The organism is Limnohabitans sp. MMS-10A-192, from assembly GCF_003063335.1.
Classification (GTDB): domain Bacteria; phylum Pseudomonadota; class Gammaproteobacteria; order Burkholderiales; family Burkholderiaceae_C; genus Limnohabitans_A.
Window position 1 is genome coordinate 168,035 of sequence record NZ_NERX01000001.1, and the last position, 220,204, is coordinate 388,238.

Consider the following 220,204-nt stretch of genomic DNA (forward strand, 5'->3'; position numbering starts at 1 on the left):
AAAACGAAGCCCGCCGGGGCAGCGGGCTTCGGAGCGTATTTTAACGAGGCTTGATTGGCGCTTCAGTCCGATTCGGTAAAGCCTTGGAAGCAAGCTTTCAATTCATGCATCCAGCGGTGCTTGTCCGCCTCGGGTGCAAAGCTTGCCTCGATGCTGTTGGCCGCCAGCTTGTAAGCCTGCTGGGCATTCAGGTGCAGCGCTGCAAAAGTCTGCAGGTAGTTGTCGTTCAGGTAACCACCAAAGTAGGCCGGATCGTCCGAGTTGATGGTGACGCACAAGCCAGCATCGAGCATCTGGCCGAGGTTGTGATCGGCCAGATTTTTGAACACACACAGCTTGAGGTTGGACAGCGGGCACACGGTGAGCGGCATCTGGCTGTCGGCCAGGCGTTTCATCAAGGCCGGATCGTGGATGGCCTGCACGCCGTGGTCGATGCGTTCGACCTTCAACACGTCCAATGCGCTCCAGATGTAGGCGGGTGGCCCCTCCTCGCCCGCGTGAGCCACCACATGCAGGCCTTGTTCACGCGCCCGCGCAAACACACGGGAAAACTTTTCAGGCGGGTGCCCCACTTCGCTCGAATCGAGCCCCACCCCGATGAACTGGTCGCGCCAGGGCATGGCTTCTTCCAGCGTGGCCAGCGCATCGTCTTCGGACAGGTGGCGCAAGAAACACAAAATCAAATCGGCACTGATGCCCAGCTGCGTCTGCGCATCAACGCAAGCACGGTGCAGGCCTTCGATGACCGCGCCCATGGTCACGCCGCGTGCGGTGTGGGTTTGCGGGTCAAAAAACAGCTCGGCCCGCACCACATGGTCGGCGGCGGCTTTTTGAAAATACGCCCAAGCCATGTCGTAAAAGTCCTGCTCGTGCAGCAGCACGCTGGCACCGGCGTAATACAGGTCCAGAAAACTTTGCAGGTTGGTGAAGGCGTAGGCATTGCGCAAAGCCGCCACGTCGGCATAGGGCAGTTGCACGCCGTTGCGCCGGGCCAATGCAAAGATCAGCTCGGGTTCGAGCGAGCCTTCGATGTGGATGTGCAGCTCGGCCTTGGGCATGACGCGCAACAACTCAGGCAAACGCGAAGCGGAGACTGCGTGGACTTTGAACATGCTCATTCCTTCTCGAAAAAAGTCGCCCGAATCAGGGCTTCGTCCAGTTGCGCCAAGGGGGTGTTGTGCCGATCGGTCAAAGGGCCACCACCGGGTATCAGCTGACCCGAGGGTCCATAACCCACGGCCTTGAACTTCCACTGGCCCTGAATCCACTTGAAGTGGCCCACATGCAGGCCCGTCGGGTCATGCAGGGCGTAAACGCCATCGTTGATTTTCTCGATCATGCGCCATCCATTCGTGAGTGCCCATCAGGCCTTGCGAAAATCGCCCCGCTCCATCCACCACGACACCGCAAATCCGGCCACCAAACCCCAAAAGGCCGCGCCGATGTTGAACAGTCCGATGTCGGCCACCGTGACCAGCAAACTGACCAAAGCGCCCAGTGAGAACTTGCCTGCGCCAAACGAGGCCACAAACGCCCCTTGCAGCACGCGCAGCATGGCCAAACCGCCCAACACCATGATGAACTCTTTGGGGGCCGCCAGCATCAGACCGGTGAAAGTGGGGGCCATCAGGCCGAACAACAGCGCCAGCCCGCCAAACATCAGCGCCCCGGTGTAGTGGCGAGGCTTCTCGCCAGACGAGGTGAGCAAGCCATTGGTCGGTCCGGTCAGGCAAGTGCTGACCGCACCGAACACCGCACTCACGGCCGCGCCCACACCACAGGCCACGGCGATGGCGTTCACGGGTGGCTCGTGTCCGGCGTTTTTGAGCACCGCCACACCCTGCCCGTTTTGCACCACCAGCACCGTGATGGCCAAGGGCACCACCAGCTCCAGCATGGCCGCCCACGACCACACCGGGGCCTGAATCACCGGCTGCGCCAGCGTCAGTTGGCCCACGGCCGAGGCGTCCAGTCTGCCCGACAGCGCCACCGCCAAAGCCCCCACCAGCAAGGCCCCGATCACGGGTGGCAATCGCTTGCCCCAATCGGCTTTGGCTGAAAGCAACAAAAACACGGCCACCATCGGGGCCGCAATCGCCACATCGCTTTGCAAGGCCCGCACGATGTCCAGGCCAAACCGCAAGAACACCCCGGCCACCATGCCCATGACGATGGGCATGGGCAACGCCGCCATAACGCGCTTGACCCAACCGCTCAAACCCAGCAGCAGGATCAGCGCACTGGTCACATAAAAAGCGCCAATCACCTCAGCAAAACTCAGGTGCTGCAAGGCAGGCCCCACCAGCACCGTGCCGGGAATCGTCCAGCCAAACGCCAAGGGCGTGGTGTAGCGCCAGCTCATCAGCAAAGTCACCAAACCATTGACAAAGAACACCCCAAACACCCAGGACGCCAGCTCCTCGGGCGACAAGCCGCCGCGTGTGCCCACCGACAAGATGATGGCCACCGGGCCGGTGGCGGCAAAGATAAAACCTATCAAGGCATTGGCGGCGTAGGTGCTACCAAAGTCGGACACGATTTGCCGCCAGCTTCTGCGCGCCGCGGCGGGGACTTCCAGGTGTTTGAACAAAGCTTGGACCCAGGTGGTTTGAACAAGGGTCTCAGGGTATCAAAAAAACCGGCGACAGTTGTCACGATCCTGAAGGTCCGGCCGCCAAAGAAAAAAGCCGCCCGACTTGCATCGGGCGGCCCTTGTCGATCTGCGCCGTTTGGGCGCATCCCATCACTTGCCTGGGATCTTGCCTTCCACGCCCTTGACGTAGAACATCACGCCGCCGAGGAACTTGTCATCGGCCACGGCGTCTTTGGCCAGCACTTCTTTGCCGTCTTGACCCAGGATCGGGCCTTTCCAGATTTCGAATGTGCCGTCCTTCAGACCGGCTTTGACTTCTTCCACTTTCTTCTTGACATCTTCGGGGACGTCAGCGGCCATCGACACGAAGTCGATCGCGCCTTCTTTCACGCCCCACCAGCTTTGGCCTGTGGCCCACTTGCCTTCCAGCGCGTCACGTGTGGCCTTGATGTAGTAAGGGCCCCAGTTGATCACGGCCGAACCCAAGTGGGCCTTGGGGCCGTAGGCGGTCATGTCGGAGTCCCAGCCGAAGGCGCGCTTGCCCATCTTCTCGGCGGTCTGCAACACGGCTGGCGAGTCGGTGTTTTGCATCAGCACGTCAGCGCCGCCGTTGATCAGGGCGGTGGCGGCTTCGGTTTCTTTCGGTGGGTTGAACCAGTCATTGACCCAGACCACTTTGGTCTTGATCTTGGGGTTGACCGACTGTGCGCCCAGCGTGAAGCTGTTGATGTTGCGGATCACTTCAGGGATGGGGATAGAGCCGACCACACCCACGGTGTTGGTCTTGGTCATCTTGCCTGCGATCACGCCAGCCATGTAAGCACCTTGGTAAGTGCGGCTGTCGTAAGTGCGCATGTTCTCGGCGGTTTTGTAGCCGGTGGCGTGCTCGAACTTGACGTCTTTCAGGTCAGCCGCGGCTTTGAGCATGGGCTCCATGTAACCGAAGGTGGTGCCAAAAATCAGCTTGTTGCCTTGGCCAGCCATGTCGCGGATCACGCGCTCGGCGTCGGCGCTTTCTGGCACTTTTTCAACAAAGCTGGTGACGATCTTGTCGCCGAATTCTTTTTCCAGGGCTTTGCGACCGTTGTCGTGCGCAAAAGTCCAGCCGCCGTCGCCCACAGGGCCGACATAAGCAAACGCGATCTTCAGAGGCTCGGCCTTGGCCGCAGCGGGCGCTTCGGCCTTGGGGGCTTCTTCTTTCTTGCCACAGCCGACCAGTGCGGCGGCTGCCACTGCGGTGAGGGCCACCATCTTGACGACGGTGCGCTTGGAGATGTCTGTCATGTCAGTTCCTTTTTTTGGACAAAGTTACGAGGGAGAAAAACGATTATGAACCGGGATGAAACGCTTTACCCAGCGAAGCGGGCATGTTGATGCGAATCCAGGTCGGGTTGCGCGAAATCAAAGCCAGCACCACGATGGTCGCCACATACGGCAGCGCCGTGAGCAATTGGCTGGGCACATCGACCCCCGCGCCCTGCAAATGGAACTGCAACATCGTCACACCGCCGAACAGGTAAGCACCCAGCAAAACCCGTGCCGGACGCCAGGTGGCAAAGGTGGTCAGCGCCAGTGCGATCCAGCCCTTGCCCGCCACCATGCCCTCGACCCACAGCGGGGTGTAGACCACCGAAATGTAGGCGCCCGACAAGCCGCACAACGCCCCGCCCACCACCACCGCCAGCAAGCGGATGCGGCGCACCGGATAACCCAGCGCATGGGCCGATTCGGGCGATTCGCCCACCGAGCGCAGCACCAAACCGGGGCGACTTTTGTACAAAAACCAGATCAGGCCCAAAACCAGTGCGATCGTGATGTAGACCAGCGGGTGCTGACGGAAGAAAGCCGACCCCACCAGCGGGATGTCGGCCAAAAATGGAATGGCGTGCGAAGCCCGCTCGGGCAGCTTCTCTTGCACATAGCCAATGCCGGCAAAGGCCGAAAAACCCACGCCAAACAAACTCAGTGCCAAGCCGGTGGCGTATTGGTTGGTGCCCAGCCAGATGACCAGCACACCAAAGAGGGCCGCAAGCAACGCCCCCGCGCCCATGCCGGCGGCAAAACCGATCCAGTCGTTGCCGGTGTGGATGACAGCGGCAAACCCGGCAATCGCTGCGCACAGCATCATGCCCTCGGCACCGAGGTTGAGCACCCCGGCTTTTTCATTGATCAGCAAACCCAAAGCGGCCAGCGCCAGCACGGTGCCCGCGTTCAGCGTGGCGGCCACCAACAGTGCGTACGATTCCATCAGACTTTCCCTCCCTGAGCCGATGCCCAGCGCAAGCGGTAAGCCACCAGCGTGTCACACGCCAGCAGGCAAAACAGCAGCAAACCCTGAAACACGCCGGTGATCGACTTGGGCAGCCCCAGGCGCGATTGCGCAAGCTCCCCGCCGATGTAAAACATGCTCATCAGCACCGCCGACAGCACCATGCCCGCCGGGTGCAAGCGCCCGACAAAGGCCACGATGATGGCGGCAAAACCGTAGCCCGCAGGCACATAAGGCGTGAGCTGCCCAATCGGCCCCGCGACTTCCAAAGCGCCCGCCAATCCGGCCGCACCGCCCGAGGTGAGCAAAGCCACCCACAAGGCCTTGCGCGAAGAAAAGCCCGCATAGCGCGCCGCGTCCGGTGCCAGCCCACCCACTTGCTGGGCAAAGCCCGCACGGGTGCGGAACAAAAACACCCACAAAGCCCCCGCCGCTGCCAGCGCGATCAACAGGCCCACGCTCACGCGCGAGCCGCTCATCAGGCGCGGGATCTGCGTCACGGCCTCAAAGGTTTTGGTCTGCGGAAAGTTGTAGCCCGCCGGGTCTTTCCAGGGGCCATAGACCAGGTAACTCAGCACCATGTCGGCCACATAGACCAGCATCAGGCTGACCAGAATTTCACTGGCATTGAAGCGGTCGCGCAGCAAGGCCGTCAGGCCCGCCCACAGCATGCCGCCCAACATGCCCGCAGCGATGATGGCCAGCACCACCCAACGGCCCGTGTCTTTGCCAGCCAGCATGGCCACGCCACCGGCGCACACCGCGCCGATGACAAACTGGCCCTCGGCACCGATGTTCCACACGTTGGAGCGAAAGCACACCGCCAGCCCCAGCGCGATCAGCAAGAGCGGCGTGGCTTTGACCATCAGCTCACCCAGGGCGTAGCCCGATTTGATCGGCTCCCAGAAAAACATCTGCAAGGCGCGCACCGGGTCTTTGCCCAATGCGATGAACAAGATCACGCCCAGCACCACGGTGAGCACCAGCGCCAACACCGGCGAGGCATAGGTCCACAGGCGCGAGGCCTGAGGGCGGGCTTCAAGCTTGAGCATGTGGGGCCTCCTCGCTGTGGGCAGGCCACAGCCCACTCATCCATTCGCCGATGCGTTCCACCGTGGCCTCGGCCCGGGGCAGCGAGGGCGACAGGCGGCCCTTGGCGATCACGTGCAATCGATCGGAAATTTCAAACAATTCTTCCAGCTCCTCACTCACCACGAGAACCGCACAACCTGCGTCCCGCAGCGCCAATATCTCGGCGCGAATCTGCGCCGCTGCGCCCACGTCCACACCCCAGGTGGGTTGCGAGACGATCAGCAGCTTCGGGGCCGCGCTGATCTCGCGCCCCACGATGAACTTTTGCAAATTGCCGCCCGACAGCGAACGCGCTGCGGCATCGGGCCCCGAGGCCTTGACCTTGAAGCGCTCAATGATGCTGCGCGCCTGATCGGCCAATGCGCCCATGCGGATCCAGCCGCCCGCGCCCAGCGCCTCGCTGCGCGTGAGCAGCAGGTTGTGCGCCAGACTCATGGACGGCACCGCGCCCCGACCCAAGCGCTCTTCGGGCACAAAGTGCAGGCCCAGGCTGCGCCGCGCACGCGGGGCCCAATGGCCCACGCCTTGCCCTGCCAGCGTGATGGCCGCCGCAGGGGCACGGGTGTCTTCGCCCGACAAGGCCCACATCAGCTCGCGCTGGCCATTGCCCGAAACCCCGGCCAAGCCCACCACCTCGCCGCTGCGCACTTGCAGGTCGATGCCTTGCAGGTCCACACCGAACGGGTCTTGCTTGTGCAGTTGCAGATTTCGGACAGACAACATCACGTCGCCCGGCGTGCGGGGGGTGGGGGCCAGCGCAGGCGGCTCGGCACCGATCATCAGGCGGCTCAGGCTGGCGTTGGTCTCTTCACGCGGATCGCACACGCCGGTGACTTTGCCGCCGCGCAACACCGTGCAGGCGCTGCACAGGGCGCGAATCTCGTGCAGCTTGTGCGAGATGTACAAGATGCTGACGCCCTGGCTGACCAGCTTGTGCAGCACCACAAAGAGTTTCTCAACCGCCTGTGGCGTGAGCACGGAAGTGGGCTCGTCCAGGATCAGCAATTGCGGCTCGGACAACAGCGCCCGGATGATCTCGACGCGCTGCATCTCGCCCACGCTCAGTGTGTGCACCGGGCGGGCGGCTTCGATGTCCAAGCCGTATTCGGCCGCTTTGGCCTCAATGCGGCGGGTCACCTCGGCCAGACTCAGGGTTTTGTCCAGACCCAGCCAGACGTTTTCAGCCACGGTCAGCGTGTCAAACAGGCTGAAGTGTTGAAACACCATGCTGATGCCCAGCTTGCGCGCTTCTTGTGGGTTGCGGATGTTGACCGGCTGGCCTTTGAAAAACACCTGGCCTTCATCGGGCTTGACCGAGCCGTAGATGATTTTCATCAGTGTGGATTTGCCCGCGCCGTTTTCGCCCAGCACAGCATGGGCCTGCCCGGGCATCACGGTGAGCGACACGCCTTGGTTGGCCACCACGCCGGGATAGCGCTTGGTGATGCCTTGCAAAGACAGAAGGGGTGTGGTCATGACGGGTGCGTAGGAGGGTCTGAATAAGTCACTTGCAAAGTCCGTGCCTCAAGCGGTGACCCGAGCCTTGCAAGCCAAGAGATTGCCGCACAATGTACCACTGCCAACACCCGCTTTTTCCGGGTGTTTATCCCCGTATTCAGACCCACCCGCACCATGCGCCACGACGCCCAACTGACCGACATCCAAGCCTGGAGAGCCAGCTTGCTCTGGTTCGCTAACCCTGCCCTGCCGAAAGTCAGCCACGAAGCCGACGGCCTGCTGGTCACCGCCCGCGAAGCCGATGGCATCGTGCGCATCCAGGCGATAGGGCCTTACGCGCAGCTCAAAGTCCATTACCCCGACGTGTCCGTCACCCACTGGCCCGGCCTGTGCATTGCACCGGGCTTTGTCGATCTGCACATCCACTACCCGCAAACCGATGTGATCGGCTCGCCCGCCGACGGCTTGCTGCCCTGGCTTACGCACTACACCTTTCCACACGAAAAGCAGTTTTCAGAGCCCGCTTACGCGCACGAGGTGACCAGCTTCTTCCTGGATGAGCTGATGCGCCACGGCGTGACCACTGCGCTTTGCTTTGCCACGGCCCACCCCGAATCGGTCGATGTGTTCATGGCCGAAGCCCAAAAGCGCCGCCTGCGCATGGTCACCGGCAAAGTGCTGCAAGACCGCCACAGCCCCGACGGCCTGCGCGACACCGACACCGACTTGAGCCTGCGCCAGACCGAAGACCTGATCCGCCGCTGGCACGGCGTGGACCGCTTGGGCTACGCCATCACGCCGCGCTTTGCGCCCACCAGCACACAGGCCCAGCTGCATGGCGCGGGCGAAATCGCGCAGCAGTTCCCCGACGTGTGGATTCAGTCCCACGTGGCCGAAAACCTGGATGAAATCCGTTGGGTGCACGAACTCTTCCCCGAAGCACGGAGTTATCTGGATGTGTACGACCGCGCGGGCCTGCTGCGCCAGCGCTCGATTTACGCGCACTGCATTCATCTGGATGAAACCGACCGCCGCCGCATGGCCGAGGTCGGCGCGACGGCCGCCGTCAGCCCCACCAGCAACCTGTTTTTGGGCAGCGGCTTTTTTGACTACACCGCGTCAGACACGGCAGGCCTGCGTTACGGCTTGGCCAGCGATGTGGGTGGCGGCACCAGCTTCAGCCCTTTTCACACCATGCACGCGGCCTACACCGTGGCCCGCCAAAACGTGGGCTGCCCCGGCATCAGCCTCGCGCCCGAGCAGCTGTGGTGGCAACACACGGCGGGAGCGGCCGCTGCGCTCGACCTGAATGGCCAAGTGGGCAACCTGCTGCCCGGCTGCGAAGCCGACTTCGTGGTGCTCAACCCTCAAGCCACACCGCTGCTGGCCCGACGCACCGCACAAACCGAGACCCTGGCCGAATGGCTGTTCGCCATGATCGTGCTGGGCGATGAACGGCTGATTGCGCACACGGTGGTGCAGGGGCAGCGCGTGACCTGCCACACCCCACCCTCAGCCTATTGATCCGGCCCTGTGAAGTTTGCAGGTGCCCAGGCTCAATCGTCAGCTTGGTCATCCCGCCCTTGTTTTTTGTCATCCCAGCCTCTTTTTCTGTCATCCCGCCCTCTTTTTTTGTCATCCCAGCCTCTTTTTCTGTCATCCCGGCCTTGAGCCGGGATCCATTGCGCACTGCCGTTCTTTGCAAAGGGCTGAGGTACACACTGGATCCCGGGTCTTCGCCCGGGATGACAAAAGTTTCATGGATGTTTCAAGTTCATCGGGCCTGATCAACAAGGACTTGCGGCCCGCGATATTTTTGTCGTAACATACAAACATTCATCGTTTGAGGGCGTTCAACATGGCCATTCACACCTTTTCCAGCCGAGACTTCACGCGCGACGTGTCGGCCGCCAAGCGTGCGGCGGTGGACGGTCCGGTGTTCATCACCGACCGTGGCCGCCCGGCGTTTGCGCTGCTCAACATCGATGATTACCACCGCATGACGGGTCAGCAAACGCCGTCTTTGCTGGAACTGATGGAGGGCATTCCCGGTGGTGAAGGCATGGATTTCGAGCCACCCAAGCTGCACATCCAGATCCAAGCTGCATCTTTGGACTGAGTGAGCCATGTTCGTTCTGGACACCAACGTCATTTCGGAACTGCGTCAGGGCAAGCCCCTGCCCTCGGCAGCCGTGCGGCGCTGGGCTGCAGACCAGCCAAGCCATCGGCTTTTCTTGTCCGCCATCACCATTTTGGAACTGGAGTTGGGCATCCAGGCGCTGGAGCGCCGAACACCGCCGCAAGGCAGTGCGCTGCGCAGCTGGCTGGCCGGGGTGCGTGCCGCGTTTGCCGGCCGCATCTTGCCGTTTGGAGAAAACACCGCGGCCATGTGCGCATCGCTGCACATTCCCAACCCACGCTCGGAACGCGACGCGATGATTGCCGCCACCGCGCTGGAACACAAATTCACCGTGGTGACCCGCAACGTGGTGGACTTCGAAGCCACTGGTGTGGCCTTGATCAACCCATGGCTGGATTGACTTGAACATGAGCGACAACGAAGACCCCATCATCGACCCCAACCAGGCGCAGCGTGAATCTGTGCGCCGAGGCATTGCGCAATTCCAGGAACGCTTGCAAGCTGCAGGCCACGACTTCCGGGAGCCGCCACCCGAGCCCACCTCGTGCTGCGGGCGCGGCTGCAACGGTTGCGTGTGGGAAGGCTACGAAGCCGCCCTGATGTTCTGGTACGAGGACGCGGGCGCTTTGCTCAATTAAGCCAGGCCGAGTTCCGCCCCCAGTCGGTCCAGGTTCTGCTCGTTGGCGGGCTCCAGAATGTGTTTCATGGCTTGTGCAAACGCCGCATCCTCAAACACCTGCAGCCAATGCACACGCGTGCCATCGCCCTCGGGATCGAGCGTGATGGTGAGCTTGAACAAGGGTGCGCAAATGTGGTCGATGAGCACCTGCCGGTTTTCTTCGATGCTCAAGAACACCGACTCGTTGGCATAACGGCTACCGTCGGGGCCGACCATGTCAAACACCCAGCGCCCGCCTGCGCGAAATTCGAAGACCTCGAATGCGTTGGTGAAACCTTTCGGCCCCCACCATCGCGCCAAGCGCTCAGGGGCCTGGATCGCTGCAAAAACGGTGGGAGGTGAATGCGGGAAATATCGGCTGTTTTGGAAAGTGTCCATGGCGGTGATGTGTTGAAGACGGCCCGGCAAGTAAACCACAAGCGCCCTGGACGGCTGCGTCAAAACAAGCCCATTTTTTCGCCTGTCGATGGTGGTTTGAAGCCATCGATATCCCAGTCGCTCAGCAAGCGATTCATACCCCAGCGGCTGCAGGCTTTGTCAAAGCGCTGTGTGGTCTGATCAGCCCAGATGCTTGCCCGCCTCCCTGCGCGTGAGGCCCGACAGCTGATCGGCATGCCTGGCCAAAAAGTCGCGCACGGCATCGGGCTGGGTTCGCGCATGGTCGCGCAGCGCCCAGCCAATGGCTTTACGGATGAAAAAGTCTTTTTCAGGGGCCAGGGTGAGCGCGTAGCGCAACAGCCGCTCTGGGTCGGTCTGTTCGCGCCAGCCCAGTTGGTGCAGCATGGCCACGCGTCGCACCCACAGGTGGGGGTGCACCAGGCAGGCGTCCATGTGGCGCTGCACATCGGGCTGACTGGATTTGGCCCGCAGCAAGATATCCCCCACCACCCCGGCCAGACCATCGACCGTGTCCCACCAGGGATCGGTCTGCACGAGTTGCAAGATGCGCGGCAAGGCGCTGACGTCGAGGCGCTTGTAGTGCTTGCTCAACAGGTCGATGGCGGCGTATCGGAACTCACGCTCGGGGAGGCGCCACAGCGCTTCGGCCAGCGCCAGCAGTTCATCGGCGGTGCCCGTGAACTTCATGAAGCCCTTCAGGGCCTCGCGCCGCGGCCCTGCCCGGATGCCCAGAAATTCGAACTGATCGAGCATGTAGGCCTTCATGGGCTCGGCCTGTTGCGCATCGGCCAGCGCACGCAGGGCCGCTTCGATCGGAGCCAGCCAAATGGCAACGCTGGGCATGCTTCAAGCCCCAGCCAAGGCGGTCAACAGGTCCTGCACAGCCGTGGGCCGCACCACGCGGGCCACTTCCAGGCCGTCGCGCAGCAGCAGCAAAGTGGGCCAGTGCTTGACGCGGTAACTACGGCCCAATGCACGGCCCGAGCCGTCTTCGACCTTGAGGTGCTGCCACTGCGGATGCTGTGCCAGGGCCTGCGCCACCACAGGCTGCGCAGCGCGGCAGTGGCCGCACCATTCGGTGCCAAATTCCAGCAAAGTCAGGCCAGGCATGGCCTCTACATCGGCACGGCTGGGCGCTTCAATTTCACTGAGGTAAGGTTTCAAGGAGGTCATTTGGGGCTTGAGCTGAACAATTGGGAAACGGTGGCACGCAGCCACTGCAGGCAGGGGTCTTTGTCAAAACGTTGGCTCCAGTGCATGGACACCGTGAAATCACGCAAGGGCAAATCGGGCTCGATGACGTCCAGCGCCCCCGCTACCGCAAAGCCTTGCGCAAAATTGCGCGGCATGAGCACCGCCAGATCGCTGCTGTGCACGATGCCCGGCAGCGACAGGAAATGGCTCACGGTCAAGCGCAAGCGGTGCTGCCAGTGCATCAGCTCCAGAATGCGCAAGGTGTCGGCATGCGTGCGCACCGCCGCAAACTCCAGCTCGGCCAACAGCGCCTGCAGCGCGTCGGATTGCGGGATGCCGACCTTCTTGAGCTTGGCCCAGCGCTTGGCCACCGGGTGGCCTTTGCGCAAGAGCAAAACATAGCGGTCACTCAGCAAGGGCTGCTGCACGGTCTCGGTCACTTCGGGCAAAAAACCGATCGCCAAATCCAGCTGGCCGTTGTCCAGTGCGGCGCCAATTTTGTCGTGCGCCAGTGGCCAGGCTTCGAGCCGCATGCCCGGCGCCAAGCGTTGCAGGGTCAACACCAGGTCGGGCAGAAACCGCGCCTCGCCAATGTCGCTCAGGTGCACCCGGACCACGCGCTCCGAGCGCAAGGGGTCGAACACCTGAGACACATTGAGCGCCTCTTCGATGGTGCCCAAGGCCAGCTGCACCGCCTGCGCCAGACGGTCGGCACGCGGCGTAGGCCGCACGCCCGCACCACTGCGCTCGAACAAGGCATCGCCCAACACACTGCGCAAGCGGGCCAGGCCTTGGCTGGCTGCGGGTTGCGACATGCCCAGCTGCTGCGCGGCCAGGCTCACGCTGCGCGTGCGCCACACCGCGTCAAACAGCCGCAGCAAATTCAGGTCGAGGTCTTTGATATTCATTCAAGGCATACCATTTATTCGGATTATTTTATGCACTTATACGTAAGATGAACCAAAGCGCTGTGCACACCACAGCCAACAACGCAAGGAGCGTGCTTTGGAAGTTTCATTTCACGAAGAAATCAAGGCCCTGCGCATGGGCGCGGGCGAAGTCTTTCATGGCGAGGGCATTTTGGCCATCACCAAGGGGCTGCTGCAGTCGGGCGTGAGCTATGTGGGCGGCTACCAAGGCGCACCGGTCTCGCACCTGCTCGACGTCATGGTGCAGGCCAAGCCCTACATGGACGAGCTGGGTGTGCATGTGGAGGCTTGTTCCAACGAAGCCTCGGCTGCGGCCATGCTGGGCGCGTCCATCCATTACCCGATTCGCGGCGCGGTGACCTGGAAGTCGATCGTCGGCACCAACGTGGCGGCCGATGCGTTGTCCAATTTGTCGTCACCCGGCGTGACCGGGGGCGTGCTGATCGTGGTGGGCGAAGACTACGGCGAAGGCGCCAGCGTCATTCAAGAGCGCACACATGCCTACGCCCTCAAGTCGGGCATGTGCCTGCTCGACCCCCGGCCCGAGTTGGGCCAAATGGTCAACATGGTGGAGCACGGTTTCAGGTTGTCTGAAGCCTCCAACATGCCGGTGATGATGGAGCTGCGCATCCGCGCTTGCCATGTGCGCGGCCAATTTGTGGCCAAGGACAACCAGGCGCCCAAGTTGTCCAAAAAATACCTGATCGACGAGCCGGCCGGCTTCAACTACATGAAGCTGGCGCACCCGCCGGTGACCTTTGCACAAGAAAAACGCAAAGTGGAGCACCGCCTGCCCGCCGCCCACCAATACATTGCCGAGCAGCGCCTGAACGAACACTTTGAAGGCACCCAACACCGACACCTGGGCCTGATCGTGCAAGGGGGTTTGTACAACACCCTCATGCGCGCCTTGCAGCAGTTCGACTTGGCCGATGCTTTTGGCGTGTCCAGCTTGTCGGTGCTGGTGCTGAATGTGACGTATCCGCTGGTGCCTGACGAGCTGGTGAATTTTTGCAAAGACAAATCGGCCGTGCTGCTGCTCGAAGAAGGCCAGCCCGAATACATCGAGCAAGAGCTCGCCCTGATGCTGCGCCGCCTGGACCTGCAAACCCCGCTGCACGGCAAAGACATGCTGCCCTCGGGCGGAGAATACACGGCCGAAGTCATGGCCCAAGGCCTGCTGAAGTTTCTGGACCGGCACCAAGCCGACGCTGTGCCCGAGGCCACGCGGCAATGGCTGGCAACCAATGGCGAGCGCCGCCAGCAAGTGCAAACCCTGCTGGGCAGCCCGCTGCCTGCGCGGCCACCGAGCATGTGCATTGGCTGCCCCGAGCGGCCCGTGTTCTCGGCCCTCAAGCTGGCCCAACAAGATGTCGGCCCGGTGCACATTTCAGGCGACATTGGCTGCCATGCGCTGGCCACTTTCGAGCCGTTTTCGGTGGGTCACTCCATCTTGGGGTACGGCATGAGTTTGGCTAGCCGGGCGGGGGTGTCACCGGTCATGAAGCGCCGTGTGCTGTCGGTCATGGGCGATGGCGGTTTTTGGCACAACGGCTTGCTGACGGGTGTGCAAAGCGCGCTGTTCAACGGCGACGACGCGGTGCTGCTGATCTTCAAAAACGGCTACACCTCGGCCACCGGCACGCAAGACATCATCAACACGCCCACCGACATCGCCAAAGAACTGGCGGGCGACAAACGCCAAAGCATGGTGCACACCAACCAGACCATCGAGTCCACCCTCAAAGGGCTGGGCGTGCAGTGGCTGCGCACGGTGCACACCTACGAAGTGAGCCACATGCAGGCCACGCTGACCGAAGCCTTCACCACCGAGTTCCAGGGCCTGAAGGTGATCGTGGCCGAAGGCGAATGCCAGCTGGAGCGCCAGCGCCGCATCAAGCCGTGGCTGGCTTCGCTGCTGTCCAAAGGCAAACGTGTGGAGCGCGTGAAATACGGCGTGGACGAAGACGTGTGCAACGGCGACCACGCTTGCATCCGCCTGTCCGGCTGCCCCACCCTCACGCTGAAAGACAACCCCGACCCGCTGAAAGTGGACCCGGTGGCTACCGTGATCGACGGCTGTGTGGGCTGCGGCCTGTGCGGCGAAAACGCCCACGCGGCCACGCTGTGTCCATCCTTCTACCGCGCCGAAGTGGTGCAAAACCCCAAGCTGCACGAGCGCTTGTGGGCCCGCTGGCAAAGCCTGGCCACCCGCTGGCTGCAACCCGCTTGATCCGGTCCAATCATGAGGACATGTCAGCGCAGCCCCTGTTTTGTCATCCCGGGCGAAGACCCGGGATCCAGTCTGCAGTGCTGCCCTTTGCGATCATCGCTGGCAAGCAGTGGATCCCGGATCAAGTCCGGGATGACAGCTTCAAAGAGAGTCCGGGATGACAAATTCAAGACAAGTCCGGATGACAGGCGCATTGTTGGTCATCCCGGGCGAAGACCCGGGATCCAGTCTGCAGCGCTGCCCTTTGCGATTGTCGCTGGCACGCGATGGATCCCGGATCAAGTCCGGGATGACAGCTTCAAAGAGAGTCCGGGATGACAGATTCAAAACAAGCCAGTTATGACAGATTCAAAAAAAGTCCGTCGTAACAGATCGACTCATCAGCCCACATTTGCCAACTTCGCAGGCCGAACCCACCAAGCCTTTCACAGAGACTCCACATGACCCAACCGATTTCCATTTTGTTGTGCGCCCTGGGCGGCGAAGGCGGCGGCGTGCTGGCCGACTGGCTGGTCGACGTGGCCCGCCACGCAGGCTATCCGGCCCAAGCCACCTCCATCCCCGGTGTGGCGCAGCGCACCGGGGCCACCACCTATTACCTGGAAATCTACCCCCTGCCCCACAGCCAACTGCAAGGCCGCTTGCCGGTGCTGGGCCTGAACCCGCTGCCTGGCAGGCTCGATGCGCTGGTGTCGTCCGAGTTACTGGAAACCGCCCGCCAGATCGGCAACGGCCTGGCTTCAAACGACCGCACGCTGGTCATCAGCGCCTCGTCGCGGGCACTGACCACCGCCGAAAAAATGACCATGGGCGATGGCCGACGCCCTGAAGGTCCGTTGCTCGATGTGATCGCCGCGCACAGCCTGCGCCACCACGTCATGGACATGGCCCGCCTGTGCCAGGAAAGCGGCACACTGGTCAGCGCCGTGATGTTGGGGGCCATTGCAGGCAGCGGCTTGCTGCCTTTTACACGCGAACATTACGAAGCTGTGTTGGCAGGCCCCAGCAAGGCGGCGCAAGCCAGCCTGCGTGGCTTTGCGTCAGCTTTTGACTTGGTGAAGCGCCAGCGCGAGCAAGCTCAGTATGTCGAGCAGGTCATGAAACCTGCGGCACCTGCGCCCTCTGAATCTTCATCTTCATCTGAATCTCCATCGGCTGTTTTGCCGGGCGATGTCGCCGCCAAATTTCCCGCCGTGCTGCACCCCCTGATGGGCTTGGCGCACCAGCGCTTGGTGGAATACCAAGGCCCCGCTTATGCCCGCTTGTATGTGCAGCGGCTCGAACGCTTGCTGGATGCCGAATCCGCGTCAGCCGACACCACCCGCCCCGTGACGGCCGAGGCCACCCGTTGGCTGGCCTTGTGGATGGCGTTTGACGACATCATCCGCGTGGCCGACCTGAAAAGCCGCGCCAGCCGCTGGGACCGCGTGACGCAAGAAGTCAAAGCCAAAGAGGGCGATGTGCTCAAGGTTTACGACCACTTCAAACCCGGTGTGCCCGAGCTGGCGGCCCTGTTGCCACAAGGCCTGGCCAACCGGCTGTTGCGTTGGGACCGCGCCCGTGTGGCGCGTGGCCAAGCGCCTTGGTCCATGCCGCTCAAAGTGGCACGCCACGCGCTGTGGGGCATGGCCAGCTTGCGTCTGCTGGCCAGCCTGCGCGTACTGCGCCCCTTGGGCAGCCGCTATCAAACTGAGCAAACCTTGATCGAAGAATGGCTGGGCGGCATCGAGGCGGCCACACGCCTGTCGCCCGCGCTGGGTCTGGAGTTGGCGCGTTGTGGGCAACTCATCAAGGGCTACGGCAGCACCAACGAGCGCGGCAAAGACAACCTGCTGCACATCCTGCGCCATGTGTGCGGACCAGCCTCCAAAGTGCCTGTGGCCGAGCAGGCGCTAGCTGTCGCACGCATCCGCCAGGCGGCCTTGCAGGACGAAGCGGGCCAGGCGCTGGACCAGGCCTTGCTGCAACACGGCGCTCCGGCGCGCCCGGTCAAGGAACAACCGGTGCTGTGGATGAAAAATCCGCGACTGCTGAAACCCTGAACCTGTTGCATCATGTTCACAGCCACACTCACAAAAACCACCAGGAGACAAGCATGAGAAAAATCGCTTCATTCAATCGCCGCACATGGGCCATCGCTCTGGCCGCGCTCATGACAGGCCCCGCGCTTTGCCTGAGCGCTGCCGCCCAGAGCTGGCCCACCAAGCCCGTCAAGATCGTGGTCAACTTTCCACCGGGTGGCGCGGCTGACCAGATCGCCCGCGCCATTGGCGTGCCCTTGGGTGAGGCGCTGGGCCAGCCGGTGGTGGTGGAAAACCGGGGCGGTGCCAACGGCAACTTGGGTGGCGACATGGTCGCCAAATCGCCCGCAGACGGCTACACCCTGCTCATGAGTTCGGGTGGCATGGTCTCGGTCAACCCGCACATCTATGCCCGCATGCCCTTTGACCCCGCCAAAGACCTGGTGCCCGTGGCCTCGGCCGCCCGCGTGCTGGTATTTTTGGTGGCCAAGCCCAACTTCCCGGCCAACAACATCCAGGAATTTTTGGCGCATGTGAAGGCCAATCCGGGCCGTCTGTCGTATGGCTCAGCAGGCAACGGCAGCTCACCCCACCTGGCCGGTGAAATGATGAAAAGCCAAGCCGGTCTGTTTGCCGTGCATGTGCCCTACCGTGGCGCGGCACCGGCCTTGCAAGACGTGTTGGCGGGTCAATTGGATTTCTACTTTGACCCCGGCATTGGCCTGGGTCAGGTGCGTGCAGGCAAGCTCAAACTGTTGGCCGTGGGCAGCATGAAGCGCTCACCCTTGTTCCCCAACGTGCCCACCTTGGACGAAGCGGGTCTGAAGGGTTTTGACGCCGACTCGGTGTTTGGCTTTTACGCCCCTGCGGGCACGCCCGCCGATGTGGTCAACCGCATCAACCGCGAAATCAACAAAATTTTGGGCACACAAGCCCTGAAAGACCGCATCCAGAATTTGGGCGGCGAAGCCCTGCCTTTGACGCCTGCTGAATTCGGTGCCCGCGCAGCCGATGACTCCAAACGCTTTGGCGCCATCATCCGCGAACGCAAAATCGTGGGCGACTGACGTTCAGACCCCGGCCAGCTCGCGCAGGGCTTGGGGGTTGGGCAAGCCCAGCACCCGGCCTGCGCCACTGATGAGTTGGCGATCACGCAAGTGCCGCAGCACGCGCGAAAAAGTCTCGGGGGCAATGCCCAACTGAGCCGCAATGGTCCGTTTGCGTTCACGCAAGGTGACGGCCAGTCCACCCACCACCGCATTCGGCTCGGCGTGGCGCAACAGCCATTCGGCGCAACGAGCATCGGCATCTTTGGCCAGCCGGCTCACGGCCAACTCGGTTTGCTGACGCTGAGATCTGGCCATGTCCATCAACAAGGTTTGCGAGGGCACGGGCATGCTGAGCACCTGAGCCATGAATTCGGATGCGGCCACATACTGCAGTTGCACCGGGGTCAGAGCCACAGCATCGACCGCATGGGGCAAGCCCAGCAAACCCGAAGACGCCTCCAGCCAGCAAGGGCCTTGCACCTCACCCAACTGGTGCGCCATCTCGCCTTGCTGCAAGAACCCCAGAACAACGCGTCCCTCCATCAGATGCAAAACCTGAGCCGACGCATCGCCACGGTGCAGCAAGACCGTGCCGGCCGCCAATGCAGCGGTGGATTCAAGCGAAGGGGAAACAGCAGTGGCAACCATGATGGGATTGACTTTGCCAGAGTCGCACCTCCACGGCATTGACGCACATCAAATCAGTCGCTCAACGAACCAAAACCCGCCCATCAGCATGGCGCACACCAAGCACATTTGCCGAATACGCTGTTGATGAGGCGCACTCAATCTGGCCAAGAGCAACCAGCCCAAGGCCCCCAAAACCATTGCTGCAATGCATTGCGCCAACTCGACACCCAGGTTAAAGCCCAGCAAACTCCACAGCCGGTGCGCTGTGTCCAGGCCGATGGCCTGCAAGCTTGAAGCCAAGCCCAGCCCATGCACCAGCGCGCAAGAGAACACACAAGCCAAACGAAAGCGCATGGGCATCACTTGCTTGCGCTGGCGCTGCCAAGCCTCCCAAGCGGCCATGCCCACAATCGTGAAGGCAATCGCAGGCTCCACCCACGCCATGCCCAAAGTCACCTGCCCCAGCAAGCCCCAAGCCAGTGTCACAGCATGGCCCAAGGTGAATGCGGTCAAGATGCCGAGGATTTGTCGCCACGAGCCACCGCCGAGCAGCACCACAGCCAAAAACAGCAGATGGTCCCAGCCCGTCAGGATGTGCATCACGCCCAACACCACGTAGTCGGCCACCACACGCCAACCTGAGGGGAACAAGGCTTGTTCGGGCCGCTCGGGCGTGAGCACCAGCAACTGCTTGTGAGGCCCTTGGGTCACGGTGATGCTCAATTGCTGCTCAGCTTGGCTGGGCCCGAAAAGCCCGGCATGCAACGCCAAGCCCTTGGCCGTCGCAGCACCCTCAGCGGACACGGGATGGGCCAACTTGAAACTCGCCAAAACCACCAGCTGCGTGACCGGGTCGGCTGGCTTGTCATCGGGCGGCGTAGGCACCAAGGTGATGCCATCGACCGGCCGTGGACCTTGGGTGTCACGCAGGCGCAATTGCGCTTTGAGCTGGTCCTGAATTTGCGGGCCATGCAGGCCCAACTCTTGTGCAGACCAAGCGCCGTCACCGTCGTCGTCAATGCCCGAGAAAGCCGACACCGGCAGCGAGACCACCAGATAGGCGCCATCGCCATGCAGATTGAGCGTGCCCTTTTGGGCCACCATCAGATGGGCTTGTGCGCTGGCACAAGCCATCAGCAAGAGCCAACTCAAGCCTCGCAAACAACGGAAAAAAAGATGCATGAACAAGCGTTAGATGACGCAGCGGACCGCCTGGTGGCGATCACGGCATGCATCACGGCATTAATTGGCCCAAGTCGCCGCAGAACCCTTCACGCAACGCTGAATGAAAGGATAGGTCTTGGTGATGTAGTAATGGTAAATGCCGCTGGGGAACTCGGGCGTCACGCCTGTGCGCCCATTGCATTCGTCCAGATCGCCCACTGACGCATCGAACACCCAATCTTGTTGGAAATGGCCCATGGCAAACAAAGTGGTGGAGGGGCGACCTGAATCCGGCGTCGTCTTGACGCGGTAGCTGCCCTTCATCTCCTTGAGCGCCGAGCTGGCACTTGTGGCCGTCTTGTAGCCATAGTTGGCGTAAATCGGGAACCCGTCTGCGGCCCAACCGACCAGGGTCATGGTGGTCGTGCTTGCGCTGTTGAGTTTGGTGATCAGGTTGTTGGGCATGCCATGGTAGTGGTACTGGCCATTGGGCTGCACATGCGCGTTGTTCACGTCGGTGCCGAAATCAAACTTCCAGGGGCTGACGCTGGGGTCAGCCATGGCCTCCATGCGCCAGGTGCCGGTGCCACCGGCGTAGTTGCAGCCTGAAGCATCCGATGTGGCGCTGTTGGTGCATGTGCCTGCAGTGCCCGGGTCCATCTTCACGCTGTTGAGCGCATAACCGGGCAACTTGACCGATGTGCTGGTGGTGCTGGCAATGGGGCTGGTCGACACACTGGCCGAAATGCTTTGGACCGACAGCTTGGACGCAAAGTTGCCATATGTGACGTCATGGTTGGGTACGCCATTGCCGGTGACCGTGCGTGAGCTGCCGCTGCAGGTCCAGCTGTAGCTGAAAGGCAGCGTCTCATTGACGCTGTTGGTGCTGCTGCCGTTGGGCGCATTGTTGTACACCAGATTCTGGGTTCCACTGTCTCTGAAATCGCACAGCACGCCCGCTGTGGCGTAAGTTGTGCCGGTGATCGTGCTGCTGGTGCTGTCTGAACTTCCGCCACCGCAAGCCGATAAGGCCAGTGCCACACCCAAGCTCAGCACGCTGGGGGCTGATGTTTTTGTCCATTGACGCCACATGTTTCTGTCTCCTGTTGGGCGCCGAACACCCGACGCAACAGGGGAGGATCATATTTTAGGAAGTGACAAAAATTATTTTTTGATATGTAAAGTATTCATTTACATATCCGCCGCCAAGCACGATCAGGCCACCCAAATCGCCCTGAAGTCGTTCACATTGGTGTGCGTGGGGCCGGTGATGACCAGATCGCCCAGCGCTTCAAAGTAGCCATAGGCATCGTTGCGCTGCAGATGCGCATCCAGCTTGTGGCCCAGCGCCACGGCGCGTGCCAGTGTGTCGGGCGTCACACGGGCGCCGGCGTTGTCTTCGATGCCGTCAATGCCATCGGTGTCCGCAGCCAAAGCCCAAACACCCGTCTGGCCTTGCAAGCCTTGCGCCAGGCCCATGCAGAACTCACCCGCACGGCCACCGCGCCCGCGTGGGCTGCCAGCGGGCTGGGGCTTGATGGTCACGGTGGTCTCGCCACCGCTCAAGATCACGCAGGGCTTTTGGAAGGGACCCTGGCCTTTGGCGGCGGCGCGGGCCAAGGCGGCATGCACCTTGCCCACTTCGCGCGATTCGCCTTCGATCTCGTCGCTCAGGATGTAGGCGTTCACGCCCATGGCACGGGCCGCGTCTGCCGCTGCCTCCAGCGACTGCTGCGGCGTGGCCGTCATGTGGACGCTGTGGCCTGCAAACACCGGTGAGCCGGGCTTGGGCGTTTCCAGCGTGCCCGCCTGCAAAGCCTGCAACACATGGGCTGGCACATCGATCGCATAGCGCTGCAAGATGGCCAGCGCATCGGCGCAAGTGGTGGCATCGGCCACGGTGGGGCCACTGGCGATGATCGACGGGTCATCGCCCGGCACATCGCTGATGGTGAGCGTGACCACGCGTGCAGGCGCACAAGCGGCCGCCAGGCGGCCACCCTTGATGCGCGAGAGGTGTTTGCGCACGCAGTTCATCTCGGCGATGTTGGCACCACTGGCTAGCAGCTGGCGGTTGATGGCTTGCTTGTCTTGCAGACTCAAGCCCTCGGCAGGCAAGGTCAGCAGCGCCGAGCCGCCACCCGAAATCAGGCACAAGACCAAGTCGTCGGCCGTGAGGCCTTGGGTCAATTCAAGAATGCGCTCGGCGGCCTTCAGCCCTGCTGCATCGGGCACCGGGTGCGAAGCCTCGACCACCTCGATGCGTTCGGGCAAGCCCGCAGGGCGTGGCGGCGTGTGGCCATAACGCGTGACCACCAGACCCGACAGCGGCGCGTCTTGCGGCCACAAAGCCTCAACCGCCTGCGCCATGGCCCCACCCGCCTTGCCTGCGCCCAGCACCAGGGTGCGGCCTTTCGGTGGCGGGGGCAAGTGTGCGGCGGTGTTGTGCAGGGGCAAGGCGCGTTGCACCGCCACATCGTAGAGGTGGCGCAACGCGGTTTGAGGGTCAGTCATGGCGAACAGGTTTCAAGCGAGGTGAACAGTCCTTGAGGATAAAGGCATTCAAGCCTCAGACAGCTCAGCCAACATCAGTCGGCGTAAACGCCCCCAGCCTTGATGACCGGCGCCCACTTGGCCACTTCGGACATCACAAAGGCCTTGTGCCCAGCCGGGTCGTTGCGTGCGTCGTTGATGACGGAAGCACCGCCAGCATCTTGCTTGCGGATGAATTCAGGATCTTTGACGGCCACTTTCAGTGCGTCATTGAGCTTCTTCAAAACCGCCGCTGGCGTGCCTTTGGGCGCGTACAGACCTTGCCAGATCGTCACACTGAAATCCTTGAGCCCGGCTTCCTGCATGGTGGGCATGTCCTTGAGGACAGGCGAGCTCAAACGCGAAGGCGTGGTCACCGCAAATGACTTGACCTTCTTGCCTTCGATCTGCGGGATGGTGGTGGTGGTCTGGTCACACATCAGGTCCACCTGACCGCCGATCAAGTCGGTCATGGCCGGGGCTGTGCCTTTGTAGGGCACCGAGGTCATGTCCACCTTTAGCGTGGACTGGAACAACATGCCGCACAAGTGCGAAGCCGAACCAGGTCCGGCGTTGGCGATGTTGATCTTGCCCCTGTTGGCCTGAATCCATGTGACCAACTCGGGCATGCTGTTGGCCGGCAAGCTGGGGCGGCCAATCAGGTTCATCGGGTTTTCACTCACGAGGCCGAGGTACTCGAAGTCTTTTTCCACGTTGTAGGGCAAGTTGCGGAAAAAAGTGGGCAAGGTGGCTTGCGCAATGTGCGTGAACAAGAGGGTGTAGCCATCGGCACCGGCCTTGGCCACCTTGTTGGCACCAATCGAGCCGGAGGCACCGGCCGAGTTGTCGATCACGATGCTGTGTCCGCCCATGGCCTTGCTCATGGCCTGGGCCAGATCGCGCGCCGCCTTGTCGGTGGGGCCACCCGCCGCATAGGGCAACACGAAGGTGATGGACTTGTTGCTTGCAGGGTAGTCCTGTGCAAAAGCGTTCACAGACGCCAGCAGGGCGCAGGCGGTGGCAACGGGAAGAAACTTGGAGCGCATGTTCATACCTTTCAAGGCGTGAGGGTCAGAAAATCATGGAATTGGAAAATGGACAAACTGCATCCAAGGCGCATCATGGCCTCAAGCCAAGGCCTTGCATACCGCTTGGGTGACATCGTTTGTCAGGGCTTTCCCGCCCAGGTCACCGGTGTGCAGGGCCGGGTTGGCCGTCACGGCCTCCACCGCCTGCATCAAACGCTGGGCCGCGTCGTGCTCGCCAATGTGCTCCAGCAGCATGACCACCGACCAGAAGGTGCCCACCGGGTTGGCCAGGCCCTTGCCCATGATGTCGAAAGCCGAGCCATGGATGGGCTCGAACATGCTGGGGTAGCGGCGTTCAGGGTCGATGTTGCCTGTGGGCGCAATGCCCAGGCTACCCGCCAGCGCAGCGGCCAGATCGCTCAGGATGTCGGCATGCAAATTGGTGGCGACGAGGGTGTCCAGGCTCGCTGGGCGGTTGACCATGCGGGCGGTGGCCGCATCGACCAGTTCCTTGTCCCACTTCACATCGGGAAATTCTTTGGAAATTTGCAGCGCGATTTCGTCCCACATGACCATCGCGTGGCGCTGCGCATTGCTCTTGGTCACCACCGTGAGCAACTTGCGGGGGCGCGACTGCGCCAGCTTGAAGGCGTAGCGCAAGATGCGTTCAACGCCTGCGCGGGTCATGATGGACACGTCGGTGGCCGCCTCGATCGGGTGGCCTTGGTGCACACGGCCACCCACGCCGGAGTACTCGCCTTCGGAGTTCTCGCGCACGATGACCCAGTCCAGGTCTTTGGGCGTGCAGCGCTTGAGCGGCGCGTCGATGCCCGGCAAGATGCGCGTCGGGCGCACGTTGGCGTATTGGTCAAAGCCCTGGCAAATCTTCAGGCGCAGGCCCCACAGGGTGATGTGGTCGGGGATGTGTGGGTCACCCGCTGAGCCGAACAGGATGGCGTCTTTGTTGCGCAATGCGTCCAGGCCATCGGCCGGCATCATCACGCCGTGCTCGCGGTAGTAGTCGCCGCCCCAGCCAAAGTTTTCAAACTCAAAAGCAAAAGTGCCACAGGCCTTGGCCAGCACCTCCATCACTTGCTGGCCTGCGGGAATGACTTCTTTGCCAATGCCGTCTCCGGGGATGGTGGCGATGCGGTAGGTTTTCATGGTGTGTGTCTAGGGTGAAAAGGATGGCGACATTGTGCGGCGCAACCCCTTCAACAAACACCCTAAAATTCAATCCATTGTTAACCTGAGATCAACAATGGAACCACGCCTGCAAGCCGCTGATTTGGGCTTTTTTGCGACACTGGCCATGGCCGGCAGCCTGAGCGCCGCCGCCCGCGAGATGCGCATCACCACCGCTGCCGTCAGCAAACGCCTGTCGCAAATGGAAGCCCGCCTGGGCGTGCCCCTGCTCAACCGCACCACGCGGCGCATGAGCCTGACGGTGGAAGGCGAAACCGTGTTGCGCCACGCCCGCAGCATCCTGGCCGAAATGGCCGATCTGGAACAACAACTCGGCGCCAGCCGCTCCACGCCCAGCGGCCTGTTGCGGGTCAATGCCACCCTGGGCTTTGGCCGCAGCCACATGGGGCCGCTGATCAGCCGCTTTGTGCAGCAATACCCACAGGTCGATGTGCAGCTGCAGCTGTCGGTCGACCCGCCCGCGCTCACCGACGACACCTTCGATGTCTGCATCCGCTTTGGCCCGCCGCCCGATGCGCGCGTGATCGCCCGCAAGATCGCGAGCAACCAGCGGTTGCTGTGCGCATCGCCCGCCTACCGTGCACAGCATGGCGAGCCCAAAACCACGGCCGACTTGGCGCGGCACAACTTCATCAGCATCCGCCAAGGCGGCGAGGCCTATGGCGTGATCAAGCTCACGCGTGGACGCACCGGCAAAACCGAGACCCTCAAAACCCGCGGCAACCTGACCACCAACGATGGCAGCATCGCGGTGCAATGGGCGCTTGATGGTCATGGCATCTTGATGCGTGCCGAATGGGACATTCGTGAGCACCTGGCGCAAGGCCAGCTGGTGCAACTGCTGCCGCAACACCACACGCCTGACGCCGACATCTACGCGGTCTATCCGGCTCAGCACAAATCGGCGGCGCGGGTGCGGGCTTTTGTGGATTTTGTGGCGGAGGCGTTCAGGCCAGCCAGGCCTTGATGCGGGGCTGAGGCTGAAGGTGCAGCCCCCCATTGTTGGTCAACCAGTCACACCACACACCACAGAGTGAGCTCAGGTGTTTTACTGAGTGGTTGCGGGACGAGCCTGGGAAGTGTCCGGTTCAGGCTGGGAGCGGACGATCACGGCGGGCATGCAGACGGCAGGAGTCGACCCATTGCAGCCATTGGGTGGCGGGAAATTGGGTCATTCAGTGCTGATGGTCTCAGCCACCTTGTAAATTCACTTTGACCACCATCCCTCCTAGCGATGGGCTTCTCAGGATCTCAAAATTCATGTTGTGCAATTCGACCAAGCGTTGCACGATAGACCAGCCTAAGCCTGAGCCTTCTGATTGGGAACCCGGGACACGATAAAAGCGTTGGCCAAGCTGATCCAGCTGATCAGGCGATAACCCAGGCCCGCTGTCATGGACTTCAAGACATTTGTTCTGTGCGCACAAGCGAACTTCTACACGTGCCCCTTCAGGGCTGTAGCGCAGAGCGTTGTCAACCAGATTGCGTACCAGCACTCCCATGTGGGCGGCTGGCATGGAAAGGATGACTGGCTCCGGTGCAATCAATTCCAGGGTTTGCTGTCGCAGCTTGGCCTGATCACTCAATGATGCAAGTGTCTCTGCAATCTCGATGCGTACATCGTGTGGCGCCTCCAATGGCGTTGGCATTTGCGCCTCTAGTCTGGCCAGCTGAAGCAACTGTTCCACCAGTCTGGTCATCCGATCACAGCCACGCAAGACAGACACCAGCGCTTGTTGACGCTCGGCATCATCACGAGCTCCTTGAGCCACCTGGGCCTGCATGCGAATTGCTGCCAGTGGCGTACGCAGTTCGTGAGCTGCATCGGCTGTGAAACGTTTTTCCTGTTCGAAAGTGCGGTTGACTCGGGCAAATAGCTGGTTGAGTGCGTCAATCAGGGGCTGAATTTCAGGCACACCGCTGTCAGGCACCGGCGTGAGCGCCTGGGGTTGTCGAGCGGCAATCGCCAAGCCGGTTTGCCGAATCCCGCTCAAAGACTGGTGCACCAGGACCCCAATGAGCAAGCCAAGCACGGGCAAAGCGAGCAGCAAAGGCCCCACTGCACTGTGAAGTCCAGCACTCAGGATGTCGTTGCGGGCTTGCTCAAGCTCGGCGACATGCACAACAACATCATCGTCTGTTCCTTGTGCCGTGAAAACCACCCATCGCTTGCCATTGACGGTCTGTTCTGAACGTCCGCTCGCGTGTTCAGGGGCAAATGGTTGCGAGGGGGCCTGAGCGGAACGGCTGATCAACTCATTCTCGTGCCAGATTTGATAGGCCACACGAGGTTGATACTTGTGCAGCAAGGGCGTGGTGGTGAAATCGTCACTGTCATGTTCATCGCCGATCTGAGCCAGGAGAACTGACGTGGTTTGGGCCAGATGAGCGTCCAGCAGTTCGTCAAGTTCATGGCGAGTCTTGCTCCATGTCAGGGCCAATACGACTCCCCAGACCACAACAGTTACAGTCACCAGGCCTACTGTGAGCCGCCACTGCAGACTTGAAGTGCGCCAGAGTTTCACGATGCCTCTCCGCTCACTGGTGCACGCGACATGCTGTAGCCGACCCCACGCAACGTGTTGATGAGTCCTGGCCAAAATTTTCGGCGCAGGTTGTATATGTGCACCTCTACCGTGTTGCTGGCCACTTCGTGGCCCCATTGGTAAAGCTGAGTTTCGAGTTGTTCGCGGCTAAGGACTCGCCCAGCAGACAGCATGAAGATTTGCAGCAGCTCAAATTCACGTGCCGACAGTTCAACCAGGCGATCCTGCCACCACACTTGACGAGTGGCTGGGTCTAACCGGACTTCGCCCACGCTCAACTGGGCCTGGGTGACACCGTGCGCACGACGCACCAGCGCCCTGAGTCTCGCAGAAAGTTCAAGCAAATCTACAGGTTTCACCAAATAATCGTCGGCTCCGGTATCCAAGCCTGCGATGCGATCGCCCACCGCATCGCGTGCGGTAAGGACCAAAACGGGCGTGGTGATGCCCCGCGAGCGCACCGTTTGCAAAGTCTGTATGCCATCTTGCCTGGGTAAGCCAAGATCAAGCACCACCGCCTGGTGCTGAGCCAATAACATCTCTCGCTCGGCGGCCATGCCGTCGCGCACCCAATCAACCTGCCAGCCCTGCTGCTGCAAGCCTAACTTCAGGCCCGAGCCCAGTAGCTCATCGTCCTCGGCAAGCAATACACGCATTCCTAGCCCTTAATCGTCGTCACCATCGCTCGATTGTGACCGCTCCCCTGTTGGGTGTAGCCAACTCGAAACAGCATCGGGGGCATCTCGCCTGATGCTCGCGGCTTTCCACTGCCAGCCCCAGAAAATCAGCACCAGTGCAAGCAAGAGAATAGCCAGACCACCCAGGTTATGTCGAACCAGATCAGGGCCTCTGCCTGGCACACGCCCGCTCAACATGGGCGTCGCCAGATTGCGCTGCTGAAGCAGACTCAGAACGAGCACACCCCCCACATGCGCCAGGACAGCCAGCAGCATCAAGTTGCTGAAAAATTCATGCACATCTTCCAGCCACTCGCCTGAAAGCTCCATATAGGTGGCATACCCCGAGGCCACGACCGGCAGCAGCGTTATCAATAAAAGTGCCACGCTGGACGCAAGCAGAAGATTTTGGGCCTGTCGCCAGTTCGGCTGTCCGACCCGCGCCGCAGCCAACCATAGCCCCAGCCCGCGCAATTTACCCCACAGGGAGGACCAACGCGCCGATCGCGGCCCAACAAAGCCCCAAAGTAGGCGCAAAAACCACAAGCCGCCAGCGGTGTAGCCCAGCACCACATGGACAAGCCGCAGTCGCTCCAAATCAGCGGTGATGTATGCCCCGAGAAAAGACAATGCCAGCAAAACATGCCAGACCCGCATGAAAGCGTCCACAGTGCGACGGGTTGGCACACCTGAAGTGGCAGTCAGTGAGGTTGGGGTGTCAATGTTCATACAGTGGTCTGATTTCAAAAGGTATCAACGTGGCAAGCGAATCTGATGGTCATCAAACTGTCCTTGTGCTGCCTGAACATGACAAGCCTGGCACTGAGCTGCACTGCGAACTTTGGGGTGCTGCCACGTGTTGGGATCAACCTTGCGATGCTCGCGGACAAACCAGCTTGAACGGGTGATTCGATCCTCTGGGGGAGCTTCGCGCATCCGTCGTCCTGTACCGCTGTTTGCAGTCAGCCAGGCATTGATTTGACGCACGCTGTCTGCGTCCATCGTTGCATCACTGCCGTAGTGCTTCTCCAGGCCACCCATGATCCGCTGCCAGGATTGGGCTGGCAAAAACCCTGGCGGGTAGGCGACATGACAGGCTGCGCATTCAGCCGTATAGCGCTCGGGCACCTGCGACGGCATACGAGGGCCATCGGCGTGGGCTATTCCTGTCAATGACAGGACGATCAAGAAGCAAAGGCGTTTGTTCATTTCAATGAGATCAGGTAAGCGATGACATCGGTCTTTTCCTGTGCAGTGCATTCACGCGAGAAAACATCCTTGCAATTGCGTCGAAACCATTTGTCCACTTTGGCCTGATCTGTCAGTCGTTGCGGATTGATGGCCGGTGCCAATGGTGCGATGTGTTTGTGGGTTGATGCATGGCGCCCATCGCGCACGGGCGGCTCACCATGGCACGAGGCGCAAGACCACTCGCCTTGTTGACGAGTCCAGAGCGCCTGCCCACGCTGCGCACTGGCAGGCTGCTGTGCCTGCTGCTGCCAACGCGCCAGCTCTTGAGAAGGACTGGTGTCGGCGGCCTTGGAACTGGCACATGCCAACACAAGACCCAGCATTAACAATTGCACCCGAAACCGCTTTGCATTGATTTTTTCCATGCCTCAAGGCTAACGATGCCAGATGAAATCCCGCTTAAGCCGCTGAGCCCCCTTGCGCTGCACCACAACTGAATAAAGTTGATCTAATTTGTCAAGAATGTTTGAAATGTGCATTTTGCACATTTATACTTGCGCTAACGGACCTTCATCATGACCAACCAGTTATCTCCGGATGGATTGCAATCAGAGCAGCAAGCACTCTTGGCAGTGCTTGAGCAACTGCTCAGCCCTTTGGCCAAGCTTTGTTTGGCCAAAGGTGTGTCTATTCAAGCGGCAGAAGAGATGATGCGGCGTGCCTTCGTTCAGGCAGCTACTGAAGATTGCGATGGACTGAACCCCGCCCGATTGACCAGTCGTATCAGCACGATGACGGGTCTAACGCGCCGCGAAGTAGCCCGTTTGCAATCGGAAGATGCACCTGCCCGTCCTCAAACCAGAACGGTCGCCACGGATGTCCTGACTTATTGGACAACGCAGTCCGACTACGTCAACAAGAAGGGCTTACCCATCCAAATCCCTAGAACGGGAGAGGCTCCGAGCTTCGAGATGCTTGCCGCATCTGTAACCAAGGACGTACATCCCAAGTCCATCTTGGCCGACATGGTTCGTCTTGGCCTTGTGGCGCACAACACGAAAAACGACACCGTCTCGGTGGTAGACGCGATCTTCGTGCCCAAAAAAGATTGGCCGCAGATGGTGGGCTTCATAGGTGCCAATGTAGGCGACCACTTGCGGGCAAGCGTAGACAACGTGCTCCATGACGGGGGTGAACATTTCGAACAGGCCTTGCTGGCCGATGAACTCTCTGAAGAGTCATTGGAGGCCGCCAAATCAATGATCACTGCCCAATGGCGCGACTTGCTGACTCAGCTTGGTCCGCAGTTGCAGTCGCTCATGGATGAAGACAAGGCCAAGGGCAGACAAAAAAACCAGCAACTGCGCATAGGCCTTTACTCTTACAAAAGCGCTATGCAGACAAATCAACCCGGACCGAAAGGCCCCGCACAAGAGGAATCAAATGAGAAAAATTAAGCGGGTGCTGTGCACGCGAAGAACCGCCTTGTTAGGAATTGCAGGTGCCATCGCAGAAATCACTGGCTGCGGGGGTGGTGGTACGGATGTCGCTGGACTTTCCAGCGGTGGGACTGGCTCATTCACATCCGGAACGATCAGCGGTTTCGGGTCCATCATCGTCAATGGGATACGTTACAACGACGACAACGCTTCAATACTCTCGCGAGATGATTCAAACGCCAACAATCAAGCGCTTGAATTGGGTATGGTCGTCAACATCGAGGGTTCGGCAGTCACCCCGCCAGCAAACGCAACTGGTTTGCCAACGGCTACGGCCTACCGGATCACCTACGGTAGCGAGTGGATTGGCCCAGTGAGTAACAAAGGTGCAACAACCTTTGAAATTTTGGGTCACACCGTCGATGTCTTGGCGACGACCTTCTTTGGTGGGGCAGTACAGCAGTTCGCTGATTTGACGACGGCCCACTTTGTGGAAATTTATGGCTTTGTCGATCAAGTGGATGGTCACATACAGGCAAGCCGAATTGAAGTCTCGCTGGTTCAACCCACGTCGTACAAGCTCAGTGGCGCCATTTCGCAGATCAATGCAGCAGGTCGGAGTGCAAATCTTGGGCTCATCGCGATCAACTGGTCTTCGGCCGCAGCTTTACCAGCTGGTACAGCCGATGGGAGTTTTGTTCGTGTTCGCTTGAATCCGATCCCATCGGGCGCTGTTTGGACAGCATCTCAGATTGATTTGTTGAATTCTCCTCTTGCTGATTTGCAAGATGACCACGATTACGAAGCAGAAGTCCATGGGAGCATCACTTCCTATCAATCGAGCTCTAGCTTCGTTGTGAATGGAATTCCTGTGAATGCCGCATCGGCCCGAATCACGGGCACCTTGGCTGCTGGAGTCGTGGTGGAAGTAGAGGGAAATATCCGAGCCGGCCAGTTGATTGCCAGCAAGGTACAGGTCAAAACCTCATCAGAGATCGAATCCCAGGAATTCGAGTTCTATGGCGTGATCAGCAACGTGACCGCCCAGACCTTCGAGGTTCGCGGTCAGACCTTTTATTACGACAGCAGCACAGAAAACAGAAGCTTACTGACGAGAACCCCTTTGCCATATGTAGAGGTCAAGGCCAGCCGAAGCAATGGACGCTGGTACGCCTTTGAAATTGACCTCGAAGACTAAATTGCCCATCAGGAGAAAACTATGTCACACATCAAATTCAAAAAGAAGAAGCTCTCAATGCTCGTCCTGGCCGCTATCGCTGCTTCCCTCGCTGCTTGTGGCGGTGGTGGTGGCGGATCTGGGCCATTGGCAGCAGCCAACACCCTGACTGGAGTAGCCGTTGACGGCTACATACAGGGTGCCACAGTGTTCCTGGATATCAATCGCAACGGTTTAGCCGATGCAGGTGAGCCAAGCACTACAACCGACCTTAACGGTCGTTACGCGCTTGACTACAGCTCCGTGACAGGTTCTGTGTCTGGCCTTCCTATCGTGGTAACTGGTGGCGTGGACTCGGATACGGGTTTTGCTTTCGCTGGAAAGTTATCTGCGCCAGTTGAATCGGTAAGTCAGGCGCAGGTGGTCACACCGATGACAACCCTCGTCGATGCGATGGTCGCGCAAGGTCTTGCCGCAGATGTGCCAACAGCAAAGCAAAAAGTGGCCAGTGCGCTGGGGTTGACTGTGGACCAGCTTGCTGCTGACCCTGTTGCAGCGATTGCCAACAATCCGGGGATCTATACAACAGCAGTAGCCTTGCAAAGATCTATCCAGATGTTGGCCAGTGCAAATGCTCGAACTGGTGAGGCCTCACACGAGTCACAGGAAAGAGTTGTCCGAGCACTTGCCACGGCCATCCGGTCTCAGACCTCCGCAGTTGATGTCAGTCAGCTTGTTGCCACTTTGCCACTGCAAAGCTCGGCGGCGGCTCAAGAACTGGCATCAGCACTGAGTAACTCGGTCAGAACAGGCGTGAACTCTGGTGGTCATGACGGAGCCAAAGCAGCACTCAAGGCCATGGATGAGGTGCGTACACGCATGGAGTCCGACCACGATTACAGCTTGGCACGTGCGGCCAACAAAATTGACTCAGAGCGTGGGAAAAGCACATCCCGTCCCTATTACCAACTGACTCAAAACAGTTCCAGCACAACTGCGGTCAACACCATTCGCAATATTTCAGGTACTGCCGGAACAACGCGAACGCAGCCTACAAATACTGCGGGGCGATTGCTGGCATCCAATTGCTTTCAGTGTCACGGCACAGGCGGTGTTGGAGGGTTTGACAGCATCCGGGGCAAGGAAGCCTCTGAGGTGCGTGAATACCTGAGTCAATCCGCCAACAGTTCCATCATGGCCGCACATGCGCAGGGCTACACGACAGCTCAGCTCAACGCGATCATCTCTTACCTGCAACAGTGATTTGGGAGGAAAAAATCATGAGAACAAACACTACGCCTTCACGCCGAAAAATGCTGATGTTGGCCGCTGCTGCGGTCACCACAGGAATCATCCCCATCTTGGGACATACCGACGACGACAGCCATGAGGACTATGACTCTGATGGGAAATACGCATCTGGCAACAACACTACTTTTGCTCTTGCTAACACTGGATTGACTGCCAACATCGTCGTAATAGGTGGTGGCATGGCAGGCGTGAGTGTCGCTAAATATCTGCGGCTGTGGGGCGGCGCAGGTATCAAGGTGACTTTGGTCGAACCTAGCCTGACCTACACCTCCAACATTATGAGCAACCTGGTGCTGAACAACACCAGAACCATGAGCAGTTTGGCTTATGGCTACACCAGTGTTGCGACCAAGTATGGTGTTGTGATCAAGCAAGCGGCCGTACAAAGCATCAACACCACCGCCAAGTCCGTAGCCTTGTCGGATGGAAGCACATTGGCCTATGACCGACTGATTGTTGCGCCGGGCGTTGATTTCATGGACGCATATGGCCTCACCCAATCGGATTACGAGAACAAGACACCACATGCTTGGCGGGCAGGACCACAGACTGAGCTTCTGCGTACACAGTTAGCCAACATGTCGAACAATGGCACATTTGTGATGACCATTCCCAAGGCGCCCTACCGCTGCCCACCTGGGCCTTACGAGCGGGCGTGTTTGGTGGCGGACTTTCTGAAGAACTACAAGGGTTCTGCTTCAAAAGTCATCATCCTGGATGAAAACGCATCCATCCAAGCTGAGGTGGATAACTTCACATACGCTTTCAACTCTATTCACAGAGGTGTCATTGACTACCGCCCTGGTGTCACCAACATCCAAATCAACCCGGACACCAAGGTAGTGACTTACACAGACCAACTTCTTGTAAGCCAGTCCATCAATGCCCAGGTGGTTAATCCGATCCCCCCACACAGAGCTGCGGGCAGTGCACCTGGTAGTTGGCTAGCAAATGCCGGATTGAACAACAGCTCCTCGAACGGTGTACCTGATGGTCGTTGGTGTGTTGTGGATGTGCTCAGCTACGAATCGACGGCAGTCGCTGGCGTTCACGTGATTGGGGATGCATCCAGCTGCGGATTGCCAAAGGCAGGGCATGTGGCCAATCAGGAAGCCAAGATCTGTGCCGATGCAATCATCCGGATTGCGGGGGGGCAGGCACCTGACAGTGGACCAGTAGCTAACTCTGCCTGTTATTCGCCCATTACTGCTTCTACAGCATCATGGCTGACTGCTGTGTATCAATACGACGCAAGCACTCGCAGGATGGCTATTGCGTCCAACGGTGGTGTCACTTCAGGGGCCAGGGCAACGGAAGCGGCGAGTATCACTAATGGAAATTTCAGGCAGATGAATACCTGGTTCAATACCCTGATGGGCGACACGTTTTCTTGATCGCAAAAAGGGTTCAACTGGATATGTTTTGAAGCTTAAAGGGGCTGCAGAAGACTGCTTTTGGGGAGAAGAATGAGTGTCTGCATGTGGCCGAATGCGTGAGGTCACTGTGCCGCCTTGAATGGCCGCTCTCGCTGCATTGCAGTCACACAACCAGCGGCAGGCGCTTATCGATTCGCGCAGGTTAATGGACTGACTGCCGCCCCTCGAACAGCGCCTGCTTAAAATCTGTCCACTGCACAGCCCGGGACGCGCGGCAACGTGGTGCTCGCCCTCCCCCGCTCACGCGGGGCCAGGGGATTCGGCCGCGACTTGTTTCACACCTTGCCCAGGACAAGTCCATGACCACGCTGCTGATCCACCGCGCCCGCTGCATCGCCACACAAGACGATGCCAACACTAAACTGAATGACGCCTCGCTTTTGATCCGCGATGGCCGCATCAAGCGGATCATCCCCGCCACTGAAAACACCGACGAACTGGTCAAGCAGGTCGATGAGGTGATCGACGCCCGCCGCCATGTGGTGGTGCCGGGCCTGATCAACACGCATCACCACATGTACCAGTCGCTCACGCGGGCGATTCCGGGCGTGCAAAACGCCGAGCTGTTCAGTTGGTTGCAAGGCCTGTACCCGATCTGGGTGGGCCTCACGCCCGAGATGGTGCGTGTCTCGGGCCAAGTGGCCATGGCCGAGCTGCTGCTGAGCGGCTGCACCACCAGCAGTGACCACCTTTACATCTACCCCAACGGCGTGCGCTTGGACGACAGCATCGAAGCGGCGCACACCATGGGCATGCGCTTCACGGCCACACGCGGCAGCATGAGCGTGGGGCAATCGCAAGGCGGCCTGCCGCCCGACAGCGTGGTCGAACAAGAACCCGCCATTTTGAAAGAAACCCAGCGCCTGATTGAACGGTGGCACGACGCCAGCTACGGCGCGATGACGCATGTGGCCGTGGCACCCTGCTCACCCTTCAGCGTGAGCCAAGACCTGATGCGCGAATCGGCAAAACTGGCCCGCGCCCACGGCGTGCGCCTGCACACCCACTTGGCCGAAAACGACCACGACATCGCGTACACCCGCGAGAAGTTCAACTGCACCCCCGCGCAATACGCCGAAGACTTGGGCTGGGTCGGCCACGATGTGTGGCACGCCCATGGTGTGAAGCTGGACGACGAAGGCACGTATTTGTTTGCCCGCACGCGCACCGGCATTGCCCACTGCCCGTGCAGCAACATGCGCCTGGCCAGCGGCATCTTGCCGCTGCGCAAAATGCTGGACGCGGGCGTGCCGATTGGCCTGGGCGTGGACGGCAGCGCCAGCAACGATGCGGCGCACCTGCTGAACGAAGCGCGCCAAGCCATGCTGCTGGCGCGTGTGGGCAGAGCGTTAGAACCTTTCGGCTGCGATCATGGCCCCGCTGAGATGACACCCCGCGACGCGCTGCGCCTGGCCACACGCGGTGGTGCCGATGTGCTCGGCCGTGCCCACGAGCTGGGGCAAATCACCGAAGGCTATTGCGCCGACATCGCGATGTTTCGCACCGACACGCTGAGCATGGCGGGCGGCGCGGTGCACGACCCCGTGGGTGCACTGCTGCTGTGCGCCAGCGACAACGCCGACTACACCATCGTCAACGGGCGCGTGGTGGTGCGTGAGGGTGAAATCGCGATGGTGGACATGGGGCCGCTGATTGAGCGGCACAACCAGCTGGCGATGCAGTTGGCGATGGGGGCAGCTTAAGTTTCAATCCCTGGACGCCTTTAGCTAAAATAGCCATCCATCAGGAGCCCGCCATGCAAATCACCGCCACCGAAGCCAAAAACCGTTTTGGCAGCATTTGCGCCCTTGCCAAGCGCGAACCCGTATTTGTAGAAAAAGCGGGTCAAATAGACACCGTCATCCTGTCGGCTGAGCAATACCGGGCTTTGCAAGCCAATCAAAACAGCAGCAGTCTGGCTGCACGCAAGAAGAAGTTTGAAACTGAATTTGGCGACTGGATTGCCGCGCAGAACACTTGGGTAGAAAAGCAAGGCATTCCCGGTGCCGACTTGCGGCCTTGGTAAACCGCCATGGCGCAGTTTGATGTTTACGCCAATCCCAGCGAGAGCGCTGCGCACGGCATTCCCTATGTGGTGGTGGTCCAAAGTGATTTACTGGATGCATTGGCCACACGCATGAGCATTCCTCTGGCCACTCTTGAGTTTGCAGAAAAGTCACCTGACAAACTTTGCCCCGTGGTCACAGTCAACGGCCAGCGCCTGCGCGCACTGGCTCATTACACGGCACCCTTGCCCACGCGCAGCTTGCGGCAAGTGGTGGGCAATTTAGCAGCGCAAGCCAGCACACTGATTGCGGCGATGGACGTGGTGGTTTCAGGGGTTTAGCCACCGAACACCTTTGGCGTAGCTCTCGCCAGCGTCAGAGACCCCATCGAAGTCCTCACACTGAGGTCACAAGTCTTTCGCCCCCAAAGCCAACGCAAGCTGTCTACACTGAGGCCATGATCCCAGGCCTCGTTCAACTCTTCATCTTCCAAGCCCTGGGCGAGCTGCTCTCTAAGTTCGCCCTGCCCTTCATCCCCGGCCCGGTGCTGGGCCTGGTGTTGTTGCTGGCGTTTCTGAGTTTGCGCGGTCATGTGCCAGCGGCCATGGACTTGGTGGGCAGCAGCATCTTGCAGCACTTGGGACTGCTGTTCATTCCGGCGTCGGTGGGTGTGGTGCTTTATTTGCCGGTGCTGCGGGCCAATGCCTGGGCCATCAGCGCGGCGCTGGTGATCAGCGTGCTGGCGACGGTGGCGGTGACAGCACTTGTGCTCAAGCTGCTGGCCCCGAAGGACTGAAACCATGAACCCCATGACACGCTCCGATCTGCCCGCCATCTCCGAGATTTGGGTCTACCTCTCGGGCAGCCCGCTCCTGGCTTTGGTGCTCACGCTCAGCGCTTACCTGATCGGCTTGACCGTGTACGAGCGCAGCCAGCGCAACCCGCTGGCCAACCCGGTTTTGATCGCCGTGGTGCTGGTGTGCCTGAGCATCAGCGTGCTCGATATGCCCTATGCGCAGTATTTCGAAGGCGCGCAGTTTGTGCACTTTTTGCTGGGCACGGCCACGGTGTCGCTGGCCATTCCCATCTACAAAGGTTTTGCCTCGCTCAAAGGGCGCATGGGGGTGCTGATGCTGTCGCTGGTGACAGGCGGTGTGACCTCGATGCTCACGGCCGTGGGTGTGGCGCGGTGGTTGGGGGTGGACGAATCGTTGGTGCGCGGCTTGGTGGCCAAGTCGGTCACCGCGCCGATTGCCATGGGCATTGCCGAGCGCGTGCAAGCCTCGCCCACACTGACCGCCATCTTTGCGGTGAGCACCGGCATTTTGGGTGCGGTGTTGGGCCGCTATGTGCTGGACGCCTTGCGCGTCACGGCCTGGTGGCAGCGCGGTTTTGCTTTGGGTGTGGCCGCACACGGCATTGGCACCTCACGCGCTTTCAGCGTGAATGTCGAGGCCGGGGCCTATGCCAGCTTGGGCATGGGGCTGCACGGCATTGCGGGGGCAGTGCTGATTCCGTATGCCGTGGGTTGGTGGTTTTAAAGGCCAACGCTTGCACCGAGTCCAGGTGGCGACAGCTCGTCCAAGGCTTCTTTTTATGATGAAGCCATGAACTACGCCACCTCAGACCTCCTCGCTTTTGCCGATCAACTCTTGCAATCAGCAGGCTTGCCGCCGGACAAGGCCCAGGCCGTGGCCGATGTTTTGCTAGAGGGCGACTTGCTGGGGCACACCACACACGGCCTGGCCTTGCTGGCGCCTTATCTGGCCGAACTGGAGTCGGGCAAGATGCGCAAAGAAGGTCAGCCGCTGTTGGTGGCGGACCACCCGGCCGCAGTGACCTGGGACGGCCAGCGCCTGCCGGGTCCTTGGCTGGTGCTGCAAGCGATCGATCTGGCCACACAACGCGCACGCAGCCAAGGCACTTGCACCGTGGTCATCCGGCGCAGCCACCACATTGCCTGCCTCGCGGCCTACCACCAGCGCGTGACGGATCAGGGCTTCATGATGCTGCTGCATTGCTCCGACCCCAACGCCGCCAGCATCGCGCCCTTCGGCGGACTGGACCCGGTGTTCACGCCCAACCCGATGTCGGTGGGCATCCCCACTTCGGGCTTGCCGGTGCTGATCGACGTGTCCACCTCGTCCACCACCAACGGCATGACCAACCGCCTGCACAAGGAAGGCGGCTTGCTGCCCGCCGAGTGGGTGATGGATGGCCACGGCCAGCCCAGCCGCGACCCGGAGGTGCTCTTCAACGAGCCCAGGGGCACCATCTTGCCGCTGGGCGGTATGGACTCGGGCCACAAGGGCTACGGCCTGAGCTGGATGGTGGAAGCCTTGACCGGCGGCTTGGCAGGCCATGGCCGTGCGGACGCCCCCGAGGGCTGGGGAGCCACGGTGTTTTTGCAGATCATCGACCCCCGCGCTTTCGCAGGCCAAAGCGCCTTCAACACGCAGATGGACGAGGTGTCACGCCAATGCCATGCCTCGCGTCCCGCGCAGCCCGACCGCTGGGTGCGCACGCCAGGCGAGCGCGGCCTGAAGCTCAAAGCCGACAGCGCCAGCCAAGGCGTGGCGCTGTACCCGAACATCATGCCCATGCTGGAGCCTTGGGCCGAGAAGTTCAAAGTCACTGTGCCGAATGAGATCTGATGGACAGGCCTTGTGAAGATTGCACCGGTGAGGCTCATCTGTAGCGACTGTCATCTCGGACTTGCTTAAAACCGTCATCTCGGACTTGTTTAAAACTGTCATACCGAGCTTGTTTAAAACTGTCATCCCGGACTTGATCCGGGATCCATGACTCGTCTACCGACGATCACAAGGGTCACCGCTACACATTGGATCCCGGGTCTTCGCTCGGGATGACAAAAACTGAGACGACGGTGACATGCCAACGCCGCAAATCTGAGTCCCTCGCATCAAGCCGCTTGAACAGGTTTGCGCAGCATGCGCAAGAGCAACGGCGCAAACCACACCAAAGCCGTCAATATGGCCAGGCCCAATGCGATGGGTCGGGCTACAAACGCCATCAAATCGCCGTTGGACTTGATCATCGAGGTGATGAAGTTCTCTTCCAACATGCCGCCCAACACCACACCCAAAATGGCCGGTGCTGTCGGGAACTTGTTGGCTTCCAGCAGATAAGCCAGGATGCCAGCGACCAGCATGACGCCCACTTCAAACACCGTGTTGTTGATGGCAAACGTGCCGACCACACAGAACAGCAAGATCATCGGCATCAGGATTTCACGCGGCACCTTGAGGATGCGCTTGGCCACTTTGATGCACAGAATGCCCAAGGGAATCATGATGATGTTCGCCACAATGAAGAGCAAGAACACCGCATAAATGTTTTGTGGATTGGTGGTGAACAAAGTCGGGCCGGGGTTCATGTTCTTCATGTACAGCACGCCGATCACAATCGCCGTGATCGAGTCGCCCGGAATACCAAACACCAAGGCCGGAATCCACGCACCCGCCAAGGCGCTGTTGTTGGCCGAGCCCGACTCCACAATGCCTTCCACATGCCCGGTGCCAAATTTCTCGGGCTCCTTGGAAAACTTCTTGCTCATCGCATACGACATCCAAGCCGCGATGTCGGCGCCCGCACCCGGCAAAGCACCCACGGCCGTGCCCAACACACTGCCTCGCAAAATCTGCTTGGGGTATTTCTTGGCCAAGGCCCATTGGCCCTTGAGCACACCGCCCACTTCTTCCACCACCAACTCTGCAGGCGGACTGGTGTCCACCACGTAGCGGATGATTTCAGAGATCGCGAACATGCCGATCATCATGGCGATCATGCCAATGCCACCCGTCATCTCGACGGTGCCAAATGTGAAGCGCGGAAAACCGGCCGGGTTGCCCAACCCCACACACGCCACCAGCAACCCTAACAAGAGCATCATCACGCCCTTGACCGGCGAACCGGTGGAGATGAACACGGCACACGTCAGCCCCAACAAGACCAGCCAGAAATACTCGAACGAGCTGAAGTTCAGCGCAAAGTCGGCCAAGGCAGGCGCGGCCACGATCAGCACCACCGTGCCAAACAAGCCACCCACTGCCGAGAACACCAGGCCTGCACCCAGCGCTTTCTCGGCCTGCCCTTTGCGCGTCATGGCAAAGGCTTCGTCGGTGTAAGCCGCCGATGCCGGTGTGCCCGGAATGCGCAGCAAACAACCCGGGATGTCCCCCGAAAAAATCGCCATGGCCGTGGCCGTGACCATGGCGGCCACCGCCGGAATGGGCGGCATGAAAAAGGTCACGGGCACCAGCAGCGCAGTGGCCATGGTGGCGGTCAAGCCCGGCACCGCCCCGACAAACAAACCGTAAAAAGAAGCGAGCACCATCACCATCAAGGTGTAGGGCTCGAACACCATCGAAAACGCTTGGCCAATGGCTGTCCACATGGGATAAGACTCCTCAGACCGACAAAGTCATTTGGGTTGAAAGTGGAAAAGGCCGTTACCAGGCCAGTGGCGTCAAGACACCCCAGGGCAAGGGCACACGCAGCAGTTTGTAAAAGGCAAAGTGCACCACCACAGTGGCCACCACCGCCCACAAGACAGATCGGCTCCAAGCCACGTGCAGCGACCTGAACAGCGTCATCATCATCACAAGAGCTGTGATCAAAAAGCCCAGCGTGTCAGACACCAGGATGTAGAACACCACAGAGCCCAGCAAGGCGACCAGTGCCCTGGTGTGGCGCGGTGAACGCACCCAGTCTTCCCACTCCAGCCATGGTCCATCCGCGCGATCACGCCAGCCCTGCCAAACCAGCAATGCCCCGCCAGCACACAAGCCATACGCGATCAAGCTGGGAAACAAAGCCGGGCCCACGGGCTGACCTGAGAGGTTGGGGTAACTGCGCACAGCCAAGAGCACCGCAGCGCCCAAGGCCATGAGCAGGACGCCCCAGAAAGCGTCGTTGATTTTCATGGGCTGGCTTACTTGACCAAGCCCACAGCCTTCATGGTCACACCCATTTCGGCATCGGACTTGGCCATGAATTTGGCCATGTCATCCGGCCCGCCATAAATCACGCCCAGGCCGCGGCTGGTCATGAAGTCGTTGTATTCCTTGCTGGCCACGGCCTTGCGCACGGCTTCGGCCAACTTGGTTTGAACCGGTGCTGGCAACCCTTTGGGGGCCAGCACGCCGCGCCAGGCCGCCATGGTCCAATTGCTGCCGGTGACAGATTTGAGGGTCGGCACATTGGGGTAGAGGGTGGAAGGCTTGGCGTCCATGATGGCCAGACTCTTGACCTTGCCTGCATCGATCAAGGAGCGCGCTTCGGGCAGGGACACCGGGGCCACTTCGACACCACCGGCCACCATGTCTTGCAAGCCTGGCGCAGCACCGTTGCTGGGCACCCAGGGCAATGCGGCAGGGTCGATTTTTTGGTCGAGCAGCAAACCGGCAATGGCCAAATGCCAGATGCCGCCCTGGCCTGTGCCCGAGGCTTTGAACTTGCCGGGGTTGGCCTTGATGGCAGCCAGCAGGTCGTTCACGTTTTTATAAGGCGAGTCGGCGCGCACCTGGATACCCGCCGGGTCGGCATTGACCAGCCCAATGGGCGTGTAGGAAGCACCGGTCAGTTGGGTCAAGCCCTGCCAGTGCATCATGCCGATTTCGACCGTGGCCAGGCCGATGGTGTAACCGTCTGGTTGGGCTGCGGCGATGGCCGCATGGCCCACCACCCCGCTGCCACCCGTGCGGTTGACGACGGTGACGGGTTGACCCAAGTCTTTTTCGAGCAAGCTGGCCACGATGCGGGCCACCGCATCGGTGCCACCGCCTGCGCCCCAGGGCACGATCATGGTGATGGGACGGGTGGGGTAATTTTGAGCAGCAGCAGGCAAAGCAGCTGCTAAACAGGCCAGACCAGCAACCGCGCTGGCAACCAAAGTACGGCGTGAGCGAATGAACATGGGTGTCTCCTTTTGATTTAACAGCCGGGCCCACAAGGGCCTGCTGCATCAAAATTTATACCCATTGGATCGTCATACCAATAGGGTCGACCATATTCCAAGTAACTCTGGCGACTGCCTTTCAAGGGCTTCGCCAGCGGCCCGCATTCAGTCCAGCTTGGCCCCCGCCTGGAACCAACGACCGAACATCGCGCGGTCATCTTCCGTCAGACCGGTCGCATTGCCCATGGGCATTTGCTTGGTCATCACCACTTGCTGGTACATGTTCTGAGCGTGCTGCTTGATGAGCTCCGGGCTGTCCAGGCGAACGTTTTTCATTTGCATCTGAGTGCCGTGACAGGTCAAGCAGTGTTGACTCACCAGGCTTTGCACCTGCGCAAAACTCACAGGCGCCACAGGCGCTGTTGACACTTTGGGCGCTGACGGCTTCAGGGCCACAATCACGCCAGCAATCAGCACCACACCCACCGCCGCAAATGGCCAAGGGTTGGCGGCGCGGCCCAAGTGGTAACCGTGGCGCTGCACAAAGAACTGGCGAATCAAGGCGCCTGCAAACATCATCACAAACAGCAGCACCCAGCGGTGTTCGTGCGTGTACAAAAAGCTGTAGTGGTTGCTCAGCATCGCGAAGATGACGGGCAGCGTGAAATAAGTGTTGTGCACGCTGCGCTGCTTGCCGCGCTTGCCGTGGATGGCCAAAGCATTCGCGTCATAAGCTTCGCCGCTGGTCATGGCGGCCACCACTTTGCGCTGGCCGGGGATGATCCAGAAAAACACGTTGGCGCTCATGGCGGTGGCGATCATGGCACCCACCAGCAAGAAGGCGGCGCGACCTGCAAACAGCTGGTTGGCCAGCCATGAAGCAAAGGCGATGACCACGATCATCATGCCCGCCACGATCAGCTCGCCGTTTTTGCGAAAGCCAAACACCCGGCACACCACGTCATAAACGATCCAGAAGGCTGCCAAAAAACCCACAGCGGTGGCACCGGCCACGGCAGGCGACCAGTCCATCAGCGATTTGTCGATCAGGAACGTGCCCGCGTTGTAAAGATAGAGCACCGTGAACAGCGCAAAACCGCTGAGCCAGGTGGAATAGCTTTCCCAATAGAACCAGTGCAGCTTGGTGTGGATGATTTTGGGGGCCACCATGTATTTCTGGGGGTTGTAAAAACCGCCACCGTGCACCGCCCACATCGCGCCGCCGACGCCCTTTTCGAGCAGGTCGGGCGAGTTGGGTTTGAGCAGGTTGTTGTCGAGAAAGACAAAGTAAAACGAAGAGCCAATCCAGGCGATGGCGGTGATGACGTGCACCCATCGCAACAACAGATTGGCCCACTCCAGCAGATACGTTTCCATGAAGGATCTCCAACCAGCTCACCACCGCGGGCCCTGTGAGCGGTCATTCGGTCGCGAACATGAAACCTGGGGGATTCTTGCGCCGCTGCGACCAGTGCACCGAAGTGTATACACTTTACGTCGCCAAATCCAGTTTTCTCTGCTTTCCCATCTCAGGGGAAACCAGCAAAGCCCCCATGGACCGAGTCAATATGGCTACCGGATCGAGTCCGGCATGACATCAGGGCAAGGCTTGTCACCCCGGACCCGATCCGGGGTCCATGCCTGTCAGTCCACAAGCGCCCTCACAGCGTTTGCAAGAGTTGTGCCGCCACCGCCACGGCGATCACCTCGGGCTCTTTGCCGGTGATGCCCGGCACACCGATGGGGCAGGTGATCTGCGCGATGTCTTCTGCGCTGAAGCCCCGCTCTTCCAAGCGGTGCTTGAAAGTGGCCCATTTGGTTTTGCTGCCAATCAGCCCGACAAAAGGCAAATCACCCTTCTCACGCAGTCGTTTGAGGCAGGCGATGACGATGTCCAGGTCTTCGGCATGGCTGAAGCTCATGATCAGCACGCGGCTGCCCGGGGCCAGATCGGCCACTGCCGCCTGCACCGGGTTGGAATGCTCACATTCCACGCCCTCGGGCACATCCGACGGAAAAATCTCGTCGCGGCTGTCCACCCAGCGCACCGCAAAAGGCAAAGGGGCCAAGGTTTTGACCAAGGCTTTGCCCACGTGGCCACCGCCAAACAGCGCCAGCGGGGTGCGCGTGGGCCTCAGTTCAGACTGCAAGCGAGCGACATCCGCACCCGTCACAGGCTGGAAATGCAGCTCCACAGCGCCCCCACAGCACTGCCCCAGGCTCGGGCCCAGAACATGGCGCAGCTGTGTTTCATCGGTCTGGCCGGCCAAGAGCAAGCGGGCATGGGCGATGGCCTGGTATTCGAGATGACCGCCACCAATGGTGCCCTGCTCGCCTTGGGCAAACACCACCATGCGCGTGCCCGCGCCACGTGGCACAGAGCCCTTGGTGGCCAGCACGGTCACGACCACACCCGCCTCTCGGGCGAGTTGTTGCAAAGCCAAATCCATCCAGTTCACAATCCACATCCATTTCAAACCAAGGCCTTTTCCGGCCTAGTGGCTCGGTGCACAATGGCGCCTATCTGCCAAGTATGCCAACGAGACAAGGGCTCACTGTGATGCACACATTTCGCCAATTCAAAACCACGATTGTCGCCGCCCTGATGGGCACAGGCGCATTGGGACTGTCTTTGCTCAGTGGCTGCACCACGGACGCCAGCAAAGCCAAAGGCGGCTATACCAGCCAGGATTGGCCTGCCTTGCCAACCACACGCCCTGGGGCCCTGCCCTCTACGGCCGCATCATCGCTCGCCAGTACCCCCAAGGAATACCGCAAAGATGCCGCCTCACACTTGTACGGCATCAACAAGGAGCGCATCTTCAAAGGCCGCATGCCGCCCATGTTGCAAGCCGTCGGCGTGCTGGATGTGGACATCGACCGCCAAGGCCAGGTCAAGGCCCTGAGCTGGAAACGTGCCCCCAAGCATGTGCCCGAAGTCATGGCCGAAATCGAGCGCATGGTCAAAGCTGCAGCGCCCTACCCCGCGCCCAAGAACCTGAGCCAAGTCACCTACACCGATGTGTGGCTGTGGCACAAGAGCGGCAAGTTCCAGCTCGACACGCTGACCGAAGGCCAGGACTGAATCTCAGCGCAGCCAAGCGTGGAGCTGGTGCAAGTCGTCGATGAACTGAATGCGCTCAGCCAACTCTGCAGGCAAACCCTGGCGTGGGTGCAGGCTGAAGACCTGCATGCCCGCAGCCAAGCCGGCTTGAATGCCGGGCAAGCTGTCTTCGACCACACCGCACCCTGAGGGCTCCACGCCCAAGGCCGCAGCGGCGTGCAAAAACAAACCGGGCTCGGGCTTGAAGCTGCCCACGTCTGGGGCACAAAACAAACGGTCACCAAAATAGTCGCGCAGCCCCGTGACCCCCAGCGTGATCTCGGCTTTTTCACGCGGACCATTGGTGCCGATGGCAAAAGGCCTGTTCGTGGCTTGCAGGCTTTTCAGCAAGGCCGTGGCACCGGCAATTTCATCCAAGCCCTGGCGAAAACGGATCGCCATGTTCTGGCGCAGTTGTCGCAGGAAAAGCACTTCATCGAGCGGCTGGTGCTGCGCCGATACGTGGGCAGCGATGGTGCTGACGCAACGGGCCATGGGCACGCCGCCAAAGCGGGCATACATTTCCTCACGGGCCCATGACGCCCCCAAGTCTGCGGCCATCTGGTGCAGCACATCCAGGCCTGGCGCTTCGCTGTCCACCAGGGTGCCGTCGAGGTCAAAAATCAGCGCTGCAATGGGCATGAGGTACTTTGTAAAGGCCAAAGAAAAAGGCCGCCTGATGCAACACCAGGCGGCCCGGAGGACTCAGATCACAGACCGGCTTGGGCCTTGACGCTTTCGCACGCCATCAAGATGCGCTCAGGCGTGGCCGGTGCGTCCATGTACACCACGGCTTTGTGGTCGGCGCTGGCAGCCACGGCATCGCGCAAGGCGAAGAAGGCAGACAGGCCCAACATCAAAGGCGGCTCGCCCGTGGCCTTGCTGTTGAAAGGCGTGGGCTTGTTGTTTTGATTTTCAAACAAGGACACCTTGAAGTGCTCTGGAATGTCGCCCGCCACTGGAATTTTGTAGGTGCTGGGGCCGTGCGTGAGCAGCTTGCCCTTCTTGTCCCAAATGCACTCTTCCATGGTGAGCCAGCCCATGCCTTGCACATAGGCGCCTTCGATTTGGCCTTTGTCCAGTGCGGGGTTGATGCTGCGGCCCACGTCATGCACGATGTCCACGGCCTTGAGCCACCACTCGCCAGTGCGGGTGTCGATCTCCACTTCACTCACGGCAGCGCCGTAGCAGTAGTAATAGAAAGCACGGCCATTCAGGGTCGCGAAGTCGTATTTGATTTCGGGCGTCATGTAGAAACCCGTGACCGACAAGCCCACACGCTCCATGTACGCTTGCTTGGTCAAGTCGGCCCACTTGACGGATTTGCCGCCACCGTGCACTTCGTTGTTCGCGAAAGTCACATCGCCTTCGGCGCAAGCCAACATGCGGGCCGCCACAGGCTTCAGGCGCTCACGCATTTGCAGGGTGGCGTTCATGATGGCCGCGCCGTTGATGTCGGCACCGCTCGAAGCCGAAGTGGCCGACGCATTAGGCACTTTTTGCGAATCGGTGGCGGTGATGCGCACATGGTCCACGCTGATGCCCAAGCCATCGGCACAGACTTGCGCCATCTTGGTGTTCAGGCCCTGGCCCATCTCTGTACCGCCGTGGTTGCAGCTGACCGAGCCATCCATGTACACCGCCAGCAGCGCGCCGCCCTGGTTCAGGTGCGTGGCCGTGAAGCTGATGCCGAACTTGAGAGGCACGAGCGCCATGCCGCGCTTGCGGGTTTTGCTCTTGGCGTTGAAGGCTTGCACTGCGGCGCGGCGCTCGGCGTATTTGGATTCGTGCTCGACCTGGTCGATCACCTTGTCACCCACCCAGTCTTCGATGAGCTGGTTGTATTGGGTGGTCATGGTGTCGGGCGTGCCGCTCGTGGCGGGGTCTTTGTAGAGGTTGAGCTTGCGCACTTCCAGTGGGTCTTTGCCCAAGGTCATCGCAATTTCGTCCATCACCGTTTCGATGCCGAACATGCCTTGCGGGCCGCCGAAGCCACGGAAAGCGGTGGCGCTTTGCGTGTTGGTTTTGCAGCGGTGGCTGACCAGCTTGAGCGCAGGCAGGTGGTAGGTGTTGTCGATGTGCAAGCAAGCACGGTCGTTCACTGGGCCGGAGTAATCGGTGCTGTAGCCGCAACGCGACATGAGTGTGATGTCCGCGCCCAAGACACGGCCGTTGTCATCAAAGCCCACTTCGTAGTCGATGCGGAAGTCGTGACGCTTGCCGGTGATGGTCATGTCGTCGTCACGGTTCACGCGCAGCTTGACGGGCTTGCCCAGCTTGTGTGCAGCCAAGGCAGCGCTTTGGCTGAAGATGCTGGCGTTGCCTTCTTTGCCACCAAAGCCACCACCCATGCGGCGGCAGATCACCTCCACATCGTTGGTGTGCAGGTTCAGGGCGTGTGCGGCTTCGCGTTGGTTGCCATCGGGGTGCTGGGTCGACACGTACAGCGTGAGCTGGCCGTCTTCTTTGGGCACCGCATAGGTGATCTGGCCTTCCAGGTAAAACTGTTCTTGCTGACCGGTGCGGGTCGTGCCCTTGATCTTGTGGGGCGCGTTGGCAATGGCTGCGGCGGCGTCACCACGCGTGATGCCTTTGGGCGGCATGATGAAACTGTTGGCTTCCATCGCCTCTTCCACGGTCAAGATGGGCTTGAGTTCTTTCACCAAGACCTTGGCTTTGTGAGCGGCTTCGCGGGCGTAGAGCATGTTGCGCGCCACGACCACGGCCACGGCTTGGCCGATGAACTCGACCTTGCCTGCAGCCAGGAAGGGGTCGTCATGGATGATGGGGCCGCAGTTGTTTTCGCCGGGAATGTCTTTGGCGGTGTAGACCGCCACAACGCCGTGTTCTTTGAGGATGGCGGCGCGGTCAATGCCGTCGCCGATCAACTCACCATGCGCCACGGGCGACAGGATGAGTGCGGCATACAAGGTGCCTGCGTGCTCAGGGATGTCGTCGATGTAGGTGGCGGAGCCGGTCACGTGCAGGTGCGCGGACTCGTGAACGATGTCGGTGCCTTGCTGAACGCCTGAAACAGGCAGCAGGTTTTTGAGTGCGGTAGGAGCGTTCATTCAAGCCACCTCTTTCTGTTCTTCGATGAATTCAAGGGCCAGGTTGCGGGCCACCAGTGCGCGGTAAGCCCATGTGGCACGCAAACCGTCGCGGGCGGTGAAGCTGGCGGCGATCGCGGCGTCCAGATCGGTGGCTTTCACATCAGCGGGCAACTTGCCCTCCAAAACGGCTTCGAGCTTGGGGGCGCGGCAAGGCGATGGGGCCAGGCCGTTGTAGGCCAACTTCACGCCGCTCAACTTGCCATCTTTCAGCGTGTAGCTGATGGCGGCGCAAGTGGCCGAAATGTCTTGCTCAAAACGCTTGCTCACCTTGTGGGCGCGGAAAACCTGGCCAGCCACGGGCTTGGGCAATTCGACGGCTTCGATGAACTCACCGGGCTCCATCACGTTTTTCTTCATGCCGGTGTAGAAATTGTCCAGCAGCACCTTGCGGGTCTTGTCGCCACGGCGCAGCACCAAGTTGGCGCCCAGTGCCATCAGGCAAGGCATGGTGTCGCCAATGGGTGAACCGTTGGCGATGTTGCCCGCCAGCGTCGCGGTAGAGCGGATGGGGGGCGAGCCGAAGCGGCGCAGCACTTCGGCGAAGTCGGGGTAGGCCTTGGCGATCAGCGACTCGACTTGCGTCAGCGACACGGCCGCGCCGATGCGCCAGACCTTGTCGGTTTCTTGGACCTGACGCAGCTCGGCCACATTGCCCAAATACATGATGTGGTCAGGGCGTGCAAACTGCTTGTTCACCTGCAAACCAATTTCGGTGCTGCCCGCCAGCAGCGTTGTGGTGGGGTTCTTGACCAAATAGTCGGCCACTTCGGCCACGGTGGCGGGCGACACGAACTCGTTGCCCTTTTTGGTGCGCACCACGGGCTGCACGATGATGTCGCCGTCCAGACTCAGCGTGGGCACGCTGGCGCGCTTGATTTCTTTGAGCAAAGGCACGTCGGCGCTGTCGTCGAGCTTGAGCGCTTCGGGCTTGGCGCAGGCCTTGGTGGCCGACTCAATGATCGGCTTGTAACCGGTGCAGCGGCACAGGTTGCCGCTCAGCGAATCGGTGATCTGCTGGCGGTTGGGCATGGGCAGGACTTGCACCAGATTCACCAAGCTCATCACGATGCCGGGTGTGCAAAAGCCGCACTGCGAGCCGTGGCACTTGACCATCTCTTCTTGCACCGGGTGCATGGTGCCGTCAGCCTTTTTCAGGCTCTCGATGGTTTTGACCGATTTGCCGTCCAGCGAAGGCAACAACTGAATGCAGGCGTTGGTCGCCACATAGTCCACGCCCGTGCCTGCGGCATTGAGTTCACCCACCATGACCACGCAAGCGCCGCAATCGCCTTCGGCGCAGCCTTCTTTGGTGCCGGTGCGGTGCAGTTGCTCACGCAAATAGTCCAGAACAGTGGTGGTGCGGCGCTCGCCTTGGGCTTCGACGATTTGGCCGTCGAGCACAAAGCGCACAGTGTTGGTGACTTGGGTCATGGTGCAGGGGGGGATGGGTAAATAAACGGTAGAAGCCAGATTTTAAAGACCCCCGAGCAAAGACGTGCGTTTTTTTCCAATGGATCAACCGGGTTCTGACCCCATTTTTGATTTTTGGTCATCCATAGGTCTTCAATCTGCAGTCACAGCCCCGTGGTTGTAAGCACCGGAGGTCTTGGCCATCAGGTCGGTTGGCCGTGAAAAGCCTTGTTGGCGATCTTCCAACCTTCGGCGGTCTTGAGAAGCACAAAGTAATCCACAAACGTGGTCGCGCCATGTACCAAGGTCACGCGTGCACACGCTGCGGTGCCGGTGACTTCAACCCAGTCGATGCGGCGCTGGCGACTGGCTTCGTCTGCTGCGGCTTGGCCTTTGAAGCGCTCACAGTAAAAGTCCAAGGGCCACGATGTGAAAGCCCCTTCTTTGATCGATTCAATGTGCGCAGTTGGCAAAAATGCCTGGCGCATGTGGGCGGCATCGTCTCGCGCGTGGCCCAAAAAATACTGCTCAATCGGCTGGCAAGCCGCCAATTGCTCGGCACTCAAGTCAGCTGAAGTGGTGATGGAGGTGGGCATGGGTTGTCCTTGTGTGGTGTGAATGGGGCTCAAGAGCCGCGATAAGTCGAGTAGCTCCACGGACTGGCCAGCAAAGGTACGTGGTAGTGCTGGTCTTCGTGGGCCACGCCGAAGTCCAGACTCACTTTGTTCAGGAAGTTGGGTTCGGGCAGCTCCACGCCCTTGGCCTTGAAGTAACCCGCCACATCGAACACCAGGCGGTAAGTGCCTTTGCGCAGGCTGGCATGGTCGTACAGCATGCCGTCGGGGTTACGGCCATCGTGGTTGAGGATGAAGCTTTTGACCAAGGTGGCCTGATCGCCCTGCGTGATGAAAAGTGAAACCTGCATGCCCGCAGCGGGGCAGCCGTGCATTGTGTCCAGAACGTGTGTGCTCAATCCCATGATGTTGCTCGCTTGTGTAGGTGGGGTCAAAAGGGTGTTTTTGGCAGGGCTTTGGGGGCTCAGCCAAACCGGTCGACCGAAGTGTATACAATTTTGCATTTAGTGGCTATGATTTGCGCCACCCCCATAAAAAACACCCGGGCCAACCGCCCCAAGGGACTGCGAGACATGGAAACATCCACCACGCACCACATCGTCGAATCCTTGACCCGCGCCATCGTGGAGCACCGCCTCTTGCCAGGCTCGAAACTGGCCGAGCAAAAGCTGGCCGATCACTTCGGCGTCTCGCGCACGCTGGTGCGCCAGGCTTTGTTTCAGTTGTCGCAAAACCGATTGATCCGCCTGGAGCCCGCACGCGGCGCGTTTGTAGCGGCCCCTTCGGTGGAAGAAGCTCAGCAGGTCTTTGCCGTGCGCCGCATGCTGGAGGCCGAAATGACCCGCGCGTTTGTGCAGCAGGTCACGCCCGAACAGATCACCGCACTCAAAGACCACATTGCCCAGGAACGCGAAGCCGTGACGCAAGGCGACATCACGGGCCGAACCGAATTGTTGGGCGACTTCCATGTGCGCATGGCCGAGTTGATGCACAACGATGTGCTGGCCCAGGTGCTGGGTGAGCTGATCTCGCGCTGCGCTCTGATCACGCTGATGTACCAGTCGCGCAACGAGGCCGAGCATTCGACCGACGAACACGTGGCCATCGTGGCCGCGCTGGAAGCCAAAGACAGTGACAAAGCTGTACAGCTGATGCACGAGCACCTGCTGCACGTCGAAGAAAGCCTGACCTTCGACCGCAAAGTGCCCACCCACGACATTTCCCTGGCCCTGGCCTGAACCCTTTTCAACGACCGCCATGAGCACCTACGATTCCACCCTGCCCTACCCCCGCGACCTGAAAGGCTACGGCCGCCAAGTGCCCCACGCGCAATGGCCTGGTGGCGCCCGCGTGGCCGTGCAGTTCGTGCTGAACTACGAAGAAGGCGGCGAAAACTCGGTGCTGCACGGCGATGCAGGCTCCGAGCAATTCCTGTCTGAGATGTTCAACCCCGCGTCCTTCCCCGAGCGGCACATCAGCATGGAAGGCATTTACGAATACGGCTCGCGTGCTGGCGTGTGGCGCATCCTGCGCGAGTTTGAAAAACGCGGCCTGCCGCTCACCGTGTTTGGCGTGGCCACCGCGCTGCAAAAGCACCCCGAGTTGACCGCCGCCTTGCAGGAGCTGGGCTACGACATCGCCTGCCACGGCCTCAAGTGGATCCACTACCAACACATCGACGAAGCCACCGAACGCGCCCACATGGCCGAGGCGATGGCGATCATTCAAAAGCTGACCGGTGAGCGCCCTCTGGGCTGGTACACCGGGCGCGACAGCCCCAACACACGCCGCCTGGTGGCCGACTTTGGCGGCTTTGAATACGACAGCGACTACTACGGCGACGACCTGCCGTTCTGGATGAAGGTGCGCAAAAGTGACGGCACCGATGCGCCCCAGCTCATCGTGCCCTACACGCTGGACTGCAACGACATGCGCTTTGCACTGCCGCAGGGTTATTCGCACGCCGACCCGTTCTTTCAGTACATGAAGGACACCTTTGACGCGCTGTACGCCGAGGGCAATCCCGATGGCGACAACGCCCCCAAGATGATGAGCATCGGCATGCACTGCCGCTTGCTGGGGCGGCCTGGTCGCATCACCGCGCTGCAACGCTTTTTGGACCACATCCAGTCGCACGACAAAGTGTGGGTGGCACGGCGCATTGACATTGCACGGCACTGGAAAACCGTGCACCCCTATGCCGACTGAAAACACTGGATCGCCACGCTTCGCTCGCGATGACGTTTAAACCGTCATTGCGAGGAGCGCAGCGACGCGGCAATCCAGTGCGGGAACCCCAGCATTCGCTAAGACAAAAACATTGACAGGACTCCCATGCCCTTGACCTTGGATCAACTCAACAGCGCATCGCACGCCGATGCAGCGCAAATGCTCGACGGCCTGTACGAACACTCGCCCTGGATCGCCGAACAGGCGCTCAACGAGCGGCCGTTCAAATCGCTGGCCCACCTCAAACACGCCATGTGCGAGGTGCTGGCACACGCCGGGCGCGACGCGCAGCTGGGCCTGATCCGCGCTCACCCGGAGCTGGCGGGCAAGGCCATGGTCAGCAAGACGCTGACGGCCGAATCGACCAACGAACAAACCAAGGCGGGCCTGACCGACTGCACCGCTGAAGAGTTCGCCAAGATTCAAAAACTCAATGCCGACTACAACGCCAAATTCGGCTGGCCCTTCATCCTGGCCGTGCGCGGCCCGCGTGGCGTGGGCTACAACAAGCAGCAGATCATCGACGCCTTTGAGCGCCGTCTGCATGGCCACCCCGAGTTTGAGCTGGCTGAGTGCCTGCGCAACATCCACCGCATCGTCGAGATCCGCCTGAACGACAAGTTTGGCGTGGAGCCCACGCTGGGCCACCAAGTGTGGGACTGGCAAGAAAAGCTGGCCCAGCACTCAGACCCCGGCTTTGCCGAACTGGGCCAACTCACCGTGACTTACCTGACCGACGCGCACCGCGCCTGCGCCCAACGCATCACGCAGAACATGCGCGAGTGTGGCTTTGACGAGGTTTACACCGACGCCGTGGGCAACGTGGTGGGCCGTTACCACCCGGCCGCTGCAGGTGGTAAATACCTGCTCACGGGATCGCACTACGACACCGTGCGCAACGGCGGCAAGTACGACGGGCGCTTGGGCATTTTTGTGCCCATGGCCTGCGTGCAGCAGCTGCACCAGCAAGGAAAACGTCTGCCCTTCGGCATCGAGGTCGTCGCCTTTGCCGAAGAAGAAGGCCAGCGCTACAAGGCCACCTTCCTCGGCTCGGGCGCCTTGATCGGCGACTTCAAGCCGGAGTGGCTGGACCAGCAAGACGCCGACGGCATCACCATGCGCGCGGCCATGCAGCACGCGGGCTTGTGCGTGGATGACATCCCCAAAATCCAGCGCGATCCGGCGCAATACCTGGGCTTTGTCGAGGTGCACATCGAGCAAGGCCCGGTGCTCAACGAAGTGAACATCCCGCTGGGTGTGGTCACGTCCATCAACGGCAGCGTGCGTTACCTGTGCGAGGTCATCGGCACCGCCAGCCACGCTGGCACCACCCCCATGGACCGCCGCCGCGACGCCGCCTGCGCCGTGGCGGAACTGGCGCTCTACATGGAGCAACGCGCCGCGAAAGACGGCGACAGCGTGGCCACCATCGGCCAGCTGAATGTGCCGGGCGGCTCCATCAACGTGGTGCCCGGTCGCTGCACCTTCAGCCTGGACATGCGCGCGCCCACCGATGCGCAGCGCGATGCGCTGGAAGCCGATGTGCTGGCCCAGCTGCAAGCCATCTGCGAGCGCCGCGGCCTGCGTCACACAGCCGAAGAAACCATGCGCGCCGCAGCTGCTCCCAGCGCCCCCGAATGGCAAGCCCGCTGGGAACGCGCCGTGAGCGCCTTGGGCGTGCCGCTGTTCAAACTCCCCAGCGGCGCGGGCCACGACGCCATGAAGCTGCACGAAGTCATGCCACAAGCCATGCTGTTTGTGCGCGGCGAAAACGCGGGCATCAGCCACAACCCGCTCGAATCCACCACCAGCGACGACATGCAGCTGTGCGTCGACGCCTTCACCCATGTTTTGAACCAACTCGCATCGGAACTGTCATGACCGCCACAACAGAACAATACGCACAACTCGACACCTGGATCGACGCGCACTTTGACGAGCAAGTGAAGTTCTTGCAAGCGCTGGTGCAGGTGCCCACCGACACCCCACCCGGCAACAACGCGCCCCACGCCGAGCGCACCGCCGAGCTGCTGGCCCCCATGGGCTTTGTGGCAGAAAAGCACGCCGTGCCCGCTGCCGACGTGAAAGCCTATGGCCTGGAGTCGATCACCAACCTGATCGTGCGCCGCCGATACAGCGAAAACGGCGAAGGCAACACCATTGCTCTCAACGCCCACGGCGATGTGGTACCACCCGGCGAAGGCTGGACGCACGACCCGTATGGCGGTGAAGTCAAAGACGGCGCCATGTACGGCCGCGCCACCGCCGTGAGCAAGTCGGACTTTTCCACCTTCACCTTTGCCACGCGGGCGCTCGAATCGTTGAACGCCCCGCTCAAAGGCGGTGTGGAACTGCACTTCACTTACGACGAAGAATTTGGCGGCGAGATGGGCCCCGGCTGGCTGCTGGCGCAAGGCCTGACCAAGCCCGATCTGATGATCGCAGCTGGCTTCAGCTACGAAGTGGTCACCGCGCACAACGGCTGCCTGCAAATGGAAGTGACGGTGCAAGGCGAGATGGCCCACGCGGCCATCCCGGACAGCGGCACCGATGCGCTGCAAGGCGCGGTGCACATCTTGAATGCGCTGCACGCGCTGAACGCCGAGTACAAAAAGACCACCTCCTCGGTCAAAGGCATCACCCACCCGTACTTGAACGTGGGCCAGATCAGCGGCGGCACCAACACCAATGTGGTGCCCGGCAAGGTCGTCTTCAAACTCGACCGCCGCATGATCCCCGAAGAGAACCCGGCCGAAGTGGAAGCCAGCATTCGCCAAACCATCGAGGGTGCGGTCCAGAGCTTCAACCCACCACGCGGCGGCAAGCAGCTCAAGGTGGACATCAAACGCCTGCTGCTGGCCAATGCCATGAAGCCGCTGGATGGCAACAAACCGCTGGTCGACGCCATCCAGAAACACGGTCAAACCGTGTTCGGGCAAGCCATCCCCGCCGTGGGCACGCCGCTGTACACCGACGTGCGCCTGTACGTGGAGCGCGGCATCCCCGGCGTGATCTACGGCGCAGGCCCCCGCACCGTGCTGGAGAGCCACGCCAAACGCGCCGACGAGCGCGTGCAACTGGAAGACGTGCGCCGAGCCACCAAGGTGGTGGCGCGGACGCTGCTGGATTTGCTGGCTTGAGCTGAAAGCCTGCCCGATCGCACGACGGGCAGGGTTTTCACGCATCCACAGCGCATTTAATTTTGTATACAGTTTAGAACACAAAGAGGCACACATCTAGCCACTTTGGGTTTTCCCCCTCTGTTTACTGTCAAGGAGCCTCCTCCATGAGTTCAACCATTCATCCCGTCGACGAGAAATTGCCCAATGGCAAGCTCGCCGCTTTGGGGCTGCAACATGTGCTGGTGATGTATGCCGGCGCTGTGGCCGTGCCCCTGATCGTGGGCCGCGCCCTGAAACTGAGCCCGCAAGACGTGGCTTACCTGATTTCGGCCGACCTGTTTTGCTGCGGTCTGGTCACGCTGATCCAGTCGCTTGGCGCGACACAGCTGTTCGGTATCCGTCTGCCCGTCATGATGGGCGTGACCTTTGCATCCGTGGCGCCCATGGTGGCCATGGCCAACGCCAACCCCGGCGAAATGGGGGCACAGCTGATCTTTGGCTCCATCATCGGGGCGGGCATCATCTCGATCCTGATCGCGCCGTTGGTCAGCCGCATGCTGCGTTTCTTCCCGCCTGTGGTCACCGGCACCATCATTGCCGTGATCGGCATCAGCCTGATGCGCATCGGCATCAACTGGATTTTTGGCAACCCCTTTGGCCCCACAGCGCCCAGCATCGTGACGCCAGAGCACAAGCAGTGGCTGGACGCAGCGGCTGCCGCCGCCAGCGCCCCCGGCTCCACCTTGCCTGCCATTCCCAAAGACCTGGCGCTCTTGCCCAAGATGCCCAACCCCAAATATGCCGACCTGACCGGCGTGGGCATTGCCGCACTGGTGTTGGTGTCGATCATGGTGATCGCCCGTTACGCCAAAGGTTTTGTGGCCAACATTTCGGTCTTGCTGGGCATCGTCATCGGCGGTGTGGTGGCCACGGCCATGGGCCTGATGAACTTCGACAAAGTGGGCAAAGCCGCGTGGTTTGACGTGGTCACACCGTTCCACTTCGGCATGCCTGTGTTTGAACCGGTGCTGATTTTGACCATGACCTTGGTCATGATCGTGGTGATGATCGAGTCGACCGGCATGTTCCTCGCTTTGGGCGAAATGACCGACACCAAGGTCGATCAAGCGGCACTCACACGCGGCCTGCGCACCGACGGTTTGGGCACGCTGATTGGCGGTATCTTCAACACTTTCCCTTACACCAGCTTCTCGCAAAACGTGGGTCTGGTCGCCGTCACTGGCGTCAAGAGCCGCTTTGTCTGCGTGGCCGGTGGTTTGATCTTGGTCGCCTTGGGCCTGCTGCCCAAAATGGCCGCGCTGATCGAGTCGCTGCCCACCGTGGTGCTGGGTGGCGCGGGCCTGGTGATGTTCGGCATGGTGGCCGCCACAGGCATCCGCATCCTGGGCGGTGTGGACTTCAAGAACAACCGTTTCAACGCCATGATCGTGGCGATTTCGATCGGTATCGGCATGATCCCGCTGATCGCCCCCAACTTCAAACAGTGGATGCCGCATGGTCTGCACCCCCTGATCGAGTCGGGCATTTTGCTGGCCTCCATCAGTGCTGTGCTGCTGAACCTGTTCTTCAACGGCGCCAGCGGTGACAACCGCGATGCGATCGAAGCGGCCAAGCAGGCTGAAGCGCACTGAGTTGCGAGCTGACCTGCCCCAGAAAGGCAGGACTTCAAAAGGCCAAGCCAAGTGCTTGGCCTTTTGCTTTTCAGGGGGGTAATCCTCATCGAAAGCGGGTGACAAATGGGTTACGCTGTCACCCATTCTGTTTTTTCTTTATCTATTGAGACAACAACAATGAGCGACAACCTCTCCCCCGCCGAACAAGCCCTGCGCGACGCCGCCCGTGACTACCACCGCTACCCCACACGCGGCAAAATTTCGGTCAACCCCACCAAGCCCATGTCCAACCAGCGCGACCTTTCGCTGGCCTATTCGCCCGGCGTGGCTTATCCCTGCTTGGACATCGCGGCCGACCCGTCCAAAGCGCACGAATACACCTCACGCGGCAACCTGGTGGCCGTGATCACCAACGGCACCGCCGTGCTGGGCTTGGGCGACATCGGCCCGCTGGCCAGCAAGCCCGTCATGGAAGGCAAAGGCGGCCTGTTCAAGAAGTTCGCAGGCATCGACGTGTTCGACATCGAGCTGGCCGAGCGCGACCCCGACAAGCTGGTCGAAATCATCGCCAGCATGGAACCGACCCTTGGCGGCATCAACCTGGAAGACATCAAAGCCCCCGAGTGCTTCTACATCGAGAAGAAGCTGCGCGAGCGCATGAACATCCCGGTCTTCCACGACGACCAGCACGGCACCGCCATCATCTCGGCCGCCGCCATGCTCAACGGCCTGGAGCTGGTGGGCAAAGACATCGGCGCTGTTAAAGTGGCCGTGTCGGGCGCGGGCGCTGCGGCCATTGCCTGCCTCGACGTGATGGTGGGCCTGGGCGTGAAGACCAGCAACATTTTTGTGTGCGACTCCAAAGGCGTGATCTACGAAGGCCGCCCCGGCGGTTACGACGAGTCCAAAGCCCGCTACGCGCAAAAGACCGAAGACCGCACTTTGGCCGATGCGGTCAAGGGCGCAGACGTGTTCCTGGGCTGCTCGGCCCCCGGCGTCATGACCGTCGAGATGGTCAAGACCATGGCCGACAAGCCGATCATCCTGGCCTTGGCCAACCCCGAGCCCGAAATCCGCCCCGAACTGGCCAAGGCCGCACGGCCAGACTGCATCATCGCCACCGGCCGCTCGGACTACCCGAACCAGGTCAACAACGTCCTGTGCTTCCCCTACATCTTCCGGGGCGCACTGGACTGCGGCGCGACCAAGATCACCGAGGCCATGAAGCTGGCCTGCGTGCGCCAGATCGCCGACTTGGCCAAGGCCGACATCAGCGAAGAAGTGGCCAGCGCCTACGCCGGGCAAGACCTGACCTTTGGCAGCGACTACCTGATCCCCAAGCCCTTTGACTCGCGTTTGATCTTGCGCATCGCACCCGCTGTGGCGCAGGCTGCCGCCGACTCTGGCGTGGCAACCCGCCCCATCACCGACATGGAGGCCTACCGCCAGCAGCTGCAAAGCTTTGTCTCGCAAACCGGTTTGCTGATGCGCCCCATCTTCAACGCGGCCAAGGCCGTGGCCAACGGCGCCAAGCGCGTGGCCTATGCCGATGGCGAAGACGACCGCGCCCTGCGTGCAGCGCAGATGGCCATTGACGAAAAGCTGGCCTATCCGATCCTGATCGGTCGCCCTTCTGTCATCAGCACCCGCATCGAAAAAGCGGGTCTGCGCATGCGCCTGGGGGTAGACGTGGACAACGTGAACCCTGAAGACGACCCACGTTTTCGCCAGTATTGGGAGCACTACCACCAGCTGATGAAGCGCAATGGCGCGACCCCCGCCGTGGCCAAGGCCGCCGTGCGCCGCTCCAACACCATCATCGGTTCGTTGATGGTCTCGCTGGGCGACGCCGACGCCATGATCTGCGGCCTGGCCGGCACCTACATGACGCACCTGGAGCGCATCGACAGCATCTTGGGCAAGCGTGCGGGCGTAGGCAACTACGCCGCCGTGAACGCGCTCATGACCAACCAGGGCCCGCTCTTCATCACCGACACCTATGTCAACGAGGACCCCAGCGCCGAGCAACTGGCCGAAATCGCCTTCATGGCGGCGCAAGAGGTGCAGCGCTTTGGCATCGTGCCCAAGGTGGCCTTCCTTTCGCATTCGAGCTACGGCTCGTCCAAGCGCGCTTCGGCCCGCAAAATGCGCCTGGCCCGTGACCTGTTCGTGGCCCAGCACCCCGACATCGAATGCGATGGCGAGCTGCACGGCGACGCAGCCCTGCAGCCCGAAATCCGCAGCGCTTACATCGAAGACAGCTCGCTGACCGGTTCGGCCAACCTGCTGGTCTGCCCCAACCTGGACGCGGCCAACATTTTGTACAACGTCATGAAAACCACCACCAGCGGCGGTGTGACGGTGGGCCCGGTCCTGATGGGCACGGCGGCCACCGCCCACATCCTGACGCCTGCGGCCACTGTGCGCCGCGTGCTGAACATGACGGCGCTGGCCGTGGCCTGCGCCAACGCCTGAGGCACGAAAAACCAGCATTAGCCCCGTTTTGGTGCGTATTCAGGTCCTGATCCGCACCAAAAACGGGGGCTTCTAGGGGATCAACCTGACACGAGCCGTCAGGACCGTGGTCAATAATGGCATCGATTTTGCTAGACAAGATTCACCGTTTATTTGACCCAGGAGCTCCTCATGAACAAGCGTTTCTTACTCAAGGCCACTGCCGCATTGGCCGCTGTTGCTGCTTTCAGCACCGCCCAAGCCCAAACCACGCCGATCAAGTTTCAATTGGACTGGCGCTTTGAAGGCCCAGCGGCCTTCTTCTTGCTGCCTGCAGCCAAGGGTTATTTCAAAGACGCCAAGTTGGACGTGACGGTGGACTCGGGCAACGGTTCGGGCGGCGCGGTCACCCGCGTGGCTTCGGGCACCTATGACCTGGGCTTTGCCGACCTGGCCGCCCTGATGGAATTCCACGCCAACAACCCCGACGCACCCAACAAGCCTGTGGCCATCATGATGGTCTACAACAACACGCCCGCTTCGGTCATGGCTTTGAAGAAGTCTGGCATCAAGACCCCGGCTGACCTGGCAGGCAAAAAACTGGGCGCACCCGTGTTTGACGCAGGCCGTCGCGCTTTCCCCATCTTCCAAAAAGCCAACGGCATTGGCAACGTGGCCTGGACCGCCATGGACCCACCATTGCGCGAGACCATGTTGGTGCGTGGTGACGTGGACGCCATCACCGGCTTCACCTTCACCTCGCTGCTCAACATCGAAGCGCGTGGCGTGAAGGCCGAAGACGTGGTGGTCATGCAGTACCCCGACTTTGGCGTCAAGCTCTACGGCAACGCGATCATCGCCTCGCCCAAGATCCTGAAAGAGAACCCCGCTGCCGTGAAAGCCTTCTTGTCGGCCTTCACCAAAGGCGCGAAAGACGTGATCGCCGACCCGGCCAAAGCCATTGAATCGGTCAAGGCCCGCGACGGCATCATCAACGTGGCGCTGGAAACACGCCGCCTGCAACTGGCCATTGACACCGTGATCAACAGCCCCTCGGCCCGCGCCGAAGGTTTTGGCCAGATCAACGGCCCCCGCATGACGCTGATGGCTTCGCAAGTGTCCGACGCCTTCAACACCAAGACCCGCGTCAAGTCCGAAGACATCTGGAATGGCTCGTTCTTGCCCACAGCCAAAGAGCTGGACATCCTGCCCAAAGGCAAGAAGTAAAGCATCGCAAGGGACGGGTCTGCCAACGGCAGGCCGCGTCCCTTTCCTGTGCCAAGTGAGCGCTTGCAGGCGCGAAAGCCCACTTCAACTCATGCGGAGTCTGTGGGCTTTTCCCGGATCGGCGCTGTATACACTTTCGAACACCATTTCAAAGCTCACACCATGTCCCAAGAAGCATTTGTCGATTTCCAGAATGTCTGGCTGGCCTACAACGACGAGTTGCTGGCGCAAAACCACTTCGCGGTCGAAGACATCAACCTGCAAGTCAAGCAAGGCGAATTCATCGCCATCGTCGGCCCTTCGGGTTGCGGCAAATCCACCTTCATGAAGCTGACCACAGGCCTGAAGATGCCCAGCAAGGGCAGCATTCTGGTCGACGGCGAACCCGTCACCGGCCCGCTCAAGATCAGCGGCATGGCGTTTCAGGCTTCGTCGCTGCTGCCTTGGCGCACCACGCTCGACAACGTGCTGCTGCCGCTCGAAATCGTGGAGCCCTACCGCTCCAACTTCAAGCAAAAGAAAGCCGAGTATGTGGAGCGTGCCCGCAAACTGCTCAACACCGTGGGGCTGGCCGGTTACGAAGACAAGTTCCCCTGGCAACTGTCGGGCGGCATGCAACAACGCGCCAGCATCTGCCGCGCCTTGATTCATGAGCCCAAGATGCTGCTGCTCGACGAGCCCTTTGGCGCGCTCGACGCCTTCACCCGCGAAGAACTCTGGTGCATCTTGCGTGACCTGTGGACCGAGCAAAAATTCAACGTGATTTTGGTCACGCACGACCTGCGCGAATCGGTGTTTCTGGCCGACACGGTCTATGTGATGAGCAAGAGCCCCGGCCGCTTTGTGGTGAAAAAGGAAATTGACCTGCCGCGCCCGCGTGATCTGGAGATCACCTACACCCCTGAATTCACCAACATCGTGCACGAGCTGCGCGGCCACATCGGTGCCATGCGCAAGACCGGCGCCACCATCAACCAATAAGCGGGAGCAAACCACATGAAACAAAAAACACTGGAACGCTGGTCTCCCTGGGTGTTGCTGGTCCTCAGCATCCTGATTTGGGAAGTCCTGTGCCGCGCTTTCAACGTCTCGGAATTCGTTTTCCCAAGCCCCTCGCGCATCGCGCAGCAAACGGTTGAGTTCAAAGAAGTGATTGCAGGCCACGCCTGGCGCACCTTCTGGGTGACCATGGTGGGCTTTGGCATTGCCATCGTGGTCGGCGTGTTGCTCGGCTTTGTGATCGGCAGCTCGCGCCTGGCTTACGCCGCCGTGTACCCGCTCATGACCGCCTTCAACGCCCTGCCCAAAGCGGCCTTCGTGCCCATCTTGGTGGTGTGGTTCGGCATCGGCATCGGCCCCGCCATCCTCACGGCGTTCCTCATCAGCTTCTTCCCGATCATGGTGAACATCGCCACCGGTCTGGCCACACTGGAGCCTGAGCTGGAAGACGTGCTGCGCGTGCTGGGCGCCAAGCGCTGGGACGTGCTGATCAAGGTCGGCCTGCCCCGCTCCATGCCTTACTTTTATGGCTCGCTCAAAGTGGCCATCACGCTGGCCTTTGTGGGCACCACCGTGTCCGAGATGACGGCCTCCAACGAAGGCATTGGCTACCTGCTGATCTCGGCAGGTTCGGCCATGCAGATGGGCCTGGCGTTTTCGGGTCTGGTGGTGGTGGGTGCCATGGCCATGGTCATGTACGAACTGTTCAGCTACATCGAAAAGCACACCACCGCTTGGGCCCACCGCGGCTCGCAAGGCGAATGAACGGCCAGCGAGTGAAGGCATGACCTGGCACGCCAGTCTGAGCCTTGACTACACGCTGGAGTCCGAGCGCAGCGTCGCCCGCTACACCCACAAAGGGCCGCTGCGCATTTTGCAAAGCCTCTACCCCGAAGGCGATGCGGTGTGTCACAACGTGCTGGTGCACCCGCCCAGTGGCCTCGTGGGCGGCGACACGCTGGACATGACCGTGACCGTGGGCTCTGGCGCCCATGGCTTGGTCACCACGCCTGGAGCCACACGCTTTTACCGATCCGATGCTGGCCTGGCCACGCAGCAAGTGCATGCGCGTGTGGCCGCCGATGCACGGCTGGAGTGGCTGCCACTGGAAGCCATTGCCTACAACGGCTGCGACGGCCTCAACCGCGCCGTGTTTGAGCTGGCCCCCGGCGCAGAAATGATGACCTGGGACATCACCGCGCTGGGCTTGCCCGCTGCCGACTTGCCATTTGCCCAAGGCACGTTTCGGCAACACCTGGAGATTCCAGGCGTATGGTTGGAGCGCGGCACGATCAACGCCACCGACACACGGCTGATGAACAGCCCACTGGGTTTAGCAGGACAACGCTGCATGGCCACGCTGGTGTTTGCGGCAGGCAGCGCGATCGCCAGTGAGCGTACCGAGCGAGCGCTGGCCTGTGCACGCGAACTGCTGGAAGGATCACAACTACGCCTCACCGCAGGCGCTACCTCACCGCACAAACAGGTCATTGTGCTGCGCGTGCTGTCACCTGTGACCGAGCCGGCCATGCAGTTGCTGCGGCAAGTGTGGGCCGCTTGGCGGCATGAGATGTGGGGCATGAGCGGCACGGTGCCAAGGCTTTGGAATCTGTGATTCTGGATTGCCGCGCTTCGCTCGCAATGACCCAAAATCAGCGGTACCGCTCAGCGCACATGCTGTACATGGGCGGTCATTGCGAGGAGCGAAGCGACGCGGCAATCCAGTACGGTGATAGATTGGGCACTATGCCCTTGAAACCGCCGTAATCTGGATCAATGCGCTTCGCACAATGTCCAAATGGCGCTTTGATCAAATTGCCACCAACTGCTGAATGTTCTTTTCCTTCATCTCGCTGCCTGGACCGCGAGCAATGACTTCGCCGCGCTCCATCACCACATACTGGTCGGCCAGTTCCTCGGCAAAGTCGTAGTACTGCTCGCACAGCAACACGGCCATGCGCTGGCCTTGCAGGCCAACGTCGGCAAGCTGGCGGATCACACGGCCAATGTCTTTGATGATGCTGGGCTGAATGCCCTCGGTGGGTTCGTCCAGGATCAGCAAACGCGGCTTGGCCGCCAAGGCGCGGGCAATGGCCAGTTGCTGTTGTTGCCCGCCAGACAAGTCACCGCCACGGCGGTGCAGCATTTGTTTGAGCACCGGGAACAGTTCAAACAACTCGGGTGGGATCGGTGTTCCACCCGGCTGTGTGGCCAACCCCATGAGCAAGTTGTCTTCCACCGTCAATCGGGCAAAAATTTCTCGGCCTTGGGGCACGTAGCCAATACCGGCTGCGGCACGTTCGTAAGGTTTGGCGCTGGTGAGGTCTTTGCCATCCAGCAGCACGCTGCCGCTTTTGGTCGGCACCAGGCCCATGAGGCTTTTGAGCAGTGTGGTCTTGCCCACGCCGTTGCGGCCCAAAAGCACCGTGACCTGACCTTGCTGCGCGTTCAGGCTCACATCGCGCAGGATGTGGGAGCCGCCGTAGTATTGGTGAATGTTTTTGACTTCAAGCATTGAAAACCTCATTAAATGTCTGATGGGTGCAATTCATCATTGCATCCCACCTCATCGTCATTGCGAGCGAAGCGCGGCAATCCAGCAGCTACAGTGGGTCTGGCGCTAAAGCCTTTTGCGATCGTTCCAGCTGGATTGCCGCGTCGCAAGCTCCTCGCAATGACAAAAACATGCCGCGCCAATCCATCAACGTCCCAAATAGACCTCAATCACCCGCTCGTCGGCTTGCACCTGATCGAGCGTGCCCTGGGCCAGCACCGAGCCGTCGCACAGCACGGTGACGATGTCCGAGATGGTGCGGATGAAGCTCATGTCGTGCTCTACCACCATGAGCGAGTGCTTGCCTTTGAGTGTCAAAAACAGCTCGGCGGTGCGCTCGGTTTCGTGGTCGGTCATACCGGCAACGGGTTCATCCAGCAGCAACAATTTGGGGTCTTGCATGAGCAGCATGCCAATCTCCAGCCACTGCTTTTGGCCGTGGCTGAGCAGACCCGCGGGCTTGCTGACGCTATCGGCCAAGTGGATGGTGTGCAGCACTTCGGCCAGGCGGTCACTCTGGCGTGAGTCGAGCTTGAAGAACATCGAGGCCTTCACCCCCTTGGGGGTTTTGAGTGCCAACTCCAGGTTTTCAAACACCGTCAAATGCTCGAACACTGTGGGCTTTTGGAACTTGCGGCCAATGCCCAGTTGGGCAATCTCGGGCTCGTTGTGTCGCAACAAGTCGATGGTGCTGCCAAAGTACACGCTACCTTCGTCCGGACGGGTTTTGCCGGTGATGATGTCCATCATCGTGGTCTTGCCCGCGCCGTTGGGGCCGATGATGCAACGCAACTCGCCTGGCGCGATGTCCAGCGACAGCTTGTTGATGGCCTTGAAGCCGTCAAAGCTCACACTCACGTCTTCGAGGTACAGGATGCGGCCATGGGTCACATCCACTTCATTCGCGTCTTGCACCACGCGGCCATAGCCTGCGCTGCGGCCACCGGACTCGGTCGATTCGGCCACCAGCTTGGCGTGTTCGGCCACGCGCTCAGCGCCTTTTTTCAGCAGGTCGGGCGTCATGCGGCACCGCCTTTCTTGTTTTTGAGTTTGGTGATCAGACCGACCACGCCCTGAGGCAGATACAAAGTGACCGCAATGAACAGCGCCCCCAAAAAGTACAACCAAAACTCGGGCGCAGTCACCGTGAGCCAGCTCTTGGCCCCGTTGACCAGGAATGCGCCCACAATGGGGCCGATCAAAGTGCCACGGCCACCCACTGCGGCCCACACCGCGATCTCGATCGAGTTGGCCGCGCTCATCTCACCCGGGTTGATGATGCCCACTTGCGGCACATACAAGGCCCCGGCGATGCCGCACATCACGGCCGAAATGACCCAGATGCTCAGCTTGTAAGGCAGTGGCGAATAGCCCGAGAACATCACACGCGTTTCGGCATCGCGGATCGCCATCAACACGCGGCCGTATTTGCTTCCCACCAACCAGCGCGAGAACACATAAAAGCCCAGCAAGGTCAGGCCAGTGATGACAAACAGCACCATGCGCATGCCGGGTGTGGCAATCGGCAGGTCCAAAATGCGTTTGAAATCGGTGAAGCCGTTGTTGCCACCAAAGCCGGTTTCGTTGCGGAAGAACAGCAGCATGGCCGCATAGGTCATGGCCTGGGTGATGATCGAGAAATACACCCCTTTGATGCGCGAGCGGAAGGCGAAGTAACCGAACACGAAGGCGATGAAGCCTGGCGCCAGCACCACCAAACACAAGGTTGCGATGAAGCTGTCCGACAGCATCCAGTGCCAGGGCAACTCTTTCCAATCCAGAAAGACCATGAAGTCGGGCAAGTTGCTTTTGTAGTTGCCGTCTTGGCCGATCTGGCGCATGAGGTACATGCCCATCACATAGCCGCCCAAAGCGAAGAACAAACCGTGGCCCAGCGACAAGATGCCGGTGTAGCCCCAGATCAGGTCCATGGCCAACGCACAGATGGCGTAACACATGATCTTGCCGATCAAGGCAATGGCGTAGTCACTCAGGTGGAAAGCGCTGCCCGCAGGCACCAGCAAGTTGAACACCGGTGCCACGACACCGACCACGATCAGCGCCAGCAAAAACACCGACCAGGCTTTACGCGTCAGCAAGGGCGCGGCTTGAGGTAATGTGAATGCAGTCATGGTCATGCCTCCGCGCTGCGACCCTTCATCGCGAAGATGCCTTGGGGGCGCTTCTGGATGAAGATGATGATGAACACCAGCACGCAGATCTTGGCCAGCACAGCGCCGGTCCAGCCTTCGAGCAACTTGTTGACCAGGCCCAAGCCCAGCGCGGCATACACGGTGCCGGCCAACTGGCCCACGCCGCCCAAGACCACCACCATGAACGAATCCACGATGTAGCTTTGGCCCAGATCAGGGCCGACGTTGCCGACCTGACTCAAGGCGCATCCGGCCAGTCCTGCAATGCCCGATCCCAGCGCAAAGGCGTAGGTGTCAATGCGGGCGGTGTTGACGCCCATGCATGAAGCCATGGGGCGGTTTTGCGTGACGCCACGCACAAACAGGCCCAAGCGCGTCTTACCAATCAGCAAGGCCATGCCCACCAGAACGGCGGCTGCAAAAACGATGATGAGCACACGGTTCCAAGGCAATTGCAAGTTGGGCAGCAAGGCCAATGACCCGCTCATCCAAGAGGGGTTTTCCACACCGACGTTTTGCGCGCCAAACAAGCTGCGCACACCTTGCATCAACACCAGGCTGATGCCCCAAGTGGCCAGCAGTGTTTCGAGTGGACGGCCATACAAATGCTTGAGCACGGTGCGCTCCATCACCGCGCCCACCAGGGCCGAGGTGATGAAAGCCAAAGGCACCGCCGCCAGCAAATACCAGTCAAAAGCACCGGGCAGGTATTCGCGAAACAAGGCTTGCACAACGTAAGTGGCGTAGGCACCGATCATCATCAGCTCACCGTGCGCCATGTTGATCACGCCCATCAAGCCATAGGTGATGGCCAAGCCCAAGGCCACCAAGAGCAAGATGGAACCCAAGCTGGCCCCAGTGAACAAGGTGCCCAGTCGCTCGCCCCAACGCAGGCCCTGCTGCACAGTGGCCAAAGAGGTTTGAATTTGTTTTTTGACCGAAGGGTCTTGTTCTTCTGCCAAGCGCTGGTTGAGCAGCAGCAAGGTCTCGGGTTGCTGGCTGGCAGCCAACTCCTGGGCGGCCAGCAAGCGGTCGTTGGGGACATCGCTGCTGAGCAGTGCCGCCGCACGTGCCTGGCGCACCAGGCTCTTGACGGTCTCGTCTTGTTCGGCCGCCAATGCCTTGTTCAGCAAGGGTGCGCGGCTGGCGTCGGGCTCTTTAAGCAGCGACAAGGCGGCCAGGCGGCGCACCTTCACATCGGGGCTGAACAACTTGAGGGCGGCCAAGGCGGTGTCCAGCTCGCCACGCAAACGGTTGTTCAGCATCACGTCTTCGGCATGCGGGGGCACAGCCACCGCTTGGCCCGTAACCGGGTCCAGGCCCTGACCGTCGCGCACGACCAGCACCTGGTCTTTGGCAATTTTGACCACATCGTCGGCCAGCGCTTGCAAATAGGCTGCCGTTTTTTCATCGCCTTGGGCCACCGCTTTGGCCAAGGCTTGCACACGCGCATCGCTCTCTCCAATCGCGATGCCTCGGGCCTCCTGAATCGTCAGAGCATGTGCAGCCGACAGGCCCCACACCGCACTGGCGATCAACACGCCTTTCACAATCCATCTTTTCATTTTGCTCATCTCATGTTCAGCATTTTCTCGCCAAGGCAAGCTCGGACTTGAGATGGATTCCCGCCTGCGCGGGAATGACATTCGGATGTTTTGTCATCCCCGCGAACGCGGGGATCCATCTCCTTGGCTTTCATGGATTCCCACTTGCGCAGGAATGACATTTGGACCCGATCACTTCTTGACAGGTTCGTCAGGCTTGACGTCGTTGCCAGGGATGAAGGGGCTCCATGGCTTGGCTTTCACAGGACCGGGTGTTTTCCACACCACGTTGAACTGGCCGTCGGCCTTGATCTCACCGATGAACACCGACTTGTGCAGGTGGTGGTTCTTCTCGTCCATCTTGCTGGTGATGCCGCTCGGTGCCTTGAAGGTTTGACCGGCCATGGCGGCGATCACTTTGTCGGTGTCGGTGGACTTGGCTTTTTCAACCGCCTGCTTCCACATGTTGATACCGATGTAGGTGGCTTCCATCGGGTCGTTGGTCAAAGGCTTGTCTTTGTGACCGGCGATGTTTTTGGCCTTGGCATAAGCCGCCCACTTTTTGGTGAACTCGTCGTTGGCCGGGTTCTTGATGGACATGAAATAGTTCCATGCCGCCAGGTGACCGACCAATGGTTTGGTGTCCACACCGCGCAGCTCTTCTTCACCCACCGAGAAGGCCACGACGGGCACGTCTTTGGCTTTCAGGCCAGCGTTGCCCAGTTCCTTGTAGAAAGGCACGTTGGAGTCGCCGTTGATGGTGGACACCACAGCGGTCTTGCCACCGGCTGAGAATTTTTTCACGTCAGCCACGATGGTCTGGTAATCGCTGTGACCAAACGGGGTGTATTTTTCGTCGATGTCTTTGTCAGCCACGCCTTTGCTTTTCAGGTAAGCGCGCAAGATTTTGTTAGTCGTACGGGGGTAGACATAGTCGGTGCCCAGCAAAACCCAACGCTTGGCCGCGCCGCCTTCTTTGCTCATCAGGTAATCCACGGCAGGAATGGCTTGCTGGTTGGGCGCAGCGCCGGTGTAGAACACGTTTTTACTCAGCTCTTCACCTTCGTATTGCACGGGGTAAAACAGCAGGCCGTTCATTTCTTCGACGACCGGCAGGACCGATTTGCGTGACACCGAAGTCCAGCAACCGAAGATGACCGAGACTTTGTCTTGACCGAGCAGCTGTTTGGTTTTTTCAGCGAACAAAGGCCAGTTGGAGGCCGGGTCCACGATCACGGGCTCGAGCTTCTTGCCCAGCACGCCGCCCTTGGCGTTGATCTCGTCGATGGCCATGAGCACGGTGTCTTTCAACACGGTTTCGGAAATGGCCATGGTGCCGGACAGGCTGTGCAACACACCCACTTTGATGGTGTTGCCCGCTTGCGCTTGAGCTTGCGATACAAAGGTCAAGCTGCCAGCAACGAGGGCTGCAGCAGTAGCGAGGGCTTTGAGATTGCCACGACGGTTCATCATGTGATCACTCCAATCAGGAAAGTAAATGGATTCAAAAAAGGGCGGAGCGCTTGCAACGCTGAAACCTCTCTTGCAATCGCCGTGCCAACTTTTTCAAACACCCGCATGCACCACAAAATTCCCCAGCCATGCGCTAGGGAAATGGCACCCTCCCTATAAAGAGGCATGCTCTTTGCTACATTGACCCCATCGCACCGATTCACTTCCCAAGCACGCACCAATATGGAACTCACCCCTCGCGAAAAAGACAAGCTGCTGATCTTCACGGCGGCACTTTTGGCCGAGCGCCGCAAGGCCCGTGGCCTGAAACTGAACTACCCCGAAGCCATCGCGCTGATCAGCGCCGCGGTCATGGAAGGCGCACGGGACGGCAAGACTGTGGCCGAACTGATGAGCGAAGGCCGCACCGTTTTGACGCGTGCCGATGTGATGGATGGCATCGCCGAAATGATCCCCGACATCCAGGTCGAAGCCACATTTCCCGACGGCACCAAATTGGTGACCGTGCACCAACCTATCGTTTGAACACCCCTCTCAGCCCGACCCACTTGGAGACATTCCCATGAAAAATCTCACAACGCTTTTCATTGCCACTGCAGCGGCCAAGGCCATGGCGCACGACGGACACGGCCTGAGTGGCTCGCACTGGCACAGCACCGACGCTTGGGGCTTTGTGGCCTTCGGTGCCATGGCGCTGGCCGCCTGGTTCATCGGCCGCGGCAAGTGAGGCCCTGATGACACCCGGAGAACTTTTGATTGACAGCGGCACACACCCGATCAATGTGGGCCGCCGCACCTGCACCCTGGTGGTGCAAAACGCCAGCGATCGCCCCATTCAGGTGGGCTCGCATTACCACTTTGCCGAGACCAATGCGGGCCTGCGCTTTGACCGCGCTGAGACGCGTGGCATGCGCTTGAACATTGCATCGGGCACGGCCGTGCGCTTTGAGCCCGGCCAGCAACGCACCGTGGAACTGGTGGACTACGCAGGCGACCGGGTGGTGTATGGCTTTCGTGGCTTAACGCAAGGGAAACTCTGAAATGGCCCACATCGACAAACGCGCTTACGCCGAAATGTTCGGCCCCACCGTGGGCGACCGCGTCCGCCTGGCCGACACGGCCTTGGTCATCGAGGTCGAAAAAGACTTCACGCTGCAAGCCGGAGGTTACGGTGAAGAGGTCAAGTTCGGCGGCGGCAAAACCATCCGAGATGGCATGTCGCAATCGCAGCGCACCAACGCCGAGGGTGCGATGGACTGCGTGTTGACCAACGCGCTCATCATCGACCACTGGGGCATCGTCAAGGCCGACATTGGCCTGCGTGGTAACCGCATTGCCGCCATTGGCAAGGCGGGCAACCCCGACACACAACCGGGTGTCGACATCATCATCGGACCCGGCACCGAGATCATCAGCTGCGAAGGCCTGATCGTCACCGCAGGCGGCATCGACTCGCACATCCATTTCATCGCCCCCCAGCAGATCGACGAGGCGCTGGCCAGCGGCGTGACCACCATGTTGGGTGGCGGCACGGGCCCCGCCACCGGCACCTTCGCCACCACCTGCACACCGGGTCCCTTCAACATCGAACGCATGATGCAGGCGGCCGATGCCTTCCCGATGAACTTGGGCTTTCTGGGCAAGGGCAATGCAGCCCTGCCCGCCGCGCTGCATGAGCAAATCAGTGCGGGCGCGATTGGCTTGAAGCTGCACGAAGACTGGGGCACCACGCCTGCGGCCATCGACAACTGCCTGACCGTGGCAGAAGAAACCGACACACAAGTGGCCATCCACACCGACACGCTCAACGAGTCGGGTTTTGTGGAAGACACCGTGGCCGCCTTCAAGGGCCGCACCATCCACACCTTTCACACCGAAGGCGCGGGCGGCGGGCATGCGCCAGACATCTTGAAAGTGGTGGGCGAGGCCAATGTGTTGCCATCGTCCACCAACCCGACACGGCCCTACACCATCAACACGCTCGACGAGCATGTGGACATGCTGATGGTCTGCCACCACCTGGACCCGGCGATTGCCGAAGACTTGGCCTTTGCCGAGAGCCGCATCCGCAAAGAAACGATTGCGGCCGAAGACATCCTGCACGACCTGGGCGCGATCAGCATGATGAGCAGCGACAGCCAGGCCATGGGCCGGGTGGGCGAGGTCATCATCCGCACCTGGCAGACCGCCCACAAGATGAAGCAGCAGCGCGGCAGCCTGCCGGGCGACACCGACCGCCACGACAACGCCCGCGTCAAACGCTACATCGCCAAGTACACGATCAACCCCGCGATCGCGCACGGCATGAGCCACGAAGTGGGCAGCATCGAAGTGGGCAAATGGGCTGACCTGGTGATCTGGAAGCCTGCCTTCTTCGGCGTCAAACCCGCGCTCATCCTGAAGGGCGGCTTCATCGCGCTGGCCGCCATGGGCGACCCGAACGCGTCCATCCCCACACCACAACCGGTGCACTACCGCCCGATGTTTGGCAGCTTTGGCGGTGCGCTGTCACGGGGCTCGCTGACCTTTGTGTCGCAAGCCGGTTTGCAGGCGGGCATTGGTGCGCGTTACGGTCTGGCCAAAACCTTGTCGGCGGTCAAAAACGTGCGAAACATTGGCAAAAAGCACATGGTCCACAATGACTACGCGCCCCGCATGGAAGTCGATGCTCAAACCTACGCGGTGCGCGCCGACGGTCAGTTGCTGGTGTGCGAACCAGCCACCAGCCTGCCCATGACGCAACGCTACTTTTTGTTCTGAACGCCCATGTCCGCTCTGCTCATTTGCTCCAAACTCATGCCGCAAGGCCGTGGCCTGGCCAGTGTGCTGGTCAAGCGCGCCAGCACCATCACGCTCGACTGGGACACCCGGCAAAAAAGCCGCTTTGACGCCACCGACAACACGGGCCGTAGCCTGGGTGTGTTCTTGCCGCGTGGCACCGTGGTGCGCGGCGGCGACGTGCTGGTGGCCGAAGACGGCTCGCTGGTGCGGGTAGATGCGGCGCCCCAAACTGTGCTGCGCATCACCGTTTGCAGCGAACACGGCTCCCCATTCGACCTGACCCGCGCGGCCTACCACTTGGGCAACCGCCATGTGCCGATCGAGCTCAAACCCGACCACCTGAAGATCGAGCCCGACCATGTGCTGGCCGATATGCTGCGCGCCATGCACATGACGGTGCTGGAGGTGTCTGAGCCCTTCGAGCCTGAAAGTGGTGCATATGGCGATCACGGTGCATCTTCACATGGGCATGGGCATGGGCACAGCCATAAACACGGCCATGCGCATGCGGGCCTTGAACACGCCACCAACAACACGCCGCATGTGCACGGCCCCGACTGCCAGCACGAACATGCGGCCCCAGCAGCCACGCCGGTCGCAGGCAAGCGCATCGCCATCCCGATCCGCTCAGCCCCCGCTGAACCCCATGTGCACGGCCCCGGCTGCGGTCATGACCACTGACACTGCGCCTACAGGCCTGCTGCAACTGATCTGGCTCGCATCGCCTGCGCTGCCCATCGGAGGATTCTCGTATTCCGAAGGTCTGGAGGCCGCCATTGAGCAAGGCCTGGTGCACAACGAAGCCAGCGCCACCGACTGGGTGGTGGACCAACTGCAACTGACGCAGTCACGCGGCGACATGGCGGTCATGGCGCAAGCCATTCCCGCCTGGCAGTGCCACGACACCGCCCGCCTGCAAGCGCTGAACGATTGGGTGATGGCCACCCGCGAAACCGCCGAAATGCGCTTGCAAGCCGAGCAAATGGGCCGCTCCTTGCTCGACTGGCTGCGCAACCTGCAACAAGCCAGCGAAGCCCAACTGCAATGCTGCGCCCAACTGCCCCCCACCTACCCGCTGGCCATGGCGCTGGCTTTGTCTCTGGCAAAGGCTCCGCTGGACCAGGCCCTGCAAGCGGTCGCCTTTGGCTGGGCCGAAAACATGACCCAAGCCGCACTCAAGGCCGTGCCCCTGGGCCAAAGCGCCGGGCAGCGCATGCTGGCGCGATTGACCCGAGAAATCCCTGTGGCGGTGCACACCGCCATTCACTTGAACGACCAAGACCGCCAAGCTTTCAGCCCCATGCTGGCCATCTTGTCTTCTCGTCACGAAACCCAATACTCCCGCATCTTCCGATCATGAACACATCTTTTTCCGCACTGCATCACATCCCCCACCGCACCAAAAAACTGCCACCCCTGCGCGTGGGCATTGGCGGGCCTGTGGGCTCCGGCAAAACCACGCTGCTGGAGATGCTGTGCAAAAACATGCGCGAGCGCTGGGACCTGATCGCCATCACCAACGACATCTACACCAAAGAAGACCAGCGCCTGCTCACCGTGAGCGGGGCTCTGCCCGCCGAGCGCATCATGGGCGTTGAAACCGGCGGTTGCCCGCACACCGCTATCCGCGAAGACGCGTCAATCAACCTCGAAGCGATCGATCGCATGCTCGAGAAGTTTCCCAACGCAGATGTGGTCTTCATCGAGAGCGGCGGCGACAACCTGGCCGCCACCTTCAGCCCGGAACTCTCCGACCTGACCATCTACGTGATCGACGTGGCCGCTGGCGAAAAGATCCCCCGCAAAGGCGGCCCCGGCATCACCAAGAGCGATTTGTTCGTCATCAACAAGACCGACCTGGCCCCGCATGTGGGCGCTGATTTGGAAGTGATGCGGGCCGACACCGACCGGATGCGCCCCAACCCCGAAACGCGCCCTTGGGTCATGACCAACCTGAAAACCCTCGATGGCTTGGCCGAGGTGGTGACCTTCATCGAAAAACGGGGCATGTTGAATACCGCTTGAGTCGGTTTTGGTGGGTAGGACGGTGGGAAGGGGAAAACCTGCGTTTTAACCCGCTACAATCTCACTCCAAGGAAGCGTGGCAGAGTGGTCGATTGCAACGGTCTTGAAAGCTGGTGCATCCAGTGGCAAGCCCTTGAAAATGCAGCACTTTTTTGCGGAGTTTCCGCAACTTGCGGAAATCATTTCCGCATCCCCCCTGGCAGCAGGGGGCAGATTTTGGAAGCGTGGGGGAGTGGTTTAACCCAGCTGTCTTGAAAACAGCCGATGCGAAAGCATCCGTGAGTTCGAATCTCACCGCTTCCGCCAGGAAGAAAAGCGGCCCCTTGATCGGGGCCGTTTTGCATTCCAGGTGCGCCTGGATCATTTCGTGGGCAGCACCGTTTCGCCCACCCGCTGATAAACCGTTCGGGTGATCTGCTTGTCGGTGTGCCCCAGCAGCTTCGATGCGTGCGCCAGATCGGTTTCGCTGGCTGCCTTCGGGCGGATGTCGCGGAATTGGAAGTCGCGGATGTGCGCGGCCAGCCCTTCATCGCCAGCTTCGGCTGCAGCCTTCGCAGCGGCCGCCCTGGCTTCATCGAAGCGCGTGCGCAGCGTCCATTTATTCAGCGGTGCGCCACCAGGCGTGGCCACCAGGAACAGCGTGGCCACCTTGCGGCCCCTGATGCGATCCACCAGCAGGCCCAGCTGGGTGCGCCCGCCTTCTGGATCATCCAGCAGGATGCGCAGCTTTTTCTTCGTTTTGTTCTGCTGCAATTCCAGGGCGCCATCCTTCAGATCGGCCATGCGCATCTTCAGCACATCGGCCGGGCGCTGGCCGGTTAGGTAATTCAAGTCCATGGCATCCTGCAATTCCTGGCAGGCGGCCTTATACACAGCGGCCCACACTACGTCATCGGCGTAATAATCGCGGGGCGTTTCCTTGTTCTTGCGCACGCCCTTGACCGGGTTTTCCTTCGCAGTGAAGCCCCATTCGCGGGCCATATTCCACACATGCGAAAGCAGCGTGATTTCCCGATTCGCGCGCACCGGCGCCACCTTCCCGCGCTGGTCGCGGTACTGCGCAATGATCTGCGGCGTGATCGAATCGATGGGGGCGGAATCGAATACCTTGCGCAGAAATTTCAGGCTGCCCAGGTTGTCGCGCTGGGTGGCCGGTGCCTTCGCCGGGATGATTTCCTTTTCGTATCGGTCGAAGATGAAGCGCAGCAAGCCAGTGTCGGCCGGGATCGCCTTGCATTCCAGTTCGGCCCAGCGGCGCTTCGCATCATTCAGATCGTGCCCCAGGGGGATTTCCACGCGCGTGCCATCTTCACGCCGGCCGGCGTAATAGAACGATTCCCACACCTTCCCGGATTTCAGCGTGCGCTTGCGGCGCAGCATCCTGGGGGGCAGATCGCGGTTTGTGGTTTTGGGGCGCATGGTGCTGACGTTACCCGATCATTGAAGGACGGAAAAGTCCGGCTGCCAGGCAGGCTGGGCACCGCCGGTGGCTGTGGGCTGCACGCCAGCCAGGCGCATGCGGGCGAACCAGCGGCCCACGATCGGGCGCCTGGCCGCGTTCAGCACGTACTTCCAGCCATTGGCATCCAGCCATTCCTTCTGGCTGCCTGGGTGCTTGTAGCCGGTGATTTCGGCCAGTTCTTCGGCCGTGAGAAATTCAGATTCAGGCATGGGTGCTTCCCCCTGTGTTTTTGTTCGTAATGGCCGTTCCCAGGATTTGGCGCTTTTCACTTGCGGCCGGCCGCGCCTTTACCTGATGGCGATGCTGTGAATCACGGCGGGCAGCATCGCCCAGGCATCCTGGGCTTGTTCCCTGGTGGCGATCCCAAGGTGAAAGGAGGGCCAGCCCCGCTGCTTTCATCACTGCTGGGCTTCCCCGCCGAAGTCCAGCTGCGGCTGCGGCCGGGCATTCACGTGAATTTCATCGGTCACGTATTCAGCCAGGATGGCCACTTCATCGCGCAGCGGCATGAAGCTGGCCGTGAAGGTCAGTTCGATCTGCCCGCCATCCTTCGGCACGATCTTGAACTTCCGCAGCTTCACGCCGGTGAAGGTTTTTTCCAGCAGGTGCAGATCGCAGTTTTCGATTTCATTGGTGAAGCCGATCGGTTCCACCATCATCGGGCGGGCGATCACTTCATCCGTGAAAAGGAAATCGCGCAGCTGGGGATCGAAGAATGCGCACAGGGCTGCATCAGTGCGGCCGCAGAATTTCACATCCACCGCCAGCGCCTTGTCATCATCCGGGCCTTCCTTGCGGATGTTCAGGTGCTTGATTTCGGCCAGGCCATCGAAAAGGAATTCATTCATCACGGCCCCCGATCAAAAAGGTATGTCATCCGACATATCGTCGAAGCCGCTGCCCTGGGGCTGCTGCTGCGGTGCCTGGCGCTGCTGGCGCTGGCGCTGGGGCTGCTGCTGGCGCTGGCGCTGGGGCTGCTGCTGGCGCTGGCCATCGCCTTCGGGGCGGCCGCCCAGCATCTTCATTTCATCGGCGCGGATTTCGGTGGAATACCTTTCGATGCCATCCTTGTCCGTCCATTTCCGGGTGGTGATCTTGCCGCGCACAAACACCAGGCTGCCCTTCTGCAGATACTGGCCGGCGATTTCAGCCAGGCGGCCGAAGGTATTGATCCGGTGCCATTCGGTGGCTTCCTTCACTTCGCCAGTGCCCTTGTCCTTCCACTTTTCGGTGGTGGCGATCGAAAAATTCGTCACCGCTTCGCCGCTGGGCAGATAACGGGTTTCAGGATCACGGCCCAGGTGGCCGATGATTTGCGCTTGATTCAGCATGCTGCTGTCCTTTCCTTCAGGTGGTATTCCGCCACGGTCTTGCCGTTGGGCAGGTTCTTGTTTTTGGTTTCGATCGGGTGGCCGGCCTTGCGCAGATCATTGATCCTGGATGCAAGGCGGAAGCACCCGCAGCCATGCAAGGCATCCATTTGCGTGATGGGGCCGCGCTTCAGCGCGTCAAGAATCCACTGTGCTTGCGTCATTGCCGGCCCCCTTTCAGCTGCCAGTGCTGCCGAAGCCAGCAGCACCGCGTGCGGTTTCTTCCAGATCGGTGGCTTCGATCAATTCCACCGAAGGCACCGGGATCACCATCGCCTGGGCGATGCGATCGCCGGCTTCCACGCCGAAGGCCAGCGGGCTGTCATTGATCAGCTTCACGGCCACTTCGCCACGGTAATCGCTGTCGATCACGCCCACGGAATTCACCAGGCGCACTGAGTTCTTGAAACCGTGGCCGCTGCGGCTGTAGATCAGCATCACGTGGCCGGCCGGCACTTCGAAGGCCAGGCCAGTGCGGCACGCCAGGGTGCCACCGTGGGCCAGCACTTCACCGCCTTCGATCGCCTGCAGATCGAAGCAGGCGGCGCCACTGGTCGCGTGCTGTGGCAGCACTGCTGCTGGATGCAGCTTTTTCACTTTCACCTTCATGCTGTGTCCTTTCGATAGAGGTGCGGGAGGGATTCGCGGGCTTCGGCCGTGGTCGCATCGATTTCTGCGATCAGGGCCAGATACTTGGGGTCGCGGGGGCCGCGCACGCCATCGGCCATGCGCAGGTGGAAGGCTTTCGCCCCCGCTTTCTTCAGGCGGTCGCTGATGTGCTGGGGAAGCAGTGCCATGGCCATCCCTTATGCGGCGCGGGCGGCGATGCTGCGTTCTTCCTTCGCCATCACGCCAGGGAAAAGCTCGCCAGCCTTTTTGAAAGCACGCGCCTGGGCGCCCAGGAATTTCGTGTCGGCCTGCAAGCATTCGATGGGTGCGGCGCCGGCGGCCACCGCCTTCACCAGCGCCAGCAGATCGACCACTTCGGCGCTGTAGGTCATGCGGCCGCTGATGCCGGCCACCTTCGCTGGCGCTTCCACCACCGGGGCCACGGTCATCACATTGGCAGTCATGGCAGCCATTTCGGCCTGGGCCTGGGCGGCCTGCGCTTCCTGGATGGCCTTCGCTGCGGCGGCCTGATCACCAGCTGCTGCTGCAGCCTGGGCTTCCGCTTCCGCGCGGCGGGCGGCTTCCTGGGCTTCACGTTCCTGCTGTGCCAGGCGTTCCCGTTCCGCGCGGGCTTCGGCTTCAGCCTGGGCGCGCGCGGCGGCTGCCAGGCGTTCCTGTTCGCTGGTGTATGCCACCATCGACCGCTTCAGGGTGGCTTCGGCTTTGTCCAGGTATTCCTTCGGGGCGCGGAAAAGATCATTCACCGCTTTCACCGCCTGATTCAGTGGGCCGGTGATGCTGGTGCGCTTTTCTTCCACTTCCTTCTGCAGCGCCTTCACCCGCTTCAGGTCATCGCTGGCCAGTTCGAACATCGTGGGGCTGTCGATCACGTAATCGGTGGCATCGGCCAGGGCTTTCTGCGCGCTGGTGGCCAGCACCAGGGCGGCGCTGGCGTCATAGGTGATGGTGTCGTGTGTGTTCATGGATCAATCCTTCAGATTCGGGGTGATGGAATGGCGCGCACACCATGTGCGCACCGTGAGCAGGGAGCAGAAAAGCGGCCAATCGGTGGGATCGCTGTATTCCTGGGCGTGATACGTTCCGTCAGCCTTCAGCTGCACGGCCATGCGCTTCACGGCAGTGAATTCAGGGGGCAGCGCCTTTTCGTATGCGGCCAGCTGGGGGCCAACGCTGGGGTAAAGCTGGGCGCTGGATTTAATGTCCAGCACCGTGTTCATCCCGCGCACCAGGCCGAAGCGATCCAGCGTTCCGGCGTACCGCAGCACCGGGTGATAAACCGGCGATTCGATCAGCTGCCACTGCACTGCATGGTCGGCGCTGAATTTGCGCCAGGCCGCCAGATACGGCACCAGGGCCGCATCCAGGGTGGATTCATCCAGCTGGCCAAGATCATCCAATTCGCACGCCAGATGCACCGCTGTGCCGAAATCAGCCGCAGCTGCCAGCACCTGGGGCGGCACCGCGCTGAAGTCCGTGATGGCCTTCAGAATGGTGGTCACGCCAGGCACCAGCTGCCCGTTGAATCGATAGGTGTGCGATTCGGCGTCGAAGGTCAGGCCAGCATTCATGCCAGGGCATCCTTCAGTGCCACGAAGCCATCCCTGGTCAAGCCATCCAGCGTGTCGCCGGCATCAAGGCCAGCGGCTTCGCGCGCCTGGGCGATGGTCATGCCAGCGCCTGCGATCTTTTTGGTGATGAAGGCGATTTCGCCCACGGTGGCGGCCGTGCCATTCGCTGCTGGCGCAGCCTGGCGCTGTGCCGGCTGGGCATCGGTGGCTTCAGCTGCCTGGGGGGCGGGCTTGCGCTGCGGCGTGGCCACGGCGGGCTTGCGGCCCACCACTTCGCCAGTGCTGCCATCGATCACGAATTCGTCATCGTTCAGCGCCTTGCCGGCCATTTCGTCGGCGGTGGGTTCGCTGCCGATTTCCGGGAATGCCTTGCGCAGCGCCTGGGCTTCCGCGCACTTTGCGATCTGGCCATAAGGGCGCTTCGACCACATGGCATTCGGAGCGATGGATTTATCCTTGCCGCCCTTCACCGCATAGTTTTCCTTCCAGAATTCCTTCGCGGTGAATTCAGCCACTTCGCCAGTGGGCAGGCGGCGCTTCACGGTCACGCGGCACCAGGCCGGGAAAGTGATCTGCTGGCCACCGATCGATTCGGTCACATCCGGCCCGAATTCCGGTTCGGTCACGCCGATGCAGCCGGTGCGCGCTGCCTGGGTGCGATACAGGCCGATGCCAGGCATCACCACATCGCGCATGCCCTGCAGCTTGCCATCCCACATGGGCACGATATGCACCGGCTTCTGCATGGGATCAAGGCCGGCGGCCTTGCAATAGGACAGCACCATCTTGATCGATTCCACGGCCGCGCCGGGGTACAGGCTGGACTGCAGCACCTGCAGCAGTTCGCCTTCGGTCATGGCCAGGGCCGGCAGGCCGGCAGATTCTTGTTTCGTGATCGCGTTCATGGTGGTGATGCCTTTCAGTGAGTGCGGGCGGATTCAATGGCAGCGCGCAGGGCGGGGCCGGCGGCTTCGATCTGGAAGCAGCAGCCACCCCAGCGGATGAAGCCATTCGGGAAAACGTGGCCGGTGCGGCCATCGAAGCGGAAGCAGTAAAGGGTGGGCACGTGCATGGCTGGCCCCTTACTTGCCGCAGGTGGTGGATTCGGTGGCGCTGGCCAGCTGCACTGCCTGGGGCTGCACTGCCTGGGGCTGCTGGGCCTTCGCGGCGGCTTCCATGGCCACGGCATCTTCGTAATCCATGCGGCCCACGATTCCATAAGCCAGGATGAAAAGAGCCAGGAAGCCGGCGGTTTTGAGTGCTTCAGGGATGCGGCGCTGCCCGTTCAAGCTGGCGCGGCGCTGGGTGGTGTGTGCATCAGTCATTTCTGGCCCCTTCGTAAAGAAATATCGATGGGTGAAGTATAGATAACTATCCATACATCGGCAAGAAAAATATACGACGATGCAAAAAAAATTTAGATGACTAGCCGAGAAGGCGAAAAAAAAGCCCGCCGAAGCGGGCTGTGGTGCTGCCTGGTGCTGCTATTCAGGGAATAGGCTGCGGGCCTTTGCTACATCGAAAGAGGGCGGCGTCTGTGGTGGCTTAACCTGTGGCGCGGCCATCCTTTGTTGCGCCCTGGCTGCCGGGCCGTTGCTGGCATAAGCCGCCCACGTGGTGCCTTCCTGGCGGATTTCCCAAAGGCCGCCATTCACCAAGCCGGGGCCGCCTTGATTGAAGCCGCACAGCAGAAACCACTGCTGGCCATCCAGTTGCTTCGGCGCCAAGCATTTTTTCGACCCGGCCTGATCGGGGAAGGCTGTGATGTACCCATATTCCAGCTGTTCCGCTGCCTGGCCCACGTATGAAGGCGCCCCCGATCCGCATCCAGCCAGTGCCGCAGCCATCACTGCGATGATCCTTTTCATGGCCATCCCCTTCACATTCCGTGGCCATTCCAGGCCCACACTACCCGGCCAATCACAGCCACTTCGTGGTCACCATTCAGCACATCCACCGTTTTGTGCGTGGGGTTATCGCTGCTGACTTCGAAAAGGCCATCCATGCGCTGGCGCACCCGCTTCACGAAAAGCCGTTCGTGGGCGCGCAGCACATAAATCCCGTCGATCTTCACTTCCTTGATGCCGGTATCGACCAGCAGCACATCCCCGCTGTTCAGGGTGGGGGCCATGCTGTCCCCGTAAGCATGAATGAAGCGCAGCGCATCCGTGCGAGTGGGATGCACCTGATCCGTCACGAATTTTGTGGTCAGCGTGATCTGGCCAGTCATCACATCGCCATCGATGCTGTCGGTGCCGATCCCCATGCTGGCTTCATTCGCCAGCATGGGAACACGGATTCCTTCGGCGGCATTGCCTGACGAAATTTCCAGGGCGGCCACGATTTTGGCCTGCACATCCGCCGGCACTGGGTGCCCGGTCGCCAGGCTGATGTCGATCACCTGGCCCATGTTCGGATTGTGCCGATCGTGTTCCCACGCCCACACATTCCCTTTCGTCACTTCGATTTCGTTCGCCAGGGCTTCCTGGCTGCGCCCCCATTTCGCGCGGGCATCTTTTACCCATTTTCCAAACATGGCGCACCACCCTTTCTGTATCTGAACGGACATCGTATAGAAAAACTAGCCGAATGTCGTATAAAATACTTGCCGCCACACGGCTAGAAATATATACTGCGGCTGATACATGGAGATTCAATGCGATGAACGAAAAAAATCCTTTAGAGCAGGCCATCCGATCCGCTGGATCGATCAACAAGCTGGCCATGGTGCTGGGCGTATCAAAAGGGGCGGTGTGGCAGTGGGGGCTTCCTGGCCGCCAGGTGCCGGCTGAACACTGCCCAGCGATCGAACGCATCACTGGCGGCATGGTGCGCTGCGAACAGCTGCGGCCTGACGTTGATTGGGCGTATCTTCGCATCCCATCACAGGAAGGTGCGGCCGCATGAATTACTACCCCTTCCACGTGGGCGACTACCTGACGCACACGGCGCACCTTTCACCGCTGGAAGACATCGCATACCGCCGGCTGCTGGACTTGTATTACATCAGCGAAGAAATGCTGCCAGCCGATCCTGCTGCATGCGCCAGGAAGATCAGGATGCGCGAATACCAGGCAGAGGTGCAGCAGGTGCTGGAAGAATTTTTCGAGCCTTGCGCAGAGGGCTGGCGCAGCCGCCGGTGCGATGAAGAAATCGCTGCCATGCGCGAAAAGCAGGAAAAGGCCAGGGCATCCGCTGCAGCATCGGTGGCCGCACGCAGAGCGAAAGCGGAGCCAGCGCAGACCGACCGCAAAGCGACCGATGAACGAACGCTGAACGAACGCTCAACGGATGTTCAGCTACCAACACCAACACCAATACCAACACCATGTTCTGAATCTAAAGATTCAGACCGCAAGCCCGGCAAGCGGGCTGCCATCGATAAGCCCGAAGGGATCACCCAGGAAGTGTGGGATGGATTCCTGGCTATCAGGAAAGCAAAGAAGGCGCCCCTTACTGCAGCCGCCCTGGAAGGCATCAAGCGTGAAGCCACGAAGGCCGGCATCGATCTGCAGGAAGCACTGCAGGTGTGCTGCACCAGGGGCTGGCAAGGCTTCAACGCTGAATGGATAGGTGGCAGCACCCAGGCAGCTGCCGGCAAGGCACCAGCCCGCACCAGCCGCCATTCCGGCTTCGAAAAAATCAACTACCGCGAAGGGATCAACGCCGATGGCACATTCGCATGAAACCACCGCCCGCAAGGTGGGCGACATCCTGGGCAAAGGCCCGATGATGCAGGGGCTGGGCGTGCGCACCGAGGCGTGCGAAAAGCACGGCGAATTCGAAAGCACTGGCAGCCGCTTCCTGGGCACCCGCGAAATCTGGACAGGATGCCCTGCATGCGCAGCGGAAGAAAAGGCAGCAGCCCGCGAAGCTGAAGCCCAGCGCCAGGCAGAAGCCCAGCGCGCACGCATCGAAAAGATGATCAGCCGCGCCGCAGTGCCCACCCGATTCATCGGCCGCACCTTCGCCAATTTCAAAGCCACCACCGAAGGCCAGGAACATGCCCTGGAAGTGGCGGTTGAATTCGCTGAAGCCTTCCATGAAAAGCACAAGCGTGGCCTGGGCCTGGTCTTTTCCGGCATGCCTGGCACCGGCAAAAGCCACCTGGCTGCAGCCATCCTTCAGTCGATCCTGGACAAGCACAGCGGCCTTTACACCACGGCCATGGGCCTGATCCGCATGGTGCGCGCCACCTGGCACCGCGAAAGCGATCGCACGGAAGAAGAAGTGCTGGCCATGCTGGCTTCGGTCGATCTGCTGGTGATCGATGAAATCGGCGTGCAGTACGGCACCGAGGGCGAACAAACGATCCTTTTCGAAGTGCTTGATCGCCGGTATTGCGACATGAAGCCCACCATCCTGCTGACGAATCAGGGGAAGGATGGATTCCGCGATTACATCGGCGCGCGCAGCTTCGACCGCCTGACGGAAACCGCCCGCTGGGTTTCTTTCGATTGGGCCAGCTACCGCCTGCAGGCACGGAAGGACGCAGCCTGATGCCAGTGATCGATCACCCCATTCATCCTTCCACGGTGAAGGGCGCCGACCATCGGTATGGCTGCTGGAATCTGCCGAAGGAATTGAATCACAGCATGAGCAATCGTTGCCGGTACGACATGAGCGTGACCGACCCGAATTGCAGCGGCTGCATGCACCGTGGCGAGGGCGAGGAATACGAAGCCCAGGTGCGAAAGGCAGGGGCATGACATGCGCGAATGTGCCCAGCTTGGAATCTGCCACGACAAGCCGATCCGATGCGCCGGCTGCCCATTGCCCAGCCTGCGCGGAAGCAGCGAAGCGCCCGCATTCGGGGGCGTATCACCTGGGGTGCCTGGAATGCTGTGCGCGCCTGGTGCTATCGACACACCCCAGCAAGCCGCACGCGGAAGCGATGCTGGCATCGATCGATCACTTTCGGCGCCGGTGGAATCGGGAAGCACCTGGCCGGGCCGAGATTTTGGAGTGCGTGCGCCTTACCCTGGCGAAACGCACCTGTCCTGGGAAGAAGTGATGGAAGCGGTGCGCCGGGGGCTGCTGCCGAATACATGCGAGGCCACCCGATGAAAAGCCATTACTGCAAAGCCGAACGCAGCTTCATTGCCTATGAGGGCGAATGCAACTGGTGCGGCGAAAAGGAAGCGCCGGTGCCGGATAAGCAGCTGGTGCGCGAATTCTTCAGCCCGCTGCAGCACCGCCGGCTGGTGAATCTTTTCCAGGCGCTGAATGGCCTGGCGAACTGGTGGCGGAAATGAGCGACAAGCGCGTTTTCATCCTGGCCCACGATGTGGCCCGCCACAACGCGATCGAAGCGGTGAAGGCGGCCCCGGCCGGCTATGCCGTGACCGTGCGCGAAGTGAATCGCACCCTGGAACAGAACGCGGCGCAGTGGCCGATCCTGGAAGCCTTCAGCCAGCAGCTGCAGTGGCCAGTGAATGGCCAGATGGTGCAGCTGGAAGCCGAGGAATGGAAGGACATCCTGACCGCTGCTTTTCACCAGGAAACCGCCCGCCTGGCCATGGGCCTGAATGGCGGGGTGGTGATGCTGGGCCAGCGCACCAGCCAATTCGGGAAAAAGCGATTCAGCGAGTGGATGGAATTCCTGCACGCGGTGGCAGCCCAGCGCGGCGTGGTGATCTACCCGGAAGAAAGGCGCGCCTGATGCAGAGCAAGAACAAGCGGCCGCCCACCGTGGCAGAGCGCCGGCACATCGAAGCAGTGAAGGCGCTGCCGTGTTCCGTGTGCGATGCGAACGGCCCCTGCGATGCCCACGAAATCAAGCAAGGCCAATGGTTCAGCGCAGTGGCGCTGTGCAAGGAATGCCACCAGGGGCCGCTGATGGGATGGCATGGCCAGAAGCGCGCCTGGGCGATTCGAAAAATGGATGAATTGGATGCGCTGGCCGTGACGGTGCGGCGCCTTTTTGAAAGCAAGCGATGAACGTGAAAACAGAAAACAGAGCGCCGGCCCGCGTGGCAAAAGTGAAGCGCGCAATTCAGAAATATCCCCAGCCGGAACGCCAGGGCGAATACATGCGCAGGAACATGCGCCACCTGGCGAAGTGGATGCTGATCACGATCGGCGTGCTGATGGGCACCGTGGCCGTAGCGATGATCCAGGATGTGGTGGCATGAGCAGCGATCTGATCGAAACCCTAGAAGTGGAAAACCGGATGCTGCGCGCCCGCATTGCGCGCCTGGATCGTGAAGCTGCCGATCGCCAGGGAATGGCGCGTCCCACCATGGTGGCCCTGCAGGTGGTGGATCACCCGGACGAGGTGAAGGCGCCATCCGCCATGGAATCTGCGCTGGCGCTTGCCACCGGGATCGAAGCCAAGGTGTGCGCCGACATCGCCGCGCGCCAGCTGCTGGGGATCGGCAAATATGGCGTCACGGTGCAGGAAAACCCGCTGCCACTGCGCCAGTGGCTGCAGCACGCCTATGAAGAATGTCTGGATCAGGCGGTGTATCTGCGCCGCGCGATGCAGGAAATCGATAAGGGCCAGGCATGAATCTGACGCTGCCCTGGCCTCCTTCCGCGAATACCTACTGGCGCCACCCCACGAAGGGGAAGCTGGCCGGCCGCCACCTGATCAGCGAAAAGGGCCGCGCCTATCGGGAAGCGGTTGCATGGAATGTGAAGGCCCAGCTGGGGGCGATCAAGCCCACCGCGAAGCGCCTGGCCGTTGAAATCGAAGTGTTTGTGCCCGATCGCCGCCGGCGTGATCTGGACAACTTGCACAAGGGGCTGCTGGACAGCCTTACGCATGCAGGCGTGTGGGCCGATGACAGCCAGATCGATGATCTGCGCATCCGCCGGGCACGCGATGAAAACGGCGATTTGATCATCGCCGGCATGGTGAAGGTGGCGATCACCGAAGAAGAAGGAAATGGGAATGGATGACGCAGACAAGGCGGATGGCTTGATCGCCGCCCGCGAAAAGGAAGCACTGGCCGCTGCCCAGCGTGCCGTGGCCGATATGCCGCAAGGGGTGCCAGGGGAATGTGAATTGTGCGGCGAGGAATCGCCACGCCTGGTGCGCGGTGTGTGCGCCCGGTGCCGAGACAAGCACAAGCTGAAATAAAGGGGGAATGGATGCTGAACGATCTGCCGGAAAGTGTGCGCGAAATCGCGGAAGTCATCGGGCGCGAAGATGCGCTGCGGCTGGTCGGGCAGCTGCCCACCTGCTATGCGGGGAACGATGGGAAGAAATCGAACCGCGTGATCATGTATGTGCCGAAGCGGCTTTCACCGGATCACAAGCTGGTGGAAATCCTGGGCTGGAATGTGGCCATGAAGCTGGTGCGCCACTTCGGCGGGGAAATCCTGCAGCCGGCCAACTGCCGGAAGATTTATTCCCGTTACCGCGATGAAGCGATTCTGAAGATGCTGCACGCTGGCGCCAGGCCATCGATGGTCGCCGATCTGCTGGGTGTGTCGGAAAGGCACGTGCGCAATCTGGCGCGAGAAAACCCACAAGAGGAAAACCCACACATGGACGGGAAGAATCCATGCTGATCGCAATTTTCCAGGAAAAGAAAAGCATGGACGAATCAGCAGCCGGCAGCATTGCCGAATGGGTAAAACTGATTGGCGCGACCGGAATCGGCGGCCTGGTGATGGCCTTTTTTGCGAAATTTGCATTCCGCAAGATGATCGAGGAAGGCACAGCAGCGCAGCGCGCCGGTGGGGAAACCGACATCATCGAACAGCTGCGGGCCGAAGTGGATCGCATGGGCCGGATCAATGACACCCTATCCGGGAAGGTGGCCGAATTACAAGAACAGATCATCAAGCTGCGCAGCGAGAACGCCGAATTGAAGGCGGAAATCCAGGCGCTGAATTACCAGATCAAAAGCCTGAATCCTGTGGGGAAGCAATGATCAGCCCGCCCTGGATCACCGAGGCCCGCGCGCAGATCGGTGTGCGCGAAATCAAGGGGCCAAAGCACGAACCAAAGATTCTGGCCTGGTGGAAGGCTATCAAGCGTGGCGGTATCAAGGATGACGAAACGCCCTGGTGCGCAGCCTTCGTGGGCGGATGCCTGGAAGCGGTGGGCATCACCAGCAGCCGCTTCGAATCGGCCAAGTCTTACGAATCCTGGGGAAGCCCGCTTTCCGCGCCGGTGTATGGCTGCATCGTGGTTTTCACCCGCGATGGCGGTGGCCACGTGGGCTTCGTGGTGGGCCAGGACAAAGCCGGCAATTTGATGGTGCTGGGCGGAAATCAAGGGGATGCCGTGAATGTGAAGGCATTCCAGCGCAGCCGGGTGACAGCTTACCGCTGGCCCCTGGGTGTGCCCGCCGATGTAGGGGCGCCACTGCCCCTGCTGGCTGCTGCAGAACTTTCCACAAGCGAGGCATGACCATGATCCTGGAATTCATCCGCAAGCACTGGCCCGCGATCGCGGCCTTCCTGGTGATGCTGGCCCTGGTGTGCTGGGCATACCTGCAAGGCCAGGCAACTGGCAAGGCAGAGCGATCCGCCTATTACGAAGCAGTCCTGGCAGAGCGTGACCGGGCATCAGCCCAGGCGCTGCCCGATGTGCTGGCATCCACACATGCCCAGGCCCAGGAAGCCATGGCTGCCGAGCGTGCCCACCTGGAAGCACAGGGCAATACGGAAAAGCAATTCAAGATCATCACCCAAACCGTGAAGGAATACATCCATGCGACACCTGATATGGATCGCTGTGGCCTTGATGCTATCGGCTTGCGCTACTGGAACGGCGCCAACCGTGGTGGCCTTACAGCCCCAGCCAGTAATCCCTGAAGCATTCCTGGTGCAGTGTGAAGCATTGCCTGATGCACAGGATGGGAAGCTGCCCACCTTGATGCAGAACCACATCGAAGTGGCCAGGCTTTACCACGCATGCGCACAGCGCCATGGTGATCTGGTGGGTGTGATACGCAGCACGCAGGGTGCCCGGTGATGGCCACCCCCGGTGCAAAGGTACTTCCGAAGGGGGTGGGGCATGCGGGCGCAAGGCGGCCGCGTGGTTTCATTTGTGAGTGCCCCGCATTTTCCGTTTCGTTTCATAACTGGAAGTTATAAAGAGGATGGCAAAACAGGCCCAAAAGCTAGAGCAGGCGCGGATCGATGACCTGATCCCGTATGCCCGCAACAGCCGCACGCATTCCGAAGCGCAGGTGGCACAGGTTGCGGCATCCATCCGGGAATTCGGCTTCACGAATCCGGTGCTGATCGATGCCGATGGCGGGATCATTGCCGGCCATGGCCGTGTGCTGGCCGCCAGGAAGCTGGGCATGGATACGGTGCCGGCGATCCGCATCGATTACATGACCGAGGCGCAGAAGCGCGCTTATGTGATCGCGGATAACAAGCTGGCGCTGAATGCCGGCTGGGATGATGAACTGCTGGCCCTGGAACTGGGCGATCTGAATGATGAAGGCTTCGATCTATCGCTGACCGGCTTTTCTGAAGATGAACTGGCCCGCCTGGTGATCGATGCCGAGGAAACCGGCATGCCTGACCTGGCATCGGGCGACCGCGAACCGCTGCAGCAGATGGCATTCATGCTGCACGATGATCAGGCCGAAACCGTGCGCGCCGCCCTGGATGTGGCGAAGCAGATGGGCGCCTTCGTGGATACCGGCAACGAAAACAGCAATGGCAACGCGCTGGCCCGCGTGTGCGAATTATTCCTGGGGCAGCATGGCAACAGCTAAAGACATCCGCGTGGCCCCGATCAGCGGCAAGGATGCCGCAGCCCTGGTGCGCCGCGTGCATTACAGCGGCAAGGTGGTGCCGAATTCGCAGCTGCACCTGGGGGTTTTCCTGGATGGCCGCCTGGAAGGCGCGATGCAATTCGGGCCATCGATGGACAAGCGAAAAGTGCAGGGGCTGGTGGAAGGCACCGGCTGGAATGGCTTCCTGGAATTGAACCGGATGGCCTTTTCTGATCGGCTGCCCAGGAACAGCGAATCGCGCGCCCTGGGCGTGGCCATGCGCATGATCCGCAAGCATTACCCGCACATCGAATGGATCATCAGCTTCGCGGATGGCACGCAGTGCGGTGATGGCACGATCTACCGCGCCAGCGGTTTTGTGCTTACTGCTGTGCGCGAAAACAAAACGATCCTGCAGCTGCCGGATGGCACCATCGTGGCCGACAAGACGCTGCAGAATGCGAACCACGCCACCACCGGCAAGAATGCCGCCTGGTGGAAAAAGAACGGGGCGAAGCCATTGGATGGCTTTCAGTTGCGTTATATTTATTTCCTGAATCCAGAGGCGAAGGCCCGGCTTACTGTGCCGATTCTTCCCTTTTCAAAGATTTCCGACCTGGGTGCTGGCATGTACCTGGGCGAAAAGATTACGCGGGCGAAGCAGGCGATGGATGGCGACCAGCCATCACAGCGGCGGCGCGACACCGACCCACCCGCTCCAATTAAGGCGCAGCCATGAAAAGCACGGCCGCGCCCACCTATCCTGTCGCCACCATTGCGAAGCTGCTGCTGCTATCCGATCGCCGGGTGCAGCAGCTGACAAAGGAAGGCATCATCCCGAAAGCAGAGCGCGGGCGCTATGAATTGGCGCCGGCGGTGCAGGGATACATCCGCTTCCTGCAGGAACGCAGCCTGCGCAGTGATTCTTCCCCGATCGATTACCACATGGAAAAGGCCCGGCTTACCAAAGCCCAGGCCGACACGGCGGAAATCGAACTGGCGAAGGCGCGCCAGGATGTGGCCAGCGTGAAGCAGATCGAAAAGAATCTGGCCGGCGTATTCGCTGAAGTGCGCACGAATATCCGCAACGTGCCCGATCGGGTGGTTTCCAGCCTGATCGGCATGACGGATGAACGGGAATTCAAGGCCCGGCTGCTGCGCGAAATCGATCTGGTGCTGGATGCCCTGGCGGAAGCTGATGTGCTGATCGAGCCTTCAGAAGATGAGGCGGGGTTCAGCGCCGATGGGGCAGTTTGATAACAGCCAGGCGCTGGCGCGTGCATTCAAGGCAGCAAAGCAGCACCTGCGGCCACCCCCGAATCTAAAGCCCAGCGAGTGGGCCGAAACCCACGTGAAAATCCCGGTGGGCAATGCCGTGCCGGGCATGATCCGCTTCGACAATGCCCCGTATCAGCGCGAACCGCTGGATATGCTGGTCGATCCCGAATGCTATCGGATCACCCTGATGTGGGCGGCCCAGGTGGGCAAGACGCAGCTGGCACTTTGCGGCCAGGGCTATCACATCCAGGTGCGGCCATCTTCGCAGATGATGATGCAGCCCAGCCAGACCGATCTGCAGGTGTGGATGAATACGAAATTCACACCCATGGTGGATGCGAATCCGGCGATCCGTGACTGCATCGCAAAGCCACGCGGCCGCGATGGGGTGAATAACGGGAATATGAAAAGCTACCCCGGCGGCTTCCTGATGTTCGCCTGGTCTGGATCGCCCAAAACGATGCGCGGCCGATCGGCGCCGGTGATCGTGGCCGATGAAGTGGATGGCTACGAATCCAGCGAGGAAGGCCACCCGGTGCAGCTGCTGTGGCAGCGCGCGGCCACCTTCGGTGATCAGCGCAAGCTGCTGGAAATCAGCACGCCCACGATCAAGGGGCAAAGCTACATCGAAAAGGCTTTCGAAGCGGGCGATCAGCGCCGCTTCCATGTGCCGTGCCCGGAGTGCGGGGAACATCAGGTGCTTTCGTGGGATCACGTGACCTGGCCAGGCAAGGATCAGGAAGGCGAAGATCAGCAGCCGGCCGCTGCCAGGTATATCTGCGCGCACTGCGGTGTGCTGTGGGATGACGGAATGCGGAAGGCCGCGATCCGCGCCGGCGAATGGCGTGGCGCCATGCCTTTCAAGGGGCATGCCAGCTATCACCTGAACGAGCTTTACAGCACCTTCCGGCGGCTGCGCGATATTGCCCAAAGCTACCTGGACAAGATCGCCACCGATGATTTGCAGACCTTCGTGAATGTGTCGCTGGCCGAAACCTGGGAAGAAACCGGCGAAAGGGCCGATGCCGATGGCTTGATGGCCAGGGCCGAAGCCTTCCCGGTATCGGTGCCGGCCGGTGGCCTGGTGCTGACTGCCGGCGTGGATATGCAGCAGGATCGCCTGGAAGTGGAAATCGTGGCCTGGGGCCATGGCGAAGAATCCTGGTCGGTGGATTATCACGTGCTGTGGGGCGATCCGCTGCAGAACGATGTCTGGGAAGAATTGGAAGAACTGCTGTCCAGCACCTGGCTGCACGAATCAGGTGCCCAGCTGCCGATCCTGGCAGCTTGCGTGGATACCGGCGGCACCGGCGGCAATACCCAGGCGGCTTATGAATGGCTGCGCGGCAAGACCGGGCGCCGCATCTTCGGTGTGAAGGGTGTGGGCGGCTGGGGCCGGCCGATCGTGGCAGCACCGAGCCGGAAGCGATCCGGCAAGAATGTGCGCAAGATCGATCTGTTCCTGGTGGGCGTGGATGAAGCGAAGCTGACGGTGATGCGCCGCCTGGCTGTGGCTGCACCCGGCCCAGGTTATTGCCACATCCCGAACGATCGCGGGGCCGATTGGTATCAGCAGCTGACCGCTGAAAAGCTGATCACCCGATATGTGAAGGGCTTCCCGGTGCGCGAATGGCACCAGACGCGGCCACGAAATGAAGCCCTGGACTGCCGGGTGTATGCCCTGGCGGCGCTGAAGATCGCCAACCCTTCATTCAAGCGCGCAGCCGAGCGCATGGGCATGCCATCGGCAGCAGCTGCCCAGCTGGAAAAAGCGCCAGCGAAAAAGGCGGTAAAAGCACTGCCTGCGCCAGCGAAGGAAAACCCACAAGAGGAAAGCAAGGCCACTGTTGCCGAAACTGTTGCCATTAAGCGATCCAGCAGCCTGAAGCGAAAGCGCGGGGGCTGGGTGAATAACTGGTGAAGGCAACCGTGACCGGCATTTTTCCCGCAAGCACATCAGCAGGGCTGACATTCGACCGCCCAGCCACCCTGACAGCCTATCCGGCGCCCGATTGGCAGCTGGAAGCAGTGCTGCGCGGCCCTGCGCAGATCGATCTGGCCGCCGAAGCAGTGGCGAATGGCCACCGATTCCTGGTTCCGGCGAGTGAAACCGCCGGCTGGGAGCCTGGCGACTACTGGTACAGCGTGCGCGCCACAAGCGAAGGCACTGTGGTGGAAGTCGAAGCCGGCCAGATCACCATTAAACCTGACCTGGCGCAGCTGGATGCTGGCCACGATGGGCGCGCCCATGTGCAGCGCGTGCTGGATGCGATCGAAGCGGTGCTGGAAAAGCGCGCCACGATCGACCAGGAAAAGTATTCGATCAATAACCGCGAACTGTGGCGCACGCCGATCCCTGATCTGCTGATTTTGCGCGATCGCTACCGTTCCGAATTGCGCCGGATGAAGGCAGCCCGCAAGGGTGGGCTGTTCAATCAAGCCGTGCGCGTGGGGTTCCGATAAGTGGCCATCCTTGATTTTCTGAAGCGCAAGCCCACCGATTCCCGTGCCGTGGCGAAGCCACGCTGGGCGCCGGTGCGTGCCGCCATGCGCATGTTCGATGGCGCAAAGCAGGATCGCCTGTCTGGCGATTGGCTGACGCACCCTGTCACATCCGAATGGCTGATCCGCATGCACCAGCGCGTGCTGGTGGCGCGATCGCGCGAACAGGCGGTGAATAACGATTACGCGAAGGCTTTCGTGCGGATGTGCCGCCAGAATATCGTGGGGCCGAAGGGCGTGATGCTGCAGGCGCAAAGCCGCGATGAATCAGGCAAGCTGGACACCCTGGCGAATCAGGCCATCGAAGCCGCTTTCGTGAAATGGGGCCACCGCAACAGCTGCGATGTGGCCGGCGTGCAATCCTGGCGCAGCATCCAGGCCAGCGCAGTGATTTCGGCCGTGAAGGATGGCGAATTCATGTTCCGCAAGATCACCGGCAAGGATGCCGGGCCTTTCGGATTCGCGCTTCAGGTGCTTGATCCCCAGCGATGCCACCCGCAGTTCGATCAGTACGATCTGCCCGATGGCAGCTTCATCCGTGCTGGCATCGAATTCAATAAATACGGCCGCCCGATCGCGTACCACTTCACCGTGGCGAAGGAATCGGACAGCTTCTACAACTACAGTTACGCCGGGCTGCATTACCACCGCATCCCCGCCGAAGAAATCATCCATGGCTTCCTTCCAGAAATGGTGGGCCAGAAGCGCGGGCTTCCATGGATGGCCACCGGCCTTTTCCGCATGAAGCAGCTGGTGGGCTTCGAGAATGCCGCCATCGTGAATGCGCGCATCGGCGCCAGCAAAATGGGCGTGATCCAGTGGAAGGAAGGCCGTGGCCCCGATCTGGATGATGAAGAACTGGAAGCCTTCGAAATGACTGCAGAGCCGGGCGAATTCCCGGTGCTGCCTGAAGGCGCTGAACTGCACGAATGGAATCCACAATATCCCAGCGGTGAATTCGCCACATTCAATAAAGCCATGCTGCGCGGTATCGCTGCCGGCTTCGGTGTGCTTTACAACAATTTGGCCAATGACTTGGAGCATGTGAATTTTTCCAGCATCCGCCAAGGCACCCTGGACGAGCGCGAACACTGGAAGGAAATGCAGGAATGGCTGATCGAAGCACTGATCCAGCCGGTATTCGAAGCATGGCTGCCCCGCGCGCTGCTGGGTGGGCACATCCAGGTGAAGGGCCGCCCGCTGAAGGCTGAACGCATCGACCGCTATTCCGTGGTCAGCTGGCAGCCGCGCCGGTGGCAGTGGATCGATCCGCGCGCCGATGTGGATGCCGCGATCGCCGCGAAGAATCAGATGCTGCTTTCCCCTGGCCAGATCATTCGGGAGCAAGGCCGCGATCCTTCGGATGTGTGGCGCGAAATCGCCGCCGACATCCAGGAAATGAAGGCCGCCGGCATCCCTGAAGAATTCATCAAGGCCGCGATCCTGGACAAGAATCTTCAGGCCACTGTGCAGGCACAGGCCGCACAGGCACAAGCGAAGGGGGCCGAATAATGGCTGCCGGAATTTACGACATCATCATCGAGCAGGGGGCCGACTGGCGCCTGGTGATTACCTGGAAGGATGCGGAAGGCGCGCCGGTGGATTTGACCGGCTACACCGCCCGCATGCAGGTGCGCGAATCCTTTTCCAGCAAGCTGAAAGTGTTCGAACTCACCACCGAGAATGGCCACATCACCCTGGGCGGCGCGGATGGCATCGTCACGATGGAACTGCCTGCAGCAGCTTCAGCGGCCGTGGTGATCAATCCCACGAAAACCGCCTGGATCGATGGCAAGCAAGCCCAGCAGCTGGTTTTCGATCTTGAAATGATCAGCGCAGCTGGCGCTGTCACCCGGCTGATTCAGGGGGCGGCGCTTTTTGTTCCAGAGGTCACGAAATGAGCGAAGCCGCGATCGTGATTTCAGAGCCTGGCGCCAGCCAGGTGCAAGTTTCAGGTGGCGCGCCCGACACGGTTGTGATCGTGTCGGATGCCACCGCATCGCGCGTGGTCGTGGGGCGCGATTCTTCGGATTCCATCAGCGTGGTGCGGCCGGCATACGGCAACGGCCTGGATGGCTTCCCGGTGAATATCACCAGCCCGAAGGTGGGCGATGTGGTTTCTTTTAATGGGGCCGCGTTCATAAACCGCGATCAAACCGATCTGACCGATGGAGGTAATTTCTAAATGTCGAACACTGTACGAATCAAGCGCCGGGCAGCCGGTGGCGCCGCTGGCGCACCAGGCGCACTGGCGAATGCCGAACTGGCATTCAATGAACAAGATGATGTCCTGTATTACGGCAAGGGCACCGGCGGCGCTGGGGGCACTGCCACCCAGGTGATCGCCATCGGCGGCCCTGGTGCATTCCAGGGCAAAGATGATGACCTGACCGCACTGGCTGGCGTTTCCGCAGTCGGCATGCTGGCGCGCACTGGCGCCGGCACTGCAGCGGCCCGCACCGTGACCGGCACCGCCGGCCGCGTGGGCGTGACCAACGGCGATGGCGTGGCAGGAAATCCGACCATCGATCTGGCCGCCAGCGGCGTGACTGCTGGCACCTATACGAAGGTCACGGTGGATGCCTATGGCCGCGCCACTGCAGGTGCCCAGGCATCGCGCAGCGATCTGTCGGCACCGACTGCTGATATTTCGAATGGCGGCTTCAAGATCACCAATGTGGCCGATCCTGTGAATGCACAGGATGCGGCAACGAAGAATTACGTGGATTCCGTGGCGCAGGGGCTTGATCCGAAGCAATCGGTGAAGGCAGCCACCACGGCGAACATCGCCACGCTTTCGGGCGCGATGACCATCGATGGCATCGCCCTGGTGGCCGGTGATCGCATCCTGGTGAAAGACCAAACCGCGCCAGCACAGAACGGCATTTATGTGGTGGCAGCTGGCAGCTGGGCACGTGCATCCGATGCCGATACCTGGGCGGAATTGGTTTCTGCCTATGTGTTTGTCGAGCAAGGCACCACGAATGCAGACAATGGCTTCCTGTGCAGCGTGGATACCGGCGGCACGCTGGGCACCACCGCTGTTTCCTTCGTGCAATTCAGTGGCGCTGGCCAGATCACGGCGGGCGCTGGCCTTACCAAAACCGGCAACCAGCTGGACATCGGCGCCGGCACCGGCATCGCTGTGGCGGCTGATTCCGTGGGCCTTACCGGCCAGGCGCTGGCGCTTCACAACCTGGCATCGAATGGCCTGATCGCCCGCACTGCTGCTGGCACTGTGGCGGCGCGCAGCGTGGCCACTTCAGGCAATGGCATCAGCGTGAGCAACGGCGATGCAGTGGCTGGGAATCCCACGCTGGCGCTTTCTGCTGCCCTGGCATCGATTGGCGGGCTTACGCCGGCCGCAGATTCGCTGCCGTACTACACCGGCGCCGCTGCGGCTGCGCTGGCCACGCTGACCGCATTCGGCCGCAGCCTTCTGGCTGATTTGGATGCCAGCGAAGGCCGTGCAACGCTGGGCCTGGGCACGATGGCCACACAAAACGCAAGCGCGGTGGCGATCACCGGCGGCACCATCGATGGGATCACGATCGACGGCGGCACTTTCTAATTCTTCAACCCCGCCAGATTTGGCGATGCAAAGGGGGCCATGGCTATGGCAAACACAGTAAAAATGAAGCAGTCGGCGGTGGCGGGCAAGGTGCCCACCACTGCCCAGCTTGCGCTGGGCGAATTGGCCATCAACACAGTGGATGGCAAGCTATTCCTGAAAAAAAACGTATCTGGCACGGAAAGCATCGTGGATGTGACCGGCGCAGCTGCAGGCGTTTCCAGCTTCAATGGCCGCACCGGCGCAGTGACGCCAACTAGCGCCGATGTCACTGGCGCGCTTGGCTTTACGCCGGCAAATATCAACAGTCCATCATTCACCGGAACACCTAGTGCCAATGGAATCAAATTCCCTGGCGCGCAGGTGAGCAGCGGCGATGGGAACACGCTTGACGATTACGAAGAAGGCACCTGGACGCCAGTTATTAAATTCGGCGCAACAACTGCAACCGCATCGGTTGCCGGTTGGTACACAAAAATCGGGAATCTAGTAACCGTTACTGGATACCTTAGTGTTTCAAATAAAAACGGCGGCGTTGGATCGATGGGCGTTGAAAGTTTCCCCTTTGTCGCAAGGTCTGGCAATGAAGGGGTGCGAGGCGGCGCGGCAATCGGTTATTACAACGGATTTCCATCCTTTCCTTTTTTAATGCTTTACAACGGCGAGAGCGGCGCGACATTCCGAAGGGGAAGCGACATTGACTTTACCAACTCGACCGTTCCAGATGGTTCAAGCTGCTGGTTCAGTTATAGCTACCTGACAAATTAAAAGAGGGCAAAAAAATGGCATTTGAGGAAACAAAGGTAATTGATCAAATCACCGTCACAGAAAACGGGATCATTCTTTTCCGTGAGGCAACCCGCGTTTTGCGTGATGGCGTTGTGATTGCTGAAACATTCCACCGTTCGTCTGCTGCGCCTAGTCAGGATATTTCAGGCCTTCCTGAAAACGTGGCTGAAATCGCGCAAGTGGTTTGGAAGCCTGAAGTGATCGCAGCCTTCGAAGCCGAGCGCGCAGCTTCGGCTGTATAGGAAAACCCACAAGAGGAATTCCAGAGGCGCCACGGCCACCATGGCGCCATGGAAAACTTAATCGCCCACCTGTTCCTGGCGCGCGAATTGGCGCACCGGGCACACCTGAAGCCCAGCACCGGCCCCGGCAGCGATGCCGAGCATCGCGCCCTGGGCGCTTTTTACGAATCGATCATCGATCTGGCCGATGAAATCCTGGAATGCTTCCAGGGCCGCTTCGAAGTGCTGCTGACCATTCCGGTGCTGACAGCCGATCCCGAAAAGCCGATCCGCGAAGTGCTGAAGCAGCAACGCGAATGGATCGACAGCCAGCGATACATCGCATGCCCACGTGAGGAAACATCGATCCAGAACCTGATCGATGAAGCCGTGCGTGCGTACAACAAAGTGAATTTCCGCCTGCTTTATCTGAAGTGATGCCCATGAAAACAACTATCGAACAGATTCGCGCGCGGGATGGTGCCCGCGCATTCCGATCCGCCGAGGTCGCAGCGATCAATGAATCGAAGCGCACGGTGGAACTGGCCTTTTCCAGCGAAGCCGAAGTGCGCCGCTGGTACGGCATCGAAATTTTGAGCCATGACCCTGCAGCGGTGGTGCTGGCGCGCCTGAATGATGGCGCACCGCTTCTGCTGCAGCACGACTGCGACGATCAGATCGGCGTGGTCGAATCAGTTTCCATCGACGCGGATCGCCGGGGGCGGGCCGTGGTGCGTTTTGGCAAAAGCGCGCTTGCCGAGGAAATTTTCCAGGACGTGAAGGATGGCATCCGCAAGCACGTTTCCGTTGGCTACATCGTGCATGACGCGAAGCTGACCGAGGAACGCGAAGGCGAAGATGTCTGGACGATCACATCCTGGGAGCCATTCGAAATTTCCATCGTGGCAGTACCGGCCGACATTTCTGTCGGTGTGGGCCGCCAGCTGGAAATCCCACAAGAGGAATCACGGCACGCGCCGCTGAACAATCCTGAAAACTTCAAGGAAACCAAAATGGAACCGAAGATTGAAAACACCCCGGCCGACAACTCTGTGAAGGCCACCGAAACCGAGCGCAGCCGCGTTCGTTCGATCATGGAAATGGGCGAAAAGTTTGGCGCCCCTGAATTGGCCAGCGATGCTGCCAAGGAAGGCACCAGCGTTTCCGATTTCCAGCGCCAGCTGCTTGACCATGTGAATGGCAAGATTCAGCGCCCGCTTTCAGAGCAGATGCGCGATGCTGATGTCGGCCTTACCGACAAAGAAGCCCGCAGCTTCAGCTTCCTGAAAGTGATCCGCGCCCTTACCGATCCGACCGATCGCCGCGCAGCCGAAGCTGCTGCCTTCGAATTCGAAGCCAGCCGCGCTGCTGCATCGAAGATGGGCAAGGAATCGGACAAGTTCGTCATCCCGACCGATGTGCTTACCCGCGCGTTGAATTCGGGCACCAGCGGCGCTGCTGCTGGCGACACTGGCGGCTATGGCATCGCCACCGTTCTGCAAGCCGAATCCTTCGTGGATATTCTTCGCAACAAGGCGAAGCTGATGCAGCTGGGCACCGTGATGGGTGGCCTGGTTAGCAACATCGATATTCCGAAGCAAGTGGCTGCTGCACAAGGCTACTGGCTGGGCGAAGATGCTGATGCCACCGAAAGCAACCTGGAACTGGGCCAGATTTCTTTGACCCCGAAAACCGTGGCCGCTTTCAGCGAAATCACCCGCAAGCTGATGGTTCAGTCGAGCCTTGACGCAGAAGCCTTGGTGCGCACCGATCTGGCAAAAGCCCTGGCGCTTACGATCGACCGCGCTGGCTACTACGGCACCGGCAGTGATCACCAGCCGCTGGGCATTGCAAACCACACCGGCATCAATGCCGTGGCATTCGCTGGCGTGCAGCCGACTTATGCCGAATTGGTTGGCATGGAAACGCAGATCGCCCTGGATAACGCGGACGTTGATTCGATGGCTTACATCGGCAACGCAGCATTCCGTGGCCACGCAAAGACCAGCCTGAAATTCTCTGATGCAGCCATCGCACAAGGCGGCACGATTTGGGAACCTGGCAACACGGTGAATGGCTACCGCGCCGAAATCACGAACCAAGTCGCTAACGGCGATGTGTTCATGGGCAACTTTGCCGACCTTCTGGTCGCAATGTGGGGCGGCTTGCAGCTGATGGTTGATCCATACAGCAACAGCAAGAAGGGCCGCCTGCGCGTGGTCGTGTTCCAGGATGTCGATTTCGCGCTTCGCCGCACGCAATCGTTCTGTGTCGGCCGCAAGCCGGCCGCCTAATACGGCACAGCCTGGTAATGGGGCCGCCTTCGTGGTGGCCCCTTTTCACAAGAGGATTTGAAAATGTCGAAAACCGTATTCCTGAAAGTTTCTTCCGCATTCCTGGTGGGCGGCCAACTGGCCAAAGCTGGCGAAATCGTGGAAGTGACCGGCACAGAAGCGAAAGACCTGCTGGCACGTGGCAAGGCCACTGTGGCCACCGTGGCCGATGCGCCTGTGGATCAAGAGCAAGAACAAGAGCAGCACCAAAACGAAGTGCAGCAGCCTGAAGGCGAAGCTGTGGCCGATGCGCCTGTGGAAGCTGAAGCTGCTGCCGAAGCACCTGCAGCCGCTGAAGAAAAGCCAGCTGGCAAAGGCAAAAAGGGCAAGTAATGCCACGCCTTCCCTGGGATGATCTGGATGCCTTCCTGAACGCTGACGAATTCGCGGTGCATGCCACCGTGCGCCTGCAGGAAGGTGGCACCCGGATCGTGCGGGGCATCTTCGATGACCCGTATCTGAACGCCCAGCTGGGCGAATATGAGATCGACACCACGCGCCCGCGCCTTACGTGCAAAGAATCCGATGTGATCGGCGTGCTGCGCGGTGATGTGGTCGATATTGATGGCCGCACTTACGATGTGCTGGCCAGTGCGCAGCCTGATGGCACAGGCATGGCCACGCTGGAAATGGCTGCACAGGCGCGCTGATCATGTCGCTGATCGATCTGCAGATCAATGCCGAAAGCCTGCAGGGGGTGGTGCTGGATTTGGCCGCCACCGAGGCCCAGGCAAACAAGGCGCTGAACAGCACACTGGTGAAGATGGCCAGCTGGCTGCGCAGCAAGTCCGTGAAAGGGCTTTCTGGTGCCCTGGCGATCCAGCAGAAGGTGATCCGGCGCCGCCTGAAATCCTTCCGGCTGCAGCGCAAGGCTGGCGGATCGGAAATCACGGTCTGGTATGGCCTTGATCCGATCGCGCTGATCTATCTGCAGGCGAAGCAAAACAAGGGTGGCGTGAAGGCATACGGCAGCCGCTTCGTGCAGTCTGCATTCATCGCAAACGGCCGCAATGGCAACCGCCAGGTATTCAAGCGGCGCGGCAAAGGCCGGCTGCCCCTGGATAAGCAGCGTGCCGACATCGAAGATAAGGCCAGCACGTATATCGAAGATCAGCTGGTGGGCGCGGCCGAATTTGAGGCGCGATTTTTCAAAACTTTCGAACACGAACTGCAATGGCGAACGCAAACACAGTGACCACGCTGGATGCGGTGCATTCAGGCATCGTGGCAGCAATCAAGGCGCAATTCCCCGACCTGAAAATCGTGGAAGCCTATCGGCTTGACCGGAAGAATCTGCCAGTGCCCGCGTGCCTGGTCGAATTGACGGAAATGGATGCGGCCCCCGATGTCGATCCAGGCACCGAACAGCTGGCGGTGAATGCCCGCTTCGAAGCCACTTTCGTGATCGGCTTCCGCCAGGGCGGCAAGAATCCGAAGCTGGAAGTGCGCAAGCTGGCCGCATCATTCGCGGCCTTTGCGCGCCTGCAGCGATGGGGCTGCCCGATCGGGCCGGCCGAAGTGATCGGTGCTTACCAGGACGATTTCGATCCCGAACTGGATCAGTACGAATGCTGGCGCGTGGAGTGGCAGCAGGTGATCCACCTGGGCGACACGATCTGGAAGGATGACGGAGAGGTGCCCACGCCTTTCTTCAGCTGGTCGCCGGAAATTGGCGCGGATCACGCGCCGGTATATCGTGACCCGGAAGGCAATGCGCCATGAGTGATTCATGGGCGCAGGCCGAAACTGAACGCATCCTGGCCAATATGATCCGGGTGGGCACTGTGGCCCAGCTGGATGAAGCGAATGCGCGCGTGAAGGTGGCCGTGGGAGGATTGACCACCGATTGGCTGCCATGGATCACTGCGCGTGCCGGTGCCACCCGCACGTGGAGCGCACCACGCCCTGGCGAACAGGTGCTGGTGCTGGCGCCCTATGGCGACCCGGCCCAGGCCGTGGCGCTGCCTTCGATCTACCAGGACAGCCATCCAGCCCCGGCCACCACGAAGGATGTGGAGCATGTGGAATTCCCGGATGGCACAACGGTGGATTACAACAGCGCCAGCAATACGCTGAACATCACAGTGGCGGGCGATGCGAAGGTGATCGTGAATTGCAAGGAAGCCACGATCAATGCCGCCACCAGCGTGACGCTGAATACACCGCAGACCACCTGCAAAGGGAAGCTGACGGTGGAAGGGCTTTTCACGTACCTGGCAGGCATGGTGGGATCGACCGGCAGCGGTGCATCGGCGCAGATCAGCGGCAACGTGAATTTCACCGGCGGCACGCTGACGCACAACGGCAAGAATATCAGCAGCACCCATACCCACACCGGCGTGCAGCCTGGCAGCGGCACATCCGGCGCGCCTTCCTGATCCCGAAGGAAAACCCACAAGAGGAACGCCCGGCCAATGCTGGGCAAGATTCCTGGCATGGACGGAATCGGCGCAGCCACCGGCAAGCAGCTGGGCGGCATTGATCATTTGCGGCAAAGCATCCGCGACATCCTGACCACGCCTATCGGCAGTCGGGTGATGCGGCGCGACTATGGCAGCCGCCTTTTCGAATTGATCGATGCACCGATCAATCGTTCAACGCTGCTGGAAATTTATGCGGCTACCGCTGAAGCGATCGCAAAGTGGGAACCCCGCTTTCGGCTGCAGAAGGTAGTGGCAGCCAGTGCCGCCCCAGGTGTGGTGGTGCTGGACATGACCGGCGAATATCTGCCCGATGGGCAGGTGGTGACACTTGACGGGATCGAAGTGAAATAAATGGCCAGCGCCTATACAAAAGTCGATTTATCCCAGCTTGCCCCGCCGAATGTGGTGGAAGCCCTGGACTTCGAAAGCATCTTCGCATCGATGCTGGCCGATCTTCGCGCCCGCGATTCGGCCTTCACCGCCCTGGTGGAATCTGATCCTGCTTACAAAATTCTGGAAGTCGCGGCTTACCGCGAACTGCTGATTCGCCAGCGCGTGAATGATGCCGCGAAGGCTGTGATGGTGGCCTATGCCACCGGCGCTGATCTGGATCAGATCGGTGCAAATTACGATGTGGCGCGCCTGCTGGTGACGCCAGCCGATGACACCACAATCCCGCCCACCGCTGCCGTGTATGAAACGGATGATGAATTCCGCACGCGGATCATCCTTTCCCTGGAAGGCTACACCAGCGCCGGCAGCCGGGGCAGTTATATCTTTCACGCATTGAGCGCCAGCGGCGACTGCAAGGATGTGGCGGTGGAAAGCCTGACGCCAGGCACAGTGAATGTGGCCGTGCTTTCGCGCACAGGAACTGGCGCTGCGCCAGCTGCCACGATCGCGGCCGTTGTGGAAGCCTTGAATGCCGAGGTGGTGCGGCCGCTGTGCGACACCGTATCTGTGGCATCAGCTTCAATCGTGAATTATTCAATCCAGGCATCGCTGACCGTATTCCCCGGCACTGGCCAGGCTGAAGTGCTGGCGGCAGCCACTGCGGCTGCACAAGCCTATGCCGCCGAGCAACACCGCATCGGGCGCGACATCACGCGATCTGGCATCTTCGCTGCCCTGCATCAGCCTGGTGTGCAGAATGTGGCGATCACTTCGCCGGCTGCCGATATTGTGAATGCCTGGAATCAGGCGCCGAACTGCACCGGAATCACCGTAACAATCGGGGGCACTGGTGCCTGATTCTTTGCTTCCGCTTAATGCCAGCACCCAGGAATATGCCCTGGAAGGTGCCACTGCGCGCCTGGGCGATGTGCCTGCACCGCTGCGCGATGTGTGGAATCCAGACACTTGCCCCGCATCGATGCTGCCCTGGCTTGCCTGGGCCTTCGGCGTGGATGAATGGGACGCTGGCTGGTCTGATGACGCAAAGCGCGCCACCATCCGCGATTCCGTGATGATCCAGCGCCGCAAGGGAAGCGTCTGGTCGATCAAGCGGGCGATCGCGGCGGCCGGATTTGGCGATTCCCAGCTGATCGAAGGCAATTCGAACAATTTCTACAACGGCGCATTTACCCACAACGGCCTGAAAACATACGGCGACCCGACTGAATGGGCGCGGTATCGATTCATCCTTGCCCGCCCGATCAGCAATGACCAGGCGGATCAGGTGCGGCGAATTTTGGAAACCACTGCACCCGCACGCTGCCACCTGATCGAAATGATCTTCACGGAAGCGGCGAATCTTTACAACGGCGCGATCACCTACAACGGCGCGTATAACCACGGAGTAGCATAACCATGGCAAGCCTTCCCGAATCTTCCACCTTCGATGCTGGTGTATATCAGCTGGAATTAACTGATCCGGTAATCGGTGGCCCTTCTGGCGTTTCGAATGCGCCTCTGAAGAATCTGGCCAACCGGACGAAATACCTGAAAGATCACGTTGATGCGCTGGAAGCAACCCGCGCACCGCTGGCCAGCCCTGCGCTGACCGGATCGCCCACGGCGCCGACTGCAGCCCAAGGAACCAGCACCACGCAGCTGGCCACCACGGCATTTGTTCAGGCAGAAATCGCGGCCGATGCAGCACCGAAAACCCACGTTGGTGCCACTGGTTCCGCGCACGGCACAGCTACGTCATCAGCGGCTGGCTTTATGTCGGCTGCCGATAAATCCAAGCTGGATGGCGTTGGCAGTGGCGCCAATGTGGCCAGCGTGGATGGCGCAACAGGCGCGGTCAGCTTGGCCGCGCTAGATGCCTTCGGGCGCAACTTGACAGGAAGCGGTTATCAGAAGCTGCCAGGCGGCATGATCATCCAATGGGTTCGCGGAATGACCACCGGACTAGGGAATACCTTTGTTGGTTCTAGCACCCCCTCCACCCTTGCGATCACCGCATCATTCCCGCTGGCTTTTTCGCAGATTTATACTGCTTCAATGTTTGCAGACGGTGGGAATGGCATCGAAGGCGGCGAAATCATTATTTCTGGCGCCGGTTACACAACTTCGCAGATTTTTGGGACTGTTTTTCGGGTTGCTGGTTCAAATTCTGGCCTGGGTAACGAAAACATTTTTTACAACGTCATCGCAATCGGGAAAATTTAAGCCATGATTTATTTTTCAGCATCGAATTCCGGTTTTTACCGAAAAGATATTCACGGGGATGCCATCCCGGCTGATGCCGTGGAGATTACCGAAGCCAGGCATCAGGAAATGATGGCAGGGCAGGCCAAGGGCTTGATTATCAGTTCCGGCCTTGATGGCCACCCGATCCTGGTAGAGCCAACGCCATTGACGCCGGAGCAAGTTGCGGATGCCGTTACCGCAGCGCGCGCGCAAGCCTATCGAAGCGAAGCAGACCCGCTGTTCTTCAAGGCGCAGCGCGGTGAAGCCACGATGGAAGAATGGGCTGCCAAGGTTGCAGAAATCAAGGCGCGTTATCCCGATGGCGTCATGCCATCCTGATCCGCTTCCCTTCGCAAGCACCCCTATGCCGCCCACTTCGGGCGGCTTTTTTTTGAGGAAAAACCACAAGAGGAATCCGCCCCCTGATCGCGGCAAAGTGTGGCCACTGGATTCTTGTTTGTGTATTCCTTGAGAGGATAAAACCAATGGCCGAAACTTTCCTGCACGGCGTCGAAGTTCTTGAAATCGATGCCGGCCCGCGCCCGATTCAAACGGTGCGATCTTCCGTCATCGGCATCATCGGCACCGCGCCGCTGGCCGATGCTGACGCATTCCCGCTTAACACCCCTGTGATGATCGCCGGCAGCCGCCGCGAAGCTGCAAAGCTGGTCGCCACTGCAGGCGCCGACGAAGGCACGCTGCCTGGCGCCCTTGATTCGATCTTCGATCAAGCTGGTGCTGTGGTTGTGGTTGTGCGTGTCGCGCCTGGCGCGAATGAAGCCGCCACCATCGCCAATATCGTGGGCGGCGTGAATGCCACAACTGGCAATTACGAAGGCGTGCATGCTTTCCTGGGTGCCGAATCGAAGCTGGGCGTTGTGCCCCGCATCCTTCTGGCCCCTGGCTTCAGCCACCAGCGCCCTGAAAGCACCACCACCCCTGGCGAATTCCTGGCCAACCCGGCGGTTTCTGAAATGGTTGGCATCGCAGAGCGCCTGCGCGCTGTGATCATTGCCGATGGCCCGAATACCACCGACGAAGCCGCCCAGGCTTATGCCGGCGACTTCGGCAGCGCCCGCGTTTATGTGGTCGATCCATGGGTGCAAAAAACCAACAGCGCCGGCGCTATCGTATCGAAGCCCGCCAGCCCTTGCGTGGCCGGCTTGATCGCAAAGAGCGACAACGATCGCGGCTTCTGGTGGTCGCCTTCGAATCAAAACATCAACGGCATCGTGGGCACTGTGCGCCCGGTCGATTTCACCCTGGGCGATGCGAATGCACGCGCCAACCTGCTGAATGAAGGCGGCATCGCCACCATCATCCGCCAGGACGGTTATCGCCTGTGGGGCAATCGCACCCTGTCGAGCGACCCGAAATGGATGTTCCTTTCGGTGCGCCGCACGGCCGACATGATCAACGATTCACTTTTGCGCGCACACCTGTGGGCCGTGGATCGCAACATCACGAAAACCTACATGCAGGATGTGATGGAAGGCGTGAATGCCTACCTTCGCCACCTGACCGCCATCGGCGCGATCCTGGGCGGCAAGTGCTGGGCCGATCCCGAACTGAATACCCCGGATCAGATCGCCCAGGGCAAGGTTTATTTCGATTTCGATTTCACCCCCCCATTCCCTGCTGAACACATCACGTTCCGCAGCCAGATGGTTCAGGATTACTTGACGGAGATTTTCTAATATGGCCGCACGCAACATTCGCAAGAATCTAAACCTGTTCGTTGATGGCCGTGGCTACGCCGGGCAGGTGGAAGAATTCAACGCCCCGAAGCTGGCGCTGGTCACGGAAGAATTCCGCGCTGGCGGCATGGATGCCCCGATCGAATTGACGATGGGAATGGAAAAGCTGGAAAGCGATTTCACGCTGATCAGCTATGACGCCGATGTGCTGGCGCTTTTCGGAGTGAAGGAAGGCGCCACGGTGCCATTCGTTGCCCGCGAAGCCCTGGAATCCTTCGATGGCACGATCACGCCGGTGGTGCATACCATGCGCGGCAAGATCAAGGAAATCGATCCTGGCACCAGCAAGCCGGGCGACAAGCCCAGCCTGAAGATCGCCATGGCGCTGACTTACTACAAGCTGCAGCACGGTGAAACCACTGTCCTGGAAGTGGATGTGGAAAACATGGTGCGCAGCGTGAATGGCACGGATGCGCTGGCTTCTACCCGCGCAGCCCTGGGCCTGTGATTCAGATCGGGCTGGCTTCGGCTGGCCCGATTTCACTTTCATAGTGAAGGAAGAAAATGGCAACAAAGAAAACCGCGCCGGCTGATGCCGGCTTTGTCGATGTGGTGCTTTCGCGCCCGCTGGAAATCGATGGCGCCCAGGTGAAGGCATTGCGCATGCGCGAACCCACCGTGGCGGATCAGATCGCCATGGATGAAATGAAGGGCGGCGAAGCCACGAAGGAAGTGGGCATGTTCGCCAATCTGTGCGAAGTGGCACCCGATGACATCAAGAAGCTGACGCTGCGCGATTACAAGAAGGTGCAGGCTGCCTTTATGGGTTTTATCGCCTGACCAGTGAGTATGTGCGGGCCGGCGCACTGGCACTGGCTTCGCACACTGGCTGGTCAAGCACTGAAATTTTAAGCATGCGGACATCCCGCTTCGTGTGGTGGCTGGATGGGCTGCCGAAGGAACGAGATGGCCAATAAACGATTAAATGCCACCATCACCATCGGTGGTGCGATTACCGGGGCGCTGAAGAATGCCCTGGGAACCACGCGCGACAAGCTGCTGGAAATCGGCGGCGCTGTGCGCAAGCTGGAACGCGAACAGAAGCTGCTAGGCAGCAGCATCCAAACATTCGGCGCGATGGGCAAAAACGTGGATGGCCTGCGCGCCCGCTACGCTGCCGTTACTGCCGAAATCGAAAAGACCCGCGCCGCACAGCAGCGGCTGAAGGACGCATCCAATGGCATGGCCGCTGGCCGTGGCCAGATGGCCAGCGCCGGCATGGCCCTGGGCGCTGCAGCTGCTGCAGCTTCCACCGCCTTCGTGCCGATCGTACAGGCCGCATCATTCGAAAAAGCCATGCTGGGCGTGGCGAAGCAGGTGGAAGGCGCGCGCGATGAATCGGGCAAGCTGACCCAGGTTTATTTCGACATGGCGCGCCAGGTGCAGCTGCTGGGCCGCGAATTGCCAATGGCCACGAATGAAATCGCGGACATGGTGGCAGCCGGCGCCCGCATGGGTGTGGCAAAGGATGAACTGATCGATTTCACACGCACCGCCGGCATGATGGCTTCGGCCTTCGAATTGCCTGCGGGCGAATTGGCCGACCAGATGGGCAAGATCGCCACGCTGTTCAAAATCCCGATCCCGAAGATCGGGGAACTGGCCGATGTGATCAACTACCTGGACGATAACGCGATTTCCAAGGGTGGCGACATCATCGAAGTGATGAAGCGCATCGGCGGCACCGCTGAATTCGTCAAGATGCCCGCGAAGGAAGCGGCCGCACTGGCTTCCACATTCCTGACCCTGGGCAGCACGGCCGAAGTGGCCGGCACAGCCGCGAATGCGGTGATGCGCGAACTGTCCATCGCCACCATGCAGCCGAAGCGATTCCAGGCTGGCCTTGTGGCCATCGGCATGGATGCGAAAAAGGTGCAGCAGGATATGAGCAAGGACGCCACCGGCACCATTCAGAAGGTGCTGGATGCGCTGAACAAGCTGCCGGAAGAAAAGCGCCTGACCGTGGCCACCCAGCTATTCGGCAAGGAATACGGCGATGACATCGCAAAGCTGGCCAGCGGTGTGGATGAATACCGGCGCCAGCTGGCCCTGGCCAGCAGCGACAAAGCCATGGGCAGCATGCTGCGCGAACACGAAGCGCGGCTGCAATCCACCACAGCGCAGTGGGAAATCGCAAAGAACCGGATCACTGAAGTGTCAGTGAATATCGGCAGCGTCCTGCTGCCGGTGGTGAATCAAGCCCTGGGCATCTTCGGATCGGCCACTTCGGCCGTGGCTGATTTCGTGCGCGAGAATCAGACGCTGGTGGGCAATATCGCCACCGCGATCGGCACCTTCGGCGGCCTGTTCGCAGCCACGAAGATGGTTTCCTTCGGCATCGGCGCTGCCACCTTCGCATTCAATGCGATGAAGCTGGCGATGGCCACCAACCCGATCGGCTTGGTGCTGATGGGCCTGGCCACTGCTGCCGTGCTGATTTACAAGAACTGGGAGCCGATCAAGGGCTTTTTCACCGGCCTATTCGATGGCATCAAGGCCACTGTGTCGGCATCGATCGACTGGATCATCGGCAAGATTCAGGCAGTGGGCGAATTTTGGGGCAAGACGAAAGCCTTTTTCGGCTTCGGCAGCGCCCCTGGTGCAGCGCCACCTGGCGGCGCGCCTGGTGCGCCTGTGCCACCGAGCGTGCCCCGCATGGCCACGGCGCCTGGCGCTGGTGGCAGCGTGAATGCACCGCAGACCAACACTTTCAACATCACGCAGCAGCCTGGCCAGGACAGCAAAGCCCTGGCTGATGAAGTGGCGCGGCGCCTGGCTGAAAAGCAGGGCGTGCAGCGGCGCGGCGCGATGTATGACCACGCGATGGGATACTGATCATGGCCCTGGATTACACAATCGGCACCCCGGTGATGATGCAGCTGGGCGGCTTTCAATTCGGCATCAACACGGCCGCCTTCCAAACGCTGGCGCGCAGCAACGAATGGCGCTGGCCATCGCAGGATCGATTCGGCAAGCCACCTGTGCTGCAGCATGTGGGCCAGGGCGCTGAAACGATCACGCTGCCTGGCGTGATTTATCCCGAATGGCGTGGCGGCCTGGGCCAGCTGGATGCAATGCGCGCACAGGCAGGCAAAGGCGAACCGCTGACCATGGTGGATGGCAAGGGCAACGCCATGGGCTTGTGGGCGATCGAACGCATCGATGAAAAGCAGGCGGTATTCGCTGCCAGTGGCACGCCACGGAAAGTGGAATTCACCCTGCAGCTGCGCCGATTCTTCGAAGCCGATGGCAACAGCCTGGCATCCGGTGGCTTTTCCCTAGATTCCCTGGGCCTGGTCGCCAATTCATTCGCGCCGGTGGGCACGCCCACGATCCCTGCGGAAGCCACCACGGCCGTGGAGCAATCGAAGGGGCTGGCGGATTCCGTGATGGATTCCGCGAAGGCAATGGCTGCCACCGCATCGAAGGCATACACCGAAATGAAGGACAAGGTGGCACCCTACACCAGCCAGCTGGCTGATGCTGCTGGCGCTGCCCTTCGTGTGGTGGATACCGCTGGCCAGCTGCAGACCGCAGCCTTCCAGGCCAGCAATGTGGTGGGCCGTAATCCTGTCACGGCGGTGGCGCTTTCATCGGTGCAGACGCTGGGCAATAAAGCGGGCAGCCTGCAGATGATGGCCAGCAGTTCCAGCCGCCTGCTGCGCGATTCCACCAGCAAGCTGGAAGCCATGGCCAATGTGCCGGCGGCCACGATTCAATCTGTGCGCGTGGCTGCGGCCTGCGCTGAAAAAACCGCCACGCTATGCCGGCAGACCGCCGGTGAAGCGGCGAAGATCACCGGAGTGGCCACGGCATGACTACGATCTACAACACCCGCGAAGGCGACAGCGTGGATTACATCGCCTGGAAATTCTACGGATCGACCGCGAATCAGGTGGTGGAATCGGTGCTGGCTGCGAATCGCGGCCTGGCTGATTACGGCCCTGTGCTGCCGGCCGGCCTGGCGATCACGCTGCCGGAAGTGACCGAGCCAGCGAAATCGCAAGGGGTGCGCCTATGGGATTGACCGCCGAAAAAGTGAAGCCGGAATATCGGCTGCTGGCGAATCAGACCGACATCACCAGCAAGATCAGCAACCGGCTGATTTCCCTGCGCTACACGGACGAAGCCGGCATGGAATCCGACATGCTGGAAATCACCCTGGCAGATCACGATCCCGACAATCCGATCCAGGTGCCGGCCACCGGCGCCGAGTTGGAATTGTTCCTGGGCTACGATGGCAAGCACCAGCGCATCGGCATGTTCGTATGCGATGAAGTGGAAATGGCTGGCTGGCCTGGTGAAATGACGATCCGCGCCCGCGCTGCCCCTTTCGATGTATCAAAGGGCGGCCTGGCCAACCTGCAGAGCCAGAAAACGCGCAGCTGGGCGAAGGGCACGCTGCTGGGCAGCATGGTGAAAAAGATCGCAAAGGAACACGGCATGGCCCCGGCTGTGATGGATGTCCTGGCGAAGATCGCGCTGCCCCACATCGATCAGGCGGATGAATCCGATCTGCACTTCTTGGGCCGCGTGGTGAAAAAATACGATGGCATCGTGAAGCCGGCAGCCGGGAAGCTGATCCTGGCGAAGATCGGATCGGCCAAAACGATCAGCGGGCTTTCGCTGCCATCCGTCACCCTGGGGCCGGATGATGTGTCGCGCTTTCGCGTGGTGATGTCGAAGCGGGAAACCGCCGGCATGGTGGTGGCGTACTGGCACGCCATGAAATCCGCGAAGCGCCACGAAGTGAAGGTGGGCCAGGGGGAGCCGGTGAAGCGGCTGAAGATGTATTACCCCACCCAGGAAATGGCACTGGCTGCAGCCCGTTCAGAATTGGATCGCCGGGAGCGCCGCAAGGTCACTGTGTCGATCACGCTGCCAGGGCGCACTGATCTGGTGGCTGAAGGCCGGGTGATCCTGGACGGATTCCGCGATGGTGTGAATGGCGAATGGAGCATCACCAGGGCGGAACATAGCCTGGATGGCAATGGCTTCACCACTACGGTGGAAGCAGAGCAGCCGAACGATTCAATCGTGCCGGATGTGGAAGATTCCGCCGAAACCCCGTAAAATCCGTTCCGCAACTACTGCCGGCCACGTTGGAAAATCAAGCAGTTAGATCACCGAATCCTGGCATGGTTGCGGAAACTAAAAGGCGATAAGGTGCTGATTTAATTGGTTTTCTCGCAGGACTTGAAAACCGTCGACTCGCAAGGGTCCGTGAGTTCGAATCTCACCGCTTCCGCCAAAAGTCAAAAACGCGCCGAATGTCCTGCATTCGGCGCGTTTTTTGTACTTACTAAACAAGACGCTCAGCTGCCGATGAGCCGCGCCGCTTTATCAATTTGAGTAGTTTCTGAATGCGTAGAAATGGCTTGCATCTGAGCCGTCATTGATCCGACTTATCAGATCGATATCTGTGACGACTGTCGGAGCAGGCGTAGTCTTGAAAAGCCCATTGTCACATTGAGGTTCTGAGGCCTTTTCCCCGCAGAAAATAGCACCGCTACGTGCTGATGATCTAAAAAGTGCGGAATCCTCGTAGGAATTTCGTCTTCCAATGTTTCCGCTGAAGGTGGTGGCATTCCCATAAAAACCATAAATTCGAGCACGGTACGTCGCTGGCTCAGAACCTTTGAGATAAGGATCGGAATCGCTCGCCACAGACCAAGTCAGATCGACCTTATCACCTAGAGGTGTGAAATATCCAACAACGGAATTAGCAACCAGACTCAAATTATTTTGAGTCTGGAAACTGACCGTTGGTAGATTTTTCAAAGAGGGCAACGGTACAGACTTTTTAAATCCATCAACTGTTCTGGCTCTCGCAGTTGTTTTGTAATATTGAGTAGCTGATATTGTGTTGTCCGCAAAATAATAGTCGAATTTCCAAGTTCCGAATTGGGGCAATTTTTCAATTTGAGCATCTGAGAAATCGTCATCAACAAAAAACAGAAATGCCCCTTCTTTAAACTTCGGATGCACAACAGGTGCAGTACCCGCGAATTTAGATTGAACTCTGATGAATCCAGTAGTGGATGGAGTGACCGCGTCTTTTGAAAGGGTGAAATAAGAAAAGTTGCAGACTCCGCCCCCTGTCACATTGGGCTTCATGGTGATTTGCCCCTGATCACCCGCATCGTTATAAGGTGGTGTCGTGATGACCACTTTCACCCAATTTTTGGTGTAACTGTTGCACGGCAGGTCAAACACATAGCCCACGCTGTCATAGGTGTAGGCCGCGTCTTTGGGAAACTCTCGTCTTTGCGCATAGGGACTCACACCACCTGGATAACGGTATTGATTGCCAATGATCCGGTACTGGTTGTCAGAGGGGTCCAGCCTGGCCACGTTTTTCTCGTACTGGAAGTTGCCGTAATCGTCTTGCCAACGGTAACCAAATACCACGTCGCCTGCAGTGGGACCATTAGCAACAGATTCCAAGACGGTGTAGTAGTACTTGGGCGAGATAAATTTCACGCCAGGATTTGCCGTGAAAATACCTCCGAAATGCTGATCAGACTTCACCAAAGAGCCGTTCAGTTTGTATGCCGCAGGATTATTCCCATAAAAAATGGCTTTGCATTGAGCAGCGGTGATGTCTGCAGCAGTTCCAGCTGTATTGCTTGTACGAGCCGTTTTATCGAGCGCATAGCAACTGGTCATTTGGTCCAGCAGGGCTTGGAGCTTGACGCTCAATCCATCGGTCGCCAGTTCGTTGGCATTCACTGCTGGCAGGGTCTTGTAACTGGCGGCGCTGCTGAAGCTGACATTCGGCAAGTCTTCACCTTCTTTGACGGCTTTGCGCAAGGTCAGATCAATGGTGGAAGACGAGCCTTTAGGCTCAATCTTCACATCGAGCGAGTCCAACAACTTGTCAAAACCTGTGCCGTTGGCGGCAAAACTGACGGTTTGCGGGTTGGTGTTCGCAGACAAATTGAGCGCATCGAGCAAAGGCTTGATCGCAGCCAGCATTTCCTGATTTTTGGAAGCCAAGGTCGAACTGCTGATCGTGGCCAATTTGGCGGCAATCTCACTGATCAAACTTGTGGGATCGCCCGTAGGTGACAGACGGGCGGCAATCAGGTTGGTCAGTTGGTTGACGTTGGCTGTGGCTGTGGCGCCGGCCTCGGCCACAACGCTGAGCAATTTGGTGGAACCATCATCCGCGATGATGATCAAGGGAAATTTGGCGGTTGCGGGGATGGATGCGCTGTAGCTACCATCGGCCGCAACCGTTGCTGGGCTTTGCAGCAAGGCGACACCATCAGCACTGTAGATCTGCACCGTGGCGGCAGCCATAGGTGCACCGGTGGCGGCTATGCCCGCAAGAGCGATGGTGCTGCTGCCTGGTGTGCTGGCGGTATTGCCACCACCTCCACAACCTTGAATGCCGAGCAGGCCAAAACTCAGTAAGGCCACACCGGCTGCTGAGATGCTTGTCTTGATCATTTTTTCCTCTTGTGAATTGAAATCTTCATCTAAACAACAATGGGTTGATAAAGATGACAGTAAAGAGTCTAGTACTCAGAGTCGAAAAATACCAGTTTTTATAATCAATTAAGGATTTTCAACACTGCATCAGGACAAAGCAAAACACGAAAAGTAAATATTAGTGAGTCAAATTTTCGTGGGCACGTTGAACTGCAGGCTCAACGCCCCCCTTCACCCACCAGCGCATAAGGTGCCCAAAACGCGGGGTGGCCATAGTTGGGGGATTTCATGGTTGACAGCATGCCTTGGCGCAGGGCTTCTGCGCGGCGAATGGCGGGGTCTTTCTGATACGCGGCAAACGTTTGCGTGGTCAGCTGCATCGCGCTTTCTGACTCCACCGACCAGTGCGTCACCAACAGGCTGCGGCTACCGGCGAAGAAAAAGCCCCGAGCCAATCCGCTCAAGGCTTCTTCGGCTTTGCCATCGGCACCGGCCGTGTTGCAAGCCGACAGGACCACCCAGTCTGCGTTGAGCTTGAGCGACAACACATCTTCCAGCGTGAGCAAGGGCGACTCATTGGGGTTGCTGTTGCCCGCCATGGCCAGCGCGGGTTGGTTCAAATTGGGCAGATCACCGGCCAACAAACCGTGGGTGGCAAAGACCACCACTTTCTTTTTGCCCAGCACACCCGAAGCACTGCTCTTGAGCACCGACTGACGTGTGGCGTCTTTACCCAAGATCACGTCCTGCGCAGGATTGGCCACCATGATTTTGGCCAGCTCCAGCACTTCGTCACGCGTCTCGGGCAAGGTGGGCAGCTTGCTGTAATTCACATAGGTTTCTGCATCCATCACGTTGCGCGATACGGACTCCAAGGCGCGCAGTGCAACGGCCGACCGGACAACCGAGCCGACCGGGGCTGCGGCGACTTGGCTGGCTTTGGGATCAAAGGCGGGATCACCCCAGGCCATCAAGGCTTGCGGACTGGACGCTTGTTCCCCCAGTTTTTTCAAGGAGAGCCAGCCGTTGGCGGTGGGCACGTGGCTGATCGCCAAGTCCTTGATGAGCCATGATGACTCAGCGGGGCTGCTTGCGGCATTGGGGCTGCGCGTCAGAACGGCCAGTGGCAGTTGCGCCAAAGCACCACTGGTGGCCACGATCAAATGCGCTTTGCCTTGCAGCTTGGCGTCCAAGGGGCCCAACAGTTCTTTGTAGAGTTGGTGCGAATCGGCATGGGCAAAGGCAGGCGCCTTGCTGCCGTATCCGGCCACATCGAGTGTTTTGCGAATGCGCGTGACCAAGCCTTGAACAGCGCTTTCGGTCAAGGGTGAGCGGTGAAAGCTCACACCGCCTTGCGCATCAATGGCCCAGACATAAGTTTGATCGTCCATCGGCAAGATGGACACAAACAGTTCGTCCGCTTTGAGTTGCTTGGCCACGTCGGTGTGGCTGGGCGACTTGGGCTGAATGAGCTGGAAGTACTCGGGGTATTGCTTCTGGATTTGCGCTTTGTAGTCCTTGCGCTGCGCTTCCAACTCGAGCTTGCGTTCACGCATTTGCGCCACCACTTGGGGGTTGCGTTTTTCGGCCACCTCTGAATTTTGGTTGGCAATGTAAGTGCTCAGATTGGTGATTTCGTTGCGCGCATCTTGCTCTTTGCGGATGATGTCCGATAGACCAGGCACATTCACGCCAGCACGCACGGCGGCCTCGGTCAGGGCTTGCTGCACACTGGAAGTGCCGATCTGGTCAGCCACCGTGAAAAGAATTTGCGCGTCATGCAAGTTGCTTGCCGCTGTCGGGGACAGAAGCTGCATGTAGCTTTGCAAAATGAAGCGCTTCATTTTCCGCTGAATCGCGTTTTCGGCAAAGTCACCTGACAGCGATTCGGGTGCGCTCAGGTTCAAGCTGGCCTTGTCAAATGCCAAACGGGCTTGGTCTTTTTGACCGCCCATGGACAGTGCCTGTGCCAGCAAGCCACGAGTCAACGCCGTATAAAAATGAGCCTCTCCAAAAGAGGCCACATTGCTTTGCAACTCTGCGTCCAACAATTTAACGGCTTCTGCGTAGCGTTGTGCTTTCAAATAAGCCCAACCACGCAATGCCACTTGCTTGTCAACACGACCTGCCTTTTGCCTAGCTACCTCGGCCACATCCAATCGTTTGATCAGCTGCGCCCAGTCGTCCATGCCCGCCAAGGCCACATGGATCTTGTCTTGTGCACTCAGGCGAAAGTGCGATTCTTGGTCCAGGTTCTGCGCATCCAAAAGGGTCTCAATCTTTTGGCTGAACTGCAGGGCATCTTTGAACTGACCGGCCGTGTTGTAGTGCTCTGCCAGCATCATGAAAAAGCGGACCATGCTGGCTTCAGAAAAACCAAACGACTTGGCCGTTTTAAAAACCTCTCGCAATGTCCACTCGGCATCAGAGGCCAGACCTGCATCCATTTGCCGTTTGGCATGCATGGCCTGAATCACCAACAAATACTCTCGACCGCGAGACTTGATGTTCTCGTCAGAGGTCCAGCTGAGCATGCGCAAGACATCTTTGCTTTTGGCCACCGCCAGTTTGGAGCTCTCGATGGCTTGTGTCCATTGCCCCGAACGGCTCTCCAATTCTGACTTTCCCGCAAAGTAGATCATCTCTGCACGCGCAATGCCGTAAGGAGCGAGCCCGCGACGCGGCAGCATGCCAAACTCGTTACGGATAATTTCTCCGGACTGGGTGATCAGCTCCCCTGCCCGCTTGAGATTTTGATCCTGCATGTAGTAGTAAGACAACTCAATTTGCGCACTGACCCTCAAGGGCAACCAAGCAATTTCCTTGGCCAATTCTTCGCCCAAGCGGTAGGCCTCCGCGCGCTCCCCTTTGATCCACATCAGCTCACGCAAAGAAGACTTGGCCCAGTTGTCGTTTGCGAAGGGCATGGCCTCTCGCAGGAATTTTTCTTCATTGACCGTGTCGCCCAACAACCTGGCGGCTGTGCTTTTTTCTTTGAGCAAGGCCTCTTTGGTGGCGTTCAATGCGCCCGGGTCTACTGGTTTGTTGACCAGCTCTTGCAGGCGCTGGGCTTCTTTCGCTGAAATCTTGAGCTGCCCCACCTCTTCCATTTGCGCCCAGGATGCGCTCGAAAACAGGCTGCCAAAGACCACGACAGCAACAGCCGCCCAGACGGAAAGACGCTGTGACATCTTCACTCCAATTCTTAAAACTTCTTGAAAGCAGGAATTCATTTTGAATCGATGCATGGCGGCAGAATCAACGCCCACCCTCACCCACCAGTGCGTAGGGCGCCCAGAACGCAGGGTGCGCAAATTGTGGCGACTTCATGGTCTGAAGCATGGCTTGCCTGAGAGCTTCGGCTCTGCGTACAGAAGGATTTCGTTTGTAAGCTGCAAAGGTGTGTGTGGTCAGTTGCATCGCACTTTCTGACTCCACAGACCAATGCGTCACCAACAAGCTGCGACTGCCTGCAAAGAAAAATCCTCGCGCCAATCCACTCATGGCCTCTTCGGCTCGGCCATCAGCGCCTGCAGTGTTGCAGGCGGACAAAACCACCCAATCGGCGTTGAGTTTCAAGCCAAGCACGTCTTCCAGGGTCAGCAGCGGCGACTCAGAGGGATCGGTCGTTGCAGCCATGGCCAGCGCTGGCTGGTTCAGGTTGGGCAAATCACCGGCCAGCAAGCCATGTGTGGCAAAGACGACCACTTGCTTTTTCCCAAGCTGGCCTGAAGCGCTGCTTTTCAAGACCGATGCGCGCGTGGCGTCCGAACCCAAAATCAAATCACGCTTGGGGTCTGCCCCCAAAATTTTGGCCAATTCCAGCACCTCATCCCGGGTTTCGGGCAAAGCAGGAATCTTGCTGTAGCGAAGGAAACTGTCCTCTGTGGACTGGTCCAAACTGGCCGATGTCGCAGCGCGCGTGGGCAATACAGAGCGGACCATGGATGTGCCGCTTGCGCTGGCCACAACCTGTGACGCTTTGGCATCGAATACCGGATCACCCCAGGCCATCAAAGGCTGAGCACTGGAGGGGACTTTGCCAAAGCGCTTCAAAGACAACCACCCATTGGCGGTCGGCACTTGGCTGACGGCCATGTCTTTGATCAACCAGGCGGCATCCCGGGCTTGCGCAGAAGTCGCGGGCTGACGGATCAAAACGGCCAAAGGCATTTTGGCCAGGGCACCCGATGAAGCCAGGATCAGATGGTTCTTACCCGTCAGGGCCGACTCCAAAGGCCCCAGCAAACCTTTGTACAACTGGTGCGCATCGGCATAGTTGAAGGCGGGCGCCTGTGCACCCTGAGCTGCCACGTCCAACGTTTTACGGATGCGGTCCACCAGTTCGTGGCTGGCTTTCTCGCCCAGATCCCAGCGGTGAAACTTGACGGTTCCCGCGGCATCAATGGCCCAGACGTAGGTCTGATTTTCCATGGGCAACACAGAAACAAACAATTCATCGGGCTTGAGCCACTGTGCAATGTCTGCGTGTGTCGGGGCTTTGGGCTGAATCAGCTGAAAATATTCCGGGAAACCTTTTTGAATCTGAGCCTTGTATTCTTTGCGCACAGTTTCAATCTCGCGCAAACGCAAGCGCATTTGCTCGACCACTTGGGGGTTGCGCTTTTTGTCCTCTTCAGTACCTTGTGAAGTCATGTACTGAATCAAACTGGTCATTTCATTTTTAGCATCCTGCTCTTTGCGAATGATGTCTGACAAGCCAGGCACGTTAACCCCCGAGCGAACGGCAGCATCGGACAAGGCCTGTTGCACCGAAGAGGCGTTCAGATAATCGGCCAATTGGAAAATGGTGGCGGCATCTTGCGGGTCTTGCGCCGCCGTTTCAGCCAACATCTCGAGGTAACTTTGGAAAATGAACTTCTTGGATTGGCGACGCAATGCGTCTTCCACCACATCACCGCTCAAGACATCGGGCGCCGTGATGTTGCGCATGGCCTGTTCAAAGTTCTTACGCGCCGCAGGGACATCACCGTTGCGCCAAAGTGCAGAGGCAAACATGCCGCGCACAAAAGCAGTGAAATAGTGATCGGCTCCAAAATTCGCGGTGTGCCACTGTAGGGTGTTGCGGAAAATCCTCAAAGCCTCCGCATTTTTACCTGTCTTGATGTAAACCAAGCCCCGAATGTGCGATTGATAACCCAAGTTGGATTTGCTTTGCACCCTGGCTTTTTCTTGGTCGATCAATTGGAAGTTGGCCAAGGCATCCGCCCATTGGCCCATGCCGGCAAGCGAAATATTTTTTCGTGTTTGCGATAGCAACCAAGCTGGGGATCCTTTTTGGAAACCTTGACCCAGAACGAGACTTTCGGATTTTGCGGCGTGCGGTAAGGCTTCTTTGAATTGCCCCATGGCGTTGCGCAAATCGGCCACTCGGTTGAACAAATCCGTCAGATGGGTCTCGCTGAAGCCATTCGTCTTCGCAAATTTATAGGCCTCGCGCACCGTCTGTTCGGCATCTGAGTACATGCCAGAAGCGATTTGGTGGGTCGCCAAGGCCGACATGGCATGGACGTACCAAATACGACCGAATGTTTTTTGCCGTGCATCGACCAGCCCTTCGTAACCCATCGCCACCTTGGACTTGGCGATGGACACTTTGGCGGCCTCAATGGCTTCTTGCCACTTTCCAGTTCGGATCAGGTAATAAGACTTGGTTTGGTTGAATTCCATCTCGGCACGCGCCAGCCAGTAGGCACTCGCGCCTCGGCGGTTGACGCTGCCGAATTCATTTTTGATCACGGCTTGCGCCTCCTCAATCAGCTCAGACGCTTTTTTGAGGTTGCTGTCGTTCATGTAATCCCTGGCCAAATCACAGCGCAATCGCACAGCATCACCTGGCCACTTGTACTCGTTGATCAAGAGATGCCCGAGCTCGTAGGCCTCGGCCCGTTTTTCGGTCTGCGACAAAAAGGCACGCAATGTCCAGCGCGCAATCGGCTCGATGGCCGCCCATTCCCGCAAGATGGTCTCGCGTTTGCCCAAATCGCCCAACTTCCAGGCTGCAGTGTCTTTTTGTCTGTACGCTTCAATTTGCGTCGCCTTGAGCGCATTGGGATCGATCGGCGCGTCCAAAATTGCCCGCAATTTCGCCGTTTCTTGCTCCGACAAGGCCGAGCCCTGCGATGCTTCATCTTGCGCCCACACACTGGGACTCAAGCACATGGCCATGCCCATCAACACCGTACACAACCATGACTGCCAAGAAGAATTTTTCATAGCAACTCCCAACTGGTTCATTCCACTTCAATGCGCAATTCCCGCTCTGCCAAACGTTGCTTGGCATCCTGGATTTGCAAAGTCAAACGGTGCTTGCCTTTGGGGATGTTCGCCTTGTCCAGCTTGAACCCCTCAGCGCTGATCTGCGTGTACTGCGTCAAGCGGGAAGTGATGTCGAACTTGAGTCCGCCATACAAGACCTTGAAACTGCTCACATCAATGGGCGCATCGTTTTGGGGGCGAAACGCGACGGCAATCGCAAACGGCGCCTTCAGTTTTGCATCGGGCACAGGTTCAGGCTGCAAGATATCGATCAAGGGCATGACAGCACGCGCCCGCAAAGCTGGCTGCGCCAGGTAACCGGCTTCGCCTTCGAATTGAACGGCCTCAGCCGGGTTGACCAACCAGGACTCTTGTGCGGCCGCCGGAGCTACAGCACAGGTCAGCGACAAAACCAGAATAGACAGACTCAGGGGTTTCATGGAATCTCCTTGATCGGCAGCAAGACTGCGCCATAGGCATCGGAACACAAGGGGTTATTTTTCGCCCTCGCAGGCGTTTGACAGGCCTGCGTGCTGACGAGCGTGGAGGTGGTCAGCAAAGCGCCCAGTTGGGCTCGTCCACTGGCGTCGTTGAGAGACGTCACGAAGGGGCCCGATTTGCGGCCACCCAAGGCCGTCAAATCTCGCGGCGCATCGGCCACCATGACCAGCAAATGGTTGGTGCCCGCCGGGCCGGACGACTTGATGCGCCAATTACCTTGCGGCAGCTTCAGCGTCTGACCCGCTTCAATCTTGTTGTTCTGGTCAAGGTCATTGGGAAACAACATGTACAAGGCTTTGCCATCCGATCCGGCCAAAGCGGCATACACATAGCCTGCGCGGTCAGATTGGACGGAAAACTCCAATGCATCCTGCCCGATGGTCAAAGCATCTTTGGTCAAAGTGACCTGCACCTTGCGCTTGGCGTTGCGTTGCTCGAACATTTGCTGCAAAGCTTGTTCGCCCGACAGAGGCTTCACCTGCGGCGCAGTCACGGGTGCAGGCGCGGGTGCAGGCGCGCCAGGCGCAGGCTGCACTGGCACTGCAAGCACCGGGGCTGAGGCAAGGGGTGCTGCCACAGTTGCCGTTGGCTTCACAGCAGGCGGCGCACTGATGGCGCTGGGCTTGTTGTCAAGCAAGGCCGTCACCGGTTGCGCCGCGACTTGCGGCGCAGGCTGGCTGAACCATGCTGGCACAAACCCGGCGTTGCCAGACAACACCAGGTTGTGCGGCTTGAAGTTGGTATCAAATTGCATGCGGCGGTTGATTTTTTCTTGCGCGCATTGACGGATTTCATCGATGTTGATGGCGCCCGATCCATCCAAATCCTTGGCATCACGGAGCATGCAGTCGCGCATGTATTGCGTCGCCAAACCGCCTTTTTGTTCGTCATCAAAACTGATTTCGTTGTTGCGGGCTGCGGACAGGTGAATGATGTCCTGCGGCAAAGCGCCCTGGCTGACTTGTTCATTGACCAAGCCACGCGTTCTGACGTTGACTGGATTTCCGCAGGTCTCTGAGGTGCCCGCGAACTTGGGTCGCAAAGCACCATCGTCGTTGGCATTGACCATGCCACGCGTGCGGGCTGCGGGCGTTGGCGGCACCAGACCGCCCGAATGACAGGCGTCGTACATCACAAACAACTTGTCGGTTTTTTGCGTGATGGAGGCCAGCAAATTGGCCATCTCTTTGTTGTTGATGGTGCCCTTGCTCATGCCGTCATAGGGCAGCAAGGCCTCCACACACCCCCCCGCTTGCGGGTCTTCATAACGTGTGCCGTGGCCGGAGTAATGGATGAACACACGGTCACCGTCTTGCACGCGTTCGTTCAAGCCTTTGAGCGCTGCACGGATGTTGTCGCCCGTGGCCTGGTCGTCTTGCAAATACTGGATGTTGCCTTCAGGCACCTGCATGACTTGCGCCATCTGTGTGGCCGAATAGCGATCGAGCTTGGTTCCGGGCAATGGCGGCACGCTGGGGTCGGCGTAGCGTCCAACACCAATGATGAGCGCATGCCGGTTGATGCGCGAAGCCGCAGTGGGTACGCCTCGCACGCCCAATGTCAATGCGTTGTTTCCGGCCGCCTCGCGACCACTGGAGATGCCTGCCAGTGCTGATGCGCCCGCTTGCATGTTCAAGGCGCTGGCACGCACCCAGCCGGACACCTTGCCCGGCGGGCTGTTGAGCTCTACCAAAACCCAGCCGCCCTCGACAGACAGCACACGCACTGCCGCTCCGACACTGACCTGGGTCAGCACGGCTGATGTGGCCAGTTTTTCCTGCCTGATTTCAGCCGCACGGCTGACGGTGGCGTTTTGCGCCCCCGCACCCGTTGCCAAGAAAACCAGACCCCAGAGACCTGAACGAATGAATGAAGACATGGTGGAACTTTTCATGAAAAAACCGGTGGTTGCAATGCCGTCCAGCCCGCCAGGGCCAGATGCGTGACAGCAAGGCGCACATCCTGTGCCGACAAGCCTTGCGGCAGCGTCGTGACCTCACCTTGGCGGACCGACAAACCCTTGACCGCTCGCAACAGCAAAGGTTGCACGTGCAGCAATTGAGCCTGCGGGCCCACAATGGCCAAGCACGGCGAAAACGGACGCCAGCGCGCAGACAAATTGTCCCCGGGTGTCAAATCCAGCGACACCAAGCGGCAATCTTTGCCCGAGGCTTGCAAGCCCGCCATCAATCGGTCGAGCTGGTCATGGCTCCAGGACTGGTCCGACACCCAGGGCAAAACCGCCAAAGGCTCAGTTGTATCTGGCAAGTCGCCACACCAATGGCGCTTGCGCAACGTGTACCAAAATTTGAGCACTGCCAAAAACAAAACCGCCAAGCCCGCAGACAGATGCAGGTCAATGAACACATGCTCGGTGTGCAAACTGGCAAAGCCAATGCCCAGCAACACACCGGGCAAGACCAGCATGGCAGGGGCCAGGGACGACACGCTTCGGTGGTGACTCCACAAGGCAATGCCTGCACACATCAAGATCGCCACTGCGGCACCAGCCCATTTGGGCAGCTCCCAGATCGCGCGGCGATGCAAAGCATTGTCAATGCCCGTGGCCAAGGACTCGACACCCGCCTGTGTGCCCGACAAGGGTGTGGGGTGCGTATCGTGCAAACTGGGTGCGGTGGCGCCAATGATCACAATTTTTCCGGCCATCGAGGGCACGCGGGGATTCGCTTGACCACCATCGGCCTGCTCAAAAACATCAGCGAAATTCACGCGCTGGTACGTCGTGGCTGTTTTGCGCCAGTGGATGAGCACGTCATCACGCGTCGCTTCGGGTTTGCTGATGGGCGCAGGTTTTTTCTGAAACTGGGTCAGCCAGTAGCCATAAGCGGCAGGATCGACAGATTGCGTCACACTCATGGGCAATGACTGGATGATGCCGCCATCGCTCAAACGCTCAAAGTAACGGTAACGCCGCAGCATGCCATCGAGATCCACATAGCCATTGTTAAATCCCAGGGGCTTCACGGCCACATGTGGCAGCACCGGGGGGATCAAGGCCACGGTGGCCTCCACGCTTGCATCGGCCGCGCGGGTTTGCGCCCACAAACTGGGCAAATGCTTTTGGCTCAGACTGCTCTGACCATCGTTCGCAGCGGGCAAGCGCACCACGCTGAAATGGCTGTGTTGACTTCTTTGTGCGGCTTGATCCATCGCCGCATCACCGCCAGGGCTGAGCCTGTCGGCATCTGAAAACACAATGTCCCAAACCACGGCTGCGGGATTTTGGCTTTCGATGTGATCGAGCACTGTGGCCAAAGTGTCACGCGGCCAAGGCCAACGGCCGAACTCGGGGGCCATGCGGGCCAGGGCTGATTCGTCGATGTCGACAATCACAATGCGCTCATCGTGCGGGGCTGTCAGCAAGCGTCCACGCACCATGGTGTCATAGGTGGTCTGTGCAATGCCGCCACTGACGCTCAGGAAGAAAACATCCAGAATCACCCACGCTGAAAAAGCGAGCACCAGCCCAGTCAGCACCCAGCGGTCCGGCCAAGAGGCCAGACGCTTGAGCAACGTTCGCTCCAAAGCAGCCGCAAAAGGCTGCCCTGATTCAGTCGAGATTGACAATGCGCACTCGGCGGTTTTCTGCGGCCAATGGATTGGACGCGTTGGCCAGTTGTGTGGCGCCTTTGCCAGCTGCCGTCAAGCGGGCCACAGTGACTCCGTTCTTGACCAGAAAGGCCTGCACCGCTTCAGCGCGTTGCTGGCTCAACTTCTGGTTGTAATCGGCCAGTCCCTTGGCGTCGGTATGTCCCTCAACCGCAAACTTGGACGGCAACAACTCGGCCGAATTCAAGGCGAGCGATAAATTCAGCAATGCCTGCTGACTTTCAGGTCGTATTTGTGAAGAGTTGAAATCAAACTGGATCAGCAAGGACAAAGAAGGTTTGGCCTGAGGTGCAGCAGAGACTGAAGCCGAAGAGGATGTCTGGTTGCTCGCAGCTTGCGGCGCCGCAGAAGTCTCGTTCGCATCGGGCGTGGTTGCACTGTTGGATTCCACCGTCAAATTGCGCAGACTTCTCAAACGCGGACCCTGCGATGGCGCTTTGAGCTGCTCAATCATCTGTTGTGCGCTTGGGGCGGCTGTTTGGGCGTGAAGCGCGCCATGTGAAGCGGCGGCAAGCATCAGCCAGAAGATTCTCAGTGCAGTGGTTTTCATAACTGTTATCGCTTTAACTATGATCAGCCTGATTATGTGCGCTGCCACACTGAACGGCCAGCATCAATGTTCTTCTCGAAATTTGAAATTAATTCTTATTTTTACATTTTAAAAATATTTACCCGCACTGGCTGAGCGCCTTCCGCCCTGATCGGGCAATTGCCCGGGATCGGCAAACCCTCGAAACAAATTCGAAGGCATTACAAGCCAGAGAAGATGCCGTTAAAATTAAATTTATGGAAAATATCAAAAGCCCTTTTGCTTCAGCCTATCTGCGCTTTTTGCAACTGGCACGTGCGGTGCAGGCACTGCCCGAAGGCGAAGACATGGATGCCAACGAATTGGCATTGCTGGAATCCGTGGTCTTGCGCTGGCACGAAGGCAAACCCATGACCGTGCGCGAAGCCATCGGCTTGGATCGCTTGGGCTCACCCGCCACCCTGCACAAGCGCATCACCCGCTTGCGGGAAAAAGACATGATCGGCACCTTGCACCTCGATGGTGACCGACGCGCCAAATACCTGACACCGACCAAGCGCAGTTTGGCCTATTTCGACCACCTCGGCCAATCATTGACACAAGCTCAGCAAACATTATTGGCATGAACTTGTCCATCAGAAACATGGCTGAGGCTGTGGTTCTCAGCTTGGTCAGTGCGGCTTTGTTTGCCGGATTTTTCAGGCTCAACGAGCTGATCTTTTCAGCACTCGAACACAGCCAAGGCGTCAACTGGATTTTCCTGCCCGCCGGTTTCAGGGTCCTCTTGGTCTTGGGCATGGGCTTGCCGGGATGCTTGGGCATCTTTCTGGGCACGCTGTATTTGGACCACGCACATCTGCTGCATGGTCATGCCATGCTCATTTTTCTGACCGGCATCGTTTCAGGTTTCACCCCCTGGGTGGTCATGAAAACCATGAGCCACAGAGGCCTGCTCAGTGCAGACCTGAAAAACCTGACCTACCAGCAATTGCTGAATTTCACGCTGTTTTATGCGGCCGCCAATGCCGTGCTTCATCAGTTGCTGTGGGCGCTGATCAACGTGCACAGCCACCAGATGATGGTGGAACTCTGGCCGATGTTTGTGGTCGATTTGTTGGGCGCTTTGCTCATGCTTTACGCCTTCAAAGGCTTGGTGAACTTGATCCAGGGCAGACGCTCAAGCTCAGGCAGTCTCTGACAAAAACAGCGCCTGCAAATCGCTCAAGAAGTCAAAGCCGCGCTCCGTGGGCCAGACACGGTGCAAATCGCGCTCAATCAATTTCAAACGCTCGGCCTCTTGCAGGCCTTTTTGAATGCTGGTCATCGCCAAACCCGTGCGATCGACGAAATCGCTCAAGACAAAACCTTCACGCAAGCGCAAGGCGTTAAGCATGTATTCAAAAGGCAAGTCCTGGCGTGACACCTCGATGTTTTGCGTGGCCGGCTCGCCCTTCATGGCCTGCTGCATGTACAGCGCAGGCTCGCGGTAACGCACCTGGCGCACCACACGGTGCGCAAAACTCAGCTTGCTGTGGGCACCTGCCCCAATGCCCAGGTAATCGCCAAACTGCCAATAGTTCAGGTTGTGGGCGCACTGATGGCCAGGCTTGGAATAGGCCGAGACCTCGTACCTTGACAGGCCTTGGGCTGAAGTCAGCTCGGTGATGCGGTCCATCATCTCGTAAGCCAGATCGTCTTCGGGCAAGGTGGGCGGAAACTTGGCGAACACCGTGTTGGGTTCGATCGTCAGGTGGTAGATCGAGATGTGCGGCGGCGCAAACGCCAGCGCGGTCTGGATGTCTTGCGTCAGGCCCGCCAGCGTCTGGCCGGGCAAGGCGTACATCAGGTCCAAATTAAAGGTGTCAAACACCTGCGCGGCTTCGGTCACCGCAGCCAGCGCCTGGTCGCGGTCGTGCACACGGCCCAGGGCCTTCAGGTGCGCGTTGTCAAAGCTCTGCACACCGATCGACAAACGGGTGATGCCCGCTTGGCGGAAGGCCTTGAACCGGTCTTTTTCAAAAGTGCCAGGGTTGGCTTCCATGGTCACTTCGGCATCGGGCGCCAAGCGAACGCGGGCACGGATGCCGCCCACCAAACGGTCAATGGCTTCGGGCGAAAACAGGCTGGGTGTGCCGCCGCCCAAAAACACGGTCTGGATGCTTCGGCCCCAGATCAAGGGAAGACTGGCCTCAAGGTCGGCAAACAGCGCATCGATGTAAGCGTCTTGTGTGGAGGGGGCGTCAGCGCCGGCACGAAATTCATGCGAGTTGAAATCGCAGTAGGGGCATTTCTTGATGCACCAAGGCAGGTGCACATACAGCGACAGGGGTGGCAGGCTGCTGAGTTGCAACACGCCTGGGCGCATGGCGTGCACTGGGTCCATCATGTCGCTCATGGCTGACTCATACGGCAGAGCCATCCAGCCAGCGCTCGCGCATGAAAGCCAGCATGGCTTGCGCTGCGCGGCCTCGGTGGCTGTTGGCGTTTTTGACTTCCACAGGCAGCTCGGCAAAGGTCTTGCCAAATTCGGGAATGAACATGATCGGGTCAAAACCAAAGCCGTTGCTGCCCAGGCGCTCACGGGCGATCTCGCCCACCACACGCCCCACCGCAATCAGGGGCTCCGGATCATCGGCGCTGCGCAGCGCCACCAGCGTGCTGACCATGGCCGCACGGCGCTGGTCGATGCCTTGCATCTGCTCCAGCAAAGCCGTCACGTTGTTGTCATCGCCCTTGGCATAGCCAAAGCGGGTGGCGTAATAGGCGGTGTCCACGCCCGGTTGTCCACCAAAGGCGTCGACACACAAACCGGCATCGTCGGCCAGGGCTGGCAAGCCACTCAGCAGGGATGCGTGGCGGGCTTTGGCCAAAGCGTTTTCCACGAAGGTGCGAAACGGCTCTTCGGCTTCGGGAATGTTCAGCTCGGACTGGCGCACCAGCGTCATGTTCAGCGGCGCGAACATGGTTTGCAGCTCGGCCAGCTTGCCCGCGTTGTTGGAGGCGAGAACGATCTTCATGTTCAGGCGCTGAAGGTCAAGGTCTTGGGCTCGTCGTGCGCCTGGGTCTGCAAGCGCACCAATTGCGCAATGCCTTTTTCGGCCAAGGCCAACATGCGGTCCATTTCCACACGGGTGAAGGCCACGCCTTCGGCGGTGCCTTGCACTTCCACAAAATTGCCTGCGCCCGTCATCACCACGTTCATGTCGGTGTCGCAAGCCGAGTCTTCCGGGTAATCCAGGTCCAGCAAGGCAGCGCCGTCTTTCAGGCCCACCGAGATGGCTGCCACGCGGTCGATGATGGGGGACTCTTGCAGCTTGCCCGTGGCCATCAGCCAGGCCACCGCATCTTGCGCGGCCACAAAGGCGCCGGTGATGCTGGCGGTGCGGGTGCCGCCGTCGGCTTGCAGCACATCGCAGTCCAGGTGAATGGTGCGCTCGCCAAGCTTCTTCAAATCAAACACGGCACGCAAGGAGCGACCGATCAGGCGCTGGATCTCTTGTGTGCGCCCGCTTTGCTTGCCGCGCGCCGCTTCGCGGTCGCCACGGGTGTGGGTGGCGCGGGGCAACATGCCGTACTCGGCCGTGACCCAGCCTTCGCCGCTGCCTTTTTTGTGACCGGGCACTTTCTCTTCGACCGATGCGGTGCACAGCACGCGGGTCTGACCAAACTCGATCAGCACAGAGCCTTCAGCATGGATGGTGTAACCGCGGGTCATGCGCACAGCGCGCAAAGCATCGGCCGCACGGCCGGAACGAACATAAGTGGTCATGAGTGTGTCTTTTGCGAATGGTGTGATGCAGGGACAGAACGGGGTGGCGGGCGAGTTTGCGATAATGCCCTGTTTCATGCTTTGACAAGCCTTTCCAAGGCTGGGTCAAGGCAATTGCCCCAAGCCGGTGTTCGGCCTGCGGCGCGAAGGAACCAGTTCAATGTCAGTTTACAGTATGACCGGCTACGCCAGCGTGCAGCACAGCACGCCGGTGGTGGACGGCGAGACCGCCGCCAGCACAGCCCCCGCAACCCGCTTGGGACTCGAAATCCGCTCGGTCAACAGCCGCTTTCTGGACCTGAGTTTCCGCTTGCCCGAAGAACTGCGCCAGCTCGAACCAGGCCTGCGCGAACTGATCACCCGCCAGATCAAACGCGGCAAAGTCGAAGTGCGTGCCAGTCAGGACAGCGCCGACGGCGCCGCCCTGCAAGCGCCCAACCACCAGACCCTGCAAAAAATCGCTGCCCTGCAAGACAAAATCCAGGACTGGCTGCCCAAGGCCCGCGAGCTGAGCGTGGCCGATGTGCTGCGCATGAGCGCCGGCAGCCACAGCCAAGCCGCACCCGACGAAGCCGCCTGGATGCAAGTGGCCACCCAAGCGATTGACGCCCTGCGCGAAGCCCGTGCCCGCGAAGGTGCACGCCTGACCGAGATGCTGCAAGGCCACATTGGCCAGCTGCGCGCACTGGCCGAATTGGCCGGCCCACTGGTGCCCCAACTGGTCGAGCAGCAGCGCCAGCGCTTTTTGGACCGCTGGAAAGACGCCATGGCCCTGGCCGATGGCACTCACCTGCCCGAAACGGCCCAGGACCGGGCCCTGACCGAAGCTACCGCCTTTGCCATCCGCATCGATGTGGCCGAAGAACTGACCCGCTTGCGCTCGCACCTGGACGAAATCTCCCGCCTGCTCACCAAAGGCGGCGACATCGGCAAGCGCCTGGACTTCCTGATCCAGGAGCTGCACCGCGAAGCCAACACGCTGGGCTCCAAGTCCGCCGTGCTGGAGATGACCCGCATTTCCGTGGACATGAAAGTGCTGATCGAGCAAATGCGCGAACAGGTCCAAAACATCGAATAAAGCCTCAGAACATGGAATACCCAGGAAACCTCTTTGTCGTGGCCGCCCCCAGCGGGGCGGGCAAATCCAGTCTGGTCAAAGCGCTGATGGAGCTGGACTCGGGCGTGCACCCCTCGGTGTCGCACACCACGCGTGCGCCCCGTGGCCAGGAAAAGCATGGCCGCGAATACTTCTTTGCCTCGCAGCAAGAATTTGACGCGATGGTGCTCGCCGATGCCTTTGTCGAGTGGGCCAATGTGCACGGCCAGCGCTACGGCACCTCCAAAAAAATGATCGAAGAGCGCATGATTCAGGGCTCGGACGTGGTGCTGGAGATCGACTACCAAGGCGCCATCCAGATCAAACAGATGTATGCCAACGCGGTGCTGATCTTCATCCTGCCGCCCAGCTGGGAAGAGCTGCGCTCGCGTCTGGAGCGCCGTGGCGAAGACGCACCCGACATCATTGAGCTGCGCCTGAAAAACGCCGCTGTGGAGCTGGCCCAGGCCAAAGAGTTCGACTTCGTTATAATCAATGAAGTTTTTGAGCGTGCTTTGTTTGACCTCAAAGCCATCGTTCATGCCCAAAGGCTCAAATACATCGCCCAGCGAAGAGCCCGCGCTGACACATTCACGGCGCTCCATCTCGCCTAAATCTCTGAAGGAAACCACCATGGCCCGCATCACTGTTGAAGACTGCCTGGAACAGATCCCGAACCGCTTCCAACTGGTTCTGGCTGCCACCTACCGCGCTCGCATGCTGAGCCAGGGTCACACCCCTCGCATCGAAAGCAAGAACAAACCTGGCGTGACCGCACTGCGCGAAATCGCCGCCGGCAAAGTCGGCATTGAAATGCTCAAGCGCGTCGCCTGATTGGCGCCCCAACCGGCTCGCGCCGGCCCCAAAAAAAAGCCCCAACCATGGGGCTTTTTTTCGTCTGTTTCCCTCTGAGACTTGTGCTGCTTCAGTTACATTGATGCCATGAGTGCCGCCACGCCCCCTTCTTCAACTTCTGCACACCACAGCCCCAAGGCGATCAGCCCCGCCATGGCCAACGCAGCTGCGGCCAGCTTTGCAGCATTGACGGCCCGCTTGGACTACCTGAGCCCGCAAGACGCTGACATGGTGCGCAAAGCCTACCGCTTTGCCGACGAAGCCCACCTGGGCCAAATGCGCAAAAGCGGCGAGCCCTACATCACCCACCCCATCGCGGTGGCGGCCTTGTGCACCGAATGGAAGCTCGACGCCCAAGCCCTGTCGGCCGCCTTGCTGCACGACGCCATGGAGGACTGCGGCGTCACCAAATCCGAGCTGATCGAGCGCTTTGGTGCCCCCGTGGCCGAACTGGTGGACGGCCTGACCAAACTGGAAAAGCTCGAGTTCAACACCCGCGAAGAAAACCAGGCCGAGTCCTTCCGCAAAATGCTGCTGGCCATGGCGCGCGATGTACGGGTCATCCTGATCAAGCTGGCCGACCGCACGCACAACATGCGCACCATGGGCGACATGCCGCGCAGCAAATGGGGGCGAATCGCCTCTGAAACCCTCGAAATTTACGCCCCCATCGCGCACCGGCTGGGCCTGAACCAGATTTACCGCGAACTGCAAGACCTGTCCTTCAAGCACCTCTTGCCCTGGCGTTATGCGGTGCTGACCAAAGCCGTCTCGCGCGCCCGCAACCGCCGCCGCGACTTGATTCAAAAAGTACAAGGCGAAGTCGAGACCCTGTTCAAGCAAGCCGGCATGGATGTGCGCATCAGCGGGCGCGAAAAAACCCTTTATTCCATCTACAAAAAGATGGACGACAAGCACCTGAGTTTTGCGCAAGTCACCGACATTTATGGCTTTAGGGTGATCGTGCCCACGGTCATCGACTGCTACACCGCCATGGGCTTGCTGCACCAGATCTACAAGCCCGTGCCCGGCAAGTTCAAAGACCACATCGCCATCGGCAAGGTCAACGGCTACCAATCGCTGCACACCACCTTGGTGGGCCCCTCGGGCGTGAACGTCGAGTTCCAGATGCGCACCGAAGCCATGCACCTGGTGGCCGAGTCCGGCGTGGCCGCGCACTGGCTCTACAAAGAGCACAGTGCCGCCAGCGCCCAGTCCGAGCGCCTGGGCACGCAATGGTTGCAGTCGCTGCTGGACATCCAGAGCGAAACGCGGGATGCCGCAGAATTTTGGGACCACGTCAAGGTCGATTTGTTCCCCGATGCGGTCTATGTCTTCACGCCCAAGAGCCAGATCATGGCCTTGCCGCGTGGCGCCACCGTGGTGGACTTTGCGTATGCCATTCACAGCCGCGTGGGCGACCACGCCATGGCCGCCAAGATCAATGGAGAACAAGTGCCTTTGCGCACCGAGCTGAAAAACGGCGACGTGATCGAAGTGATCACCGCGCCCGTGTCGGCGCCCAACCCCGCATGGCTGGGCTTTGTGCGCACAGGCCGTGCGCGCTCCAAGATCCGCCACCACCTCAAAACCATGGCCCAGACCGAGTCCACAGACTTGGGCGAAAAACTGCTCAACCAGGCCCTGCGGGCAGAAGGCATCGAACAGCTGCCTGGCGACGACGTGAAGGTTCAACCGCTGTGGGACAAACTGCTGCGCTTTACGGGCAACCGCAACCGCGCTGACCTGCTGATGGACATTGGCCTGGGCAAACGGATTGCCAGCATCGTGGCCAAGCGGCTGGTGGTCTTGCTGGGCGAACTGGGCCAAAAACCCGATGCCTTGCTCATGACGCGTGAACGCTTCACCGCGCACGAAAAAGTCTCGCAAGGCGCCATCACGCTGGACGGCAGCGAGAACGCCTCGGTGGTGTATTCGCCCTGCTGCCGCCCTCTGCCTGGCGATGACATCGTGGGCTACCTGGGCCGTGGCGAAGGCCTGGCCGTGCACACACGCCAATGCCAAACCGCCCGCAAACTGGAACACAAAGACAGCGAGCGCTTCATTGGCGTCGAATGGTCCGACGAGCCGGTGCGCAGCTTTGAAACCAGCATCGCGGTCACCGTGGTCAACGGCAAAGGTGTGTTGGCCCGTGTGGCCGGTGCCCTGGCCACGGCAGAAGCCGACATCGTGCATGTGGACATGGGCAACGAATCACCGCAAGACACAGCCGATTTGCGCTTTGTCGTGGCCGTGCACGATGTGGCGCATTTGGAGAACGTGCTGCGCCAACTCAAGCGCACACCTTCGGTCATCCAGGCCGAACGCCAAACCAACAAAGGCTCAGCGCCGGCTTGATCAGCGGATCACCTAAGCCGCATGCGCGGGGTAGTGGACATCCAACACCTCGATCGGTATCACCCCTGAGGGCGTCACCAATTTGAGCTCATCGCCCACGCGCGACTTGAGCAAAGTGCGCGCAATCGGCGAAATCCAGCTGACTTGGCCCTTCAGGCTGTCGGCCTCGTCAATGCCCATGATGGTGACGGTGCGCTCCACCCCACTGCCCTCGACGTAAGTGACCGTGGCCCCAAAGTAGACTTGATCGCTGCCATGGTGCACCGACGGCTCGACCACCTCGGCCACTTCCAGCCGCTTGGTCAGAAAGCGGATGCGGCGGTCAATCTCGCGCAAACGCTTTTTGCCGTAAAGGTAGTCGCCGTTTTCCGAGCGGTCGCCATTGCTGGCGGCCCAATGCACGATCTCCACCACCTTGGGTCGCTCGACATCGATCAGCTCAAACAATTCGGCTCGCAGGCGGGCATAACCCGCAGGCGTCATGTAATTGCGTGTGCCACTGGGCAATGCAGGCAAGCCCAGATCGTCGTCATCGTCCTGATCGGTTTCTTTGGTGAATGCTTTGCTCATGACGTGTTGGCCAATGATGCGAAAAATGGAACCCACAAAGAGAAAAAGCCCACAACTTTCGTTGTGAGCTTTTCAATATGGTGCGGCTGGCAGGAATCGAACCCACGACCCCTTGGTTCGTAGCCAAGTACTCTATCCAGCTGAGCTACAGCCGCGCTATGCATCGAATTATAGCGGCATTTTCAGCCGCTTTCGGGCGGGCGGCAAAATTATTGCCAAGAAACGGCCGACATGTCGTTGGCAAAGATGGGCGAGCTCGACCACAGGCCCTTGAGGCCTTTGCGGTACACCGCGGTGTTGGACGCGTTGAACAAAAACACATTGACCGCATCGTTCGCGATCTGGCGCTGCATGTCGCCAAACAGTTTGCTGCGTTCTTTGCCGGAGGCTTCGGAATGCTTGGCCGCCAGGTCACGGAAAGCCTTGCTGTCGTAACCCCAGTAGTAGCTGGGGTTGGCGTAGTTCATGTAATCGAGCGGCTCCACATGGTTGATCACCGTCAGGTCAAAGTTGCCTTTGAAAGTGCCGCCCAACCACTGGGCCCATTCCACGTTTTCGATCTTGGCCACGATGCCCACTTTGGCCAACTGTGCCGCCAGGATCTCGCCGCCCTTGCGGGCATAAGGCGGTGGGGGCAAAGTCAAGGTCACGTTCAGCGGCGTCTGCACACCGGCTTCTTTGAGCAAGGCTTTGGCTTTTTCGGGGTCGAAGGCGTACTGGCCACTCAACTCCACATAACCGGCATCGGTGGGTGCCATGTGGCTGCCGATCGGCTTGGCCAGGCCTTCAAACACGCCGTCAATGAAAGCTTTCTTGTCGATCGCGTGCGACAAGGCACGGCGCACGCGCACATCGTCAAACGGCTTCTTGCGGTTGTTGATGGTCATGATGCCTTTGCCGGCCGTGCTGCCGACTTCGACGACAAAGCGTTTGTCGGCCTGGAACTGCTTCAAGCTCTGGGGCGACTGAAAGCGCGGCATGCCATCGATGTCACCCGCCAGCATGGCCGCCACTTGCGCGGCCGAATCGTTGATGAAGCGGAAAGTGACCTTCTTGATCTTGATCGCTGCAGGATCGCGGTAAGCGTCTGATTTGGACAAAGTCACTGCCGAACCCTTGGCCCAGCTGTCGAGTTTGTAAGGGCCTGTGCCCACCGGCTTGGTGGCCGCATTGGCTGCGCTGCTGGGGTGCAAGATGACAGCGGTGTTCTCGCCCATACGGAACAAAAAGTTGCCATCCGGGTTGTTCAGCACCAGCACCACGGTGTGGGCGTCGGGCGTCGAGATGTGGCTGATGTTGTTGAACACCGCGCCCTTGGCCTTGTTGGTGCTCTTTTCGGCTTTGGCGCGCTCAAAGCTGAACTTCACAGCTTCAGCATCGAAAGCCGAGCCATCGGAGAACTTCACGCCCTTGCGCAGCTTGAAGGTGAAGGCTTTGCCGTCGGCGTCCATTTTCCAGCTCTCGGCCAGCAGGGGCGAGACCGAGCCGTCCACGTTGATCTTGGTCAGGCCTTCGAAAATGTTGTAGTGCACGATCTCGCCAATGGCCGCAGCCGGGGCCATGGTCGGGTCCAAGCTGGTGGGCTCCAAAATCATGCCCAGCACCACGGTGTCTTTGCGGGTTTGCGCCTGCGACAAGGCGGGCGTGAAGGCCAAGCTGGCCGAGGCCAACAGGGCGACTGAACAAGCTCCCAGCCAACGGCGGGAAATGGATAAATCACGTTTCATATTGGCTCCTCAATGGGGCGGCTCCCATGACCGGGCACCGCCGATAACAAGGCCCGAGTGTAGGGGTGTTCGGGCCGTTTAAATATTTGTTCTGCCGAGGCATGCTCCACCACGTGGCCGGATTGCAACACCAGCACATCGTCACACATCAGATTGACCACTGCCAAGTCGTGGCTGACAAAAAGATAGCTCAGGCCATAGCGCTCTTGCAGGTCCATCATCAGGTTCAAGACCTGCGCCTGCACCGAGACATCCAGCGCACTCACCGGCTCATCGGCCACGATCAAGGCCGGGCGGGTGATCAAGGCGCGGGCAATGGCGATGCGTTGACGCTGCCCGCCGGAAAATTCATGCGGGTATTTGTCCAGATCCGCCGTTCTGAGTCCCACCTCGCTCAAGGCCTGCGCCGACCGCTCCCGGCGCTCGGCGCGGCTCAGGCGCTGGCCTGCCGCATTGACCGGCAAGGACTCCAGCGGCTCGGCCACGATGCGCGCCACGGTCTGGCGCGGGTCCAAAGAACCATATGGGTCCTGGAACACCATCTGAAAATCGCGCCGAGCCCATTGCAGTTCGGCCTTGCCAAGTTGGTGCAGATCGACACCCTTGAGCAACACCTGACCTGCGCTGGGCCGATCCAGCGCCATCACCAAGCGCGCCAAAGTGGATTTGCCGGAACCCGACTCCCCCACCACGCCCAGGCTTTTCCCGGCCTCCAGCTTGAAGCTCACTTCAGACAAGGCCTGCAAATGCGCTGAAGGGCCCCAAAGCCGGGTCCGAGGCAAATCAAAGCGCTTGCCCAGATGCCGCACTTCGAGCAATGGCGAAGCGGTGCTCATGACAAACTCCAACGTGGGCAGCGGACCTGGTGCGCGGTGTCGCTGGGCAGCTGCGGCGCAATGGTCAACACCTCAGGCGCATGGCTGCGGCAGGCCTCGACGGCATCCGGGCAGCGGTCCGCAAACGCGCACCCTGCGGGCAGATCCACCAGATCGGGCACGCTGCCTGCGATGGTGGTCAAGCGGGTGCCGCGTGCCAGGCCCAGGCGTGGCCGCGCTGCGAACAGGCCTCGTGTGTAAGGGTGCCCTCTTTGCGCAAACAACTCGGGCGTGGCCGCGCTCTCAACCACCGAACCACCGTACATGACCATCACCCGGTCCACCTGGTCTCGCATCAAGCCCAGGTCGTGGCTGATCAGCAGCAAACCCATGCCGTCTTCACGCACCAATTGCTGAATCAGCGCCAGCACTTCTTTTTGCACCGTCACATCCAGCGCGGTGGTCGGCTCGTCGGCGATCAGCAAGTCAGGGCTGCACGCCAGCGCGATGGAAATCATCACCCGCTGACGCTGCCCGCCCGACAACTGGTGCGGGTAGGCATCGAGCCGCTCACGGGCGCGGGGCAGTTGCACGCGCTCCAGCAGCGCCAGCGCACGGGCTTTGGCTTGGGCTGCGCCCATGCTTTGGTGCAGGCGCAAGGGCTCGGCGATTTGTTGCCAGATCGGGTGCAGCGGGTTGAGTGCCGTCATCGGCTCCTGAAAAATCATGGCCATGCGGGCGCCGCGCAACTGGCACAGCTGCGACTCGGCCATGCCCACCAGCTCGGTGCCATTCAGGCGCATGGAACCGCTGACCTGGGCGCGCTCAGGCAACAAGCCCATCAAGGCCAGCGCGGTGAGCGATTTGCCACAACCGCTCTCGCCAATCAGGCCCAGCGTTTGGCCCTTGGCCATGCTGAACGACACCCCACGCAAAGCCTGCGCCCAGCCCCGCGCCGTGGGCAAGCCCACACGCAAATCGTTCACTTGCAACAAAGGCGGTGTCATCGCATTCACCTTTGCCGCGCCAGGCGGGGGTCGAGCACATCGCGCAAGCCGTCGCCCATCAGGTTCAGGCCCAGCACCGCCAGCGCGATGGCCACACCCGGGTACACCGCCAACAGGGGCGCCTGGAACATTTGCGATTGCGCCTCGTTGAGCATACGGCCCCAGCTCGCTTGTGGCGGCTGCGTGCCCAAGCCCAAATAAGACAAAGCGGCCTCGGCCAAAATCGCAATGGCAAATTGAATCGTGGCCTGCACGATCAGCACACTCGCGATGTTGGGCAAGACATGGTCGAAGGTGATGCGCCAAGGCCCCTTGCCAGCCGCGTGCGCGGCCAAGGTGAAGTCCCGCGACCACACCGCCTGCGCCGCCCCCCGCGTGATGCGTGCGAACACCGGAATGTTGAAAATGCCAATCGCCACAATGCTGACCACCAGCCCCGGCCCATAAATCGCGGTCAGCATGATGGCCGAGAGCAAGGCCGGAAAGGCAAATGTGAAGTCTGCCGCCCGCATGACCAGCTCATCCACCCAACCGCGCCGGGCTGCAGCCAGCAAGCCCAGGGGCACGCCCGCGCCCAAGCCGATGCCCACCGCGATGAAACCCACCAACAATGAGTTCTGACTGCCCACCAGCAAGAGCGAAGCGATGTCGCGGCCCAAGCTGTCGGTGCCCAGCCAATGCGCGGCACTGGGCAAGGCCAGCTTGTTCGGGATGTCGATGTCGCCCACCGGGTAAGGCGACCACAGCAGCGACAGCAAGGCACTTGCCACCAACAAGCCCACCATGCACCCGCCTACCACAAAGCTGGGGTGCCGCCAAGCGCGTTGCCAAAAGCCTTGCTCAAGCATGGGCCACCTTCAGCCGCGGATCGATCCACGCGTACAACACGTCGATGGCGAAGTTGATCAGGATCACCAAGGCCGACAAAAGCATCACCACATCGCGCACCACGATCAAATCGCGGTTGGCGATCGCCTGAAAAATCAAACGCCCGATGCCCGGCAACACAAACACGTTTTCAATCACGATGGCGCTGGTGATCAGGTTGCCAAACTGCAAGCCCATCACCGTCAGCACCGGGATCATGGCGTTGCGCAGCACATGGCCCCACAAGACCTGACGCCGCGACAAACCCTTGGCACGCGCCGTGCGCACAAAGTCTTCGCGCAGGGTGTCCAGCACCGCCGAGCGCGTCACCCGCGTGAGGATGGCCGTTTGCACCGCCGCCAAGGCCATGGCGGGCAGCAGCAATGCCGTCATGGCCTGCCATACACCGCCGCCGCTGTCCTCGGTCCAGCCCGGGAAACCGCCCGCGCTGACCCACTGCAGGTGCACCGCAAACAGCAAGATCAGCAAGATCGCCAACCAGAAATTCGGAATGGCCAAGCCCAGCTGGCTGAGCGTCATCACGCCCACATCGCCCGCCTTGTTTTGTTGAGAGGCCGCATAAATGCCCACCGCCAGCGCCACGGCCACCGTGAGCGCCATGGCCATCACGGCCAAGGGCAAGGTGACCTGCATGCGCTCGGCCATCAGTTCTGCCGTGGGGGTGTCATAAGAGATGCTCATGCCAGTTTGCCCCTGCAGCAAGCCGCCCATCCAGCGGGCGTAGCGCAAAGGGGCGGGCTGGTCCAGGCCCAGCTTTTCTTCCATCGCGGCAATCGATTCGGCGGTGGCGGTCTCGCCCAAAATGACTTGCGCCGCATTGCCTGGCAGCAGCTCCAGCACGGCAAACACGATGACCGAGGTGGCCACCAGGGTCAGTGCAAAGCTGATCAGTCGTCTGAGAATGAATAATGACACGCTCTCGCCTAAGATGAATAACCGCCGACAACACGAGTTCGACATGACATCGCCAAAGATTGTAAACACCGCCACCGGCTCCATCGTGGATGTGCCGGGCCTGCAAGTCGGCCACTTCACCCACAGCCAGCGACCAACCGGCTGCTCTGTTGTGCTGGCCCCCGAGGGGGCCGTGGCCGCAGTGGATGTGCGCGGCGCAGCCCCCGGTACCCGCGAGACCGATTTGCTCGACCCGTCCAACCTGGTTGAACGGGTGCATGCCGTGCTGCTCAGTGGCGGCAGCGCCTTCGGGCTGGACGCGGCCAGCGGCGTGATGCGCTGGCTCGATGAGCACGGCATCGGCTTTGAGACCGGCTATGGCCGTGTGCCCATCGTGCCGGCAGCGGTGCTGTTCGACCTGCCCGTGGTGCGACCAGGCGACCAAGCCAATATCCGTCCCGATGCCGACGCCGGTTATGCCGCCTGCCAGGCCGCCTCCAGCCACATGCCTGCCGCTGGCAATGTGGGCGCAGGCGCGGGCGCTTGTGTGGGCAAACTGTTTGGCCTGAACCGCGCCATGAAAGGCGGCATCGGCAACGCCAGCGTCCGCGTGGGCCCCTGGGTGGTCGGCGCACTGGTGGCCTGCAATGCCATTGGCGATGTGCTGGACCCGGCCACCGGCCAGGTCATCGCAGGTGCCCGCACCGCAGACGGCCAAAGCCTGCTGGACACCCAAGCGGCCTTGCTGCGCGGCGAACGCAGCACCCGCCCGATGCCTGGCACCAACACCACCATCGGCGTGGTCGCCACCAACGCCACTTTGAGCAAAGCGCAAGCCCAGCGCCTGGCCATCAGCGCCCACGACGGCCTGGCCCGCACCATCCGCCCGGCGCACACCACACTGGACGGCGACACCCTGTTTGCCCTGGCCACCTGCTGCGAAACGGCTGCGCCCGATTTGATGCTGCTCACCGTGATGGCCGCCGAGGCAACGGCACTGGCCACGCTGGACGCGATCTGCCAGGCACGGGGGATAGAAACGACTTTGGGGGTCTTGCCTGCGGCCGAAGCAGACTAATTTACATCGATTTGGTAAGGCGCGGAGGGGGCAGGTCAAGACTGCGAATACACCTCTTCCTTGGCCTTTGCCATCACAGTAGACCAGCCGGTGTCTGACACCAGTTAGTTAGCGATCAATTGGCGCCACAAATAGGCAATTTCTTCTGCAGTCTCATCTCCCTTTATTCTGTCAAATTGTTGTAGTGCCTGTTCCCTCAAGCCAATTTTTAATAAGGCAATTCCATCATGCAACCTCACTTCGTTTTCACGACGAACAGCCCCAATGGTCAACGCCTTTGTATACGCCTCATGAGCCGAATTCCACTCCTGTTTTGAAAAGTGGACTTCAGCCATAGACAGCAAAGAATTCAACGTCAACGGAAGCTTCAGAGTCTGATCATTCAATTTCTCATCCGCCTGAACGCTTTTTGTAACCTCATCACGTAATTGAACGTGCTTGTTGATCTCCGCACCGCGACCAAGTACACCTTTGACAAATGCTTTGTGTGCAATACGTTGAGCCTCAATTGGTAGACCCGCCTTCAACGCGAGATTGATCATTTCGATAAAACTTTCTTCATCATCCAACCCATCTACATGATCCAGCAAACGGTACAAATCTAACGACCATCTGCTACTGAAGCCAGCTTGATTCGCAATATTTGCGATTGATTCTTTTAAGTAAATCTTCGAAGGATAAAGTTCGAGCAGTTTTTTGATCGTTCTCGAATAGCCGCCATCATCTTTTAAGTTTTTATAGGCGATAGCGAGTGACCTCAACTCGCCCTCTGATGCCTTACTTTGTCTCTTGGTGTCAGAGATTGTGAATTTTTGCATCTCATCAACGACTTGTTGGTATTCAGACTGCAACAGCAATGACTCAATCAACAAGAGCCTAACTGTTGGTTTGGATCCACCCGATGCCAAGTAGACCTTCGACCATTTGACTATACGCGGGGCATCATTTTTCCTCTGAAGCGTACTCAACAAAGACTCCAGCAGCGCCAATCTTTGGAGTTCATCCACTGCATTGCTGCTTACAGCAGCCTCAAGACTCTCGATCGCCAGATTCCAATCTTTCATCTCTGTTGCTATCGCAGCACGAACTCGAAGGCCAACCAATCTTTCGTAATCTGTAAGCGTTGTATTACCCAAGATCTCATTTGCAATACCCAATGCATGTTGATACTGCTTTGCAGCAAAAGTCTCCTGAGCCAATCTAAATTGCTGTTGCAGTTCGGGCCGCAATACTTGTTGAGATGCGGCTTGCGCTTGAATCGAACTTGCTAGGAAAAGTAGCCCTGCGGCCAGCAGCCGACCACTCCAATGCAAGGCGTGGATCATCACTTTGTTCTTAATTTTCGTATCACTTGAACTCAACATCTCTTCTCCTGTAGAGGTCAACCTGTATCTATTGAATCAGTGCAGAACTGTTCGTACAACCACTAGGGTTTTCACCAGTTTCAACACAATGGAAGCTTGGTAACATCGCAATGTTAACGTTAACATTTCCGAAGAATAAACCAATTTGACAGGTTGTTCAAATTTTTCTTTCCAGCAGCAATTTGAAAGTTATTTGTATGGACGATTACGCCAGCCGGCAACGAAAGCCGACCAAGCACCTGATTGGGCTGGGGCTGGTGGTGGTGTTGCACCTTTTGCTCTTTTGGGCCATCAGTTCGGGCTTGGCCCGCGCTTTTGTCAAAAAGATCCAAGGGCCTGTGGAAGCTGTTTTGCTCGAAGACGCAAAGCCCGATATTCCGCCACCACCTCCACCGCCACCGCCAAAAAACTTGCCCCCCCCTCCGGCCTATGTGCCCCCGGTGGATGTGCCCGTTTCCAACACATCGCCAGCGGCCAATGCGATCGCCGCCGTGTCGGCAACGCCCCAACCTGTTGCACCACCTGCGCCGCCAGCCCCTGTGGTTGCGAAAGATCCAGTCAGAACGGCTGCTGTGGTCAACTCGGCCAATTGCGAGAAACCCGAGTACCCCAGCGCCTCACGCCGCTTGGAGGAAGAGGGCACCGTCAGCCTGCGCTTCTTGGTGGGCACAGATGGCAAGGTGATTCAAGCCGAGATCGAAAAGTCCTCGGGCTACAAGCGCCTGGATGAAGCAGCCCGTGCTGGTTTGTCGCGTTGCGCGTTCAAACCCGCCACAGTGGACGGCAAGCCTGAGCAAGGCTGGGCCACCATGAAGTACACCTGGCGCCTGGAATGATCCGGCCGCTCAGATCCCCATTCACAGTTAACCGTTTTTAAAGAACCCAGAGGAGACCCTCATCATGTTCAAACCATTCAAAACCCTCATCGTCTGCGCTGGCCTGTTAGCAGCTCTCTTGTCTACTGGCACCGTGTTGGCAGCCAAGCCCAAAGAAGCTGCACCCGCTGCTGCTGCACCCTCTCCTGCAGCGGCACCAGCTGAAGCTGCACCAGCCCCAGTGGCTGCACCCGCTGCTCCTGCAGCCCAAGCCGCTGAAGAAGAAAACCCTTACGGCTTGTCCGCGCTGTGGAGCCAAGGCGATGGCGTGGCCAAAGGCACTTTGTTGATCTTGGTGCTCATGAGCATGGGCTCTTGGTACGTGATCTTCACCAAGTTCGCTGAGCAGTCCAAACTCAACAAGCAAGCCAAGGCTGCGCAAGAGTCTTTCTGGACTGCCAGCACTGTGGCCCAGGGCAAAGACACTCTGGAAGAGGGCTCGGCCTTCCGCTTCATCGCAGAAAAAGGCTTGGAAGGCGCTTCCAAGCACACCGGTTTGATGGCCGCAGTCGACTTCAACGAGTGGGTCACCATGAGCATCCAGCGTGCCATTGGTAACGTGCAAAGCCGCATGCAAGACGGCCTGGCGGTGCTGGCTACTGTGGGCTCGACCGCACCTTTCGTGGGTCTGTTCGGTACCGTCTGGGGCATCTACCACGCGCTGGTCAAGATCGGCATGTCCGGTCAAGCCTCGATCGACAAGGTCGCTGGCCCCGTGGGTGAAGCCCTGATCATGACCGCCATCGGTCTGGCTGTGGCCGTGCCTGCCGTGTTGGGCTACAACTGGCTGGTGCGCCGCAACAAGGCCGTGATGGAACAAGTCAACGCCTTTGGCTCTGACCTGCACGCAGTGCTGCTGGGCTCGGCCAAGAAGTAAATCCCTTCGGTGGGGGCGGCTGCAATGCACCGCACTGACCGATCACAGGAGGAGCCAACATGGCCATGAACGTAGGCGAAGCCGATGACGAGATCATCGGCACCATCAACACCACGCCCTTGGTGGACGTGATGTTGGTGCTCTTGATCATCTTTTTGATCACGATCCCCGTGGTGACCACCTCCATCAAGGTGGACTTGCCCAAAGAAAAGAACGTGGTGCGCGAGACAAAGCCCGAGAACGTGATCATCTCGGTTGACCGTGCAGGCGGTATTTACCTGTACGACACCAAGGTCAAGAACAGCACGGACTTGCTCGAGCGCATGAAGAAGTTCTCGGTCATGAAGCCTCAGCCCGAGGTGCAGATCCGAGGCGATGGCCAAAGTGATTTCGAGTCGGTGGGCCGCGTGATGTACGCGGTGCAACGCGCAGGCATCACCAAAGTCGGCTTCATCACCGAGCCCAGCAACTGAAGGAGCAGAGCATGGGAATGAACGTAGGAACAAGTTCGAGCGACGAGCCAGAAGTCATGATCGACATGAATACCACGCCACTGATTGACGTGATGCTGGTGCTCTTGATCATGCTGATCATCACGATCCCGGCGCAGCTGCACTCGGTGAACTTGGACATGCCGCTGCCCACCAACGCGCCCAAGAAGGCCGATCCGGTGGTGGTGAAGATCGATGTGGATGCCAACAGTGTGATCAACTGGAACGGCAAGGCGGTCAGCCGCGCGGAGCTGGAGGCCAAGCTGACGGAGGCGTCTGCTCAGCAGCCGCAGCCGGAGCTGCACATCCGCTCGCATGCGAAGGCGAAATACGAAGCGGCTGCGGCCGTGATGGCCAGCGCCCAGCGCATTGGCCTGACCAAACTGGGGATCGTGGGCTCAGAGCAGTTTGTGAATTGAGTTCGTCCAGACAAGTTATTGAGTACGTTTCTTCCAAGGAAACTTCGAAGCCTCCTCCCTCACGGGTGGGGGCGTTTTTTTGAATTAACATTGGTTTAACTCAGAGAGAAAGTGAATGGCCAAGGCAGAACCTGAAAAGCGCAAGATACAAATGGCGGACATTGCTCGCCTTGCAGGGGTGTCGACTGCGACAGTTTCAAGAGCCCTCAATGGCAGCGCGCTGATCAACGAAGAAACCCGTTTGCGCATCATTGAGCTGGCGCGTTCACTCAACTACACGATCAACTTGGGCGCCCAAAATCTGCGCAAGGGCGATAACACCACCATCGGTGTGGTGATTCCTTATTACCCCGCTAACCGGCAAAGCATCTCGGATCCATTCTTTCTGGGCATGCTTGGTAGCCTGGCAGATGCCCTGACGGACCGCCAATACGACATGCTGTTGTCGCGTGTCGATGCCGATCACCTGGAGCGGATTTCTGCGCTTTACGACTCCGGTCGTGTAGGCGGCATCATCGTCATTGGTCAGTGGGGTCACCACGATCAGCTCAATGAACTGGCGCGTCAGCGCTTGCCGTTTGTGGCCTGGGGCGCGCAGTTACCCAATCAGTTGTATTGCAGTGTGGGTGGTGACAACGCCAGTGGTGGGCAGTTGGCCACCGAGCATTTGTTGGGCTTGGGTCGTAAGCGGATTGCCTTCATGGGCGAGAAGTCTCTGCCCGAACCAGAAAAACGCCACGCCGGTTACCAAAAGGCCTTGCGCAAGGCGGGTCTGAAAACCGATCCGGCCCTGTACATCCCTTCGTCATTTGCACCGTTGGGTGCGCAAGAGGCGTTGCGGGTGCACCTCGACCGGCATGGCTTGAATTTTGATGCCATCGTAGCGGCCAGTGACCTGATCGCCATCAGTGCCTTGGGCGTGTTGCGTGAGCGCGGTTACAGCGTGCCTCAAGATGTGAGTGTTGTGGGTTACGACGATGTGGAGCCAGCGGCCCACAGCTTTCCACCGCTGACCACTGTGCGTCAACCGCTGGACTTAGCAGGCGCCCATCTGGTGGATTGCCTGCTGCGCATCATGGCCGGTGAAAAACCTGAATCGGATTTGCTGCCCACGACCTTGGTTGTTCGCGAATCAACGAAGGCGGTTTGACCACATCTCAAAGCGTTGAGGACCACGTCCTGGTGCATTTTCCTGACAATTGCCTGCAACCATCTGTGCGCTGCTGCCCGCCTGCACTTATGCCAGTCAATTGGCGGTCATGCGCCGACCAACGTGTGACTCTCACGCGGTGAATTGAGCGCTGTCGCTCTCGGCCATCACCTTAAAGTGCTTAGGGTTTTGCATCGGACGGCCTTGCAGCTTGTCATTGCTCACGGGGTGTGGGATCCATCGGTCTCGCCATCGTGTACCCGGGTCTTCGCCCGGTGTGACATGCCTGGGGGCTTTTAAAACGACAGAACCTCAGCCCTTGTCGGCGGCTGGCAGCCTTGGCGGGTGCAGTTGATGGCTGCCGCTTTCATGGACAGTTCCAAGGTGGCCGCCACGCGCTGTGCAGCGCCGTTGGTCTGCAAGGCCCAGTCGGCCAAGGTGTTGCCCCAGAAGGTGTCGCCTGCGCCCACGGTGTCGGCCACGGTGATGTGGGGCACGGGCAGACTGTGGTGCTGGCCGTCGATGTCCAGATACGCCCCATCACCACCGAAGGTGAGCGCAATGCGGCTCAAAGCACCGGGCGTGGCATTTGCGCGCAACTCATCGACGAGGCGCGCTGAATCGGCCAGTTTGACGCCTTCAAAACCCAGTGTTTCCAGGTCTTCGTCGCTGGCCTTGACCCAGTCGGCCAGCGCCATGACCGAGCGCACGGCAGCCACATAGGCGTCCAGGTCGGCAGCCAGTTTGGGGCGCAGGTTGATGTCCACGCTCACGGTCCAGCCCAGGGCTTTGGCCCCTTGCACGATGGCCAGCACTTTCTCGTGCTCGGGGGGCACCAAGGCCAGTGAGCCGGTGTGCAGGATGCCGGGCGCGGTGTTTTTGAGCTGGGCCAGTACGCTCTCCACGCTGTAGTCGCGGTCGGCGATGCCTTCACGGTAAAAACCGTAGCTCGGCTGGCCGTCTTTGACCTGCACCACGGCCAGTGAGGTGGGATGGCGCGAAGGTTGGGCCAGCAGCTGCACGCCATCGGCTTGCAGCTGCGCACGCAGTTGCTGGCCAAAGTTGTCGGTGGACAGCGGGTTCAAGTAAGTGACCGGTGCGCCACGCAAGGCGGCAGCGCGGGCCAGGTTGTAGGGGCTGCCGCCCATGAGGGGGCGCAGTTGCCCATCGGGCTGCGCGATGCAGTCCATCAGGGCTTCGCCCAACACAAAAATGGAAGTGGTCATGTCGGAAATCAGGGGAGGGGATTCACTTCTTGAGCAGGTGCTTGCGGCGGACCACGTCGATCCAGACCGCGATGATCACCACCGCGCCAATTGCCATCATTTGTTTGAATTGCGAGACTTCCATCAGGTTCATGCCGTTGCGGATCATGGTGATCAGCACCGCGCCCAGCAAACTGCCCCAGATGCTGCCGCGCCCGCCAAACAACGAGGTACCACCCAAAATCACGGCCGCGATCGCGTCCAGCTCAAACATTTGCGCCATCTTGCCGCTCGACGAGTCCATGCGGGCCATCAGCACAACGGCCGCCAAGGCACAGCACAGACCCGAGATCACATACACGCCCAGCTTGTACCAGCGGATGTTGATGCCCACTTGGCGGGCACCCATTTCGTTGGAGCCCATGGCGTACACGTAGCGGCCGATTTTGGTGCTCGACAAGATGAAGGCCATGACCACAAAAAAGACGCCAGTGATCAGTGTGGGCATGGGCACGCCCAGTACGTTGCCATAACCAATGAAGGGCAGGGGGTCGGGCAGGCCGGCGTTGTCAAAGCCGCCCGTCAGGTCAAAGGCCAGGCCGCGCCACAGCGTCAAGCCACCCAGCGTGACGATGAAGGCTGGAATGCCGACAAAGGCGACCAGGTAGCCGTTGAACAGGCCCACCGCCGCACCGATGGCCAGCGCCGCCGCCATGGCCAGGTAAGGGTCGACGCCCATTTTGATCATCATGTGACCGGCGACCGCACCGGCCAGTGCCGTGAGGGCACCCACGGCCAAATCCACACCCCCCGTCAAAATCACAAAGGTTTGTCCACCCGCGAGCAAGGCGATCACCGAGGCCTGCACCAAGATGTTGGACAGGTTGCCGGTGGTCAAAAAGTAGGGCGAGGCGAAGGTGAGCAAAACGCCCAAAACCAGCACTGCAACCAGTGCGCCGTACCACTCTTGGCGGGTGATGGATTTCATGAGTTTTCTCGATTCATCAACGACCACCCCGTGGTGGTCAGTTGCCTGCAGGCAGGTGTTTTGGGCCGTGCGATCAGGCATCGCTTATGGCAATGACTGTCAGCGTCAGCTTCAATGGCCGTCATTGCGAGCGCAGCGTGGCCATCCAGTGAGTGGATCGCCACGTCACTGCGTTCCTCGCGATGACGGTGGGTGGTCAGCAGACGTTCACTTGGCCTTGACTTTCATGAATTGGCCCACGCCGGAGTCGGCGGCAAACTTGTCCACGTTGGCGGGCAGCACCAAGAAGGAGCCGGTGTCGATGCGGGCTTCGACTTTTTTGCCTTGTGCGGCAGCGATCGCGGTTTCCACGCCCACTTGGCCGATCTTGGCGAGCATTTGCGCGGCGTTGGCTTGTTGCCAGCCTTGCTTCATCATGTCCAGACCGCCGGGGGAGCCGTCAAAGCCCGCGATCTTGATGTCGCCTGGCTTCTTGCCAGCGGCCATCAAAGCGGCCTTGGCACCCAAAGCGCCGCCGTCCCAGGCGCAAGCGATCACCTTGGCACCAGGGTTGGCGCGCAAAGCGGCTTCCACACCGTTTTGGGCCATGGTCTGGTCCCAAGTGGTGGCCACTTCAACGATCTTGATGTTCTTGCGGCCCGCATTCAAAGCGTCCACGAAACCTTTTTTGCGCTCTTGGCCAGTCGACTGGCCTTGGTCGCCGGTCACGTAAATCACGGTGTCGCCGTCTTTGATCTGCTCAGCAGCCCATTTGCCCTGCACATTGGCGGCCTTGATGTTGTCGGTGGCCACGTAAGAAGTGATCTTGGCGCCGGTGATGCCGGTGTCCACCGCCACCACGGCGATGCCAGCGGCCAATGCCTTGTTGATGGCGGGGGCGATGCCCGCCGAGTCCACGGGCGCGATGGCAATCGCATTGACTTTGCGGGTGATCATGTCTTCCACGATGGCCAGTTGACGGGACAACTCGCCTTTGTCCGCGGCCAACTCGATGAACTTCACGCCCTTGGCCTGACCGGCTTTCTTGGCACCGCCGTTGATCAGCGTCCAGCCTTCGTTGGTGTTGCCGTTGGTGATGTAGGCCACGGTCACGTCAGCGGCCATGGCCGAGGTGAACAGGGTGGCCGCTGCTGCAGCGATGGCCAGGTGGCCGAATGCGCGTTTGGTGATCATGGTTTTTATCTCCGTTGTTGAGGGTGAGGTCGGTCATGGCTTCGCATTTCTTGACCGCGAACGGATTGGAATCGAAAAAGTCGACTAAGTAAACCTAGTAGTTTTACTAATGCAATAAATCATCAAATCCACGATGCTTGCGGCCATTCCCGTGAAAGTGATTGCCATGTCTACATCCCATGCTGTTCTCGAAATCCAGAAACTGACCAAGCATTACGGCGGCGTGAAAGCGCTGACCGACGCGCAATTTCGCCTGCTGCCGGGCGAGCACGCGGCCATCGTGGGGGACAACGGTGCGGGCAAAAGCACTTTTGTGCGCCTGATCACCGGGGCCGAGCAGCCCAATTCGGGCGACATTTTGTTGGACGGTGGCAAGGTCCACTTTGACTCGCCACTGGATGCCCGCGAGCAGGGCATCGAGACTGTGTACCAAACCCTGGCGCTGGCCGAAGACCTGGATGTGCCGGCCAACATCTTTTTGGGACGCGAGATCACGCGCCTGAATCTGGGCCCGCTGTCCATCCTGAACCACAAGGCGATGCGAGAAAAGTCAGCGGCCATGCTGGCCACCACGGGCGTGAAAATTCAGGACATGTCCGAGAGCTTGCGCGGCATGTCGGGCGGCCAACGCCAGTGTGTGGCGATTGCCCGCGCCGCTGGTTTTGCCAAAAAACTCATCATCCTGGACGAGCCCACGGCCGCCTTGGGGGTGCAAGAGACGGCCCGTGTGGAAGAAATCATCAAGGGTTTGAAGAAGCAGGGCATTCCGCTGATCATCATCAGCCACAACCTGCGCCAGGTGTTTGACCTGGTGGACCGCATCTGGGTGTTCCGCCAAGGCCGCATCATTTGCAGCCGCCTGACCCGCGAGACCAGCCCCGAAGAAATCGTGGGCCTGATCACTGGCGCGATTGACCCGGCCAGCCTGCGCTCTTCAGAAGTTCAAGAGGTCGCCACATGCTGAAAGGCATCGACCCGCTGCTGACGCCCGAATTGCTGATGCACCTGTGCGCCATGGGCCATGGCGAATGGGTGGCGGTTGTGGACGCGAATTTCACGGCCGACTTTTTGAGCCAGGGCAAGCCGGTGGTGCGCATTCCCGGGCACAGCCTGGAGCGGGTGAGCCGAGCGGTGTTGTCGGTGTACCCGTTGGCCGTGGACGTGGCGCAGCCTGCCGCTTTCATGCGCGTGTGCCACAGCGCCGAGGGTCACCGCACGGCGGCGCAACAAGCGGTGGTGGATCTGGTCGTGGCCGAGGGCTTTCAGGCCGAACAGGTCGAGTCCGTCGAGCGCTACGCCTTTTACGAGAAAATCAAAGGGGCCAGCCTGATCGTGCAAAGCGGTGAAGGCACGGCCTACGGCAACGCCTTGTTCTGCAAGGGCGTGATCCTGCTTTAACTCTTTGTCACCCACGCCATTCAGGTTTTCAATGAACAGCGCCACCTCTCATTCAGCCATGCGTGGTTCCAACCACGTCGGCATGCGCCAGTTCAACGAGCGCATCGTGCTGCAGGCCATCCGCCACCACGGGGCCATCCCCAAGGCCGACTTGGCTCGCCTGACCCAGCTGTCCACCCAAACCGTGGCCATCATCGTGGGCCGTTTGCTAGATGACGGTCTGCTGCTCAAACAAGACCGGGTGCGCGGCAAAATCGGCCAGCCTTCGGTGCCGCTGTCGCTCAACCCGCAAGGCGCGTTCAGCGTGGGCATTCAGGTGGGGCGGCGCAACTTGGAGTTGCTGGTGGCCGACTTTTGCGGTCAACCGGTCGAGCGCTTGGAGGTGCATTACGACTACCCTGATCCAGACCAGTTGTTCGCCTCGATGGCCGAGGGCCTGCACACGCTGAAAGAACGCATGGGCGACTTGTGGCAGCGCACCGTGGGCGTGGGCTTGACGGCCCCCTTGTCGCTGCACAAGTGGGCCGACATCATGGGGGGCCAAGCCGCGACAGCCCTGGCCCGCTGGGAACACATCGACCTGACGGCCGAAGTGCAGCGCCTGACCGATTTGCCGGTGGTGTTTGCCAAGGACACCACCGCCGCCTGCGTGGCCGAGTTGCTGCAAGGCCATGGTCGCAGTGTGCGCAGCTTTTTGTATGTGTTTGTCGGTACCTTCATTGGCGGTGGTCTGGTGCTGTCGGGCCACATCATGAACGGCGAGCGGGGCAATGCCGGGGCGATTGGTTCCTTACCCGTCGGTCTGGCCGCCGCTGGATCGGGCATGCCGCCCCAGTTGCTGCAAAAAGCCTCGGGCTGGCAGCTGGAGCAAGCCTTGCTGGCGGCAGGGCACAACCCCTTGCTCAAGCACGAAGCGGCCATCATGAACGCTGACTATGCCGAGTTGACCGCGCCGTGGATCGCGCAGGCCAGCCAGGCACTGGCGATGACGGTGGCCAGTTCTGCCGCATTCCTCGACCTGGATGCGGTGGTGATGGACGGCTCGCTGGGCGCGCCGCTCATGACCGCCCTGATGGCCGCCACACAAGAGGCGCTGGCGGGCTACCGTTTTGACGGCATGCACCAGCCGCAATTGTTGGCAGGTCAAGTGGGCGCGCACGCCCGCGCTTTGGGCGGGGCCTTGCTGCCGCTGCACAGCCAGTTTTTCCCGGACAAAGACATCTTTTTGAAGCAGGACGCCGCATGAAGTTCTACCTCGACTCCGCCGACGCTCGCCAATGGGCCTTGCCTGCCGGTTGCCCGCCGGTGCAGGGCGTGACCACCAACCCCACGCTGGTCATGCAAGCTGGGTTGCCGGTCAGCCTGGCAGGCTATCTGAAGTTGGTGGCGCAGGCGGGCCAGGCGCGGTTGCCCGAGTTGATGCTGCAACTGCCCCGCGTCGATGTGAGCGAGGCTGCGCAATGGCTTGAAGTGCTGCTGCCTGCGGCGGTGCAGGCCCGTGTGCGCCTGACGATCAAGCTGCCGTGTCACCCCGACTGGCAGCCGGTGTTGCGCGAGGTGCAAGCCTGGGGCGTGCCCACCTTGCTCACGGGCTTGTCCAACCCTGTGCAATTGCTCTGGGCGCGGGCGCAAGGGGCCAGTTATGTCGCGCCCTATGTGGGTCGCTTGCAAGCCGATGGGCGTGATGTTTGGGCATTGATCGGGGCCTGCGTGGCCGTGCAAGCCGATGGCCTGCAACTGCTGGCCGCCAGCATCAAGTCGGCCGATGTGTTGTCGCGTTTGATCGCCGGCGGCGCGCATGCTGTGACGGTGCGGCCAGAATTCGCTGCAGACTTGGCCACCGATCCTTTGACGCTTGCGGCGATGGATCAGTTCGGGCGGGATGTCGAGACGAGTCTGCAGGCGGTCTTGTAAGTCGGTACCTTCAAGTCCGACATGAGAGCAGCTGCTCAGGGCACTTGTTGGGGCTCAATCCACCGACCTGCGGACAGAGCAAGAGTTCTGGCCGTCGACCGCGACTGCGCTAAATGCTGCGGTTGCGCGCCAGCGGCGGGTTGCGTGAAAAGTATTGCAAGATGCCGCGCATCAGGGCGTCGGTGAGTTTTTGCTGGTAGCTTTCGCTGCGCAGTTTTTCTTCTTCTTCGGGGTTGCTGATGAAGGCGGTCTCGACCAGCACGCTGGGGATGTCGGGGGCTTTCAGCACGGCAAAACCAGCTTGTTCCACGCGGGGTTTGTGCAGCCTTCCCACACCACCGATTTGACGCAGCAAATGGTGGCCCAGTTGCAGGCTGTCCTTGATCTGGGCGGTGGTGCTCATGTCCAGCAGGGCATGTTGGACTTGCGCATCTTGTGCACCCAGGTTGAGGCCACCGATGAGGTCGGCCTTGTTTTCTTTTTGCGCCATCCAGCGTGCTGCGCTGCTGGAGGCGGCGCCCTGGCTCAATGCAAACACGCTGGCACCGCTGGCCTGGGGTGTGAAAAATGCATCGGCATGGATGCTCACAAACAGGTCGGCTTGCACGCGGCGGGCTTTTTGCACCCGCACTTGCAGTGGCACAAAGAAGTCGGCATCGCGCGTGAGGTAGGCCCGCATGGGGCTTGCGCCCACGCTGGCCGTGTTGATGCGGTCGCGCAGCATTTTGGCGATCTTGAGCACCACGTCTTTTTCCTGGGTGCCGCCTGGGCCGATGGCGCCGGGGTCTTCACCGCCGTGACCAGGGTCGATCGCGATCACGATCAGCCGGTCGGTTGGGGCGGAGGGGCGTGGCGGGTGGTCGGGGCGGTCCATCGAGGCGGTGGGCGCCGGCTCGAAATCCTGCCTCCGTGTAGATGGCGTCGGCAAGGCAGGCTTTTGCCCTTGCTTGGCGATCAACTCGCCCAGGGGGTCCGTGCTGGGCATGGCCGGCATTGGCAATGGGGCTGTTGTGGGGGCTGTGGCGGTGCGCTCCTGAATCAATTGCTCCAACGGGTCCACGGCTTGCGTCGGGTAGAGGTCCAGCACCAAGCGGTTGGCATAAGACGCCACCGGCGGCAGGGTGAACACTTGCGGCGCGATGGGGCGCTTGAGATCGATCACCAGCCGCACCACGTTCGGGCTGAACTGGCCGACCCGGATGCCCGCGATGTTGGGGTCGGACGCCTGCACTTTGCCCACCAGCTCGCGCAAGGCGGGGTTGAGTTCCATGCCTTCGATGTCCACCGCCAAGCGGGGCGGCGAGGCGATGAAGGTCTGCCGGGTCTGCAGGGGTTTGTCCGATTCGAGCGTGACCCGGGTGTAATCGGCCGCAGGCCAGATGCGCACGGCCATCATGGTGGCGCCGCGCACCATGTGCGAGGCGCCCAGGCTGAGCGCCAGGAAACCGGCCTTGATCAGGCGTCGTCGGTCAGCGCGCATGTTCACGGGCCACCCAATCGTTCAGCCATTGTTGGCCCGCAGGGGTCTGCGCGCCCATGCTGACTTGGCGCTGGTCTTCGTCCAGCGCGTGCAGTGCGATCACCAGATCAGCTGGCGGCAGCTGGCCTGCCACCTTGTCGGGCCACTCCATGAGCTTGAGGCCGGGGCCGGCAAAGATGTCGCGAAAGCCCGCGTCTTCCCATTCTTGCGGATCGCTGAAGCGGTAAAAGTCAAAGTGCCAGATCGGCCAGGCGTTCTCTCCCAAGCCCGCCTGGTGCGGCTCGACCACGGCATAGGTCGGGCTTTTGATGCGGCCTTGCACCCCGGCTGCACGCAGCAGGTGGCGCACCAGCGTGGTTTTGCCTGCACCCAGATTGCCGCGCAGCTCGATGCGCGCATCGCGCCCGCCGGACCAAGTTAGCAGGGCCTGGGCCAGGTGGGTGGCAAAGCTTTGGGTGGCCGATTCATTGGCCCACAAACCTGTCCATACCGGGGGCAAGGACGGGGTGTGGGCGGGGCTTTCTACAATCGGCGTGTGACTGCTCAAAGTACTCAGATCGAACCTCGTGAATGGCTGTCCCAGATCCAAATCTGGGCGCGTGAGTTGGGATTGTCCCAAATTGGCGTGACCGGTGTCGATTTGGCCACAGCCGAGCCCGGATTAAAGGCCTGGCTCGATGCCGGATTTCACGGCAGCATGGCCTACATGGCGGGCCACGGCATGAAGCGCGCACGGCCTGCCGAGCTGGTGCCGGGCACCGTGAGCGTGATCACCGCACGCATGGATTATTTGCCGCAAGAAACGCCCACTGACTGGGTGGCCCGCGAAACCGCCCGCAGCTTGCAGCCGGGCGAAGCGGTGGTGTCGGTCTACGCCCGAGGGCGCGACTACCACAAGGTCTTGCGCAGCCGTTTGCAAAAACTGCAAGAGCGGATCGCCCAGGCCATTGGCCCGTTTGGCCACCGCGTGTTCACCGACTCGGCCCCGGTGCTGGAAGCCGAGCTGGCCACGCGCAGTGGCCTGGGCTGGCGTGGCAAGCACACCTTGGTGCTGAACCGGGAAGCGGGCTCGATGTTTTTCCTGGGTGAGCTGTTCGTGGACTTTGCTTTGCCAGAGACTGCAGCCGTGAGCGGCCATTGTGGCCAATGCACCGCCTGCATGGACCTGTGCCCGACCCAGGCCATCGTGGGGCCCTACAAGCTGGATGCCCGGCGCTGCATTTCGTATTTGACGATCGAGCACGCGGGGCCGATCGATGAAGCGCTGCGCCCCTTGATCGGCAACCGCATTTACGGCTGTGACGATTGCCAGTTGGCTTGCCCGTGGAACAAGTTCGCGCAGGTCAGTCCCTTGCCCGACTGGCAGCCGCGTGAAGGCCTGGGAGCCGGGCGCATCGCTCAGCTCATGGCTTGGAGCGAGGCCGAGTTCTTGCGCCGCACCGAGGGCAGCGCGATCCGCCGCATTGGCCACGCGCGCTGGCTGCGTAATTTGGCGCTGGCGGCGGGCAATGCTTTGGCGTCTGATGCGCTGACGGCCCCAGAGCGAGAAAGCCTGCAACAGGCCTTGCAAGCCCTCACGGCGCATGCTGACCCGGTGGTGCAAGAGCAGGTGGCTTGGTCCCTGCGATCAGCCACTCGGGCTCAGGTCATGTCACCCCGGACCTGATGCACGTCACCCCGGACTTTAAAAATGTCACCCCGGACTTGAGGCACGCCACCCGGACTAAAGGCGTGTCACCCCGGACTTGATCCGGGGTCCACGTGGAATCACCACGAAAGTGGATACCGGATCAAGACCGGTATGACATGGAAAGCGGGTGCCGGATCAAGTCCGGTATGACATGAAAAGTGGATGCCGGATCAAGTCCGGCATGACATGGAAGGTGCATACCGGATCAAGTCCGGTATGACGTGGTTTGGGATGAGGGTGGGCCCAAGATGCTTGTGGGTCAGCGCAGCACGCCCAGCGCAAAGGGCAAGCTCCACATGCCTGACAAGGTGGACAGCGTGACCAGGCCCGCCACATAAGGCCCGTTGTAGCCCATGCGGGCAGCCAGCACATAGCAAGTCGATGCCGTGGGCAAGGCCGAGAACGCCAGCAAGACGGTGGTCTGGGTCGGGTTCAGTTCAAACAGCCGCGACATGCCCAACGCGATCAGGGGCAAAAAGAAGTGTTTGATCGACAGCACGCTCAGGCCCAGCAGTTTGCCCCGCGTCAGGGTGCCCAGTTGCATGCCTGCGCCTGCAGCCATCAAGCCCAACGCCAAAGACGAGGCGCCGATGCGCCCGATGCTCGGGTCCAGCCACTGGGGCATCCGAAACCCCATCAGGTTGGCGATCAAGCCCGCACCTGTGGCCACGATCAGGGGGTTGCGGATGAGCTCGCCCATGAAGCCCTTGTTCGCATGCCGGGCCATGGGCCAGACGGCGCCGATGTTGAACAGGGGCACGCAAACCCCAATCAGCATCGAGATCATCAGCAAGCCTTCGGGGCCCGCCAGGCGCTCGGCCAGCGCCAGGGCGATGAAGGAGTTGAAGCGAAACCCCACCTGCGCGCTGGCGGCGTGGTCGCGTTTGTCGAGCCGTTTGCCCAGAAAGGGCCAATGCGGCAGGCTGTAGGACAAGGCGATCGCGCACAGGCCCAAGCTCAGGCCAGCGCCAATCAGGCTGGAGGCGGTGTTCAGGTCGATCGGGCTTTTGACGATCGAGTGAAACAGCAAGACCGGAAACAGGAAGAAATACACCAGCGTTTCGACCGACTGCCACACGGACCGGTTCAAGGCCGTGTAGCGGCAAATCAGGTAGCCGCACAGGATGAGCGAGAAGTCGGGAAAGAGCAGTTGGGCGAAATTCACTGCATGAGCATAACCGTGCTTTGCGCGTGATCGGTTCAGGCCTGTCGCCTCGGTGAAGGCGCTGTGCTTACATGGGTTTCCCCTTGCCGTCAGGGGCATTGTTTGTGCTTATGATCAAGGTTCATTTGAGGAGTTTTTTGTATGAAGCGTCGCAATTGGATTTCAGTGGCCACCTTGGCTGTCGTGAGTGGTTCGGTTTGGGCCCAGGCTTACCCCAATCGGCCTGTGAAACTGCAAGTGCCTTTTGCCCCCGGTGGCACCACGGACATCGTGGCCCGCGTGATTTCTGAGCCTTTGGGTAAGGCCTTGGGGCAAAGCGTCATTGTTGAAAACAAAGCCGGTGGCGGCGGTGTGGTGGGTGCCAATGAAACCGCCAAAGCCAGTCCAGATGGGTATTCCCTGGGCATGGCGACGGTGTCGACCACCGCAGCCAATCCAGCGATCAATGCCAAGATCCCATACAACCCGCTCACGGATTTCACCCCCATCATCAACATTGCGGCCACGCCCAATGTGATCGCGGTCCATCCAAGTTTTCCGGCCAAGGACTACAAGGGCTTTCTGGCTGAGTTGAAGAAGAATCCTGGCAAATACTCCTACTCCTCTTCGGGCACGGGCGGCATTGGCCACTTGCAGACCGAATTGTGGAAGAGTCTGACGGGTGTGTTCATCACCCACATCCCTTACCGCGGCGCAGGCCCGGCCCTGAACGACACGGTGGCAGGCCAGGTGCCGATCATTTTTGACAACCTGCCTTCTGCATTGCCATTCATTTTGTCAGGCAAATTGGTGCCGATTGTGCTGGCCGCGCCTCAGCGCTTGACACAGCTGCCCAACGTGCCCACCTTCAAGGAAGTGGGGCTTGAGCCCGTCAACCGCATGGCTTATTATGGCATCCTGGGCCCCAAAGGCTTGCCCAAGGACGTGGTCGACAAAGTCAGCGCTGGCGTGAAGAAAGCCCTGCAAGACCCGGCCGTGGTCAAACGCATCCAGGACACAGGCTCTTTGGTGGTGGCCAACACGCCTGAAGAATTCACGGTCCAGATCAAGGCCGAATTCGAGGTTTACAAAAAGGTTGTGGACCAGCAAAAGCTCAAGCTGGACTGATGCACCCAGACAGCCAGTCGGCCATCGACCGCTTTGCCGATGCTCTCTGGCTGGAGGACGGACTGGCCGCCAACACCTTGGCGGCCTACCGCCGCGATCTGGAATTGTTTGCCGTCTGGTTGTTTCTCAATCAAGGTCTGGCATTGGACCTGGCACAAGAGCATCATCTGCAGGCTTATTTTGCAGACCGTCATGCCCACAGCAAGGCCACTTCGGCCAACCGCAGGTTGACGGTCTTCAAACGCTACTTTCGCTGGGCCCTGCGCGAGCGCCTGGTTCAACAAGACCCCACGCTGCGCATGCTGGCGGCCAAGCAGGCTGTGCGGGTGCCCAAGACCTTGGGCGAGGCCCAGGTTGATGCTTTGCTCCGCGCGCCCGATGTGGCCACCGATCTGGGCGCCCGTGACCGGGCCATGCTGGAGCTGATGTATGCCAGTGGTCTGCGGGTGAGCGAGCTGGTGCAGCTCAAGACCTTGCATGTCTCACTGAACGAAGGCGTGCTGCGCATCATGGGCAAGGGCAGCAAAGAGCGCCTGGTGCCTTTTGGTCAGGAAGCGCAGCAATGGCTGCAGCGCTACATGGGGCAAGCCCGTCCTGCTTTGTTGGGGCAGCGGCAGACCGAAGATCTGTTCATCACTTCCAGTGGCCCCAAGCCGGGCACGGCCATGTCGCGCGTCATGTTCTGGAACCTGGTCAAGCGTTATGCCATCCAGGCGGGCATCACCTCGCCCTTGTCGCCACACACCTTGCGCCACGCCTTTGCCACGCATTTGCTCAACCACGGGGCCGATTTGCGCGCTGTGCAGATGTTGTTGGGGCATGCCGACATCTCGACCACCACCATCTACACCCATGTGGCGCGGGAGCGGCTCAAGAGCCTGCACGCGCAGCACCACCCGCGTGGGTGATGTTCAGCTTAGCGCCGCCAATTCCGCTTCTTCAAACCCCGCCAGTCGCCGTGCGGCCATGTTGAAGGGCGGGCGCAGTTTGGGCGCGTCGTATTGCGCGATCAGCGCGGCATAGGTGCTGACCGGGTCCAGCCCCCTTTGCGCGCACAGGTGGCGGTACCAGCGGTTGCCAGCGGCCACATGGCCGATTTCTTCTTCCAGGATGATGTCCAGGATCTTGCCAGCGGCATGGTCGCCTGCGCTGACCAGTTTGTTTTTCACGCCTGGCGACGCGTCCAGCCCGCGTGCTTCCATGGTGCGCGGCACGATGCCGATGCGGGCCAGCAAGTCACCTTGGGTGCGCTCGGCCATGTCCCACAGTGAGTTGTGGGCCGGGAAGTCGCCGTAGTCGTAGCCCATGTCCACCAGGTGGTTGCGAAGCAGCATGAAGTGCTTGGCTTCTTCTTGGGCAATGCGGACCCAGTCGGTGTAAAAAGCTTCGGGCATGCCTGCAAAGCGCCACACCACGTCCAGCGCCAGATCGATGGCGTTGAGCTCGATGTGGGTGATCGAATGCAGCAAGATCGCCCGGCCTTCAGGCGTGGTGAGCGATTTGGCCTTGATGTGCGTGTGCGGCAGCAGCGCGGGTTTGGCGGGGCGGCCAGGCAGGGGGCTGGGCGCTTGCAGTTGCTCTTGCGCCCGCACGGGGGCGTGCAAGTCCAGCGCCAAAGTGGCTTGGGCTTTCAAAACGGGGTGGGCTTCAGCCCAAGGCCCCAGGGCAGCGGTTCGCAAAGAAGACATGCTTGGCAAAATGAGATCGGCAAAATGGTTCGCCCTTCAGAAAACCCCGCACAGACGGGAAATGAGGGCGCCGTGCTCAAGTGTTCCTTTGAGCCTCCCTACAATTGTAGGTTTCGCCGATCAGATAACCCTTCAGGAGACAGACATGGCCATTTACCAACTCGACGCGCACACCCCCGAAGTGGCCGACTCCGCATGGGTTGCCGACTCGGCGCAGGTCATGGGTGCTGTCAAGATCGCCAAAGACGCCAGCGTCTGGTTTGGCGTCACTGTGCGAGGTGACACCGAAAGCATCGACATCGGCGAGGGCAGCAACATCCAGGATGGCAGTGTCATGCACGCCGACCACGGCAAACCGATCAAGGTCGGCAAGCACGTGACGGTGGGCCACATGGTCATGCTACACGGCTGCACGATTGGTGACGAATCGCTGATCGGCATTGGCGCAGTGGTGCTCAACGGCGCCAAGATCGGCAAGAACTGCCTGGTGGGCGCAGGCTCTTTGGTGACCGAGGGCAAAGAGTTTCCTGATGGCTCCATGATCATGGGCACCCCCGCCAAGGTGGTGCGTGAATTGAGCGCCGAACAGATCGAAGGCCTGCGCCAAAGCGCTCGTCACTATGTTCAAAATGCGCAGCGCTTCAAAGCCGGGCTGAAGAAAATCGGCTGATTTTTATATTGTTAACTTTTGAGGATTGGCCAACTGGCCGGTGAATTGACTTTGTCTGAACTCCATAAATTCATTTTTGAAGGCCTGCCGGTGCGCGGCATGCTCGTGCGCTTGACCGATGCCTGGCAAGACATCCTGGCGCGTCGCGCTGCCAATTCCGAGACGGGTGCTTACCCGGCACCTGTGCGCCAATTGCTGGGCGAGATGGCCGCTGCCGGTGTGTTGATGCAGGGCAACATCAAGTTCAATGGCGCTTTGGTTTTGCAGATTTTTGGAGACGGTCCGGTCAAGCTGGGCGTGGTCGAAGTGCAGCCCGATTTCAGCTTGCGTGCCACCTGCACACAGGTGGGGGATGTGGCCGATGACGCAACACTGAGCCAGATGGTCAACGTGAACAACCAGGGCCGCTGCGCCATCACGCTGGACCCGCAAGACCGTTTGCCTGGGCAACAGCCTTACCAAGGTGTGGTCCCCTTGTTCGGTGACCAGGGCGAAAAGCTGGAGAACATCAGCGAAGTGCTGGAGCATTACATGCTGCAGTCCGAGCAGTTGGACACCGTGCTGGTGCTGGCGGCCGATGACAAGGTGGCGGCCGGTTTGCTGATCCAGCGCCTGCCGATCGAAGGCGAGGGCAATCTGGGCGGCCAGGCGGATTCGGTGGAGCGCGAGGCGGCGCTGGGCCAAAGCGAAGACTTCAGCCGCATCGCGATTTTGACCAAGAGCCTCAAGCGCGAAGAGTTGCTCACGCTGGATGCCGAAACCATTTTCCACCGCTTGTACTGGGAAGAGCCGTTGGCCCGTTTTGAGCCGCTCATCGGTGAGACAGGTCCCCGTTTTGCTTGCCGTTGCAGCCGTGAGCGCGTGGGCAACATGATCCGCAGCCTGGGTACCGAAGAGGTGGAGAGCATCATCGCCGAGCGCGGACAGGTGGATGTGGGTTGCGATTTCTGCGGTGCCGAATACCGCTTTGATCCCGTGGACGCCGCAGGGCTGTTCACAGGCTTGAGCGCGGACTTGTCAGGCGGCTCGGTCCACTGATGGCTCGGTAGGGCGGGGCTGAAGCCGTCGACCTGCAGGGTCAAGCTGACCGCTGCGCCAGCAGGCCCGTGAACAGCTTGTGCTCGCAAGCGGGGTCGCTGCACTCGTTGCATTGCCAGACGGTGCGTCCTTGGTTGATGGCAAATTGTGCTTGCTCTCTCGTGCAGCGCGCGGCTTCGTCCTCGCCTTCCAGCCCCAAGGCCAGCAGGGCGTTGTTCAGCCGTTGATGACCCTGCCCATAGACCACTCGGAAGGCGATTCCTTCGCGCGCCAGCGCTTGCCTCACCAAGGTGTCCACCGGCCCACGCACATGGGGGCCATCGCGTTGCAGGCCATCGGCCACCCAGAGCAAATCCAGCCCGGTGACCAGCGTGATGTCGTACTGCGCTTGGTGCGCCAAAGCCATGGGGTACAGGCTGTCGTCCTCAAACAGCATGTGGCTGTACACCGCGGTCATCAGGGGGGTGGTGTCGGAGATGACCCAGCCTGGCGCGGCTTGTTCCACGGCTTGCGCCTGCGCCCGGGCGATGGCCAGTTGTTCATGCGCTTGGGGTGTGCGGCCTTCGCGCTCGCACCAACTGCGCAAGATCTCGTCCACCGTCTGCACTGCTTGGCCACGCAGGCGAATGACTTCGGCCAGTGCTTGCGTCAGCCAGGACTTGCCGGTGCTTTCTGCGCCAACGATGGCGATGCGGCGTACGCTCATGCGCGTGCCTTCATGCGGGTCTGCCAGGCCCGCCAGCCCCACACGCTCATGAGCGTGAAAAGCGCGTACAGCAAGCACGTGAGCCACAGGCCTTTGTAGGCAAACAGGGTCACGCTGATGACGTTGACCACCAGCCAGACCAGCCAGTTCTCGATGTATTTGCGCCCCAGCAGGGCTTGGCCCACCAGGCTCAAGGCGGTGGGCAGCGCGTCCCACCAGGCCACATCGCTGTCGGTGAAGGTTTGCAGCAGCAAGGCCAAAGCCGGCCACAGCAGCACCGAGGCCAGCACCACCAGGGTCCAGCCCTTGCGCGACAAGCGCTGAATGACCAAAGCCGGTTGGGCATCGTCGCCCGTGCGCAGCCATTGCCACCAGCCCCACAGGGCCAGCGCGGCAAACACCAGCTGCAAAGCGGCTTCGCCATACAAGAGGCTGTCTTTGAACACAAAAAAGTAGAGGAGGGCGCTGACGATGGCCAGCGGCCAGCTCCAATGCAGCTCGCGGATGCTGCACACCACCATCACCAAGCCCAGCACAAAGCCGGCGATCTCGGTGGGGGTCATCATTTGGCGATCTGAACGAAGATTTCGTTGGCCTTGACCATGCCCAGTTCTTGACGGGCTCGCTCTTCGACCATGCTCAAGCCTTCTTTGAGGTCATTGACCTCGGCGTTGAGCTGCTCGTTGGTGCGGCGAGCTTCTTCGTTGGACGCCTTTTGCTGCTGGAGCTCATGCTCCATCTTGGCCACATTGGGCAAACCGCCGCGCCCGAACCACAACTGAGCATTCACGATCACCAGCAAGGTGATCAGCACGATGGGGACGAGGCGGTTGCCCATGTCTGTCGGTCTCAGCGCAGGTTGTAGAACGCGCTGCGGCCAGGGTACACGGCCACGTCGCCCAGGTCTTCTTCGATGCGCAGCAGCTGGTTGTACTTGGCCATGCGGTCCGAACGGCTCATGGAGCCGGTCTTGATCTGTCCTGCGTTCAGGCCCACGGCGATGTCAGCAATCGTGCTGTCTTCGGTCTCGCCCGAACGGTGACTGATCACAGCGGTGTAACCAGCTCGCTTGGCCATTTCGATGGCTTCGAAGGTCTCGGTCAGGGTGCCGATCTGGTTGATCTTGATCAGGATCGAGTTGGCGATGCCTTTGTCGATGCCTTCTTTGAAGATCTTGGTGTTGGTCACGAACAGGTCGTCACCCACGATTTGCACGTTCTTGGCCAAGCGGTCGGTCAGCACTTTCCAGCCATCCCAGTCGCCTTCGGCCATGCCGTCTTCGATGCTGATGATGGGGTACTTGTCACACCAGGTGGCCAGCATGTCGGTCCACTGCTCAGAGGTCAGGCTGATGCCGCCTTCACCGGCCAGCACGTACTTGCCGTCCTTGTAGAACTCGCTGGCCGCGCAGTCCAGGCCGATGGCGATCTGCTCGCCCGCGGTGTAACCGGCAGCGGCAATCGCGTCCAGCACCATCTGGATGGCCGCTTCGTGGCTGTCGACGTTGGGGGCAAAGCCGCCTTCGTCGCCCACGGCAATGCTCATGCCTTTGTCGTGGATGATTTTCTTGAGCGCGTGGAACACTTCAGCGCCCCAACGCACAGCTTCGCGGAACGACGGTGCGCCCACGGGGATGATCATGAACTCTTGCAAGTCCAGGTTGTTGTTGGCGTGTGCGCCGCCGTTGATGACGTTCATCATGGGCACGGGCAGCTGGTTGCCGTTCATGCCGCCAAAGTAGCGGTACAGGGGCAGACCAGACTCTTCGGCTGCGGCGCGGGCCACGGCCATGGACACGGCCAGCATGGCGTTGGCACCTAGGCGGCTCTTGTTGTCGGTGCCGTCCAGGTCGATCAAGGTGCGGTCCAAAAAGGCTTGTTCGGAGGCGTCGAGGCCCAACACGGCTTCGGAGATTTCAGTGTTGATGTGCTCCACAGCCTTGAGCACGCCTTTGCCGAGGTAACGGCTCTTGTCGCCGTCGCGCAGCTCGATGGCTTCGCGGCTGCCGGTGGATGCGCCGGACGGCACAGCGGCGCGGCCCATGACGCCGGACTCCAGCAGCACGTCGCATTCGACGGTGGGGTTGCCACGGCTGTCGAGGATTTCACGGCCGACGATATCAACGATTGCACTCATTTTTGAACTCTCTCAATTTAAAAATAAAAGGGGTTAAAGACCTTCGACCACGACCATGCGCATGATGGCCGCACCGGCTCGGGCTTCGCGGGCTTTGATGTACTCGGGCACTTCATAGAAGGCCTTGGCCGCTTCAAAGGTCGCGAATTTCAAAATCACGATGCGCTCGGGCGACCAGTCGCCTTCGAGCACTTCCACCTGGCCACCCCGCACACAGACTTCTGCGCCCGTGGCTTGCATGGCTGCGGTGGACCACTTTTTGTACTCTTCGTACTGGGTCGGGTTGGTCACCTGGACGTTGGCGATGATATAGCCGCTCATTGGAAGTCTTCCTCCAGGAAGGGGTTCTTTTTGGTGACGGAATCGAGTTGGACCAGCGTCTCCAGCAGAGCCTTCATTTTGCCCAAGGGCACAGCGTTGGGGCCGTCCGACCAAGCCTCTTGAGGCTTGGGATGGGTTTCCATGAAGAGACCGGCCACGCCCACGGCCACACCCGCACGGGCCAGCACGGGCACCATCTCGCGGGCGCCGCCGCTGCTGGTGCCTTGGCCGCCTGGCTTTTGCACCGAGTGCGTCACATCAAACACCACCGGCGCGCCGGTTTTGCGCATCTCGGCCAGGCTCGTCATGTCGGCCACGAGGTTGTTGTAACCAAAGCTCACACCGCGCTCACAGGCCAGAAAGTTGTCTTCGGGCAGGCCGACTTCGCGCGCCGCGCTGCGGGCCTTGTCGATGACATTTTTCATGTCCCAAGGCGCCAAAAACTGGCCCTTCTTGATGTTGACCGGCTTGCCCGATTGCGCCACAGCGCGGATGAAGTCGGTCTGGCGGCACAAAAAGGCAGGGGTCTGCAGCACATCGACCACGCTGGCCACGGTTTTGACCTGCGATTCGTCGTGCACGTCGGTGAGGATGGGCACGCCAATCTGGCGGCGCACTTCGTCGAGGATTTTCAGGCCCGCATCGATGCCCACGCCGCGCTGGGTGCTGCCCGAGGAGCGGTTGGCCTTGTCGAATGAGCCTTTGTAGATGAACGGGATGCCCAATGCGGTGCAGGCCTCTTTGAGGCGACCGGCGACCTCAATCGACATCTCTAGGCCTTCGATGGAGCAGGTGCCTGCGATCAAAAAGAAAGGCTGGTGCAGGCCAACGTCAAATCCGCATAGTTTCATGGCAGTGTCCTGTTGAATGGGGCTATGGGCTCAGGCCTTGGCCTTGTTTTCGATCGCCGCCTTGACGAAGGCGTTGAACAGCGGGTGGCCGTCCCAGGGGGTGGACTTGAATTCAGGGTGGAACTGCACACCCACATACCAAGGGTGCACGGTTTGTGGCAGCTCAACGATTTCTGTCAGCTGTTCGCGCTGGGTCAGCGCCGAGATCACCAGACCGGCTTTGCGCAGGTCATCGAGGTAATTGACGTTCGCCTCATACCGGTGGCGGTGGCGCTCGGTGACCACATCGCCATAAATCTGGTGCGCCAATGTGCCTTTGGCGACGTCAGAGCTTTGCGCGCCCAGACGCATGGTGCCGCCCAGGTCGGAGTTGGCGTCACGCACCTGGATGGAACCGTCCGCGTCTTTCCACTCGTTGATCAGTGCGATCACGGGGAAGGGCGTATCTGGCTCGAACTCGGTGCTGTTGGCATCCTTCATGCCGGCCACATGGCGGGCATATTCGATCGTGGCCACTTGCATGCCCAGGCAGATGCCCAAATAAGGCACTTTGTGGGTGCGGGCGAATTGCGCCGTTTCGATCTTGCCTTCCACGCCGCGCTTGCCAAAGCCGCCGGGCACCAGTACGCCGTCGTAGTGGGCCAGGCTGGCCACGGTCTCGGGGGTGATGGTTTCGGAGTCGATGTGCTCGATCTTGACGCGCACGTGGTTGCGCATGCCGGCGTGGCGCAGCGCTTCGTTGACCGATTTGTAGCTGTCCGACAACTCGACGTATTTGCCGACCATGGCAATGGTGACTTCGCCTTTGGGGTTGGCGGTCTCGTACACCAGATCGTCCCAGCGCTTGAGGCTGGCGGGCGGCGTGTTCAGGCGCAGCTTGTCACAGATCAGGCCGTCCAGCCCTTGCTCGTGCAGCACGCGGGGGACTTTGTAGATGGTGTCCACGTCGGGCATGGAGATGACGCCCCAGCTTTGCACGTTGGTGAACAGCGAAATCTTGTCGCGCTCGTCATCGGGGATGTAGCGGTCGGCACGGCACAGCAGTGCGTCGGGCTGGATGCCGATTTCGCGCAGTTTTTGCACTGTGTGCTGCGTGGGTTTGGTTTTGAGCTCGCCTGCGGTGGCAATCCAGGGCAGGTAAGTCAGGTGCACAAAGGCGGTGTTGTTGGGCCCCAAACGCAGGCTGAGTTGGCGCACGGCTTCCAAGAATGGCAAAGACTCGATGTCGCCCACGGTACCGCCGATCTCGACGATGGCCACATCCACGGCTTCGGGGGTGCCAAAACCAGCACCGCGCTTGACGAAGTCCTGGATTTCGTTGGTGACGTGGGGGATGACTTGCACGGTCTTGCCCAGGTAGTCGCCACGGCGCTCTTTTTCGAGCACGCTTTTGTAAATCTGGCCGGTCGTGAAGTTGTTGGCCTTCTTCATCCGGGTGTTGATGAAGCGCTCGTAGTGGCCCAAGTCCAAGTCGGTTTCAGCGCCGTCGTCGGTGACAAACACCTCGCCGTGCTGGATCGGCGACATGGTGCCGGGGTCCACGTTGAGGTAAGGGTCGAGTTTGATGAGGGTGACGGAGAGGCCGCGCGATTCAAGCAAGGCAGCCAGAGAGGCGGAGGCGATTCCCTTGCCCAGGGAAGACACCACACCGCCGGTGACGAAGACGAATTTGGTCATGTCCAAGACGGGAGCCTTGAGCTCCCGGTAGGTGGAAATCGTGATTATAGACAGTCGGGTTGGGGTTCATACCCACGTGGAGCTGTTTTGTGGTGTGTTTCCGCGCTGAGGCGGGCGCAGGCCGGTCGTGCTCATAACTCGCTTCGCTCGCCAAATCGCCCGATCCGGCCAGCGCCCGTCTCAGCGCTACACCGCCTCCGCAGGGGTGCTTGGGTGCAGCTTCAGGTCGGGGCTGGAGCCGCCGACCACACCTGTGGGTACAGGTGTTCATGGGCTCTCTGCTACATTCCCCGCCATGAGCACATTGGTTGGAAAACACATCGTTCTTGGCTTGTCGGGCGGCATTGCGGCCTTCAAGTCAGCGGAACTCTGCCGCGCTTTGGTCAAGGCGGGCTGCACGGTGCAGGTCGTCATGACCGAGGCGGCTGAGCAATTCATGACCGCAGTGACCCTGCAGGCCTTGTCAGGTCGGCCGGTCTACACCTCGCAGTGGGACACCCGCGAAGCCAACAACATGGCGCACATCAACTTGAGCCGTGAGGCCGATGCGATTGTGGTGGCGCCTGCCAGTGCGGATTTCATGGCCAAGCTCTTGCATGGCCGGGCTGATGAATTGCTCAGCCTGATGTGCTTGGCGCGGCCCTTGGACAAAGTGCCCTTGATCGTGGCCCCGGCCATGAACCGCGAAATGTGGGCCAACCCGGCCACCCAGCGCAATGTGGCGCAGCTCAAATTGGATGGCGTGCATGTGCTGGACGTGGGGCAGGGCGATCAGGCCTGCGGCGAAACGGGTGACGGCCGCATGCTGGAAGCCGAAGAAATTCTGGAAGACCTGGAGGCGTTTTTTGCGCCCAAGACCTTGGCGGGCCAACATGTGCTGGTCACGGCAGGGCCCACTTACGAAGCCATCGACCCGGTGCGCGGCATCACCAATTTGTCCAGCGGCAAGATGGGTTTTGCCATTGCCCGAGCTGCCCGCATGGCGGGTGCCGAAGTGAGCTTGGTCGCCGGGCCTGTGCATTTGCCCACGCCACGCGGTGTGCAGCGCATCGATGTGCGTTCGGCCCGTCAGATGCTGGACGCGGTGCAGGCGCAGGTAGACAAGGCCTCGGTCTTTGTGGCCACGGCCGCTGTGGCCGATTGGCGGCCTGACACCCAGGCCGATCAAAAGATCAAAAAAGACGGCTCGGGTCAGACGCCGGCGCTGAAGTTTGTGGAGAACCCCGACATCTTGGCCACCGTGGCGCAATCGGCTCGGGCCCAGTCCGGCGTCTTGTTTTGTGTCGGTTTTGCCGCAGAAAGCCACGACCTGCTGACCCATGCCACCGTCAAGCGTGTCCGCAAAGGGGTGCCGCTTTTGGTCGGCAACATCGGCCCGGCCACATTTGGGCAGGACGACAACGCCTTGCTCTTGGTGGACGATGCCGGTGCCCGTGAATTGCCGCATGCCAGCAAACAGGCCTTGGCTGGGCAACTCATCGCAGACATTGCCCGCCGTTTGAAATGATTCTTCCGCGTGACATGGCCTGATCGGTCATGCCCTTCAATTTGGACAACCCATGAACATCGACCTCAAAATCATCGACGCCCGCATGGCCGAACAACTGCCCGCTTATGCCACCTCTGGCAGTGCCGGTCTGGATTTGCGGGCTTGTCTGGATGCGCCTTTGACCTTGCAGCCCAATGCCTGGCAGTTGGTGCCCACCGGCATTGCGGTGCACCTGAAAGACCCGGGTTATGCCGCCATGCTTTTGCCCCGCTCGGGCCTGGGCCACAAGCACGGCATCGTGCTGGGCAATCTGGTGGGCTTGATCGACAGCGACTACCAAGGCCAGCTGATGGTCAGTGCCTGGAACCGCAGCGATGTGGCTTTCACGATAGAGCCCATGGAGCGCATCGCTCAAATGGTGATCGTGCCCGTCGTGCAGGCCACGTTCAATGTGGTCAATGAGTTTGACGCACCCAGCGAGCGTGGCGAAGGCGGCTACGGCTCGACGGGCAAGAAATAAACGCCCTTCAGGGCGCTGGTTGGAGTCAGTGCAGTGTGGGGCCTGTCGGGATGCCCTCGTCGCCCACTTCGATTTTGAAGAACCCTGTGCCGCAGGTGCCGCTGCCCACTTCGGCTTCGGTCGGTTCGCGCACCGATTCGACTTTCAGGCTCAAACGCAAAGCGATGCCCGACAAAGGGTGGTTGCCGTCCAGCACCACGTGTTCGGGGTAAATTTCGGTCACGGTGTAGAGCACGTTGCGCGGGGCATCGGGGTGGCAACCTTCAGGCAAGGCCGTGCCCTCGATGGTGAGGCCTTCTTCCAAGCCGGCCGGGAAGAGGGCAAGCGGTTCCAGAAAAAGCAACTGGTCGTCGAAGTCGCCAAACGCGTCTTCAGGTTCGAGTTGCAGATTCACTTGGGCGCCTTTTTCGTGGCCTTGCAGGGCTTCCTCGATCTTGGGCAGCAAATCTTGGCCGCCAATGAAAAATTCCACGGGCTCGTCGAGGGTGTCCAGAACTTCGCCCAGGGTGTCTTTGAGTGTCCAGGTCAGTGCGACCACAGAAGGTGTCTTGATTTCCATAGGACAATTGTCGCAGTTTGGCGGCCGGTTTTGGCCGCCTTGGCTATGAAGCGGTGCTGTAAACGCACCGCCAACGGAATCGGAACATGCACACAGAACAACCGCTGGCCCTGCTCGGGGGCCTCACGCCCAGCCAATTCATGAAGCGCCATTGGCAGAAGAAGCCTTTGCTGGTGCGCAATGCGATCCCGGGTTTTGTGCCCTGCGTGAACCGCTCCGAATTGGTGGCCCTGGCAGGGCTTGAGGGCGTGGAGTCGCGCCTCATCATCGATTCCGACAAGGGCTGGAAGATGAAGCATGGCCCGCTCGCCAAACGCAGCTTGCCACCCTTCAGCCAGAAAAAATGGACTTTTCTGGTGCAAGGCGTTGACGTGCACCACGACGGCGTACATGCCTTGATGCAACAGTTTCGCTTTGTGCCTGATGCGCGTCTGGACGATCTGATGATCAGCTTTGCCACCGACGGCGGCGGCGTGGGTCCGCACTTTGACAGCTACGACGTCTTTTTGTTGCAGGCGCACGGCCAGCGCCGCTGGCGCATTGGCCGCAACAAAGACCTGACGCTGCAGCCCGGCGTGCCGCTGAAGATTTTGCAAAACTTCGAGGCCGAAGAAGAGTTTGTGCTCAACCCAGGGGACATGCTGTACCTGCCGCCCAAGTACGCGCACGACGGCATTGCCCAGGGCGAGTGCATGACCTGGTCGATTGGTTTTCGCTCTCCTCAGCAAGGCGAGTTGGCTCGGGAGATCTTGCTGGGCCTGGCCGACGAAGCGTTTGACGGTGTGGGCGACGCCCTGTATCGCGACCCCAAGCAGAGCGCCGTCAGCGCACCTGCGGCCATGCCTGCAGCGCTGGGTGACTTCGCCCGCGAAGCGATCGCCCAAGCGCTGAAAGACCCGCACCTGGTGGACAGTCTTCTGGGTGAATACCTGACCGAGCCCAAAGCCAATGTGTGGTTCGATCCGGTTGATGCCGATCCCGATGTCTCGCAAGGCGTGCAACTCGATCGACGCACCAAAATGATGTACGACGAACGTCACATCTTCATCAACGGCGAAAGCTTTCGCGTGGCGGGCAAAGATGCGCGTCACTTGCGGCAACTGGCCGATGAACGTCAACTGCCCGCGGCCAAGTTGTCGCAGATGAGTGAGCCGGCCCGAGAGGCCCTGGAAGATTGGATGTCGGCCGGCTGGCTGAAAACCCTCTAGGGATCTTCCCTGAATACGGCTGTTACTGAAGGTTTCATGTCAGTTTGGTGTGTCGCAAAGTTAAACGCTATAATTTAAGACTGAGCACAAAAGAGCTCGAGTGCTTTTGTCTCGGTCTTAATTACCGTCTTGGTCATTAAGGCAGTTTCCGGAAATTGTTTTAACCCCTATAAGGAAAATCATCATGAACAAGTCCCTCGTTTTGGCCGCCGTGATCGCTGCTGCTGCTTTGGCCGCTTGCGGTAAAAAAGAAGAAGCCGCTGCTCCTGCTGCTCCCGTGGCTGCTCCTGCTGCCGCTCCAGCTGCTGACGCATCCGCTGCTCCTGCTGCCGCTCCAGCTGCTGACGCATCTGCTGCTCCTGCTGCCGCTCCAGCTGCCAAGTAATTGCTTGGATGATTCCTGGCGCAAGTCGGGAATGCATAAAAAAACCCCGCATTGCGGGGTTTTTTTATGGCTGGGCCGTGGCCCGCTTGAACAGATCAACGCAACTCGTTGGCAATCAGCTTCAGGATGCGCTCGGCATTGGCCGCTTCTTCCGGTTTTCCGTTCACGTCCATCACCTGGATTTGGCTTTGCGTTTCGCCCTTGCCTGTTAATGTGATGCGGTAGCGTGAAAGGGCGGGCACTTCTTTTTTGCTGCTGAACATGCGCTCAAAGAAACCCGGTTCTTGAGCTGCCGTACCAGGCGCCAAGTAACGCACGAAATACACGCCTTTGGTGCGGTCGCGGTCTTCCACTGTGAATCCGCTCCGGTCCAGTGCCACGCCAGTGCGGCGCCAGCTGCGGTCCAAACTGTCGTTCAGGGCAATCGTGGGTTGACCCAGCACCAGAGACACTTGTGCGCTGGCCACAGGGGTAGCCGACGCAACGGCTGCTTTGCTGGCTTCGGGCGTTGCCCCCAGCTTGACCATCAAGCGGCGCAAAAATTCGATTTCCAGCTCAGGATCGCTTTCGCGCGGTTGCCAGATGGTGCTTGTTTTCTGTGCGCTTGAATAGTTCTCCACCATCCCCCTGTGGGTGATGTAGATTTCGACCCCGCCTTGGGCATTTCGCTCAATGCGGGTGCGGTATTTGTCGCGTTCACCGGTTGAATACAAGTTGTCGAGCACTTTGCCCAATGTCTTGCGAATGAAGTCTTGTGGCAATTTGGCGCGGTTCTCGGCCCAGTCGGTTTCGACGATGCCCACATCCTTGGCTTCGGTCACCAGGTTAAAGCCATTGGTTTTCCAGAATTCAATGACCGGGTCCCACACCTTGTCTGCCGGGCGGGCCACAACCAGCCAACGCTGGTTGCCTTCCCGCATCATTTTCACGTCTCCCAAGCTGTTGGCCGCTGTGCCAGCATCGGTCACTTTGGCTGCAGCGCCTTGATAACCTAAGGCCGTGGCGGACGTGCTTTCCAGCGCATAGCGCGACTCTTTGCGCAATTGCGTCAAATCAGGCGGCACTTCCAGCGTGGTGGGCTTGGCCGCGCTTTTGTAGTTGATCTTGTCTTCTTCCAGTACGCCACAGGCGCTGAGCAAAATCGCTGCAGCAGCCACGGTGGTGCTGCGCTGGAGTGTCATCAAAGACTTGGAGGGACGGTTCACGAAGAATCCTTTGGTGGAAATCAGATCAGGCCACTGGCCTTGAGTGCGGCCTCGACCACTGGACGCTGGGATTCCGACAGCTCGGTCATGGGCAAGCGCAAGGCCGGACCCGACAGGCCCATGCGGTTCATGGCCCATTTCACGGGAATAGGGTTGGCTTCTACGAACAAATTTTTGTGCACAGGCATCAATTGGAACTGGATTTTCATGGCCGCAGCGATATCGCCACGCATGGCGGCCACGCACAATTCGTGCATCAAACGGGGCGCCACATTGGCGGTCACGCTGATGTTGCCTGCACCACCCACGAGCATCAGGGCCACTGCAGTGGGGTCATCACCCGAGAAGACGGCGAATGACTTGGGCAGATCACGGATCAGCCACTGAGCGCGTTCAATGTTGCCCGTGGCTTCCTTGATACCGATGATGCCGGGCACTTGGGCCAGGCGCAGGACGGTGTCGTGCTGCAAATCGGCCACGGTGCGGCCGGGCACGTTGTACAAAATCACGGGCAGCTTGGGCGTGGCTTCGGCAATCGATTTGAAGTGCTGGAACAAGCCCTCTTGTGTGGGCTTGTTGTAGTAGGGCACCACCTGCAGTTGGGCATCTGCGCCAATGGACTCGGCAAACTTGGCCAGTGCAATGGCTTCGGCCGTGGAGTTGGCACCACAGCCCGCAATGATGGGGATGCGCTTGGCCGCTTGCTCGACCGACACGCGCAGAATTTCACGGTGTTCGTCCACCGTGACCGTGGGCGACTCGCCCGAAGTGCCAACGATCACCAGGGCATCGGTGCCTTCGGCCACATGCCAGTCGATCAATTTGCGCAAGGTGGGGTAATCCACTTGGCCGTCTGCAAGCATGGGGGTGATCAGGGCAGGAATACTGCCTTGGATAGGGCGAAATTCGGTGGTCATGTCAGCGTGTTCTGAACGAAAAAGGACATTCTAACGACAGCGCACGGAATTTCCGGACTGCCCAGTGGGGCGGATGTCACCAGAAGTGACTCTGCAGGGCCAGCGATCGTTCAGCGTGAAGCCAGGTGCCAGCGCACAGGCGTGCTGGATGATGCGGCACGCACAGCGGCGATACGTTGCACAAAACGGTCTGGCGAGGTTTCAAAACCGTCTTCATAAGCCACGGTGCGCAAACCCTGAGTGGCGCTGAGCAGCTCACCCGCTTGCAACAAAAAGTCAGGCCGGGAAGGTTTGCCCACGGACTCGTTGCCTGCTGCAAAGGTTTCGTAAATCAGCACACCCCCTTCGGCCAGGCTCTGCACCATGACCGGCAGCAAGGGCCGCCACAGGTAGTTCGTCACGACCACGGCGTCGAAAGTTTGGCCTGCAAAAGGCCAGGGGCCGTTTTCGATGTCGGCCAGCACGGTCTGCCCTGCGGGCGCTGCCAGGGCCAAGGCCTCTGGATGGCGGTCCACGCCGGTGACCGGGTGACCCAGTGCTGCCAAAAAGCGCATGTGGCGGCCTGCGCCGCAGGCCACATCGAGCACACGGCCTTGCGGGCGGATCAAATGGGCCCAGCGCTGGACCCAGGCGGAAGGATGTTCAGTACCGTGCATAGGTCAATCCATGGATTCAAAAACAGGCCCACAACTGCTCGGACAACATGATCAGCATGTCCGGGCGCTGGTAAAGCCAGACCACACCGGCCATTACCACAAGCAGCGCGCCCCATGCAAGGGCTTTGCGCCATGCGGACTGGCGGGTCTGGCGCATCGGATCAAGCCGCCTGAAGTGGCTTGCGCACGATGGCGCTCTCGCGCACCGGCAGGTTCACCAGCGCGGCAAAAACGCCCAGCGCAATGGCCAGGTACCAGACGATGTCGTAGCTGCCTGTTTTGTCGTACAGGTAACCGCCCAGCCACACGCCCATGAAGGAGCCGATCTGGTGGCTGAAGAAAATGAAGCCACCCAACATGGACAGGTGTGCCACGCCAAAAATCTGCGCCACTGCCGCGTTGGTGGGGGGCACGGTGGACAGCCACAGTAAGCCCATGACGGCCGAGAACAGGTACACGCTGGCGGGGGTGAGCGGTGCCAGCAGGAACAGCACAATCGCCACCGAACGCGAGAAATAAATCGTCGCCAGGATTTTCTTTTTGGCCATCTTCTGGCCCAGGGTGCCCGCGATGTAGGTGCCAAACACGTTGAACAGGCCGATCAAGGCCAGCGCGTAACTGGCGACCTGCGGGGGCAAACCGTGGTCCTTGAGGTAGCTGGGCATGTGCACGCCAATGAACACCACCTGAAAGCCGCACACAAAATAACCCGCCATCAAAAGCTGAAAGCTGGGGTACTTGAAGGCTTCCGCCAGCGCCTGCGCGATGCTCTGCTCGCGTTTGACCTGACCGGGCGCATGGAGCGCAGGCTCGCGCAGGCCCCAAGCCAGTGGAATGATCAAGAAAGTGGCTGCAGCCAAAATCACCAAAGCATTTTGCCAGCCCGCTTGACTGATCAGCATGCCCTCGACCGGCACCATCAGGAACTGCCCGAAGCTGCCCGCTGCCGCCGCAATGCCCATGGCCCACGAGCGCCGCTCGGCCGGCACATTGCGCCCGATCACGCCATAAATCACGGCGTAAGTCGTGCCCGCTTGCGCGGTGCCAATGATCACCCCGGTGAACAGGGCAAACAGCCAAGGCGTGGTCGCTTGTGACATGCCCACCAGGCCCAGCGCATAGAGCAAGGCGCCCGCGATGATCACGCGGAAGGCGCCAAACCGGTCGGCCACCATGCCCGCAAAAATGCCCATGAAACCCCAGGCCAGGTTCTGGATGGCCATGGCCATGGCGAATTCCTGGCGCCCCCAGCCTTGCGATTGGGTCACGGGTTGCAGCCAAAGGCCAAAGCCGTGGCGGATGCCCATGGACAGGGTGACGATCGCGGCGCCGCACGCCAGCACTTGGAACAATGAAAGGGGTTTGTGTTGCATCCTTGGACTGTAACCAATCTCACAAAAGCCCTCGGTCGCGTGATGGACTGAGCGTTTGGCGAAAGACCTGGATCCCGGATCAAGTCCGGGATGACCCGTTGAGGGGCAACCGTTGTCGGTGTTAGTCGTTGAGGATGACCTGTTGAGTGGTGTGCAGTTGAGGGGCGTGCCCTTCAGGGCGCCGTCTTGGGTTGCTGGGTTTTTGGGGGGAGATAACTTGTCACCCCGGGCTTGACCCGGGGTCCATGCGCATGCACCACGACTTGGCCCCTGACCTGGTTTGCTGTACGTCGGCCCCATACGAATACTGGTTATTCATCCAGTTTGCCGGCGCAATTCCCACTACAATCCGCCACCATGGCTACCCAAACATCTGTCAAAACCCCCAGCGACTACTCCGAAAGCTCGATCCGCGTCTTGAAGGGCCTGGAGCCCGTCAAACAGCGGCCGGGCATGTACACCCGCACCGACAACCCCCTGCACATCATCCAGGAAGTGCTGGACAACGCCGCCGACGAGGCGCTGGCCGGGCACGGCAAAAAGATCAAAGTCACTTTGCATGCCGATGGCTCGGTCGGCATCGAGGACGACGGCCGTGGCATTCCGTTTGGCATGCACCCCGAAGAAAAAGCCCCGGTGATCGAGCTGGTGTTCACCAGGCTACACGCAGGCGGCAAGTTCGACAAGGGCACGGGCGGCGCCTACAGCTTCTCGGGCGGTCTGCACGGCGTGGGCGTTTCCGTGACCAACGCGCTGGCCAAGCGTCTGGAAGCCACCAGCCACCGCGAAGGCCAGGTGGCCACGCTGGTGTTCTCGGCGGGCGACGTGATCGAGCCACTGGTCTCGCGTGCTCAAGAATCCGGCGACCGCAAGCAAGGCACCTCGGTGCGCGTGTGGCCCGACGCCAAATATTTCGACTCGGCAGCACTCCCCATGGGCGAGCTGACCCACCTCTTGCGCAGCAAGGCCGTGCTCATGCCCGGCGTGAGCGTGAGCCTGGTCAACGAAAAAACCAAGGAAACCCAGACCTGGCAATACAAAGGCGGCCTGGGCGACTACCTGACCCAGACCCTGACGGGTGACCCGGTGATCCCGCTGTTTGCAGGCGAGGGCTTTGCCGACAGCAACAGCGACAGCTTTGCCGAAGGCGAGGGCGCTTCGTGGGCTGTGGCCTTCACCGAAGACGGCTCGCCCGTGCGCGAAAGCTACGTCAACCTGATCCCCACCAGCGCAGGCGGCACACACGACAGCGGCTTGCGCGACGGCTTGTTCACCGCCGTCAAGAGCTTCATCGAGCTGCATGCCTTGCTGCCCAAAGGCGTCAAGCTCATGCCCGAAGACGTGTTCGCCCGCGCCAGTTATGTGCTGAGCGCCAAGGTGCTGGACCCTCAGTTCCAGGGCCAAGTCAAGGAACGGCTGAACTCGCGCGACGCGGTGCGTCTGGTCTCCAGTTTTGTGCGCCCGGCATTGGAACTGTGGCTCAACGAGCATGTGGACTACGGTAAAAAGCTGGCCGAGTTGGCCATCAAGGCAGCCCAGTCGCGCCAGAAGGCGGGTCAGAAGGTTGAAAAGCGCAAGAGCTCGGGCGTGGCCGTGTTGCCCGGCAAGCTGACCGACTGCGAAAGCAAAGACATTGCCGACAACGAAGTCTTTTTGGTCGAGGGTGACTCGGCCGGTGGCAGCGCCAAGATGGGCCGCAACAAAGAGTGTCAAGCCATCTTGCCCCTGCGCGGCAAGGTGCTCAACACCTGGGAAGTTGACCGCGACCGCTTGTTTGCCAACAACGAAATCCACGACATTTCGGTGGCCATTGGCGTGGACCCGCACGGGCCGAACGACACCCCCGACATGAGCAACCTGCGCTACGGCAAGGTCTGCATCTTGTCGGACGCGGACGTGGACGGCTCGCACATCCAGGTGCTGCTGCTGACCTTGTTCTTCCGCCATTTCCCCAAGCTGATCGAAGCCGGGCACTTGTATGTGGCGCGGCCACCGTTGTTCCGCGTCGATGCACCGGCACGCGGCAAAAAGCCCGCCTCCAAAGCCTATGCGCTGGACGAAGGCGAGCTGACCGCCATCATCGACAAGCTGCGCAAAGACGGCGTTAAAGAAGGCGGCTGGAGCATCAGCCGCTTCAAGGGCTTGGGCGAGATGAGCGCCGAGCAGCTGTGGGACACCACGCTCAACCCCGACACGCGTCGCCTGTTGCCCATCGAGCTGGGCCCGCTGGACAACGCGGGCACTGAAAACCTCATGACCCAGCTCATGGGCAAAGGCGAAGCCGCCGCCCGCCGCGAGCTGATGGAGCTGCACGGCGACAGCATCGAAATCGACGTTTGACCCTCTTGTAGGCCGGAGCTTCCGCTCCGACAAATGTGTGCGCACCCCACGTCGGAGCTCAATCTCCGACCTACAAAAAACCTGCCATGACCACTGACCTGTTGACCCCCGAACCCGCAGCTGCTCCCGAAGGTGATCACCTCGGTGCCTACGCCCAGCGCGCCTATTTGGAATACGCGCTGTCCGTCGTCAAAGGCCGCGCCTTGCCCGATGTGTGCGATGGCCAAAAGCCGGTTCAGCGGCGCATTTTGTACTCGATGGACCGCATGGGTTTGTCGTACAGCGGCCCCAACAACAACACCGCCGCCAAGCCCGTCAAAAGCGCCCGTGTGGTGGGCGATGTGCTCGGCCGTTACCACCCGCATGGCGACACGGCGGCGTACGACGCGCTGGTGCGCATGGCGCAAGACTTTTCGCAGCGCTACCCACTCATCGACGGCCAGGGCAACTTTGGCTCACGCGACGGCGACGGCGCTGCCGCCATGCGCTACACCGAAGCCCGGCTGTCGCGCATCACCAGCTTGCTGCTCGACGAGATCGACATGGGCACGGTGGACTTCATCCCCAACTACGATGGCTCCACCGAAGAGCCGCGCCAGCTGCCTGCCCGCTTGCCCTTCAGCCTGCTCAACGGTGCCAGCGGCATTGCCGTGGGCCTGGCCACCGAAATCCCCAGCCACAACCTGCGCGAAGTGGCCGATGCCTGCGTGGCGCTGATCAAGAACGACAAGCTGAGCGACAGCGAGTTGATGGCCATCATCCCCGGCCCCGACTACCCCGGCGGCGGCCAGATCATCAGCCCGGCCAGCGACATTGCCGACGCTTACCGCACCGGTCGCGGCAGCCTCAAAGTGCGTGCCCGCTGGAAGATTGAAGAACTCGCCCGAGGCCAATGGCAGCTGGTCGTGACCGAGTTGCCGCAAGGCGTGAGTTCGCAGCGTGTGCTCGAAGAGATCGAAGAACTCACCAACCCCAAAGTCAAAGCTGGTAAAAAGGCGCTCAGCACCGACCAGATGCAGCTCAAAGCCAGCATGCTGGCCGTGCTGGATGTGGTGCGCGACGAATCGAGCAAAGACGCCGCCGTGCGCTTGGTGTTCGAGCCCAAGACCAGCCGCATCGAACAGCAAGAACTCATCACCGCCTTGCTGGCGCACACCAGCCTGGAAACATCCGCGCCGATCAACATGACTTCGGTCGGCATAGACGGCAAGCCGATTCAAAAATCACTGCGCCAAATGCTGGTGGAGTGGATCAGCTTCCGCCAGACCACCATCACCCGCCGCAGCCAGCACCGCCTGAACAAGGTCTTGGACCGCATCCACATTCTGGAAGGCCGTCAGCTGGTGCTGCTGAACATCGACGAGGTGATCCGCATCATCCGCCACAGCGACGAGCCCAAGCCCGCGCTGATCGAAGCCTTCAAACTCAGCGACCGGCAGGCCGAAGACATCCTTGAAATCCGATTGCGCCAACTCGCTCGTCTTGAAGCCATCAAGATCGAGCAGGAGCTGAGCGAGCTGCGCGGTGAGCAGGGCAAGCTCGAAGAAATTCTGGGCAGCCCCACCGCACTGCGCCGCTTGATGGTCAAAGAGATCGAGGCCGATGCCAAGACCTTTGCTGACCCGCGCCGCACGCTGATCCAGGAAGAGAAAAAAGCCGTGGCCGAAGTCAAGGTGGTGGACGAGCCGGTGACGGTGGTCGTGTCGGAAAAAGGCTGGGTACGCGCCCGCACCGGCCACGGCCATGACGCCACCAGCTTCGCCTTCAAGGCGGGCGATGGCCTGTATGGCACCTTCGAGTGCCGCACGGTGGACACGTTGCTGATCTTCGGCAGCAACGGAAGAATTTACAGCGTAGCTGTGGCCACCTTGCCCGGCGCACGCGGTGACGGCCAGCCCGTGACCACGCTGATCGAGCTGGAACCCACAACCCAAATCGCCCATTACTTTGCAGGCCCGGCCAACGCCACGCTGCTGCTCAGCGGCTCGGGCGGCTACGGTTTCATGGCCTCGGTCGAGAACATGATCTCCCGCAACAAAGCGGGCAAGGCCTTCATCAGCCTGGGCGACGGCGAAACCGTCTGCGCCCCCAGCCATGTGAGCGGCTCCAGTGCCACCGTGCCCGCCGACAAGCAGCCCATGCCCGCAGCCATTAGCGTTTGCTGCGCCAGCACGGGCGGCCGTGTGCTGACTTTTGAGATCACCGAACTCAAGACCATGGAAAAAGGCGGCCGGGGCCTGATGCTCATCGACCTCGAAGCCAAAGACACCTTGGCAGGCGCTGCGGCCTACACCCGCAGCGTGAAGATCGAAGGCATTGGCCGGGGCGGCAAAGAGCGCGACGAAACGCTGGAAATCCGCAGCCTGAACAATGCCAAAGCCGCGCGGGCCAAAAAAGGCCGCGTTGCGGATCTCGGCTTCAAGCCGAACCGCGTGACCCGGGTGGAGTAAAGGCTCAAGTGGAACCCTTGTTGCACACTTTTTAAGCACGCCCCGCCAGACCAAGCGGGGCGTTGTTTTTGGGGCTTATCCCTGTACTTGTCCACAAGTTTGGGCCCGGGCTTTGGGGACAGTTTGCTTTGCATCAGTCCAAATGAGAATGGTTCTCGATAGAATGGTTCGCTGTCCTCTTGATGCCCACCATGACCCTCGACCAAGCCCCTTTGTCAGCCGTGTTGCGTGTGGCTCGGGTGCGGGTGCCTGCTGGGCACGAAGACCAAGCGCGGCAGCTGGAAGAGATCGGGTTTTTGCCCGGTGAGCCCGTGTGTGTGATGTCTCGGGGTTTGTGGGGCGGTGATCCGCTGGCGGTGCGGGTGGGTTTGTCTACCTTTGCGCTGCGCCGGGCGGAGGCCACTTGCATCGAGTTGGAACCAGCCGATGCGTGAGCAGCGCATGCATTTGGTGCCACGCGGCACGATGGTCGCGCTGGTGGGCAACCCCAATTGCGGCAAGACGGCTTTGTTCAACCGCCTGACGGGCAGCCACCAAAAGGTGGCCAACTACGCCGGTGCCACGGTCGAGAAAAAAGAAGGTCGTCTGGCCTTGCCCGATGGCACCGCGCTGCGCTTGCTGGATTTGCCCGGTGTTTACAGCCTCTACCCCCGGTCTGACGATGAGCGCGTGGCCTGCGATGTGTTGATGGGCAATTCCCTCGGAGAAAAGCGCCCCGATGCGCTGGTCTGTGTGGTGGATGCGACCAATTTGCGCCGTGGCCTGCGCTTGGTGCTGGCGGTCAAACGTTTGGGTCTGCCGTGTCTGGTGGTGCTCAACATGGCCGATCTGGCCGCAGGCCGTGGCCTGAAGATCGACCCCGCTGCCTTGTCGCGGGCGCTGGGCTTGCCGGTGGTCACCAGTGTGGCCGTCCACACCGGGGGTGACGCGGCCGTGCGCGATTGGTTGGCCTCGCGGCCTTGGGTGGACGGGGGGCCTGTGCATTTGGCCGATGAGGGCTCGGGCGCACAGGCGGCCAGCACCGAAGCCGACCATGTGCAGGTGCAGACCCTTTTGCGGGATCTGCATCTGGATTCTTTGGTGCCAGATGCACTGAGCGACCGCATCGACCGTGTGGTGCTGCACCCGTGGGCAGGGCCTGTGATCTTGCTGGCGGTGCTGTTTTTGGTGTTTCAGGCGGTGTTTGCCTGGGCGACCTGGCCCATGGATCAGATCAAGGCTGGCACCGACATGCTGTCGGCTGCGGCCTTGCAGGCGCTGCCCGAGGCCTGGTGGCGCGACCTGCTGGTGCAGGGGCTCTTGGCGGGCATGGGCGGTGTGCTGGTGTTCTTGCCGCAAATTTTGATTTTGTTTTTCTTCATCTTGCTGCTTGAAGAGTCGGGCTATTTGCCGCGCGCGGCATTTTTGCTCGACCGCATCATGGGCGGGGTGGGGCTGTCGGGGCGCTCGTTCATTCCGCTGCTGTCGAGCTTTGCCTGCGCGGTGCCTGGCATCATGGCCACGCGCACCATTGCCAACCGGCGTGACCGGATGGTGACGATCTTGATTGCGCCTTTGATGACTTGCTCGGCCCGCTTGCCGATCTACACCTTGCTGATCTCGGCCTTCATCCCGGCCAGCACCTGGGGCGGCATGCAGTTGCAAGGGCTGGTGCTTTTGGGCCTGTACCTCACGGGCATTGCCGGTGGCATGGCGGTGTCCTGGGTGCTCAAGCAGCTCACGCGCTCGGGGCGTCAGTCGCGCCCCTTGATGATGGAGCTGCCGTCTTACCACTGGCCCACCTGGCGCAATCTGGCCATGGGCTTGTGGCAGCGGGCCTGGATTTTTTTGCGCCGCGTGGGCACGGTGATCTTGCTGCTCACGGTGGCGCTGTGGGCGCTGGCCAGTTACCCCGCGGCCCCCGCCGGTGCCGTGGGCCCAGCCATCGAGCACAGCTATGCCGGGCAGATCGGCCATGTGCTGCTGGTGCTGTTTGCGCCACTGGGCTTCAATTGGCAAATCAGTGTGGCGCTGCTGACGGGCATGGCCGCCCGCGAAGTGGCCATTGGTGCGCTGGCCACGGTGTATGCCGTGGTGGCCGCAGACGGCGGCGCCACCGCCACAGCGCTGGCACCGGTGCTGGCCGGGCAGTGGAGCCTGGCCACCGGCATGGCGCTGTTGGCTTGGTACATCTTCGCGCCGCAGTGCCTGTCCACGCTGGTGGCGATTCACCGCGAAAGCGGTAGTTGGAAACTGCCCGCCATCACCTTGCTCTACCAGCTGGCGCTGGCTTACGGCGCGGCGTTCATCACCTTCCGGGTGGTGTCGGCCTGGGTCTGATGCGCCGGGCTGGGCGGCTCAATTGACCATGGAGTTCACGCCGTGCCCATCCACTATTCACGCAAACTGACGGGGCGCAAACGCAGCGCCGACGCCAATCGGCAGCTCGGACTCGTCTTGGCCTTTGTGGCCGGTGCGGCCAATGCGGGCGGTTTCTTGGCGGTGTCGCAATACACATCGCACATGACGGGCATTGTTTCGGCCATGGCCGATCATTTGGCATTGGGAGAGTTTCGGGCTTACCTCACCGGGTTTGGCGCGCTCTTGTCCTTCATCGGCGGGGCGGCTTGCTCGGCCATTTTGGTCAATGTTGGCAGGCAGCACCGTCTGCACAGCGAATTTGCCATGCCGCTGGTGCTCGAGGCGGTGTTGCTGCTTTGTTTTGGTTTTCTGGGTGAGCGCTTGTCGCACATTGCGGGCTTGTTTGTGCCCATGACCGTGATGCTGCTGAGCTTCATCATGGGGCTGCAAAATGCCCTGGTCACCAAGATTTCCCGGTCTGAAATCCGCACCACCCATGTCACCGGTTTGGTCACAGACATTGGCATTGAAATGGGCAAAGCGGTTTATGGCTTGGCGGCTCAAGCGGGCCATCAATCCCCCGTGAAGGCCAGCGCTGCGCGTTTACAGATTTTGCTTTTTCTGGCGTTCAGCTTCTTTTTGGGTGGCGTTTTGGGGGCCTTGGGCTTCAAGCACCTGGGTTATGTGGCAACGGTACCGCTGGCGCTGATCTTGATTTTGTTGGCCAGCGTACCTGCCATCGACGACATGAGTCACTGGCTGCGCCGGCTGAATGCTTGATGCACGCGCACAAGGATGACAGACAGATCTTGCACTTGGGAGTAAGTTGCACACATGCTGAATCTACCCACCCCCACCCTGAAATTTTTCGCCGATTTGTCTGTCCAGGTGGACAAGCCGCAGGAGGTGGGTCAAACCCACCACGGCGTGCGCCGCTTGATCCCGATTCTGGGCGGGCAGGTGCAAGGCGACGGCTGGACGGCCCGCGTCCTGCACGGCGGTGCCGATTTCCAGTTGATCCTCAACCCGCGCATGGCCGAGCTCGATGCCCGCTACATGCTCGAGACCGATGGCGGCGATTTGATTTTTGTGCAAAACCACGCGGTGCGCACCGCCGCCCCCGAGGTGATGGCCAAGCTCATCCGGGGCGAGCCTGTGCCACCTGAGGCGGTGTATTTCCGTTGCACGCCGAGCTTTGAGACCGCATCGGCCGCTTTGGGCTGGATCACCGAACGCCTGTTTGTGGGTACGGGTGCACGCCACCCTGACCAGGTCGTGATGCGGTTTTTTGAAGTGGCTTGAGCGCAGGCTCAGCCCTGCGCGCCCATGAGGTAATCCACCTTGCCCACATCCACGCCGTTGTGGCGCAGGATGGTGTAGGCCGTGGTGATGTGGAAGTACATGTTTGGCAGCATCCAGCCCGTGAGGTAGTTCTGGCCGGACAGGGTGCGGGTTTTGCCCGGACCTGCGGGGAAGGTGATCTCTTTGTCTTCGGTGCCGTCCAGCGCAGCCGCAGGCACGGTGGCGATGAAGGCCAGGGTTTTCTGGATGCGCTCTTGCAGCTGGGCCAGTGAGGTTTCGGTGTCGTCAAACTTGGGCGCTTCGATGCCGCTCAAACGGGCCACGCCGTTTTTCACCGCGTCGCAGGCGATCAGCACTTGGCGGGTGAAGGGGAACATGTCGGGGGCCAGGCGGTAGGTGGTCAGCGCCGTGGGGTCGATCTTTTTGGCTTCGACGAACTGCTCGGCCTTGGCCAGGATGTGGCTCAAGTTGCTCAGCATGCGGGTGCACACGGGCAGGCTGGCGCTGGACATGGAAAGGGTCATGAAGGTCTCCGGTTGTTGTTGAAAAGTCAAGGGTTGGAAATTCAGGCGTTGACCACAGGCAATGCCTGGACCGCCTCGCCAATGGCGTAAAAGTGCCCGCCTGCCACATGGTGCAAGCTGCGCAGTTCGGGTGCTGCGTCTTCAAAGTGCCAGCGGCCTTGGCTGAACACACGTTCATCGGCCCAGGCCCCGACCACCTCGGCCAGGATCAAATCGTGCGGCCCCGCCACATGGGCGGTGGCGGGCAACACGCGGCATTCGAGTTGCGCGATGCAGCCGTCCACCAAGGGCACGCCGGTCAGCGGTGCGGATTGGGTGCTGATCTTGCAACGGTTCAGCTTGTCGGGGTAGTTCTTGCCGCTCATGCCGCCTGCGGCCATGACCAGGTCTTTCATGGCCACCGTGGGCACGCAGAGGCTGAGCACACCGGAGGCGTCGATCAACTCTCGGCTGAGGGTGCTCTTGTCCACGACGACCGCCACCTTGGGCGTGTCAAAGTCCAGTGGCATGGCCCAGGCCGCGGCCATCACATTGCTGCGGCCCCCGTGGGCGCTGCCCACCAGCACGGTGGGCCCGTGGTTGAGCAGGCGGTAGGCGTGTTTCAGTTCAACGGTTTGCATGGTCGGTCAGCGGATTTCAGGGCGCGTCGAGCGCTCCTTTTCGTATTGGTCGTAGCGCGGCAAGCCCTGGTTGGGGGGTGCATTGGTGCCGACGGCGTTGGCTTTTTCTTGGGCGCGTATGCCTTCGTACACGGCTTGTGACGAAGTCAGGCCACAGCCGGTCAAGCCGGTCAGCAGCGTCAGTGCGATGAGGGGTTTGTGGCGCATGAGCCGGGTTTGCCAAGATTTGTCGGGGCTGAAGCCATTGGCCTGCAAGCGGGATGAACGCAAGTCGACAGCTTCAGCATCGACGCGTCGATGCCGTGGATCACGCCAGTTCAGCAATGAGTTCGATCTCGACGCAAGCGCCCAGTGGGATTTGGGCCACGCCAAAAGCGCTGCGGGCGTGGGCGCCGACTTGCGGGCCGAAGACCTGGCCCAGCAATTCGCTGCAGCCGTTGGTGACCAGATGCTGCTCGGTGAAGTCGCCGGTCGAGTTGACCAGGCTCATGACTTTGACGATGCGCTTGACCTTGTTCAGGTCGCCCACGGCGGCGTGCAGGGTGCCCATCAGGTCAATCGCCACGGCGCGGGCGGCTTGCTGGCCTTCGGCAGTGCTTATGTCTTTGCCCAATTGGCCGGCCCAGACCTTGCCGTCTTTCTTGGCGATGTGGCCCGACAAAAAAACCATGTTGCCGCTTTGCACAAAGGGCACATAGGCCGCAGCGGGCACCGCCACGGGGGGCAGTTCGATGTTCAGGGATTTCAGGGTGTCGTAAACGCTCATGGTCAGATGTCAAAAAGGGTTGAATGGAGCATTCCAGCGTGGGCGGGAACGGCCAGAAACCGATTGTCGCCGAAGGGGCGGGAGGACGGGCTCATTCGTCCATCGGTGCCACCGTGACGGCCACTTCCAGCGTGTGTTCGCCGCCGCCTTGCAGCACGCCGCGCAGGGGCGAGACGTCGGCAAAGTCGCGGCCCACGGCCAGGCGCACATAGTCCAGGCCCGGGCTGGCCAGGCCTGTGCGGTTGTTGGTCGGGTCCAGATCGAGCCAGCCTTGACAAGCGTGGCTGGCCAACTCGGGCACATACACCGAGGCCCAGGCATGCGAGGCGTCGCTGCCCACTAGGCGTGGCTGACCAGGCGGCGGCTGGGTCAGCAGGTAGCCGCTCACGTAACGGGCGGGCAGGCCCAGCGAACGCAGGCAGGCCAGCATGATGTGCGCAAAGTCCTGGCACACGCCGCGTTTGGCCTGCAGGGCTTCGAGCGCCGGGGTGTTGATGTCGGTGCTTTGCGAGGCGTAGGTGAAGTCGCGGTGCATGCGCGCCGTCAGGTCTTGTGCGGCTTGCATCAAGGGGCGGCCGGGTGAAAAGCTGCTTTGCGCATAGGCCAAAAAGGCCTCGTGCACGGGCGCATGGTGCGAGCCAAAGACAAAGCCGTTGTTCACATCGGCCGCATGCCCGCCCCGGTAGCGGAAATGCTCGCGCACCGATTCCCAGCTTTGAGAGGACGTGCCAGGTTCAATCGCCGAGGTGTTCAGCTCGCTGTAGGCGCGCACCAGCAAGCCGTCGTGCGGGTGGGTCAGGGCCCAGTAGGCGCGGTGGTTGCAATAGGCGTCCACACTGTGCTGCACGTTCGCTGTGGGCTCCACATACAGGCTGTGGCTGAGCACTTGCTGGCAAGGTGAGTTGGCCGGTTGCAGGTGCGCCACATGCTGCGCGGTTTGCACGGCAGGGCTGTAGCGGTATCGGGTTTCGTGGGTGATGGCCAAACGCATGGGAACAATCGCTCAAGCGCCAAAGCTGAAACGGGCTTCACCGCTGTGGGTGAAAAACAGCGCGCACAGTTGGTCGGACACCTGCCTTGCGGCGCTTTGGCAATGCGCCAAAGCCGCATGCAAGGGCAGGGGCTGGGCCGAACCCGTGAAGTGGGCATCGGGCGCGCTGTACAAGGGCCACAAGGCTTCGGGCGTGAGGTCCACCAGCCGCGGCACCCAGTCGGCCAGCGGCACGGTGGCGCCATCGGCCAGATTGCCCATGCGCAGCAGGCGTGAGCGCAAGGTGTGCGCCACCCAGCCCAGGGCGCGGGGGTTGTCGGGGTTGGTGACCAGCAGGTCCATCAGGGCCTGCGGTGTGCGGCTTTGCTGGTATTGCGCGTGGAAGCTGATGGTGCTGTCAAACAGGTCCAGCACCGCGTCAAAGCCCGCTTGCTCGCCGATCAGGCCGCCTTGCACGGCTTCGCTCAAGGCGCTCGACAAAAACTCCAGCCGCTCGATGTGGCGGCCAATCGACAAGAGGCGCCAGCCATCGTCGCGCGTCATGCGGTCGGTCTGCGCACCGGTCAGGGCCGCCAGCATCTGGCTGGTTTCGCCCAGCAGGGCTTGCACTTCCACCGTGTCTTGCGAGTTGTCGCTGGCCACCGAGTTGAAAAAGCGCGATTCGGCTTGCTCGAGCAGCCGCCAGTGTTCGGGCGACAGGCGCTCGCGCACCGAAGAGGCCGCCAGCCGCACCGAGCGCAGGTTAAAACCCACGCTGGTGGCCAAGGTCTTGTCCCAGAGCCCGGCGATCATCGAACGCTCAAACACGCGGTGCGACAGACCAGCGGCAGGCACGCCCGGGCGCACCAGGCCGTGGCGCGTGGCCATGCGGGTGATGAAGTTCAAAAGCAGCGGCTGGTTCTGGTTTTCGCTGTTCAAAATCTCCAGACTCATGCGCACCAGACGCAAGGTGTTTTCGGTGCGCTCGGTGTAGCGGCCCATCCAGAACAGGTTTTCTGCGGCGCGGCTGGTGACCAGGCGCTGGCGCTGGGGTGTAGGCGAGGCATTCGCCATGCCGGAGGCGGACTCGTCGTCGCGAGGAGCGAAGCGACGTGGCGATCCATGCGGTGTGTCGCTGACCGATGTGTCGGGTGAAGACATGGATGGCCGCGCTTCGCTCGCCATGACAGAGTGGGATCCGCTCGCCATGGCGGGGTTTGATGCGTCATCGCGAGGCGCGAAGCGGTGTGGCGATCCAGTCTCGGCACGCGAGCTGTTACTCGAATGGGCACTGCCTTCGGCTGATGCGGCTTGCACCCACACATCGGCACTGCTGCCACCGCGCTGCATGGAGGCGATGCCCTCGCGCGTGCCCAAGCGCGCCAGGCCGCCGGGCAAGACTTGCCAGCCGCCTTGCGCGTCGGCCACGGCAAACACACGCAGCACCACCGGGCGCGATTCGATCCGGGCTTGGCCGCCGGGCGGTGTTTGCCAGGTGGGCTGGTGCGACAGTGGCAACCACGACTGCAAGGTGTGGGCGTCCGGATCTCGCAAGATGCGCCCGGCCCATTCGTCTTGCTCGCGGCGGCTGAGCTGGTGACCGAGCACCGGCTCGAAGCTGTGGCGATCGGTGTTGTAGGGGTAGGTGGGCTTGATCACACAACTGCTGATGCGTGGCAACACCTCTTGCAAGGCAGCCGCCTCGCCGCACCACCAGCTGGGGATGGCGGGCAGCTGCAGCTCTTCGTCCAGCAGCGCACGCGCCAAGGACGGCATGAAGCCCAAGAGCGCGTTCGATTCCAGAAAGCCCGAGCCGGGCGTGTTGGCCACCAGCAGGTTGCCGCTGCGCACGGCTTGCAAGAGACCGGGCACGCCCAACGTCGATTCGGCGCGCAGCTCCAGCGGGTCGAGCCAATCGTCGTCCACCCGCTTCAAGAGCCCGTGCACCGGCTGCAGGCCTTGCAAGGTCTTGAGGTAAAGCCGTTCATCGCGCACTGTCAGGTCGTTGCCTTGCACCAGACTCAGGCCCAGATAGCGGGCCAGGTAGGCGTGCTCGAAATAGGTTTCGTTGTAGGGGCCGGGCGTGAGCAGCGCGATGTGGGCCGAGGCCCCGGCCGGGCTGCGCGCCTTGATGCCGTCGATCAGCGTGCGGTAGGTCTCGGCCAGGCGCTGCACCGGAAAGCCTTCAAAGGCTTGTGGAAACAAGCGCGAGACGATGAGCCGGTTTTCCAGCAGGTAGCCCAGGCCCGACGGCGCTTGGGTGCGCTGCGACAGGAGCCACCAGCAGCCGTCCGGCCCACGGGCCAGGTCAAACGCGGCCAGCGACAAATAGCGCCCCCCCACAGGCGGCACGCCGTGCATGGCAGGCAGGTAAGCGGGGTGGCCCTGGATCAGCGCCGCAGGCAATTGCCCGCTGAGCACCAGATTTTGCGGGCCATAGGCGTCGGCCATGATGCGTTCGAGCAGCTGCATGCGCTGCAGCACGCCCGCTTCGATCTGCGCCCAGTTGGCCTCGGGCACCATGAGCGGGAACAGGTCGAGTGACCAGGGGCGCTGCGGCTGGTCGGCGGCGGCATACACGTTGTAGGTGATGCCGTTGTCACGCACTTGCCGCTGCAAATTGCCCATGCGGGCGTTCAGACCCTCCAGGCCTTCGGCACCCAGGTGCTGGATGAAGGTTTGCCAAGCCGCGCTCATGCAGGTGGCGGGCACCTGCGTGTGGGTCAGTCCACGCAGCTCGTCCCAGTGGCCCTCGGGCGCGGCCAGCGCCTGGTGCGCCAGCCAGTTCATGGCTTGCGCGTCCAGGGGCTCGGGTGTGCCGTGGCGGGATGCATTCATTCAACCATTGTCGCTCAGGCTTTGCGCAAATCCAGAGTGTACGGGAACTCAGGACTGGCGTGCAGCGTGGCGTTAGAGCCCAGTGCGGCTTGGTGTTTCATGGCGCCCGGGGTGTGCCCCATGCGGAAGAAGCGGGCCAGGCGGCGGCTTTCGGCCTCGTAGGCGTTGACCGGGAAGGTGTCGTAACTGCGGCCACCGGGGTGGACGACGTGGTACTGGCAGCCGCCCAATGAACGCTTCATCCAGGTGTCCACCAGGTCCACGGTCAGCGGTGCATGCATGCCGATGCTGGGGTGCAGCGACGAAGGCGGGTTCCAGGCTTTGTAGCGCACGCTGGCCACGTACTCGCCCACCACGCCGGTGGGCTGCAGGGGCAGCGGTTTGCCGTTGACGGTCACGGTGTGGCGCGAGGGGTTGATGCCCGTCACATGCACCTCGATGCGCTCCAGCGACGAGTCTACATAACGGGCGGTGCCGCCTGCTGAGCTTTCTTCGCCCATGACGTGCCAGGGCTCCAGCGCGTTGCGCAGCGTCAGCACCGCGCCGTCCACCCTGACCTGACCGACCAGTGGGAAGCGGAACTCGAAATGCGGGGCGAACCAGCTCGGGTCAAAGTGGAAGCCCGCATCGCCCAGCTCGGTCAAGACGTCGTCAAAGTCTTTGTGGATCCAGTGCGGCAGCATGAAGCGGTCGTGCAGCTCGGTGCCCCAGCGGGTCACGGGCGCTGAATAGGGCGCATCCCAAAAGCGGGCGACCAGCGCACGCAGCAGCAGTTGCTGCACGATGCTCATGCGGGCGTGGGGCGGCATCTCAAACGCCCGCAGCTCCAGCAGGCCCAGGCGGCCGGTGCTGCTGTCGGGCGAGTACATCTTGTCAATGCAAAACTCGCTGCGGTGGGTGTTGCCCGTGACGTCGACCAGGATGTTGCGCAGGGTGCGGTCCACCAGCCAAGGCGGCATGTCGGCGCCGTACTTCTGGCGGTTGCGGATGATCTCGCGCAGCGCGATCTCCAGCTCATAGACTTGGTCGTTGCGCGCTTCGTCCACCCGTGGGGCCTGGCTGGTCGGGCCGATGAACATGCCACTGAACAAATAGCTCAGGCTGGGGTGGTTGTGCCAATACAGGATGAGGCTGGCCAGCACCTCAGGGCGGCGCAAGAAGGGGCTGTCGGCAGGCGTGGCCCCGCCCATCACCATGTGGTTGCCGCCGCCGGTGCCGGTGTGGCGGCCATCGGTCATGAACTTCTCGGCCGAGAGGCGCGTCTCGAAAGCGGCCTGGTACAAGAACTCGGTGTGCTCGACCAGCTCGGTCCAGTTGTGGGCCGGGTGGATGTTGACTTCGATCACGCCGGGGTCGGGCGTGACCTGCAGCAGTTTGAGGCGCGGGTCGCGGGGTGGCGGGTAGCCTTCCATGACTATCTTCATGCCCAGCTTCAGGGCGGTGGCTTCCACGGCGCTGACCAAGGCCAGGTAGTCTTCCAGACGCGCCAGGGGCGGCATGAAGACGTAAAGTACGCCGGACTTCACACCCGATTTCTCGCCTTTGGCCATGGCCTCGGCCTCGGCCTCGACTTTGGGGCCGTTCGCGCGGTTCGGGTCGCGCACTTCCACACACAGGGCGGTGCGCACCACCGAGGGATCGGACTTGAATTTAGCAGCAGCTGGGTGGGTGGGCGTTGCGGGCACCGCCACCTTGCCGATGCGGGACTGCATGGCCAGCGGGGCGGCGGCGGGCAAGGTCAAGCGTGGCGCAAACGGGTCTTGCTCAATCATGTGCCAGCGGTCGGTCGGCGCGGCCCAAGGCAGCGAGTCCAGCGGCAGGCGCCAGCCCATGGGCGAGTCGCCGGGCATCAGGTACATGCGCTCGTCACGCAGAAACCAGCGGCCGGTTTGCCACTTTGAACCCGTCAGCTCGGGTGTGGCCGCTTCGACGGGCTGAATGGGCAGCACATAGCCCACCGGCAGGTCCAGGCCCTGGCTGAAGATGCGGCGCAAGCGGTTGCGTTCCATCTCATCGTCCAGCTTGGCGTCAAACGGGTCCACGTTCACCGGCAATCGGCGTTCGCGCCAGAGGTAGTACCAGGTGTCTTCGTAGCCGGGCAGCACGGTGTCTGCGGGCAAGCCCAGTTGCTGTGTCAGGCCTTGCACGAAGCGCTGGGCATCGGCGCTGGTGTAGTGGCTGGGCTCGCGCTCGTCGGCAAACACCTCGGGGTTTTGCCAGCAGGGCGTGCCATCGGCGCGCCAGTAGATGCTCAGCGCCCAGCGCGGCAGCTGCTCGCCCGGGTACCACTTGCCCTGGCCAAAGTGCAAGAAGCCGCCTTGGCCGTATTGCTGGCGCAGCTTGTGCACCAGCTCGGTGGCCAGGCCGCGCTTCGTTGGCCCCAGGGCGTCGGTGTTCCACTCCGCGCCATCGCGGTCTTGGGTGGCCACAAAGGTGGGCTCGCCGCCCATGGTCAGGCGCACGTCTTCGGCCACCAGTTGCGCGTCCACTTGCTCGCCCAGCTGGAGCACATCGGCCCATTGTTCTTCGGTGTAGGGCTTGGTCACGCGGGGCGACTCGTGGATGCGCGTCACGCTCATCTCGTGGCTGAACTCGACCTCGGCCTTGTCCATCAGGCCCTCAATCGGGGCCGCTGCAGACGGCTGCGGTGTGCAGGCCAGCGGAATGTGGCCCTCACCGGCCAGCAGGCCCGAGGTCGGGTCCAGCCCCACCCAGCCTGCGCCGGGCAAATACACCTCGCACCAGGCGTGCAGGTCGGTGAAGTCGACTTCGGTGCCGCTGGGGCCGTCGAGCGATTTCACGTCCGGGGCGAGCTGGATCAAATAGCCCGATACAAAGCGGGCCGCGATGTTCATGTGGCGAAACAGCTGGACCAAGAGCCAGGCCGAGTCGCGGCAGGAGCCGCTTTTCAGGGTCAGGGTTTCCTCGGCCGTTTGCACGCCGGGCTCCATGCGGATGGTGTAACGGATGTCCTGGTGCAGGCGCTGGTTGATCTGGACCAGAAAGTCGATGGTCCGTTGGCGCTTGCGGTCCATGCTGGCCAGGTATTTTTTGAACTTGGGCGTCTTGTTGTCCTTGACCAGGTAAGACTGCAACTCCTCTTTGACCAGGTCCGCGTACTTGAACGGCACTTCTTCGGCCGAGGGCTCCAGAAAGAAGTCAAAGGGGTTGAACACGGCCATCTCGGTGACCACGTCCACCGTGACCTTGAACGAGGTGGTTTTTTTCGGAAAGACCAAGCGCGCCTGGTAATTGGCAAAGGCGTCCTGCTGCCAGTTGATGAAGTGTTCTTCGGGTTCGACCTTGAGGCTGTAGCTCAGGATGCGGCTGCGGCTGTGCGGGGCCGGGCGCAGGCGGATGACTTGGGGCCCCAATTGAACCGGTCGGTCGTAGGTGTAATGGGTAACGTGGTGCAGGGCAACGTGTATCGACATATCTTTAAAAGCGCAACAGGGGCTGCACGCATGACAAATGCAGCTTGGGCTTTTTAAACTAGCAAGACACGCGCCAGCCCAGAGATTGGCGACCCCAACAGCCAATCCAGGGAGGCTGAAGATGCCATGCTTGCCCAGCAGGCCCAAGCGCAGCGTTGCCCGCCATGAGGCCGCGCCATGATGTCCTTGCGTTGGGCGCAGGGTTTGGCACCGGCCTTGCTGGCCTGGTGTGCCGGGGTGGCCTTGCAGCTTCAGCAAAGCCTGCTGTGGTCCGCACCGGTCTATGGCGCCATGGGGGTTTTGGCTTTGGCGGGCTTGTGCTGGCCTGCTTGGCGCCGCATGCGCGCGTTCATCGGTGTGTGTTTGGCGTGTGCGCTGTTGTCTTTTGCATGCACGGCTTGGCATGCGCTGTGGAAGCTGCCATCGATTGCCCCCGAACTGGAAGGTCAGGATCTGGAGCTGGTGGGCGTGGTGCAGGCCATGCCGCACAAGCAGGACATGGGCTGGCGTTTTCGTTTTCGGGTCGAATCGGCCTGGCGCGGGCAGGGGGCCACACGGCACCAAGTGCCAGTCCCCGAGCAGATTTATCTGGGCTGGTATGGGCAGGACGGCGTGACCGACAGCGGCTGGAACCTGTCGCCCCTGCCCGAGCCCGTGCAGGCCGGTGAGCGCTGGCGCTTGCGGGCGCGCCTGAAAGCGCCACACGGCAACCTGAACCCGCGCGGTTTTGATTACGAGCTGTGGCTTTGGGAGCAGGGCATTCGGGCCACCGGTGTGGTGCGTGCCGGGCCGGGCCAGCCTGCGCCAGAGCGCCTGGGGCAGACTGGGTCGCACCCGGTGGAGTGGTGGCGGCAGTCGGTGCGCGATCGTTTGCAGACGCGGCTCGGTGCGGTGGCGGACGCCGGTGTCGCTGCCGACGGCGCTGGGCGCGCGCCCAATGTGGCGGGCATCGTGGTGGCCTTGGTCACGGGCGATCAAGCCGCCATTGACCGCAGCGACTGGGATGTGTTTCGGGCCACCGGGGTGGCGCACCTGATGAGCATTTCCGGGCTGCATGTGACCATGTTTGCCTGGCTCGCCGCCATGACGGTGGGCTGGTGCTGGCGCCGGTCGGCGCTGTGGGGGTTTCGCGGCGCTTTGCGCTGGCCTGCGCCGCAGGTGGGGGCTTTGGCGGGGCTGGCTTTGGCGCTTGTGTATGCCTTGTTCAGCGGCTGGGGGGTGCCGGCGCAGCGCACGGTCTGGATGCTCGGTGTGGTGGTGCTCCTGCGCCTGTCGGCCAGGCAATGGTCTGCCACGCTGGTGTGCCTGTTGGCGGCGGCAGTCGTCTTGACGCTCGACCCTTGGGCGCTGCTGCAGCCAGGCTTTTGGCTGAGCTTTGTGGCGGTGGCCGTGCTGGTGTGGACCGATCAACGCTGGCCGGGCGCACCGATGCAGGATGCTGCGCAGGAGGCGACACCGGTGCATCCTGACCCCAGCACCAAGTCGGGGCTGGTGCACCGCTTGCGTGCCCTGTGCCTTGCACGTTTTCATGCAAAAGGTGGCGCCTTGCAGGGCGAATGGAGGGGGCAGGAATGGTGGGGTCAGTCGTGGCGCCATGTTGCGGGCCGCATCTGGGGTTTGTGGCGCGAGCAATCGGTGGTCACGCTGGCGCTGGCGCCTTTGTGTTTGCTGTTCTTTGGGCAGGTCTCGGTGGTGGGCTTGCTGGCCAATCTGGTGGCCATTCCCTGGGTGAGTTTTGTGGTCACGCCGCTGGCCATGCTGGGCGTGGTTTGGTCGGGTTGGGCGGTGCTGGCCGCTTGGGCTCTGAAGCCTTTGACCGCATTGCTGGTCTGGATGGCCAGTTGGCCGCTTGCCAGTGTGAGCCTGGCTTTGCCGCCTTGGGGGTTTGCGGTCTTGGCGCTGTTGGCGGCGCTGTTGTGGGTGTCGCGCTGGCCCTTGTCCTGGAAGCTGGCGAGCCTGCCCTTGCTGTGGCCCGCACTGTTTTGGACAGCGCCGCGCCCACCTCTGGGTACTTTTGAATTGCTCATCACCGATGTGGGGCAGGGCAATGCTGTTTTGGTGCGCACGGCGCGCCACAGTTTGCTCTACGACGCCGGGCCGCGCTATTCGCCCGAAAGCGATGCCGGTCACCGCGTGCTGGTGCCGCTGCTGGCGCAGACGGCCGAGCGGCTGGATGTGCTGATGCTCAGCCACCGCGACACCGACCACACGGGCGGCGCGCCCGCGATATTGGCCATGCAGCCGCAGGCGGCGCTGTGGTCATCGCTGGAAGCCGGGCACCCCTTGCATGCGCTGGCCGCCAGCTCGCAGCCTTGCCACCGTGGCCAAGCTTGGGTCTGGGACGGTGTGCGTTTCGAGGTGCTGCACCCCACGGCGGCGCCCCAGCTGCCGCCGGACAAGCCGATCAAGCCCAATGCGCTCAGCTGCGTCTTGCGCATCAGCGATGGCCTGCGTTCGGTCTTGCTTGCGGGTGACATTGAAGCGCCGCAAGAACAAGCCTTGGTGGCGGCAGGGCTGGCGCCGGTGGATCTGCTGCTGGTGCCGCACCACGGCAGCAAGACCTCTTCGACCCCCGAGTTCTTGCAGGCCTTGGCCCCCCAGCTGGCGCTGGTGCAAGCGGGCTACCGCAACCGCTTTGGCCACCCGGCACCTGCGGTGCTGGCCCGTTATGAAGGCCTGCGCATCCGCGTGGTGGACAGCGTGCACTGCGGCGCAGCCACCTGGCGCAGCGATGCACCCAAACAGCTGGTGTGCGAGCGCGAGCGCTCGCGCCGCTATTGGCACCACGCAGCGCCTTGACCGCCGTCAATCGAAGTGGGTACGCATCTTGCTAACCTGTGTGCAGGAGTAAGAAGCTATGCGCCAATTTGATGAGATGTACAGCCGCCTGCCTGCATCAGGCGATGCGGGCGAGGTGAGAAAACACTACGAGGCCTATGCCCGTTGGTTGCAGGCGCAAGATCCCCGGACCATGGCCGCTCGCCGTGAAGAGGCCGAGATGATTTTCCGCCGTGTCGGCATCACCTTTGCCGTCTATGGCGACAAAGACGAAGACGGCTCCGGTACCGAGCGCCTGATCCCCTTTGACCTGATCCCCCGCGTGATCGCCGCCCAGGAGTGGAAAAGCATGGAGGCCGGTCTGGTGCAGCGCGTCACGGCCCTCAACCGTTTCATCCACGACGTGTACCACGACCAGGACATCTTGAAGGCCGGGGTGATCCCCCGCGAGCAAATCGAAAACAACGCGCAGTTCCGCCCCGAGATGGTCGGTGTGGATGTGCCCAACAACATCTATTCGCACATCAGCGGCATCGACATCGTGCGTGCCCCTGACAGCGCCGGCAACGGCGAATACTACGTGCTCGAAGACAACCTGCGCGTGCCCAGCGGCGTGAGCTACATGCTGGAAGACCGCAAGATGATGATGCGGCTCTTCCCGGAATTGTTCAGCCAGCACCGCGTGGCCCCGGTGGCGCATTACCCCGACTTGTTGTTGGAGACGCTGCGCGCCAGCAGCCCCGCCACCACGGCCGAGCCCACGGTGGTGGTGCTCACGCCCGGCATGTACAACAGCGCCTACTTTGAGCACGCCTTTTTGGCGCAACAAATGGGTGTGGAGCTGGTCGAAGGGCAAGACTTGTTCGTGAAAGACAAATTCGTCTACATGCGCACCACGCGCGGCCCCAAGCGGGTGGACGTGATCTACCGCCGGGTGGACGACGACTTTTTGGACCCGAACGTGTTTCGCCCTACATCGACGCTGGGCTGTGCTGGCCTCATGGACGCTTACAAAGCTGGCCATGTGGCGATTTGCAACGCGGTGGGCACGGGCGTGGCCGACGACAAGTCGATCTACCCCTATGTGCCCGACATGATCAAGTTCTACTTGGGCGAGGAACCCATCCTCAAAAACGTGCCGACCTTCATGTGCCGCAAGCCAGACGACTTGCAATACACCTTGGCCAATCTCAAAGACCTGGTGGTCAAGGAAGTGCACGGCGCAGGCGGCTACGGCATGTTGGTCGGTCCGGCCTCGACCAAAGAAGAGATCGAGCGCTTTCGCGGTGCGCTGCTGGCCAACCCCGAGGGCTACATCGCGCAGCCCACGCTCAGCCTGTCGAGCTGCCCGACTTACGTCGAGAGCGGCATCGCCCCGCGCCACATTGACCTGCGGCCCTTTGTGCTGAGTGGCCGCACGGTGCAGATGGTGCCCGGGGGCCTGACGCGCGTGGCTTTGAAAGAAGGCTCTTTGGTGGTCAACAGCAGCCAAGGCGGCGGCACCAAAGACACCTGGATATTGCAGGACTGATTTCACCCCTTGTCCTGATTTCACCCCTGTCATCTTCGGGCTTGACCCGAGGATCCACGGATACCCGACCCGTCGGGCATGACACACCAAGGAAAAAATATGCTGAGCCGCACCGCTGACCACCTTTTCTGGATGTCCCGCTACATGGAGCGGGCCGAGAACACGGCCCGCATGCTCAATGTGAGCTACGAGACCTCGCTCTTGCCCCAGTCCGCCGCCGCTGTGGAGGCCGGTTGGGAAGGCATCTTGTCGATCAGCGAATTGCTGCCCGCGTACCTGGCGCTGTACAAAACCATCACCCCCCGCGATGTGATGGCCTTCATGGTCAAGGATGTGGACAACCCTTCATCCATCATCTCGTGTCTGCGGGCGGCCCGCGAGAACGCACGTGCCGTGCGCGGCACGCTGACCACCGAGGTGTGGGAGACGCAAAACCAGACTTGGCTCGAAGTCAACCGCATGCTCAAAAGCGGCGAGTTCGAGCGCGACCCAGGCCAATTTTTCGAGTGGGTCAAATTCCGCTCGCACCTGTCACGCGGCGTGACGGTGGGCACCATGTTGATGGACGAGTCGCTCTACTTCATGCGCATGGGCACGTTTTTGGAGCGGGCCGACAACACGGCGCGTTTGGTGGACGTGAAGTTCCACGCCATGAACAACGACTTCTTTGGCGCACCGCAATACAACACGGCCGGTGCAGAAAGCACGCAGGAATACGACTTCTACCACTGGAGCGCCATCTTGCGCAGCGTCAGCGGCTTCGAGGTCTACCGCAAGGTCTACCGCGATGTGATCCGCCCCGAGCGGGTGGCCGAGTTGCTCATCTTGCGCCCCGACATGCCACGCTCGCTGCACGCCAGCCTGAACGAGGTCTTGTCGAATCTGAAGCTGGTGGCACATGACCCGGACAGTGACACCCTGCGCGATGCCGGGCGCTTGTTGTCCGAGCTGGCCTTTGGCCGCATCGATGAGATTTTGGCGACCGGCTTGCACGCTTATTTGACGCAGTTCCTGGACCGTGTGAACGTGCTGGGCGGCCGCATCAGCCGAGAGTTCTTGATGCCGTCTGCGACTTGAACCGTCATTCCCCTGGAGATCCTGTGACCACGAATGAGCGCAGGTCATCCCGAACACGAGCATGTCAATCCAATCCAGGCATGTCATCCCAAGCCAAGCATTTCATCCCAAGCCAGGCATGCCATCCCGGGCCAGGCATGCCATCCCGGGCCAGGCATGCCATCCCGGGCCAGGCATGTCGTCCCTATCCAGGCATGTCATCCCGGGCTTGACCCGGGATCCATCTCCATTGACCTCAAGTGCTTGTGCATCCATGGATCCCGGATCAAGTCCGGGATGACATGAGGGTGCTTGGTCGTCGGGTTGCCGAAGAAGCTCAACTGTTCAGTGTCAGCACCATTGGCTTGCATGACCTCATGCATCCATGGATCCCGGATCAAGTCCGGGATGACGTGAGGGGGCTTGGTCGTCGGGTTGCCGACGAAGCTCAACTGTTCAGTGTCAGCACCATTGGCTTGCATGACCTCATGCATCCATGGATCCCGGATCAAGTCCGGGATGACATGAGGGGGTTTGGCGTGGGGCTTGCCGACGAAGCTCAGTCGCCCAGCGTCAGCACCACCGGCGCGTGGTCGCTGGGGCGCTCGTTCTTGCGGGGGGCACGGTCGATCACGCAGGCCGTGGCGCGGGCCTTGAGCGCCTGCGAAATCAGGATGTGGTCGATGCGCAGGCCCCGGTTGCGGCGGAAGGCGAACTCGCGGTAGTCCCACCAGCTGTAGCTTTTCTCGGGCTGCTCGAACAGGCGGAAGCTGTCCGTGAGCCCCAAGTCGATCAGGGCTTGGAGCTTTTCGCGCTCGGCATCGGTGCAGTGGATGGTGCCGGCCAGTGCGATCGGGTCCCACATGTCCAGCGCGTCGAAGGTGATGTTGTAGTCACCCAGCAGCACCAGATTCGGGTGGCGCGTCATCTCGTCTTTGACCCAGTCGCGCAGCGCATCGAGCCAGCGCATTTTGTAGACGAACTTGTCGCTGTCGGGCGCTTGGCCGTTGGGGAAGTACGCGCCGATCACGCGCACGTCACCGTAGGTCGCGGCAATCACGCGGGACATGTCGTCCTCAAAACCGGGGATGTTCTTGACCACCTCCACGCCTTCGCTGCGCGAGATCAGCGCCACGCCGTTGTAGGTCTTTTGCCCAAACCAGTGGGCTTGGTAACCGGCTTCGGTGAAAGCGGCGACCGGGAACTTGTCGTCGGTCAGCTTGAGTTCTTGCAAGGCCAGCACATCGGTGGGGTTGGCGGCGAGCCAGTCCAGCACTTGAGGCAAGCGCACCGACAGCGAGTTCACATTCCAGGTCGCGATTTTCATGAAGCACCGGGTCTCTCAAATGTGCAGGTAAGCCAAAACGCCAATCACCACACCGCCAGTGCCTGCGAGGTACATGACGTATTCCAGCCATTTCTTTTTGGACAGCAGGGCAATCGCCGCCATGGCAATGGCCACTTGCAGCACGGTGGTGGCTTGCGCCCAGCGGTGGTGCTGGTGCATCTGCTCGTCAGACTTTTCGTCCCAGGCCTTGGCTTCGGCTTCGAGCTTTTCAGCGCCGACTTTGATCTCGGCTTTCTCGCCTTTGTAACGCTTGATCTCGTCTTGGTAGAAGTCTTTCTTGGCAGGGGTCAACTCCAAGGCCAGCTCGCTCAGGTTTTGCTTGCTGCTTTTGGCCTGGTAGTAGTTCCACTGGTTGGACGCTTCGGTCTTTTTGATGGCGGCATTGTTTTTGTACAAACCAGCATTGGCCTGTGTGGCGCCACCCATGTAACCAAACAAGGCGCCCACGGTGGCGATCACCGCCGTGAACATCGCGATCGAGCTGGTGTGGCCATCGCCATGGCCTTGGGCGGCGTGTTCCAACTCGTGGTCGTGGGGGCCGTGAACGTGAAAACCGTGTCCTGACATGGTGTCTCCTCAGAGGTGGTGTTGGTAAGTGACGAAGCTGAAGGGCAAGCCACTGGCCGCCACATGCGATTCGCGCTGGGCCTCTTGCCAGCCGGGGCCGAGTGCAGGGGCAAAAGCATCCCCCTGAAAATCCTGGTCAATTTCGGTGACCACCGCGCTGCTGGCATGGGGTTCGGCCTGCGCGTAAATCTCGGCGCCGCCAATCACCCAGGCATCGGTGGCCTCTGGGCACTGCTGCATGGCCTCTTCGATGGAGCCCGCGCGCAAAGCGCCTTCGGCTTGCCAATCGGCCTGGCGCGTCACCACGATGTTGATGCGGCCGGGCAAGGGGCGGAACTTGGGCGGCAAGGAATCCCAAGTCTTGCGACCCATGATCACCGGCTGGCCGAGCGTGGTGCGCTTGAAATGCGCCAAGTCTTCAGGCAGGTGCCAGGGCAGGGTGTTGTTCGCGCCGATCACGCCATTGCGGGCGCGGGCATAAATCAGATGGAGCTTCATCAAACCGCCACAGGTGCCTTGATGGCCGGGTGGCATTCGTAGCCCAGCACTTCAAAGTCTTCGTAGGCGTAGTCCAGGATGGACGCGGGCTTGCGCTTGATATTCAGTGTGGGGTAGGCCATGGGCGTGCGGCTCAGCTGCAACTCGACCTGCTCGTGGTGGTTGCTGTAAATGTGGCAATCACCGCCGGTCCAGATGAAGTCGCCCACGTCCATATCGCACTGCTGGGCCACCATGTGGGTGAGCAGCGCGTAGCTGGCGATGTTGAAGGGCACGCCCAAAAAGATGTCGGCACTGCGCTGGTACAGCTGGCAGCTGAGTTTGGGCTTGTCACCTGCTTTTTGCGGCGGCGCCACGTAGAACTGGAAGAAAGCATGGCAAGGCATCAACGCCATTTGGTCGAGTTCTGCCACGTTCCAGGCGCTCACGATGATGCGGCGCGAATCGGGGTTGTTTTTCAGCGTGTCCATGACCTGCTGGATCTGGTCAATGTGGCCACCGCCCGGGGTGGGCCAGCTGCGCCATTGGACGCCATACACCGGGCCCAGCGAGCCGTCTTCGCGCGCCCATTCGTCCCAGATGGTGCAGCCGCGCTCTTGCAGCCATTTCACGTTGCTGTCGCCGCGCAAAAACCACAGCAGCTCCACGATGATGGCTTTCAAAAAAACCTTCTTGGTGGTCACCAGCGGGAAGCCCTCGTTCAGGTCAAAACGCATTTGGTGGCCAAACACACTGCGCGTGCCGGTGCCGGTGCGGTCGCCTTTTTGCACACCCGTCGTGTAGACGTGGCGCATGAAGTCTTCGTATTGGCTGCGGATGGGGCGGGCAGGGGTGTTCATGGGGTGGCAGTTTAAGGCATTGGCAAGGGGGGTGTTTTGCTCCGATGGAGGCGGTCCACCCTGCGATGACAAGGTGCCAGCGCACAGACAGGCGTGACTTTCAGGCGTACCTTGGGGCAAACCCTTGGGTGCTTCACCTTCTGAGGGCCTGAAGTCGGTTTTGAAAAGGAAAAATCATGCGCTTTAACTTGACCCCGCGACATCTCCGCCAGTGGCTCCCATGCTTGGTCGTTTGCCTGACGGTGACGGGCCATGCGGCGACGAACACGGGCAACTTGACGGTGAGTGCGACCATTGAGTCGGCTTGTTCGGTCTCTGCCAGTCCCATGGCCTTTGGCGTGGTGTTGCCCGGGGTCACCAAGGACACCGAGGCCATTGTGTCGGCCGTTTGCACCGCCGGCACCACTTACACGCTGGACTTGGGGGATGGTCAGAACCACACGACCACGGGCGGAACGGGCATCCAGTACCGCAGGCAAATGGCCTCAGAGGCCAACCGATTGCCATACGTGGTTTACCAAGAGCCTGCCCGTGCGACAGAGATCGCAGCGACATCCTCTTTGGCGGCCAACAACAATTTGCTGACCTCGACCGTTGGCAACGGTTTAGCCCAGGATAAGCCCATTTACGGTCGCATCGTGGGTGCAGAGACGGTGGCCCAGCCAGCAGGCGTTTATGTCGACACGGTTGTCATCACCATTGCATTCTGACGGTGCTTGCTTCGCATTTGGAATGCGCTTTGCTTTCAAGCTGAAGCGCAGGGTCCGCTTGCTGGGCAGGCTGCACGCTTGGGCATTGGCATGGGTGAGTCTGTCCATCCAGGCCGCGGTGACGATTTCCCCGGTCATCGTCAATGTGTCGCCAGATGGCCGAGCGATCATCACGGTGCGCAATGACCGGCAGCGCGAGGTCCTTTACCAAATCACCGTGCTGCAGTGGCAGCAGATCGACGGGCAAGACCGCTATGAGGCCACGCAAGACTTCATTGCCAGCCCTCCTTTGTTCACCTTGGCCCCTGCTGCATCACAAGTGGTGCGGATGGGGTTTCGCAATCCCGTGCGCTTGCCGCTGGAGCAGTCCTATCGGCTGCTGCTGGCCGAGGTGCCCCGGCCCGGTGACCACACGGGCGAGCGTGGGCTGGTTCAATTTGCCATGCAGTACGCCATTCCCGTGTTTGTGGCGTCCAGCCAAGGCGCTGAGCCGCGCCACTTGGTCTGGCAGATGCGCGAGGAGGGTGGCGCTTTGCGCGTGCGGGCGGACAACCTGTCTTCCAGCCATGTGGTCCTGAACATGGTGGGTCTGACGCGCCAAGCAGGCCCGACGCCGCCAGCCGAGTTGTCCCACCGCCAACGCACCACGGTGTTGGCCCATGCGTGGCGTGAATGGCGCTTTGTGCTTCCCCGTGACAAGTCGCCGCTGCCCTGGCGGATCGTGGTGCAGTCGGCAGACCGTGAGGCGGTGGAGCTCGTTCCGGATGCTGACGTGCGGCCGCATGCGTTTTAGCGCATGCCTCAGCGCAGTGCGGCATTTACTTGCGCTGATTTGCTTGGCTATCGGTGGCCTGTGCAGCTTGTCGACCGCAGCCAACGCAGGCCATCCGAGCAGTGGTTTTTACGAAGTGCTCGTCAACGGGGTGGCGCAAGCGGGGTTTGCCCTGCTGGTGTTGGACGACCCCTTGCACCCCGCCATGGCCAACAAGGACTTTCTGGCGCTGGGGTTTGCAAAGCATGTTCCGCCCTTTGTGCAAAAGGGGGTAGCGCTGGTGCCGCTGGATGGACACGAAGGCATGGCCGTGGCGATTGACACCCAGCACTTGCGCGTCTCACTGAATGTCGCGCCCGACTGGTATGCCCCCACTCGCTTGAATTTGAAGGCGATGCAAGCCGGTCAGCCCCTGCCAGCCCCGGTGGGGGCCTTGCTCAACTACACCCTGCAAGCGAGCCATGGTGGCGGTGCCGCAAGCGCGCAGGGCAGCACCCAGATGCTGTCATGGTTTGGCCCGGCGGGCTTGCTGGAGTTGACGACGGCGCTGCGATCCGTCGATTCAAGCCAGGCCGCTTTGGGCCCTTCGGCCGAAAAAAAATTCATTCGCCTGGGCACCACGTTTTTGCGCGACGACCCCGAGCACCTGACGACGTGGTCTGTGGGCGACGCGGTGCTGCAGGCAGGTACAGGGGTGCCCAGCGTTCGCTACGGGGGCATCACCTGGCAGAGCAATTTCGGACTCAACCCGGCCTTTTCCACGCTGGAAACCCCCACACTTTTTGACTCGGCCCGATTGCCCAGCACGCTGGAATTTTTCCTCAACGACCGGCGCGTTGGTGCGCCGGTGACGGTGGCGCCCGGGCCATTTGAAATCACGGGGCTGCCCACCGTGGGGGTCAATGGCATGGTCAATGTGCTCATCCGCGATGCACTCAACAATGAGCGCCTCATCGCGGTGCCCTATCTGCACACGGCCAGCCTTTACCGCCAGGGGCTGCACGGCTTCAGTTACACCGCAGCTTGGTTGCGCCCGGAGCTTGACCGATACGCCACACCGTTTCTGGCCAGTTCGCACCGGTGGGGGATCACGCGCCAATGGACGCTGGACGCGGGCGCAGCGCTCAGCGCGCGCCAGAGCAGCGCTGGGGCCGGGGCGACCACGGTCTTGTTCGGCGATGTGATCGGCAACCTCAACTTGGCCCTCAGCCACGCCCCCTCAGGGGCCGGGCAAAGGCTGGGCGCATCGGCCCAATGGCAAGACAGCCGTGCCAGCATGGGGGCCAGCTACAGCCGTGCGTCCTCAGGGTTTGAACTGCTGGGCGACACCACGCAGGCCGCCAACCGCCCACGAGACGAGTTGCGCTTGTTTGCGGCGCGCGCCTTGGGCCGGTCGCTGGGCAGCGTCAGCGTGAGCCTGGGCAGCCTTTCGGACTGGTCAGGCCATACGCGTGCGATCAGCAGCATCGGCTGGTCTAAAAGCGTGGGCTCTGCGAATGTGTCGCTGGGCGCTGTGCACACCGCCGGCAACACACTTCTTCAGTTCATGGTCAGCCTGCCTCTGGAGCGGCGGGCGTTCTGGAGTGCCAGCGTGCAAAAGCAAGGCCAAGGCCTGAGTGCGCGCACCGACTACGCCACCGCCCCCTTGACGGGCAAAGGCCTGGCCTGGCGCTTGGGTCTGGCCGCCAGCGATGCGGCGGGCACCCCAGAGCGCACCCGCGTGAGCGCGGGCATGGACATGCGTTCGGACCTTGGCGAGCAGGGCCTGGATGTGGTCAGCAGCGCCAACGGTGCGTCGTGGCGGGCCCGTACGGCGGGCAGTGTGGGGCTGCTGGCGGGGCATGGGTTTTATGGTCCGCCCATCCACGGCGGTTTTGCGCTGGTTTCGACAGGCGATGCCCCCGACATACCGGTCTACCGTTGGAACTTGCCTGTGGCCGTCAGCGATTCACGCGGCATGGCCTTGGTCACCACGCTCAGTCCTTACCAAAAGAATCTGCTGGCCATCAAGCCTGAAGATGTGCCGCTGCAATACCGCGTTGCCAGCCACGAGATCACGGCCATCCCGCGAGGGCGCGGCGGTGTGCTGGTGGATTTTTCGGTCGTGCGTGAACGGCCCGCCTTGGTGGTGCTGGTCCTGCCAGACGGTCGTCCTGTGCCGGTGGGGGCCAGCGTGCATGTGCAGTCCAGTGGCGAGACGGCGCCGGTCGGCCTGCGCGGCGAGGTCTATCTGCAAAACTTGCCTGCACAAGCCGAGTTGACGGTGCGCCTGCAGGGCAAATCCTGCCCAATGTCTGTGACGCACCCGGTCGGCCACGATCCTCAGCCGCGACTGGGCCCATGGCTTTGCGTCTGGAGCGAAACGCCATGAACAAGCCGACCATCAAGCGCGCTGTGGACCCCGTCTGGTGTGGGCCCACAAGGGCGTGCGTGCGAATTCTGGCCGGGTTGGCCTGCCTTGTTCTGACCTGTCTTGAGCTTGCGCAAGCGGCGCCAGCGCTGGATGCTCCGGTCGAATGCACCTTGCAATCGACCCGCCTCAGCTTTGGCACGCTGACGCAGCAGCGGCCCACCCAGGTGCAGGGCGAAGGGGAGGTCATCGTCGCGTGTCAGAACCTGTCGCCAACCGTGCGCACGGTGGATATTACGGTGGGCTTTTCGAGCATGGGCGCGCACACGGCCATGCTCCAGTCAAGTCAAGACGCTTTGGCCGTTGATTTTTTCCTTGACGTGCAATGCGCCGAGCGCTGGGGCGATGGCAACAACGGAGGACGGACTTTGCAAGCCAGTGTGCGGCTGGCCCCCGGTGAACATCGCCAGTTGCGCTTGCCCGTGCATGCCCTTTTGCAAAATCGGCGCGATGCCAAGGCGGGCCTGTACCTGGTCCATGTGCCTGTGCAGATCACGGCGGTGCCCAGGTGATGGATGGGGGCGATCTGCCCATGCAACGCAGTTTTATAGATGTTTAACTCATTTGGAAATGATTATTCAGTCGTTTGAGTTTTAAGGAATGGCTTTCAGAATCCACCCATCGTCAAAAAGACGAAGCCATTTTGAAAGCCGAACATGCAAAAACAACGCCCATTTTCTCAACTGATCGCCGCCGCCGTTTTGGGCCTGAGCGGTCTGGCCGCCCAGGCGCAGGTCAGCCTGCTCAATGTGTCGTATGACCCGACTCGCGAGCTGTATGTGGAGTTCAACCAAGCCTTTGCCAAACACTGGAAAGCCAAGACCGGTCAAGACGTGAGCTTCAAGCAGTCGCACGGTGGCTCGGGCAAGCAAGCGCGCTCCATCATTGACGGCCTCGACGCCGATGTGGCCACCCTGGCCCTGGCCGGTGACACCGACGCCCTGCACGACAACGGCAAGCTGATCCCCAAGGACTGGCAAAAGCGCCTGCCGCACAACAGCTCGCCCTACACCTCGACCATCGTGCTGGTGGTGCGCGAGGGCAACCCCAAAGGCATCAAGGACTGGGACGACCTCGTCAAGCCCGGCGTGAAGGTGATCACGCCCAACCCCAAAACCTCGGGCGGTGCGCGCTGGAACTACCTGGCCGCTTGGGAATTTGCCAAGCGCAAATTGGGCGGTGACGCCAAAGCCAAAGACTTCGTGGCCGCGCTCTACAAAAACGTGCCCGTGCTCGACACCGGGGCACGTGGCTCGACCATCACCTTTGCCCAGCGCAACCAGGGTGACGTGCTGATCGCCTGGGAAAACGAGGCCTACCTGCTCGAAAAAGAGTTCTCGGCCAAGTTCGATGTGGTCTACCCCTCGCTGTCCATCTTGGCGGAGCCCGCCGTGACCGTGGTCGACAAAAACGTGGACAAGAAAGGCACCCGCGCTGTGGCTCAGGCTTATCTGGAGTACCTGTACAGCGACGAAGGCCAGGACATCGCGGGCAAGAACTTCTACCGCCCCATCTCGCCCAAGGCGCAGGCCAAGTACGCCAAACAGTTCCCCAAGCTGAATCTGGTGACGATTGACCAGGCCTTTGGGGGCTGGACCAAAGCGGCCAAAGACCACTTTGCCGACGGCGCGAGCTTCGACCAGATTTACACCAAGAACTGATCAGCCGTTGATCTGAAGCCAGGAGCTGACATGTCTGTTTTATTGATTGCAGGAAGCCCGTCGGAACGCTCACGCACGGCGGCATTGCTGGAGGCCACAGGCCAACGTCTCGAAAGCCGGGGTGTGCAAGTGCAGCGCCTGCGGGTGCGCGACCTCAACCCGCAAGCCTTGTTGTTGGCCGACTTTGGGCACCCGTCCGTGCTGGCCGCGCAAGAGCTGGTGGCCCAGGCCTCGGTGCTGGTGGTGGCCACGCCGGTCTACAAGGCGGCCTACAGCGGCATCCTCAAAGTCTTTTTGGACCTGCTGCCGCAAACCGCCCTCAAAGGCAAAACCGTGCTGCCTCTGGCCACCGGTGGCAGCCCGCACCACATGCTGGCGCTGGACTACGCGCTGCGCCCCGTGCTGCAGTCGCTCGGCGCCAAGCACATCCTGCCCGGCATTTACGCCACCGATGCGCAAGTGATCGTGACGCCGGAGGGCAGCTACCGAGTTGCCGAGGACATTGGCGCCCGTCTGGACGAAGCAGTGGACACCTTGGTGGTGGAAAACCTGATCCAGGGTTTGTCCAACGCTGGGCGCTTCAAGTCGGTGCCGTTTTCTGAAGTGCGATGTAGCGTCTGATGCCTGGTGTGAACAGCGCCCGCTGTTCACCAGCTTTTCCCCTCAAACCCTTTTTTGAAGAACCCGCATGCGCGGGCAGGGCGAAGCCTTGCCTCTCAAGCCCGAAAGAACACACCATGACCTTTGCATTTGACATTTCTCGCCGCCAGTTTTTGGCCACCGCCACCGCACTCTTGGGCACCTCTGCCGCTTGGGCGCAAAACAAGGCCCCACGCGTGCTGCGCATCGGTAACCAAAAGGGCTGGCTGTCCATCCTCAAAGGCCGGGGCACGCTCGAAAAGCGTTTGGCCCCGCTGGGCGTGACCGTGGCCTGGACCGAGTTCAACGCCGGTCCTGTGCAGCTCGAAGCGCTCAATGTCGGGTCGATTGACTTCGGTGACGTGGGCGAAGCGCCCCCCATCTTTGCCCAGGCCGCAGGCGCGCCGCTGGTCTATGCCGGTGCCACCGTGCCCCGCCCCAAGCTCGAAGCCATCATTGTGCCCAAAGGCTCGCCTATCAAAACCGTGGCCGACCTCAAGGGCAAAAAAGTGGCCTACAACAAAGGCTCCAACGTTCAGTACTTCCTGGTCAAGTTGCTCCAAAAAAATGGCCTGCAATACAGTGACGTGCAATCCATCTTCTTGCCGCCCGCCGATGCCCGTGCCGCGTTTGAAAAAGGCGCCATCGACGCCTGGATCATCTGGGACCCGTTCCTCGCCGCCGCGCAAAAAACACTCGACGCCCGCCTGCTGGCCGATGCCTCGGGTGTGGTGAACAACCGCGCCTACTACTTCACCTCGCGTGACTTCGCGACCAAGAACCCCGATGTGCTCAAGATCGCCATCGAAGAGATCAACGCGATCGACACCTGGGCCAGCAAGAACAAGCAGGCCGCTGCCGCCGAGTTGTCGGCCGTGCTGGGTCTCGACAAGTCCATCACCGAGCTGTACCTCAACCGCTCGGCCTTTGGCACCGCGGTGGTCAACCGCGACATCCTGGCCGAGCAGCAGTCGATTGCCGACACCTTCTTCGAGTTGAAGCTGATCCCCAAAAAGCTCAACTTGCTGCACGCCGCGCCGGTGGACTTGAGCTGACCCCCTACTGAGAGAACACCATGGACATTTTTTGGTTCATCCCCCTGCACGGCGACGGCCGTTACCTTGGCTCGCAACAAGGCGCCCGCGCCGTGGACCACGCCTACATGAAGCAAGTGGCGCAAGCCGCTGATGCGCTGGGTTACGGCGGGGTGCTGCTGCCCACGGGCCGCTCTTGCGAGGACTCCTGGATTTCGGCCGCCAGCCTGATCCCGGTCACAGAGCGTCTGAAATTTTTGGTGGCGCTGCGGCCGACCACCATCTCGCCTACGGTGGCTGCACGCCAGGCTGCCACGCTCGACCGCCTGAGCGGTGGGCGCTTGCTGGTCAATGTGGTGGCGGGCGGCGACTCGGCCGATCTGGAAGCTGATGGCACATTCCTCAGCCACGACGAGCGCTACGAACACGCCCGCGAATTCCTGCATGTGTGGACGCGACTGCTGCAGGGCGAAGAAGTCACATACGAAGGCAAGCACATCCAGGTCAAAGGCGCCAAGCAGTTGTTCCCGGCGGTGCAAAAGCCTTACCCACCCTTGTACTTCGGCGGCTCGTCCGATGCGGCGCATGACCTTGCTGCCGAGCAGGTCGAGCTGTACCTCACCTGGGGCGAACCCCCAGCCGAGGTCGAGAAGAAGTTCAACGACGTGCGCCGCCGTGCCGAAAAGCTCGGGCGCAAGGTCAAGTTCGGTGTGCGCCTGCATGTGATCCCGCGCGAGACCAACGACGAGGCTTGGGCTGCGGCCGACCGATTGATCTCGCACCTGGACGACGCCACCATTGCCAAGGCGCAAGCCAACATCGCCCACATGGATTCGGAAGGCCAAAGACGCATGGCCGCGCTGCACAGTGGCAACCGCGCCAAGCTCGAAATCAGCCCCAACCTGTGGGCGGGCGTGGGTCTGGTACGTGGCGGCGCGGGCACCGCGCTGGTGGGCGACGGCGAAACCATCGCCCGCCGCCTGAAGGAATACCAGGACATCGGGGCCGAGACCTTTGTGCTCTCGGGTTACCCGCACCTCGAAGAGGCCTACCGCTTTGCCGAGCTGGTGTTCCCGCATGTGGGCATCCAGGCGCCGGGCCAGCACAAGGTCGCCCCCGTGGGCGAGGTCATGGGCAACGCCGTGGTGCCGCCCGAAGCCAAAGTGGCGCAAAGCTGAGGGGCGTCGCATGAGCAATGTGCAAAACACGTCCGACGCCGAGATCGACAAAGGCGATTTGTTCCTCGACGTTTATCCGCCCGAGGTGTCCTCCACCTTGGCGGCCGAGCAGTCCTGGGGGCTGAACGTCGCGTCCTCACCGATCGACTGGCAACCCTTGCTGCAGTTTTTGCAGTCTGTGGGGCAAAGGCTGCTGCCCTGGCTGGTGCCGCTGGCGCTGATCATCGTGTGGCAGTTGTCCTCATCGCTGGGGTGGCTGTCCACCCGCGTGCTGCCCGCGCCCCTGAGCGTGGTCGACGCCGCCTGGGCGCTGGCCGAGTCGGGCGAGTTGTGGACCCATGTGCGCATCAGTGCGGGCAGGGCGCTGCTGGGTCTGGCCATCGGCGGGGGGCTGGGTCTGGTGCTGGGCCTGCTCACAGGTTCGGTGCGCTGGCTTGAAACGCTGCTGGACTCGACCATCCAGATGGTGCGCAACATCCCGGCGCTGGCGCTGATCCCGCTGGTCATCCTGTGGTTCGGCATCGAAGAAAGCGCCAAGCTCTTCCTCATCTCGGTGGCGGTGTTTTTTCCGATCTACATCAACACCTTCCATGGCATCCGCAATGTGGACCCGGGCCTGATCGAGATGGGCCGCACCTATGGCCTCTCGCGCTGGGGCTTGTACCGCCAGATCATTTTGCCGGGCGCCATGTCGTCCATTTTGGTGGGGCTGCGCTTTTCGCTGGGCCTGATGTGGGTGATCCTGATCGTGGCCGAGACCATCTCGGCGCAAGCGGGCATCGGCTACCTGACCATGAACGCCCGCGAGTTTTTGCAGACCGACGTGGTGCTGGTCGGCATCCTGCTCTACGCCGCATTGGGCAAGCTGGCCGACGTGTTTGCCAAAGGCCTGGAGAAGTACTGGCTGCGCTGGCACCCCGGCTACCAGTGAACACCCCTGAACGAGACAAGAACATGACTGAACACAACACATCCACAGGGCAGGGCGGCGTGCGCGTGCAGGCCCGTGCCTTGGGCAAAAGCTATGGCCAGCGCCGCGTGCTGCAAGGCACCGAGCTGGTGATCGAGCCCGGCGAGTTTGTCGCCATCGTAGGCCGCAGCGGCTGCGGCAAGAGCACCTTGCTGCGTCTGGTGGCAGGGCTGGAGCCCGCCACGCAGGGCGACTTGCTGCTCGATGGCCAGGCCGTCAAAGGGCTGAACGAGCACACCCGCATCATGTTCCAGGAGGCACGCTTGCTGCCTTGGCGGCGCGTGCTCGACAACGTGGCCCTGGGCCTGCCCGAGTCGGGCAAGGCCGCTGCCGCCAAGGTGCTGGCGCAAGTCGGCCTGGGCGACCGCCAAAACGAATGGCCCGCACGCCTGTCGGGCGGGCAACGCCAACGCGTGGCCCTGGCCCGCGCTCTGGTCCACAACCCGCAACTGCTGCTGCTCGACGAACCGCTCGGCGCGCTCGATGCGCTCACCCGCATCGAGATGCACGAGCTGATCGAAAACCTCTGGAAGGCCAACGGCTTCACCGCTCTGCTGGTTACCCACGACGTGCAAGAAGCCGTGGCCCTGGCGGACCGCGTGATCCTGATCGAAGACGGCGCCATTGCGCTCGACGAACGCATCGACCTGCCGCGTCCTCGTTCGCGAGGCGATGCCCGCTTTGCCGCGATCGAAAAACGCATCCTCGACCGCGTGCTGCAACGCGAAGACCCCGAGCCCAGCGTCGACACCTCGTGGATCACCACCCCCGCCAGCGGCCTGCGCTGGGCCATCTGAACCTCATTTTTTCAAACGGACTTTTCAAGGAGAAAACCATGTCCATTCAAGCCATCAACGTTCGCAACCAATTCAAAGGAAAGATCAAGGAAATCATCCGTGGCGATGTCGTCTCCGAGATCGACGTCGAGACCCCTTGGGGCATCGTGACCTCGGTCATCACCACCCGCTCGGTGGACGACCTGGCACTCAAGGTCGGCTCCGAAGTGGTCGCCTTGGTCAAGTCGACCGAAGTGTCGATTGCCAAACTTTGATCACACCGCGCTGATCCTCTCTGGCCCCCAGTGAAAGAATATCCATGACTCAACAAAAACAACAACGGCAACTGCATCTGGGGGCCTTCTTTTTCGGCGTCGGTCACCACCTGGCCGCATGGCGCCACCCCGATGTGGACCCCACCGCTTCGACCACGCTGCGCACCCTGCAAGACTGGGCACGCCAGGCCGAGGCCGCCAAATTTGACGCGGTGTTTTTTGCCGACAACGTGGGCATGAGCGACGGCCCTGCCGACGTGATCACCCGCAACGCACTGCCATACCCTTTTGACCCCTTGCTGCTGCAGACCGCCCTGGCGGGCGTGACCGAGCGCATCGGGCTGGTGTCGACCGTGTCCACCACCTATTTGCCGCCGTACCACTTGGCGCGCAAATTCGCCACGCTCGACCACCTGAGCGACGGCCGCAGCGGCTGGAACCTGGTCACCTCGGGCAGCGAGTTTGAAGCCAAAGCCTTTGGCCTGCCGCACCAGCTGGAGCATGCCGAGCGCTACAAGATCGCCCACGAATACGTCAAGATCACCCAAGGCCTGTGGGACAGCTGGGAAGACGACGCCTTCACTTACGACAAAACCAACAACCGCTTCTTTGACACCGACAAGCTGCACCGCGTGGCGCACCAGGGCCTCAAGTTCAAGGTGCAAGGTTCGCTGCAAGCCCCCCGCGCCCCGCAGGGCTACCCGGTGCTGGTGCAGGCCGGTTCGTCCAACGACGGCCAGGATCTGGCAGCAGCCACCGCTGAAGTGGTCTTCACCGCACAGCAAACCGTGGAAGACGCACGGGCCTTCTACACCTCGCTCAAGTCGCGTTTGCCTGCCTATGGCCGCACCGCTGACGAGCTCAAAATCATGCCCGGCATCTCGCCCTTTGTGGGCCGCAGCCAGCAAGAGGCGCAAGAAAAATTCGAGCAGCTGCAAAGCCTGATCGACCCGGTGCTGGGCCTAGGTTTGCTCTCAGCCTTCTTGGGCAACGTCGATCTGTCGGGCTACAACATCAACGATCCGTTTCCGCAAGACTTGCCCGTGACCGAGGGCTGGAAAAGCCGCCAGGAACTCTTTGCCAAACTCGCTGCCCGCGAAAACCTGTCGATTCGCCAGCTCTACGAACGCGTGGCCAGCGCCCGCGGCCATTGGACGCTGGTGGGCACGCCCGAGCACATTGCCGACCAGCTGGAGCATTGGTTCAAGACCGGCGCGGCCGACGGCTTCAACGTGCTCGCGCCCACCTTGCCGCATGGCCTCAAGGACTTTGCCGATCTGGTGATCCCTGAGTTGCAGCGGCGCGGCCTGTTCCGCACCGAATACACCGGGCGGACCCTGCGCGATCACCTGGGCCTGAGCCGCCCGGTCCACCCCGCCGTCCGGGCTCAGCAAGCGGTGGCGGCATGAACTTTCAGCAACTCAAATCGGTGCGCGAAGCTGTGCGCTGCGGCTTCAACCTGACCGAGGTGGCCAACATGCTGTTCACCTCGCAACCCGGGGTGAGCCGCCAAATCCGCGAACTGGAAGACGAACTGGGCATCGAGATTTTTGTGCGCAACGGCAAACGCCTGACCGGCCTCACACCGCCAGGCCAGGCGCTGCTGCCGCTGGTCGAGCAGATCTTGCTGGGGGCCGAGAACATCAAGCGCGTGGGCGATGACTTCAGCGCCAAGCTCAACGGCCAGCTGTCGGTGGCGGCCACGCACTCGCAGGCGCGCTATGCGCTGCCGCATGTGGTGCGCGACTTCAGGCAGTTGTTCCCCAATGTGTCGCTGCACCTGCACCAAGGCTCGCCCAAGCAAGTGGCCGAAATGCTGCTCTCGGGCGAGGCCGACATCGGCGTGGCCACCGAAGCGCTGGCGCAATACCCGCAGCTGGTGGCGCTGCCTTGCTACCGCTGGACGCACAGCATCGTGGTGCCACCCGACCACCCGCTGCTGGCGCACAGCGGGCCGGTGACGCTGGCGCAACTGGCGCAATTCCCGATCATCACCTACGAGCATGGTTACACCGGCCGCTCGCACATCGACGACGCCTTTGCCAAAGAAGGTTTGAGTCCTGATGTGGTGCTGACTGCCATGGACGCCGACGTGATCAAGACCTATGTCGAGCTGGGCATGGGCGTGGGCATCGTCGCGTCCATCGCGGTGGACCCCGACCGCGACACCCACCTGCGCCTGCTGGACGCCGGGCACCTGTTCGAGATCAACCAGACCCGCCTGGCCATCCGGCGCGGCGCATGGCTGCGCGGCTTTGCCTACAGCTTCATCGAGACCTTTGCGCCCACCCTCACGCGTGAGGCGGTGGAGCAGGCGTTGACCGCTAGCTGAACGGTCATTGTTGTAGGAGTCAGCCCTGCTGGCGATCAGGCGCTTGTGAGGCGCTGATGATCGCTTGCAGGGCAAGCGGCCACCTTTTTCACATTCGCATACCGGCTCTCAGGCCGCGCCAGGCCCTTGTTGTCGGCAATGTCACGCCCTTAACTTCGTCAGGCGCGTGATCAGCTTTCGCCCAATGTGGTGGCTGAATTCAAAGTTACCGGGCCAGCCTGGCAAGGACGTATCAACAACGCGCAGAAAGACTGATTGCGGAAGCGTTCGCCAGAGTGATGTGCAGTCAGTGTCCTCTATTGACCGCAGCTTTTTTGTCGCCTGAACCTTGGCAGCTGGACTCGACCCTTGACGAAATTCAGGGGTTTTTACGGCTATTTATGGATATTTGTGGATATTCATGGCTATTTTTGCGGCTATATTCACTTCTATGTTCAAAACAGACACCCTCCAGATCAGCCCCGAAGTGCTGTCGCTGATCGCCCAAATTGACGAGTTCAAAGGAGCTTGGCGAGCTTTGGGCTCACTGGCACCAGAGCGGCTGTTGGCATTGCGGCGTGTGGCCACCATCGAAAGCGTGGCCTCATCCACCCGGATTGAAGGCAGCAAACTGACCAATGCCGAGGTCGATGCCTTGCTTTCAAACATCAAGGTCAAAAAGTTCACCACAAGAGACGAGCAAGAAGTCGCGGGCTATGCCGATGTGATGGAACTGCTTTACGCATCCTGGGAACACATTCCGTTCAACGAAAACCACATCCGTCAACTTCACCGTGACCTGCTTCAGTACAGCAACAAAGACACGCACCATCAAGGACATTACAAAAAAATCTCCAACAACGTCGCCGCCTTCAACGAAAAGGGCGAACAGGTGGCGGTGGTCTTTGAAACCGCTTCTCCGTTTGACACGCCACGCCTGATGCAAGAACTGGTGGACTGGGTGCGCCATGCGCGTGACCACAAAACCCTGCACCCGCTGTTGATCGTCGCCGTCTTCGTCGTGGTTTTTCTGGAAATTCATCCGTTTGAAGACGGCAATGGCCGCTTGTCGCGCATCCTGACCACGCTGCTCATGCTCCAGTTTGGTTACAGCTATGTGCCCTACAGTTCACTCGAAAGCATCATCGAACAAAACAAAGGCGGCTATTACATCGCCCTGCGACAAACGCAAGGCACCATTCGCACCGAGCAACCCAACTGGCAGCCTTGGCTGGTATTTTTCCTTTCATCGCTGGCCTCTCAAGTCAAACGCCTGGGTGAAAAAGTTGAACGCGAAAAAATGATGTCCCAGATGTTGCCCAAGCTCTCGGTTGATCTGCTGGCCTTGGTCAAGGCGCATGGCCAACTGACCACATCACAAGCCGAGCAACAAACTGGTGCCAACCGCGCCACCATCAAGGCGCACCTGGCCAAACTTGTCAAAGAGGGTCATCTTGCCAAGCACGGGGTGGGCCGGGGCACTTGGTATGAGGCCGCTGTGCGGTGATTGGCCGCGTCTGATTTTTAATTGCGGCGAATTCGCCGCATTTGAAAAGCCTGTGTCGGAGCTGAAGCTGCTGACCTATAGAAATCACGCCGCTTTCTTCACATTCGCATACCGGCTCTCAGGCCGCGCCAAGCCCAGGTTCTCGCGCAGGGTGCTGCCTTCGTAGGCGGTGCGAAACAGGCCACGGCGTTGCAGCTCGGGGATCACCAGATCCACAAAGTCGTTCAGCGATTCGGGCAGCACGGGCGGCATCACGTTGAAGCCGTCGGCTGCGCCGTTTTCAAACCACTCCTGAATCGTGTCGGCGATCTTGGCCGGGGTGCCCACGACCACCAGGTGGCCGCGCGCGCCGGCCAAATATTCGTAGAGCTGGCGGATGGTGTACTTCTCGCGCCGGGCCAGCTCGATCACCACATGGGCGCGGCTGTTGATGCCCTTGGGCGGCTCGGGGTAGTAGGGCGGTGGGGCATCCAGGTCCCACTTTTGCAATTCGTCCAAAGGCCAGAACGGGGCCAGCGTGCCCAGCCCGACCGAGGGGTGAATCAGCTTTTGCAGCGCGGCCCATTTGGCATCGGCTTCTTCTTGTGTGCGGCCCACCACGGGCGAGATGCCGGGCAAGACCAGCAGCTGGTCAGGCGTGCGGCCATATTTGGGCAAGCGGCCTTTCACATCGGCATAAAAGGCTTGCGCTTCGGCCAGGCTCGTCCAGGCTGTGAAGATGGCCTCGGCGGTGGCGGCGGCCAGCTCCTTGCCGTCTTCACTGGAACCCGCCTGCACGATGACCGGGTGGCCTTGCGGTGGCCGCTCGATGTTGAGCGGGCCTGATACCTTGAGGTGCTTGCCCACATGGTTGAGCTTGTGCAGCTTTTGCGGATCAAAGTAAACGCCGGTCTCTTTGTTGCGGCTGAAGGCATCGTCTTCAAAACTGTCCCACAGGCCTTTGACCACGTCCACAAACTCGTGGGCGCGTTCGTAGCGCGTGGCCGGGTCGGGGTGCGCGTCCAACCCAAAGTTGCCATACACCGCCTCGGCGCTGGTGGTCACCACGTTCCAGGCGGCGCGGCCTTTGCTGATGTGGTCGAGCGACGCGAATTTGCGCGCCAGCAAAAACGGGTCTTCGTAGGTGGTCGATGCGGTGGCCACAAAGCCAATGTGCTTGGTCACGGCAGACAGCGCGGCCCACAGCGTGACCGGCTCGAAGTGCGACACGCGCCCTTGGCGGCTGAACGACTCGTCATCGCCCTGGTGCCAGATGCCGGGGCTGTCGGCCACAAACACCTGATCGAACAGGCCGCGTTCGGCGGTCTGCGCGACTTCGATGTAGTGGTCGATGTTGATGCCCGAATCGGCCTGCGAGCCGGGGTGCCGCCAGGCGGCAATGTGGTGGCCCGTGGGCATGATGAAAGCGCCCAGCCGGAGTTGTTTCTTGCTCATGTTCTGTCCAGTCAAAAAGTTGAAGAGACAGGCATTCTTGGGCGAGCAACACGCACGCACAACGAAGCAAATGGTATGAAAAAGCGCGCTGCTGATTTCCGGATAAGCATGCGCCAAAAGCTTCTTTGACCTGAGCGCCAATGGTTTTTAAGGTAGAGCCATCTCATCAAGAAAGGAACACGAGATGTCCAAACTCAACGACTTGCCCCAGCACTACACCAGCTTTGCGGTGGAGCCCTATACGCCCACCATCGGCGCCACCATCCACGGCCTGGATCTGTCCAAGCCTCTAAGCGATGTGGCCAAGACCGAACTGAAAGATGCGCTGGCCCGCCACGAAGTCATCTTCTTCCGCGACCAAACCATCACGCCCGCCCAACAGGTGGAGTTCACCCGCATCTTTGGCCATGTGAACGAGGTCAAAGCCTTCTTTCCGCGCGTGGAAAACCAGCCCGAGATCGAGATTGTGGAAAGCACCGCCGAGCGCCCCAGCGCCGCCAACAACTGGCACGCCGACATCACCTGGCGTGACAACCCACCCGTGGGCACCAGCCTGTATGCGCAAGTCATCCCGGCCAGCGGTGGCGACACCATTTGGTCAAGCCTGACCACCGCCTATGAGCAACTGCCAGCCGAGTTCAAGGCCTACCTGGAAACACTTACCGCCGTGCACACCTGGGAGATCAGCCGCTGGACCGAATACCTGCTGGGCAAAGACAGCAGCGGCCAACAACTGGCCGAGGCCCGCGCCAAATACCCGCCGGTGGAACATCCCGTGGTGCGCGTGCACCCCGTCACCGGCAAAAAGATTTTGTATGTGAACCCCACCTTCACCAGCCACATCAAAGGCCTGCCCCGCGCCCAGAGCGACGCGCTGCTCACGCAGCTGTATGCGCTGATCACCGTGCCCGAATACCAGGCGCGCTTGCGCTGGCAGCCCAACACCTTGGCCGTGTGGGACAACCGATCCACCCAACACTACGCCGTGGGCGATTACTTTCCGCAGCACCGCAAACTGCACCGCATCACCTTCACAGCGGATCAGGCTTTCTGATCCCAACCAGTTGTCTCCTGAACCTTGGCGGGTTCATTTGGCCCACGGCGAAAGCCGTGGGTTTTTTTGTTTGTGGGGTGGAGATTGAGAGGCGTTGAGGTGATGGATTTGATGGATTTATAGGTTCGGGATTTGGGCAGAATTATGCGTAATCAAAGTCACTTAAAAACTGGCAAGAGACATTCAGGTTTCTGCCGTGACGTGCAGTTCCCGACCCATGGCGGACCTAGCGGCCATCAAAGTCCTGTCATTCAAGAATCAATGATGTCGCTTCGGCAGTCGTTCCGTGACGATGTAAACGCGTGGAGTGCATCGCCGGACGGAAACAGCGAGACATTCCAGAGGGGATAATATGAAGGTAGTCTATCTAGGCACCGCTAGCCGACGAAACATGCCGCCTCCGAGCTTGGAGGGAGATGTCATCGAGCTTTTCTGGAACAACTGGAATGACTACGGATATCAGACAAGCTTCCCCACTACCTGCCGCATAAAAGGCAAGCTTGTAGAGCTTGGCCTCATCCGGCTGCTAGTCGATGGTAAACACTATACGTGCGCCTATCTAGACCAATTGCTCGCCAAGGGTTGGGACGGTGTATTTCCAATACCAGATACAGACTACATATCCATCCCGTCAGAGATCGCTTTCTATGAGCAGCTGGAGGGTGCGGTTGGCTATCGCATCGCGACTCGAGTGGCGAAGGCTCTACATGACGCAAGCTATCTTGTCCGAGTTGTGGATGACGAAACCGCCAAAAGACTTGTGGAAACCGAGGGCTTCAAGAATTCACTTCAGCGCGAACGCGGTAGCACCAAGGCATACCTGGACGGTTGGAAGATCCTCGAACGGCAAGCCATAGCGGTGCTAGACCTGGGGTTCCGGTACAAGGACATCTTCGGCAAGACAGCCACTCTGAACCTAAAGTTTCAGGCAGACAGCCCCCTGCCGCATGACGTGAATGTCTTGATCGGCGCAAACGGATCCGGCAAATCGAGGGTCCTTCATCAAATGGTCGACGACTGGATGACTCAGAGCAAAGATGACGAGCTTGGATTTATCAGCAAGCCCAATCTGAATCAACTGGTCGTGGTTTCCTACAGCCCCTTCGAGCGCTTTCCGGTCGACTACCAGCCAAACTCAGTCCAAGACTCACTGGCCTATCGCTACTTTGGCTTTCGCGGCCGCTCCGCGCCAAGCGAGTCGAACAAACGGGGAAAAATTCGGCTTTCGCATGACTTCCCAAAGAGCAACGCTGCGGAAGGCTTGGTTGCCTGTCTGTCTGACGACAAGCGCTATCGGGCGATCCGAGATTGGGCTCACAAGGTGAAGACCGTCGAGCGCGTGCTGTTATCTGCGTTTGACTTCGACTTCGCTGCCGTGGATGTGTCAGCCAGCAAGCGTCCGCAAATCTTTTACAGCGAGACAGATGACGTGAACCCGCTCAGCATAGAGATCGGTGACGGTGACGATCTCAGAAGATTTATCCCTATCACTTCAGGTCACGTTGCTAAGTTGAAAGACGAGGCCTTGCGCAAGTGGATCTTGCCAAAAAATGGCGTCACATTCTTTAAGAACGGCTCTCCGGTCGAACTCAGCTCTGGCCAACGACTCTTTGCGTACATCGTCATCAACATTCTGGGCGTGATAAGACGTAACAGCCTGATCCTCGTCGACGAACCCGAACTCTACCTTCATCCCACTCTGGAGATCCAGTTCGTCGACATGCTCAAGAAAATTCTGTCGCAGTTCAACTCGAAGGCACTTCTGGCAACGCATTCACTTGTAACGGTCCGAGAAATTCCTGCGGACTGCGTCCATGTGTTCGAGCGGACTGATGACAATGAAGTCGTCGTAAAGCATCCACCTTTCCAGACCTTCGGAGGAGATGTTCAACGCATTTCCTCGTACGTCTTTGGGGATCGATCCGTATCCAAGCCCTTCGAACGATGGATAGCAGAGCAGATTGAGGAGCTTGGGTCGGGTGGAGCGCTACTAGAAGCACTCGGCGATGAGCTAAATGAGGAATTGATCGTACAGATCAAGGCCATGGAGCGCGGCCAATGGTGATGCCTCTCCCTCAGCCAGCCACGAGCAGCATTCAGATCATTGATGATCTCGTAGCCGAACGGCAAAACGGTAAGAATGCCGCCTTCTTCAATGGAATCCACGCCGAGTGGCGAACAAGAGTCCAGGACTATGTC

Annotated in this window: 231 protein-coding genes, 2 tRNA genes and 2 pseudogenes (1 of these 235 only partly in view); 134 read left to right on the plus strand and 101 right to left on the minus strand. The window is 60.6% G+C overall.

Annotated elements, in window-relative coordinates; translation table 11 throughout:
* Positions 1-62 precede the first annotated feature (62 nt).
* From B9Z43_RS00835 to B9Z43_RS00865, 7 genes are all read right to left on the minus strand, one after another.
* Positions 63-1,112: an adenosine deaminase gene (locus B9Z43_RS00835; RefSeq protein WP_108323027.1), complete on the minus strand. Its 1,050-nt coding sequence runs from the start codon at positions 1,110-1,112 to the stop codon at positions 63-65.
* 2 nt (positions 1,113-1,114) lie between these two features.
* Positions 1,115-1,339, minus strand: coding sequence for a hypothetical protein (locus B9Z43_RS00840; protein WP_108322277.1), 225 nt, complete (start codon positions 1,337-1,339; stop codon positions 1,115-1,117).
* A 24-nt stretch (positions 1,340-1,363) separates the two neighbouring features.
* Positions 1,364-2,536, minus strand: coding sequence for a benzoate/H(+) symporter BenE family transporter (locus B9Z43_RS00845; protein ID WP_233249953.1), 1,173 nt, complete (start codon positions 2,534-2,536; stop codon positions 1,364-1,366).
* Positions 2,537-2,743: 207 nt separating this feature from the next.
* A complete protein-coding gene (locus B9Z43_RS00850) occupies positions 2,744-3,877 on the minus strand; it encodes a BMP family ABC transporter substrate-binding protein (RefSeq protein ID WP_108322279.1) in 1,134 nt (377 codons plus the stop codon).
* Positions 3,878-3,920: 43 nt separating this feature from the next.
* Positions 3,921-4,841, minus strand: a complete 921-nt coding sequence (locus tag B9Z43_RS00855; protein ID WP_108322280.1) for an ABC transporter permease — start codon at positions 4,839-4,841, stop codon at positions 3,921-3,923.
* On the minus strand, positions 4,841-5,914 hold the full coding sequence (locus B9Z43_RS00860; RefSeq protein WP_108322281.1) for an ABC transporter permease: 1,074 nt from the start codon (positions 5,912-5,914) through the stop codon (positions 4,841-4,843). Before B9Z43_RS00860 ends, B9Z43_RS00855 begins: the two co-directional genes overlap by 1 nt.
* Complete coding sequence (locus B9Z43_RS00865) at positions 5,901-7,430, minus strand: ABC transporter ATP-binding protein (RefSeq protein ID WP_108322282.1); 1,530 nt, start codon at positions 7,428-7,430, stop codon at positions 5,901-5,903. Before B9Z43_RS00865 ends, B9Z43_RS00860 begins: the two co-directional genes overlap by 14 nt.
* A gap of 156 nt (positions 7,431-7,586) precedes the next feature.
* Here B9Z43_RS00865 and guaD point away from each other — a divergent pair, with 156 nt between their 5' ends.
* The 4 genes from guaD (at position 7,587) to B9Z43_RS00885 (ending at position 10,190) form a co-directional block, all read left to right on the plus strand.
* Positions 7,587-8,936 (plus strand): guanine deaminase, encoded by a 1,350-nt coding sequence (guaD, locus tag B9Z43_RS00870; RefSeq protein ID WP_108322283.1) that lies wholly within the window; start codon positions 7,587-7,589, stop codon positions 8,934-8,936.
* Positions 8,937-9,270: 334 nt separating this feature from the next.
* Entirely contained in the window at positions 9,271-9,531 is a 261-nt protein-coding gene (locus B9Z43_RS00875) for a type II toxin-antitoxin system prevent-host-death family antitoxin (RefSeq protein WP_108322284.1), read from the plus strand.
* 7 nt (positions 9,532-9,538) lie between these two features.
* On the plus strand, positions 9,539-9,952 hold the full coding sequence (locus B9Z43_RS00880; protein ID WP_108322285.1) for a type II toxin-antitoxin system VapC family toxin: 414 nt from the start codon (positions 9,539-9,541) through the stop codon (positions 9,950-9,952).
* Between the two features lie 7 nt (positions 9,953-9,959).
* Complete coding sequence (locus B9Z43_RS00885) at positions 9,960-10,190, plus strand: oxidoreductase-like domain-containing protein (protein WP_108323030.1); 231 nt, start codon at positions 9,960-9,962, stop codon at positions 10,188-10,190.
* On the opposite strand, the gene B9Z43_RS00890 is transcribed toward B9Z43_RS00885, so the two are convergent.
* From B9Z43_RS00890 to B9Z43_RS00905, 4 genes are all read right to left on the minus strand, one after another.
* On the minus strand, positions 10,187-10,609 hold the full coding sequence (locus B9Z43_RS00890; RefSeq protein ID WP_108323032.1) for an SRPBCC domain-containing protein: 423 nt from the start codon (positions 10,607-10,609) through the stop codon (positions 10,187-10,189). The two genes, B9Z43_RS00885 and B9Z43_RS00890, sit on opposite strands and share 4 nt — an antisense overlap.
* A 180-nt stretch (positions 10,610-10,789) precedes the next feature.
* Positions 10,790-11,473, minus strand: a complete 684-nt coding sequence (locus B9Z43_RS00895; protein ID WP_108322286.1) for a DNA alkylation repair protein — start codon at positions 11,471-11,473, stop codon at positions 10,790-10,792.
* A 3-nt stretch (positions 11,474-11,476) separates the two neighbouring features.
* Positions 11,477-11,803 (minus strand): thioredoxin family protein, encoded by a 327-nt coding sequence (locus B9Z43_RS00900; RefSeq protein ID WP_108322287.1) that lies wholly within the window; start codon positions 11,801-11,803, stop codon positions 11,477-11,479.
* Entirely contained in the window at positions 11,800-12,732 is a 933-nt protein-coding gene (locus tag B9Z43_RS00905; RefSeq protein WP_108322288.1) for a LysR family transcriptional regulator, read from the minus strand. Before B9Z43_RS00905 ends, B9Z43_RS00900 begins: the two co-directional genes overlap by 4 nt.
* 97 nt (positions 12,733-12,829) lie before the next feature.
* On the opposite strand from B9Z43_RS00905, the gene B9Z43_RS00910 reads away from it, so the two are divergent.
* The 3 genes from B9Z43_RS00910 to B9Z43_RS00920 all read left to right on the plus strand — a co-directional run bounded on the left by B9Z43_RS00910 (position 12,830) and on the right by B9Z43_RS00920 (position 18,074).
* A complete protein-coding gene (locus tag B9Z43_RS00910) occupies positions 12,830-14,986 on the plus strand; it encodes an indolepyruvate ferredoxin oxidoreductase subunit alpha (RefSeq protein ID WP_108322289.1) in 2,157 nt (718 codons plus the stop codon).
* Positions 14,987-15,426: 440 nt separating this feature from the next.
* Complete coding sequence (locus B9Z43_RS00915; protein WP_108322290.1) at positions 15,427-17,028, plus strand: indolepyruvate oxidoreductase subunit beta family protein; 1,602 nt, start codon at positions 15,427-15,429, stop codon at positions 17,026-17,028.
* Between the two features lie 53 nt (positions 17,029-17,081).
* A complete protein-coding gene (locus tag B9Z43_RS00920; protein ID WP_108322291.1) occupies positions 17,082-18,074 on the plus strand; it encodes a tripartite tricarboxylate transporter substrate binding protein in 993 nt (330 codons plus the stop codon).
* A 3-nt stretch (positions 18,075-18,077) separates the two neighbouring features.
* On the opposite strand, the gene B9Z43_RS00925 is transcribed toward B9Z43_RS00920, so the two are convergent.
* From B9Z43_RS00925 to B9Z43_RS00950, 6 genes are all read right to left on the minus strand, one after another.
* The gene (locus B9Z43_RS00925; RefSeq protein ID WP_108323034.1) at positions 18,078-18,704 is read right to left on the minus strand and encodes a Crp/Fnr family transcriptional regulator; all 627 of its coding nucleotides are present in this window, start codon (positions 18,702-18,704) and stop codon (positions 18,078-18,080) included.
* A gap of 48 nt (positions 18,705-18,752) precedes the next feature.
* On the minus strand, positions 18,753-19,868 hold the full coding sequence (locus B9Z43_RS00930) for a HupE/UreJ family protein (RefSeq protein WP_108322292.1): 1,116 nt from the start codon (positions 19,866-19,868) through the stop codon (positions 18,753-18,755).
* Between the two features lie 60 nt (positions 19,869-19,928).
* Positions 19,929-20,942 carry a YHYH protein gene (locus tag B9Z43_RS00935; RefSeq protein WP_108322293.1) on the minus strand — a complete coding sequence of 338 codons (1,014 nt, stop codon included), beginning with the start codon at positions 20,940-20,942 and terminating at the stop codon, positions 19,929-19,931.
* Between the two features lie 123 nt (positions 20,943-21,065).
* The gene (locus tag B9Z43_RS00940) at positions 21,066-22,364 is read right to left on the minus strand and encodes a glycerate kinase (protein ID WP_108322294.1); all 1,299 of its coding nucleotides are present in this window, start codon (positions 22,362-22,364) and stop codon (positions 21,066-21,068) included.
* A 74-nt stretch (positions 22,365-22,438) separates the two neighbouring features.
* Entirely contained in the window at positions 22,439-23,428 is a 990-nt protein-coding gene (locus B9Z43_RS00945) for a tripartite tricarboxylate transporter substrate-binding protein (RefSeq protein WP_108323036.1), read from the minus strand.
* A gap of 81 nt (positions 23,429-23,509) precedes the next feature.
* Positions 23,510-24,574: a tartrate dehydrogenase gene (locus B9Z43_RS00950; RefSeq protein ID WP_108322295.1), complete on the minus strand. Its 1,065-nt coding sequence runs from the start codon at positions 24,572-24,574 to the stop codon at positions 23,510-23,512.
* A gap of 97 nt (positions 24,575-24,671) precedes the next feature.
* Here B9Z43_RS00950 and B9Z43_RS00955 point away from each other — a divergent pair, with 97 nt between their 5' ends.
* Entirely contained in the window at positions 24,672-25,583 is a 912-nt protein-coding gene (locus B9Z43_RS00955; RefSeq protein ID WP_108322296.1) for a LysR substrate-binding domain-containing protein, read from the plus strand.
* A 223-nt stretch (positions 25,584-25,806) separates the two neighbouring features.
* On the opposite strand, the gene B9Z43_RS00960 is transcribed toward B9Z43_RS00955, so the two are convergent.
* From B9Z43_RS00960 to B9Z43_RS00980, 5 genes are read right to left on the minus strand one after another with little or no spacing between them, the layout of a single operon-like run.
* Complete coding sequence (locus B9Z43_RS00960) at positions 25,807-27,141, minus strand: ATP-binding protein (RefSeq protein ID WP_158270040.1); 1,335 nt, start codon at positions 27,139-27,141, stop codon at positions 25,807-25,809.
* The gene (locus B9Z43_RS00965; protein WP_108322298.1) at positions 27,138-27,818 is read right to left on the minus strand and encodes a response regulator transcription factor; all 681 of its coding nucleotides are present in this window, start codon (positions 27,816-27,818) and stop codon (positions 27,138-27,140) included. Before B9Z43_RS00965 ends, B9Z43_RS00960 begins: the two co-directional genes overlap by 4 nt.
* 9 nt (positions 27,819-27,827) lie before the next feature.
* Complete coding sequence (locus B9Z43_RS00970; protein ID WP_108322299.1) at positions 27,828-28,568, minus strand: cytochrome b/b6 domain-containing protein; 741 nt, start codon at positions 28,566-28,568, stop codon at positions 27,828-27,830.
* Between the two features lie 24 nt (positions 28,569-28,592).
* Entirely contained in the window at positions 28,593-29,048 is a 456-nt protein-coding gene (locus B9Z43_RS00975; protein WP_108322300.1) for a diheme cytochrome c, read from the minus strand.
* The gene (locus B9Z43_RS00980) at positions 29,045-29,455 is read right to left on the minus strand and encodes a DUF1924 domain-containing protein (protein ID WP_108322301.1); all 411 of its coding nucleotides are present in this window, start codon (positions 29,453-29,455) and stop codon (positions 29,045-29,047) included. Before B9Z43_RS00980 ends, B9Z43_RS00975 begins: the two co-directional genes overlap by 4 nt.
* A 150-nt stretch (positions 29,456-29,605) precedes the next feature.
* Here B9Z43_RS00980 and B9Z43_RS00985 point away from each other — a divergent pair, with 150 nt between their 5' ends.
* From B9Z43_RS00985 to B9Z43_RS01030, 10 genes are all read left to right on the plus strand, one after another.
* Complete coding sequence (locus tag B9Z43_RS00985) at positions 29,606-30,487, plus strand: DUF6502 family protein (protein WP_108322302.1); 882 nt, start codon at positions 29,606-29,608, stop codon at positions 30,485-30,487.
* Positions 30,474-31,667, plus strand: a complete 1,194-nt coding sequence (locus B9Z43_RS00990; protein ID WP_146186066.1) for a DUF5666 domain-containing protein — start codon at positions 30,474-30,476, stop codon at positions 31,665-31,667. The genes B9Z43_RS00985 and B9Z43_RS00990 overlap by 14 nt, the downstream gene beginning before the upstream one ends.
* A 21-nt stretch (positions 31,668-31,688) precedes the next feature.
* Positions 31,689-32,909: a c-type cytochrome gene (locus tag B9Z43_RS00995; RefSeq protein WP_108322304.1), complete on the plus strand. Its 1,221-nt coding sequence runs from the start codon at positions 31,689-31,691 to the stop codon at positions 32,907-32,909.
* Between the two features lie 17 nt (positions 32,910-32,926).
* On the plus strand, positions 32,927-34,351 hold the full coding sequence (locus tag B9Z43_RS01000; RefSeq protein WP_108322305.1) for an FAD-dependent oxidoreductase: 1,425 nt from the start codon (positions 32,927-32,929) through the stop codon (positions 34,349-34,351).
* A gap of 341 nt (positions 34,352-34,692) precedes the next feature.
* Positions 34,693-36,096 carry an 8-oxoguanine deaminase gene (locus tag B9Z43_RS01005; RefSeq protein ID WP_108322306.1) on the plus strand — a complete coding sequence of 468 codons (1,404 nt, stop codon included), beginning with the start codon at positions 34,693-34,695 and terminating at the stop codon, positions 36,094-36,096.
* 53 nt (positions 36,097-36,149) lie between these two features.
* Positions 36,150-36,419, plus strand: a complete 270-nt coding sequence (locus tag B9Z43_RS01010; protein WP_108322307.1) for a type II toxin-antitoxin system Phd/YefM family antitoxin — start codon at positions 36,150-36,152, stop codon at positions 36,417-36,419.
* 6 nt (positions 36,420-36,425) lie between these two features.
* On the plus strand, positions 36,426-36,740 hold the full coding sequence (locus B9Z43_RS01015) for a CcdB family protein (protein ID WP_108322308.1): 315 nt from the start codon (positions 36,426-36,428) through the stop codon (positions 36,738-36,740).
* Between the two features lie 116 nt (positions 36,741-36,856).
* Positions 36,857-37,195: a CidA/LrgA family protein gene (locus B9Z43_RS01020; protein WP_108322309.1), complete on the plus strand. Its 339-nt coding sequence runs from the start codon at positions 36,857-36,859 to the stop codon at positions 37,193-37,195.
* A gap of 4 nt (positions 37,196-37,199) precedes the next feature.
* Positions 37,200-37,940 (plus strand): LrgB family protein, encoded by a 741-nt coding sequence (locus B9Z43_RS01025; RefSeq protein ID WP_108322310.1) that lies wholly within the window; start codon positions 37,200-37,202, stop codon positions 37,938-37,940.
* Positions 37,941-38,006: 66 nt separating this feature from the next.
* The gene (locus B9Z43_RS01030) at positions 38,007-39,053 is read left to right on the plus strand and encodes an Ldh family oxidoreductase (RefSeq protein WP_108322311.1); all 1,047 of its coding nucleotides are present in this window, start codon (positions 38,007-38,009) and stop codon (positions 39,051-39,053) included.
* A gap of 269 nt (positions 39,054-39,322) precedes the next feature.
* On the opposite strand, the gene B9Z43_RS01035 is transcribed toward B9Z43_RS01030, so the two are convergent.
* The 5 genes from B9Z43_RS01035 to xdhC all read right to left on the minus strand — a co-directional run bounded on the left by B9Z43_RS01035 (position 39,323) and on the right by xdhC (position 44,787).
* The gene (locus B9Z43_RS01035; RefSeq protein WP_108322312.1) at positions 39,323-40,816 is read right to left on the minus strand and encodes a tripartite tricarboxylate transporter permease; all 1,494 of its coding nucleotides are present in this window, start codon (positions 40,814-40,816) and stop codon (positions 39,323-39,325) included.
* 55 nt (positions 40,817-40,871) lie between these two features.
* The gene (locus B9Z43_RS01040; RefSeq protein WP_108322313.1) at positions 40,872-41,345 is read right to left on the minus strand and encodes a tripartite tricarboxylate transporter TctB family protein; all 474 of its coding nucleotides are present in this window, start codon (positions 41,343-41,345) and stop codon (positions 40,872-40,874) included.
* Between the two features lie 8 nt (positions 41,346-41,353).
* Positions 41,354-42,337 (minus strand): tripartite tricarboxylate transporter substrate binding protein, encoded by a 984-nt coding sequence (locus B9Z43_RS01045; protein ID WP_108322314.1) that lies wholly within the window; start codon positions 42,335-42,337, stop codon positions 41,354-41,356.
* 147 nt (positions 42,338-42,484) lie between these two features.
* On the minus strand, positions 42,485-43,696 hold the full coding sequence (locus tag B9Z43_RS01050; protein ID WP_108322315.1) for a urate hydroxylase PuuD: 1,212 nt from the start codon (positions 43,694-43,696) through the stop codon (positions 42,485-42,487).
* A gap of 284 nt (positions 43,697-43,980) precedes the next feature.
* Entirely contained in the window at positions 43,981-44,787 is an 807-nt protein-coding gene (gene xdhC, locus B9Z43_RS01055; RefSeq protein ID WP_199222227.1) for a xanthine dehydrogenase accessory protein XdhC, read from the minus strand.
* A 92-nt stretch (positions 44,788-44,879) separates the two neighbouring features.
* Here xdhC and B9Z43_RS01060 point away from each other — a divergent pair, with 92 nt between their 5' ends.
* Positions 44,880-45,404, plus strand: coding sequence for a hypothetical protein (locus B9Z43_RS01060; protein ID WP_233249954.1), 525 nt, complete (start codon positions 44,880-44,882; stop codon positions 45,402-45,404).
* A 3-nt stretch (positions 45,405-45,407) separates the two neighbouring features.
* On the opposite strand, the gene B9Z43_RS01065 is transcribed toward B9Z43_RS01060, so the two are convergent.
* From B9Z43_RS01065 to uraH, 5 genes are all read right to left on the minus strand, one after another.
* Positions 45,408-46,064, minus strand: coding sequence for an HAD family phosphatase (locus tag B9Z43_RS01065; protein WP_108322316.1), 657 nt, complete (start codon positions 46,062-46,064; stop codon positions 45,408-45,410).
* 68 nt (positions 46,065-46,132) lie between these two features.
* On the minus strand, positions 46,133-48,493 hold the full coding sequence (gene xdhB, locus B9Z43_RS01070; RefSeq protein ID WP_108322317.1) for a xanthine dehydrogenase molybdopterin binding subunit: 2,361 nt from the start codon (positions 48,491-48,493) through the stop codon (positions 46,133-46,135).
* A complete protein-coding gene (gene xdhA, locus B9Z43_RS01075) occupies positions 48,494-49,966 on the minus strand; it encodes a xanthine dehydrogenase small subunit (protein ID WP_108322318.1) in 1,473 nt (490 codons plus the stop codon).
* A 182-nt stretch (positions 49,967-50,148) separates the two neighbouring features.
* Positions 50,149-50,541: a nuclear transport factor 2 family protein gene (locus B9Z43_RS01080; RefSeq protein ID WP_108322319.1), complete on the minus strand. Its 393-nt coding sequence runs from the start codon at positions 50,539-50,541 to the stop codon at positions 50,149-50,151.
* A gap of 29 nt (positions 50,542-50,570) precedes the next feature.
* Positions 50,571-50,924 (minus strand): hydroxyisourate hydrolase, encoded by a 354-nt coding sequence (gene uraH / locus B9Z43_RS01085; RefSeq protein WP_108322320.1) that lies wholly within the window; start codon positions 50,922-50,924, stop codon positions 50,571-50,573.
* A gap of 168 nt (positions 50,925-51,092) precedes the next feature.
* Between uraH and B9Z43_RS01090 the strand changes: the two genes are divergently transcribed.
* The 10 genes from B9Z43_RS01090 to B9Z43_RS01135 all read left to right on the plus strand — a co-directional run bounded on the left by B9Z43_RS01090 (position 51,093) and on the right by B9Z43_RS01135 (position 63,800).
* Positions 51,093-51,758, plus strand: a complete 666-nt coding sequence (locus B9Z43_RS01090; RefSeq protein ID WP_108323042.1) for a GntR family transcriptional regulator — start codon at positions 51,093-51,095, stop codon at positions 51,756-51,758.
* Between the two features lie 19 nt (positions 51,759-51,777).
* The gene (puuE, locus tag B9Z43_RS01095; RefSeq protein ID WP_108322321.1) at positions 51,778-52,728 is read left to right on the plus strand and encodes an allantoinase PuuE; all 951 of its coding nucleotides are present in this window, start codon (positions 51,778-51,780) and stop codon (positions 52,726-52,728) included.
* Positions 52,729-52,854: 126 nt separating this feature from the next.
* A complete protein-coding gene (uraD, locus tag B9Z43_RS01100; RefSeq protein ID WP_108322322.1) occupies positions 52,855-54,630 on the plus strand; it encodes a 2-oxo-4-hydroxy-4-carboxy-5-ureidoimidazoline decarboxylase in 1,776 nt (591 codons plus the stop codon).
* Positions 54,627-55,889 (plus strand): M20/M25/M40 family metallo-hydrolase, encoded by a 1,263-nt coding sequence (locus tag B9Z43_RS01105; RefSeq protein WP_108322323.1) that lies wholly within the window; start codon positions 54,627-54,629, stop codon positions 55,887-55,889. Before uraD ends, B9Z43_RS01105 begins: the two co-directional genes overlap by 4 nt.
* 146 nt (positions 55,890-56,035) lie before the next feature.
* Positions 56,036-57,523, plus strand: coding sequence for a nucleobase:cation symporter-2 family protein (locus B9Z43_RS01110; protein WP_108322324.1), 1,488 nt, complete (start codon positions 56,036-56,038; stop codon positions 57,521-57,523).
* 159 nt (positions 57,524-57,682) lie between these two features.
* Entirely contained in the window at positions 57,683-59,980 is a 2,298-nt protein-coding gene (locus B9Z43_RS01115) for an NADP-dependent malic enzyme (protein WP_108322325.1), read from the plus strand.
* 171 nt (positions 59,981-60,151) lie between these two features.
* Positions 60,152-61,186, plus strand: coding sequence for an ABC transporter substrate-binding protein (locus B9Z43_RS01120; RefSeq protein WP_108322326.1), 1,035 nt, complete (start codon positions 60,152-60,154; stop codon positions 61,184-61,186).
* Positions 61,187-61,348: 162 nt separating this feature from the next.
* Positions 61,349-62,167, plus strand: coding sequence for an ABC transporter ATP-binding protein (locus B9Z43_RS01125; RefSeq protein WP_108322327.1), 819 nt, complete (start codon positions 61,349-61,351; stop codon positions 62,165-62,167).
* A gap of 15 nt (positions 62,168-62,182) precedes the next feature.
* Positions 62,183-62,950 (plus strand): ABC transporter permease, encoded by a 768-nt coding sequence (locus B9Z43_RS01130; RefSeq protein WP_108322328.1) that lies wholly within the window; start codon positions 62,183-62,185, stop codon positions 62,948-62,950.
* Between the two features lie 19 nt (positions 62,951-62,969).
* Positions 62,970-63,800 carry an urease accessory protein UreD gene (locus B9Z43_RS01135; RefSeq protein ID WP_108322329.1) on the plus strand — a complete coding sequence of 277 codons (831 nt, stop codon included), beginning with the start codon at positions 62,970-62,972 and terminating at the stop codon, positions 63,798-63,800.
* Between the two features lie 195 nt (positions 63,801-63,995).
* On the opposite strand, the gene urtE is transcribed toward B9Z43_RS01135, so the two are convergent.
* The 5 genes from urtE to urtA all read right to left on the minus strand — a co-directional run bounded on the left by urtE (position 63,996) and on the right by urtA (position 69,906).
* Positions 63,996-64,700, minus strand: a complete 705-nt coding sequence (gene urtE, locus B9Z43_RS01140) for an urea ABC transporter ATP-binding subunit UrtE (RefSeq protein ID WP_108322330.1) — start codon at positions 64,698-64,700, stop codon at positions 63,996-63,998.
* A 186-nt stretch (positions 64,701-64,886) separates the two neighbouring features.
* Positions 64,887-65,762, minus strand: a complete 876-nt coding sequence (gene urtD / locus B9Z43_RS01145; RefSeq protein WP_108322331.1) for an urea ABC transporter ATP-binding protein UrtD — start codon at positions 65,760-65,762, stop codon at positions 64,887-64,889.
* Positions 65,759-66,871, minus strand: coding sequence for an urea ABC transporter permease subunit UrtC (urtC, locus tag B9Z43_RS01150; RefSeq protein ID WP_233249955.1), 1,113 nt, complete (start codon positions 66,869-66,871; stop codon positions 65,759-65,761). The genes urtD and urtC overlap by 4 nt, the downstream gene beginning before the upstream one ends.
* Before the next feature lie 2 nt (positions 66,872-66,873).
* The gene (gene urtB, locus B9Z43_RS01155) at positions 66,874-68,457 is read right to left on the minus strand and encodes an urea ABC transporter permease subunit UrtB (RefSeq protein ID WP_108323044.1); all 1,584 of its coding nucleotides are present in this window, start codon (positions 68,455-68,457) and stop codon (positions 66,874-66,876) included.
* Positions 68,458-68,628: 171 nt separating this feature from the next.
* A complete protein-coding gene (urtA, locus tag B9Z43_RS01160) occupies positions 68,629-69,906 on the minus strand; it encodes an urea ABC transporter substrate-binding protein (protein ID WP_108323046.1) in 1,278 nt (425 codons plus the stop codon).
* A 225-nt stretch (positions 69,907-70,131) separates the two neighbouring features.
* Between urtA and B9Z43_RS01165 the strand changes: the two genes are divergently transcribed.
* The 8 genes from B9Z43_RS01165 to B9Z43_RS01195 all read left to right on the plus strand — a co-directional run bounded on the left by B9Z43_RS01165 (position 70,132) and on the right by B9Z43_RS01195 (position 75,021).
* The gene (locus tag B9Z43_RS01165; protein ID WP_108322333.1) at positions 70,132-70,434 is read left to right on the plus strand and encodes an urease subunit gamma; all 303 of its coding nucleotides are present in this window, start codon (positions 70,132-70,134) and stop codon (positions 70,432-70,434) included.
* A 37-nt stretch (positions 70,435-70,471) separates the two neighbouring features.
* Positions 70,472-70,636, plus strand: a complete 165-nt coding sequence (locus B9Z43_RS17110; RefSeq protein WP_158270041.1) for a hypothetical protein — start codon at positions 70,472-70,474, stop codon at positions 70,634-70,636.
* Positions 70,637-70,643: 7 nt separating this feature from the next.
* Positions 70,644-70,949: an urease subunit beta gene (locus B9Z43_RS01170; protein WP_108322334.1), complete on the plus strand. Its 306-nt coding sequence runs from the start codon at positions 70,644-70,646 to the stop codon at positions 70,947-70,949.
* Position 70,950: 1 nt separating this feature from the next.
* Positions 70,951-72,669 (plus strand): urease subunit alpha, encoded by a 1,719-nt coding sequence (gene ureC / locus B9Z43_RS01175; RefSeq protein WP_108322335.1) that lies wholly within the window; start codon positions 70,951-70,953, stop codon positions 72,667-72,669.
* Positions 72,670-72,684: 15 nt separating this feature from the next.
* Positions 72,685-73,371, plus strand: coding sequence for an urease accessory protein UreE (gene ureE, locus B9Z43_RS01180; RefSeq protein ID WP_108323048.1), 687 nt, complete (start codon positions 72,685-72,687; stop codon positions 73,369-73,371).
* Positions 73,361-74,050, plus strand: a complete 690-nt coding sequence (locus B9Z43_RS01185) for an urease accessory protein UreF (RefSeq protein ID WP_108322336.1) — start codon at positions 73,361-73,363, stop codon at positions 74,048-74,050. Before ureE ends, B9Z43_RS01185 begins: the two co-directional genes overlap by 11 nt.
* Entirely contained in the window at positions 74,047-74,715 is a 669-nt protein-coding gene (gene ureG / locus B9Z43_RS01190) for an urease accessory protein UreG (protein ID WP_108322337.1), read from the plus strand. Before B9Z43_RS01185 ends, ureG begins: the two co-directional genes overlap by 4 nt.
* Before the next feature lie 218 nt (positions 74,716-74,933).
* A tRNA-Ser gene (locus tag B9Z43_RS01195) sits at positions 74,934-75,021 on the plus strand.
* 54 nt (positions 75,022-75,075) lie between these two features.
* Here the strand turns inward: B9Z43_RS01195 and B9Z43_RS01200 are convergent.
* The 14 genes from B9Z43_RS01200 to B9Z43_RS01260 form a co-directional block, all read right to left on the minus strand.
* Positions 75,076-76,134, minus strand: a complete 1,059-nt coding sequence (locus B9Z43_RS01200) for a tyrosine-type recombinase/integrase (RefSeq protein ID WP_108322338.1) — start codon at positions 76,132-76,134, stop codon at positions 75,076-75,078.
* An 18-nt stretch (positions 76,135-76,152) separates the two neighbouring features.
* Complete coding sequence (locus tag B9Z43_RS01205; RefSeq protein ID WP_108322339.1) at positions 76,153-76,386, minus strand: DUF4224 domain-containing protein; 234 nt, start codon at positions 76,384-76,386, stop codon at positions 76,153-76,155.
* A 189-nt stretch (positions 76,387-76,575) separates the two neighbouring features.
* Complete coding sequence (locus B9Z43_RS01210; protein ID WP_108322340.1) at positions 76,576-77,025, minus strand: hypothetical protein; 450 nt, start codon at positions 77,023-77,025, stop codon at positions 76,576-76,578.
* 12 nt (positions 77,026-77,037) lie between these two features.
* On the minus strand, positions 77,038-77,508 hold the full coding sequence (locus tag B9Z43_RS01215; protein WP_108322341.1) for a single-stranded DNA-binding protein: 471 nt from the start codon (positions 77,506-77,508) through the stop codon (positions 77,038-77,040).
* Positions 77,502-77,711, minus strand: a complete 210-nt coding sequence (locus B9Z43_RS01220) for a helix-turn-helix domain-containing protein (RefSeq protein WP_108322342.1) — start codon at positions 77,709-77,711, stop codon at positions 77,502-77,504. The genes B9Z43_RS01215 and B9Z43_RS01220 overlap by 7 nt, the downstream gene beginning before the upstream one ends.
* A 13-nt stretch (positions 77,712-77,724) precedes the next feature.
* The gene (dut, locus tag B9Z43_RS01225) at positions 77,725-78,156 is read right to left on the minus strand and encodes a dUTP diphosphatase (protein ID WP_108322343.1); all 432 of its coding nucleotides are present in this window, start codon (positions 78,154-78,156) and stop codon (positions 77,725-77,727) included.
* Entirely contained in the window at positions 78,153-78,344 is a 192-nt protein-coding gene (locus B9Z43_RS01230) for a hypothetical protein (RefSeq protein ID WP_146186067.1), read from the minus strand. Before B9Z43_RS01230 ends, dut (B9Z43_RS01225) begins: the two co-directional genes overlap by 4 nt.
* Positions 78,345-78,353: 9 nt before the next feature.
* A complete protein-coding gene (locus B9Z43_RS01235; RefSeq protein WP_108322345.1) occupies positions 78,354-79,139 on the minus strand; it encodes a hypothetical protein in 786 nt (261 codons plus the stop codon).
* A 3-nt stretch (positions 79,140-79,142) separates the two neighbouring features.
* Positions 79,143-79,745: a hypothetical protein gene (locus tag B9Z43_RS01240; protein WP_108322346.1), complete on the minus strand. Its 603-nt coding sequence runs from the start codon at positions 79,743-79,745 to the stop codon at positions 79,143-79,145.
* Positions 79,742-80,650 (minus strand): phage recombination protein Bet, encoded by a 909-nt coding sequence (bet, locus tag B9Z43_RS01245; RefSeq protein ID WP_108322347.1) that lies wholly within the window; start codon positions 80,648-80,650, stop codon positions 79,742-79,744. The genes B9Z43_RS01240 and bet overlap by 4 nt, the downstream gene beginning before the upstream one ends.
* 14 nt (positions 80,651-80,664) lie before the next feature.
* The gene (locus B9Z43_RS17115; protein ID WP_158270042.1) at positions 80,665-80,817 is read right to left on the minus strand and encodes a hypothetical protein; all 153 of its coding nucleotides are present in this window, start codon (positions 80,815-80,817) and stop codon (positions 80,665-80,667) included.
* 10 nt (positions 80,818-80,827) lie between these two features.
* Positions 80,828-81,070 carry a hypothetical protein gene (locus B9Z43_RS01250; RefSeq protein ID WP_108322348.1) on the minus strand — a complete coding sequence of 81 codons (243 nt, stop codon included), beginning with the start codon at positions 81,068-81,070 and terminating at the stop codon, positions 80,828-80,830.
* A gap of 159 nt (positions 81,071-81,229) precedes the next feature.
* Complete coding sequence (locus tag B9Z43_RS01255; protein ID WP_146186068.1) at positions 81,230-81,613, minus strand: hypothetical protein; 384 nt, start codon at positions 81,611-81,613, stop codon at positions 81,230-81,232.
* Between the two features lie 11 nt (positions 81,614-81,624).
* Entirely contained in the window at positions 81,625-82,281 is a 657-nt protein-coding gene (locus B9Z43_RS01260; RefSeq protein WP_233253937.1) for an XRE family transcriptional regulator, read from the minus strand.
* A gap of 125 nt (positions 82,282-82,406) precedes the next feature.
* On the opposite strand from B9Z43_RS01260, the gene B9Z43_RS01265 reads away from it, so the two are divergent.
* The 45 genes from B9Z43_RS01265 (at position 82,407) to B9Z43_RS01475 (ending at position 112,018) form a co-directional block, all read left to right on the plus strand.
* Positions 82,407-82,652: a helix-turn-helix domain-containing protein gene (locus B9Z43_RS01265; protein WP_108322350.1), complete on the plus strand. Its 246-nt coding sequence runs from the start codon at positions 82,407-82,409 to the stop codon at positions 82,650-82,652.
* The gene (locus B9Z43_RS01270; RefSeq protein WP_108322351.1) at positions 82,649-83,431 is read left to right on the plus strand and encodes a YdaU family protein; all 783 of its coding nucleotides are present in this window, start codon (positions 82,649-82,651) and stop codon (positions 83,429-83,431) included. Before B9Z43_RS01265 ends, B9Z43_RS01270 begins: the two co-directional genes overlap by 4 nt.
* Entirely contained in the window at positions 83,415-84,245 is an 831-nt protein-coding gene (locus B9Z43_RS01275) for an ATP-binding protein (protein WP_233253938.1), read from the plus strand. The genes B9Z43_RS01270 and B9Z43_RS01275 overlap by 17 nt, the downstream gene beginning before the upstream one ends.
* The gene (locus tag B9Z43_RS17300; protein ID WP_146186069.1) at positions 84,245-84,454 is read left to right on the plus strand and encodes a hypothetical protein; all 210 of its coding nucleotides are present in this window, start codon (positions 84,245-84,247) and stop codon (positions 84,452-84,454) included. Before B9Z43_RS01275 ends, B9Z43_RS17300 begins: the two co-directional genes overlap by 1 nt.
* Before the next feature lie 354 nt (positions 84,455-84,808).
* Positions 84,809-85,000 (plus strand): hypothetical protein, encoded by a 192-nt coding sequence (locus B9Z43_RS01280; protein ID WP_108322352.1) that lies wholly within the window; start codon positions 84,809-84,811, stop codon positions 84,998-85,000.
* Entirely contained in the window at positions 84,997-85,407 is a 411-nt protein-coding gene (locus tag B9Z43_RS01285) for a recombination protein NinB (protein ID WP_108322353.1), read from the plus strand. Before B9Z43_RS01280 ends, B9Z43_RS01285 begins: the two co-directional genes overlap by 4 nt.
* The gene (locus tag B9Z43_RS01290; RefSeq protein ID WP_108322354.1) at positions 85,407-85,685 is read left to right on the plus strand and encodes a hypothetical protein; all 279 of its coding nucleotides are present in this window, start codon (positions 85,407-85,409) and stop codon (positions 85,683-85,685) included. Before B9Z43_RS01285 ends, B9Z43_RS01290 begins: the two co-directional genes overlap by 1 nt.
* The gene (locus tag B9Z43_RS01295) at positions 85,682-85,879 is read left to right on the plus strand and encodes a hypothetical protein (protein ID WP_108322355.1); all 198 of its coding nucleotides are present in this window, start codon (positions 85,682-85,684) and stop codon (positions 85,877-85,879) included. Before B9Z43_RS01290 ends, B9Z43_RS01295 begins: the two co-directional genes overlap by 4 nt.
* Positions 85,876-86,256, plus strand: coding sequence for a hypothetical protein (locus B9Z43_RS17305; protein WP_233253939.1), 381 nt, complete (start codon positions 85,876-85,878; stop codon positions 86,254-86,256). Before B9Z43_RS01295 ends, B9Z43_RS17305 begins: the two co-directional genes overlap by 4 nt.
* The gene (locus B9Z43_RS01305) at positions 86,253-86,648 is read left to right on the plus strand and encodes a RusA family crossover junction endodeoxyribonuclease (protein ID WP_108322356.1); all 396 of its coding nucleotides are present in this window, start codon (positions 86,253-86,255) and stop codon (positions 86,646-86,648) included. The genes B9Z43_RS17305 and B9Z43_RS01305 overlap by 4 nt, the downstream gene beginning before the upstream one ends.
* Positions 86,641-86,829, plus strand: coding sequence for a conjugal transfer protein TraR (locus B9Z43_RS01310; protein ID WP_108322357.1), 189 nt, complete (start codon positions 86,641-86,643; stop codon positions 86,827-86,829). The genes B9Z43_RS01305 and B9Z43_RS01310 overlap by 8 nt, the downstream gene beginning before the upstream one ends.
* 11 nt (positions 86,830-86,840) lie before the next feature.
* Positions 86,841-87,263, plus strand: coding sequence for a hypothetical protein (locus tag B9Z43_RS01315; protein WP_108322358.1), 423 nt, complete (start codon positions 86,841-86,843; stop codon positions 87,261-87,263).
* Positions 87,257-87,628 (plus strand): hypothetical protein, encoded by a 372-nt coding sequence (locus tag B9Z43_RS01320; protein ID WP_108322359.1) that lies wholly within the window; start codon positions 87,257-87,259, stop codon positions 87,626-87,628. The genes B9Z43_RS01315 and B9Z43_RS01320 overlap by 7 nt, the downstream gene beginning before the upstream one ends.
* Complete coding sequence (locus B9Z43_RS01325; RefSeq protein WP_108322360.1) at positions 87,625-88,110, plus strand: TIGR02594 family protein; 486 nt, start codon at positions 87,625-87,627, stop codon at positions 88,108-88,110. Before B9Z43_RS01320 ends, B9Z43_RS01325 begins: the two co-directional genes overlap by 4 nt.
* Positions 88,107-88,517, plus strand: coding sequence for a hypothetical protein (locus B9Z43_RS01330; protein ID WP_108322361.1), 411 nt, complete (start codon positions 88,107-88,109; stop codon positions 88,515-88,517). The genes B9Z43_RS01325 and B9Z43_RS01330 overlap by 4 nt, the downstream gene beginning before the upstream one ends.
* Positions 88,518-88,804: 287 nt before the next feature.
* Entirely contained in the window at positions 88,805-89,434 is a 630-nt protein-coding gene (locus B9Z43_RS17525) for a ParB/Srx family N-terminal domain-containing protein (protein ID WP_108322362.1), read from the plus strand.
* On the plus strand, positions 89,421-90,173 hold the full coding sequence (locus B9Z43_RS01340; protein ID WP_108322363.1) for a hypothetical protein: 753 nt from the start codon (positions 89,421-89,423) through the stop codon (positions 90,171-90,173). The genes B9Z43_RS17525 and B9Z43_RS01340 overlap by 14 nt, the downstream gene beginning before the upstream one ends.
* Entirely contained in the window at positions 90,170-90,691 is a 522-nt protein-coding gene (locus tag B9Z43_RS01345) for a terminase small subunit (RefSeq protein WP_108322364.1), read from the plus strand. Before B9Z43_RS01340 ends, B9Z43_RS01345 begins: the two co-directional genes overlap by 4 nt.
* Positions 90,678-92,633, plus strand: coding sequence for a phage terminase large subunit family protein (locus B9Z43_RS01350; RefSeq protein ID WP_108322365.1), 1,956 nt, complete (start codon positions 90,678-90,680; stop codon positions 92,631-92,633). Before B9Z43_RS01345 ends, B9Z43_RS01350 begins: the two co-directional genes overlap by 14 nt.
* Positions 92,630-93,175 carry a hypothetical protein gene (locus B9Z43_RS01355; protein WP_199222228.1) on the plus strand — a complete coding sequence of 182 codons (546 nt, stop codon included), beginning with the start codon at positions 92,630-92,632 and terminating at the stop codon, positions 93,173-93,175. The genes B9Z43_RS01350 and B9Z43_RS01355 overlap by 4 nt, the downstream gene beginning before the upstream one ends.
* Positions 93,176-94,726, plus strand: coding sequence for a phage portal protein (locus B9Z43_RS01360; protein WP_108322366.1), 1,551 nt, complete (start codon positions 93,176-93,178; stop codon positions 94,724-94,726).
* Complete coding sequence (locus B9Z43_RS01365) at positions 94,726-95,115, plus strand: hypothetical protein (protein WP_108322367.1); 390 nt, start codon at positions 94,726-94,728, stop codon at positions 95,113-95,115. Before B9Z43_RS01360 ends, B9Z43_RS01365 begins: the two co-directional genes overlap by 1 nt.
* Entirely contained in the window at positions 95,112-95,399 is a 288-nt protein-coding gene (locus B9Z43_RS01370; RefSeq protein WP_108322368.1) for a hypothetical protein, read from the plus strand. Before B9Z43_RS01365 ends, B9Z43_RS01370 begins: the two co-directional genes overlap by 4 nt.
* Entirely contained in the window at positions 95,400-96,785 is a 1,386-nt protein-coding gene (locus tag B9Z43_RS01375; RefSeq protein WP_108322369.1) for a hypothetical protein, read from the plus strand.
* Positions 96,786-96,824: 39 nt separating this feature from the next.
* A complete protein-coding gene (locus tag B9Z43_RS01380) occupies positions 96,825-97,553 on the plus strand; it encodes a hypothetical protein (protein WP_108322370.1) in 729 nt (242 codons plus the stop codon).
* Positions 97,554-97,567: 14 nt separating this feature from the next.
* Positions 97,568-97,816, plus strand: a complete 249-nt coding sequence (locus B9Z43_RS16980) for a hypothetical protein (protein ID WP_146186070.1) — start codon at positions 97,568-97,570, stop codon at positions 97,814-97,816.
* 48 nt (positions 97,817-97,864) lie between these two features.
* Positions 97,865-98,233 (plus strand): DUF5856 family protein, encoded by a 369-nt coding sequence (locus B9Z43_RS01385; RefSeq protein ID WP_108322371.1) that lies wholly within the window; start codon positions 97,865-97,867, stop codon positions 98,231-98,233.
* A 5-nt stretch (positions 98,234-98,238) separates the two neighbouring features.
* Positions 98,239-100,089: a phage major capsid protein gene (locus tag B9Z43_RS01390; protein WP_108323059.1), complete on the plus strand. Its 1,851-nt coding sequence runs from the start codon at positions 98,239-98,241 to the stop codon at positions 100,087-100,089.
* A 63-nt stretch (positions 100,090-100,152) separates the two neighbouring features.
* Entirely contained in the window at positions 100,153-100,461 is a 309-nt protein-coding gene (locus B9Z43_RS01395) for a hypothetical protein (protein WP_108322372.1), read from the plus strand.
* On the plus strand, positions 100,461-100,778 hold the full coding sequence (locus B9Z43_RS01400; RefSeq protein WP_108322373.1) for a hypothetical protein: 318 nt from the start codon (positions 100,461-100,463) through the stop codon (positions 100,776-100,778). Before B9Z43_RS01395 ends, B9Z43_RS01400 begins: the two co-directional genes overlap by 1 nt.
* 2 nt (positions 100,779-100,780) lie before the next feature.
* Entirely contained in the window at positions 100,781-101,323 is a 543-nt protein-coding gene (locus B9Z43_RS01405; protein WP_108322374.1) for a phage tail protein, read from the plus strand.
* The gene (locus tag B9Z43_RS01410) at positions 101,302-101,850 is read left to right on the plus strand and encodes a hypothetical protein (RefSeq protein ID WP_108322375.1); all 549 of its coding nucleotides are present in this window, start codon (positions 101,302-101,304) and stop codon (positions 101,848-101,850) included. Before B9Z43_RS01405 ends, B9Z43_RS01410 begins: the two co-directional genes overlap by 22 nt.
* Complete coding sequence (locus B9Z43_RS01415; RefSeq protein ID WP_108322376.1) at positions 101,847-102,506, plus strand: phage baseplate assembly protein V; 660 nt, start codon at positions 101,847-101,849, stop codon at positions 102,504-102,506. Before B9Z43_RS01410 ends, B9Z43_RS01415 begins: the two co-directional genes overlap by 4 nt.
* Positions 102,507-102,542: 36 nt before the next feature.
* Entirely contained in the window at positions 102,543-102,902 is a 360-nt protein-coding gene (locus B9Z43_RS01420) for a GPW/gp25 family protein (RefSeq protein WP_233253940.1), read from the plus strand.
* Positions 102,903-103,802: a baseplate J/gp47 family protein gene (locus B9Z43_RS01425; protein WP_108322378.1), complete on the plus strand. Its 900-nt coding sequence runs from the start codon at positions 102,903-102,905 to the stop codon at positions 103,800-103,802. It begins immediately after the preceding gene.
* Positions 103,795-104,358 carry a phage tail protein I gene (locus B9Z43_RS01430; RefSeq protein WP_158270043.1) on the plus strand — a complete coding sequence of 188 codons (564 nt, stop codon included), beginning with the start codon at positions 103,795-103,797 and terminating at the stop codon, positions 104,356-104,358. The genes B9Z43_RS01425 and B9Z43_RS01430 overlap by 8 nt, the downstream gene beginning before the upstream one ends.
* Before the next feature lie 2 nt (positions 104,359-104,360).
* Positions 104,361-105,167, plus strand: a complete 807-nt coding sequence (locus B9Z43_RS17315; protein ID WP_108322380.1) for a hypothetical protein — start codon at positions 104,361-104,363, stop codon at positions 105,165-105,167.
* 3 nt (positions 105,168-105,170) lie between these two features.
* A complete protein-coding gene (locus B9Z43_RS01440) occupies positions 105,171-105,527 on the plus strand; it encodes a hypothetical protein (RefSeq protein ID WP_108322381.1) in 357 nt (118 codons plus the stop codon).
* A 146-nt stretch (positions 105,528-105,673) separates the two neighbouring features.
* Positions 105,674-106,885 (plus strand): phage tail sheath C-terminal domain-containing protein, encoded by a 1,212-nt coding sequence (locus tag B9Z43_RS01445; RefSeq protein ID WP_108322382.1) that lies wholly within the window; start codon positions 105,674-105,676, stop codon positions 106,883-106,885.
* A 1-nt stretch (position 106,886) separates the two neighbouring features.
* Entirely contained in the window at positions 106,887-107,393 is a 507-nt protein-coding gene (locus B9Z43_RS01450) for a phage major tail tube protein (RefSeq protein ID WP_108322383.1), read from the plus strand.
* A gap of 56 nt (positions 107,394-107,449) precedes the next feature.
* Positions 107,450-107,725, plus strand: a complete 276-nt coding sequence (locus B9Z43_RS01455) for a phage tail assembly protein (RefSeq protein WP_108322384.1) — start codon at positions 107,450-107,452, stop codon at positions 107,723-107,725.
* Positions 107,726-107,851: 126 nt separating this feature from the next.
* On the plus strand, positions 107,852-109,780 hold the full coding sequence (locus tag B9Z43_RS01460) for a phage tail tape measure protein (RefSeq protein WP_158270044.1): 1,929 nt from the start codon (positions 107,852-107,854) through the stop codon (positions 109,778-109,780).
* A 2-nt stretch (positions 109,781-109,782) separates the two neighbouring features.
* Positions 109,783-110,763 carry a phage tail protein gene (locus B9Z43_RS01465; RefSeq protein ID WP_108322386.1) on the plus strand — a complete coding sequence of 327 codons (981 nt, stop codon included), beginning with the start codon at positions 109,783-109,785 and terminating at the stop codon, positions 110,761-110,763.
* A complete protein-coding gene (locus B9Z43_RS01470; protein ID WP_108322387.1) occupies positions 110,760-110,972 on the plus strand; it encodes a tail protein X in 213 nt (70 codons plus the stop codon). The genes B9Z43_RS01465 and B9Z43_RS01470 overlap by 4 nt, the downstream gene beginning before the upstream one ends.
* Entirely contained in the window at positions 110,963-112,018 is a 1,056-nt protein-coding gene (locus B9Z43_RS01475) for a contractile injection system protein, VgrG/Pvc8 family (protein WP_233253941.1), read from the plus strand. Before B9Z43_RS01470 ends, B9Z43_RS01475 begins: the two co-directional genes overlap by 10 nt.
* Before the next feature lie 270 nt (positions 112,019-112,288).
* Here the strand turns inward: B9Z43_RS01475 and B9Z43_RS01480 are convergent, their stop codons facing one another.
* The 7 genes from B9Z43_RS01480 to B9Z43_RS17225 form a co-directional block, all read right to left on the minus strand.
* Entirely contained in the window at positions 112,289-114,400 is a 2,112-nt protein-coding gene (locus tag B9Z43_RS01480) for a hypothetical protein (protein ID WP_108322388.1), read from the minus strand.
* Positions 114,401-114,600: 200 nt separating this feature from the next.
* The gene (locus B9Z43_RS01485; RefSeq protein ID WP_158270045.1) at positions 114,601-117,573 is read right to left on the minus strand and encodes a CHAT domain-containing protein; all 2,973 of its coding nucleotides are present in this window, start codon (positions 117,571-117,573) and stop codon (positions 114,601-114,603) included.
* A gap of 67 nt (positions 117,574-117,640) precedes the next feature.
* Positions 117,641-120,619: a CHAT domain-containing protein gene (locus tag B9Z43_RS01490; protein ID WP_158270046.1), complete on the minus strand. Its 2,979-nt coding sequence runs from the start codon at positions 120,617-120,619 to the stop codon at positions 117,641-117,643.
* Positions 120,620-120,636: 17 nt separating this feature from the next.
* The gene (locus tag B9Z43_RS01495; protein ID WP_108322391.1) at positions 120,637-121,101 is read right to left on the minus strand and encodes a hypothetical protein; all 465 of its coding nucleotides are present in this window, start codon (positions 121,099-121,101) and stop codon (positions 120,637-120,639) included.
* Positions 121,098-123,041, minus strand: a complete 1,944-nt coding sequence (locus tag B9Z43_RS01500) for a caspase family protein (RefSeq protein ID WP_158270047.1) — start codon at positions 123,039-123,041, stop codon at positions 121,098-121,100. The genes B9Z43_RS01495 and B9Z43_RS01500 overlap by 4 nt, the downstream gene beginning before the upstream one ends.
* An 11-nt stretch (positions 123,042-123,052) precedes the next feature.
* Positions 123,053-124,696 (minus strand): CHASE2 domain-containing protein, encoded by a 1,644-nt coding sequence (locus B9Z43_RS01505; RefSeq protein WP_158270048.1) that lies wholly within the window; start codon positions 124,694-124,696, stop codon positions 123,053-123,055.
* Positions 124,697-124,733: 37 nt separating this feature from the next.
* On the minus strand, positions 124,734-125,246 hold the full coding sequence (locus tag B9Z43_RS17225; protein ID WP_199222229.1) for an OmpA family protein: 513 nt from the start codon (positions 125,244-125,246) through the stop codon (positions 124,734-124,736).
* A gap of 332 nt (positions 125,247-125,578) precedes the next feature.
* On the opposite strand from B9Z43_RS17225, the gene B9Z43_RS01515 reads away from it, so the two are divergent.
* Together B9Z43_RS01515 and B9Z43_RS01520 are read left to right on the plus strand one after the other, a co-directional pair.
* On the plus strand, positions 125,579-125,947 hold the full coding sequence (locus B9Z43_RS01515; RefSeq protein ID WP_108322394.1) for a hypothetical protein: 369 nt from the start codon (positions 125,579-125,581) through the stop codon (positions 125,945-125,947).
* Between the two features lie 17 nt (positions 125,948-125,964).
* A complete protein-coding gene (locus tag B9Z43_RS01520; RefSeq protein ID WP_233249956.1) occupies positions 125,965-126,519 on the plus strand; it encodes a hypothetical protein in 555 nt (184 codons plus the stop codon).
* On the opposite strand, the gene hemW is transcribed toward B9Z43_RS01520, so the two are convergent.
* Genes hemW through rph form a run of 3 tightly spaced genes read right to left on the minus strand, consistent with a single transcriptional unit; the run spans position 126,505 to position 129,090 of the window.
* Positions 126,505-127,707, minus strand: coding sequence for a radical SAM family heme chaperone HemW (gene hemW / locus B9Z43_RS01525; RefSeq protein ID WP_108323075.1), 1,203 nt, complete (start codon positions 127,705-127,707; stop codon positions 126,505-126,507). The two genes, B9Z43_RS01520 and hemW, sit on opposite strands and share 15 nt — an antisense overlap.
* Before the next feature lie 16 nt (positions 127,708-127,723).
* The gene (rdgB, locus tag B9Z43_RS01530; protein ID WP_108322396.1) at positions 127,724-128,338 is read right to left on the minus strand and encodes an RdgB/HAM1 family non-canonical purine NTP pyrophosphatase; all 615 of its coding nucleotides are present in this window, start codon (positions 128,336-128,338) and stop codon (positions 127,724-127,726) included.
* A gap of 2 nt (positions 128,339-128,340) precedes the next feature.
* The gene (gene rph, locus B9Z43_RS01535; protein WP_108322397.1) at positions 128,341-129,090 is read right to left on the minus strand and encodes a ribonuclease PH; all 750 of its coding nucleotides are present in this window, start codon (positions 129,088-129,090) and stop codon (positions 128,341-128,343) included.
* 175 nt (positions 129,091-129,265) lie between these two features.
* Here rph and B9Z43_RS01540 point away from each other — a divergent pair, with 175 nt between their 5' ends.
* The 4 genes from B9Z43_RS01540 (at position 129,266) to B9Z43_RS01555 (ending at position 133,399) form a co-directional block, all read left to right on the plus strand.
* The gene (locus tag B9Z43_RS01540) at positions 129,266-130,168 is read left to right on the plus strand and encodes a YicC/YloC family endoribonuclease (RefSeq protein ID WP_108322398.1); all 903 of its coding nucleotides are present in this window, start codon (positions 129,266-129,268) and stop codon (positions 130,166-130,168) included.
* An 11-nt stretch (positions 130,169-130,179) separates the two neighbouring features.
* The gene (gene gmk, locus B9Z43_RS01545) at positions 130,180-130,800 is read left to right on the plus strand and encodes a guanylate kinase (RefSeq protein WP_108322399.1); all 621 of its coding nucleotides are present in this window, start codon (positions 130,180-130,182) and stop codon (positions 130,798-130,800) included.
* 19 nt (positions 130,801-130,819) lie between these two features.
* Positions 130,820-131,020 (plus strand): DNA-directed RNA polymerase subunit omega, encoded by a 201-nt coding sequence (rpoZ, locus tag B9Z43_RS01550; RefSeq protein ID WP_108322400.1) that lies wholly within the window; start codon positions 130,820-130,822, stop codon positions 131,018-131,020.
* 108 nt (positions 131,021-131,128) lie between these two features.
* Entirely contained in the window at positions 131,129-133,399 is a 2,271-nt protein-coding gene (locus B9Z43_RS01555; RefSeq protein ID WP_108322401.1) for a bifunctional (p)ppGpp synthetase/guanosine-3',5'-bis(diphosphate) 3'-pyrophosphohydrolase, read from the plus strand.
* Between the two features lie 12 nt (positions 133,400-133,411).
* Here the strand turns inward: B9Z43_RS01555 and greB are convergent, their stop codons facing one another.
* The 7 genes from greB to B9Z43_RS01590 form a co-directional block, all read right to left on the minus strand.
* Entirely contained in the window at positions 133,412-133,969 is a 558-nt protein-coding gene (gene greB / locus B9Z43_RS01560; protein ID WP_108323081.1) for a transcription elongation factor GreB, read from the minus strand.
* A 78-nt stretch (positions 133,970-134,047) separates the two neighbouring features.
* A tRNA-Arg gene (locus tag B9Z43_RS01565) sits at positions 134,048-134,124 on the minus strand.
* Between the two features lie 54 nt (positions 134,125-134,178).
* The gene (locus tag B9Z43_RS01570) at positions 134,179-135,696 is read right to left on the minus strand and encodes an ABC transporter substrate-binding protein (protein ID WP_108322402.1); all 1,518 of its coding nucleotides are present in this window, start codon (positions 135,694-135,696) and stop codon (positions 134,179-134,181) included.
* The gene (locus B9Z43_RS01575; protein WP_108322403.1) at positions 135,693-136,532 is read right to left on the minus strand and encodes an ATP-binding cassette domain-containing protein; all 840 of its coding nucleotides are present in this window, start codon (positions 136,530-136,532) and stop codon (positions 135,693-135,695) included. The genes B9Z43_RS01570 and B9Z43_RS01575 overlap by 4 nt, the downstream gene beginning before the upstream one ends.
* Positions 136,529-137,518: an ABC transporter ATP-binding protein gene (locus tag B9Z43_RS01580; protein WP_108323087.1), complete on the minus strand. Its 990-nt coding sequence runs from the start codon at positions 137,516-137,518 to the stop codon at positions 136,529-136,531. Before B9Z43_RS01580 ends, B9Z43_RS01575 begins: the two co-directional genes overlap by 4 nt.
* Positions 137,519-137,523: 5 nt before the next feature.
* Positions 137,524-138,366: an ABC transporter permease gene (locus tag B9Z43_RS01585; protein WP_108322404.1), complete on the minus strand. Its 843-nt coding sequence runs from the start codon at positions 138,364-138,366 to the stop codon at positions 137,524-137,526.
* Complete coding sequence (locus tag B9Z43_RS01590) at positions 138,359-139,321, minus strand: ABC transporter permease (protein WP_108322405.1); 963 nt, start codon at positions 139,319-139,321, stop codon at positions 138,359-138,361. The genes B9Z43_RS01585 and B9Z43_RS01590 overlap by 8 nt, the downstream gene beginning before the upstream one ends.
* A gap of 43 nt (positions 139,322-139,364) precedes the next feature.
* Here B9Z43_RS01590 and B9Z43_RS01595 point away from each other — a divergent pair, with 43 nt between their 5' ends.
* Positions 139,365-140,378, plus strand: coding sequence for a P1 family peptidase (locus tag B9Z43_RS01595; protein WP_108323092.1), 1,014 nt, complete (start codon positions 139,365-139,367; stop codon positions 140,376-140,378).
* A 104-nt stretch (positions 140,379-140,482) separates the two neighbouring features.
* Here the strand turns inward: B9Z43_RS01595 and B9Z43_RS01600 are convergent, their stop codons facing one another.
* Complete coding sequence (locus B9Z43_RS01600) at positions 140,483-141,742, minus strand: hypothetical protein (protein ID WP_108322406.1); 1,260 nt, start codon at positions 141,740-141,742, stop codon at positions 140,483-140,485.
* Between the two features lie 197 nt (positions 141,743-141,939).
* On the opposite strand from B9Z43_RS01600, the gene B9Z43_RS01605 reads away from it, so the two are divergent.
* From B9Z43_RS01605 to B9Z43_RS01625, 5 genes are all read left to right on the plus strand, one after another.
* Positions 141,940-142,578 (plus strand): energy transducer TonB, encoded by a 639-nt coding sequence (locus tag B9Z43_RS01605; protein WP_108322407.1) that lies wholly within the window; start codon positions 141,940-141,942, stop codon positions 142,576-142,578.
* 64 nt (positions 142,579-142,642) lie between these two features.
* On the plus strand, positions 142,643-143,494 hold the full coding sequence (locus B9Z43_RS01610) for a MotA/TolQ/ExbB proton channel family protein (RefSeq protein WP_108322408.1): 852 nt from the start codon (positions 142,643-142,645) through the stop codon (positions 143,492-143,494).
* Positions 143,495-143,553: 59 nt separating this feature from the next.
* Positions 143,554-143,967 (plus strand): biopolymer transporter ExbD, encoded by a 414-nt coding sequence (locus B9Z43_RS01615; RefSeq protein ID WP_108322409.1) that lies wholly within the window; start codon positions 143,554-143,556, stop codon positions 143,965-143,967.
* Positions 143,968-143,978: 11 nt separating this feature from the next.
* Positions 143,979-144,404, plus strand: a complete 426-nt coding sequence (locus tag B9Z43_RS01620) for a biopolymer transporter ExbD (protein ID WP_108322410.1) — start codon at positions 143,979-143,981, stop codon at positions 144,402-144,404.
* 115 nt (positions 144,405-144,519) lie between these two features.
* The gene (locus tag B9Z43_RS01625; RefSeq protein WP_233249989.1) at positions 144,520-145,554 is read left to right on the plus strand and encodes a LacI family DNA-binding transcriptional regulator; all 1,035 of its coding nucleotides are present in this window, start codon (positions 144,520-144,522) and stop codon (positions 145,552-145,554) included.
* A 296-nt stretch (positions 145,555-145,850) separates the two neighbouring features.
* Here B9Z43_RS01625 and B9Z43_RS01630 read toward each other — a convergent pair whose 3' ends face one another.
* The 3 genes from B9Z43_RS01630 to B9Z43_RS01640 form a co-directional block, all read right to left on the minus strand.
* Positions 145,851-146,780 (minus strand): PfkB family carbohydrate kinase, encoded by a 930-nt coding sequence (locus tag B9Z43_RS01630; RefSeq protein WP_108322411.1) that lies wholly within the window; start codon positions 146,778-146,780, stop codon positions 145,851-145,853.
* 22 nt (positions 146,781-146,802) lie between these two features.
* Positions 146,803-147,747: an ABC transporter permease gene (locus tag B9Z43_RS01635; protein WP_158270049.1), complete on the minus strand. Its 945-nt coding sequence runs from the start codon at positions 147,745-147,747 to the stop codon at positions 146,803-146,805.
* A gap of 207 nt (positions 147,748-147,954) precedes the next feature.
* The gene (locus B9Z43_RS01640; RefSeq protein WP_108322413.1) at positions 147,955-148,920 is read right to left on the minus strand and encodes a sugar ABC transporter substrate-binding protein; all 966 of its coding nucleotides are present in this window, start codon (positions 148,918-148,920) and stop codon (positions 147,955-147,957) included.
* A gap of 166 nt (positions 148,921-149,086) precedes the next feature.
* On the opposite strand from B9Z43_RS01640, the gene B9Z43_RS01645 reads away from it, so the two are divergent.
* Genes B9Z43_RS01645 through B9Z43_RS01660 form a run of 4 tightly spaced genes read left to right on the plus strand, consistent with a single transcriptional unit; the run spans position 149,087 to position 152,232 of the window.
* Positions 149,087-149,884 carry an ATP-binding cassette domain-containing protein gene (locus B9Z43_RS01645; RefSeq protein ID WP_233249990.1) on the plus strand — a complete coding sequence of 266 codons (798 nt, stop codon included), beginning with the start codon at positions 149,087-149,089 and terminating at the stop codon, positions 149,882-149,884.
* Complete coding sequence (locus B9Z43_RS01650) at positions 149,878-150,318, plus strand: RbsD/FucU family protein (protein WP_108322414.1); 441 nt, start codon at positions 149,878-149,880, stop codon at positions 150,316-150,318. Before B9Z43_RS01645 ends, B9Z43_RS01650 begins: the two co-directional genes overlap by 7 nt.
* Positions 150,319-150,376: 58 nt before the next feature.
* The gene (locus B9Z43_RS01655; protein ID WP_233253942.1) at positions 150,377-151,564 is read left to right on the plus strand and encodes an ROK family protein; all 1,188 of its coding nucleotides are present in this window, start codon (positions 150,377-150,379) and stop codon (positions 151,562-151,564) included.
* On the plus strand, positions 151,561-152,232 hold the full coding sequence (locus B9Z43_RS01660; RefSeq protein WP_108322416.1) for a transaldolase family protein: 672 nt from the start codon (positions 151,561-151,563) through the stop codon (positions 152,230-152,232). Before B9Z43_RS01655 ends, B9Z43_RS01660 begins: the two co-directional genes overlap by 4 nt.
* 109 nt (positions 152,233-152,341) lie before the next feature.
* Here B9Z43_RS01660 and B9Z43_RS01665 read toward each other — a convergent pair whose 3' ends face one another.
* Both B9Z43_RS01665 and tsaE read right to left on the minus strand, forming a co-directional pair.
* Positions 152,342-153,712 (minus strand): N-acetylmuramoyl-L-alanine amidase, encoded by a 1,371-nt coding sequence (locus B9Z43_RS01665; protein ID WP_108322417.1) that lies wholly within the window; start codon positions 153,710-153,712, stop codon positions 152,342-152,344.
* Positions 153,702-154,211, minus strand: coding sequence for a tRNA (adenosine(37)-N6)-threonylcarbamoyltransferase complex ATPase subunit type 1 TsaE (gene tsaE, locus B9Z43_RS01670; RefSeq protein ID WP_199222231.1), 510 nt, complete (start codon positions 154,209-154,211; stop codon positions 153,702-153,704). The genes B9Z43_RS01665 and tsaE overlap by 11 nt, the downstream gene beginning before the upstream one ends.
* Before the next feature lie 84 nt (positions 154,212-154,295).
* On the opposite strand from tsaE, the gene queG reads away from it, so the two are divergent.
* A complete protein-coding gene (gene queG, locus B9Z43_RS01675) occupies positions 154,296-155,378 on the plus strand; it encodes a tRNA epoxyqueuosine(34) reductase QueG (protein ID WP_108323108.1) in 1,083 nt (360 codons plus the stop codon).
* Between the two features lie 283 nt (positions 155,379-155,661).
* Here queG and B9Z43_RS01680 read toward each other — a convergent pair whose 3' ends face one another.
* Positions 155,662-156,567: an AEC family transporter gene (locus B9Z43_RS01680; protein ID WP_108322419.1), complete on the minus strand. Its 906-nt coding sequence runs from the start codon at positions 156,565-156,567 to the stop codon at positions 155,662-155,664.
* Positions 156,568-156,708: 141 nt separating this feature from the next.
* On the opposite strand from B9Z43_RS01680, the gene B9Z43_RS01685 reads away from it, so the two are divergent.
* Positions 156,709-157,674, plus strand: coding sequence for a tripartite tricarboxylate transporter substrate binding protein BugE (locus B9Z43_RS01685; protein WP_108322420.1), 966 nt, complete (start codon positions 156,709-156,711; stop codon positions 157,672-157,674).
* Complete coding sequence (gene xerD, locus B9Z43_RS01690) at positions 157,674-158,582, plus strand: site-specific tyrosine recombinase XerD (protein ID WP_108322421.1); 909 nt, start codon at positions 157,674-157,676, stop codon at positions 158,580-158,582. Before B9Z43_RS01685 ends, xerD begins: the two co-directional genes overlap by 1 nt.
* Before the next feature lie 3 nt (positions 158,583-158,585).
* On the opposite strand, the gene B9Z43_RS01695 is transcribed toward xerD, so the two are convergent.
* The gene (locus B9Z43_RS01695) at positions 158,586-159,362 is read right to left on the minus strand and encodes a ferritin-like domain-containing protein (RefSeq protein ID WP_108322422.1); all 777 of its coding nucleotides are present in this window, start codon (positions 159,360-159,362) and stop codon (positions 158,586-158,588) included.
* A 145-nt stretch (positions 159,363-159,507) separates the two neighbouring features.
* Here B9Z43_RS01695 and B9Z43_RS01700 point away from each other — a divergent pair, with 145 nt between their 5' ends.
* Both B9Z43_RS01700 and B9Z43_RS01705 read left to right on the plus strand, forming a co-directional pair.
* Positions 159,508-160,032, plus strand: a complete 525-nt coding sequence (locus tag B9Z43_RS01700; protein ID WP_108322423.1) for a gamma carbonic anhydrase family protein — start codon at positions 159,508-159,510, stop codon at positions 160,030-160,032.
* 51 nt (positions 160,033-160,083) lie between these two features.
* On the plus strand, positions 160,084-161,070 hold the full coding sequence (locus tag B9Z43_RS01705) for an Hsp33 family molecular chaperone HslO (RefSeq protein WP_108323113.1): 987 nt from the start codon (positions 160,084-160,086) through the stop codon (positions 161,068-161,070).
* A 40-nt stretch (positions 161,071-161,110) separates the two neighbouring features.
* Here B9Z43_RS01705 and B9Z43_RS01710 read toward each other — a convergent pair whose 3' ends face one another.
* The 7 genes from B9Z43_RS01710 to B9Z43_RS01740 are packed head-to-tail and all read right to left on the minus strand — an operon-like array spanning position 161,111 to position 166,761.
* The gene (locus B9Z43_RS01710; protein ID WP_108323120.1) at positions 161,111-161,776 is read right to left on the minus strand and encodes an AAA family ATPase; all 666 of its coding nucleotides are present in this window, start codon (positions 161,774-161,776) and stop codon (positions 161,111-161,113) included.
* Positions 161,773-162,342 (minus strand): nicotinamide riboside transporter PnuC, encoded by a 570-nt coding sequence (gene pnuC / locus B9Z43_RS01715; protein ID WP_108322424.1) that lies wholly within the window; start codon positions 162,340-162,342, stop codon positions 161,773-161,775. The genes B9Z43_RS01710 and pnuC overlap by 4 nt, the downstream gene beginning before the upstream one ends.
* A complete protein-coding gene (ftsB, locus tag B9Z43_RS01720) occupies positions 162,339-162,614 on the minus strand; it encodes a cell division protein FtsB (RefSeq protein ID WP_108322425.1) in 276 nt (91 codons plus the stop codon). Before ftsB ends, pnuC begins: the two co-directional genes overlap by 4 nt.
* A gap of 11 nt (positions 162,615-162,625) precedes the next feature.
* Positions 162,626-163,912, minus strand: coding sequence for a phosphopyruvate hydratase (gene eno, locus B9Z43_RS01725; protein WP_108322426.1), 1,287 nt, complete (start codon positions 163,910-163,912; stop codon positions 162,626-162,628).
* Positions 163,913-163,945: 33 nt separating this feature from the next.
* Positions 163,946-164,233, minus strand: coding sequence for a DUF1330 domain-containing protein (locus tag B9Z43_RS01730; RefSeq protein ID WP_108322427.1), 288 nt, complete (start codon positions 164,231-164,233; stop codon positions 163,946-163,948).
* Positions 164,230-165,084, minus strand: a complete 855-nt coding sequence (kdsA, locus tag B9Z43_RS01735; protein ID WP_108322428.1) for a 3-deoxy-8-phosphooctulonate synthase — start codon at positions 165,082-165,084, stop codon at positions 164,230-164,232. Before kdsA ends, B9Z43_RS01730 begins: the two co-directional genes overlap by 4 nt.
* A gap of 30 nt (positions 165,085-165,114) precedes the next feature.
* Positions 165,115-166,761 carry a CTP synthase gene (locus B9Z43_RS01740; RefSeq protein ID WP_108322429.1) on the minus strand — a complete coding sequence of 549 codons (1,647 nt, stop codon included), beginning with the start codon at positions 166,759-166,761 and terminating at the stop codon, positions 165,115-165,117.
* 295 nt (positions 166,762-167,056) lie between these two features.
* Here B9Z43_RS01740 and coaBC point away from each other — a divergent pair, with 295 nt between their 5' ends.
* Positions 167,057-168,268: a bifunctional phosphopantothenoylcysteine decarboxylase/phosphopantothenate--cysteine ligase CoaBC gene (gene coaBC, locus B9Z43_RS01745; RefSeq protein ID WP_108322430.1), complete on the plus strand. Its 1,212-nt coding sequence runs from the start codon at positions 167,057-167,059 to the stop codon at positions 168,266-168,268.
* A 52-nt stretch (positions 168,269-168,320) separates the two neighbouring features.
* Positions 168,321-168,770 carry a dUTP diphosphatase gene (gene dut / locus B9Z43_RS01750; protein WP_108322431.1) on the plus strand — a complete coding sequence of 150 codons (450 nt, stop codon included), beginning with the start codon at positions 168,321-168,323 and terminating at the stop codon, positions 168,768-168,770.
* Between the two features lie 25 nt (positions 168,771-168,795).
* Here dut (B9Z43_RS01750) and B9Z43_RS01755 read toward each other — a convergent pair whose 3' ends face one another.
* Complete coding sequence (locus tag B9Z43_RS01755; protein ID WP_108322432.1) at positions 168,796-169,329, minus strand: peptidylprolyl isomerase; 534 nt, start codon at positions 169,327-169,329, stop codon at positions 168,796-168,798.
* A gap of 86 nt (positions 169,330-169,415) precedes the next feature.
* Between B9Z43_RS01755 and B9Z43_RS01760 the strand changes: the two genes are divergently transcribed.
* Positions 169,416-170,537 carry a JmjC domain-containing protein gene (locus tag B9Z43_RS01760; RefSeq protein ID WP_108322433.1) on the plus strand — a complete coding sequence of 374 codons (1,122 nt, stop codon included), beginning with the start codon at positions 169,416-169,418 and terminating at the stop codon, positions 170,535-170,537.
* 184 nt (positions 170,538-170,721) lie between these two features.
* Positions 170,722-170,922: a hypothetical protein gene (locus B9Z43_RS01765; RefSeq protein ID WP_108322434.1), complete on the plus strand. Its 201-nt coding sequence runs from the start codon at positions 170,722-170,724 to the stop codon at positions 170,920-170,922.
* Positions 170,923-171,017: 95 nt separating this feature from the next.
* On the opposite strand, the gene bamC is transcribed toward B9Z43_RS01765, so the two are convergent.
* The 5 genes from bamC to B9Z43_RS01785 form a co-directional block, all read right to left on the minus strand.
* Complete coding sequence (gene bamC / locus B9Z43_RS01770; protein WP_108323125.1) at positions 171,018-172,103, minus strand: outer membrane protein assembly factor BamC; 1,086 nt, start codon at positions 172,101-172,103, stop codon at positions 171,018-171,020.
* 44 nt (positions 172,104-172,147) lie between these two features.
* Positions 172,148-173,044 carry a 4-hydroxy-tetrahydrodipicolinate synthase gene (gene dapA / locus B9Z43_RS01775; protein WP_108322435.1) on the minus strand — a complete coding sequence of 299 codons (897 nt, stop codon included), beginning with the start codon at positions 173,042-173,044 and terminating at the stop codon, positions 172,148-172,150.
* A 110-nt stretch (positions 173,045-173,154) separates the two neighbouring features.
* Positions 173,155-173,700 (minus strand): bifunctional 2-polyprenyl-6-hydroxyphenol methylase/3-demethylubiquinol 3-O-methyltransferase UbiG, encoded by a 546-nt coding sequence (locus B9Z43_RS01780; RefSeq protein WP_108322436.1) that lies wholly within the window; start codon positions 173,698-173,700, stop codon positions 173,155-173,157.
* A 16-nt stretch (positions 173,701-173,716) separates the two neighbouring features.
* On the minus strand, positions 173,717-173,857 hold the full coding sequence (locus B9Z43_RS17120) for a hypothetical protein (protein ID WP_158270050.1): 141 nt from the start codon (positions 173,855-173,857) through the stop codon (positions 173,717-173,719).
* Between the two features lie 4 nt (positions 173,858-173,861).
* Positions 173,862-175,073 (minus strand): MFS transporter, encoded by a 1,212-nt coding sequence (locus B9Z43_RS01785; protein ID WP_108322437.1) that lies wholly within the window; start codon positions 175,071-175,073, stop codon positions 173,862-173,864.
* A 357-nt stretch (positions 175,074-175,430) separates the two neighbouring features.
* Between B9Z43_RS01785 and B9Z43_RS01790 the strand changes: the two genes are divergently transcribed.
* The 6 genes and pseudogenes from B9Z43_RS01790 (at position 175,431) to B9Z43_RS01815 (ending at position 183,505) form a co-directional block, all read left to right on the plus strand.
* Positions 175,431-177,413 (plus strand): DNA topoisomerase IV subunit B, encoded by a 1,983-nt coding sequence (locus B9Z43_RS01790; RefSeq protein WP_108322438.1) that lies wholly within the window; start codon positions 175,431-175,433, stop codon positions 177,411-177,413.
* Between the two features lie 86 nt (positions 177,414-177,499).
* Positions 177,500-179,863: a DNA topoisomerase IV subunit A gene (gene parC / locus B9Z43_RS01795; protein ID WP_108322439.1), complete on the plus strand. Its 2,364-nt coding sequence runs from the start codon at positions 177,500-177,502 to the stop codon at positions 179,861-179,863.
* Positions 179,864-180,054: 191 nt separating this feature from the next.
* Positions 180,055-180,297, plus strand: coding sequence for a FeoA family protein (locus B9Z43_RS01800; RefSeq protein WP_108322440.1), 243 nt, complete (start codon positions 180,055-180,057; stop codon positions 180,295-180,297).
* Positions 180,290-182,182, plus strand: coding sequence for a ferrous iron transporter B (locus B9Z43_RS01805; protein ID WP_108322441.1), 1,893 nt, complete (start codon positions 180,290-180,292; stop codon positions 182,180-182,182). The genes B9Z43_RS01800 and B9Z43_RS01805 overlap by 8 nt, the downstream gene beginning before the upstream one ends.
* 42 nt (positions 182,183-182,224) lie before the next feature.
* Positions 182,225-182,953: pseudogene (locus B9Z43_RS01810) on the plus strand (YoaK family protein); the annotation flags it as partial.
* Positions 182,954-183,037: 84 nt separating this feature from the next.
* Complete coding sequence (locus tag B9Z43_RS01815; RefSeq protein ID WP_108322443.1) at positions 183,038-183,505, plus strand: DUF3237 domain-containing protein; 468 nt, start codon at positions 183,038-183,040, stop codon at positions 183,503-183,505.
* A gap of 8 nt (positions 183,506-183,513) precedes the next feature.
* Here B9Z43_RS01815 and B9Z43_RS01820 read toward each other — a convergent pair whose 3' ends face one another.
* The 7 genes from B9Z43_RS01820 to B9Z43_RS01855 form a co-directional block, all read right to left on the minus strand.
* A complete protein-coding gene (locus B9Z43_RS01820) occupies positions 183,514-184,029 on the minus strand; it encodes a DUF1993 family protein (RefSeq protein ID WP_108322444.1) in 516 nt (171 codons plus the stop codon).
* A gap of 41 nt (positions 184,030-184,070) precedes the next feature.
* Positions 184,071-184,649: a flavin reductase family protein gene (locus B9Z43_RS01825; RefSeq protein ID WP_108322445.1), complete on the minus strand. Its 579-nt coding sequence runs from the start codon at positions 184,647-184,649 to the stop codon at positions 184,071-184,073.
* A 6-nt stretch (positions 184,650-184,655) separates the two neighbouring features.
* Positions 184,656-184,919: a hypothetical protein gene (locus B9Z43_RS01830; RefSeq protein WP_146183900.1), complete on the minus strand. Its 264-nt coding sequence runs from the start codon at positions 184,917-184,919 to the stop codon at positions 184,656-184,658.
* 37 nt (positions 184,920-184,956) lie between these two features.
* Positions 184,957-185,415, minus strand: a complete 459-nt coding sequence (locus tag B9Z43_RS01835; protein WP_108322447.1) for a RidA family protein — start codon at positions 185,413-185,415, stop codon at positions 184,957-184,959.
* A 91-nt stretch (positions 185,416-185,506) separates the two neighbouring features.
* Positions 185,507-186,406 (minus strand): transglutaminase family protein, encoded by a 900-nt coding sequence (locus tag B9Z43_RS01840; RefSeq protein ID WP_108322448.1) that lies wholly within the window; start codon positions 186,404-186,406, stop codon positions 185,507-185,509.
* 12 nt (positions 186,407-186,418) lie between these two features.
* A complete protein-coding gene (locus tag B9Z43_RS17320; RefSeq protein ID WP_233249991.1) occupies positions 186,419-189,223 on the minus strand; it encodes a circularly permuted type 2 ATP-grasp protein in 2,805 nt (934 codons plus the stop codon).
* Between the two features lie 14 nt (positions 189,224-189,237).
* Positions 189,238-192,657 (minus strand): DUF2126 domain-containing protein, encoded by a 3,420-nt coding sequence (locus tag B9Z43_RS01855; RefSeq protein WP_108322449.1) that lies wholly within the window; start codon positions 192,655-192,657, stop codon positions 189,238-189,240.
* A 177-nt stretch (positions 192,658-192,834) separates the two neighbouring features.
* On the opposite strand from B9Z43_RS01855, the gene B9Z43_RS01860 reads away from it, so the two are divergent.
* The 3 genes from B9Z43_RS01860 (at position 192,835) to B9Z43_RS01870 (ending at position 198,043) form a co-directional block, all read left to right on the plus strand.
* The gene (locus tag B9Z43_RS01860) at positions 192,835-195,456 is read left to right on the plus strand and encodes a DNA internalization-related competence protein ComEC/Rec2 (protein WP_108322450.1); all 2,622 of its coding nucleotides are present in this window, start codon (positions 192,835-192,837) and stop codon (positions 195,454-195,456) included.
* A 58-nt stretch (positions 195,457-195,514) separates the two neighbouring features.
* Positions 195,515-196,966: a circularly permuted type 2 ATP-grasp protein gene (locus tag B9Z43_RS01865; protein ID WP_108322451.1), complete on the plus strand. Its 1,452-nt coding sequence runs from the start codon at positions 195,515-195,517 to the stop codon at positions 196,964-196,966.
* A 99-nt stretch (positions 196,967-197,065) separates the two neighbouring features.
* Positions 197,066-198,043 (plus strand): alpha-E domain-containing protein, encoded by a 978-nt coding sequence (locus B9Z43_RS01870; RefSeq protein ID WP_108323128.1) that lies wholly within the window; start codon positions 197,066-197,068, stop codon positions 198,041-198,043.
* A gap of 538 nt (positions 198,044-198,581) precedes the next feature.
* Here B9Z43_RS01870 and xth read toward each other — a convergent pair.
* The 4 genes from xth to B9Z43_RS01895 are packed head-to-tail and all read right to left on the minus strand — an operon-like array spanning position 198,582 to position 201,274.
* Positions 198,582-199,349, minus strand: coding sequence for an exodeoxyribonuclease III (gene xth / locus B9Z43_RS01880; RefSeq protein ID WP_108322453.1), 768 nt, complete (start codon positions 199,347-199,349; stop codon positions 198,582-198,584).
* Between the two features lie 15 nt (positions 199,350-199,364).
* Positions 199,365-199,937 (minus strand): DUF4337 domain-containing protein, encoded by a 573-nt coding sequence (locus B9Z43_RS01885; protein ID WP_108322454.1) that lies wholly within the window; start codon positions 199,935-199,937, stop codon positions 199,365-199,367.
* A 9-nt stretch (positions 199,938-199,946) separates the two neighbouring features.
* On the minus strand, positions 199,947-200,435 hold the full coding sequence (locus tag B9Z43_RS01890) for a dihydrofolate reductase (RefSeq protein ID WP_108323131.1): 489 nt from the start codon (positions 200,433-200,435) through the stop codon (positions 199,947-199,949).
* Positions 200,435-201,274, minus strand: a complete 840-nt coding sequence (locus B9Z43_RS01895) for a thymidylate synthase (protein ID WP_108322455.1) — start codon at positions 201,272-201,274, stop codon at positions 200,435-200,437. Before B9Z43_RS01895 ends, B9Z43_RS01890 begins: the two co-directional genes overlap by 1 nt.
* Before the next feature lie 176 nt (positions 201,275-201,450).
* Here B9Z43_RS01895 and B9Z43_RS01900 point away from each other — a divergent pair, with 176 nt between their 5' ends.
* The 15 genes and pseudogenes from B9Z43_RS01900 to B9Z43_RS01970 all read left to right on the plus strand — a co-directional run bounded on the left by B9Z43_RS01900 (position 201,451) and on the right by B9Z43_RS01970 (position 215,517).
* Positions 201,451-201,984, plus strand: coding sequence for a spore coat U domain-containing protein (locus B9Z43_RS01900; RefSeq protein WP_108322456.1), 534 nt, complete (start codon positions 201,451-201,453; stop codon positions 201,982-201,984).
* 22 nt (positions 201,985-202,006) lie between these two features.
* Complete coding sequence (locus B9Z43_RS01905; protein ID WP_158270051.1) at positions 202,007-202,777, plus strand: molecular chaperone; 771 nt, start codon at positions 202,007-202,009, stop codon at positions 202,775-202,777.
* Positions 202,767-205,127: a fimbria/pilus outer membrane usher protein gene (locus B9Z43_RS01910; protein ID WP_158270463.1), complete on the plus strand. Its 2,361-nt coding sequence runs from the start codon at positions 202,767-202,769 to the stop codon at positions 205,125-205,127. The genes B9Z43_RS01905 and B9Z43_RS01910 overlap by 11 nt, the downstream gene beginning before the upstream one ends.
* Positions 205,124-205,678 (plus strand): spore coat protein U domain-containing protein, encoded by a 555-nt coding sequence (locus tag B9Z43_RS01915; protein WP_158270053.1) that lies wholly within the window; start codon positions 205,124-205,126, stop codon positions 205,676-205,678. Before B9Z43_RS01910 ends, B9Z43_RS01915 begins: the two co-directional genes overlap by 4 nt.
* Before the next feature lie 144 nt (positions 205,679-205,822).
* Positions 205,823-206,827 (plus strand): sulfate ABC transporter substrate-binding protein, encoded by a 1,005-nt coding sequence (locus B9Z43_RS01920; RefSeq protein ID WP_108322460.1) that lies wholly within the window; start codon positions 205,823-205,825, stop codon positions 206,825-206,827.
* Between the two features lie 30 nt (positions 206,828-206,857).
* A complete protein-coding gene (gene ssuE, locus B9Z43_RS01925) occupies positions 206,858-207,448 on the plus strand; it encodes an NADPH-dependent FMN reductase (RefSeq protein WP_108322461.1) in 591 nt (196 codons plus the stop codon).
* A gap of 116 nt (positions 207,449-207,564) precedes the next feature.
* Positions 207,565-208,521 (plus strand): sulfonate ABC transporter substrate-binding protein, encoded by a 957-nt coding sequence (locus B9Z43_RS01930; protein ID WP_108323133.1) that lies wholly within the window; start codon positions 207,565-207,567, stop codon positions 208,519-208,521.
* 20 nt (positions 208,522-208,541) lie between these two features.
* Positions 208,542-209,678: an FMNH2-dependent alkanesulfonate monooxygenase gene (ssuD, locus tag B9Z43_RS01935; protein WP_108322462.1), complete on the plus strand. Its 1,137-nt coding sequence runs from the start codon at positions 208,542-208,544 to the stop codon at positions 209,676-209,678.
* A 10-nt stretch (positions 209,679-209,688) separates the two neighbouring features.
* Entirely contained in the window at positions 209,689-210,609 is a 921-nt protein-coding gene (ssuC, locus tag B9Z43_RS01940; RefSeq protein WP_108322463.1) for an aliphatic sulfonate ABC transporter permease SsuC, read from the plus strand.
* Between the two features lie 23 nt (positions 210,610-210,632).
* On the plus strand, positions 210,633-211,445 hold the full coding sequence (locus tag B9Z43_RS01945; protein WP_108323136.1) for an ATP-binding cassette domain-containing protein: 813 nt from the start codon (positions 210,633-210,635) through the stop codon (positions 211,443-211,445).
* A 38-nt stretch (positions 211,446-211,483) separates the two neighbouring features.
* Complete coding sequence (locus tag B9Z43_RS01950; RefSeq protein ID WP_108322464.1) at positions 211,484-211,699, plus strand: molybdopterin-binding protein; 216 nt, start codon at positions 211,484-211,486, stop codon at positions 211,697-211,699.
* Positions 211,700-211,743: 44 nt separating this feature from the next.
* Positions 211,744-213,108 carry an LLM class flavin-dependent oxidoreductase gene (locus B9Z43_RS01955; protein WP_108322465.1) on the plus strand — a complete coding sequence of 455 codons (1,365 nt, stop codon included), beginning with the start codon at positions 211,744-211,746 and terminating at the stop codon, positions 213,106-213,108.
* Positions 213,105-214,031 carry a CysB family HTH-type transcriptional regulator gene (locus tag B9Z43_RS01960; protein WP_108322466.1) on the plus strand — a complete coding sequence of 309 codons (927 nt, stop codon included), beginning with the start codon at positions 213,105-213,107 and terminating at the stop codon, positions 214,029-214,031. The genes B9Z43_RS01955 and B9Z43_RS01960 overlap by 4 nt, the downstream gene beginning before the upstream one ends.
* A 180-nt stretch (positions 214,032-214,211) precedes the next feature.
* A pseudogene (locus tag B9Z43_RS17530) lies at positions 214,212-214,286 on the plus strand (hypothetical protein); the annotation flags it as partial.
* A gap of 175 nt (positions 214,287-214,461) precedes the next feature.
* Positions 214,462-215,517: a Fic family protein gene (locus tag B9Z43_RS01970; protein ID WP_108322467.1), complete on the plus strand. Its 1,056-nt coding sequence runs from the start codon at positions 214,462-214,464 to the stop codon at positions 215,515-215,517.
* 84 nt (positions 215,518-215,601) lie between these two features.
* Here the strand turns inward: B9Z43_RS01970 and B9Z43_RS01975 are convergent, their stop codons facing one another.
* Entirely contained in the window at positions 215,602-216,951 is a 1,350-nt protein-coding gene (locus tag B9Z43_RS01975; protein ID WP_108322468.1) for an LLM class flavin-dependent oxidoreductase, read from the minus strand.
* Between the two features lie 184 nt (positions 216,952-217,135).
* On the opposite strand from B9Z43_RS01975, the gene B9Z43_RS01980 reads away from it, so the two are divergent.
* The 3 genes from B9Z43_RS01980 to B9Z43_RS01990 all read left to right on the plus strand — a co-directional run.
* Positions 217,136-218,005, plus strand: a complete 870-nt coding sequence (locus tag B9Z43_RS01980; RefSeq protein WP_108322469.1) for a TauD/TfdA family dioxygenase — start codon at positions 217,136-217,138, stop codon at positions 218,003-218,005.
* Between the two features lie 352 nt (positions 218,006-218,357).
* Positions 218,358-220,070 carry an ATP-binding protein gene (locus B9Z43_RS01985; RefSeq protein WP_108322470.1) on the plus strand — a complete coding sequence of 571 codons (1,713 nt, stop codon included), beginning with the start codon at positions 218,358-218,360 and terminating at the stop codon, positions 220,068-220,070.
* Positions 220,064-220,204, plus strand: the 5' portion of a protein-coding gene (locus B9Z43_RS01990; protein WP_108322471.1) for a hypothetical protein. The gene runs 699 nt beyond the window's last position; the window shows 141 of its 840 coding nt (coding positions 1-141); it begins with the start codon at positions 220,064-220,066; the stop codon falls past the right edge of the window. Before B9Z43_RS01985 ends, B9Z43_RS01990 begins: the two co-directional genes overlap by 7 nt.

Excerpts from the sequence above, each read along its gene's own strand:
- B9Z43_RS00835 (WP_108323027.1), bottom strand. The coding sequence starts at position 1,112 with ATGTTCAAAGTCCACGCAGTCTCCGCTTCGCGTTTGCCTGAGTTGTTG.
- B9Z43_RS00840 (WP_108322277.1), bottom strand. The coding sequence starts at position 1,339 with ATGATCGAGAAAATCAACGATGGCGTTTACGCCCTGCATGACCCGACG.
- B9Z43_RS00850 (WP_108322279.1), bottom strand. The coding sequence starts at position 3,877 with ATGACAGACATCTCCAAGCGCACCGTCGTCAAGATGGTGGCCCTCACC.
- B9Z43_RS00855 (WP_108322280.1), bottom strand. The coding sequence starts at position 4,841 with ATGGAATCGTACGCACTGTTGGTGGCCGCCACGCTGAACGCGGGCACC.
- B9Z43_RS00860 (WP_108322281.1), bottom strand. The coding sequence starts at position 5,914 with ATGCTCAAGCTTGAAGCCCGCCCTCAGGCCTCGCGCCTGTGGACCTAT.
- B9Z43_RS00865 (WP_108322282.1), bottom strand. The coding sequence starts at position 7,430 with ATGACCACACCCCTTCTGTCTTTGCAAGGCATCACCAAGCGCTATCCC.
- guaD (WP_108322283.1), top strand. The coding sequence starts at position 7,587 with ATGCGCCACGACGCCCAACTGACCGACATCCAAGCCTGGAGAGCCAGC.
- B9Z43_RS00875 (WP_108322284.1), top strand. The coding sequence starts at position 9,271 with ATGGCCATTCACACCTTTTCCAGCCGAGACTTCACGCGCGACGTGTCG.
- B9Z43_RS00880 (WP_108322285.1), top strand. The coding sequence starts at position 9,539 with ATGTTCGTTCTGGACACCAACGTCATTTCGGAACTGCGTCAGGGCAAG.
- B9Z43_RS00885 (WP_108323030.1), top strand. The coding sequence starts at position 9,960 with ATGAGCGACAACGAAGACCCCATCATCGACCCCAACCAGGCGCAGCGT.
- B9Z43_RS00890 (WP_108323032.1), bottom strand. The coding sequence starts at position 10,609 with ATGGACACTTTCCAAAACAGCCGATATTTCCCGCATTCACCTCCCACC.
- B9Z43_RS00895 (WP_108322286.1), bottom strand. The coding sequence starts at position 11,473 with ATGCCCAGCGTTGCCATTTGGCTGGCTCCGATCGAAGCGGCCCTGCGT.
- B9Z43_RS00900 (WP_108322287.1), bottom strand. The coding sequence starts at position 11,803 with ATGACCTCCTTGAAACCTTACCTCAGTGAAATTGAAGCGCCCAGCCGT.
- B9Z43_RS00905 (WP_108322288.1), bottom strand. The coding sequence starts at position 12,732 with ATGAATATCAAAGACCTCGACCTGAATTTGCTGCGGCTGTTTGACGCG.
- B9Z43_RS00915 (WP_108322290.1), top strand. The coding sequence starts at position 15,427 with ATGACCCAACCGATTTCCATTTTGTTGTGCGCCCTGGGCGGCGAAGGC.
- B9Z43_RS00920 (WP_108322291.1), top strand. The coding sequence starts at position 17,082 with ATGAGAAAAATCGCTTCATTCAATCGCCGCACATGGGCCATCGCTCTG.
- B9Z43_RS00925 (WP_108323034.1), bottom strand. The coding sequence starts at position 18,704 with ATGGTTGCCACTGCTGTTTCCCCTTCGCTTGAATCCACCGCTGCATTG.
- B9Z43_RS00930 (WP_108322292.1), bottom strand. The coding sequence starts at position 19,868 with ATGCATCTTTTTTTCCGTTGTTTGCGAGGCTTGAGTTGGCTCTTGCTG.
- B9Z43_RS00935 (WP_108322293.1), bottom strand. The coding sequence starts at position 20,942 with ATGTGGCGTCAATGGACAAAAACATCAGCCCCCAGCGTGCTGAGCTTG.
- B9Z43_RS00940 (WP_108322294.1), bottom strand. The coding sequence starts at position 22,364 with ATGACTGACCCTCAAACCGCGTTGCGCCACCTCTACGATGTGGCGGTG.
- B9Z43_RS00945 (WP_108323036.1), bottom strand. The coding sequence starts at position 23,428 with ATGCGCTCCAAGTTTCTTCCCGTTGCCACCGCCTGCGCCCTGCTGGCG.
- B9Z43_RS00950 (WP_108322295.1), bottom strand. The coding sequence starts at position 24,574 with ATGAAAACCTACCGCATCGCCACCATCCCCGGAGACGGCATTGGCAAA.
- B9Z43_RS00955 (WP_108322296.1), top strand. The coding sequence starts at position 24,672 with ATGGAACCACGCCTGCAAGCCGCTGATTTGGGCTTTTTTGCGACACTG.
- B9Z43_RS00965 (WP_108322298.1), bottom strand. The coding sequence starts at position 27,818 with ATGCGTGTATTGCTTGCCGAGGACGATGAGCTACTGGGCTCGGGCCTG.
- B9Z43_RS00970 (WP_108322299.1), bottom strand. The coding sequence starts at position 28,568 with ATGAACATTGACACCCCAACCTCACTGACTGCCACTTCAGGTGTGCCA.
- B9Z43_RS00975 (WP_108322300.1), bottom strand. The coding sequence starts at position 29,048 with ATGAACAAACGCCTTTGCTTCTTGATCGTCCTGTCATTGACAGGAATA.
- B9Z43_RS00980 (WP_108322301.1), bottom strand. The coding sequence starts at position 29,455 with ATGGAAAAAATCAATGCAAAGCGGTTTCGGGTGCAATTGTTAATGCTG.
- B9Z43_RS00985 (WP_108322302.1), top strand. The coding sequence starts at position 29,606 with ATGACCAACCAGTTATCTCCGGATGGATTGCAATCAGAGCAGCAAGCA.
- B9Z43_RS00990 (WP_146186066.1), top strand. The coding sequence starts at position 30,474 with ATGAGAAAAATTAAGCGGGTGCTGTGCACGCGAAGAACCGCCTTGTTA.
- B9Z43_RS00995 (WP_108322304.1), top strand. The coding sequence starts at position 31,689 with ATGTCACACATCAAATTCAAAAAGAAGAAGCTCTCAATGCTCGTCCTG.
- B9Z43_RS01000 (WP_108322305.1), top strand. The coding sequence starts at position 32,927 with ATGAGAACAAACACTACGCCTTCACGCCGAAAAATGCTGATGTTGGCC.
- B9Z43_RS01005 (WP_108322306.1), top strand. The coding sequence starts at position 34,693 with ATGACCACGCTGCTGATCCACCGCGCCCGCTGCATCGCCACACAAGAC.
- B9Z43_RS01010 (WP_108322307.1), top strand. The coding sequence starts at position 36,150 with ATGCAAATCACCGCCACCGAAGCCAAAAACCGTTTTGGCAGCATTTGC.
- B9Z43_RS01015 (WP_108322308.1), top strand. The coding sequence starts at position 36,426 with ATGGCGCAGTTTGATGTTTACGCCAATCCCAGCGAGAGCGCTGCGCAC.
- B9Z43_RS01020 (WP_108322309.1), top strand. The coding sequence starts at position 36,857 with ATGATCCCAGGCCTCGTTCAACTCTTCATCTTCCAAGCCCTGGGCGAG.
- B9Z43_RS01025 (WP_108322310.1), top strand. The coding sequence starts at position 37,200 with ATGAACCCCATGACACGCTCCGATCTGCCCGCCATCTCCGAGATTTGG.
- B9Z43_RS01030 (WP_108322311.1), top strand. The coding sequence starts at position 38,007 with ATGAACTACGCCACCTCAGACCTCCTCGCTTTTGCCGATCAACTCTTG.
- B9Z43_RS01035 (WP_108322312.1), bottom strand. The coding sequence starts at position 40,816 with ATGTGGACAGCCATTGGCCAAGCGTTTTCGATGGTGTTCGAGCCCTAC.
- B9Z43_RS01040 (WP_108322313.1), bottom strand. The coding sequence starts at position 41,345 with ATGAAAATCAACGACGCTTTCTGGGGCGTCCTGCTCATGGCCTTGGGC.
- B9Z43_RS01045 (WP_108322314.1), bottom strand. The coding sequence starts at position 42,337 with ATGTTCATTCGCTCACGCCGTACTTTGGTTGCCAGCGCGGTTGCTGGT.
- B9Z43_RS01050 (WP_108322315.1), bottom strand. The coding sequence starts at position 43,696 with ATGGAAACGTATCTGCTGGAGTGGGCCAATCTGTTGTTGCGATGGGTG.
- xdhC (WP_199222227.1), bottom strand. The coding sequence starts at position 44,787 with ATGTGGATTGTGAACTGGATGGATTTGGCTTTGCAACAACTCGCCCGA.
- B9Z43_RS01060 (WP_233249954.1), top strand. The coding sequence starts at position 44,880 with ATGCACACATTTCGCCAATTCAAAACCACGATTGTCGCCGCCCTGATG.
- B9Z43_RS01065 (WP_108322316.1), bottom strand. The coding sequence starts at position 46,064 with ATGCCCATTGCAGCGCTGATTTTTGACCTCGACGGCACCCTGGTGGAC.
- xdhB (WP_108322317.1), bottom strand. The coding sequence starts at position 48,493 with ATGAACGCTCCTACCGCACTCAAAAACCTGCTGCCTGTTTCAGGCGTT.
- xdhA (WP_108322318.1), bottom strand. The coding sequence starts at position 49,966 with ATGACCCAAGTCACCAACACTGTGCGCTTTGTGCTCGACGGCCAAATC.
- B9Z43_RS01080 (WP_108322319.1), bottom strand. The coding sequence starts at position 50,541 with ATGCCCACCTCCATCACCACTTCAGCTGACTTGAGTGCCGAGCAATTG.
- uraH (WP_108322320.1), bottom strand. The coding sequence starts at position 50,924 with ATGGGATTGAGCACACACGTTCTGGACACAATGCACGGCTGCCCCGCT.
- B9Z43_RS01090 (WP_108323042.1), top strand. The coding sequence starts at position 51,093 with ATGGAAACATCCACCACGCACCACATCGTCGAATCCTTGACCCGCGCC.
- puuE (WP_108322321.1), top strand. The coding sequence starts at position 51,778 with ATGAGCACCTACGATTCCACCCTGCCCTACCCCCGCGACCTGAAAGGC.
- uraD (WP_108322322.1), top strand. The coding sequence starts at position 52,855 with ATGCCCTTGACCTTGGATCAACTCAACAGCGCATCGCACGCCGATGCA.
- B9Z43_RS01105 (WP_108322323.1), top strand. The coding sequence starts at position 54,627 with ATGACCGCCACAACAGAACAATACGCACAACTCGACACCTGGATCGAC.
- B9Z43_RS01110 (WP_108322324.1), top strand. The coding sequence starts at position 56,036 with ATGAGTTCAACCATTCATCCCGTCGACGAGAAATTGCCCAATGGCAAG.
- B9Z43_RS01115 (WP_108322325.1), top strand. The coding sequence starts at position 57,683 with ATGAGCGACAACCTCTCCCCCGCCGAACAAGCCCTGCGCGACGCCGCC.
- B9Z43_RS01120 (WP_108322326.1), top strand. The coding sequence starts at position 60,152 with ATGAACAAGCGTTTCTTACTCAAGGCCACTGCCGCATTGGCCGCTGTT.
- B9Z43_RS01125 (WP_108322327.1), top strand. The coding sequence starts at position 61,349 with ATGTCCCAAGAAGCATTTGTCGATTTCCAGAATGTCTGGCTGGCCTAC.
- B9Z43_RS01130 (WP_108322328.1), top strand. The coding sequence starts at position 62,183 with ATGAAACAAAAAACACTGGAACGCTGGTCTCCCTGGGTGTTGCTGGTC.
- B9Z43_RS01135 (WP_108322329.1), top strand. The coding sequence starts at position 62,970 with ATGACCTGGCACGCCAGTCTGAGCCTTGACTACACGCTGGAGTCCGAG.
- urtE (WP_108322330.1), bottom strand. The coding sequence starts at position 64,700 with ATGCTTGAAGTCAAAAACATTCACCAATACTACGGCGGCTCCCACATC.
- urtD (WP_108322331.1), bottom strand. The coding sequence starts at position 65,762 with ATGACGCCCGACCTGCTGAAAAAAGGCGCTGAGCGCGTGGCCGAACAC.
- urtC (WP_233249955.1), bottom strand. The coding sequence starts at position 66,871 with ATGACTGCATTCACATTACCTCAAGCCGCGCCCTTGCTGACGCGTAAA.
- urtB (WP_108323044.1), bottom strand. The coding sequence starts at position 68,457 with ATGAAAAGATGGATTGTGAAAGGCGTGTTGATCGCCAGTGCGGTGTGG.
- urtA (WP_108323046.1), bottom strand. The coding sequence starts at position 69,906 with ATGAACCGTCGTGGCAATCTCAAAGCCCTCGCTACTGCTGCAGCCCTC.
- B9Z43_RS01165 (WP_108322333.1), top strand. The coding sequence starts at position 70,132 with ATGGAACTCACCCCTCGCGAAAAAGACAAGCTGCTGATCTTCACGGCG.
- B9Z43_RS17110 (WP_158270041.1), top strand. The coding sequence starts at position 70,472 with ATGAAAAATCTCACAACGCTTTTCATTGCCACTGCAGCGGCCAAGGCC.
- B9Z43_RS01170 (WP_108322334.1), top strand. The coding sequence starts at position 70,644 with ATGACACCCGGAGAACTTTTGATTGACAGCGGCACACACCCGATCAAT.
- ureC (WP_108322335.1), top strand. The coding sequence starts at position 70,951 with ATGGCCCACATCGACAAACGCGCTTACGCCGAAATGTTCGGCCCCACC.
- B9Z43_RS01185 (WP_108322336.1), top strand. The coding sequence starts at position 73,361 with ATGACCACTGACACTGCGCCTACAGGCCTGCTGCAACTGATCTGGCTC.
- ureG (WP_108322337.1), top strand. The coding sequence starts at position 74,047 with ATGAACACATCTTTTTCCGCACTGCATCACATCCCCCACCGCACCAAA.
- B9Z43_RS01200 (WP_108322338.1), bottom strand. The coding sequence starts at position 76,134 with ATGCGCCCCAAAACCACAAACCGCGATCTGCCCCCCAGGATGCTGCGC.
- B9Z43_RS01205 (WP_108322339.1), bottom strand. The coding sequence starts at position 76,386 with ATGCCTGAATCTGAATTTCTCACGGCCGAAGAACTGGCCGAAATCACC.
- B9Z43_RS01210 (WP_108322340.1), bottom strand. The coding sequence starts at position 77,025 with ATGAATGAATTCCTTTTCGATGGCCTGGCCGAAATCAAGCACCTGAAC.
- B9Z43_RS01215 (WP_108322341.1), bottom strand. The coding sequence starts at position 77,508 with ATGCTGAATCAAGCGCAAATCATCGGCCACCTGGGCCGTGATCCTGAA.
- B9Z43_RS01220 (WP_108322342.1), bottom strand. The coding sequence starts at position 77,711 with ATGACGCAAGCACAGTGGATTCTTGACGCGCTGAAGCGCGGCCCCATC.
- dut (WP_108322343.1), bottom strand. The coding sequence starts at position 78,156 with ATGAAGGTGAAAGTGAAAAAGCTGCATCCAGCAGCAGTGCTGCCACAG.
- B9Z43_RS01230 (WP_146186067.1), bottom strand. The coding sequence starts at position 78,344 with ATGGCACTGCTTCCCCAGCACATCAGCGACCGCCTGAAGAAAGCGGGG.
- B9Z43_RS01235 (WP_108322345.1), bottom strand. The coding sequence starts at position 79,139 with ATGAACACACACGACACCATCACCTATGACGCCAGCGCCGCCCTGGTG.
- B9Z43_RS01240 (WP_108322346.1), bottom strand. The coding sequence starts at position 79,745 with ATGAATGCTGGCCTGACCTTCGACGCCGAATCGCACACCTATCGATTC.
- bet (WP_108322347.1), bottom strand. The coding sequence starts at position 80,650 with ATGAACGCGATCACGAAACAAGAATCTGCCGGCCTGCCGGCCCTGGCC.
- B9Z43_RS17115 (WP_158270042.1), bottom strand. The coding sequence starts at position 80,817 with ATGCACGTGCCCACCCTTTACTGCTTCCGCTTCGATGGCCGCACCGGC.
- B9Z43_RS01250 (WP_108322348.1), bottom strand. The coding sequence starts at position 81,070 with ATGACTGATGCACACACCACCCAGCGCCGCGCCAGCTTGAACGGGCAG.
- B9Z43_RS01255 (WP_146186068.1), bottom strand. The coding sequence starts at position 81,613 with ATGAAAAGGATCATCGCAGTGATGGCTGCGGCACTGGCTGGATGCGGA.
- B9Z43_RS01260 (WP_233253937.1), bottom strand. The coding sequence starts at position 82,281 with ATGTTTGGAAAATGGGTAAAAGATGCCCGCGCGAAATGGGGGCGCAGC.
- B9Z43_RS01265 (WP_108322350.1), top strand. The coding sequence starts at position 82,407 with ATGAACGAAAAAAATCCTTTAGAGCAGGCCATCCGATCCGCTGGATCG.
- B9Z43_RS01270 (WP_108322351.1), top strand. The coding sequence starts at position 82,649 with ATGAATTACTACCCCTTCCACGTGGGCGACTACCTGACGCACACGGCG.
- B9Z43_RS01275 (WP_233253938.1), top strand. The coding sequence starts at position 83,415 with ATGGCACATTCGCATGAAACCACCGCCCGCAAGGTGGGCGACATCCTG.
- B9Z43_RS17300 (WP_146186069.1), top strand. The coding sequence starts at position 84,245 with ATGCCAGTGATCGATCACCCCATTCATCCTTCCACGGTGAAGGGCGCC.
- B9Z43_RS01280 (WP_108322352.1), top strand. The coding sequence starts at position 84,809 with ATGAAAAGCCATTACTGCAAAGCCGAACGCAGCTTCATTGCCTATGAG.
- B9Z43_RS01285 (WP_108322353.1), top strand. The coding sequence starts at position 84,997 with ATGAGCGACAAGCGCGTTTTCATCCTGGCCCACGATGTGGCCCGCCAC.
- B9Z43_RS01290 (WP_108322354.1), top strand. The coding sequence starts at position 85,407 with ATGCAGAGCAAGAACAAGCGGCCGCCCACCGTGGCAGAGCGCCGGCAC.
- B9Z43_RS01295 (WP_108322355.1), top strand. The coding sequence starts at position 85,682 with ATGAACGTGAAAACAGAAAACAGAGCGCCGGCCCGCGTGGCAAAAGTG.
- B9Z43_RS17305 (WP_233253939.1), top strand. The coding sequence starts at position 85,876 with ATGAGCAGCGATCTGATCGAAACCCTAGAAGTGGAAAACCGGATGCTG.
- B9Z43_RS01305 (WP_108322356.1), top strand. The coding sequence starts at position 86,253 with ATGAATCTGACGCTGCCCTGGCCTCCTTCCGCGAATACCTACTGGCGC.
- B9Z43_RS01310 (WP_108322357.1), top strand. The coding sequence starts at position 86,641 with ATGGATGACGCAGACAAGGCGGATGGCTTGATCGCCGCCCGCGAAAAG.
- B9Z43_RS01315 (WP_108322358.1), top strand. The coding sequence starts at position 86,841 with ATGCTGAACGATCTGCCGGAAAGTGTGCGCGAAATCGCGGAAGTCATC.
- B9Z43_RS01320 (WP_108322359.1), top strand. The coding sequence starts at position 87,257 with ATGCTGATCGCAATTTTCCAGGAAAAGAAAAGCATGGACGAATCAGCA.
- B9Z43_RS01325 (WP_108322360.1), top strand. The coding sequence starts at position 87,625 with ATGATCAGCCCGCCCTGGATCACCGAGGCCCGCGCGCAGATCGGTGTG.
- B9Z43_RS01330 (WP_108322361.1), top strand. The coding sequence starts at position 88,107 with ATGACCATGATCCTGGAATTCATCCGCAAGCACTGGCCCGCGATCGCG.
- B9Z43_RS17525 (WP_108322362.1), top strand. The coding sequence starts at position 88,805 with ATGGCAAAACAGGCCCAAAAGCTAGAGCAGGCGCGGATCGATGACCTG.
- B9Z43_RS01340 (WP_108322363.1), top strand. The coding sequence starts at position 89,421 with ATGGCAACAGCTAAAGACATCCGCGTGGCCCCGATCAGCGGCAAGGAT.
- B9Z43_RS01345 (WP_108322364.1), top strand. The coding sequence starts at position 90,170 with ATGAAAAGCACGGCCGCGCCCACCTATCCTGTCGCCACCATTGCGAAG.
- B9Z43_RS01350 (WP_108322365.1), top strand. The coding sequence starts at position 90,678 with ATGGGGCAGTTTGATAACAGCCAGGCGCTGGCGCGTGCATTCAAGGCA.
- B9Z43_RS01365 (WP_108322367.1), top strand. The coding sequence starts at position 94,726 with ATGGCTGCCGGAATTTACGACATCATCATCGAGCAGGGGGCCGACTGG.
- B9Z43_RS01370 (WP_108322368.1), top strand. The coding sequence starts at position 95,112 with ATGAGCGAAGCCGCGATCGTGATTTCAGAGCCTGGCGCCAGCCAGGTG.
- B9Z43_RS01375 (WP_108322369.1), top strand. The coding sequence starts at position 95,400 with ATGTCGAACACTGTACGAATCAAGCGCCGGGCAGCCGGTGGCGCCGCT.
- B9Z43_RS01380 (WP_108322370.1), top strand. The coding sequence starts at position 96,825 with ATGGCTATGGCAAACACAGTAAAAATGAAGCAGTCGGCGGTGGCGGGC.
- B9Z43_RS16980 (WP_146186070.1), top strand. The coding sequence starts at position 97,568 with ATGGCATTTGAGGAAACAAAGGTAATTGATCAAATCACCGTCACAGAA.
- B9Z43_RS01385 (WP_108322371.1), top strand. The coding sequence starts at position 97,865 with ATGGAAAACTTAATCGCCCACCTGTTCCTGGCGCGCGAATTGGCGCAC.
- B9Z43_RS01390 (WP_108323059.1), top strand. The coding sequence starts at position 98,239 with ATGAAAACAACTATCGAACAGATTCGCGCGCGGGATGGTGCCCGCGCA.
- B9Z43_RS01395 (WP_108322372.1), top strand. The coding sequence starts at position 100,153 with ATGTCGAAAACCGTATTCCTGAAAGTTTCTTCCGCATTCCTGGTGGGC.
- B9Z43_RS01400 (WP_108322373.1), top strand. The coding sequence starts at position 100,461 with ATGCCACGCCTTCCCTGGGATGATCTGGATGCCTTCCTGAACGCTGAC.
- B9Z43_RS01405 (WP_108322374.1), top strand. The coding sequence starts at position 100,781 with ATGTCGCTGATCGATCTGCAGATCAATGCCGAAAGCCTGCAGGGGGTG.
- B9Z43_RS01410 (WP_108322375.1), top strand. The coding sequence starts at position 101,302 with ATGGCGAACGCAAACACAGTGACCACGCTGGATGCGGTGCATTCAGGC.
- B9Z43_RS01415 (WP_108322376.1), top strand. The coding sequence starts at position 101,847 with ATGAGTGATTCATGGGCGCAGGCCGAAACTGAACGCATCCTGGCCAAT.
- B9Z43_RS01420 (WP_233253940.1), top strand. The coding sequence starts at position 102,543 with ATGCTGGGCAAGATTCCTGGCATGGACGGAATCGGCGCAGCCACCGGC.
- B9Z43_RS01425 (WP_108322378.1), top strand. The coding sequence starts at position 102,903 with ATGGCCAGCGCCTATACAAAAGTCGATTTATCCCAGCTTGCCCCGCCG.
- B9Z43_RS17315 (WP_108322380.1), top strand. The coding sequence starts at position 104,361 with ATGGCAAGCCTTCCCGAATCTTCCACCTTCGATGCTGGTGTATATCAG.
- B9Z43_RS01440 (WP_108322381.1), top strand. The coding sequence starts at position 105,171 with ATGATTTATTTTTCAGCATCGAATTCCGGTTTTTACCGAAAAGATATT.
- B9Z43_RS01445 (WP_108322382.1), top strand. The coding sequence starts at position 105,674 with ATGGCCGAAACTTTCCTGCACGGCGTCGAAGTTCTTGAAATCGATGCC.
- B9Z43_RS01450 (WP_108322383.1), top strand. The coding sequence starts at position 106,887 with ATGGCCGCACGCAACATTCGCAAGAATCTAAACCTGTTCGTTGATGGC.
- B9Z43_RS01455 (WP_108322384.1), top strand. The coding sequence starts at position 107,450 with ATGGCAACAAAGAAAACCGCGCCGGCTGATGCCGGCTTTGTCGATGTG.
- B9Z43_RS01460 (WP_158270044.1), top strand. The coding sequence starts at position 107,852 with ATGGCCAATAAACGATTAAATGCCACCATCACCATCGGTGGTGCGATT.
- B9Z43_RS01465 (WP_108322386.1), top strand. The coding sequence starts at position 109,783 with ATGGCCCTGGATTACACAATCGGCACCCCGGTGATGATGCAGCTGGGC.
- B9Z43_RS01470 (WP_108322387.1), top strand. The coding sequence starts at position 110,760 with ATGACTACGATCTACAACACCCGCGAAGGCGACAGCGTGGATTACATC.
- B9Z43_RS01475 (WP_233253941.1), top strand. The coding sequence starts at position 110,963 with ATGGGATTGACCGCCGAAAAAGTGAAGCCGGAATATCGGCTGCTGGCG.
- B9Z43_RS01480 (WP_108322388.1), bottom strand. The coding sequence starts at position 114,400 with ATGATCAAGACAAGCATCTCAGCAGCCGGTGTGGCCTTACTGAGTTTT.
- B9Z43_RS01485 (WP_158270045.1), bottom strand. The coding sequence starts at position 117,573 with ATGTCACAGCGTCTTTCCGTCTGGGCGGCTGTTGCTGTCGTGGTCTTT.
- B9Z43_RS01490 (WP_158270046.1), bottom strand. The coding sequence starts at position 120,619 with ATGAAAAATTCTTCTTGGCAGTCATGGTTGTGTACGGTGTTGATGGGC.
- B9Z43_RS01495 (WP_108322391.1), bottom strand. The coding sequence starts at position 121,101 with ATGAAACCCCTGAGTCTGTCTATTCTGGTTTTGTCGCTGACCTGTGCT.
- B9Z43_RS01500 (WP_158270047.1), bottom strand. The coding sequence starts at position 123,041 with ATGTCTTCATTCATTCGTTCAGGTCTCTGGGGTCTGGTTTTCTTGGCA.
- B9Z43_RS17225 (WP_199222229.1), bottom strand. The coding sequence starts at position 125,246 with ATGATTGAGCAGCTCAAAGCGCCATCGCAGGGTCCGCGTTTGAGAAGT.
- B9Z43_RS01515 (WP_108322394.1), top strand. The coding sequence starts at position 125,579 with ATGGAAAATATCAAAAGCCCTTTTGCTTCAGCCTATCTGCGCTTTTTG.
- B9Z43_RS01520 (WP_233249956.1), top strand. The coding sequence starts at position 125,965 with ATGGCTGAGGCTGTGGTTCTCAGCTTGGTCAGTGCGGCTTTGTTTGCC.
- hemW (WP_108323075.1), bottom strand. The coding sequence starts at position 127,707 with ATGATGGACCCAGTGCACGCCATGCGCCCAGGCGTGTTGCAACTCAGC.
- rdgB (WP_108322396.1), bottom strand. The coding sequence starts at position 128,338 with ATGAAGATCGTTCTCGCCTCCAACAACGCGGGCAAGCTGGCCGAGCTG.
- rph (WP_108322397.1), bottom strand. The coding sequence starts at position 129,090 with ATGACCACTTATGTTCGTTCCGGCCGTGCGGCCGATGCTTTGCGCGCT.
- B9Z43_RS01540 (WP_108322398.1), top strand. The coding sequence starts at position 129,266 with ATGACCGGCTACGCCAGCGTGCAGCACAGCACGCCGGTGGTGGACGGC.
- gmk (WP_108322399.1), top strand. The coding sequence starts at position 130,180 with ATGGAATACCCAGGAAACCTCTTTGTCGTGGCCGCCCCCAGCGGGGCG.
- rpoZ (WP_108322400.1), top strand. The coding sequence starts at position 130,820 with ATGGCCCGCATCACTGTTGAAGACTGCCTGGAACAGATCCCGAACCGC.
- B9Z43_RS01555 (WP_108322401.1), top strand. The coding sequence starts at position 131,129 with ATGAGTGCCGCCACGCCCCCTTCTTCAACTTCTGCACACCACAGCCCC.
- greB (WP_108323081.1), bottom strand. The coding sequence starts at position 133,969 with ATGAGCAAAGCATTCACCAAAGAAACCGATCAGGACGATGACGACGAT.
- B9Z43_RS01570 (WP_108322402.1), bottom strand. The coding sequence starts at position 135,696 with ATGAAACGTGATTTATCCATTTCCCGCCGTTGGCTGGGAGCTTGTTCA.
- B9Z43_RS01575 (WP_108322403.1), bottom strand. The coding sequence starts at position 136,532 with ATGAGCACCGCTTCGCCATTGCTCGAAGTGCGGCATCTGGGCAAGCGC.
- B9Z43_RS01580 (WP_108323087.1), bottom strand. The coding sequence starts at position 137,518 with ATGACACCGCCTTTGTTGCAAGTGAACGATTTGCGTGTGGGCTTGCCC.
- B9Z43_RS01585 (WP_108322404.1), bottom strand. The coding sequence starts at position 138,366 with ATGCTTGAGCAAGGCTTTTGGCAACGCGCTTGGCGGCACCCCAGCTTT.
- B9Z43_RS01595 (WP_108323092.1), top strand. The coding sequence starts at position 139,365 with ATGACATCGCCAAAGATTGTAAACACCGCCACCGGCTCCATCGTGGAT.
- B9Z43_RS01600 (WP_108322406.1), bottom strand. The coding sequence starts at position 141,742 with ATGTTGAGTTCAAGTGATACGAAAATTAAGAACAAAGTGATGATCCAC.
- B9Z43_RS01605 (WP_108322407.1), top strand. The coding sequence starts at position 141,940 with ATGGACGATTACGCCAGCCGGCAACGAAAGCCGACCAAGCACCTGATT.
- B9Z43_RS01610 (WP_108322408.1), top strand. The coding sequence starts at position 142,643 with ATGTTCAAACCATTCAAAACCCTCATCGTCTGCGCTGGCCTGTTAGCA.
- B9Z43_RS01615 (WP_108322409.1), top strand. The coding sequence starts at position 143,554 with ATGGCCATGAACGTAGGCGAAGCCGATGACGAGATCATCGGCACCATC.
- B9Z43_RS01620 (WP_108322410.1), top strand. The coding sequence starts at position 143,979 with ATGGGAATGAACGTAGGAACAAGTTCGAGCGACGAGCCAGAAGTCATG.
- B9Z43_RS01625 (WP_233249989.1), top strand. The coding sequence starts at position 144,520 with ATGGCCAAGGCAGAACCTGAAAAGCGCAAGATACAAATGGCGGACATT.
- B9Z43_RS01630 (WP_108322411.1), bottom strand. The coding sequence starts at position 146,780 with ATGACCACTTCCATTTTTGTGTTGGGCGAAGCCCTGATGGACTGCATC.
- B9Z43_RS01635 (WP_158270049.1), bottom strand. The coding sequence starts at position 147,747 with ATGAAATCCATCACCCGCCAAGAGTGGTACGGCGCACTGGTTGCAGTG.
- B9Z43_RS01640 (WP_108322413.1), bottom strand. The coding sequence starts at position 148,920 with ATGATCACCAAACGCGCATTCGGCCACCTGGCCATCGCTGCAGCAGCG.
- B9Z43_RS01645 (WP_233249990.1), top strand. The coding sequence starts at position 149,087 with ATGTCTACATCCCATGCTGTTCTCGAAATCCAGAAACTGACCAAGCAT.
- B9Z43_RS01650 (WP_108322414.1), top strand. The coding sequence starts at position 149,878 with ATGCTGAAAGGCATCGACCCGCTGCTGACGCCCGAATTGCTGATGCAC.
- B9Z43_RS01655 (WP_233253942.1), top strand. The coding sequence starts at position 150,377 with ATGCGTGGTTCCAACCACGTCGGCATGCGCCAGTTCAACGAGCGCATC.
- B9Z43_RS01660 (WP_108322416.1), top strand. The coding sequence starts at position 151,561 with ATGAAGTTCTACCTCGACTCCGCCGACGCTCGCCAATGGGCCTTGCCT.
- B9Z43_RS01665 (WP_108322417.1), bottom strand. The coding sequence starts at position 153,712 with ATGCGCGCTGACCGACGACGCCTGATCAAGGCCGGTTTCCTGGCGCTC.
- B9Z43_RS01685 (WP_108322420.1), top strand. The coding sequence starts at position 156,709 with ATGAAGCGTCGCAATTGGATTTCAGTGGCCACCTTGGCTGTCGTGAGT.
- xerD (WP_108322421.1), top strand. The coding sequence starts at position 157,674 with ATGCACCCAGACAGCCAGTCGGCCATCGACCGCTTTGCCGATGCTCTC.
- B9Z43_RS01695 (WP_108322422.1), bottom strand. The coding sequence starts at position 159,362 with ATGTCTTCTTTGCGAACCGCTGCCCTGGGGCCTTGGGCTGAAGCCCAC.
- B9Z43_RS01700 (WP_108322423.1), top strand. The coding sequence starts at position 159,508 with ATGGCCATTTACCAACTCGACGCGCACACCCCCGAAGTGGCCGACTCC.
- B9Z43_RS01710 (WP_108323120.1), bottom strand. The coding sequence starts at position 161,776 with ATGAGCGTACGCCGCATCGCCATCGTTGGCGCAGAAAGCACCGGCAAG.
- pnuC (WP_108322424.1), bottom strand. The coding sequence starts at position 162,342 with ATGATGACCCCCACCGAGATCGCCGGCTTTGTGCTGGGCTTGGTGATG.
- ftsB (WP_108322425.1), bottom strand. The coding sequence starts at position 162,614 with ATGGGCAACCGCCTCGTCCCCATCGTGCTGATCACCTTGCTGGTGATC.
- eno (WP_108322426.1), bottom strand. The coding sequence starts at position 163,912 with ATGAGTGCAATCGTTGATATCGTCGGCCGTGAAATCCTCGACAGCCGT.
- B9Z43_RS01730 (WP_108322427.1), bottom strand. The coding sequence starts at position 164,233 with ATGAGCGGCTATATCATCGCCAACGTCCAGGTGACCAACCCGACCCAG.
- kdsA (WP_108322428.1), bottom strand. The coding sequence starts at position 165,084 with ATGAAACTATGCGGATTTGACGTTGGCCTGCACCAGCCTTTCTTTTTG.
- B9Z43_RS01740 (WP_108322429.1), bottom strand. The coding sequence starts at position 166,761 with ATGACCAAATTCGTCTTCGTCACCGGCGGTGTGGTGTCTTCCCTGGGC.
- coaBC (WP_108322430.1), top strand. The coding sequence starts at position 167,057 with ATGAGCACATTGGTTGGAAAACACATCGTTCTTGGCTTGTCGGGCGGC.
- dut (WP_108322431.1), top strand. The coding sequence starts at position 168,321 with ATGAACATCGACCTCAAAATCATCGACGCCCGCATGGCCGAACAACTG.
- B9Z43_RS01755 (WP_108322432.1), bottom strand. The coding sequence starts at position 169,329 with ATGGAAATCAAGACACCTTCTGTGGTCGCACTGACCTGGACACTCAAA.
- B9Z43_RS01760 (WP_108322433.1), top strand. The coding sequence starts at position 169,416 with ATGCACACAGAACAACCGCTGGCCCTGCTCGGGGGCCTCACGCCCAGC.
- B9Z43_RS01765 (WP_108322434.1), top strand. The coding sequence starts at position 170,722 with ATGAACAAGTCCCTCGTTTTGGCCGCCGTGATCGCTGCTGCTGCTTTG.
- bamC (WP_108323125.1), bottom strand. The coding sequence starts at position 172,103 with ATGACACTCCAGCGCAGCACCACCGTGGCTGCTGCAGCGATTTTGCTC.
- dapA (WP_108322435.1), bottom strand. The coding sequence starts at position 173,044 with ATGACCACCGAATTTCGCCCTATCCAAGGCAGTATTCCTGCCCTGATC.
- B9Z43_RS01780 (WP_108322436.1), bottom strand. The coding sequence starts at position 173,700 with ATGCACGGTACTGAACATCCTTCCGCCTGGGTCCAGCGCTGGGCCCAT.
- B9Z43_RS17120 (WP_158270050.1), bottom strand. The coding sequence starts at position 173,857 with ATGCGCCAGACCCGCCAGTCCGCATGGCGCAAAGCCCTTGCATGGGGC.
- B9Z43_RS01785 (WP_108322437.1), bottom strand. The coding sequence starts at position 175,073 with ATGCAACACAAACCCCTTTCATTGTTCCAAGTGCTGGCGTGCGGCGCC.
- B9Z43_RS01790 (WP_108322438.1), top strand. The coding sequence starts at position 175,431 with ATGGCTACCCAAACATCTGTCAAAACCCCCAGCGACTACTCCGAAAGC.
- parC (WP_108322439.1), top strand. The coding sequence starts at position 177,500 with ATGACCACTGACCTGTTGACCCCCGAACCCGCAGCTGCTCCCGAAGGT.
- B9Z43_RS01800 (WP_108322440.1), top strand. The coding sequence starts at position 180,055 with ATGACCCTCGACCAAGCCCCTTTGTCAGCCGTGTTGCGTGTGGCTCGG.
- B9Z43_RS01805 (WP_108322441.1), top strand. The coding sequence starts at position 180,290 with ATGCGTGAGCAGCGCATGCATTTGGTGCCACGCGGCACGATGGTCGCG.
- B9Z43_RS01815 (WP_108322443.1), top strand. The coding sequence starts at position 183,038 with ATGCTGAATCTACCCACCCCCACCCTGAAATTTTTCGCCGATTTGTCT.
- B9Z43_RS01820 (WP_108322444.1), bottom strand. The coding sequence starts at position 184,029 with ATGACCCTTTCCATGTCCAGCGCCAGCCTGCCCGTGTGCACCCGCATG.
- B9Z43_RS01825 (WP_108322445.1), bottom strand. The coding sequence starts at position 184,649 with ATGCAAACCGTTGAACTGAAACACGCCTACCGCCTGCTCAACCACGGG.
- B9Z43_RS01835 (WP_108322447.1), bottom strand. The coding sequence starts at position 185,415 with ATGAGCGTTTACGACACCCTGAAATCCCTGAACATCGAACTGCCCCCC.
- B9Z43_RS01840 (WP_108322448.1), bottom strand. The coding sequence starts at position 186,406 with ATGCGTTTGGCCATCACCCACGAAACCCGATACCGCTACAGCCCTGCC.
- B9Z43_RS17320 (WP_233249991.1), bottom strand. The coding sequence starts at position 189,223 with ATGAATGCATCCCGCCACGGCACACCCGAGCCCCTGGACGCGCAAGCC.
- B9Z43_RS01855 (WP_108322449.1), bottom strand. The coding sequence starts at position 192,657 with ATGTCGATACACGTTGCCCTGCACCACGTTACCCATTACACCTACGAC.
- B9Z43_RS01860 (WP_108322450.1), top strand. The coding sequence starts at position 192,835 with ATGATGTCCTTGCGTTGGGCGCAGGGTTTGGCACCGGCCTTGCTGGCC.
- B9Z43_RS01865 (WP_108322451.1), top strand. The coding sequence starts at position 195,515 with ATGCGCCAATTTGATGAGATGTACAGCCGCCTGCCTGCATCAGGCGAT.
- B9Z43_RS01870 (WP_108323128.1), top strand. The coding sequence starts at position 197,066 with ATGCTGAGCCGCACCGCTGACCACCTTTTCTGGATGTCCCGCTACATG.
- xth (WP_108322453.1), bottom strand. The coding sequence starts at position 199,349 with ATGAAAATCGCGACCTGGAATGTGAACTCGCTGTCGGTGCGCTTGCCT.
- B9Z43_RS01885 (WP_108322454.1), bottom strand. The coding sequence starts at position 199,937 with ATGTCAGGACACGGTTTTCACGTTCACGGCCCCCACGACCACGAGTTG.
- B9Z43_RS01890 (WP_108323131.1), bottom strand. The coding sequence starts at position 200,435 with ATGAAGCTCCATCTGATTTATGCCCGCGCCCGCAATGGCGTGATCGGC.
- B9Z43_RS01895 (WP_108322455.1), bottom strand. The coding sequence starts at position 201,274 with ATGAACACCCCTGCCCGCCCCATCCGCAGCCAATACGAAGACTTCATG.
- B9Z43_RS01900 (WP_108322456.1), top strand. The coding sequence starts at position 201,451 with ATGCGCTTTAACTTGACCCCGCGACATCTCCGCCAGTGGCTCCCATGC.
- B9Z43_RS01905 (WP_158270051.1), top strand. The coding sequence starts at position 202,007 with ATGCGCTTTGCTTTCAAGCTGAAGCGCAGGGTCCGCTTGCTGGGCAGG.
- B9Z43_RS01910 (WP_158270463.1), top strand. The coding sequence starts at position 202,767 with ATGCGTTTTAGCGCATGCCTCAGCGCAGTGCGGCATTTACTTGCGCTG.
- B9Z43_RS01915 (WP_158270053.1), top strand. The coding sequence starts at position 205,124 with ATGAACAAGCCGACCATCAAGCGCGCTGTGGACCCCGTCTGGTGTGGG.
- B9Z43_RS01920 (WP_108322460.1), top strand. The coding sequence starts at position 205,823 with ATGCAAAAACAACGCCCATTTTCTCAACTGATCGCCGCCGCCGTTTTG.
- ssuE (WP_108322461.1), top strand. The coding sequence starts at position 206,858 with ATGTCTGTTTTATTGATTGCAGGAAGCCCGTCGGAACGCTCACGCACG.
- B9Z43_RS01930 (WP_108323133.1), top strand. The coding sequence starts at position 207,565 with ATGACCTTTGCATTTGACATTTCTCGCCGCCAGTTTTTGGCCACCGCC.
- ssuD (WP_108322462.1), top strand. The coding sequence starts at position 208,542 with ATGGACATTTTTTGGTTCATCCCCCTGCACGGCGACGGCCGTTACCTT.
- ssuC (WP_108322463.1), top strand. The coding sequence starts at position 209,689 with ATGAGCAATGTGCAAAACACGTCCGACGCCGAGATCGACAAAGGCGAT.
- B9Z43_RS01945 (WP_108323136.1), top strand. The coding sequence starts at position 210,633 with ATGACTGAACACAACACATCCACAGGGCAGGGCGGCGTGCGCGTGCAG.
- B9Z43_RS01950 (WP_108322464.1), top strand. The coding sequence starts at position 211,484 with ATGTCCATTCAAGCCATCAACGTTCGCAACCAATTCAAAGGAAAGATC.
- B9Z43_RS01955 (WP_108322465.1), top strand. The coding sequence starts at position 211,744 with ATGACTCAACAAAAACAACAACGGCAACTGCATCTGGGGGCCTTCTTT.
- B9Z43_RS01960 (WP_108322466.1), top strand. The coding sequence starts at position 213,105 with ATGAACTTTCAGCAACTCAAATCGGTGCGCGAAGCTGTGCGCTGCGGC.
- B9Z43_RS01970 (WP_108322467.1), top strand. The coding sequence starts at position 214,462 with ATGTTCAAAACAGACACCCTCCAGATCAGCCCCGAAGTGCTGTCGCTG.
- B9Z43_RS01975 (WP_108322468.1), bottom strand. The coding sequence starts at position 216,951 with ATGAGCAAGAAACAACTCCGGCTGGGCGCTTTCATCATGCCCACGGGC.
- B9Z43_RS01980 (WP_108322469.1), top strand. The coding sequence starts at position 217,136 with ATGTCCAAACTCAACGACTTGCCCCAGCACTACACCAGCTTTGCGGTG.
- B9Z43_RS01985 (WP_108322470.1), top strand. The coding sequence starts at position 218,358 with ATGAAGGTAGTCTATCTAGGCACCGCTAGCCGACGAAACATGCCGCCT.